Origin of the sequence: Sphingobium fuliginis (assembly GCF_004152845.1) — a bacterium.
GTDB classification, from domain to species: Bacteria; Pseudomonadota; Alphaproteobacteria; order Sphingomonadales; family Sphingomonadaceae; genus Sphingobium; species Sphingobium fuliginis.
The window spans coordinates 56,291-286,976 of sequence record NZ_SEON01000005.1 but is presented as its reverse complement, the minus strand read 5'-3'; the positions used below and the strand labels follow the sequence as shown (position 1 = coordinate 286,976).

Sequence of the window (230,686 nt, the reverse complement as noted above, 5' to 3'; positions counted from 1 at the left end):
TGACTCGCGCGCCAGCGCCACCGCTTCCCGCGCAGCGGCGAGCAACGCGCCGCTCTTCGCCTCGCACTCCCGCTGCTCATATTCCGCCGTCGAATCCGCGACGATGCCCGCGCCCGCCTGCACATGCATCACGCCGTCCTTGAGCACGGCGGTGCGTAGCACGATGCAGCTATCCATATTGCCGTCCGGCCCGAAATAGCCGACGCCCCCGGCATAGGCCCCGCGCGTTTCCGGCTCCAGTTCCGCGATGATCTCGCAGGCGCGCACCTTGGGCGCTCCCGACACGGTCCCCGCGGGAAAGCCCGCGAACAAGGCGTCCAGCGCGTCCCGGTCCGGCGCCAGCTGTCCCACCACGTTCGACACGATATGCATCACATGGCTGTAGAATTCGACGCTGTAGCTGTCCGTCACGGTGACGGTGCCGGCCGCCGCGACCCGCCCCACATCGTTACGCCCCAGGTCCAGAAGCATCAGATGCTCCGCCCGCTCCTTGGGGTCGGCCAGCAGGCTTTCGCGGTTGGCGGCATCTTCGACGGCATTCCTGCCGCGGGGCCGGGTGCCGGCGATGGGCCTGATCGTGACCTCGCCATCCCGCGCCCGGACCAGGATTTCCGGACTCGACCCGATCAGCGCAAAGCCGGGCAGGTCGAGATAATAAAGGAAGGGCGAAGGGTTGATCCGCCGCAATGCCCTGTAAAGCGCAATCGGCGGCAGCGTGAACGGGCTGGTGAAGCGCTGCGCCAGCACCACCTGAAAAATGTCGCCCGCAACGATATAGTCCTTCGCCTTTTCGACCATCGCGGCATAGCGGCCCGGCTCCAGCACCGGCGTCACGGCGACTTCGGCAATCCCGGCGGGAGCGGCCTGCGCGGGGAGGGGAGCCGCCAGCCGGGCGGCAACGGCGTCGATCCGTTCCAGCGCCTGCTCGACGGCGCGGTCGGCATCGGCAAAGCTTCCCTTCCACACCGGCGCGACCAGGAACAGTGCATCGGCCAGCCGGTCGAACACCAATATCACCGTCGGCCGCACGAACAGCATGTCCGGCAGCGCAATCGCATTTTCGGGCGGACGCGGCAGCTTCTCGACCAGCCCGACCGTCTCATAGCCGAAATAGCCGACCAGGCAGGCCAGCGCAGCGGGCAGCGCCGGATCAAGCTCAGCCCGGCATTCCGCCACCAGCGCCCGCAACGCGTCCAGCGCGTCGGCGCCTTCCGGCACGAAGGCCTCCCGGTCGGTCGCCCATTGCCGGTTGATCTCCGCCGCATGGCCCTGCGCCCGGAAGACGAGGTCGGGGGCGAGCCCGATCAGGCTGTGGCGGCCTCGCACCGCGCCGCCCTCGACCGATTCCAGCAGGAAATCGCCGCGATCGGGCTCGAACAATTTCAGCGCGGCGGAAATCGGCGTGTCCGTGTCGGCGATCTGGCGCCGCCACACCAGCGCGGATTGCCCCGCCGCCAATGCCTTGCGCGCGCTCTCGATGCCGTCCATCCCCGCCGGTCTCCCCGCAACCACCTTACTGACCGCCACTATTGGCGTTGGCGAGCGCGCGCTGCACGCCGGCCACCGCATTGGCGTTCCGCCTGACGCCCAGCTCCTTCTCGACCGCGCGCTCGAACTGCTGGCCATATTCCTGGCCGACCACTTCGCTGAGCTGGTCGCGGACCTGATTCACCAGCGCCTTGTCGCTGCCTGCATCGCCGCGCTTGATGCCGTTCAACTGCACCACGAAATAGCCGCGATCCTGCCCGGCGGGCAGCGTCTTCACGCTGTTGGTCGCCATGGTGAACAGCATCGCCACTTCGGCGGGCGGACGCTGGCCGTCGCGCATGATGTCGGCGCGGCGGCCGCCCACCACCTGCGGCTTGGGCAGGGCGACGCCGGCGGCGGCGACCGCCTCGTCCAGCTTCATGCCCTTGGCGACCTTGGCGCGGATCTGCTCGGCCAATGCCTTGGCCTTCTCATTGCCCTGGGCCAGCTTGTACTGCATCGCGACCAGCGGTTTCACCTTGGCGAGCGGCGGCGGCGCGGCGGCCTGTATGTCGCCGGGCGCGGTCAGGGCATAGCGCTTGTCGGCAACGATCGGGACCAGTTGCGCATCGTCGTCCTGGCTCATGCCGAAGACAGGGGCGAGCAGCGGCTTCACATCCGCCGGCACCTGATAGGCCACATCCTCCACCTGCTTGCCGGAGGAGACGAGGAACGGCGTCGTTTCCAGCTTCAGGCCATTGTCCTTCACCACTTCCTCGAAGCTGCCGCCATTGGCGATCTGATCCTCGATCTTGCCGGTGAAGTCATTGAGCAGCCGCTTCTCCTTCTGCGCGCGCAGCGTGGTGACGATCTCGTCCCGCACCGCCGCCAGCGCGCGGGCCGGGGTCGTGCTGACCGTCGTGACCCGCAGCAGCACCCAGCCCAGCGATCCACGCAGCGGCCCCACCAACTCGCCCTGTTTCGCGGCAAAACCGGCATTGGCGACGGCGGCGGACGCGGCGGAGGCCAGCGCCTCCCGGCTCTGGTCCTTCAGTTCGGAGACGGAGAGGCCGGCCGATTGCGCTGCGCCGGCGAGCGACTTGCCGCCCTTCACCTGATCCGCGATCGCCTTGGCGCCCGCCTCGGTCGGCAGGATCAGCTGCTCGAAGCTGCGGCTCTCCTTCGCGGCGTAGGCGGCCTTGTTCTGATTATAATAGCCGGCGATCTCCGCATCGGTCGGCTGCGCGGCCTGCGCGAAGCGTTCGGCGTCGATCACGGCGTAGCGGATGCGGCGCTGTTCCGGAATCGTATAGCGCGCGGCATTCTTCCTGTAGAAATCGCCGAGTTGCGCGTCGGTCGGGTCGGCAATGTCCTTGAACGCGGTCGCGGGAACGAGGGCGATGGTGCCCTGGCGCGCCTCCAGCAGCAGCGAGGCATAGGGCAGCACCATGGAGTCGGTCAGCTTCACGCCCAGCCCCAGCGGGGCCAGCATCTGCCGCTCCAGTATCTCGCGGCTGATGTCGTCGCGCAGCGCCTGTTCGGTGATCCGCTCGCGCAGCAGCAACTGCCGGAAATTCTCCTGGCTGAAATTGCCGGCCGCATCCTGGAAGGCGGGGATCTGCGCGATCTGGGCATCGACCAGCCGCTTGGAGATGTGCACCTTCTGGTCGCTCGCATATTCCTTCAGCGTCATCGACGCGACAAGCTGGTCATAGACCTGCGCCGCGCCGCCCTGCGCCAGGAAGTCGCCGATCTGCAATCCCGGATTGGACCTGCGCGCATTTTCGAACACGCGCTGCACCCGGTCCTGCAATTCGGTCATGGTGAGGCGCGACCCGCCCGCCTTGGCGGCGGTCTCGCCGCCGCCAAGGGACGATCCGAACTTGCCGCTCGTAATGTCCCCCATGATGAAGGCGGCCGCGATGATCCCCAGGAAGATCAGGGCCGCAAAGGCGCCGAATTTGGAGCGGATGAAACGGCGAAAGACTGAAAGCATGGAGGAAAGTCCGTAAAAGCGGCTTTGATGGCGGCCCGCTTTAAGGGCGGATCGTCGCGCGGGCAAGGGGCGCTGGGGTGCCAAGGCTGGACAAATGGCCGCACGCCGTTCATCGGCTCGGCCAACCCGGCGGCGCGGATTGGAGAGCCGTGCCGCAGGGGACCGTGCAGCAATAACCATAAGGGGAAAGATCGATGAGCAGGCGAAAGCTGGTTGTCGGCAACTGGAAGATGAACGGCCTGCGCGCCCAGCTGGGCGAGGTGGAGGCGATCGGCGGCCTCGCGCGCGACTATCCGGCGGTGGAAGTCGGGCTGTGCCTGCCCGCGACGCTGATTTCGCCGGCGGACGGCGTGAAGGGCGCGGCCTTCATCGGCGCGCAGGACTGCCATATGAAGGAAAGCGGCGCGCATACCGGCTGTCTGTCCGCGGCCATGCTGGCGGAAGCCGGGGCGAGCTGGACCATCGTCGGCCATAGCGAGCGGCGGCAGGACCAGGGCGAAACCGACGCGGACGTCGCAGCGAAGGCGCTGGCGGCGCGGGCGGCGGGGCTGAAGGTCATCCTCTGCGTGGGCGAAAGCCTCGACGTGCGCGATGCCGGCAATGCGGAAGCGGTGGTGGCGGCCCAGTTGCTGGCGTCCCTGCCGGACGGGGCGGCGGCGGACTGGCTGGCCATCGCCTATGAGCCGATCTGGGCCATCGGCACGGGCCGGATCCCCACCATGGAAGCGGTCGCCGCGATGCACGCCGCCCTGCGCGCCGCGCTGGCGAGCCGGATCGGGGTCGAGGCTGAGGGGATGCGAATCCTCTACGGCGGATCGATGAACGGCGACAATGCGGCGGAGCTACTGGCGCTGGCCGATGTCGACGGCGGCCTGATCGGCGGCGCGAGCCTCGCGGCGGCGAAATTCGCCCCGGTGATCGCGGCAGCGGCCTGATCGCCAATAAACAAGCCCCTCCCGCTTGCGGGAGGAGGGAGAGAGGACGGGGGCGGTTGCCCCCGCGCCCCATCATCGCTATGTGCGCGGCAACCCACCCTTTACCGGACAGATATTCGTCTCATGTTCACCTTCATCCTCGTCGTGCAGGCCATCGTCGCTGCCCTGCTGGTCACCGTCATCCTGATGCAGAAGTCGGAAGGCGGCGGCCTGGGCGTCGGCGGCAGCCCGGCGGGGTTCATGTCGGCGCGCGGCGCGGCGGATTTCCTGACCCGGTCGACCACGGTCCTCGCCGGCATCTTCGTGACGCTGTCGGTCGTGCTTGCGGTGATCGCCTCGGTCCAGCACCGGCCGAGCGACATCGACACCTCGCTGGTGAAGCAGGCGCCCCCCCAGGCTCCCGCATCCGCTCCGGCCCCGGCGACCGGCAACGATCCGCTGGCCGGCGCTGCGGGCGCGGCGGGCGGCGACGCCGCCAACGGCGCGGTCCCGCTCGCCAACTAGGCGGCCTGACCTCCCCATTTCGCTTTTTTCGCACGCGCGATGATTCGCGCGCTTGCCCAATTCGTTTGTAAAAGGCTAAGCCTCTCCTCCCATGGCGCGGTATATTTTCATCACCGGCGGCGTGGTCTCCTCGCTTGGCAAGGGCCTGATGGCCGCTTCGCTCGCAGCACTGCTGCAGGCGCGAGGTTTCCGTGTGCGTATCCGGAAATTCGATCCCTATCTCAACGTCGATCCGGGCACGATGAGCCCGTATCAGCATGGCGAGGTCTATGTGACCGACGACGGGGCGGAAACCGACCTCGACCTCGGTCATTATGAGCGCTTCACCGGCGTTTCGGCGCGGCAGTCGGACAATGTGACGCAGGGCCGGGTCTATCAGACCATCATCCAGCGGGAACGGCGCGGCGACTATCTGGGCGCGACGGTGCAGGTGATCCCGCACGTCACGGACGAGATCAAGGCCTTCGCCCTCGCCGAATCCGACGACCTCGATTTCGTGCTGTGCGAGATCGGCGGCACGGTGGGCGACATCGAATCGCTCCCCTTCATGGAGGCGATCCGCCAGCTCCATAACGATCTGGGGCGCAACCGCTCCATCTTCGTCCATGTGACGCTGGTCCCCTATATCGCGGCGGCGGGCGAGCTGAAGACCAAGCCGACCCAGCACAGCGTGCGCGAACTGACCTCGCTGGGCATCCAGCCCGACATATTGCTCTGCCGCTGCGAACATCCGCTGCCGGAAAGCGAGCGGCGCAAGATCGCCCTGTTCTGCAACGTCCGCCCCGAAGCGGTCATCCCCGCCCTCGACGCCAGCAGCATCTATGCCGTCCCGACGCAATATCATGCGGAGGGGCTGGACGACGAAGTGCTGCGCGCCTTCGGCATCGAAAACGCGCCCGCGCCCACGCTCGACCGCTGGCACGACATCATGGACCGCCAGCAGAATCCGGAAGGCGAAGTCACCATCGGCGTGGTCGGCAAATATGTCGGCCTGCCCGATGCCTATAAGTCGCTCTATGAAGCGCTGACCCATGGCGGCTTCGCCAACCGGGTGAAGGTCAACATCAAATGGCTGGACGCCGAACTGTTCGAGGAAGAGGGCGCGGACATCGCCGCCCGCCTTGAACCGATGCACGGCATCCTCGTTCCAGGCGGCTTCGGCGTGCGCGGGTCGGAAGGCAAGATCGCCTCGGTCAAATTCGCCCGCGAACGCAATGTGCCCTTTTTCGGCATCTGCCTCGGCATGCAGATGGCCTGCATAGAGGGCGCGCGGAACACGGCGGGCATCGCCAACGCCTCCACCACCGAATTCGGCGAAACCAGCGAGCCGGTGGTCGGCCTCATCACCGAATGGATGAGCAAGGAAGGCCTGCAGAAGCGCACCGCCGAAACCGACCTTGGCGGCACCATGCGGCTGGGCGCCTATCCGGCGAAGCTCACCGGCAACAGCGTCGTCGCGGGCATCTACAACGCCACCGACATCAGCGAACGCCACCGCCACCGCTATGAGGTCAATGCCGGCTATCGCGAGCCGCTGGAAAAGGGCGGCCTGATCTTCTCGGGCATGTCGCCGGACGGCACGCTGCCGGAAATCGTCGAACGTCCCGACCACCCCTGGTTCGTCGGCGTGCAGTTCCATCCGGAACTCAAGTCCAAACCCTTCGACCCGCACCCGCTCTTCGCCAGCTTCATCGAAGCGGCGGTGAAGCAGAGCCGGCTGGTGTAAGAGGAACGGGGCCGCAAAGGCCCCGTTTTTTTGTTCAGACAGCAGGCGTCAGCTTCAGCAACCGCCCCTGCGACCCTTGCCCGCCATCCTCCAGCAGCCAGAGCGCCCCGTCCGGCCCTTGCTCCACCTCCCGGATTCGCGCGCCCATGTCCCACTGGTCGGCCTTGGAGGCCTTCTCCCCCTCCAGCTTCACCCGCACCAGCGCCTCGCTCGACAGCCCGCCGATGAACAGCGAATCCTTCCATTGCGGAAACAGGTCGCCCGAATAATAGACAAGCCCGGCCGGGGAGATCACCGGATTCCACCAGACTTTAGGCGCCTCAAACCCGTCGCCCGCCTTGTGATCGGGAATGTCCCGCCCGTCATAATGGCTGCCGTTGGAGGCGAGGGGATAGCCATAATTCAATCCCGGCCTGATCAGGTTCACCTCATCCCCGCCCTTGGGGCCCATTTCCTGCTCCCACAGCCGCCCGTCCTTGTCGAAGGCGATCCCCAGCAGATTGCGATGCCCATAGGACCAGACCGCCGGATGGAACCCCTTCGCCGCCAGCGGATTGCCCGCGGCCGGCGTGCCGTCCAGATTAAGCCGCAACACTTTCCCCAAAGTCGACTTCGGGTCCTGCGCCGGATCGAATTTCTGCCGCTCGCCATTGGTGAAGAACAGATGTTTCCCGTCCGGCGAGAAGGCGATTCGTCCCGAATAATGGCCATTGCCATCCACATATGGGCTGGCGCGGAAGATCACCTTCACGCCGTCCAGCTTCGTCGTCCCGTCGCTCGCCTGATTGAAAACCCCCGTGGCCAGCGCCACGCCCTTGCCGCCCTGACCCGCCTCTGAGAAACTGAAATATACCGTCCCGCTCCGTGCAAAGTCCGGTGCCGGCACCACGTCCATCAGCGCGCCCTGACCCGCGCTGTCGACCGGCGGAATGCCCGCGACCGGGATTTTCGTCCCGTTCTTCGGATCGAACAGGATCATCTCGCCCGCCTTCTCCGTCACCAGCATCCGGCCATCGGGCAGGAAGGTCATGGCCCAGGGCGCATCGAAATCAGCGATCACGGAAGTCCTGAACGGCTTCGCCGCCGACGCGGCGCTGTTCTGCCCCACGGCATCGTCCGCCGAACAGGCGATCAGGGCCAGCGGCAGGGCGGTGAGGGCAAGATGGCGCATATCGTCTCCTCTCGGCTGAATCGGGGAATTGATGACGCTACCAGAATGCGCATCAAATGCCTCGCGACAAATGAGTTGCAGCTTTGCGGCATCCCGCCTATATCGCCCCTGCTTCCTTACATCGTCAAACATGTCGGGGTCGCGGGCGGATCGCCTGCGGCGACGGGAAGCCGCAATTTTGTTTTTTTGGGAGATCCCATGGCGGACATCGCCGAACTGACGGCCCTGATCGAACCGGAGGTGAAGGCCCTGGGCTTCGACCTCGTGCGCATCAGGCTGTTCGGCTCGGGTGACGAGCATACGCTCCAGATCATGGCCGAGCGCCCTGAAACGAAGCAGCTTGTCATAGAGGATTGCGCCACCATCTCGCGCCGCCTCTCGGACGTGCTGGATGAAGCTGACCCGATAGAGGAAGCCTATCGCCTCGAGGTCAGCTCTCCGGGCATCGACCGTCCGCTGACCCGCCTCGCCGATTTCCTGGAATGGGCCGGGCATGAGGCGAAGATCCAGGCTACGGAGGCCGTGGCCGGGCGCAAGAGCTTCCGGGGCGTGCTCAAGGGCATTGAGGGCGACGACATCCTGTTCCAGGATGCCAAGGCCGGCGATGTCGTCATCCCTTTCGCGCTGGTCGGGGATGCCAAGCTGATACTGACCGACGCGCTGATTGCTGCTAGTATGCCGCTCTCCTCCGATGGGGCGGACGAGTTCGAAACCGAGGAATAAGGGTTTACGTCCATGGCCAACGCCATTTCCGCCAACAAGGCCGAACTGCTCGCCATCGCGAACAGCGTCGCCAGCGAAAAGATGATCGACAAGGCGATCGTCATCGAGGCGATGGAAGACGCGATCCAGCGCGCCGCCCGCGCCCGCTACGGCGCCGAAAACGACATCCGCGCCAAGCTGGACCCGGACACCGGCGACCTTCGCCTCTGGAGAGTCGTCGAGGTGGTCGAGCAGGTCGACGACTATTTCAAACAGGTGGACCTGAAGCAGGCGGCCAAGCTCAAGAAGGACGCCGTGATCGGCGACTTCATCGTCGATCCGCTGCCGCCCATCGACCTCGGCCGCATTGACGCCCAGTCGGCCAAGCAGGTGATCTTCCAGAAGGTCCGCGATGCCGAGCGCGAGCGCCAGCATGAGGAATTCAAGGACCGCGTGGGCGAAATCATCACCGGCGTCGTGAAGTCGGTCGAATTCGGCCATGTCGTGGTGAACCTGGGCCGCGCCGAGGGCGTCATCCGCCGCGACCAGCAGATTCCCCGCGAAGTCGTCCGCGTCGGCGACCGCATCCGTTCGGTCATCCTGAACGTGCGCCGCGAAAATCGCGGGCCGCAGATTTTCCTCAGCCGCGCGCACCCCGAATTCATGAAGAAGCTGTTCGCGCAGGAAGTGCCCGAAATCTACGATGGCGTGATCGAGATCAAGGCCGCCGCCCGCGATCCGGGTTCCCGCGCCAAGATCGGCGTCATCAGCCGCGATTCGAGCATCGACCCGGTCGGCGCCTGCGTCGGCATGAAGGGCAGCCGCGTGCAGGCTGTCGTGCAGGAAATGCAGGGCGAGAAGATCGACATCATCCCCTGGTCGGAAGATACCGCGACCTTCGTCGTCAACGCGCTCCAGCCCGCACAGGTCGCCCGCGTCGTCATCGATGAGGAGGAAGAGCGGATCGAAGTCGTCGTTCCCGACGATCAGCTTTCGCTCGCCATCGGCCGCCGCGGCCAGAATGTCCGTCTCGCCAGCCAGTTGACCGGCAAGGCCATCGACATCATGACCGAAGCGGACGCGTCGGAGAAGCGCCAGAAGGAATTCGTCGCCCGCTCCGAAATGTTCCAGAACGAACTGGACGTGGACGAAACCCTCTCGCAGCTTCTGGTGGCCGAAGGCTTCGGCGAGCTGGAGGAAGTGGCCTATGTCGGCATCGACGAACTGGCCGCGATCGAGGGCTTCGACGAGGAACTGGCGCAGGAACTGCAAAGCCGCGCCCAGGAAGCGCTGGATCGCCGCGAAGCCGCCGCGCGTGAAGAGCGTCAGGCGCTGGGCGTCGAGGACGCGCTGGCCGACATGCCGCACCTCACCGAAGCCATGCTGGTGACTTTGGGCAAGGCGGGCATCAAGACGCTGGACGATCTGGCCGACCTCGCCACCGACGAACTGGTCGCCCGGAAGCGCGTCGACCAGCGTCGCCGCCGCGAGAACAAGGAAGAGGACAAGGGCGGGATTCTCGCCGAATACGGCCTCAGCGAAGAGCAGGGCAATGAGATCATCATGGCCGCCCGCGCCCACTGGTTCGAAGGCGAGGAAGCGTAAGAACAGATGCCCTTCGTCGACATCCGTCTGGCCGGAAACGCCACCCGCGAGCAGAAGGCGGCCATCGTCGCCGACGTCACCCGGTCGCTCGTCGAGCGGCTGGGCAAGTCGCCCGCTGCCGTGCAGGTGGTGATTTCCGAAATCCCGACGGAAAATTACGGCGCAGGCGGCCAGCTCATCGCCGACCGCGACGCGCCCAAGCCCATAGGGGAGGACGCCCATGCTGCGGTCACTTCCCAATGAGAGGCTGAGTCCCAACATCGCCGCGTCAGGGATGTGCTCCTGCGAAAGCAGGAGCCCAGTTCTGCCCTGGCATGCTCCCGACAGCGTGGAACTGGATTCCTGCCTGCGCAGGAATGCGGCCCATTATTGGGAGGCGCGCCCATGACCGAACGCAAATGCATATTGTCGGGCGACCGCGCCGACCCGGACATGCTGGTCCGGCTCGCCTGCGGCCCGAATGGCGAAATCCTGCCCGACATCCGCGCCAAGGCGCCCGGCCGGGGCGCGTGGATCGGTGTGCCACGCGCCGAACTCGAACAGGCGCTGGCAAAGGGCAAGCTCAAGGGCGCGCTCGCCCGCGCCTTCAAGACCGGCGACCTGCAAATCCCCGACGCGCTGCCCGCCCTGATCGAGGAGGGCTTGCGCAAGGCCCTGCTCGACCGTCTGGGGCTGGAGGCGAGGGCGTCGATGGTCCTCACCGGCTCGGAAAAGATCGACGTCGCCTGCCGCAAGGGTCAGGTGAAGCTGCTGCTCCACGCCGCCGACGCGGCGGCCGACGGCAACCGCAAGCTCGACCAGGCCTTCCGCGTCGGGCAGGACGCCGAAGGCACGGATTTGGCGGGCATCGTCTTGCCTGTGGACCGACACGCCCTATCTATGGCAATGGGGCGGGACAATGTCGTCCATATCGCGGTGACCGACTCGCGTGCGGCGTCACGTCTGCGCGGCGCCATAGGCCGCTTGGAAAGCTATCTGGGTTGCGCTAACGGAGCGCCGGTGCATGGGGAGCAGGACTCCGCAGGGGCACTGGGCGCCTGAGGTAGCATTGGAATGAAGGCGCCGACGGGCCTTGCCGGTCGGGTTGATGTGAAGGGTATAGTTCAGTCGTATGAGTGACAGCAAGGAAGACAAGCCGGTTCTGGGCCGCAAGCCGCTGGGGATCAAGCGCACGGTCGAGTCCGGTCAGGTGCAGCAGCAGTTCAGCCATGGCCGCAAGAATACGGTCGTGGTCGAGGTGAAGCGGCGCCGCATCCTGGGCAAGCCGGGTGAAGCCGGACACGCTGCGCCTGAACCGCAGGCCGATCCCACGCCCGTGGCCGCCGCTCCGCAGGCCCCCGCGCCCCAGCAGCCGCAGGCCCGCGCGCCGCAGCCGGCTCCCGCGCGTCCGGCCCCGCCGCAGAGCCTGATGTCGCGTCAGGAATTGCAGGCGAAGCTGCTGCGCGAGGCGGAGGAAGCCCGCATGACCGCGCTGGAGGAAGCGCGCCGCCGCGAAGACGCCCAGCGCCTCGCCGCCAGCGAGGAGGAAAAGCGCCGCGCCGAGGAAAACCGCCTGGCTGCCGAGGCTGCCGAGGCCGAAGCCGCGCGCCGGACCGAAGTCGAGGCCGGGCCGGCGGAGGAAACCGCCAGGGCGCCCGTCGAGGAGCCTGCGCCGGCCGCCGCCGATGCCCCGGCCGAAGCAGCGCCCGCAGCCGCCGAGCCGAAGCCCGCCACCTCCGCCACCGTGCCGCCGCCGCGCCGCTTCACGCCGGTTGCGCCGGTCAAGCGCCCGGAACCGGCCAAGCCCGACCGCGCCAAGCGCGGCGACGACAATCGCCGCCAGGCCGGCAAGCTTACCGTCACCCGCGCCTTGTCGGATGACGACAGCGCCCGCGCCCGCAGCCTCGCCGCGCTCAAGCGCGCCCGCGAGAAGGAACGGCGCGCCCATTATTCGGGCGGCGCCCAGCAGCGGGAAAAGCAGTCGCGCGACGTGGTGGTGCCCGAAAGCATCACCGTTCAGGAACTTGCCAACCGCATGGCCGAAAAGGGCGCGGACCTGGTGAAGGCCCTGTTCAAGATGGGCACCGCCGTCACGCTCAACCAGGCGATCGACCAGGATACGGCCGAACTGCTGGTCGAGGAATTCGGCCACCGCATCCAGCGCGTGTCCGACGCCGACGTCGAGATCGGCATGGAAGGCGAGGTCGACGCGCCCGAAACGCTCAAGGCCCGTCCGCCGGTCGTGACCATCATGGGCCATGTCGATCACGGCAAGACCTCGCTGCTCGACGCGCTGCGCGGCACCAATGTCGTATCGGGCGAAAGCGGCGGCATCACCCAGCATATCGGCGCCTATCAGATCAGGACCAAGGGCGGCGACCTCGTCACCTTCCTTGACACGCCGGGTCACGAGGCCTTCTCGGAAATGCGCGCGCGCGGCGCCAATGTCACCGACATCGTCATCCTGGTGGTGGCGGCGGACGACGGCCTGATGCCGCAGACCATCGAGGCCATCAACCATACCAAGGCCGCCGGCGTGCCGATGATCGTCGCGATCAACAAGGTCGACAAGCCCGAAGCCAATCCCCAGCGCGTGCGAGAGCGCCTGCTGGAGCATGAGGTTATCGTCGAGGACATGGGCGGCGAAACCCAGGATGTCGAAGTCTCCGCGCTCAAGAAGACGGGCCTCGACGAACTGCTCGACAAGATCATGCTTCAGGCCGAACTGCTCGAACTCACCGCCAATCCCGATCGCGCCGCCGAAGGCAATGTGATCGAGGCGCAGCTCGACAAGGGCCGTGGCGCGGTCGCCACTGTGCTGGTGCGCAAGGGCACGCTGAAGATCGGCGACACCTTCGTCATCGGTTCGGAAAGCGGCAAGGTCCGCGCGATGATCAACGACAAGGGCCAGCAGGTGAAGACCGCCGGCCCCTCGACCCCGGTCGAGGTGCTGGGCCTGTCCGGCGTGCCGATGGCGGGCGACCAGCTCACCGTCGTCGAGAACGAGGCCCGCGCCCGCGAAGTCGCCGCCTATCGTCAGGAACAGGCGACCAAGAAGCGCACCACCGCCGCGCCCACCAGCTTCGAACATATGTTCTCGGCGCTCAACACCAAGGTCATCGAATATCCGGTGGTGGTGAAGGGCGACGTGCAGGGTTCGGTGGAAGCGATCGTCTCGTCGCTGAACCGCATTTCGACCGACGAGATCAAGGTCCGCATCCTGCATTCGGGCGTCGGCGCGATCACCGAAAGCGACGTCACGCTGGCCGCCGCCAGCCGCGCGCCGCTGATCGGCTTCAATGTCCGCCCCAATGCCAAGGCGCGCCAGTTGGCGGAGCGCGAGAAGATCTCGCTGCGCTATTATGACGTGATCTACGACCTGCTGGAGGAAGTTCGCGGCGAAATGGCCGGCCAGCTCGCGCCGGAACGCATCGAAACCATCGTCGGCCGGGCCGAGGTGCTTCAGGTCTTCCCGGCGGGCAAGAAGGACAAGGCGGCCGGTCTGCTCGTCCTCGACGGCATCATCCGCAAGGGTCTGGCCGCGCGCCTCACCCGCGACGATGTCATCGTGTCGCGCACCCATATCGCCTCTCTCCGCCGCTTCAAGGACGACGTCTCCGAAGTCCGCGCAGGCATGGAATGCGGCGCGGTGCTCCAGGACACCAACGACATCAAGCCCGGCGACACGCTGGAACTGTTCGAGGTCGAGGAACGCGCCCGCACGCTGTGATCCATGTCCCCCCTCCCGCAGGCGGGAGGGGGCTAGGGGGTGGGCTCGCCCTCTCCTGAACTGCAATGGCCGATGGGGAGAGCCCACCCCCGGCCCCTCCCGCTTGCGGGAGGGGAGGATATAATGCCCGCTCCCAATGAAGGCTCCTCTGTCCGCCTCCTCCGCGTGGGCGAACAGGTGCGCCATGTCCTGTCCGACATTCTCCAGCGCGGCGACGTGCATGACGACGTCCTCGCCAGCCATGTGGTGAGCGTCACCGAAGTCCGCATGTCTCCCGACCTGCGCCATGCGACCGTCTTCATCAAGTCGCTGCTCGGCCAGGATGAGGAAGCCGTGCTGAAGGCGCTGCGCACCAACACCGCCTATCTCCAGCGGGAGGTCGCGACCCGTATCCGCCTCAAATATGCGGCGAAGCTCAAATTCCTCGCGGACGAGAGTTTCGATGAGGGCACCCATATCGACAGGCTGCTCCGCGATCCCAAGGTCGCCCGCGATCTGGAGCAGCCCGAAGGCGAAGGCGAATAGGCAATATGCTCCGGCCTTCGCAGGAGCACGCTGTACTCGGCCAGGCATCTTCCCCCATCGACGCGACGGCGCAGCCCGGCTAACAGCGTCTCTCCCGCAGGCAAGGCAAGGGGCAGGCAGATGAAAAGAACCGGCATAGTCGCGATCGCGCTTTTGGCCCTGGCCATACCCGCCGCAGCCAGGGAAGCGCCGGTCCACCCCGCCGTCGTCAGCGACCCCGCGCCCGACGCTGCCTACCCCGCCGGCATGAGCGCCTTCACCATCCCCTCGGAGGACGGCCTGCTCAACGCCGTCCTTTACACCGCCGCCGGTCCGGGTCTTCACCCGACGCTGCTCCTCCTCCACGGCTTCCCCGGCAATGAGCAAAATCTCGACCTGGCCCAGGCCGCCCGCCGCGCCGGGTGGCATGTCCTCACGCTCCACTATCGCGGCTCCTGGGGCAGCCCCGGCAGCTTCTCCTTCACCCACGCCTCGGAAGACGCCTGGAACGCCCTGCAATATCTCCAGCAATCCGCGACCGTCGCCAAATATCGCATCGACACCAGCGCCATCGTCGTCGCGGGCCACAGCATGGGCGGTTTCATGGCTGCCGATGTCGCCGCCGCCGAACCCCATGTCGCCGGCCTGTTCCTGATCGACCCCTGGGACCCGGCCGAAACCGTCACGACCCTCTCCACCCCCCAGGGCGAGGCCGCCTGGAGGGCCGAAGTCGCCAGCGACCTGCCACCCCTGCAAGGCGCCACCTATGACAGCCTCACCGCCGAAATCCGCACCAACAGCGAGAAATTCGACCTTGGCCGCAAGCTGGTGGGCTATGGCCGCCGCCCGCTCACCATCATCGGCGCGGAACGCGGCATCGGCGCCATGGCGCGCAAGGTGACGGCAGACGCGCAATCGGCCAATCCCGACACGCGCCTGGCGGTCTGGCCGACCGACCACAGCTTTTCCGACAGGCGCATCGCCCTGGCCGACGCGCTCGTCCGCTTCCTCAAGCAGATCGCCCCCATGGCGCGCTGACCGATGGCCAAGCTCTATTTCTACTACAGCTCGATGAACGCAGGCAAATCGACGACCCTGCTCCAATCCAGCTTCAACTATCGCGAACGCGGCATGGAAACCATGTTGTGGACTGCCGCGGTGGATGACCGCTACGGGAAGGGGCGCCACGGAAAGGGACGCATCGTCTCCCGCATCGGGCTGGACGCGCAGGCCCATCTGTTCGACCCCGCCACCGATCTCTTCGCCGCCATCGCCGCCCGACAGGCACGGACGCCGCTCTCCTGCGTGCTGATCGACGAGGCGCAATTTCTGAACGAGGAACAGGTCTGGCAGGTCGCCGCCGTCTGCGACCGGCTGAACATTCCGGTGCTGTGCTACGGCATCCGCACCGACTTCCAGGGCAAGTTGTTCGAGGGCAGCGCCGCGCTGCTCGGCCTGGCCGACACGCTGACGGAGATCAAGACGATCTGCGAATGCGGGCGGAAGGCGACCATGAACCTGCGCGTCGATGCTGAGGGGCGCCCCATCCGCGAGGGCGAGCAGACGGAAATCGGCGGCAATGACCGCTATGTCGCGCTTTGCCGCCGCCATTTCGTGGAACGCCGCTCCGGCTGCTGACCGCCGCACATGCCGCGACGGCCCGGAAAGGGCTGACAACAGGCGACAGGAGGGCTAGAGCGCGCCGCCATGCACGGCTGGATCATCCTCGACAAACCCTTGGGACTAGGCTCCACCCAGGCGGTGAGCGCGGTGAAGCGCGCCCTGCGCCAGAGTGGCGCGGGCAAGTGGAAGGTGGGCCATGGCGGCACGCTCGACCCGCTGGCGACGGGCGTGCTGCCGATAGCGGTGGGGGAAGCGACCAAGCTCGCCGGACGGATGCTGGACAGCGACAAGATCTACGATTTCACTATAGGTTTCGGCCTCCAGACCGACACGCTGGACCTTGAGGGCCGGGAAATCGCCACCAGCCTGCATCGCCCCACGCTGGCGGAGGTGCAGGCGGTCCTGCCCCGCTTCACCGGCCCGATCGAGCAGGCGCCGCCTGCCTACAGCGCGATCCTGATCGACGGCCGGCGCGCCTACGACCTTGCCCGCAAGGGGGAGGAGGTCGAGATGAAGACCCGCGCCATCACCATCCACAACCTCGCCATATCCCCGCCCCAGGGGCCAGCGAAGCCTGGAGAAGGGGAGGGCGGCGCGGAGATCGGCGAAATCACCCTGCGCGCCCATGTTTCGAAGGGCACCTATATCCGTTCCCTCGCCCGCGACATCGCGCGCGCGCTCGGCACTGTCGGTCATGTCACCATGCTGCGCCGCATCAAGGCCGGCCCCTTCACCCTGCAATCCGCGATTTCGCTGGACAAATTGGACGAAGCTGCTAGGGGCGGCGACATCGCGCAGCTCATGCTGCCGTTGACGGCGGGGCTGGACGACATCCCGGCTCTCGCAGTCTCTCCCGACGATGCGCTCGCTCTCCGACAGGGGAAGGTGCTCGTGGGGAAACCGCATACCGGCCTGATGCTGGCGATGGAGGGCGAAACGCCCGTCGCGCTGGTCGAAGCCAGTGGCCCGGAGGTCCGGGTGGTGCGCGGCTTTAATCTCTAATCTCAGAAAGGAAGCCGATGTCGATCACTGCAGAGCGCAAGGAAGCGCTGATCAAGGAACATGCCCGCGCCGAGGGCGACACCGGTTCGCCGGAAGTCCAGGTTGCGATCCTCTCGGAGCGTATCGCCAACCTGACCGAGCATTTCAAGGGTCATCACAAGGATAACCACAGCCGTCGCGGCCTGCTGATGCTGGTCAACAAGCGCCGTTCGCTGCTGGATTACCTCAAGAAGAAGGATGGGGCCCGGTACACCGACCTCATCGCCAAGCTGGGCCTGCGCAAGTAAGTCTGCTAAAGAAGGAACGGCCCCCATGTCGGGGCCGTTTCCGATTCTGACAACATGGCGCTGGGCAATCCGGCATGGCGTCATGATCCGGGGGACATCCCCCACACCGTTCGCCCTGAGCTTGTCGAAGGGCACTCCTTCTTTTGAAGGGAAGGATTGGGCTTCGACAAGCTCCGCCCGAACGGAGGAGAGATAGGCTCTCCATCCATGGACCATCCGGTCCGAAACAGGCCCCGCCCGGCAATAGGGCCGCGCGGGCGAAGGAAAAATCTATGTTCGATGTAAAGAAGGTATCAATCGAGCTGGGCGGCAAGACCCTCACGCTCGAAACCGGCCGCATTGCGCGTCAGGCAGACGCCGCCGTGCTGGCGACCTATGGCGAAACCGTGGTGCTGTGCGCCGTGACCGCCGCCAAGTCGGTGAAGGAAGGACAGGACTTCTTCCCGCTGACCGTCCATTATCAGGAAAAATATTCGGCCGCCGGTCGCATTCCGGGCGGCTTCTTCAAGCGTGAACGCGGCGCCACGGAAAAGGAAACGCTGGTTTCCCGCCTGATCGACCGTCCGGTCCGCCCGCTCTTCCCCGAAGGTTTCTACAATGAAATCAACGTCATCGCTCAGGTTCTGAGCTTCGACGGCGAAAGCGAGCCCGACATTGTGGCGATGATCGCCGCTTCGGCTGCGCTGACCCTGTCGGGCGTTCCCTTCCTGGGCCCGATCGGCGCCGCCCGCGTCGGCTACAAGGATGGCGAATATCAGCTGAACCCGTCGCTGGACGAAGTGAAGACCGGCGAACTCGACCTGGTCGTCGCCGCCACCGGCAATGCGGTGATGATGGTCGAATCGGAAGCCAAGGAACTGTCGGAAGACGTCATGCTCGGCGCCGTCCTCTTCGCGCATGAAGCGTCGAAGAAGGTCGTCAACGCCATCATCGACCTCGCCGAAAAGGCCGCGAAGGACCCGTGGGACGTCGCCAAGGGCGAAGACCTGGATGACCTCAAGAAGAAGCTCAAGAAGCTGATCGGCAAGGACATCACGGCCGCCTACAAGCTGACCGACAAGTCGGCCCGCTCCAACGCGCTCAATGAAGCCCGCGCCAAGGCGAAGGCTTATTTCACGGAGGAAGGCCTCGACGCCCAGACCGTCATGGCCGGCATCAAGCTGACCAAGAAGCTGGAAGCCGAAATCGTCCGCGGCGCCATCCTGAAGGACGGCAAGCGCATCGACGGCCGCACCACCACGCAGATCCGCCCGATCGAGGCGATGGTGGGCTTCCTGCCGCGCACCCATGGTTCGGCGCTGTTCACCCGTGGCGAAACGCAGTCCATCTGCACCACGACGCTGGGCACCAAGGACGCGGAGCAGATGATCGACGGCCTGACCGGCGTTCATTATGAAAGCTTCATGCTGCACTATAACTTCCCGCCCTATTCGGTCGGTGAAGTCGGCCGCTTCGGCGCGCCGGGCCGTCGCGAAGTCGGCCATGGCAAGCTGGCATGGCGGGCCCTGCACCCGGTGCTGCCGAGCAAGGAAGAATTCCCCTACACCATCCGCGTGCTGAGCGACATCACCGAGTCCAACGGCTCGTCCTCGATGGCGACGGTCTGCGGCGGTTCGCTGTCCATGATGGACGCGGGCGTTCCGCTGAAGCGTCCGGTGTCGGGCATCGCCATGGGCCTGATCCTGGAAGGCTCCAAATTCGCTGTCCTCAGCGACATTCTGGGCGACGAGGATCACCTTGGCGACATGGACTTCAAGGTGGCGGGCACGGAAGCGGGCATCACCACCATGCAGATGGACATCAAGGTCGCCGGCATCACGCAGGAAATCTTCGAGGTCGCGCTGCGTCAGGCGAAGGAAGGCCGCGCCCATATCCTGGGTGAAATGAGCAAGGCCCTGTCCTCGACCCGCACCGAACTGTCGGCCCATGCCCCGCGCATCGAAACGATCCAGATCGACAAGGCGAAGATCCGCGACGTCATCGGCACCGGCGGCAAGGTCATCCGCGAGATCGTCGCGGAAACCGGCGCCAAGGTCGACATCGACGACGAGGGCATCATCAAGATCAGCTCGTCCGACATCGCCCAGATCGAAGCCGCCAAGAAGTGGATTCTCGGCATTGTCGAGGAAGCGGAAGTCGGCAAGATCTACACCGGCAAGGTCGTCAACATCGTCGACTTCGGCGCGTTCGTGAACTTCATGGGCGGCAAGGACGGCCTCGTCCACGTCTCCGAAATGAAGAATGAGCGCGTCGAAAAGCCGACCGACGTCGTGTCGGAAGGGCAGGAAGTGAAGGTCAAGGTTCTCGAAATCGACCCGCGCGGCAAGGTTCGCCTGTCCATGCGCGTCGTCGATCAGGAAACCGGAGAGGAACTGGAAGACACCCGTCCGCCCCGCGAACCCAGGGGGGATCGGGGCGGCGACCGTGAAGGCGGCCGTGGCGACCGCAATCGCCGTGATCGTGGCGGTGACCGGGGCGACCGTGGCGGCCGCGGCGGCGATCGCGGCCCGCGCCGCGACCGCGGTCCGCGCGGCGAAGGCAGGGGCGGCGATGACGACGGCTCCAACGCCGGTCTGCCCGACTTCCTGACCCAGGACTGATCCGGTTCGTCGGACTCGGGAAAAAGAACGGGCGTCCGGCTTGCCGGGCGCCCTTTTTTGACAGGATTTGAATGTTTCCTGATCTCCATCAATTGGCGGGCGTGGAAGTTATGTTACGGTAACGACCAGGGCGCAGGGGGATCTATGCAGCGCAGGAACGAAAGATTCGTGGAGCGTCTGCCGCTTGTCCTGCGACGGCCCTGGCAGGCCTATTTGCTGGCCACCGTCTTCTGCCTCACCGCCTTGGCCATTCGCACCATGGCGGAAAGCGCCATGCCCATCGGCTACCCCTTCGTATCCTTCTTCCCCGCCGTCATTCTGTCCTCCTTCCTCTTCGGGGTGCGGCCGGGCATCTATGCGGGCGTGCTTTGCGGGCTGTTGTCCTGGTATTTCTTCATCCCGCCGCGCATGGGCTTCGCACTGCATCCGGGCGTGCTGCTGGCGCTCGGCTTCTACAGCGCGGTGGTGATCGTGGACATCGCGCTGATCCATCTGATGCAGAAGGCGAATTTCAACCTGGCGATCGAGCGCGAACGCAGCCGCGTGCTGGCGGAAAACCGCGAATTGCTGTTCCACGAACTCCAGCACCGCGTCTCCAACAATCTTCAGGTCGTCGCCGCCATGCTTTCGCTCCACCGGCGCCATGTCGATCATGACCTGGCCCGCCGCGCGCTGGACGATGCCTCCGCCCGGCTGGCGCTGGTCGGCCGCATCAGCCGCGCTCTCTACAACCCCTCGGGGGAGGGGCAGAATATCCGCGCCTTCCTGACGACATTGACCGCCGACGTGCTGGAGGCCAGCGGCCGCGACGACATCGCCCTGACCGTCGACGCGCCCGACGCCCTGACGCTGGAGCCCGACATCGCCGTGTCGATCGCGCTGATCGTGACCGAAGCGGTCAACAACGCCATCGAACATGGCCTGCCGCATCGCGGCGGCAGCATCCATGTCGGCCTGGACGTCAGCGACGGTACGATCAGCCTCAACGTCACGGACGACGGAAAGGGATTGCCGCCCGATTTCGATCCCGGTTTCAGCCAGAGCCTGGGCCTCCGGATTTCCAATGCCCTTGCCGGCCAGTTGAACGGCCGCTTCTCGCTCATGCCGTCGGCGACGGGCGGCGCGACCGCACGGCTCGACCTGCCTGTTCGCGCATAGCGACCGGCACGCACATTCTGCCGCTTGGCGAGGCGCATTCGCTCCGCTATGACCCGGCCATGCTGACGAAAACCATGACGCGCATCGGCGCGGCTACCGCACCGCTTCTGCTTGCCGCCCTGCTCTCGGGCTGCGCGACGTCGAAGAACAAGGCCGACACCCAATATGTCGCCCGCGACGTGTCGACGCTCTACAATGCGGGCAAATACCGCCTGGACCGCGGCCAGTACAAGCTCGCCGCCGCCCTGTTCGACGAGGTGGAGCGCCAGCATCCCTATTCGCCCTGGGCGCGCCGGGCGCAGCTCATGTCCGCGTTCAGCTATTACATGAATCAGGATTATCCGGAATCGATCGGCGCGGCCCAACGCTTCCTGTCGATCCACACCGGCAACAAGGACGCGCCCTACGCTTATTATCTGATCGCGCTCTGCTATTATGAACAGATTGCCGACGTCACCCGCGACCAGAAGATCACGCAACAGGCGCTGGATGCGCTGGGCGAGCTGATCCGCCGCTATCCCGACACCCGCTATGCCGCCGACGCCCGGCTGAAGATCGACCTCGTCAACGATCACCTCGCCGGCAAGGAGATGGAGATCGGCCGCTTCTACCAGCGCCGTGGCCAATGGCTTGCCGCCACGCTGCGCTTCCGCACGGTGATCGACAAATATCAGACGACCACCCACACTCCGGAGGCGCTGGAGCGTCTGGTGGAAAGCTATCTCTCGCTCGGCATCCCCGCCGAAGCGCAGAAGGCCGCCGCCGTTCTGGGCAAGAATTATCCGGGTTCCAAATGGTATGAGCGCAGCTACAAGCTGATGCGCGAACACCCCAATAAAGCATGATCTGGTCCCCCTCCCGCAAGCGGGAGGGATTAGGGATGGGCCGCGAGCGAAGCGAGCGTTCCGCCCCAGCGTTGAAAGAAGCGCCGCTGGCGCGGTGCACCCACCCCCGGCCCCTCCCGCCTGCGGGAGGGGGGAGTCGCTCGCCTTTGCTGACTGCCCTGTCCATCCGCAACGTCGTGCTGATAGAGGCGCTGGACCTGGATTTCGGGTCGGGCCTGGGCGTGCTGACCGGCGAGACCGGCGCGGGCAAGTCGATCCTGCTCGATTCGCTGGGCCTCGCGCTGGGCGCCCGCGCCGACAGCGGCCTCGTCCGGACGGGAGAGGCGCAGGCCAGCGTCACCGCCACGTTCGAGGCGCCCCGCACCGATCACCGCGCGACGAACCTGCTGGCCGAAAACGGCATCGACATCGAACCGGGCGAACCGCTCATCGTCCGCCGCACGGTCAAGGCCGACGGCGGCAGCCGCGCCTTCGTCAACGACCAGGCCTGCTCGGCGGCGCTGCTGCGCGATCTTGGCAGCGCTCTGGTCGAAATCCACGGCCAGCATGACGATCGCGGCCTGCTCAATCCACGCGGCCACCGCGCCCTGCTCGACGCCTATGGCCGCTGCGACACGGGCGCGGTCGCCCACGCCTATCACGCCTGGCGCGCCGCCGCCGACCGCCTCGCGGAAAGCCGCGCCAGCGTCGAAAGCGCCGCCCGCGACCGCGATTACCTGACCCATGCGGTGGAGGAACTCACCCGCTTCGCCCCCGAGCCCGGCGAGGAAGCCACGCTGGCCGAAGAGCGCGCCACCATGCAGAAGGGCGCGCGCCTCTCCGACGACCTTTCCGCCGTCACAGAATGCTTCACCGGCTCCGACGGCGGGCTCGCCCAGTTGCGGCAGGCCGCCCGCCGCCTCGACCGCATCGTCAGCGAATATGAACCGCTGGCCGAAGTCCTCGCCGCCCTCGACCGCGCCGTCATCGAAGCCAGCGAAGCCGAAGACCGCCTCAACGAAGCCGCCGAAGCGCTCAGCTTCGACCCCGCCCGTCTCGACGCCATAGAGACCCGCCTGTTCGACCTGCGCGGCCTTGCCCGCAAACATCAGGTCCAGCCCGACGATCTCGCCGCCCTGCGCGACGAGATGGCCGCGAAACTGGCCGCCATAGAGGGCGGGGAAGACCATCTCGCCGCCCTCGAAGCCGAGGTGAAGGGCAGGGCCGCCGCCTATCGCACCGCCGCCCAGGCCCTCTCCGCCGAACGCCAGATGGCCGCCGGAAAGCTCGACGCCGCCGTCGCCGCCGAACTCGCCCCGCTCAAGCTGGACGCCGCCCGCTTCCGCACCGTGGTCGCGCCGCAGGAGGAGGGGCAATGGGGCGCCCACGGCATGGACCGGGTGGAATTCGAAATCTCCACCAACCCCGGCGCGCCCTTCGCGCCGCTGGTCAAGATCGCCAGCGGCGGCGAACTGTCCCGCTTCATCCTCGCGCTCAAGGTCGCGCTGGCGGAGCAGGGCGGCGCGGACACGCTGATCTTCGACGAGATCGACCGCGGGGTAGGGGGCGCCGTCGCCTCGGCCATCGGGGAACGCCTGTCCCGCCTGTCGCAAACCAACCAGATATTGGTCGTCACCCATAGCCCGCAGGTCGCGGCGCGCGGTGCAGGCCATATGCTGATCGCGAAGTCGAGCGACGGCACCGTCACCCGCACCGGCGTGCACGCACTGAGCGACGGCGAACGCCGCGAAGAAATCGCCCGCATGCTCTCCGGCGCCGAAATCACGGCGGAGGCAAGGGCCCAGGCCGAACGCTTGTTGGAAAAGCTATAAGCCGGCTTTCGACCAATCCAAAACATTCCCCTCCCGCAGGCGGGAGGGGTTAGGGGTGGGCGCGAGCGTAGCGAGCTTCTGACTTAGCCGTTGCAAAACAGCGCAGATGCCGCGCCAGCCCGCCCCCTAACCCCCTCCCGCCTGCGGGAGGGGGAATGTCCACTACCCACCCAACTCCGTCATTCCCGCGAAGGCGGGAACCCATCTCCTGACCTCGCCTCAACTACAGCGGTGGGGAGATGGATCGCGGCCGGCGCAGGAATGACGATAGAGAGTTGACGGCTGTCGAGCCGCCCATAGCCGCTACCCGCATCGCGATGCTGGCGCTAAAGAGAGGCGCATGACCGACCCCACGCAAATGACCGAAGCCGAAGCCGCCAACCGCCTGATGCGCCTCGCACGCGAAATTGCGCGCCATAACCGGCTCTATCACGATCAGGACGAGCCGGAGATCGCGGACGCGGACTATGACGCGCTGGTCCGCGAGAATAACGCGCTGGAGGCCGCCTTCCCGCACCTCATCCGCAGCGATTCCCCCAACGCCCAGGTCGGCGCCGCGCCCACCTCCGCGCTCAGGAAGGTCCAGCACGCCGTCCGCATGATGAGCCTCGACAACGGCTTTGCGGACGAGGACATCGCCGAATTCATCGCCCGCGTCCGCCGTTTCCTCGCGCTCCCCGAAGACGCCCCCGTCGCCCTCACCGCCGAACCCAAGATCGACGGCCTGTCCTGCTCGCTCCACTATGAAAAGGGCGAACTGGTCCTCGCCGCCACGCGCGGCGACGGCACGACCGGGGAAGACGTCACCGCCAATGTCCGCACCATCCCCGACATCCCGCAGCGCCTGACCGGGCAAGCCGTCCCCGACCTGTTCGAGGTGCGGGGCGAAGTCTATATGGCCAAGGCCGATTTCGTCGCCCTCAACGCGCGCCTCGCCGCCGAAGCCGACGACCCGGAAAAGGCCCGCCAGTTCGCCAACCCCCGCAACGCCGCCGCCGGTTCGCTGCGCCAGAAGGACGCCGCCGTCACCGCCAGCCGCCCCCTGCGCTTCCTCGCCCATGGCTGGGGGGAGGTCAGCGCCGTCCCCGCCGAAACCCAGCTCGGCGTCATGCAGGCGATAGCAGGCTGGGGGCTGCCCGTCTCCGACCGCCTCACCTGCGTCGACACGCTCGAAGCCCTCATCGCCCACTACCGCGCCATCGAAGCCGCCCGCGCCGACCTGCCCTTCGACATCGATGGCGTCGTCTACAAGGTCGACCGGCTCGACTGGCAGCAACGCCTCGGCTTCGTCGCCAAGGCTCCGCGCTGGGCCATCGCCCATAAATTCCCCGCCGAACGCGCCCAGACCACGCTGGAGTCCATCGACATCCAGGTCGGCCGCACCGGCAAGCTGACCCCGGTCGGCCGCCTGACGCCCGTCACCGTCGGCGGCGTCGTCGTCTCCAACGTCACCCTCCACAATGCCGATGAGATCGAGCGGCTGGGCGTCCGCCCCGGCGATCGCATCGTCGTGCAGCGCGCCGGCGACGTCATCCCGCAGGTGGTCGACAATCTCACCCGCGACGAACCGCGCACCCCCTTCGCTTTCCCCGATCATTGCCCCGTCTGCCATTCGGAAGCCGTGCGCGAGGAGGGGGAGGTCGACATTCGCTGCACCGGCGGCCTCATCTGCCCCGCCCAGCGTTTCGAACGGCTGCGTCATTTCGTCAGCCGCGCCGCGCTCGACATCGAAGGGCTGGGCGAAAAGAGCATCCAGGAATTTCTCGACCTGGGCTGGATCGCGGAGCCGGCCGACATCTTCCGCCTGAAATCGCACCGCGCCGACCTGCTCGGCCGGGAGGGGTGGAAGGAAAAGTCCGTCGACAATCTCCTCGCCGCCATAGAGGCCAAGCGCCAGCCGGATGCCGCCCGCCTGCTTTTCGGCCTGGGCATCCGTCATATCGGCGCGGTGACCGCCCGCGACCTGCTCAGGCGCTATATGACGCTGGAGGGAATCAGTGCGCTCGCTGCCGGCATCATCGCGCTGCGCGACGCCGCCGCCCCTGCGGAGGGGGAGGAGGAATCCCGCTTCCGCAACCGCCTCGACAAGGCGATAGCCGAATATATCGGGGTCGAGAATGTGGGATCGGCGGTCGGCCACGCCCTGGCCGATTTCTTCCACGAGCCGCATAATGTGGACGTCTGGAACGACCTGCTGCGGGAGGTCTCCCCGCCCGACTATCTGGTCGAAACCACCGCCAGCGCGGTCACGGGCAAGACGGTGGTGTTCACCGGCAAGCTCGAAACCATGAGCCGCGACGAGGCCAAGGCGCAGGCCGAACGACTGGGCGCCAAGGCCGCCGGTTCGGTCAGCGCCAGGACCGACCTGGTGGTAGCCGGTCCCGGCGCGGGCTCGAAGCTCAAACAGGCCGCGGCGCTGGGTATCGATGTGATCGACGAAGCCGCATGGGCCGAAATCGTCAAGGCCGCCGGATAGGTCGGGCGGACGACCGGCCAACAGGGCATTGACCGGTTCCCCTCCCCTTCAGGGGAGGGGACCGAGGGGTGGGGGCGTGCCCCACGCGCAACTTCGCCTGCTGGACGCTCCCGCACCTGATCCTTCAAACGAGGCGCGGTTCGAACCTGAAAGGGGAGGGGCCCAATGACCGTAAACCTTCAGAGCGCGCTGCGTTGATCGGGAGCACGTCGCGCGCTCCGGGCTTCTGTCACCGCATCGTCCCAATCGGAAGACCGGTTCCCATCCTCAACCCGCCCCCTCCAGCTTGTCCTGCGTCCGCGTATCGAAGTCGCTGGCCTCATGCCGCTCCCGAAGCTGCTCCTCCAGCGGCCCGTTCGCCTTGTTGACCATCCGCCCGCGCTTCACCGCAGGCCGCGCGTCGATCTGCTTCGCCCAGCGCAGCACATTCCCATAGCTCTGCACATCGAGGAACTCCGCCGCATCATAGGCCCGGCCCAGCGCGACCCCGCCATACCAGGGCCAGATCGCCATGTCCGCGATCGTATACTCATCCCCGGCAATATATTCATGCTCCGCCAGTTGCCGGTCCAGCACGTCCAACTGCCGCTTCGCCTCCATCGTATAGCGGTTGATCGCATATTCGAACTTCTCCGGCGCATAGGCGAAGAAATGGCCGAAACCTCCGCCCAGCAGCGGCGCGCTGCCCATCTGCCAGAACAGCCAGTTGAGCGTCTCGGTCCGCCTGGCCGGATCGGTCGGCAGGAAAGCGCCGAATTTCTCGGCCAGATAGATCAGGATCGATCCGGATTCGAACACCCGCCGGGGCGGAGAGACGCCATGGTCCATCAGCGCCGGGATCTTGCTGTTGGGATTGACCGATACGAAGCCGCTGCCGAACTGGTCGCCCTCGTTGATCCGGATCAGCCAGGCGTCATATTCGGCGTCCTTGCCCGCCGCCAACAGCTCCTCCAGCATGATCGTCACCTTCTGCCCATTGGGCGTGGCGAGCGAATAGAGCTGGAGCGGGTGCTTGCCGACCGGCAATTCCTTCTCATGGGTCGGCCCGGCGACCGGCCGGTTGATATTGGCGAAGGCGCCGCCGCTTTCCTTGTCCCAGGTCCAGACGCGCGGCGGAATATAGGCTGTGTCGGTCATGCAGGCGTCTCCTTCGAAGGCGGGAACGGGATGGGGCGGGCAGGGGCCCGCCGCTCCGGGCTAGGTAAGGATCGACCCTGTCCGGTGCAAACCCCGCATGATCAAAAAAGGCGGCGCGGCGGCCCCGGCTGCATTGGTCGCATTTTTTGCACGTGGAAGGCATTTCGTCGCTGCCCCGGCTGTCTCTGCCGGCAGGAAAGGCCTATAGCCGCCCGCGTCATCATGTCTTTCGCGCTGCGGTCGCGGGCGGCGGGACGAAAAAAATTTGCACGGGGCTCTTGATCGTCCGGCCTTCCCGTCCATATGAAACGGCGCTGGCACTCCCCGACAGGGAGTGCTAACAGATACGGGTTCATCGGGGAGAAGGAGCCGGAGTCGCGTGGCGATTCCACCCCCCTCCCATTCAACGTCGTAAAGAGGGAAAGGCAATCAACATGGCATTTCGTCCGTTGCATGACCGCGTTCTCGTTCGCCGCGTAGAGGCGGAAGAGAAGACTGCCGGCGGCATCATCATCCCCGACACCGCCAAGGAAAAGCCGCAGGAAGGCGAAATCGTCGCCGTCGGCACCGGCAGCAAGTCGGAAGACGGCAAGGTCACTCCGCTGGACGTCAAGGCCGGCGACCGCATCCTGTTCGGCAAGTGGTCGGGCACCGAGGTCAAGGTCGACGGTGAAGACCTGCTGATCATGAAGGAATCGGACATTCTCGGCGTCGTCGCGTAAAGCGGCGAAGCTGACGGTCATTCTATTTTTGGCGGATTTTCGTGCCTGTAACGGTGTGAACTTCGCAAGATTTGCAATTCTCAAAGAGAGGTAGAAGATCATGGCAGCGAAGGACGTAAAGTTTTCGCGTGACGCTCGTGAGCGCATCCTGCGCGGCGTCGACATCCTGGCCGACGCGGTCAAGGTGACCCTGGGCCCCAAGGGCCGCAACGTCGTCATCGACAAGAGCTTCGGCGCGCCCCGCATCACCAAGGACGGTGTTTCGGTCGCCAAGGAAATCGAACTGAAGGACAAGTTCGAGAATATGGGCGCCCAGATGGTGCGCGAAGTCGCTTCGAAGACCAACGACATCGCCGGTGACGGCACCACCACCGCGACCGTCCTCGCCCAGGCGATCGTTCGCGAAGGCATGAAGTCGGTGGCCGCCGGCATGAACCCGATGGACCTGAAGCGCGGCATCGACCTCGCCGTCGCCAAGGTGGTCGAGGACATCAAGGCCCGCTCGAAGCCGGTTGCCGGTTCGAACGAAGTCGCCCAGGTCGGCATCATCTCCGCCAATGGCGACCGTGAAGTCGGCGAAAAGATCGCCGAAGCCATGGACCGCGTCGGCAAGGAAGGCGTGATCACCGTCGAGGAAGCCAAGGGCCTCGATTTCGAACTGGACGTCGTCGAAGGCATGCAGTTCGACCGCGGCTACCTCTCGCCCTACTTCATCACCAACCCGGAAAAGATGCAGGTCGAACTGGCTGACCCCTACATCCTGATCCACGAGAAGAAGCTGTCGAACCTGCAGTCGATCCTGCCGATCCTCGAAGCCGTGGTTCAGTCGGGCCGTCCGCTCCTCATCATCGCGGAAGACATCGAAGGCGAAGCGCTGGCGACCTTGGTCGTCAACAAGCTGCGCGGCGGCCTGAAGGTCGCTGCGGTCAAGGCTCCGGGCTTCGGCGACCGCCGCAAGGCCATGCTGGAAGACATCGCCGTCCTGACCAAGGGCGAAGTCATCTCCGAAGACCTCGGCATCAAGCTTGAGAACGTGACCCTCGGCATGCTCGGCACCGCCAAGCGCGTCACCATCGACAAGGACAACACCACCATCGTCGATGGCGCCGGCGACGGCGAAGCGATCAAGGGCCGCACCGAGCAGATCCGCGCTCAGATCGAGACCACCACGTCCGACTATGACCGCGAAAAGCTGCAGGAGCGTCTGGCGAAGCTGGCTGGCGGCGTGGCCGTCATCAAGGTCGGCGGCGCGACCGAAGTCGAGGTGAAGGAGCGCAAGGACCGCGTCGACGACGCGCTGCACGCGACCCGCGCAGCCGTTGAAGAAGGCATCGTCCCCGGCGGCGGCACGGCCCTGCTGTACGCGACCAAGGCCCTCAAGGACCTCAAGGGCGCCAATGACGACCAGACCCGCGGCATCGACATCATCCGCAAGGCCATCGAAGCGCCGCTGCGCCAGATCGCCAGCAATGCGGGCGTCGACGGCGCCGTCGTCGCCGGCAACCTGCTGCGCGAAAATGACGAGACCAAGGGCTTCAACGCCGCGACCGACACTTATGAGAACCTCGTCGCCGCTGGCGTGATCGACCCGACCAAGGTCGTCCGCGCCGCGCTGCAGGACGCCGCTTCGGTGGCCGGCCTGCTGATCACGACCGAGGCGACCATTGCCGAACTGCCCTCCGACGACAAGGCGCCGATGGGCATGCCCGGCGGCGGCATGGGCGGCATGGGCGGCATGGACTTCTAAGACCGCGTTGCGGGCGGGCTCTTGGCTCGCCCGCGATGTTGGGAGTCCAAATCCGGAAAAAACGGAAAAGGCCGATGGAGCGATCCACCGGCCTTTTCCTGTCTTCGATCGTCAGGTTCCTCGCTTAAGCGGGGGCGTCCGGCCCCATTTGCCTGGCGCTTGCCTTAGATCAAATTCAGATTCTTCAAATATGTGCGCACCACATTGCGAGTGATGCCCAATGCTTCGGCGGTCTTGATCTGATTTCCATGGCATTGATGAAAGGCCTCCGTTATCGTGAAGGCGACCAGCCGGTCGAGCAGATGATCGTGCCCGCCATTCAGCAGCCGAGCGACGAAGGGCCTTGCCGCCTCTTCCAGCGCCGCGGGGTCGGCGGTCGGATCGGTCAATTCGCTGAGGTTGCCAAGACCGAGGTCGGCGGGCTGGATGCGCCCGCCCTCGCAGATCAGAGCGGCACGATGGATCGCATTTTCCAACTCGCGAATATTGCCGGGCCAACCATGACGGAACAACGCCTCCTCGGCCGCCGCGCTCAGTTCCAGCCGGTTGACGCCTGCCTTTGCACCATAGATTTCAAGGAAATGGCGCGCAAGGGGAAGAATATCGGCTCTGCGCTCCCGCAGTGGCAGAAGGGGTATGGATACGACCTGCAGGCGATAGAAAAGATCTGAACGGAAACGACCCTCGTTGACCGCCTGCTGCAATTCGACATTGGTCGCTGCGATGACGCGGACATTGAGCGGCACGGCCTTGCGCGAGCCCAGCCGAACGACTTCCCGTTCCTGCAATACCCGCAAGAGCTTCACCTGCAAGGGCAGGGAAAGGTCGCCCAGTTCGTCCAGGAACAACGTCCCGCCATTGGCCGCCTCGAACCATCCCGCCCGCGCGACATTGGCGCCTGTGAACGCGCCCTTTTCATAACCGAACAATTCGCCTTCGATCAGCGATTCGGAAAAGGCGCCGCAATTGACCGCGACGAAAGGCGTATGCGCCCGGTCGCTGAGGCTGTGCACATAGCGCGCGACCAGCTCCTTGCCGGTGCCAGTCTCCCCCATGATGAGGACATTGGCGTCGCTTGGGGCGACCCGTTCGATCAGCGGCAGCAGGGCGCGGGATCGTGGATCGTTGAAGATCAGCGCCCGGGCGCGAGGTCCCACGGCATGATGCCGAGCGCAATCATAAGCCAGCAGCGGACGGCCATCGTCGTTCTTGGCCGATACCAGACCCACTTCGGCCCGGTCTGCCGCGCGGCTGTGCGAACTGTTCCTCATAGCGTCTCCATCCCTGGCAGACATCAGGATAGCAGGTAATTGTCTTCTGAATTAGTAGAAAATAAAGTTTGGAGCCTAGCTGAGCTTTCAGTGAGACGGCCGGAGAGGGGTGGCCAGTTCCGCGCGCCGCTTCATGACGCTGCGCAAGGGTTCCGCGCAGATCCAGCCATCGACGTCCACAGGCGCTTCCAGAAATCCATGCAGCCACAGGAAATGCGCCTGAATCTTCAACATCTCCACGCGTTCATCCGACAGGTCGGGATGCAGGGCGCGATGGAAATTGTTGCGATAGGCCGCCTCTACGCCCTCCATGCCGGACAAGGTTTCCTGGGCAAGGATGGCGTTGAGGTCGGATGGATGGGCAGCCGCCCAATCGGCGGCACGCAAGCTCTGTTCCAGGAAGCGTTCGACCAGCGCCGGATGATGATCGATCATATGTTGGTGGACGACGATGGGGCGCGGCGTCCCGTTGTTCACCCGGGCGAGGCGGCTGGGATAGGCGTCGAGATCGATGCCTATCTCCAGCCCCAGGCGCTGCGCGGCTTCGGCGCCGGCCGCGCCTTTCACATAGACGGCGTCCACCCGGCCCGCCGCCAGCCACTCCAGGCCCAGCCAGAGGCGGCGCATCCCTTCCACGCTGGCCTGTTCGACGGGCGGGGCGGGGATTTCGATCAACTGCACGTCTTCCAGCGCAAGGCCGCCCAAAGCGAGAGCGCTCTTGATACCGTGCAGCGCCATGCCGCGGGCGATGCTCTCGCCATGGGTACGGCCATAGCCGGGCAGGGCGAATCGGAGCCCTTCGAGATCGGCAGGGTCCATGACGCCGACATCGGGCCTGACCATGATCGCCTGCCGCTCGTCGATCCAGGTCAGTCCTATCACTCGCGTCGGCGCACCCAACGCCCGCGCCGCCAGCGCCTGTATATTGCCCCCCTCGCGAAACAGATGGCGCGCCTGGTTTTCCGGATCGCTCGCGACCAGATTGAGGCCGAGTTCCTGAACCCGTCTGACGCTGATGCCGTCCTGTGCGAACGCCTCGGCCATCCAGCCTTTGGCGCAGGCCACGCCGGACGCTGCCGGTACCGGGCAGCGCGTCACCCAGACGCTGTCCAGAGGCGCGACCTTATTTGCCATTCCTGTTTCTCCACCTGTAGGCCGGCCTTCCCGACACCGACATAGGAATATATCCGTCGCAAGGCTCGTGCCAAAAGCCGCGATGCGGATGCGGAACGGTTCCGGGGCTCATCGCCGCTTCATTTCGCGCAATCGCGCGGTCGCCGCTGCGGCAAAATCACCAGCGCGCAATCGCTGCTGCCTTGGCCGGCCCGCACGGGACCGCCGGATTATCCGGTTGGCACATGACGTGCATCGGATGGGGGCAGAGCCTTCAACGGAGCCTGCATAGTGGCCAATCAGAATAGCGCGTCTTTTCTTTCCCGCCTTCGTCAATGGTTGACCGCCGCCATGGCGCTGCTGGGCTCTGCCCTGCTTGCAGGCTGCGGCGGGTCCGGCGGCGGAGACGGCGAGGTGGTCAAGACCCTGACCATCGCGTCCATCGCCTATCCCTATCAGGGCAAGCAGGTGTTCAACGGCCTGAACGGCGTCGTCATCCAGCAGGGCTGGCTGAAGGAGCAACTGGCGAAGAAGGGGATCGAGCTGGTCTTCACCCCGGTCTCTACCGCCGTGGGCGGGCCGCTCATCAATGAAGGCTTTTCCGGCAAGCGGATCGACTTCGCCTCCTATGGCGATTTTCCCGCCGCCATCGCCGTCGCGGGCGGCGTGCCGCTGAAGATCGTGGCGCCGGTGGGGCAGGGGCAGGACGTCTATATCGTCGCGCGCAAGGGGCTGGCGGCGAAAAGCCTGGCCGACCTCAAGGGCAAGCGGATCGCGCTCCATCGCGGACGGCCCTGGGAACTGCCCTTTTCCAAGCTGGTCGACAGCAGCGGCCTGAAGCTGGATGACTTCAAGATCGTCAACATCAACCCCTCGGCCACGCCCGCCGCGCTGGAATCCGGCAGCGTCGACGCCGCCGTGCTGCTGTCCGACGGGCTGCTGGTCGAGCAGAAGGGCATAGGTCATGTGATCTGGTCGACCAGGGATGCGCCCGCCGACTGGAAGATGCGCGCCGAACTGTTCGGCCGTGCGGACTTTGTCGACGCGCATCCGGAGCTGACCCAATTGGTGGTGGACGCCTTCGTCCGCGCCGCCGCATGGTCCTCCGACGAAGCGAACAAGGCCGAAGTCATCCGCAAGGCCGCGCGCGGCGCCCTGCCGGAAGGCATTGTGGCGAAGGATTATGCCAATAGCGGCATCCCCTGGCGGGAGCGTTTCTCGCCGGTCTTCAATCCGGCGGTGCTGGCGCATTACCGTTCGGTCGTGGATTATGCGCTGGAACGCGGCCTGATCCGCAAGAAGGTGGATGCCGATGCGCTGATCGATGAACGTTTCGTCGACAAGGCGCTCAAGGATTTGAAGCTGGAGCAGTTCTGGGCGCATGATGGCGGGGGGCAGGGCTGATGGCTTTTCCCCAAGGCAAGGCCGTCGCCGCGGCTTGGGCCGCGCCGGTCGCGCTGCTGGCGCTCTGGCAGGTCGCCTGCCTCAGCGGCCTGTTCCCGCCGCAAGTGCTGGTGCCGCCCAGCGTCGTCGCCCAGGCGCTGGCCGACATGGCCGCATCCGGCGAGTTGCAGCGACATGTCGGGGACAGCCTCTATCGGCTGCTGGTCGGCTTCGCCATCGGCGCGGGCGCGGGCATGGTCTTCGGCGCGGCGCTGGCACTGTCGCGGCTGGTCGAAGCCGTCCTGTCGCCGCTTTTCCTGACGCTCTGGCAGGTGCCCGTCATCGCCTTCGTGCCGCTGATGGTCATGTTCCTGGGGATCGATGAGCCCTTCAAGATCGCGGTCGTCGCCATCGCCGCCTTCTTCCCGATGGCGCTCGCCACCTTCGACGGCATCAGGGGCGTGCCGCGCAACTGGTTCGACGTCGCGAAAGTCTATCGCCTGAGCCTGCTCCAGTTGATCCGCCGCATCCTGCTGCCCGCCACTGTGCCCGCCGTGCTCACCGGCCTGCGCATTTCGCTGACCCGCGCCTGGGTCGTGCTGGTGGCGGCAGAGCTGCTCGCGGCGGACAGCGGCATCGGCCAGATGATGGAGATGGGGCGGCAATTGTTCCAGATCGACGTCGTGCTGGCGGGCGTGGTCGTCAGCGGTCTCATCGGCTTCCTGCTCGATCGCGGCGCCCGCTGGGTCGAAAGCCGCGCCACCCGCTGGAGGACGGCATGAAGGATCAACTTGCCCGCTGGCCTGTCCGGCTCGTCATCGGCCTCGTCGCGCCGCTGCTCCTCATCTTCCTGTGGCAGTGGCAGGCGAGCGCCCATTCGGTGACTTTCGCGCCGCCCGTTGCCGTCGCCTCCGCGCTGGCTGAACTGCTGCGCAACGGCGATCTGCTGCGCGACACGCTGGCCACGCTGCAACGCGCCTTTACCGGCCTTGCCATCGGCGCGCCGCTGGGCGTGGCGGCGGGCATCGCCATGGGCATATGGAAGCCGGTCGACCGGCTGCTGGGGCCGCTGCTTCACGCGCTGCGGCAGGTGCCGATGATCGGTTGGCTGCCCCTGATCGGCCTCTGGTTCGGCGTGGGGGAGGGGACGGAGCTGATCGTCGTCAGCATGTCCGCCTTCTTCCCGTCCATGCTCAACAGCCATGCGGGGGTCGCGCAGGTCGAGCGCCGCTATCTGGAGGTCGGCGGCATCTACCGCTTCACCACGCTCCAGCGCATCCGCTTCATCCTGCTGCCTGCCGCCATGCCGCTGGTGCTGACCGGCATCACCCAGGCGTTGGCCTTCGCCTGGATCTCCACCATCGGCACCGAATTGCTGACGGGCGCGGGGTCAGGGCTGGGCGTCGCCATGCAGACCGCGCAGGTCCAGCAGCGGCTGGACATCATGCTGGTGGTGATCGGCGTCACCGCCGCGCTCGGCTTCCTCATCAACCAGTTGTTCCGCCGCCTGCGCCAGTCCCTGCTGCGCTGGCAACCCGCTCAATCATGATCCGGAGAAACGGCATGAACCCCCACCCCCATGCTCGCGAAGACCTTGCCCAAGCGGCCGCCAGCCGGGGCGCGCTGACCGTCAGCGGTCTCGACAAGAGCTTCGACATCGGCGGCAAGCCGCGCAAGATATTGGACGGCATCAATCTGAACGTCCGCCCCGGCGAGTTCGTCAGCATCGTCGGCGCGTCGGGCTGCGGCAAGTCGACGCTGCTGCGTCTGATCGCGGGCCTCGACACCGATTATAGCGGCGAGCTGCGGCTGGACGGCGACCGCATCGCCACGACCAGCCTGGATCGCGGCATCGTGTTCCAGGACCACCGGCTCTTCCCCTGGATGACGCTGGAGCAGAATGTCGAACTGGCCCTGCTCAACACGGATACGCCGAAATCGCGCCGGGCGCAGATCGTGGCGGATCATATCGCGCTGGTGAACCTGAAGGGTTTCGAAAAAGCCTATCCCCACCAGCTTTCCGGCGGCATGGCGCAGCGCGCCGCCATTGCCCGCGCCCTGGTGACGGAGCCCAAGCTGCTGCTGCTCGACGAGCCTCTGGGCGCGCTCGACGCGCTGACCCGCGTCCATGTGCAGAATGAATTGCAGCGCATCTGGATGGCGCAGCGGTCGACCATGGTGATGGTGACGCATGATGTGGAGGAGGCGCTCTATCTGGGCGACCGGGTGATCGTGATGTCGCCCAATCCCGGCCGCATCCGCCGCATCGTGGAGGTTGACCTGCCCCATCCCCGCGACCGTCGCGCCCCGCTGCTGCATCGGTTGAAGGACGAGATATTGGCCGAACTCACTTCAGGCGCGGACGCCGCCGAAAGCGCCGACAATCTCGTCCATCTGCCCAGCCGGGAGGCGCGCTGATGAGCCGCGCCGCCGATCATCCTGTCGATTCCCTGTTCACAGACCGCTGGTCGCCGCGCAGCTTCACCGGAGAAGCGGTGCCGGATGCCGTGCTGCGCAGCGCCTTCGAAGCGGCTCGCTGGGCGCCCTCCGCGATGAACGCGCAGCCCTGGCGGTTCCTCGTCGCGCGACCGGGCGACCAATGGTGGGAGGCCTATCTCGCCTTCCTGATGCCGCGCAACCGCCTCTGGGCGGCGAAGGCGTCGGCGCTGGTGCTGATCCTGTCGGCGCGGGAACTGGAACGACGGGGCGAAAGGGTCGCCAATGGCTCGCACAGTTTCGACGCGGGCGCGGCCTGGGCCAATTTCGCGCATCAGGCGCTGCTGCTGGGATGGCATACCCATGGCATTGGCGGCTTCGACCGGGAAGCGGCGCGGCAAGGGCTGAACATCCCGCAGGATTTTGCCATCGAAGCCGTCATCGCGCTCGGCCGCAAGGGCGATCTGGCAGGGCTGGACGCCGAATTCCATGGCGCCGAAGCCCCCAATGGCCGCCGCCCGCTCGATGAAACCGTCTTTGCCGGAACGCTCGAACAGCCGGCCTTTGTCAAGGAAAGGGACGTCGCATGACGCTGAACATCCACTGGCGGCTCGATCCCGCCGCCGATCCGCAACGTTCCGAGCCGGGCGCATGGCGGCCCCTGCCTGCGTTGGCGCGGGACCGCCGGACGAGCACGCAGAACCGCTTCGACTATTATGTCCAGGTCGCGCAGGCCGCCGCGCAGACGGCCTTTGACGGGCTGTTCGTGCGTCACCGCATCGCCGCCGACGAAAGCCGCATCATCGCCGCCATCGTCGCCCGCGCCGCGCCGCGTCTGAATGTCGTGCCCGAATTTCCCGCTTCGGTCGGATCGGCGGTCTATGCCGCCAAGCAGGCGACGACCTTCCAGCGCGCAACGCATGGCCGCCTCGCGTGGGCGATCGCGCACGATGCCGAAGCGACCGATCGTCTGGCCGAAGCGGATTCCGTTAAGGATGGCGACCTTTCGCAAAGGCTGGAGGAATTTCTGACCGTGGCGCGCGGCGTGCACGAGCAGCGCCCGTTCAGCTACAAGGGCGCGCATTTCGAGGTCAAGAATGGCGGCTTCGACGCGCCGCTCAACCGGGTGCCCTTTCCGCGCATCTACTTGCAAGGCGAGGGGGAGGCGGCGCTGGCGCTTTCCGCCCGTCATGCCGACGTTCATCTGTTCCAGCCCGCCACCGCAGAGGCGCTGGCCAATGATATTGCCCGGCTGAACGCGCTGGCGAAGGGATGCCCTGTCGAGGCCGGGCTGATCCAGCCGCTGCTGGTGCGCGAGGACAGGGAAAGTGCAGAGCGCGACGCGCAACGCCTGCCGCTCGCTCCGGGCACGCTGATCGCGAGCTATGACGAAGCGGCAGAGCGGCTTGCGGGCTTTGCAGCATCCGGGATCACGCAACTGGTGCTGGAGGCAGTTCCCTCGCTGGAGGAAGCCTATCGCATTGGCCAGCATCTTCTGCCTCGCCTGCGCGCCCTCACCGGCGTCGCGCAACAGGCCGCCTGAGGAGACCGTCCCCATGTCCATCGACTTTTACTGGCGCCTGCCGACCCATGGCTGCCACAACAGCATCCAGACCAGCGGCTATGAGCGCGGCGACTGGTCGCCCCTCAGGCCCGGCAATATCGCCCCCGGCCTGGACCGCGAGGGAGATGCCGACCCGTTCACCTATATCGACCATCTGGCCGCCATCGCGCAGGCGGCGGAAAGCGTCGGCTTTCAGGGCGGGCTGATCCCGTCCTTCCCCAATACCGACGACCCGTGGGTCATCTCCTCGCTGCTGGCGCGGGAGACGAAGAGCTTTCGCTTCATGATCGCCTTCCAGCCCGGCTTCGGCAATCCGGTCCACACGGCGCGCATGGCCGCCAGCCTGCAACGCGCGACCGGCGGGCGGCTGCTGTTCAACATCATCACCGGCGGCGGCGGCCCGGCCCAGCTCTGGTGGGGCGACAGCTTCGCCCATGACGACCGCTATGGCCGCACCAGCGAATTTCTCGATATTTTCAAGGGCGTCTGGAAGTCTTCGGACTTCTCCTATGACGGGCGTTTCTACCAGTTGCGCGACGGCGGGCTCGCGCCGGTCCTTCAGGGCGAGGAATTTCCGGAGATCTGGTTCTCCGGATCGTCCGACGCGGCGCTCCAGACGGCGGCGCGCCATGCGGATTATTATCTCTCCTGGCTGGAGCCGTTCGACCAGCTTGGCGACAAGTTCGCCCGCGTCAAGGAACGCACGGCGACACTGGGCGGAGAGCAGAAATGCGCGGTGCGCGTCGATCTGGTCGCCCGCGCGACAGAGGAGGAAGCCTGGGCCGACATCGCCAGGGGCTTCGACAATGTGAGCGAGGAAACTCGCCAGCGCTGGCGCGGGCAGGCGACGGACTCCGTGGGCGCCGCCCGTCAGGCCGCGCTCCGCCCGACCGATGCGCGGCGCTATGACGAGCTGATCGTCGCGCCCAATCTCTGGGGCGGCTTCAACCTGCTGCGGGGCGGTCCTGCGCTGGGGATCGTCGGCAGCTACGAGCAATGCGCGGCCCGTCTGGACGAGCTGATCGCGCGGGGAACCGACGCCTTCATCCTGGCTGGCACGCCGCATCTGGAAGAAGCCTATCGCGTGGGCGAAGAGGTGCTGCCGTTGCTAGGCCGTCAGGCTCCGGCGTTACTGGCTGCTGCGGAATAGCCGATGGAATAGAGACACCGTGCTCCTGCCTTCGCAAGAGTTCGGGAAGCAAAAAGGGCGCCGGGAAATCCTCCCGGCGCCCTTTTCTTTTGACGAAAGGCCGGGGACCACCCGGCCTCCCCCTCATCAGAAGCGGAACAGCGCCGCCACGCCCGCCGTGCGCGGATCGGCCCAGGCAACCGTATCGCCGGTCACGCCCTGCGCCGCATTGGCGGCGGGCAGCGAGTGGTTCAGATAGCGGACGTCGAACAGATTGTTGACGAAGCCCGTCACGCTCAGCTTCTCGTCCGGCGTCGTGTAGGTGGCGCGGATATTGGTCAGCGTATAGGGCTTCTGCGCTAGATAATAGCGGTTCACCGTGTCCTGCGGCGTCACATAATAATATTGCCGCGACTGGTAACGGGCATCCGCCGCCAACTCCAGCGTGCCCAGTTCCGCCAGCGGGAAGCGATAGGAGCCGCCGACATTCAGCGTCACCTTGGGCGAACGGACGAAGCGCGCACCCGCCAGGCTGGTCGTGCTGTTCTGAACGATGAAGCGCGTATATTTGGTGTCGAGCAGGCCCAGCGCCGCGTTGAACTTCAGCCCCTCGACCGGCGCCAGCGCCAGTTCGAACTCCGCGCCATCGACCTTCGCCTTCGCCGCATTCTGGAGGTAGGAGACTGTCGCGCCGCCGACCGCGCCCGGATTGGGGCCGACGACATTCACCTGCACATCCTTATAGTCATAATGGAAGGCGGTGGCGTTGAAGGTCAGCAGCCCGTCGAACCAGCTCGACTTGTAACCGATCTCATAGGCGTCCAGCTTCTCCGGCCGCACTGCCGTCAATGCCACGGGCAGGGTCGCGGCGGTATTGAAGCCGCCCGACTTCACCCCATGCGAAAATTTCGCGTAGACCAGATTGTCGCGGTCGATGTTCCAGGAGGGTGTCACATCATAGGTGAAGGCGTCCCATGTGCGCTTGAGATCATTGCTGAAGGTGCCCGCGCCGCCGATGCTGCCGGTATAGCTGTTCCACCACTGCGCATAGTTGCTCCAGGTGAAGACCGCGCCCGGCGTCGTCGCGGCTGGGGATGCCCGGCGGTCGAAGTCCAGCGTCTTCGTCTCCCGCGTCCAGCGCCCGCCCAACGTCAGCTTGAGCGCGTCGGTGAAGCGGAAGGTCGTGCTGCCGAACACCGCGCCGCTCTCGGCCTTGTGCCGATAGGCCGTGTTGCTGAAGGCGAGGGCAGGGCCCGTGGGCGTGATCGCCTGAGCGGGCACCGCGCCCTGCGGCAGCGTGGCGGAGAAGGCGTTCGACCGGATCTTCTCGTTGAAATAGAAGGCGCCGACGATCCAGCTCAGCCGGTCCTCGCCGGAAGACGCCAGCCGCAATTCCTGCGTCCACTGGCTGGAACGCGCCTGCGTATAGCTGCGCGAGATTTCCAGCGGCGTATAGTCGGTGTCGCCCGCGCCGCGCGTGGTGAACCGTTCATAGCCGGCGATCCAGGTCAGCGCCGCGTTGCCCAGATCCCAGTCGACATGCAGCGACCCGCCAAACTGCTTGTTGCGGCTATATTCGGGCGCGTTGGTGCTGATGTCGTTGATGTCGGTCGACGGCGCATAGCCGTTGCGGACCACGCCGCTGGGAAGGTAGCTGGCCGTCGTCCAATAGGTGCCGTTGGTGTCGTAGTCGCGATAATGGACGCTGAGCAGCGCCTGCAGATTGTCGGTCGGCTTGGCCAGCAACTGGCCGCGGATCACATTGTCCTTGATCTCGTTCGACTTGTTGCCGGTATAGAGATTGTCGAACCGCCCGCCGCGATCGTCGAAGCGGAAGGACACGCGCGCCGCCAGCTTGTCGTCGACCAAAGTCGTGCCGATGCCGCCTTCCGCGATCTTGTTGTCGAAGCTGCCATATTCCAGCTTCACATAATTGTCGTCCTGGCCGTTCAGCGAGGGACGCTTGGAGATGATGTTGACCGCGCCTCCGGTGGTGTTCTTGCCCCAGAGCGTGCCCTGCGGGCCGCGCAGCACTTCCACCCGCTCCAGGTCGAACAGCGGCAGGCCGGTGGCGCTGCTGTTGCTGATATAGACGTCGTCCAGATAGAAGCCGACCGGATTGGCGAGATCGAGCTGCTGCTGGCCGGCGCCGACGCCGCGAATCCACCAGCGCGGGCGGCCATGCTGCTGCGTGCCGGCGGAGGCGTTGGGAACATAGTTCAGCACCTCATTGGCCGACCGGCCGAGGCCGCCGACGCTGAACAGATCCTTGTCGAAGGCGGTGACGGCCACCGGGACGTCCTGCAACCGTTCCTCGCGGCGCTGGGCGGTGACGACGATGCCTGCTCCGGCGTCCGCATCCGCCACTTCGGCCGGGACGGCGGGCGTTTCTTCGGCATGGGCGCCGGTTACATATGCCGCTGCAAGCAAGGCCAGGGCACTTGCGCCAAGGGCATGGCGGAACCGTGGTGAAAGACTGATTGTGGACAAGGAGATTCCCCCATTGGTTGAAACATGTCCGCATTGCGCGGATCGGACGGGGGAACCGAAGCAAAGCCTATGCCACTTTCATAAGGCAATGAATTTAAATAAGATTATTTCTTACTCGTTCAATGGATGGTTGAAATCGCGCAGCGGAACAGGCCATGCTGCTATCTCCGCAGCAGCATGGCCGGTGCTCAGACGAGAAGGATATAGGCGGCCCCGATGCCCGCGCAGGCGCCCAGGACGGGCAGCACGCCGATCTTGAACCGGAACACCGCAATCACCGCGCCCGCCGACAGCAGCACGGCGGGAATATTGACGCTGGACAGCACGGGCAGGTCGATCCCGCCGATCCGCTGGACCTGCCGGAAGAGCGTATGAATGGCGAACCAGATGGCGAGGTTCAGGATTACGCCCACCACGGCCGCCGTGATCGCCGTCAGCGCCGCCGACAGCGCCGGGTTGCCGCGCAGACGTTCGATGAAGGGCGCGCCGGCGAAGATCCACAGGAAGCAGGGAATGAACGTCACCCAGGTGGTGAGGATCGCGCCCAGCGTCGCGGCAACCAGCGGGTGCAGCATGCCGGAGTCGCGAAACGCTGCCAGGAAACCCACGAACTGCGTCACCATGATCAGCGGCCCCGGCGTCGTTTCCGCCATGCCCAGCCCGTCCAGCATTTCGCCGGGTTGGAGCCAGCCGAAGGTGCCGACCGCCTCCTGCGCGACATAGGCGAGCACGGCATAGGCGCCGCCGAAGGTGACGACCGCCATCTGGCTGAAGAAACTGGCGATATGGGTGAATATATTATCCGGCCCCAGCGTCAGGAACAGGGCCAGCACCGGCCCCAGCCACAGCAGCAGAAACAGCGCCGAGATACGCAGCGACCAGCCGAGATGGGGGCGGGCGTGGTCGGGCAACTGCTCGCCCAGCGCCGTGTCGCGATCATGGATGACATGGCCGCCCGCCGGGCCATGACCGCCCCCACCCTGAAACACCGCCAGACCGCTGCGTCCTCCGATGAAGCCGATGAGGCCCGCCGCCAGCACGATCAGCGGGAACGGCGCGCCCAGGAAGAAGATCGCCACGAACGCCGCGGCGGCGATCCCGCGCATCGCATCATTCTTCAATGCCCGCGATCCGACCCGGACCACCGCCTGCATCACGATGGCCAGCACCGCCGCCTTCAGGCCGAAGAACAGCCCTTCGATGATCGGCACATGGCCCAGCAACACATAGATGTAACTAAGGCCCAATATGGCGAGAAAACCCGGCAGCACGAACAATATGCCCGCGATCATCCCGCCCTTCGTCTTGTGCAGGAGCCAGCCGATATAGATGGCGAGCTGCTGCGCCTCCGGCCCCGGCAGCAACATGCAATAGTTGAGCGCATGGAGGAATCGCTCTTCCCCGATCCAGCGCTTTTCCTCGACCAATAGCCGGTGCATCACGGCGATCTGTCCGGCCGGTCCGCCGAAGCTGAGCGCCGCGATCCGCGCCCACAGGCGCGTCGCTTCGCCCAAGGAAATGCCGTGATGCCCGTCGTAAGATGGGACCGCGGGGGTGGAGGATGCGCTTGCCGTCATCGATCCGTCCTTCTGTTGCTGAAAAAGGCATGGAACTGGTTGAGCGCATCGCTCGCCATGGCGATGCGCTGGAGGTCGTCGTCGGTCGAGGCGCAGACGCCGGACAATATGGCGCCCAGGCCCGGGGTTTCCAGGCGTGCGAATCTGCCGTCCGCGATGTCGAGGTCATGGATGATCTCACCGATTGCGACCAGGGCCGGGTCGTCCAGAAGGCCTGCTCGCAGCAGCAAGGTTTCGAAGCTGCACCGGTCGCCTTCATGGGTGAATTCGGCGTCGGCCATGTCGAAGCGCAATTCACCCTCCGCCGGATCGTAACGGCGGCTGTCGACGAATTTGAAGCGAGCCTCCGGGTCGATGAAGCGGCGGATCAGCCATGCGCAGGCGATGCGATCGACATGGACGCCGCTGCGCGTCACCCAGATTCGGTTGGTAAGATCGGTCGCTTCGGTTGCGGCGGCCGGATCGGTGCGGCTGACGTCCGGATGTTGGTAGCGTTGCCGATCCAGTTCCGCGAGTGCAGCTTCGGCCTGCTGCCGCCCCGGCGCGCCGAAGAAGTCGAGCCGCCCGACATCCTCCAGCCGCTTCTGCAAGCGGGCGATGTCCGGTCCGCTGGCGGGCCCTGTTTCCAGCAGGCGGCGGGCGGCCTGGGCGATCTCCTCATAATCCGTGCGCCGCGCTGCATCGAACAGGGCGCGGACGTCGCCGTCGGACAGGCCGGCCAGCAATCGCGCTTCGATCAGCGTCGCTTCGCCGCCATTGTCGACGATCTCCGCCATAAGGCTGTTGAAGGCGGCGGCGCTTTCCCCCGAACAAGGAAGCACATGGACCGCATTTTTAAGCGGCACCGCGCCGATGGCTTGCAGGCGGCGCCAGATCTTCACCCGCAGATAAGGGGGCTTGGCGGGAAGTTGATGCAGCAATGCGAGCCATGGGGTGGCGTCGGTCATGGTCATGATGCATATGTATCAATGAAGATGATTCGAAGAAACAGGAATATCAATGATCCGGACTTCTCCCTTGGCGATGGCAAGCGCGGCGGCAATCGCCTTCGTCGGAGCGCGGCCTGCTCATGCGCAGGATGACGGTCTTGCCTTAAACGGCAGCGTGCGCCTGCGGGTTGAGGAGATTGAGGGGCAGGCGCGCGCAGGGTTCGACCGCAAGGACAGCCTGTTCAACATCCGCACACAGCTCATGGCCGAATACCGTTCGGGCGCGTTCAGGGCCGGGGCGGAGCTGTTCGACAGCAGGGCCTATGGCGCCGACGCGGGCACGCCGATCTCCACCAATGAAATCAATGCGATGGAGCTCGTTCAGGCCTATGTCGCGGGGGACATCGATGAACCGCTGGGCAAGGGCAGCAAGCTTGGCCTGATGGCCGGGCGATTCATGTTGAACCTGGGTTCCCGCCGGCTCGTCGCTGCGGACGATTATCGCAACACCACCAATGGCTATACCGGCCTGCGGGCCGACCTGACCGCGCCGCGCGGGGTGAAGGCGGTCTTCATCTATACCCTGCCGCAGCAGCGGCGGCCGGACGATGCGGAGGGTGTCCGCAACAAGCGGGTGAGGTTCGATCATGAGGGCTTCGATCTGGTGCTGTGGGGCGGCATCGTCAGCAAGGCCAAAGCGATCGGCCCGGCCATGGCGGAACTCACCTATTTCCACCTGGGCGAACGGGACGAACCGGGGCGGCCGACGCGGGACAGGTCGCTCGACACATTCGGTGGACGCATCATCAGCGAACCGGAAACGGGACGGTTCGACTATGAGGTCGAGGCCTTTTACCAGACGGGCAGCGTCAGCGCGTCTCTCGCGCCCGGCGCGGCACGCCAGTCCGTCGCCGCCAGCTTCCTGCACGTCGATGCCGGTTACAGCTTCAGCGGACCCTGGAAGCCCCGCCTGTCGCTGGAATTCGACCGGGCGAGCGGAGACGGGCGGGGAGAGCGCCAGGGCCGCTTCGACACGCTGTTCGGCATGCGCCGGGCGGACCTTGCCCCGGCGGGACTGTACAATGCCCTGGCGCGGACCAATATCGTGACGCCCGGCATCAGGCTGGAGGCGACACCCGACAAGCGGTGGGACTGGTTCGTGACCTATCGCGCCTTGTGGCTGGCGTCGCGGACGGATGCCTTTTCCTCCACGGGGGTGCGGGACGCCAGCGGTCGGTCGGGCAGCTTCGCGGGCCATCAGGTGGAAGGGCGGGTCCGCTACTGGATCGTTCCGTCGCGGCTGCGGTTCGAATTCGACGGGCTGCTGCTGGCCAAGGGGCGGTTCCTGCGGGACGCGCCCAATGCGACGGCAGGGAAGTGGACGCGCTATACCTCCTTCAACCTGACCGCGAGTTTTTAGAGCGCGCTCCAAGCTTTTGTTTTCGCATCGTTTCAAGCGCAAAACCGGTTCCCACTTTTGCGCACGATGCTCCAGGCTCCGGCCTTTGGCGGCATGTGCTGAAGCATGCCTCGCCTCCATTCCCGCGGACTGGTTGCATCTTTTAAAGGATTGCCCGCCCGGTCAGGCTGACGGCGGCCGCCACCAGCGCGGCGAAGAGTGGCAGGGCCGCCCTGACGCCGCCATGGCCCCAGCCAATGACCATGGTCATCATTGCCTTGGCAAGGGTGTTGGCAAGGACGGCACTTCCCAGGATCAGCCCTGCGACATGATCGTCGAGCAGGTCGGGTGGCAGCCCGGCCATGGTCATGACCGCCGCGTCGACGTCCGATATGCCGGTCAGCGTCAGCACGACCGCCATGCCCTGCTGTCCGAAATGCACCAGCGCCCACCGGGCTGCGAGCGACAATCCCGCCACCAGCGCCGCCAGCATGAGCGCCGGCCCGAAGCCGAGCGGGTTGGAAAGCCCCATGCCGTTTCCCGTCCCGCCATGCCGACGCCAGGCCACCAGCGCGAAAGCCACGGCGACAAGCGTTGCGGGCGCCATGGTCAGGGCCAGCGTGGGCAGCGCGCGCGGAATGAGGACGAGTGCCACCAGTTGGACGCGCACGAACATGACGATGGACGCCACCGCTATGCCGGCCGACAACAAGGACCGCGCGCCCGGCTCATCGCGCAGCCGGCGGGCATAGTTGGCGGTCACCGCCGTGGAGGAGACGATCGCTCCCGTCAGCGCCACCAGCAATATGCCCCGGTCTTGGCCGAAGCGGCGCGACACCGCATAGCCCGCGAAGGACAGGCCCATCACGAACACGACGACCATCCAGATGTTCCGGGGGTTCCAGGCGTCATAGGGGCCATAGGCGGCATCGGGCAGCAGCGGCAGGATGATGAGCGCGACCAGCAGGAAGCGCGAGACGCTTTCTATCTCGCTCTCGTCCATGCCCCGCAGCATGGCGTGCATCGATTGCCTTGCGCTCAATATCGCGAAGGTCGCCGCGCCGATGGCCAGACCCAGCGCAGGCGCGATCCGCGTGGCGCAGAAACTTGCGCCGAAGGTCAGCAGCCCGGCGAGCGTTGTGGTGGCAGACAGATGCTCCTGATCGGCGCTGCGCGAATAGCCGACGGTCAATATGGCCGCGACTCCCATGCCCAGCGTGGCCGCGAGGATGTCGGGCGCCAATCCTCCCATCCCGCCCAGCAGGCCGATCAGGCCGAAGGTGCGAAATCCCGCCACCCGGCGGCCTTTGCCGAGTTCCCGCTGGGTCCAGCCGCGCTCAAGCCCCACCAGCAATCCGATGGCGATGGAGGCGATCATCGCCAGATAGGGCTGGCCGATGTCGGGCATGCGTCAGGCGATCCGGGGTGGAACGATCACCGCCGCGCCTTTCACCCTGCCGGTCCGCAGGCGGTGGAGCGCTTCGCCCGCATCGTCCAGCGGAAAGCTTTCCGTCACGATGCGCAGGTCGGTCCGGCCTGCCATTTCGAAGAAGGAGATGCCGTCCTCCCGCGTCAGATTGGCGACGGAGAGCAGCATCCTCTCTTCCCATAGATCCGCATAGGGGAAGGCGGGGATGTCGCTCATATGGATGCCCGCGCACACGACCCTGCCGCCCTTGCGAACGGCCCGCAGTGCGAGGGGCACCAGATCGCCCACGGGTGCGAAGATCAGGGCGGCGTCAAGGGGCGCCGGCGGAACCTGCGACGAGCCGCCTGCCCAGGCGCAGCCAAGCGACCGCGCGAAAGCCTGTCCTTCCTCATCGCCATCCCGGGTGAAGGCGTGGACGGTGCGTCCTTGCGCCTGCGCGACCTGCGCCAGGATATGCGCCGCCGCGCCGAAGCCATAGAGCCCGATGGTCGGCGCATCGCCCGCAAGCCGCAACGCGCGCCAGCCGATCAGGCCGGCGCAGAGCAGTGGGGCGGCCTCCACATCGGAAAAGCGGTCCGGCAGGACGAAGCAGTAGCGGGCATCCGCGATCGCATGGGTGGCATAGCCGCCGTCCCGGGTCGCCCCGGTGAACAGGGGCGCGTCGCAGAGATTTTCCCGGTCCGTCCGGCAATAGGCGCATTGGCCGCATGTATGCCCCAGCCAGGGAATGCCCACCCGCTGGCCAGGGGCGAAGCCGTCCACCTGCGGCCCGACGTCGGCGACGCGGCCGACGATCTCATGTCCCGCTATGATCGGATAATGGGCCGGGATCTCACCGTCCAGCACATGCAGGTCGGTCCGGCACACGCCGCAGGCGGTAACTTCGACCAGCAGTTCCCCAATATCCGGTTCGGGCACGGCGCGGGTGATTTTACGCAGCGGTCGGCCTGGGGCATCGATCTGCATCGCGACCATCTGTTGCATGGAAAGCCTCCCTTGCGCCTTCTTCGTCACCCATAGATCATATCATGACCGAAGGAGTCCGTAGTTATCCTGATGGACGCGCAGACGCCGCCCGTCGAGATTTCTGCCGATCCAGCCATGGCGTCTACAGTCGTGGGCCGCGGCATCGTCGCGCAAGGTCGAGGGAACGGGATCTGATGTCTGCTGTCGAACCGGATCGGAAGAACATCGTGCCGCAAACGGACGCGCCGGCCATCGTCTGGACCTGTCCCATGCATCCGGAAGTGCGGCGGGACCATCCCGGAGCCTGCCCGCTCTGCGGCATGGCGCTGGAGCCTGAGGTTCCCGTTGCCCAGGCAGGCGACGGCGCCGAACTGACCGACATGACCCGCCGTTTCCGCATCAGCCTGCTGCTGGCCATTCCGGTGTTCGTGCTTGAAATGGGCGGGCACCTCTTTCCGCCGCTCCATCACCTGGTTTCCGACCGCCTTTCCATCTGGTTGCAGCTCCTGCTTGCCACGCCGGTGGTGCTGTGGGGCGGCCGGCCCTTTTTCGAAAAGGGATGGCGGTCGCTGCGGACGCGCAAGCTCAACATGTTCACGCTGATCGCGATGGGCACTGGCGTGGCATGGGCCTATAGCATGGTGGGGGCGCTGGCGCCGGGCCTGTTTCCCGAAGCCTTCCGGGAAAAGGGGACCGTTCCGGTCTATTTCGAAGCGGCAGCGGTGATCACCGTGCTGGTGCTGCTTGGCCAATGCCTGGAATTGCGGGCGCGGGAGCGTACTTCCGGTGCGATCAGGGCGCTGCTCGACCTGGCGCCGAAGACAGCCAGGCGTCTGCGCGAGGACGGCAGCGACGAGGAGATGGCGGTGGATCGGGTCATGCCCGGCGACCGGCTGCGCATCCGCCCTGGTGAGAAGGTGCCGGTCGACGCCCTGGTCGAGGAAGGCAGTTCCGCCATCGATGAATCCATGGTGACCGGCGAATCCATGCCCGTCACCAAGACTGCCGGTGACCATGTGATCGGCGGCACGCTCAACCGCAGCGGCCAGCTTGTCGTCCGGGCGGAGAAGGTCGGTCGGGACACCATGCTCGCCCGCATCGTGCGGATGGTCGCGGATGCACAGCGATCCCGCGCGCCGATCCAGCGCCTGGCGGACCAAGTGGCAGGATGGTTCGTCCCTGCCGTGCTGTTGATCGCTGCGGTCGCCTTTGTCGCCTGGGCGATCTGGGGGCCGGAACCGCGCTTCGCCCATGGCCTGATCGTCGCGGTGGCCGTGCTGATCATCGCCTGCCCCTGCGCCCTTGGACTCGCCACGCCCATGTCGATCATGGTGGGCATCGGTCGCGGCGCGGGGCTGGGCGTGCTGATCAAGAATGCCGAAGCGTTGGAACGGATGGAAAAGGTCGACATGCTGGTCGTCGACAAGACCGGCACACTTACGGAGGGCAAGCCGTCGCTCACCGGCATCGTCGCGGCTCCAGGCTTTGAAGAGGATGCGCTGCTTCGGCTCGCCGCCGGGGTGGAGCGGGCGTCCGAGCACCCCCTGGCGCAGGCGATCGTCATTGCCGCGGAGGCGCGGGGATTGGCGCCGCCGCAGGTGGAACAGTTCGATTCCCCCACGGGCAAGGGAGCGGTCGGCATGGTCGAGGGCAAGCGGATATTGCTCGGCAATGCCCGCTTCCTCGAAGAATATGGCGTTCCGGCGGAAGCATTGGCCGGGCAGGCCGATGCCCTGCGCCATGACGGCGCGACCGCCATTTTCATCGGCGTCGACGGGACCGTCGCGGGCATCTTCGCGATTGCCGATGCGGTGAAGCGGACGACGGCGGAGGCGCTGGCTGCGCTGCGGGGGAAGGGCGTCGCCGTCGTGATGCTGACCGGCGACAATCGCACCACGGCGCAGGCGGTCGCCCGGCGGCTGGGGATCGATCAGGTCGAGGCAGAGGTTCTGCCGGACCAGAAAAGCGCCGTGGTCGCCCGGCTCCGGAGCGAGGGCCATGTCGTCGCGATGGCGGGGGACGGCGTGAACGATGCTCCGGCACTGGCGGCCGCCGATGTCGGGATCGCCATGGGGTCGGGTACCGATGTCGCGATCGAAAGCGCCGGAGTGACGCTGCTTCAGGGCGACCTTACCGGCATAGTCCGCGCACGGGCGCTCAGTCAGGCGACCATGTCGAACATCCGTCAGAACCTGTTCTTCGCCTTCATCTACAACGCCGCTGGCGTGCCGATTGCCGCAGGTCTGCTCTATCCTCTGTTCGGCATCCTGCTGTCCCCTGTGATCGCGGCTGCGGCTATGGCTCTGTCGTCGGTCAGCGTCGTCGGCAATGCGCTGCGCCTGAACGGGGTGAGGCTTTAGAAGGGGCTGAACGCATTTTCCCGCGCAAGGCGGGATGCGACGGGCAGCGGCGCATGAAAATTCGTTGCGGAATGAGAATTACTCATTTGTCCGTGGCGGATTTTCACCATCATTTCGTTTCACAAGAAAACTGAGAAATCGGCTGGGCGCAGCGATGCGTCCGGCCTGTCCGTCATGTGGAGAGATGTCGCACTGCGCCCCGTGCGCGGTGCATGCCTGATCGGCCCATAACTGCCCGAAAAGGGCCGAAAGGGAGCCATTTATGCAAAAGTTCTTGTCCGTCCGTCGTGCCGCATTGCTGCTTTCCTGTTGCGTCGGTCTTGTCTCACCCCATGCCTGGGCGCAGGAGCCCGATGCGGATGACGATGCCGGCACAATCACCGTTACCGGCCGCCGCATTTCCCAGTCATCGGAAGCGATCGGTGAGGATAAGGTGAGCAATGTGGTGGCGGTCACGCGTGAGGCCTTGCTGTCGGCGCCCTCCGGTATTTCGGGCCTGAAGATGCTTGAGCAACTGCCCGGCTTCAACGTGCAGACGGACGGCGCTCTCGGCCTCTACGAGTTCGGCAACAGCGTCCAGACCCGTGCCTTCAACCTCGATCAGATCGGTTTCGTGGTGGACGGCATTCCCACGGGACGCAGCGACGCCTTCGGCGGAAGCCCGGTTTTCCGCTATGTCGACAATGAGAATCTGGGCGTTGTGGAAGCCGCCATCGGCGCAGGCGACGTCGGCTTGCCCAGCTATTCGACATTGGGCCCTGTCGTCCAATATAACAGCATCGCGCCGCAGGACGAGATGGGCCTGTTCGTTTCCCAAAGCTTCGGCGACTTCGACATGAAGCGCACCTTCATCCGCGCGAGCACTGGGCGGGTGGGACCGTTCAAGGCCTATGTCAGCCGCACGAAGCTGGACAGCGACCTGTGGCGCGGCCCCGGATCGGTCGACCGCGAACATTGGGAGGCGCAGGTCCATGCCGACCTCGGCGGCGATAGCTGGGCGCGGTTCAAATTCGTGTCGAACGACTTCTTCGACTATGACTCGCCTACCATTTCGCGGGGCCAATATAATTGCACTGTGAAGAGCGTGGTCGGCGCCTGCGGTCGTGACTTCGCCTATATCGAAAATGTGCCCAATACGACCCCCGGCTTTGCGCCGACGGTGCCGGGTGTCTATTACTCCAACTCCAACTATGCCCAAGTTTACAACCTTGCCATCAATGTGCGTAAGGACAAGCTTTATGGCGCTACTTTCCATGCCGGTATTGCAGAAGGCGTCTGGGCGGAATCGACGCTCTATTGGGAAGACAAGGGTGGCTATGGCGTGTCGCCCGACACCTATGCCAATTCGCTTAGCCGCTATAATGGTCAGGTCGCCGTCGGCCTGCCTGTGGTAGCTCCGCGGGGCGTCGAGTTCGGCCGTTCAGGCGTCGGCGGCGACCGCTACGGCATCACGTCCAAGCTGCATTGGGAAATGGGGGTCAACACGATCGAGGCCGGCGTCTGGGCAGAGACCGATAAATATCATCGCACCCAAGCCCGTTATAATACGGTCAACGGCGCTCCCGACGGTGCGCCTCTGCTGAACGAACTGGTCTATCTGCGCCGTGACTATCGGTCGCAGCGCGATACGCTACAGGTCTTCCTGAAGGATACGCTCAAGCTGGCAGATGAGGCGCTGGTGCTCGACTTGGGCTTCAAGGGGCTGATGCTTGACTATAGCTACCGTGGCTATCGCGATTTCGACGATTATTATCGCACCGTCGGTGGGCGTTTCGTCCCAGGCTATGGCGTCAGCTACAACAATGCCCATTACAAGGACATGTTCCTGCCGATGGCCGGTGTGCTCTATAAGCTGGATGGGCGCACGCAGCTCTTCGCATCCTACGCGGAAAACATGGCCCTGCCCAAGGGAATGGACGATATTTATTCCGTCATCCGCCCGCTTGGGGCCCTGGTCCCGCAGCCCGCTCCGGAACGTTCGACCAACATGGAATTCGGCATCCGCACTAATCAGGGCCAGCTTTACGCCTCGCTTGCGGGCTTCTACACGAAGTTCAAGAACCGCATCCAATCGATCACCACGATCCTGCCGGGCAGCGGCGGTGCGGCCACAGAAACCTTCTTCCAGAATGTTGGCCGCGTTCGTGCATATGGCCTGGAGTTCAGTGGCACCTACAAGCCCGCTTTCCTTGATGGTCTTGCCTATGGGAATCTCAACGTCACCTACAACAATGCCAAGTTCAAGGATGACATTCCGGCTGCCACGCCGATCCTGATCGCTGATAAATATATCCCCGACAGCGCAAAATGGATCGTCAGCGGCGGCGTGACGGTTGAGCCGGCAAGCTGGTTGGTCGCCAACATATCCGGCAAATATACCTCTCGTCGCTGGTCGACATTTACCAATGCGGCCGGATCTAGCATACCGGGCTTCACCGTATTCAACGCCTATGTCGACATCGGCGACGGCTGGAGCTTCGGCCCGCTCAAGAGCATCAAGGCACGGCTCAACGTCGATAATATCTTCGATAAAGACAGATTGTCCTTTATCTCCTCTTCCGTGACGGGCGACGGTTTCTTCCGGCCATTGTCCCCACGCACTTTCCAGTTCACCATTTCGGGCGAGATTTGATGCGGAAAAGGATGATGGCGGGGGCGGCGCTGGTGGCGCTGCTCCCCATTGCAGTGCAGGCGCAGGAGGTGCCGAAGAAGGTCTATCAGCTTCACCAGAAAATGCTGACGCTCGACAGTCATCTCGATACGCCTGCCTCGCTCGACCTGCCGGGCTGGTCGATCGAGGAGGAGCATGGGGTTCATAGCGACTATACCCAGGTCGACCTGCCGCGCATGAAGAAGGGCGGCCTCGACGGCGGTTTCTGGGCGATCTACACGCCGCAGGGGCCGTTGACGGAGGAAGGGTTCCGCAAATCGCGCGACTTCGCGCTGCTGCGCGGGGTCTCGATCCGCGAGATGGTCGCGGCGGACCCGGCGAATTTCACGCTGGCGCTGGAGGCCAAGGATGCCGCGCCCATTGCGGCGTCCGGCAAGCGGGTCGTCTTCATGTCCATCGAAAACGCCTACCCGCTGGGCGAGGACGTGTCGCTGCTCAAGACCTTCTACGACATGGGCGTTCGCGTGTCGGGCTTCGCTCATTTCGCGCATAACCAGTTCGCGGACAGTTCGACCGATCCGTCGAAGAAGCCGCGCTATGGCGGCCTCAGCCCACTGGGCAAGGAACTGCTGAAGGAGATGAACCGCCTCGGCATCGTCCCGGATGCGTCGCACAGCAGCGATCAGGTACTGGATGATCTGCTGGCGCTTTCCACCTCGCCGGTGCTGCTGACCCATTCCGGGTGCAAGGCGATTTACGACCATCCGCGCAACATCGACGATGAACATCTGAAGGCGCTGGCCGCAAAGGGCGGGGTGATCCAGATGAACGCCTATGGCGCCTATCTGCGCGCATCCAAGCCCAACCCGCAGCGGCAGGAAGCGCTGAAGGCGCTGTTCGGCCAGTTGCGCGAGGATGCCAAGCTGTCGCCCGAAAAGCGCGCCGAACTGCTGGCGAAGCGGCAGGAGATCGACCGGCTCTATCCGGAGACGGACCGGGCGACCTTCGACGATTTCATGGCGCACATGCTCCATGCGTTGAAGGTGGTGGGGCCGGACCATGTCGGCATCGGGCTGGACTGGGATGGCGGCGGCGGCGTCGTCGGGCTGGAGGATGTGGTCGACCTGCCCCGGATCACCGCCGCCCTGCTCAAGGCGGGCTATAGCGAGGCGGACGTCCAGAAGATCTGGTCCGGCAATGTCCTGAGGGTGCTCGCCGCGGCCGAAGCAGCCAAGGCGCCCTAGAGCCAATGGACATTCAGAAGATGACGAGCCGAAAATGGTGGTTTTTCGTGACTCGAAGCGCAGCCTACTCCAAGTAGGTGAGCACCGGAAGCACGGAAAAGCCTCATTTGCAGGCCGTCAGGGCTGAATGTCGATTGGCTCTAGGGCATTGCCGCAACAGGGGCGGCTCTGACGGCCGTCCCTGTCGTGTGTCGATCATGCCGGCGCAGAGATGGATCGCAAGATTGCGATCACCTGTCGTCGGTCCGGAGGACATAGCCGTTCGCTGTTTTGTCGGCAGGGGCCTGAAGCTGGGCTGCCCTGGATGCCGTCACGGCGCCGACGAAGACATATCCGATGCCGCGGGCGGAACGCAGCGGCAGGGACCGTCCGGTTTCGCGCTCGACCTTGGCGCGCAGCTTGGAGATCAGGACGTCCAGCGCCCGCATGTTTCCGGCGCTTCTGCGGGCATGAAGATGTTGCGCGAGCTGTTCGCGGGGCTGCTCGATGCCGGGATTGTGCATCAGCCGGCTGAGCACGGCGAATTCGGACGTCGACAGGTTTATGCCTTCGTCACTGGGCGCGATGAGGCGCCAGTGCACATGGTCGAGAGTCCAACTGTCATTTTCCTCATCCACACGGGGCGAATGCCGTCCGGCTGCCGCAAAACGCGACATGTTGCGGAGGATGGCCAGCAGTTCGGCCATGTCGAGCGGTTTGGCCAGGACGTGATCGGCTCCCAGTGACAGGGCGAGAAGACGATCGTCCCTGGCCGTCCGCTCGGAAAGAAGGATGATGCCCACCGGCGTCGCGGCGCGGAGAGATTGTATGAGCGAGAGCGTCCGGCTCCAGCCGTCATGATCGTCGACGATCGCCACGTCCACGGAGGCCGCCGCCATCTGCGGCAAGATGCGGTCGCGGGTCATGTGATGCGACAGCGCGATCGAATGCGCTTCCAATTCCTCGCCGAGCAGTTCGGCCAAAGTCGCATCCTGGGTGAAGCTGGCCACGCTCATGAGCGTTTCTCTGGATGGAGTGCTGCATGCCTCATCCCTGGCTAGAGTGAACGCGCGATGGTCGAAGCGCTTGTTCACGCGAAACTCCCTCCAAACTCCTTTTGGGCATCATGACGGGAAAACCGGCATGTCTGTCCGATTTGTGATTTTGCATTGTTTTACAGCAAGTTTTGTCTTTCGCCTACGGGAAAAACCGCCCCCCATTCCGCCTTGGCAGAGCTGTTGCGAGATGTGCGATCCTGGCTCCGCCACATTTTTGTTTGGTACTCGCGATGGCGGGTGTGCGGGTTTTCAAGCGCAACATTGCAGACGGCTACATTCCGAACTCGCCGTAAATGTAAGAGAAAATCTTGATTACCTGACCATCTCACGAAAACTATAGTAAATAAATTGGAAAAATTGTTATAATATTTCAATATCGGATTTATATAAATAAAAAATGAATATGTATAAGGCAATATCTTGAATATAATGCTGAAAAATAAACATATGGTCAATTTTGTAAATAAAAAATAACAATAAGTAATATTAAGTAACATAAAAGTTTTTACTCAACTGTGGTGGAACTTTATATTATCTTTGGAATTCGACCTTCTCTGCAAGGGAGGTAGTCCATGGACAAGCGCATCGACATCACCGTTCGTCAGACGGGTGCGACCCAAACCCACGTCGTTCAGCAACAAAATGCCGTGATCCAGGCCCAGGGCGGCTCAGCGATCAAGGTGACGGCTGCGCGCAGCGAGGTGACGGCGATGCTGCGTGAAGGGGATGATCTGATCCTGCATTTTGCCGACGGTACGGCGGTCCGGCTGGAGGGTTATTTCAATTGTCCGCCGGGAGACATTGCCGACCTTATTTTCCTCGAACCAGGCAATGGGCAGCAGTGGCTGACCGATCTGGGCAGCGAAGCCTGTTATCTGCCCACCGACACGACCACCGAAGCCCTGAGTTATTCCTTCGCCCCCGCAGGCGCTGCGGGGGGTCTGAGCGGCGGCCTGCTGGCGGGATTGGGGGCGGTGGCAGCCGGCATCGGCGTCGCGGCTGCTGCTGGCGGCGGCGGTGGTGGTGGGGGTGGGCCGGATGGCGGGACGGCTGTGGATAGCACGCCCCCGGCAGCGCCGACCGTGGCGCCGACAAATGGCCGTAGCTTGTCGGGCTCTGCGGAAGCGGGTTCGACGGTGCGCATCGACGTCAATGGCGACGGCTCGGTCGATGCGACGGCCACCGCTGACAATGCCGGCCGGTGGAGCTATACGCCGGCCACGCCCATCGGCGATGGCGTGACGGTGCGGGTAACGGCAGTGGATGCTGCGGGCAATGCGTCGCCATCGACCAGCGTGACGGTGGACGCGGCCGCTCCGCCGGCGCCGGTGATCAATCCCAGCAACGGCACGGCGCTCGGCGGTACGGCTGAGGCAGGGGCCACGATCGGGCTGGATCTGGATGGCGACGGCGACGTCGATGCGACGACCACGGCCGATGCGTCTGGTAACTGGAACTATACGCCTTCGACGCCGATTCCAGATGGGACGACGGTAACGGCCGTTGCGACCGATGCGGTGGGAAACAGCTCCGCGCCTGCCAGCATCGACATTGACGCCGTGCCCCCCGCCGCTCCGCTCGTCGATCCGAGCAACGGGACCGAATTGACCGGAACGGCGGAGCCCGGCGCGACTGTCGGCATCGATAGCGATGGCGACGGCACTATCGACACGACGGTTCCTGTCGATGACCAAGGCAATTGGAGCCATGTGCCGGCGACACCCATTGCCGACGGCACGACGGTGGAGGTCGTTGCGACCGATCCATCCGGCAACACATCGTCCCCTGCGACGGTCGTGGTCGACGCCACTGCGCCTGCGATCCCCGTGGTGGGCACTGTAGTCGACGATGCCGGCACGACGACTGGCCCTGTCGCCAATGGGGGCAGCACGGATGATACGACGCCGACGCTTTCGGGAAGCGGGGTAGAGGCGAGCGCCATCGTCTCTGTCTATGACGGCGGCGCGTTGCTTGGGACAGTCGTTGCGGACACCTCCGGCAACTGGAACTTCACGCCCACCGCGCCACTGTTGGAAGGGACGCACAGCTTCACCGTCACGGCGACGGATGGGACGGGCAATGTCAGCGCGGCGTCCGCCGCCTATGTCCTGACCGTCGACACCAGCGCCCCGGCTGCGCCGCTGCTCGCGCCTACCGACGGGACGACGGTTTCGGGCTCGGCGGAGGCCGGGGCGACCATCGATCTCGACACGGATGGCGACGGCCTGTCCGATGCGACGACGGTCGCGGATGCATCGGGTGACTGGAGCATCACCTTGGCTTCGCCGCTGGCGAACGGTACGGTGATCAGCGCCATCGCCACGGATGCGGCGGGCAACAGCTCCACGCCCGATACGGTGACCGTCGATACCGGACTCGACACTACTCCCCCCGCCATTCCGACCATCGGCGCCGTAGCCGACGATGTCGGCGCGATCCTTGGCGCTGTCGCCAATGGCGGGATCACTGACGATGCGACGCCAACGCTGTCCGGAACCGGCGTCGAAGCGAATGCCATCGTCTCCGTTTACGACGGCGGCACGCTGCTGGGCACGGCCGCGGTGGACGGTTCGGGCAACTGGAACTTCACTCCCACCGCGCCGCTGGGTGAGGGAACGCATAGCCTGACCGTCACGGCAACCGACGCGGCGGGCAATGTCAGCGCGGCATCGGCCGCCTATGTCCTGACCGTCGATACCAGTGCTCCGGCAACGCCTGTGCTTGCCCCGACCGACGGCACGACAATATCGGGCACTGCGGAGGCTGGAGCGACCATCGCTCTGGATACCGACGGTGACGGCATATCCGACGAGACGACGACGGTGGACGCATCGGGCGATTGGAGCATTACGCTGGCATCGCCGCTCGCAAATGGAACGGTGGTGACCGCCATCGCTACCGATGGGGCAGGCAACAGCTCACCCCCCGATACGGTGACCGTCGATACAGGTCTGGATACGACTCCTCCAGCCATTCCCGGAATTGGCGGCGTAGCCGATGATGTCGGCGCGATCCTGGGCCCCATCGCCAATGGCGGCAGCACGGATGACACGGTTCCGACCCTCTCGGGAACGGGCGTGGAGGCGAATGCCATTGTCTCCGTCTACGACGGCAGCACCTTGCTGGGTACGACGAGCGCGGACGGTTCGGGCAACTGGAGCTTCGCGCCCACCGCGCCGCTGGGCGAGGGGGCGCACAGCTTCACCGTCACGGCGACCGACGCGGCAGGCAATGTCAGCGCGGCGTCTGCCGCCTATGTGCTGACCGTCGACACCAGCGCTCCGGCCGCGCCGATTCTGGCCCCCTCCGACGGAACCACGCTATCGGGTATCGCGGAAGCCGGCGCGATCATCGACCTCGACACCGATGGCGATGGCGTGTTCGATGAGACCACGACCGCGGACGCCTCGGGCGATTGGAGCATCACCCTGGCTTCCCCGCTGGCGAATGGAACGGTCGTCAACGCGATTGCGACCGATGCCGCGGGCAATAGCTCGCTTGCCGGTGCAGTGACCGTCAATACCGGCCTCGACACCACGCCGCCTGCGGTGCCGTCGATAGCGGCGGTGGCCGACGATGCGGGGTCGATCCTAGGCCCTGTCGCCAATGGCGGGATCACGGACGATGCGACGCCTACCCTGTCGGGAATCGGGGTCGAGGCGAATGCCATTATTTCGGTCTATGACGGCAGCACCCTGCTCGGCACGGCGATGGCGGACGCTTTGGGCAATTGGAGCTTCACGCCGACCACGCCGCTGGGTGCGGGTTCGCACAGCTTCACCGTCACGGCCACGGATGCGGCGGGGAATGAGAGCGCGGCTTCAGCGGCCTATGCCTTGACCGTCGATACCGTCGCCTCCATTCCGACGATCACCGGCATGACCGACAATGCGGGTTCGGTCTTTGGCGGCGTGATCTCGGGCGGAACGACTGACGACACCACGCCCACTCTCTCCGGAACCGGCGCGGAGGCGAACGCAAGCATCTCGATCTACGACGGCAATATGCTGCTGGGTACGGCGACGGCGGATGCTTCGGGCAATTGGAGCTTCACGCCGACTACGCCGCTGGGCGAGGGCTTGCACAGCTTCACCGCCACGGCGACCGATGCGGCGGGCAATGTCAGCCTCGCTTCGGCGGCCTATGCGGTCACGATAGACCTGACCTTGCCCCCCGTGCCGACGATCACCGGGGCCAGCGACAATGCCGGTTCGATCCTAGGCGGCGTGATTTCCGGTGGGTCGACCGACGACACGACGCCGACCCTTTCCGGAACCGGTGCGGAAGCGAACGGGACCGTTTCGGTCTATGACGGCAGCACCCTGCTGGGCACGGCGACGGCAGACGTTTCGGGCAACTGGAATTTCACGCCCACCGCTCCGCTGGGCGAGGGGCCGCACAGCTTCACCGCCGTTGGCGTCGACGCAGCAGGCAATGCCAGCATTGCCTCGGCGCCTTACGCGCTGACGATAGACCTCACCGTCCCGGCCGCGCCGACGATTACCGGCGTCAGCGACAATGTAGGCTCGGTGCTGGGGGCGGTGGCTCTGGGAGGGGCGACGGACGACACGACGCCGACCATTTCGGGAACAGGCGCGGAGGCGAACGCCAACGTTTCCGTCTATGATGGCGGCACGCTGCTGGGCACCGCAACGGCGGATGGATCGGGCAACTGGAATTTCACGCCGACTGCGCCCTTGGGCAATGGACCGCACAGCTTCACCGCCGTCGTGACGGATGCCGTGGGCAATGCGGGCCTGGCGTCGGCGCCCTATGCCATAGCCATCGATACCGTCGCCCCGACCGCCACGGTCGCGATCACGGCCCTGCGCGACGACACGCAGGTGGTGGGCGACTGGGCCACCGACGATACGTCCCCGACCATCACGGGCACGCTGAGCGCACCGCTGGCCGGCGGGGAGCGGGTCGAGGTCAGCCTGGATGGCGGCGCCACCTGGACGCAGGCGGCGACCAGCGGCACCAGCTGGTCCTACGGTCCCGGCACGCTCGGCGCCGGCGGCCATGTGGTGGACGTGCGCGTCGTGGATGCGGTCGGTAATGTGGGCTCCACGGCCGCCCAGCCGATCACCATCACGAACGTCAACGACGCGCCCATCGTCCTGGCATCGGACAGCAGCCTGCTGGGGCTTGTCAGTGCGGAAGCCCTGGGCCTGCTCGACATCGGCAGCCAGGCCTTCGTGGCGATCGATCCGGAGAACAGCCTGCAAAGCGTCGTGCTGGACTTTACGCCCCTGCTGACCGTCGGCACGCAGGTCTTCACCGTGTCGCAGGATCTGGCGACCGAACTCGGCCTTGCGGTCAACGTCAACAACCAGTTCGTGACCGTGCTGGGGACGCCCGTCTCCACCATCTCCTCGACGATGACGATAACGGCGCTGGATGGCGGGCCGATCGACAATATGGCCATCAACGAATTGCTGAGGGCGGTGCATTTCAATTCACCGCTTGGTCTCAACGTGAACCTGCTGTCAGGCATCAGCATCACGGCGACCGATACGGCCGGCGCGTCGCGGACGGACAATGCGGCCAGTCTGCTCGACGCCAATCTGCTCAACACCCTGCTTGGCGGCAGCAGCGATCCGACCATTTTGGAGGGCACGGCCGGCGTCAACATATTGACCGGCACCGCTGCCAATGAGCATCTCTACGGCTATGGCGGCGCCGATATTCTCCAGGGCGGCGGCGGCAACGACATATTGCGAGGTGGGGCCGGCGCCGACACATTGGACGGCGGCACCGGGAACGACATATTGCTGTTCGACGCGGCCGATACGCTGATCGACGGCGGGGCGGGCGCTGATGCGCTGCTCGTCCGCGGCGACAGCAGCGTGTCGCTGAACCTCGATGCGGCGACCAATATCCGCAATATGGAACGGATCGACCTGGGCGCGGGCGACACCGGACACAGCCTCACCTTGACGGAGGCCGGCATCATCCAGGCGACGGATGCGAACCGGCAACTCATCATCACGGGCGAGAATAACGACAGCGTGACCATGACCGGTGCGGTCCATGTCGGCCAGGCGCTGGTCGATAATCACGCCTATGAGCAATATAGTCTGGGAACCACGACCGTGCTCATCGAAGATCCCGTGCTGGTGGTGGTTTGATGCCGTCACCTGCCAGAGGGCAGGGGCGGGAGAGGGGCCGCTGATGCGGAAGCGGAAAGGGATTTTCCCGCCCTTGGCCGGGAAGATTCTCATGCTCCTTGGCTTTGCCCTGGCGGAAGCGCTCCATGCCGGTGCCGGTTCCGCCGCGCCCCCCGATCCCGTCGCCGATCCCCCTCCAGCCCATGGCAGCAGGATCGGCCTTGCCGACGCGGTCGGGCTGACGCTTGCCCGCCATCCCGATCTCGCCCGCGCCCGCGCCACATTGGCCCGGGGGCGGGCCGATCTGGGGGCGGCGCGCAGCCTGTGGACGCCGCAGCTTTCCTATCAGGCGAACCTGGGCCCCAATATGCTGTCGGGCAAAAGCGGCTCCGGCCTCAATGACAATATGGCGGGCCCCAGCCTGACGCTCAACCAGCTTGCCTGGGACTTCGGCCGGACGAAGGGAGAGATCGGCTATGCCCGCTCGACCGAGAAGCAGCGCCGGTTCGAACTGGAATCGGCGGCCGACCAGTTGGCGGAGACAGGCGCGCTAGCCTATCTCGACGTGAAGCGGTTCGAGCTGCTGCAACTCGAAACCGCAAAGCATGTCCAGTCGCTGGAGCATCTCCAGATGCTGATCCAGTTGCGGGTGGATGCCGGGCTTTCCGATCGTTCCGACCTGTTGCTGGCCGATGTGCGTGTGGAAAGCGCCCGCGGCGATCAGATCCAGGCCGGATCGTCGCTGACGGCGGCCAAGGTGACGCCGGCCAATCTCATCGGCGTCATGCCGGAGGTCTATGACGATCCGGCGCAGGCGATCGAACGGTTCGCGCCCCATGACGGGGAGCCTGATTTCGCCACATTGCCTGCCGTGGCCGCCGCCGAACAGGCCGAACAGGCGGCATCGGCGCGGGTAGGGCAGGCGCGGGCCGAGCGCTTCCCGCGCCTTGGCATCCAGCTTGGCTACAGCCGTAACAATTATACCTACAACAACAGGGACGACGCCTTTTCCGCCATGGTGACGGTGACCGGCGACCTGGTTCGCCGGTCCAACCGTTATGCCGTGAAGGCGGCCGAGGAAGACCGCCGCGCCGCGCAGGCGACGAAAGAGTCGACGATCCTCGACATCCGCGGCCGGGCTCTTGCCGCGCGGGAGCAGATCAGGGGCGGTTATCTGCGCATCCGGGCCTATCGCCGCCAGGAACAGCAGGCCGTCGATGCCAGCGCGATCTTCCTGGAGGAATATAAGCTCGGCAAGCGCAGCCTCACTGAACTGCTGAATGCCGAACTGGAAATCTACCGCGCGGCGAGCGCCAGGATCGCGGCGGAATACGACATATTGGGTGCGCGGGTCCAATATGAGAATGTCTTCGGCCAGCTTCGGCAATCGCTTGGCCTGCCCTCCAGCATGACACAGGACGATGGCGATGGCTGATCGGGAAATCGGCGCAGGACGCAATTGGATCGCGGCCATCGTCTCGCTTGCCGGCCTGAAAGGGATAGCGTTGACGGAGGCGGAACTGACCGGCCGGCTGGCATGGTCCGGCCATGAGGGCGACCCGCGCGACGAATTGCGGCAGGCGGCCCGGCTGTCCGGAATCCAGCTCGACCTGATCGATGTCCGGCCCGACGAGGTGCCGGACATGATGCTGCCGGCCCTGTTCGAAATGCGCGAAGGGGTGGTTGCCCTCCTCCACCGGCGCGGCGCCGACAGCGTCCTGTTTTCGGTCCCCGGACTGTCGGGCCAGACCATGCTCGAAATCCCGCGCGCCGAATTTGCGGAGAAGGCGACGGGCCGCGCCGGTTTGGTGGAGGCGCTTTCGACCAGGGCGCGTGATGCCCGTATCGACGCCTTCCTCCGCAAAAGCAGGCGGTCCTGGTTCTGGGACACGGTGTTCAGCGACCGGCGCGGCTATGGGGAGATCGTGCTTGCCTCGCTTTTCGGCAATCTGCTGACCTTCGGCACGTCGCTCTTCGCCATGCAGGTATGGGACCGCGTCATTCCCGCCCGGTCGATCCCCACGCTTTGGGTGCTGGCGCTGGGGACGCTGATGGCGCTGCTGCTCGAACTGCTGCTGCGCACCTCCCGGGTGGTGGTGGTGGACCGGATCGGACGGCGGGCCGACCTTGCGATCTCCTCCAGGATATTCGCCCGCGCGCTCGACATCCGCAACGATGCGCGGCCCAAGTCGACCGGCGCCTTCATCGCCCAGTTGCGCGACATAGAGCAGATCCGGGAACTGCTGACCTCCACCACCGTGTCCGCGCTGGTCGACCTGCCCTTCATCATTCTCTTCCTGGCGCTGTTCACCATGCTGGCGGGGCCGCTGACCTTCGTGCTGGTGGCGGCGCTCATCCTCATCGTCTTGCCGGGGCTTCTCCTGCAAATTCCCCTTGGGCGGCTGGCGAAGGAGGGCATGCGGGAAGCCGCGCTGCGCAACGCCATGCTCGTGGAATCCATAGAGCGCATCGACGAGATCAAAACCGCGCAGGCCGAGCCGCGCTTCCAGTCCCTATGGGAACGGTTCACCGTGACCGGCGCCCGCGTCGGGGCGGAGCAGCGCTTCTTCGCCGCCCTGTTTTCCAACTGGTCCCAGACCCTGCAGCAGCTTGCCTATACAGCGGTGGTCGTCGCCGGGGCCTATCGGGTGATGGACGGCGACATGACCATGGGCGCGCTCATCGCCTGTTCCATCCTCACCAGCCGCGCGCTGGTGCTGTTCGTGCCGCTGGGGCAGGTCTTCACCCGCTGGCAGAGCGCGAAGGTCGCTATCGGCGCGCTCAACGACATCATGGAAAAGCCAGTGGATCACGATCCCGAAGCGGGGCTCCTCCGCCGCACCCTGTTGCGCGGCAATTATGAGATCGAAAATCTCCTCTATGCCTATGACGCGGAATCGCCGGCGGTATTGAGGATCGACCGGCTCTCGATCCGGCAGGGGGAACGGATCGCCCTGCTGGGCAAGATCGGCGCGGGCAAGTCGACATTGCTTCGCCAGCTTTCGGGGCTGGCGCGGCCGACCTCCGGCAAGCTGTTGCTCGACGGCACGAGCATGGCGCTGATCAACCCGGCCGACATTCGCAGGGAGACGGGCTATCTGGGGCAGGGCGCGCAACTGTTCCTGGGCACCATACGCGAGAACCTGCTGGTCGGCGCTCCCCATGCCAGCGACGAGGATATGGTGGCGGCGCTGGCCGTCACGGGTGGCCTGCCGCTCGTCCAGAACCAGTCTCAGGGTCTCGACCTTCTGTTGCAGGAGGGCGGCGCAGGCCTTTCGGGCGGCCAGCGCCAGACGCTGCTGCTTGCCCGCACCTTGCTGCGCAAGGGCAATATCCTGCTGCTGGACGAGCCATCCGCGCCGCTGGACGAGAATAGCGAGCGGCATCTGGTGCGCGAACTCAGCCAATGGCTGGGGGACCGCACGCTGATCGTCACGACCAACCGGTCCGGACTGCTCGGACTGGTCGATCGCATCATCGTGATAGAGCGCGGTGCGGTGGTCATGGACGGTCCCAGGGACAAGGTGATCGCCACGCTGGCCGGGCCCAGGACCGGCGCCCGCGTCACGGGAGGGGCACAGGCATGACGACGCAAACGAAGACGGCGTCTCCCCTGCTGCGCGATGCGGCCGGAAAGGAGAGCGACTGGCTGGCCTTCGCGGAGAAGCTGAGGGTCATTCCCATCATTTCCCTGGGCGTGACGGCCTTTCTGGTCTGGGCGTGGTTCGGCACGCTGGACGAAGTCGCGGTCGGTCCCGGCAAGGTGACGCCTCCGTCGCGTTCCCAGGTCATCCAGAGCCTGGAAGGCGGCATCGTCGACGGCATCTTCGTCCATGAAGGGGACATCGTCCAGCCGCGCCAGAAGCTGGCGACGCTCGACCGCGCGCGGTTCAGTTCCACCCTGGGCGAGTCCGTCGCCAAGGCGCGCTCGCTGGAGGCCGCGGCAGCCCGGCTGGAGGCGGAGATCACTGGCGGAGAGCCCCGGTTCAGCGCGGAGGTCCGCCAGACTCCGGGACTGGTCGAGCGGGAGATGGAACTGCTCCGTTCCCGGCGCCAGAATCTTCAGGTCGCCACGGCCAGCCTGCGGGAATCGCTCGCGCTCGTCCGCCGCCAGCTTCAGATGACCACGCCACTGGTCGAACTGGGCGCGGCCAACAAGGTCGAGGTCATCCAGCTCCAGCGGCAGGAAAATGAACTGCAGGCCAAGCTCGATTCCCTGCGCAACCAGTTCATCATCGAGGCCAATGACGATTATGCGAAGACGAAGGCCGAACTGGAAGTGGTCGATCAGGTGATGAGCGGCCGGCGCGATCAGTTGAACCGCACCATCTTGACCTCTCCAGTGCGGGGGATCGTCAAGAATCTGGAGGTGACGACCATTGGCGGCGTGCTCCAGCCCGGCGGTTCGCTGATGGAGATCGTGCCGCTGGAGGACAAGCTGCTCATCGAAGCGCGCATCAGCCCGCGCGACATCGCCTTCATTCGTCCGGGGTTGCCCGCGACGGTCAAGATCACCGCCTATGATCCGTCCATCTACGGCACGCTGGACGGCACGGTCGACCGCATCTCCCCCGACACCCTGCAGGATGAGGTCAATCGCGATCAGGTCTTCTACCGCGTCTATGTCCGCACCCGGCATTCCAGCCTGCGGACCAAAGACGGCAAGGACCACGCCATCATGCCCGGCATGGTCGCGACGGTCGAAATCCGCACCGGCCGCAAGACCGTGCTCGATTATCTGATGAAGCCGATCAACAAGGCCAAGGAAGCCATGCGCGAGAGATAGGGTCGGAAAAAGGTCCTCCAAAAAACGACGGCACATGCACTTTCCCGTCATCTGGCCCTGCTATCGAGAAGCGGGGCCTGCCTGGACCTGCGCGGCAATGGTGCGGCCACCTGTCATCAAAATGAAATATTACTGTCATCCCATTGTCGCTGAAATGCCATAGCCGCCGCACCCAGTGGACACAGGGGGAGTCAGTCGGTGCCGGTGAAGATGTTCAAAAGCAGGGTTATGATGGTAAGCCTGCTGGCGCTGATGCCGGAGGTGGCGCACGCCCAGAGCAATGCGGAACTGCAACGCCAGATCGATGAACTGAAGGCGCAGGTGCAGGCGCTGACATCCGCGCTCGCCGCCAGCAGGTCCGCGCCCGCCGCCGCGGAGCCCGCTGCGGCCGTTCCTGTCTCTGCCGCTACGCCATCTGCCGCCCTGGCCAGTGCACCCGTGCAGCCGCCGGCCGCCGCGCCCGCATCGGCCCCGGAAGCCAGGTCGAAGGCGTGGTACGAACGGCTCTCATTTCGGGGCTATACCCAGATGCGCTACAATGCCTTCCTGTCGGGCGACGATAGCGCGCCTGCCGGCGTTTCCCGCCTTCGATCGGTCCATGACAGTTCGATCTCGGACCGGGGCAGCTTTTCGCTGCGTCGTGCGCGGCTGGTGCTCCAGGGCGACATTTCCGATCGCGTGTCGCTCTATCTTCAATCCGATTTCGCCACCGCGGTGAACAACCAGGCGGGGAGCGAGCGGCGGGAGGGCTTCGCTCAATTGCGGGACGCCTATGCCGACGTCTTCCTTGACAAGGGGAAGAGTTTCCGGCTGCGTTTCGGCCAGTCGAAGGTGCCTTTTGGCTGGGAAAATATGCAATCCTCGTCCAACCGTCTGACGCTCGATCGCAGCGATGCAATTAACAGCGCGGTACCCAGCGAACGAGACCTTGGCATTGTCGGCTATTATACCCCACCTTCGGTGCAGAAGATCTGGGATCGGCTGTCGCATGACGGCCAGAAGCTGTTCGGCAATTACGGCGCATTCGGCATAGGCGCCTTTAACGGGCAGGGCACCAACAGGACGGAACAGAATCGGGGTCTGATGAAGGTCGCCTTCGCTACCTGGCCTTTCGAACTGGATGGCCTGGGCGAAGCTTTGGCCGGGCAGGTGTTCGAAATCGGCGGCTCTGCAATGATGAATGACGTGCAGCCCGAACTGCGCAGCGGCTCGGTCAGTTCCGTGGCCTATGATGACGATCGCCTCGGCATCCACGCCATGCTCTACCCGCAGCCCTTCGGTATCCAGGCAGAATGGAATTGGGGCAAGGGGCCGGAATATGATCGCGCCAGCCAATCCATCCTGACCAGGAAGCTGAACGGCGGTTATGTCCAGATGATGTACCGCATGCCCACGGACTCGATCGGTACGCTGATGCCCTATGGCCGCTGGCAATATTATCGCGGCGGGTGGAAGGCGGGCACGAATGCGCCGCGTCTGGAAACCGACGAATTGGAACTGGGCGTCGAATGGCAGCCGTGGAAAGCGCTGGAATTCACCCTTGCCTTCGCCCGAATGAAGCGCGCCGAAGCCGACGAACGCCGTACAGGTCGTGCGGAAGGCAATCTTATCCGTACACAGGTGCAATGGAATTACTGAGGCATGGGGGAGGGTGCTCTTAAACGCTCTTCCTTCGCGATTGGAGGCAGGTGGGCGACGGATGCCGTATCTTGCAGCGCTCTATCTGACCATCTCACCATTAAAGCGACGCCAGCGCCCTGTTCCGGTTGAGCAAGTCCACGCCCGAACCGTAGGAGGGGAAGTCCATCCCATGTCCGATTTTCAGCTATGTGGCACCAGCGGCTGACTGGCCCGAAATGGTCGACTGCGGGGCGATTGCTTTCTCGACAGGAATGGCGGCGTCCGTGAAGAATGCCCATAACCCCTCAAAATAGCGGCGAAAGGATGAACTGTCGATCTGGAAGAGAGGTGCCGCGTTGCGACGGGGCGCTCCCGTTCTGCAATGGTGGTTCAGCGTTGACGGTTCAAGACTGACCGCCTGAGCCGCGCACGCGCAGCGTTGAAAAAGCTGCCCCATGGGGCGTCCGCAACGCAGGGCGGAGTTGAGGGATGCTGAGAGGAAGTCGCCTCCCCATATTCTCCATCCCTTCACCGGATTTTTGCGATGGGAAGATGCGGGGTCGGGCGTCGCCACATAAAGCTGGTCACGCCTGATGGAGAGTATCTGCGAGGAAAAGCCTGATTGGCACCGCTCTCGGGCTTTCGGCATCGTCAGCGGCGCAGAACTCAGGAAAGGGTGGTACCCAAGCCGAATCCAAGCTCGCCGACTTACAACCTGAAATCCGTTCCATCGGCCTGGATGGCGGACAGATCGCTTACGGCTATCGGCGCCCATCATTCTCACGAAGCCCGGCCGCTTTGCTATAAACGGCCGGGGATTTCGCGAATATAAGACCAAATACGGCCACCGCTCTGTCAAGCGGCAATCAACTCGGATTAAGGCCGATCATCGCCGTCACTTCGATCTCCACCAGCATCTCAGGGACTGCCAAGGAGGAGATTTCAAGGAAGGTATGTGGCGGGCGGGGAGCACCGTCCAGTTCTTCGCCCTGAACCTCGAAATAGGTCCAAATGTTCGCGCGGTCGGTGACATACGCCGTCATCCGCACGACATCGGCCAAGGTGGCGCCATGTGCCGCCAGCACGGTCTTGATCTTCCGAAATGCGATCTGGGTCTGCTTGCGGAAATCGCCATCGCCCAGGATAGTCACCGAATGAAGATCGGTGGCTTCCGGATCCTCGGCCGACACACCTGACAGGAACAGGTACTTCGCGCCTGCCGGGGCCTCGACGATGGAAACGTCGCTGAACAAGTCGCGTGCCCAGCCCTTGTTATGATTGACGTTCGTCTTGTTGAAATTACGGTCGGTCATGATTTCCTCAACGAGCTCCAACAAGATCTTGCGGGTCGACTGCCGCGGCCAACGGCCGGAGCGCTTCGATGCAGTGGCGATATGCCAGGCACAGCGGCACCGAAAGTACCCCATGGCTGGATTGCTGCGCCTTGGCCTTCTCGACAAGCGGCGTTACCGCTTCCAGCGCGTAGAGCGCAGGTTCCAGCGGAAGTTCAGCGATCGAAGCGGCCATCGCACGCCGGACATTGGCGGGATCCAGACCGGCTTCCAGTCCGTCCTTGCCGGCAGACTGCAAGCCCGAACGCGTGGCGCTCAACGCGTCCACAAGCGCCCGCGAATGGGTTGCGACCGCATTGATCTCATCGGTGGTCAGGTCAGTGGCCGCCACCTGCTCGATCAGGGTGTCGAGCTGCTGCGTAGCCTGTAGAAGCTGCCTTGAATACATCCTCAGGTCGATTGTCGTTGACATTGGGTACTCCGTAAATGCGGGGATCAGCGGGACGTGGCGTTCTCGAAGAAGGTCAGATATCTGATCATCTCCGGATCGTCATAGGTGAGGCTGGAAGTGTTCTCGCAGAAGAGAGTGGCGGCCGCGTCCATCGCCCATGCCGCAGACAGGAGCAGCTTTCCTGAAGCCGCACGATTCTTGCGGAGCGCAGCCGGCGCGAAGTCGACCTTCTCCAGATAGTCGCGTGCCGTCAGGAGCAGCTTGCCTGCCGTCAATCTCTGCTTCGCGCCGCGCCAGGTGTTGGAGATCACGGAAATCCAGGGCCATGCAGCGACGGTGGCGGGATCCAGCAGTTCCAGATCCTGCTTCCAGATCACTGCCATGATGTCTACGAGCCACTGCCCCTTATCGACGAATTGCTCGCCCCGGTACCTCAGCTTTTCCTTCAGCACCCGGATCTCTTCCGGCTCGCCCAGCCCTTCCATGAAGAGGATGCCCGCGCCGGCGACGGCGCTCAGAGGGCTCAGATCGCCACAACCGCATGCGGTGCTGCGCGGGTGGGAGGTGTCGAAGGGAGCAGTTGCCAGCGGCTCCGGCTCCCGCTGCCAATAGTCCCCGAAGACCTTCAGCCTGTTCGCCTCACGGCTGATGTCGGCCGCGATCTCGAGCAGCAGCGTCGCGTTGAACCGCATATGGTCGCGGTGATACAAGGCGATGTTGTGCCGAGTGTGCAGCGCTGAGTCCTCTCCTACGGCGTGATTCTCATTGTTCGGTTGCATTACAACTCCTTAGGGGGTGAAAGGATGGGAGGTGAAAGCTCGGAAGCTATTGGATTGCAGTATGAGCGATCGGTGTCCTGACGGGTTGGAATATGTTCACTACAAACGATTGCATATCGCCATTGCGTTGTCAACGAAAGCCGATTTTTGATCCGGTGCAGGCGCCTGCAATGAGGTTTCCGGCGATCAAGCAGGGGATGTTCCGCTTTGGATCCCACTCATTGCCGGACTGATTGGCCCTCGAGTGCCTCAGGCATCATCCGCATTCTTACTATAACAAACGATTGCAAAATTTTGATGGCAATCGATAAAAAGCTGGATCGCTGGTCCCATATTACAGCGCGCGCGTAGGTCTTATCTGCTGACTTCCGCCCAATGCACGCCAAATTGCCGTTGGGACCGTCTGCTGTTGTCCAACATCGAAAAGCCGCAAACTTCGAAGGATCTTTGATCTGAGAGCTTGCTGGATGAGAGCTTCCTCCTCAAAGGCTCAGCGGAGCTTGGGAAGCTATCGATGCCAATGGTAAGTGCCGGCTTCTGGTGCTTCCACGGCAGGACATGACAGCGCTTCTTCGCTTTGCTGTATTAGCGGGAGTAAAGCAGCCAGCACGGGCTTTGTGCTTTTCAGGAGATTGGTGACCCCTACGGGAGGGGTCGCCTCCATCACAGAATGGCAGAAAACCGTTGTTTTCTGCGGCGCGATCCTGCCCTGCTGTACCTCTTTACTGTACCAGCGCGGGTTGAAATCGGGTAATCGGTAACCTCTTTTTTCGAAGCTGTCACAATTTAAATTTCATCACATCTCTGAGGTCTAAATAGAATTCTATGCTCTCCGACATTCGTCGAACGCAGCTGGTCTTTCACAAAACCGACGCTAAGCGTGGTTCGATCAAAGCCAGAATTGAAGCTGTATCACAGCGCACAGATTGCATACCCCTGATACTGCCAGTTCCGGCTTGGGATGAAAGGTGAATTCGTCGACCTGGCAGAACTCCAATACTGGCGAAACGCGGCCGAGTAAGATTAAGCCGATCAGCGGTCGCACCGCAGCGCGCCAAATTATCGCCGTTCGAATCTGCCCCATGCACACCGGATGCTACCGGTCGGCTTCATTGTGTCGGACCCCTAATCCAAGCCGGCGGCGAACGCTCTCTCGTCCGCCCAATACAGTTTGCCCCGCCTCGGAAGGGGGTCGAGGCGGGGCTGTCGGGTTCCTCCAAGGGAGAGGAATAGGGAGCATGCGCCTGTGAAGGTGAGTCGGCCATCCATCATGTGAGGTAGGCTGCAAGATTCCGGCTAAGCCATCAGACGACATAATCCGACTGCGCCATCGGTGTGGCGCTGCCCCACCGGTATCATCCAGCTAAGCGAAACCTCTCCGCCTCGCCCTGCGCTACAGGACCTCGGCGGTATTTTTTGCTGTGCGACCACAAATGTGGCTCTGCTATGCCGCGGTCACTAAACTCTGCTCGTCATTCGACGCGCGAAGTTGCTTCGAATGGACCCCTAGCGCAGCGCGGGCAGCGTTCATCATCTGCCGATGTGAATCGCTGCCTCGAGCGACATCAGCCCACGGCTGCCCCGTCACGCAGCCATGGCTGCTTCTCCAGATCTCTCCGGCGATCAGGTCGATTTCTTCTTCTGTAGGCTGTCTTTGTTGAGAAAGACATTCGATGAATAACTTGTGAAAAGACTTACGGTAAACAACCTGCGTCAGGCTCATGGGCATCCTCTCCTGCGCCGATGTTTCTCGACTGCCGTAGCGGCAATTGCCTGATTCGCTGTTTAGCGTCAACGTCCTGCCGACCGTCATGTTTGATCTCAATCAATATAGCGCGGTCATTTTAACATCTTATAATGAGAAGTTGCGCAGCAATGATGGTGAATGGGGACGTTTGTCCGATTTATACAATCAGAATCAAACGCTATTTATATTCTAACCGTGCGACCCTGAGGTTCTTCACTAGAAGAAACTCTTCCTTTGGGCTGGTCTGTGGGCCAGCCCAATTTCTTAGAGTTCTCCCTTTTATCGTCAGCCGATAGCAGTTCAGTGGCCGTCCAACTGAGCGCCATTTCTCGCCGGTCGATGGACGGTCGATTTTCTCAATGAAAGTCATGGCTTCTGACCTGTATGATCTCGTCGGCCTGCGCTGCCGCATTGCAGGAAGGCGGCGACGCAAGTGTCCGGCCACTGGGAAAGGCTGGATCGCGCGGGTTTGGCCCACCGCCATGGCTTGCGCCATCGCCGCGTCCCGGTGCCACGGAGAAATCCATCCGGCCGATGGATCGGAGCATCTCGTCATGATCGGTGATCCGGTCACAGATGATGTGGATGACCTCGCCTTCCTTCTGCAGCCGCCCGCGCATCGCGATCATCGAGGCTGACATGACTTGCCGCCGATAGAGTTCAAATCGGTTGGGCCAGAGGATACCGTTGGCGACGCCGGTTTCATCCTCGATGGTCACGAACAGGACGCCTTTGGCGGACCCAGGCCGCTGCCTTACCAGAATGACCCCGGCAACCTCGACATTGCGGCCGTCTCGGATCGAGCGAAGATCCGCGCAGCGCACAATCCGCATGGCGTTCAATTGGGGACGGAGGAAGGTCAAGGGGTGGTTCCTCAGAGACAGCTGGAGGGATCGATAATCCTCCACCACCTCGCGCCCTTGGGTCATCGGCTGGAGGACGACCGGTGCTTCCTGCCCTTCGGCAGAGAATTTGCCATCCCGCGCATCCGCCGCTGAGAAGAGAGGAAGCGGTGCTTCTCCCAGACCTTTCACCTTCCATAGCCCTTGCCGCCGATCCTGCGCGATGCAGGCAAAGGCATCCGCTTCAGCGAGCCGTTCGATGGCGGCGCGCGGCACGCCCGCCCGGCGCCAAACCTCCTCGACGCTTTCGAACAGCGCCGGTCCGCGCGCGCCGACGATCGCCGCGCCATGGATGTTGGCGAGCCCGCGAACTTGTCGGAATCCCAATCGCACCGCCTTATATCGCCCGCGCGCCGGTTCCAGCGTGCAATCCCAATGGCTGTGGTTGATCGACACGGGCCGCACTTCCACACCATGCGCCCTGGCATCGCGAACGATCTGCGCTGGCGCGTAGAAACCCATCGGCTGCGCGTTCAGCAGCGCCGCGCAGAACACGTCTGGATGATGATGCTTCATCCAGCAGGAGGCATAAGCAATCTTGGCGAAGCTCGCGGCATGGCTTTCGGGAAAACCATAGCTGCCGAACCCCTCGATCTGCTTGAATGTCCGCTCGGCGAAATCCTTGGGATAGCCGCGCGCGATCATGCCGTTCACCAGCTTGTCGTAGAAGTGGCTGACCCCGCCGGTGAGCTTGAACGTCGCCATGGCGCGGCGGAGCTGGTCGGCTTCGGCCGGCGTGAACCCGGCGCCGACGATTGCGACCTTCATCGCCTGTTCCTGAAACAGCGGGACGCCGAGCGTCTTCTTCAGCACCGCCTCCAGTTCGGGCTTGGGATATTCGGGAGTCTCCTTGCCCTCGCGGCGGCGCAGATAGGGATGGACCATGTCGCCCTGGATGGGGCCGGGACGGACGATCGCGACCTCAATGACAAGATCGTAGAATTCTTTCGGCTTGATCCGCGGCAGCATCGACATTTGCGCCCGGCTTTCGATCTGGAACACGCCCAAGGTGTCGGCACGCTGGATCATGGCATAGACCGCCGGATCATCATCCTGCAGATCGGCCATGCCGACCCGGATGCCCTTATGCTCCTCCAGCAGGTTGAAGGCGCGGTTCATGCAGCCGAGCATGCCGAGCCCCAGCACATCGACCTTCATGAACTTCAATGCGTCTATGTCGTCCTTGTCCCACTCGATGATCTGGCGATCCTCCATGCGCGCCGGCTCGATCGGCACGAGATCATCGAGCCGGTCCTGCGTCAGCACAAAGCCGCCCGGATGCTGCGAGAGATGGCGCGGCGTGCCGATGAGCTGACGGGAGAGCTCGAGCGTCAGCTTGAGCCGGTGGTCGTCGGCATTGAGGTTAAGGCTTTCGATCTGCTCGTCGGTGATCCCGTCCATCGACCAACCCCAGACGAGCCCCGTCAGCATCTTGGTGAGGTCGCGGGGCAGGCCAAGCGCCTTACCCACTTCGGCCACCGCGCCACGCGTGCGATAGCGGGTGACGACCGCGGTCAGCGCCGAGCGGGTGCGGCCATAGGTCTCATAGATCCATTGGATGATCTCCTCGCGCCGCTCATGCTCAAAGTCGACATCGATATCGGGTGGTTCCTTGCGCTCGCCCGAGACGAAACGCTCGAACAGCAGCTCATGCTGGATCGGGTCGATCGAGGTGATCCCCAGCATATAGCAGACGCAGCTGTTCGCCGCCGAACCCCGCCCCTGGCAGAGGATGCCGCGACGCCGGCTTTCGGCGACGATCGAGTTCACCGTCAGGAAATAGGGGGCGTAGCCGAGCTGGTCGATCAGTCTCAGCTCATGATCGATCTGCTTGCGATAGGCTGGGGGAAGCCCACCCGGAAACCCGGCATCCGCCGCTTCTTCGGTCAGCGCGGTCAGCGCCTCCTGCGCGGTCCGGCCCTCCATTACCTGCTCATAGGGGTACTGATATTGGATTTCGCCCAGATCGAAGCGACACTGGTCGGCAATGTCGGCGCTGGCCTGGATCGCATCGGGAAAAGCGGTAAAGCGCCGCTCCATCTCCTCCGGTGATTTGAGGTTGCGGTCCATATAGCGCTCGCGTTTGAACCCCAGGCCGTCGATGGTGGTGCGCTCGCGAATGGCGGTCATCACGTCCTGAAGTGGGCGGGCCTCCGGCGTGTGGTAGAGAATGTCGCCTGTCGCTACGCTGCGCACGCCTGCCGCCCGCGCCAGGGCGTCGAGGGCATGCAGGCGCGCCATGTCGTCAGGCCGGCGGCGCAGGGACAGCGCCATATAGGCACGAGACCCGAACGTCGTCCGCAGCTGGGTGAGGTTGGCGAGCATGTTATTGTCCGGCTGATCGGGCACCAGGATGGCGATCTGCCCTTCGGCATGGGCAACCACATCGGTCCAGTCGAGCAGGCAGCAGCCCTTGCCGCCGCGCGCCTTGCCGATGGACAGCAGCCGGGTCATCCTGCCCCAAGCCGCGCGGTCGGTGGGATAAAGGAGAAGAGCCTTCCCGTCGGGAAGATCAAGGCGTGTCCCGGCGATCATCCGCACACCGGTCACCTTCTGCGCGTCCCATCCGCGCACCACCCCGGCAACGCTGCCCCAGTCGGCAAGGCCCAGAGCCTTGTGGCCGAGCAGAGCCGCAGCGGAGAAGAGCTGCTCGGGGGAAGAAGCACCTCGCAGGAACGAGAAATGGCTGGTTACGTGCAACTCGACATAGCGCGCCATCAGCCGAACATCCCATGCATGAACCAGCTGAGATTGCCCGTCTGTTCATCGACGCCATCGCCCCGGCGGAACAGCCAGAAGCGCTCGCCGCCTGCCGCCTCAACCCGGAAATAGTCGCGCACCGCCCACATCTCGCGGGCGCTCCTCCACCATTCGCCATGGATGCGCTCAGGCCCATCGCCCGCGACGACGCGATAGCTGGCGCCGCGCCAGGTGAAGCGGCGCGGCGGATGGTCCGGCATCAGGGCGATGACGTTCGAGAGAAGTTCGGGACGCCCCAGCAGCCGGATCGGCCGCTTCCAGCCCGGCCAGCCCATCGGCTTTGCCAGCGGCGCGATCCGCCGCACCGCCCGCTCGGGCACATCGCTTTCATGGGATGAAAGGCGGAAGGGCATATCCGGCTCGATCCGCCCGGCGAGCTGATCGACGAGCGGCGCGATCTCGGGCGGCCGATCGTCGCGACCTAGCCCCGCCTCGACGGTCTCAGATTTCAGCTCTTCCACCCGAGGGGCAGCCAGCGTCATCGCCTCAATCCCGAGACCCGGATCGATCCTCTCGACGCGCATGGCGAGCATGCGCTTTAGATGCGCGGGGTCCCGCGTCGCGCGCGCCGTGCCGATGGCGACGCGCTGCTCGCTACCATCGACGATTAGGCAAGCGAGATGCGCGGATCGCAGACCCATACCGCGCTCCTGTAATTGGATGGCGAGGTCGTCGACCAGATCGCCGATCACCTGGGTGATCGCCTGGGCCGTGCCGATCGGCTCGAGCAGCCGCCGTTCCACCCGCGGCGTCTCGAACGGCACCACCGGAATGATGGGTTCAGCCACCATGCCACGCGCCTGATCCAGGCGCCGAACGGTCGCCAGCCCTAGGCGTTTGGCCAGCGGGCCGCGCGGCATGGGGTAGAGGTCTGCGATCCGCTCCAGACCGAAGCGTGCTGCCGCGTGCAGCGCTTGCGGCTCAAGGCGCAGCGCCGCGAGCGGCAGGTCGGCAATGGCCTGCGTTTCCATACCGGCCGGCAAAAGCGTGATTGGGTCGCTTCCATAGCGCGCCAGCGCGTAAGCGGCGCCGGCCGTTCCGGCGATCGCGATGCGAGCGGTGAAACCCAGCCACTCAAGGAAGCGAAGCAGCCGCCGACAGAAGCGTTGCTCGCCGCCAAAAAGATGGGTGACGCCGGTGAGGTCCATCCATAGCCCATCGGCATCGCAGACGCTGACCGTGGGCGTCCAGTGTCCGACCGCGTGCAGAGCAAGGCGATCAAGCGAGGCGCGATCGGCGTCCGGGTCCGCCTCCCGTACATCCAGATCCGTCACCAGCGCCCGCGCGTGGGCAGCCGCCATGCCGGGCCGCAGCCCCATCTCCAGCGCGACCGGACAGGCGGATGTGACGATATCGCGCTGCCCCGTGCGGGCAATCATGATGGTGGGCCGGGCCCAGAGGGTGGACCAACTGATCGCCGGCGGGGAAGCGGAGCTTCCGCCTTCATCGGCCGGCATCGCCTTGAAGACATGCTCGGCCGCTTCGCTTCGCCGCCCCATCTCGCGCATCGTCGGCCGCTGATGAGCAGGCAGGGCATCGATCTCGGCTTGGTCCGGCTGATGACCAAGCGCACCGTCGCGCGCCCAGCGCGCACCTTGTCGCCACCCGCCGCCGCGCGGCACGGAGCATTCGCCGGGATTATCGTCGACCGGTAGCGTGAGATACGGCGCGGCGGGCCTGCGCTCACGCGGCCTTGATGGCCGCTCCAGCCGCCGCAGCCGCTCGATCGCGAGCTGCGGCAGGTAGAGCGAGGCGACCCGTGTCATCGCAGGCTTCCAGTTCGAGGGAGAAGGGATTGCCGTTGCGCTGCCGCACGAGGTCAACCAACCAGCGCGGCCGGCCAACGCCGGGATGGGGCAGCGGCGCCGAGGGCGCGCAGCCGATCCGCCAGCGCGTCATGGCCGAGGAAAGGCCGCTCAAGGGGCACCGATCCCGTGAGCGGTGTCGCCGGTACAGCAGGATCGGCGTTCTGCCGTCGGAGGCGGCGAGCTGCAGCCGCCGCGTCGCGGTCTGATCTGCTGCCTTCACTTCCGCGACGACACAAGCCAGCGAGCCATCGCGCAGCGCGTCTTCGGCCATCGCCAGCACCATGCTGTCCGTCGTGCCCTGCGCATAGAAAAGCCGCTCAGGACCAAGGCCAGCCTGTTCCAGCCCCGGCGCGTAAAGGTCAAAGCGGCTCAGCGCCCAGAACATCTCTGTTCCATGCAGGGCAGCAAAGCGCGCCGCAATGCCGGCCGCGAACAGGGTGGCGGCCGCATCGTCACTCACGCTCGAAGTTGCAGCGGCAATCTCATGCAGACCAGCGCCGTCCAGTCCATGATCGGCCAGCCGTTCGTCGATCTCGGGCACGCCAAAGGGCAGCGCGGCGACGCGCTCAGCCTGCCCCTGCGCAAGGCTGGCACGAAGCGCGGCGACGGCATCGGCGTGCGACCGAGCGGGAGAAGGAGAGAGGCTGGGCATGGGAACATATCGACTCAGATGTTCCCTTTATGTTCCAGTTCTCGATAAGATTCGTCAAGGCTGATGAGTCCCGAGTTTCCAAAGCATTGAAACACTGTGGATCAGCCGCCTAGCATCTGCTGGGTCACTGGATCTCGTTCGCCCTGAAACCAGCGGTCCAGTGCGGTCGCGAAAATCGGCAACGGCTCCACAGCCTCGAACAGGGTGAGCGAGGAGCGCAGCTTCATGGCATCGATTGTGCCGAACACCACGACCGGATCGTTGGTGGCAAGCCCGGAAAGCGCGCCCACACATTCGCGGTAGCGCTGCCCCAGCAGCGGATGACCAAGATAGGCGCTCGCTTCGTCGAGCGAGGCGATGCCGTAATAATGGGCGGTGGGACTGGGCCCAAGCCCGCGAAGCTGGGGAAAGATGAACCAGATCCAGTGCGACCGCTTGGCGCCAGCGCGAATTTCGGCCAGCGCGGTCTCGTAAACATTCGCCTGCGCGTCCACGAAGCGGGCGAGGGTGGCGTTCGTCGTCATAGCACCAGCTGCCCCTGCGCCGGCGGATTGCCATAGACCTGGGTGACGGGGAGACTTCCCGGCGGCAGCCAGCGCAGCACCTCTTCGGCCGACACAGTGGCGTCGAGCCAGTCTGCCCATTGATCGCGCGCGAGCGGGATGATCTGGCGGTGATGATAGGGGGCGACATCGGGTCCTGCATCCATGGTCAGCATGGTGAAGGCTTCGCCTACCGGGCTGTCCCGCCATATGCCGGCAATGCAGAACCAGGGATGATCGGCCATGGTGAACAGCCATTTGTCGAGGCGCTTCTGCTTGGGGTCGGCCGGATCGGTGAATTCGTAGAAGCCATCGGCGAGGATCAGGCAGCGATGCGAGGTGAACGCCCGACCTTCGCTGCGGAAATTATAGACGGGCTTCCCCTTGGGGCTGAGCCAACTCCAGCGCCGGTTCACAAGGTCACCGACGCCGCGCTCTCCTTCTACGCTCCGCACGATCGACGCCATGTCGGTCATCCTGATGTCGGCGCGCGCGGGCACGTTGGGCGCTCCCTCCGGCATCCTGATCTTGATCTTGAGGTCCTCGAAATCCTCGGCGATCGAGGCGATATCGACCTCAAGCCGGTAATCGTTGCACATGGCTCCTCCACGCTGCTTGCCCGGTCCATCCGTTCCCTGTATGTTCACGCCATGGACTCGAAAGCTACACCCTTCGACTCCGATGCGCTCGGAAGTCGGCGCGCCATTATCCGGCGCAATCCGGATGATAGCCAAGAGATTGAGATGATCGAGGCTGCCTGGGGTTCCAATCCCCAGTTCAGCGATGGCGTTTCCTATGAGTTCATCCGGGCTGAGGGGAAGCGCTTCCCCAACAATCGGTGCCTGGTCCCGGCATCGGAATTCCACATCCGCAATGGCGAGAAGAAGTTTCGAGCCTTCCGCGACGATGGCAATTTCTTCTACCTGGCCGCCATCTGGGAACCCGCCATGGGGCATTGGCCTATCAGCTATCGGATCATTACCGTGGACGCCAATCCGGACATCATCATGTATCAGGGGCGCCACGGCGCGATCATCGAGCGGCGACAAGTGATGCAGTGGCTCGATCTCACCATGCCCGAAGCGGACCTGCTGGTGACGCCGCCGGCCGGAGTGTTCACGGTCGAAGAAATTCTGACGAAGCCGGTGCAGACGAGCCTGGCATTCTGATCGGGGCGCGACGTCGATGAACATGATTTATGCCTGTCGGTTGCCAAGCTGATCTGTTCGGCACCCCGTTACTGCCCGGCTTGCGCCAGGAGGATGACTTCCTCACCCCGGGGGAGGAGTGCGCGTTGATCGCGCGGATCGACGACGCGGGATTGACGCCCTTTCGGTTTCAGCAATGGACCGGCAAGAGACTGACCCACAGCTTCGGCTGGAGCTATGACTTTCAAACGGGTTTGTTCGCGCCCACCGACGCTATTCCCCCATGGCTGATGCCATTCAAGACGCGCGCGGCCAAGTTCGCAGGTCTTGAGCCCGACAATCTCGTCCAGGCCTTGCTCATCCGCTATGATCCGGGTGCCGGGATCGGCTGGCACCGCGATCGCCCCGTGTTCGAACATGTCATCGGGATTTCGCTCGGCGAACCCGCAACGATGCGGTTTCGACGGCGGGTGGGGACGCGATTTGAACGGACTTCAGCACCACTCGCGCCGCGGGCGATCTATCATATGAGCGGAGAGGCCAGACATGATTGGGAGCATAGCATCAGCGAGATGCAGGCTCCGCGATGGTCGCTAACGTTCCGCAGCCTTATCCATGGAGACGGTCAAGCACCCGCTTGACTAGAGCCCAGGCACCTTCACGACGAGGGTGCCCTTTTACCCTCACGATCCGGTCGATGGCATTCACATCCAGCCCAAGCGCACTTTGCTGGATGACGTGGGCATGATAATCGCTGAATTCGGCTAAATTGCTCATGTTGCTAACCTCCATTCGACCGATTTCGAACCTGGAGGACTCGTCGCCACCCGGCCAAATCTGAACGCTCACCACCATCATATTCCAGACTCCTTCTATCGCCGCGATGCTTCCTGAATTTCATCCTTCGGAAGCAATTCATTTCACATCTTCCTCACTTCGATAATCAGCGGCTGATGGCCGGTTCCTAGCGGCTGGGAGGCGCTCGCCAAGAGAGAGGACTGGCGTCAGTCAGCCCATGGCTTCAGATGCTACGTCTCCGGGGTGCTCGAGATCAGCTCCAACAGCGGCAACACGAGCCGAAGCGTGTCTGCGCCCGCACGATGCGGGGCGAGTATCTGATCTATCCAATCAGGATAGAACGTTATTCATATTCTACACGGGCGATCCTGGGGCTCTTCATCCGAAGAAGCTCCACCTTGAGCTGATTTGTGAGCCAGCCAAAATTTGGATTTCCTCCACTGCCGCGGTCGTTTGAGCCGATCAGCAGCCTGGCTAAATCGCGCCAATTTAGGTTGCTTGGGCTTCAAAATCCCTCTCCAGAACCTGCCGTTCGGGTGGCCTTGGCGTCCGTAGATCTGAAAGGCTGGGACTGGGACAAACCTGGCATTGCCATGCCACGGGTTGAGAGTCAGCTCTTATCAGAAGCCGCCGTTTAGCGCTGGTCCGCGCGGCGTGGCGTTACGACTGAAGCTAGGCCGATTGCGTTCAGGCAGGTTTGAGATGCGACGCTACGGGTCGCAGACTGGATTCCTTTTGGCCGATGTCAAATACGACGAACATTTGTTCGATGAGCAGCTTGCTCGGTGTCACGTGATGCCCCCGGCCCGACGGCTCGGGTCGGCGGCAAGGATCGGCAGAATCTCGGTCCGGCGTCAGGGGCTGTTCGGGGACATCAGCGACCGACCTGGGGACACTCGAGCAGCTTCTTCCTGCGATTCCATATTATTGTCAAATTTCGTCGGATTCCCGATTCGAATATCTAAATGAAATACGCAAAACTATTGCAGCAGTCTTAACTCATCTCTACATTGAATTTCATGATGGAGACGAATCGTGGTTGATAGTGAAAAGAGGACAAATTTTGTGCGATTGGCGGAAGGGCGCACGCAGATCGCGCTGGATGCAATCCGAAAGCTAGGAAATCTCTCAAACCGTCGGGCCTACGAATTCAGCGACACCGATATCCGAAAGATCAGCAAGGCACTGAAAGAGGCCGTGTCCGACCTCGAGAAGCGCTTCGGTTCCTCAACCGAGTCGTCGGACAGCTTCAAGCTCTAAACAGGGACGAGACCATGCGGCCGGAACACCTTGGAATTGGCGACAAGACCTTCCTGATCAACCGGCTGATTCAGCAGGCGCCGATCAACACGCTCATCCGCGAGTTTTTCAAGAACGCCGACGAGAACGCGGCCCTCGCTCCCGAAGGTAAGCGGCGCGTCGACATCTTTCCGACCGTGATCAACGGCGTGCGGAAACTGACGTTCTGGAATACTGGCGTCGGCATGACCGCGGCCGAACTTCGGCGCGCGACCGACCTCAGCTCATCCGTCAACAAGATGATGGCGCTCGACGGCAATTTCGGTATCGGCGCCAAGGTCTCAGGTCTCGCCGCATCGCCGGATGGCATCCGCTATCGTTCCTGCAAGGACGGCGAAGTCAACGAGGTAACGATCGGTTGGGACGAGGCGGAGCAGACATACGTCCGCTTCTCCGTGCAACTCGCCGATGGCCAAAGCGACACGATCTACGACGTAACTTCGGTCGTCCAGGCCGCCGGGACACCTACCAATTTCGACTGGACGGAGGTCGTGCTGTTTGGCGAAAGCCTTGACCACGACACGGTCGCCGAGCCGATCGGCACGGGCGTCCCGGTCGACCGCAGCTTCATCGCCACCTCCATTTTCAGGCGTTTCGTGCATTTCTCGCCAGGCGTGCAGGTCCGCATCGACGTCGCGATGACCAAGGGCGGCGGCAAGGATGAAACCGGCAGGTTCCGCCAATTGCGCACGCTCGACGAAATCCTCGATCGGCTTCCGCGCCATGAAGATGTCGTCGATGCGGAGACGGGCATAACCGTGCGGTATATCCACGACCCCCGGCACGAAGGGTCGAGCCATACCTACAGCGCCCGGGCCAATGCAGCGACCGGCTCAACGACGTTCTTGGCTCTTGTTTATCGCGGCGAGCGGTACGACTTTCGCACGCAGAAGGTCTGGTCCTCGGTCGCACCGACGTTCGGAATACCATTTGGCTCGAAGGTACTGACGGCTGAAATCCGGCTGCCCGAGGACGCGGCATTTCCAAACCAGTACCGCGATGCCCTGACATGGCGTCACGATCGATCGCCGCTGACTGCCGATCAATATGCCTATCTGGTCCGGCAGCTCATGCCCGACTGGGTGAAGGACGTCATCCGGGCGGAATCCCCGGACAGCGCAGACGATCTGAACGACCTCCAATCCGACCTTCAATCGCTGCTCGATGAACTTCGCGTCCCGACCAGTGTCGTTAAGAAGAGCCCGGAGCAGATCACTCGGTCCGAGGCCAACGATGCCGGGCTTGCCGAACCTGAGCCGACGACCCTTGAGTCCGAGGAAGACGAGGAGAAGATTCCGGGCCTCAAGCAGCCGGTGAAACGGCCGGAGCCCCGGGCCTCCACGTCCCGGATGCGTATGGCGCCGGAAGGCGCGACCGCGTCGAAACTCGCGCGGGCACTTGAGCGCGCTCCCGAAATCAAGATCCTCACTGAAGCCGACGAGATCGCCGACCGCGAAATGAAAAGCCGGGCGGCGCGCTTCTATCCGGAAGTGCAGACTTTGTTCGTCAACGGCCTGTATCCTGTCGTGGCCAAGATGGCGGACGAGCTTTCGAACGAGTTCTCCGATGCCGAGGATCCCGACGAAGCACGCGCAACCGCGTTGCAGGCGTCACAGCGCACTCTGGCCTTCAGGGTTGGAAAGGCCACCTGCTTTGCCTTGGCGAAGCGCATGCTGGATGACTGGTCGACCGAGGATCTTGAGCGTGCGACTTCGCCGGAATCGCTCTCGATGGCAGCGGACGATTATCGTCAGAGCCTGGCGTCGGCGCGCAAATGGATCAAGGACCGCGTCCGCATCGCCAGCGTCAGCGCGCTGGGATGATCGGCATGGTCGACCATCGTCCTTCGCGGCAGCTTGCCTGGCGCGCGCAATGACGGCGGACCAGTATCTCTATGGCATTCTGGCACGGGAAACCGTCGACACCAGCGCTAACTCGCCGTTGCGGCAGGTGGCCGTGACCCTGATGCCTCGATTGCGAGCATGGGCCAGCGAACTGCTTGTCGGCGTGCATCCAAGTGGATCTTTCGCCAAAGGCACGGCGAACGCCAGCGGAACCGACATCGACCTCTTCCTCTCGCTGCGGTCCGACACCACCGCCACCTTGAAGGATATCTACGACACGCTGTTCAACCAGCTTCAGCAGTCGGGATACACGCCACGAAAACAGAATGTTTCGATCGGCCTCAAGGTCGGCAGCTTCAAAGTCGATCTGGTCCCCGGCAAGCAGCAGCAGGCCAATTCCACGGATCATAGCCTCTGGCGCAATCGCGCGCAGACATGGACCAAGACCAATATCGGCACCCATATCGCCGCGGTCCAGCGGTCCGGACGGCAGAACGAAATTCGCGTCATCAAACTCTGGCGCAACCAACGGGGGTTGGACTTCCCGTCGTTCTACCTGGAGCTATCGGTAATAGCCGCCCTGAATGGCAACACCCAGGCCGGCTTTTCGGATCGGGTCTGGACGGCCCTGACCTTTCTCTCGAACCGCTTCGAAAACGCCCGCGCGGTCGATCCGGCCAACACCAACAACATCATATCCGACGACCTTTCGGACACCGCGAAAAAGGCGATCGCACGCGCCGCTGGCGAAACGCTGAAGGCGAAGACCTGGGGCGAGGTGGTCAAATGACGAGCTGGTCCCTTGAGGCGCTGCTGGCGGATCTGCATTCCTCGGTGACCGAGCAGCTTGCTCGCGCCCGGCGCACGATGGGTCATCCCGTTGCCAAGGGCGATGTTGCCGAGAACGTTTGGGCGCAGCTGCTGGCCGGCTATCTTCCGCAGCGCTACAAAGTCGCAAAGGCGTTCGTCTGCGACAGCGAAGGCCGCTTCAGCGATCAGCTCGATGTGGTGGTATACGACCGGCAGTATTCACCGCTGATCTTCGAGATGGACAATCAGGTCATCATCCCGGCCGAGAGCGTCTATGCGGTATTCGAAGCGAAGCAGGAGATCGATGCGGCACAAGTGAGCTATGCCGCGAAGAAGATTGCATCCGTGCGCGCGCTGAAGCGAACGAGTCTGCCCGTGCCGCATATTGGCGGGAGTTCGCCACCAAAGCCGCTGCAGCCCATCATCGGTGGATTGTTGACATTCGAGAGCGGCTGGTCGCCTCCCTTGGGAGCCAGCCTCGCCAAAGCGCTGGCAGATGCCGATGAAGATAGCCAGCTCGACATCGGCTGCGTCGCTGCCCATGGCTGGTTCGCCTGCGACGACGCTGGGTGCCATGTGATCAAAGACCAGGGCAAGCCGGCGACGGCGTTCCTGTTGGAACTGATCGCGCGGCTGCAGGGTCTAGCGACGGTTCCGATGATCGACATTCGGGCTTATGCGAAGTGGCTGACCGACTAAGAATCCGATGAAGCGAAGCCGACCGGCTTGGTTGCGTGGCCCGAAAGGCGGATATGAGCACAAGCCGACGCTCACATCAACGACACTGAATGTCTTGAGGTGGTCGCGAGCTGCCGGCGGCTCTGCGCCACTTTTTGTCGTTCTGGGATCAAGAAGGTGATCCTGGAAGCGGTCATTCATTCGAGGGGAATTACGAGTAACCTGATCGCCAGGCTTGGGACTTTCGAGCTTGTCCGCTTCGGAGTATCGCTATGGCTGAAGCTGCCGTTCGAGTGGCGGTAGCTGATTTCTGCTCTGCGTGATGACCAGCCGACGAAGCGGTCCTCTTATCGGACCCTGAACGCTTTATTCAGGACGTGTTCAATGCCGCCAGCTTAAATCCCACGATACAGAGGAGAGGCGGATATGCGTAAGCTTGGTTTGGTGGCGGCAGCGTCAATCTTGGCAATGGGGGTGATCTCGCCCGCCATGGCTCAATCCTATAATTGGTATCAGTCGCCGCACGACTATGACCACGATCAGCTCGACCAAGAGCATCAGGATGATCATGATTATCTCGGTGACATCCACCGCGACGCCCACGAGGAAGGAATGACTCGCCGGGAACATCGACGCCTGCATCGATACATGAACCGGGAACATGCCCGTGAACATCGGCAGCTCGGTCGCGAGCATCGCTGGGAGCATTGGGACAACCGGAACCCATATTATTACGGCTGGAGTTCACCTCGATACCGCTATGATCCTGACTATGGCTATTGATCATGTCGCATGGTTACCGCGACCGCTACCGATCGCGGTGACCATTCACTTATGCTTGCGCTTTCGAGACCGGCGGGCCTTGACATAGTGCCAGGTAAATATCGCCGGCAGTGACAGGCCTAAGAACCAATGGACCACACTGGTCCATGCACGGACCGCCTCTATTCCGACATAATAGAGCATATATCCGCTGATGATCAGCACCCCGAGGATACCGCTCAGCACGACCCCGGCGACCCGTTGATGGCGCTGTGACCAGCCCTTGGGAATATGCGCGATGAACATGCCGCCGATGCCGAGCAGGGCAGCGATGAGAAATAGGCCATGGATTTTCATCATCCATGGTTCGGCCGGATTGACCTCCGGACCGAACTCTCCCTCGATCTGCCCGTAATAATGGAGCAAAAGCCAGCAGGTTCCGCTGAGCCACAGGCCAAGGCCACTGGTGCTGAAAAGCGCGAGCTGCCATGTGGCGAGGCGCGCCGAACGACGATGCGGCATCAGGCGGCCTCCGCCCAAAAGGGTTCGCGCAAGACATATCCATTGTGCAAGGCGAGTATCCTGTCTGCGAGGCCCGTATCGGCCATGGCCACTTTCGTCATGGCGTCGGCAACGATGCATCGGTCGGCCAGCACGGTCACTCGATGGCCGATGAGCGATGCCTTGCCATCCCGGCCGATATGAGGGGCGTGCGGTACGCCGCCCATCTGTCGCCGATCGCGGAGATTGGCGGAACTCGCGACGGCGCAGTCGCGCACCGACAGCCCATGCCGCACCACATCATCCGCATCGCGGAACTGCACCTCCCATTCGCGCTCGCCAAAGGCCCGCAGATCACCGCCAGCATTCACTAGCCCTGTCTCTATGCCAGCGGCCTGCAAGGTTTCGACGGCGCGGTCGACCGCATGGCCCTTGGCTATGCCGCCCAGGTCGATCAGAAGCCGCCTCTTGCACCGGACATGCCGATCGTCGATCACCTCGATATCGGCGGTTGTGCCGGTATAGCGGCTGAGATGCTCGATGCCGTCACGCGGTAGGAAACCGCTACGGACCAAGGCCCGCCCCACGGCAACCTCGAAGAGGCCGTCCGTCGCTTCATGCAGCACGATCGCCATCCGCAGCACCGACACCGTCTCCGCGTCCACGGCAACAATCTCGCGGGGCGCGGCAGAACGTAGCCGTGCCAGGTCGCTGTCCGGATCATGGAATGACATGCGCGCATGGATATGGGCGATCACCCCAAAGGCGGCATCGATCGCCCCGATATCCGCTTCGGCAAGGCTGATCTCGACAAAGGTGCCCAGCCATGGCTGGCACCGGGTGACGAGCTTATCCCGCGAGGACAAGGGCATAGGTCGCCAACAGACGCTTGACCCCATCGGTGACGTGCCGACAGGAAAGGGTCGCCCCCGAGATATTCTTGATGTCCTTGTCGAGTTGCAGCGCGGCGCCGTTGCGCTTGCCGGCGAACTGGGCGCGCCATTTGGGATTGCGCACCTGGTCGCCATAGCTTTCCCGATAGTCCATGATCTCGACCGAGCGCACGGCGCCCGAAGCGTCGAGCGCGACGGCGAAGGTGATATATTCATGCTTGCCGACAACCTGATCGACGATAAGCCAGCCGCCGCGGGCGGACCGCCAAACTTTCAACTGACGGTTGAGGGGCGACACGCCGCTAGCCTTCCGGATCGCGGCGATTTCCGTGTTGCTCAGCGTGCGGAACGCAGGCGTCAGGGTCTCGCCGGGGAACATCAGGGACTGCGCCTGCTCGACGGAGAGATAGGTGGCTGCGTGGGCTGGCGGCGCGACCAGCGCCACCGGAACGAGAGCCAGCAAGGATGCGCGAGGGGCCGACATCAGAACACCCTCCCGACCTTCAGGCGGATGCCGTCCCAACGGGTATGCTCGTCGCCATAGATGCGGCCATTGACGATATTGTCGCGCTGCTCGTCATTATAGCCCTTGGCATGGATCTGGTAGAGCGCGGAGAGGGTGAAGAACCATTTCTGGCTGCCATAATGGATGTTCGGGCCGACGAAATGGGCCGTATGCTCCTGGCTGCTATGGCCGAGCCTGTAGCCGACAAACTCATTATGGTTGCGATATTCCAGGCCGAATGACCAGTTTGGGCGGAAACGGTAGGAAGCGCCCGCATCGAATTCCAGCTGGGTCGCCTTTTCGGTTTCCCCGTCCTGATGCTCACGCTCGAACTCGACAAAGGCGTTGGCGGCGAGCACCAGACGGTCATCGAGGAAATTCTTCTGCGCGATCACCTTGAGTTCGATCGCCCGTTCGTGCGGGCCGATTTCCGGCTCGACATAGAAGGCAAGGCCGAAGGGCTTCTTATAGGGGCTCATCACCCGCCAGATCATCTCGGCCGATACGGTGTCGAAGCGGAACCGATTGTAAGGGCGCGCCGGATCATGGGCGGGCGGAATGTCCAGACCCTCGGTGGTGCCGGCGACGCTGTTCCGGTTCGCGGAAATGTAGCTGCTGTTGAGATATCCGGCGATCTGGAAATTGTCCGTAATGCCATGCTCGACCTCGGTGCGGAGCTTGACGTCATGGAAATGGCCGTTGGCCTGTCCCTCGCGCAGCGTGACCCATTGCTCGACCTCGGTCTTGCCCTTGGGCATGACATCAGTCGTGTAGACATAGCCAAACAGCGGTTCGCCGGCCATTGCCGGACTTGAAAAAGCCATAGCGGCGGCCATGGCGACAGCACTTCCAACCCTCTTTCCTGTCATATGCGACCCCTTTGATACAAATGCTAACGGTTCTCATTTGCGCCGCTAGCGGTTTGCTATAGAGTCGGTCCATCACGGAATGGCAACATTGGGAAATTGTATAGAAATGGTAATCCATGCGTCATCCCGATGGGGACATCCGTGCGGCGTCGGGGGCAGGCCATGAAAATGCTGCTGGTGGAGGATGATCGGCAACAACGCGACTATGTGGCGCAGGGCTTGCGGGAATTGGGGCATCAGGTCGCATGTTTCGGCGACGGAACGGAGGCGATCGGCGTGGTTCTGGCCGGCGGTTTCGATGTGCTGATCTTCGACAGGATGCTACCCAGCCTGGACGGACTTACCCTGTTGCGCATGATACGGTCACAGGGATGCCAGACGCCCACCCTGCTGCTGACGGCCATGTCGGCCATAGAGGATCGGGTTGACGGGTTGGAGGCGGGAGCGGACGATTACCTCGTCAAACCCTTTGCCTTTGTGGAACTGGTCGCGCGCCTCAACGCGCTGGGCCGGCGTTCCCCATCCTGCGAAACCGTGACGATGCTGGAGGCGGGCGGCATCAGCATGAACCTGCTGCGCCGTGAAGTGCGCCGAGGGAACCGGACCATCGACCTTCAACCCCGCGAATATAGTCTGTTGGAACAGTTGTTGCGCAACGCCGATCGCGTCGTGACGCGCACGATGCTGCTCGACCGCGTGTGGAATTTCGGCTTCGACCCGAAAACCAACATCGTCGAGACGCATATGAGCCGATTGAGAGCCAAGCTCAACGAGGGCTTCGGCGATGATGCGATCAAAACCGTTCGCGGTTCGGGCTATATGATCGACAGCCGTGCTGGGTAGGTTCATGCCCCGCTCCATCAGGGCACTGTCGTTGAGCGTGGCGCTGGCCTCCGGCCTGATCGTTACCCTGCTGAGCCTCGCGACCTATGCCTTCGTACATGAGGAGATTGAACGCCAGATCAACCAGCGGATCAGGATCGAAGCCGATGTCCTGCTCGCCCATCACCGGCAGCACGGCTTTGCGGCGCTGGTCGATCTGGTCAACACCCTCGATCATCGTACCGGGCCGGAAGATGTCAGCTATCTGGAGGGGGCCGACAGCAGGGGGCGAGGCATGGGCTACATCGTGACCGATGCCTCCGGACGGCGCAGGGCGGGATCGCTCAAAGCCAGCGTGCCGCCGTCGGGATGGAGCGAGTTCGTTCCCTTTCGCGCTGCCGATGGGGCGTCCGCCATGGCCCAGGCCATCAACACGCCGCTGTCCGGCGGCGGGCGCCTCGTTGTCGCTGCCGACCGGGCCATAGTCGATCAGATGGATCTGCAACTGCTGACACTGTTCCTTGGTGCCTTCGCCCTGATCCTGGCCGTGGGCACCGCCGCAGTGGTTGGATTGGGTCGGCTTGTCGGGGCGCGCCTTTCGACCATGGAGGATTCGGCGGAAGCGATCATGGCCGGTGATCTGTCCCGCCGCATGCCGCGCAATGGATCGGGCGAGGAATTCGATCGGCTGGCCATGATCTTGAACAGCATGCTCGATCGCATCCAGGCCCTGATGGATAATCTCCGGCAAGTGTCCTGCGACATTGCCCATGACCTGCGCACGCCGCTCAGCCGCCTGCGCGGGCGACTGGAAGAGGTTGAACGAACGACCGCAGAGCCGCTTCAACGGGAGCGGTTGACCCTGGCCATCAGGGAAGCCGATGATCTGCTTGATCTCTTCTCATCCATCCTTGCGATATCCGAGATTGAAGGCCAATCGATCCGCAGCCGCTTTCAGACCGTGGATTTGGCCGAAGCGACCCGGGACATCGCTGAGGCGTTTCGCCCAGCCTTCGATCAGGCGGGCAAGTCGCTCATGCTGGAGATTGCCCCGGCGACTATTCTCGGAGATCGGCAACTCATCCAGCGATGCCTGGCGAATCTACTGGACAATGTGCTGGTTCACACGCCGCCCGGCACGGCAGCGACGATTGCAATGGAAAAATGCGATAAGGGGATCGCGCTGCTCATCATCGACAATGGGCCGGGCATTCCCGATGAGGATCGCGAACGGGTTTTTCGCCGCTTTGCACGGCTTGACCGAAGCCGATCGACATCGGGCTACGGCCTGGGTCTCAATATGGTGGCGGCCATTGCCGCCGCCCACGATGCGCACGTCCAGACTCTGCCCACCGGTGCTGGCATGACCGTCGAAATCGTCTTTCCCGCCGCAAAACGCAGAGCCTGAGATTTATCCGTTTAACTGTCTATCAATCGTCGTCATCATCATGGTGGCGGTGGTGACGCCAATGCCGGTCATAATCGCGATACCCGCGATACCCGCGATAATCGCGCCTGTCATAATAACGCGGGTAGCCATCATAATAGTAATAATATGACCGATAATGGGGCCTGTAATATCTCTCTCGGTAATAATAATCGTCGTCATAATAATAGCGCGGCCGATCGGAAGCTATGGCCGCACCGATCGCGAGGCCGACAATTCCAGCGCTCAAGGCAACCGCCGTGTCATCGTCATAGTGACGGGAATAATAGCGATGATGGTCGCGTGCCTGGGCGGGCGTCGCGCTGATCGGCACGGACGCCGCCAGCGCCAAGCCCAGGGCTGCTTTGCGGAGGATTTTCATCTCCAGCCTCCTACTTCTTGCCCGGTCCGCCTTCTGCGGAAGGGATCAATGATCATTCAAGCACGGGCGCGCTGAACTCGATCTGAACCCGCCCTATGTTGCGGGGGCGTAGACAGCCTGCGGCTGCACGCCCCCGCATCCTCCCGCCACAGGAGGAAGTGCCGATATTGTCTCAGCAGCCGGAGTTTCGGTCGACCTCCCGGCCCAGCAACGCACCCGCGCCCGCCCCGATGATGGTTCCCGGCGCGCGATCACCATAACGATCGACCGAACGGCCCAGCAGCGCACCGGCCGCGCCACCGATCAACAAGCCCGTTGTCCCGCTGCCACCGCAGCGACGGCGCGGCTCATCGCGATAATAGCGCCGTGGCGCGACATAGCGCGGGCGATGATAGTCCCGCTCCTCATAATAGCTGCGGCGATAACGGGGACGATCATCGTCATCATCGTCGTCGCCTTCCTCATGATATTCTTCACGATACCAGCTGCGCCCGCCATCATGGGCATGGGCCAGGGATGGCAGTCCGGCCAGCATCGAAGCGGCCAGGGACAGTGCCAACAGGGGCTTGCGCATCATCTTTTATCTCCTCCTCAGACGACCCGTCGTCTCCACGGGAGAGGTTATTGCCGCAGGTGTCTGGCGGGTTTCTGAACAGAAAAGTCAGCCATTGTTCAGCAAGGCAGCGTGTTGACAGCTTGCAGGGCTACAACTATGCGACCGCCTCGCAATAGCATATTTGTCGTAAATTGTATCAACAGGGGTTCTGAATGGTTCGCGAGAGGTCCATATTTCCGCGATTTTTGGCGGGTCGCTTGCATGCTGCCGTGGCGCTTGGCGCGGTGGCTCTGTCCACGCAGGCCCATGCCGATGAAGCGGAGCGGTCCGACATCATCGTCACGGCAGACCGCCTTGATTATACGCCGAAACAGGTCAGCGCGGTGAAGATCGACGCGCCGCTGAAGGATATTCCCCAGACCGTTGATGTCGTGACGGAGGCGGTCATGCGCGACCAGCGCGCCCTCTCGATGCAGGATGTGCTCAAGAATATTCCCGGCGTCGGTTTCTCGCATGGCGATGGTCAGCGCGACCAGGTATCGATCCGTGGCTTTTCCGCCATCGCCGACCAGTTCGTGGACGGGCTGCGCGATGACGCGCTCTATTTCCGCGACCTTTCGAATATCGAGCGAGTGGAGGTCATCAAGGGGCCCGCGTCGGTCCTATTCGGCCGGGGGTCTTCGGGCGGCCTCATCAACCGTGTGACCAAGAAGCCGGGCGTCAATCTGGGCGAGATCGGCATCAGCTATGGCAGCTGGGACGACCGTCGCGCCGAAGCCGACATCGGCATCGCGCCCGAAGGCAGCATCGCAGCCTTTCGCCTGACCGGCGCCATCGAGCGCGCCGATGGTTTCCGCAGCCAGCAGTTCCTGCGCCGCGAGACGATTGCGCCGTCGGTATCGCTCAAGCTCAGCGATCGGACGCAATTGCTGGTCCAGGGCGACTATCTGCGCGACCGGCGCGTGACAGACTTCGGTATCCCCGCTTTTCAGGGGCGCCCGGTCGATGTGCCACGCTCCACTTATTATGGTTCGGCCAACGCACGGAAGGATGATTACAGCCAGTCGAAAGTCTATTCGGGCACGGTCACGCTGACCCACCGGATCGATGACGATACCAGTATCCGCAATGCCTTGCGCTATTATGACTATCGGCTCGACCGGCAGAACACGCTGGTCGGCTCGGTCAACGAGGTAGCGCGGACCGCGTCGCTCAACCGCTCGGCCCTGGATCGCAACGAACATGGCTGGTTCGATCAGTTGGAACTGATGCGTAAGGTGCGCTTCGCCGGCATGGAGCATCAACTGCTCTTCGGTGTCGAGGTCGGGCGGCAGATCAAGGATGTCGCGACCTATTCTCGCAACGGCATCGCGACCGTCGATCTGTTCAACCCGGTCCTGCCTGTCATCACGACCAACGGCAGCCTGACTGCCGACAATCGCGGCACCTTCGATACGCTGGGCTATTATGTGCAGGATCTGGTGTCGATCGGCGAACATCTGAAGGCGCTGGTCGGCGCACGCTATGACCGGTTCAAGCAGGCCACGGACGATCATCTGCCCGGCCGTTCCGACCTGTCCCGCACCGACACCAAGGGCAGCCCGCGCGCTGGTCTCGTCTGGCAGCCGACGGAGAGCCAGTCCTACTATGTCTCCTGGAGCCGTTCCTTTCAGCCGTCGGGCGAAGCCTTCTCCATTGCGGCCAACAATGCCGACATCGCGCCGGAAAAGACCGAGAACAAGGAAGCGGGCGCCAAGTTCAATTTCCTCGACGGCCGGATCGTAACCACCATTTCGGCGTTCAATCTGCGCCGTTCGGGGATCAAGGCTGCCAATCCTGCCGCTCCGACCGTGCTCATCCCTATCGGTGTACAGCGCACGCGCGGCATCGAACTGTCGGGCACGGTCAATCTGGAAAATGGCTGGCGGGCGATCCTGGGCTATGCCTATCTGGATGCCAAGATCGCGGACTCGGCCAATGCGGCGCTGATCGGCAAGCGCGCCACCATTACGCCACGCCATGCCGCCAATGCGTGGATTGCCAAGGATTTCAGTGACAGCTTCGGCCTGGGCGCGGGCGGCAACTATGTCAGCAACCGTTTCGCTGATCCGGCCAACACCGTGACGCTGCCGAGCTATTTCACGGCGGATGCGATGGCATGGTATCGGCTGGGTCCGATCACCGCGCAGGTCAACGTGACCAATATCTTCGATAAACATTATATTGTGTCGGGCCATGGCACGAGCGCCAACCTCAACCTGCCCGGTGCGCCACGTGCCGCCATGCTGACGCTGCGCTATAATTTCATGGGCGGGAGGGATTAGGCTCTCGGCGGCATTTCCGAAAAATAGGGCCGGCCATCTGGCCGGCCCAGTGAAGAAACTTGGAGATGCCAAGCCTCTCGGGTCGCACACACCATTTCCTCCAACATGTCCGATTCGGATTGGATGGACTGGACATTAACTCTCATTTCCGAGCGGGCGCTGGCGGTGCTGCTGCTCGTCCTTTTGCATCCTGTCGTACCGACATGGACTATCTCGCCTGGTACGGGCAGCCATGCAGATGTTTTTTGTCTATGTGGGAGCGGCCTTGGCGGAGATCGCTGGCTCACGACCATATCTGTCGTAGCTAAGCCTCGCGACAGCTCACTCTCCGGTTTCAATGGCGCGCGAAGACCCTCGTGCCGCCCGCACCAAAGGCGGTGACGACATAGTGTTGGGGGGGCTGGCCCGGCACTTCCATTCCGGGAGAGCCAAGGGGCATTCCGGAGACAGCAAGACCGGACACACCCCTGGGGCGCTGAGCAAGGACGCGCTTCATGTCTGTGATCGGAACATGGCCTTCGAACACCATGCCGTCGATCACGGCGGTGTGGCAGGACACGAGCGTTGTCGGAACCCCACGCGCCTTCTGAAAAGCGCCTCTCGCCTGATCGTCGATCATGGTCACGCGGCGGCCGAACTGGGTCTGGACCTGCGCAGCCCATTTCTCGCAGCAGCCGCAGCCCGGATCGCGATGCACGATGATCGGCGTGGCCGCGCTGGCTGCGGTCGAAAGCAGCATCACTGTCGCTGCAATCAGCTGACGTTTCATAGTTCGAACTCTCCTTGCCTGATTCTCCATACGCGCATGATCACGCGACCCCTCAATCTGACACTTTTACAGGTTTGAATTTCTGACGAAACCTTTGGATATGGCCGTTGAAATCTGAAAATCACTGGCCCTTCGTCGCAGTGAGGGGCCAGACCGGCATCATGGACAATTGTGTAACCGCGCCAGTCATTAGGATATAGTGGATAGTCAGGGCTTGGGTGTCCCTCCATCACCATGGTTATTATGATGCCCGTGGCCGTGGTGCATGAAGAGATGCATTGCGGGGCAGGCCAGAAAGAGAAGATAGGGAGCCAGTCCAAAAATATGTCCCCAATGCTCGCGCGCCGCGTAGAACAGCAGTCCCGCCAGAACGGCAACCGCGAACATGAGCGCCATATTGCTGGTTTTTGACATCATATCACCTCCGTGACGCCTGATGGTAATGTGCTCATCCCATCCCAGCTTTAGGTATAGTTACGCATTCAGCCACAGCCCTGCCGCCTGACAGAATGTCAGGCCCCGTCGGAGCCACGTTGGAGCAACGGACATATGAAGCATGATCACGACGCGCATCATGGGCACGGTCCAGACTGCGGCGCGAGCCATGCCGGAATGTCGCAAGCAGATGATCCAGGTCACAGGAAGACTGGTCCAAAACCGATAGCGTCCTCGACCATCTGGACCTGTCCGATGCACCCGGAGATCCGGCAGGATCATCCCGGCGCCTGTCCGATCTGCGGCATGGCGCTGGAACCCGAAATCGCCATGGCTGAGGCCGGTCCGAGCGCCGAGCTTGTCGACATGACGCGTCGCTTCTGGATCAGCCTTGTGCTGACGCTACCGGTGTTTGCGCTGGAAATGGGTGGCCACCTCGTCCCGGCACTCCACCATCTTGTTACCGAGCGGATGTCGACCTGGATTCAGTTCCTGCTCGCCACGCCCGTTGTCCTGTGGGGTGGCTGGCCCTTCTTCCAAAAGGCCTGGCTGTCGCTCAAGACCCGTAACCTCAACATGTTCACGCTTATTGCCATGGGGACTGGTGTCGCCTGGGCCTATAGCGTGGTGGCGACGCTTGCGCCGGACATCTTCCCCATGGCTTTCAGGGAAAATGGTGGCGTCGCCGTCTATTTCGAGGCGGCGGCGGTAATCACCGTGCTGGTGTTGCTGGGCCAGCTTCTCGAACTGCGCGCCCGCGAGCGCACGTCTGGGGCAATCAAGGCTCTGCTCAACCTCGCGCCCAGGACCGCGCGAAGGCTGCGCGGCGATGGCAGCGATGAGGAAGTCTCGCTGGATCAGGTCGTGGTCGGCGACAGGTTGCGGGTGCGTCCAGGCGAAAAGGTGCCGGTCGACGCGGTGGTCGAGGAGGGCCGCTCGGCGATTGATGAGTCGATGGTGACCGGCGAATCCATGCCTGTTACAAAAACGATCGGAGACCAAGTGATCGGCGGCACCATCAACCAGAGCGGCGCGCTCGTCGTCAGCGCCGAAAAGGTCGGCCGCGACACCATGCTTGCCCGCATCGTCCAGATGGTGGCGCAGGCGCAGCGTTCCCGCGCGCCGATCCAGCGGCTGGCCGATCAGGTGGCCGGATGGTTCGTCCCTGCCGTGCTGCTGGTGGCGATCACGGCCTTTGCGATCTGGGCGATCTGGGGTCCCGAACCACGCTTCGCTCATGGCCTGATCGTGGCGGTTGCCGTCCTCATCATCGCCTGCCCCTGTGCCCTCGGCCTCGCGACGCCCATGTCGATCATGGTAGGTATCGGTCGCGGTGCAGGCCTTGGCGTGCTCATCAAGAATGCCGAGGCACTGGAGCGGATGGAAAGGGTCGACACACTGGTCGTCGACAAGACCGGCACATTGACCGAGGGCAAGCCATCGGTCGTCAACATCCTTGCCGTTCCGGGCTTTGAGGAAAATGACCTTCTCCGGCTTGCCGCCGGGGTTGAGCGGGCTTCCGAACATCCCCTAGCGCTGGCGATCGTAGCTGCGGCCGAGGCGCGCGGCCTGACGCTGCCGCCGGTCGATGGCTTTGACTCCCCGACTGGGAAGGGGGCCGTCGGCACTGTCGAGGGCAAGCATATTATGCTCGGCAATGCCCGCTTCCTGGAGGAAGGCAGCATTTCGGTTGCTGCGCTGGCCTGGCAGGCAGACGCACTGCGAGGAGACGGCGCAACCGCCATCTCCATTTCTATCGACGGCACGGTTGCGGGCGCTTTTGCCATTGCCGACGCCATCAAGCCGACCACAGCTGAAGCGCTCGCCGCCTTGCGCAAAGCGGGCATCGTTGTGGTCATGCTCACCGGCGACAATCGCACGACGGCGCAAGCGGTCGGACGACGGCTCGGCATCGAACAGGTGGAAGCGGAGGTGCTGCCCGATCAGAAGAGCGCAGTGGTCGCGCGCCTCCAGGGCGAAGGTCATATCGTGGCGATGGCCGGAGACGGAGTCAATGATGCCCCGGCACTCGCCGCCGCCGATATCGGTATCGCCATGGGTTCGGGCACCGATGTCGCGATCGAAAGCGCCGCAGTGACGCTGCTCCATGGTGATCTGACAGGCATCGTGCGGGCACGGGCGTTGAGCCGAGCAACCATGTCCAACATCCGGCAGAATCTGTTCTTTGCCTTCATCTACAATGCCGCCGGTGTGCCTATTGCCGCCGGCCTGCTCTATCCCTTTTCCGGCCTTCTTCTCTCGCCGATCATCGCGGCTGCTGCCATGGCTTTGTCCTCGGTCAGCGTGGTCGGCAATGCGTTGCGATTGAACCAAGTGAAACTGTGAAAGTGGGAGTGGCGCAAGGAACTGGCGACTGGCAATTCAGCTTAATGAAAAAACGGACTGACCGGTCCTGAGACCGCAAAGGTTCGTTAGCCGACGCCGCGTGAATGACAGCTATCCCCGCGACCACGTTCCGAACCGGACATTCGCCTACCGGCCAGGTCCAGCCGGAAACAGCGAGGCGAATTGCCCTGTCAGCTTAGTTGAGCATCGAGATACTGGCGGACGACATAAAGATCCGCAACGTTGCCGCGGGACATCCGCTCAAGCGCCGTACCTCCCCCAAACACGTCGGCGCTGTTTGCCGCGCGCATCCACGCACTGGCTCGTGCAGGATCCGGCAGGAGGATGTTAATCGCCTTGAATATGCCGAGGACGTAGCTGATCCTCTCCAACCGGTCTCGGCCCAGCCTGGCGGCTTTGCCAACCCTCCACCGATGGAGGGTTGGCCGGCGGGAGATAGCGAGCAGCTTCATCTGCTCCGCTTCACTGAGATGCCAGGCATCGGCGATACCGAAAAAGGTCCGCAAGGCTGGCCCGCCGAGGTTTTCGGATACTTCGTTGGTCCCACGCTTCTCAATGGACATGGCTGATTCCCGCGCAGTGGCCGCTGTGCGGCGTGCTGATGGCTGGATGCCTTTGGAAAGTCCGGCCACCGCTGCCGCTTTCTTGTTGATCAGGCATTGAACTGCCCAGCCGCTCGGAACGCGTTCCAGTCGCGCTGCGCCTCCGCATGACCTTCGTCGCAGCAAACGTCCCGGGCATGCAAGCCAAAGCCATTCGCGCTCAGCCTTCTGGCAGGGAGCAGGATGTGGACATGTGGATCATTCGCCGAGCCGGCCATGAACGGAGCGTGTAAAACCATGAGGGCCGCAAGCTGGAGCCGGCTGACGAAATAGGCTCGTACCCAGGCTCGGATCTCCTCCCAACTGACATGGAGGGGAAGATCGCTGCTGAGGTCGATCGTGAACTGAGCAAAGCCATTCCTTTCGATCGAAGGTTGCGTCGCATCGAAGCGCGCAAGCAGATGATCCAGGTCCGAATACTCCCCTGGTGATGTGGGGGGCAGCAGCAGATCATGCCTGGCAGCCTGGTGTCCGGCAGGCTGCAACTTGGCGCGAACCGTGGCGGCGATCCCGGTTCTCGGCCCGCTCTCCTTCCAGAAATAGCGGTGATACCGGAAATCCGGCTGGCCGCTGCAATCGGCCCGAAAGCAGGAAAGTGCTTCTGGCTCGGGCTTCGCCACTATCTTCGTTTTTGTCTTCGTCCTCACGCGCGGACCTCCTTCGGCGCATTCCATGGGCAAGCAGCGGCGAGTCCCGCTTCGCGTTGGCGGGCGCTGGCAAAAGGTGGATGATCGGTAAGAAGGAGGCTATATTGACTGGCCTTCAAATATGGACTGCCATCATCGGCACGCGGAACGAACCAGAGTTCTCCGTCGGCCGACCAGCCGCGGTAATCGATAAGCCACGAGTTGCGGCTATGCATGCAGATGTCGAAGCTCACCTGGTAAGCGTCGAAGCGGAGCAGCAGGATATCCAGGCCATGCCGTAGGCATATTTCTTCGGCCGGATCCCAGCCGAGCGGCCGAAACTGCGACGTGCCTGTGACGAGTAGATTGCGCTCCATGAGCAGTATTCCGCCCTCGGCGCCGGGAAGCCGGTGGTGAGGCTCTAAATCGATTAATCCACCGATCTGATGCGCGACCGCCAGCAAGCGGCGGCGCACCGCCTCACGGACAAACGGCTGGGTTTGCGCCTCCCCTGCGGGACGCGACATGATGGGCATGTTCATTCGATATGTACCTTATTTGCAGGGGAGCATGGTCAACGAGCCGAGCCACGCATCTCCCGATTTTCATTTCACTTCGCTCAGCTGCCTGAGCTTCCTGTTCTTTCACCGCTGTTGCTCGCTGGTGGCGGGCAGCAGATTTCTCCAAGCCAATGGAGGCGGTGCTGCTCTCGGCAGACTGGGCCGCGAATTCGCAGCCCATGCTTATATGAGGTGGCCCCCCGCCATAGCCTTCCACCGGATACCGCCGACCAGCAGACCAAGGTCGCGGGTCTCAGGGTCGCTGAAGGGCACTTGCTCGTCTGGTGTCATGCGCTTCATGGCGAGATCGAAGCAGCGCGGATCCAGATCCCGATCCGAAGGATCGGGGATCAGCCAATTTGGTCCGTTAATGTCTGCCGCCCACAAACGCAGGCCCCGAAAGACGTGCGTGTCGCCTTCACGGCAAAGGATCGCAGAGATACGGAAGTCGGCCGCCGTCCCGATCCACGCGGGCTCCACCAGCAGCAGGTCGAGCCGTGTTTCGCGCACGGCCGCGAGAAGTCGGCCGAGGGACACGTTCCGGCGCCAATGGGCGAGAACGAGGTCCGGCCCACGGCAGTAATCATATCCTGCAAGCACCGGAGGCAGGACGTTGGCGCATGGCTCTGTCTGCCAGCCAGCAATGGTAGCGAGAGCGATCGTGCCATTTTTTGCCAGCGCCTCGCGTTGCCGGTCTTCTTCGTTGAGGTAAAACATGAGTTAGTACTCGCTTGTCAGAACCGGGACGGCTGCGATCCCGGTGCTTGGGAATGTCTTTCACTTTTCAGCGACAGCCACTTCCCTCATCCAAGCTTCTCACGGGCAAGTGCTGCTCATCGCCCGATGGCAGCGGACAACTGCTGCTGACGATGGACGTCAGCAATTTGTGTCATCCTCATATTGCCGGCCCGCCTTTCAACCGTCCCGATAAATAGAGTTGTTCGACGAGCGAAGGCGCTTCTTCTGTGGCTTCGATCGGGCGTGCGGCGGCCGTGACCCTTTTTCCCTGAGTATTCGTCGGGCGCGCGCGTCCTATGACGAAACGTTTGAACGTGGCGTCCAGATCGGCCGGAGGAGCTGGGCTCGTATTCAGCAACGCCAGAAGAAAGGGCGCGCTCGCGTCGTCGTGTGAGAGTTTCCGATATGCCCGCACAAGATCATCATTCTCAGCGTACACCTGCCTAGCGCCCTCCTCCTGCCGTTCCACGAAAAATTTCGGTACGGGGCTGACGAACGCGTCACGAACAAGCTGGAATGCCTGACTGTGGAGAAGCGCGCCTTTGCCAGACAGTTCCAATTCCATCGCAGCATCGTGACTTGCTTGGCGTCGCTCACCCAGCCTGAAAGGCTGCGCCGCGTCGAACCAGTCGCTGAAGCTTGTGTTGTCGATTTGCTTGGCCTGGGGCTTTTGCCGGCGCTTCTCGCGATCCTCGTCCATCAATTCGCGTGCTCGCGCAGCTTCCGCCATCGACGAGCTTTCAACCATTTGGGATTGTGCAGGTGCGGCTTGATCTGGTGATTCAATCTCTTCGACGGCTTCTGCCTGCTCCCGCGACGGCCCGCCTGCGGTAACGTCGTGCGTCATGCGGACCGCGGTGGCGTCCGCCTTTGCCAGCCGGTCCATCGCTTGCTGATTGGCATCCATCTCGGCCGCAGCCTTTACGAATAGGACGTTCTTGATGGCGGCTAATTGTCCATCAGCGTCCGACAGAATGTTGAGCTGGCGTTCCGTTTCATCCACTTCTTGCGAGACAGCCTCAAGGAGGGATGAATGGCCTTGAGCGGACCGAAGTCTGCCAGCAGCCATATCATTTTTTCTCTCCGACCTGACCTCGCTCTCGAACTTTTTCGTGTTGCCGGGGGACGCCTGTCCCCGGTCTCCGCGAGAAAGATGTGTGTATTGGGCTGAGCTGCGTTCGGCTGCGAGCGCGCGGTTGAATGATCGGGCGATGAAGCGGCGTTGCAGCTTGAGACCAGCAGGAGTTTCAAGCGATCGGCGTTTGAAGGCGGCGAACGTCCATTCGTGATCGCTGACTCTGGTCATGGGACGGAGATTGAGAAGGATGTGCGCATGGAAATTGCGCTGGTCACCTTGCTCGTCCGGCTTGTGGAGGGCGGCCGTGAACGGCAGACTCATGTTCTCCAGCGGCTTAACGAGAGAGGCCAGAAGGCGGGCTCGCGCTTCCGGCTCAAGCTCATGGGGCAGCGCGATAATGACGTGGCGATAGACGCCCGCATTGTCCCGATCCAAGGCCTCGAGTTGTTCAATTTGTCGTGAACAAGAGACCCGTTCTTCCAGATGGTCACCCATACTGCTGATGATATTGCCCTCGATCTGCTCGAGTGCATCGGCTCGCTCAATATATCGCAACTTGCGGCCGAATTCGCCAGACTTCCAACGGGCGGTACGGGCGTTGCTACGCTTCTGCTCCTGACGAAATTTTCGATCCCTACCCGAACTGAACCCACGCGGAATCCATTCGAGGAACAAATCGCGGGGCAGGGCGCCGGGAGACGGCGCGGTCCCGACACCCCCCTTACCGTATTCGAAGTGCCGATACAGTTTGGCAGGACAAGTGGCCTTCAATCGCAGGCGTTCGGATTTCTTGATTGCGGCCCGCAATTTCTGACCATCGCGCCTGGCATCTTCCTCTTCGCGTCGGCGTAATCGTCGGGCGAACGCTCGGCTTTTCTTTGTTTCGCGTTCTTCGAGCAGCGCAGCCCGATCCGCTTGCCCGTTCGCCTTCAGTCGCTGGACTTCCTGACGGATTCCCTGGCTCGCCTTGCGACCCTCTTTCTGACGTGCGCCATGAGCTTGCGACAGAACGTGAGCAGCGAGTTTGCGGTCAGTCGACCAGCCTGTCCAGGAGTCCATGGCCCCTCCGTGGACCAGGAACGTTAATATCTATCTATGCTTGGGGGGAGGCGCGGGTCTTGTTTTTCGAACAAGACGTTGACGCGCCTCCCCCCTCTTACTCTCTTCTTGCAACCTCAACCCTTTCGCAGCAGCTTGCTGGATCAAGCGCGGCAGCGCCTGTAGTGCTGTGTCTGGCCTGTGATTCCTGCCCAATTGCGAGCTCGCAATCGCGTGGAAATAGGTGGGCGGCGGTACTTCTCCTGATCGCCGTACATGGTAACCCAGAGGCACGTGTTGGCAAAAGCAGGACTTGCCCGGCGGGCGGTCGCCTCGGAGATGGGGCGTGGTATGTCACGAAACCAAGTCTCGTGAGGGCAATTATGCTCGCTTCGCGTAACAGCGTCACACTGGAGGAAACCGAGATTCTTGCCGTTGAGTGTTTCTGAAAATCGTTGCTATGCCAGCGCGCGCCCGGCAGAACACCGGCTAAGTTATGATCACGGAAGCAGATACCTGTCGGAAGCTGATTGTCCCCCGCCTGCAGGATGCCGGTTGGGACGACGCGCCGTGCGCAATTCAGGAGCAGCGCACGTTCACCGATGGCCGCGTCATGTTCGTCGGCGGAGCGCCCCGTCGCGGGCAGAAGAAGCGGGCTGATTATATCCTGCGCTACCGGCCTGACTACCCGATTGCGGTAATTGAGGCAAAGGCCGGGTATCGCTCCGCTCAGGATGGTGTGCAGCAGGCGCGCGACTATGCCGAGATGCTGGGCCTGCGCTTCGCCTATGCCAGTAATGGACATGAGATCATCGAGATCGATATGGTGGCAGGGACGGAGGCCATCCGTCCCAACTTCCCAACGCCAGAGGAACTGTGGGCGCGGTTACGTGACCGGCTCAATCTGCCTGAACCGTCGGCGGAGCGCGTGCTCGAACCGGGTTTCCCGGACGTTGATCGGCCGTTGCGATATTACCAGGAAATCGCGGTCAACCGGTCACTGGAGGCGATCCACGGTGGTCAGCGACGACTCCTCCTCAACTTATGCACTGGCGCGGGCAAGACGGCCGTCGCCTTCCAGATCTGCTGGCGACTATGGTCTGCCGGCTGGAACAAGCGCGGCGATCATCGCCGGCCGAAAATCCTGTTCCTTGCGGATCGCAACATCCTTGTCGATGATCCGAAGGACAAGACCTTCACGCCGTTCGGCGACGCACGCTGGAAGCTCGGCGCCGGGTCGGTCAGCCACGGACGCGATATCTATTTCTCAACCTATCAGGCGATCGCGGCAGACGAGCATCGCCCCGGCCTCTATCGCGAGTTCGCGCCGGACTTCTTCGACCTGATCGTAATCGACGAATGCCATCGCGGCAGCGCCCGAGCGGACAGTTCTTGGCGCGAAATTCTAAACTGGTTTGAGCCTGCCTTTCAGCTCGGCATGACTGCAACGCCGCTGCGAGAGGAGAGCCGGGACACTTACGCCTATTTTCAAGATGCGCTTTACACCTACAGTTTGGCACAGGGTATCGCCGACGGCTTCCTCGCTCCCTATCGTGTTCACCGCATCGTTACCGATCTGGACGCTGCCGGCTGGCGGCCGAGCGCGGGCGAGCTAGACCGTTACGGTCGCGAAGTTCCCGACGAGGAATATCAGACCCGCGACTTCGAGCGCACTGTGGCTTTGCGCGCCCGCACCGAGGCCATCGCCCGCCATTTGACCGACTTCCTTAAGAACACCGATCGCTACGCCAAGACGATCGTCTTCTGCGTCGATCAGGATCATGCTAGTGAAATGCGCGCCGCGCTCGTTCGGATTAACGCCGACATGGTGGCGAAGCGCCCTGATTATGTCGCCCGCGTCACAGCCAATGAAGGCGATATCGGGAAGGGCATGCTGAGCCGTTTCCAGGATCTTGAGACGGATTCGCCCGTCATCCTTACAACGTCGCAGTTGCTCACGACTGGCGTCGATGCACCCACCTGCAAGAACGTCGTGCTGGCGCGGGTCGTTGGCTCGATGGCCGAGTTCAAGCAGATCATCGGCCGTGGCACGCGCCTGCGTGAGGATTACGGCAAGCTGTGGTTCTCCATTCTGGACTACACTGGAACCGCGACAGAGAAGTTCGCCGACCCGGGCTTCGACGGGGAGCCTACGGCCGATATCCATACCGAGATCGACGACGCTGGCGCGGTAGTCGCGACCGAGGTCGAGGAACATGATCAGCCCAATGACGGTGACGAGGATACGGGACCAACCGTGCTGCCACCGGACGACGAAGACGATGGGATGCCGCGGAAGTTCTACGTCGACGGCGGCGACGTGGAGGTGGTGGCCCACCTCGTATATGACCTCGACAGCGACGGTAAACGGCTGACCTGCCGGAAGCTGACCGATTGGACCGGAGAGAAAGTGCGAACGTTGTTCGCTACCCCGGCGGCTTTCCGCGCTGAATGGGCGATGCCCGACAAGCGCAGCGCCGTCATCGATGCGCTGGCCGAACGCGGGATCGATCTGCACGCGCTCGCCGTCGAAGCTGGCCGCCCGGACGACGATCCGTTCGACCTGCTTTGCCATCTCGCCTGGAACGCGCCGCTCACCACGCGCGCCGAGCGTGCCCGCCGCCTCCGCGATGCGGGCCTGTTCGACCGGTATGGCGACGATGCCCGCGCGATCCTCGGCGCGCTGCTTGATCGATATGCCAGCGGCGGTGCCGACGAATTGGCTTTGCCTCATGCGCTCAAGGTCCAGCCGGTGTCGGACTTCGGCAACCCAAGCGAAATCGCCCGCCGATTTGGCGGCCCGCAGCCCATGCGCGAGGCCGTCGCTGAACTCACCGCCGCTCTCTACGCGGCCTGACCTAATACTGAAGGAAGACGATGGCGCGCCAGCCAAAGAAAACTGCTGCCCCACAGACCACGGCCCAGCGCCTTGATTCGATCGTAAGGGCGGCACGGAAGATCATGCGCAAGGACAAGGGGCTGAATGGCGACCTTGATCGGCTACCCATGCTTACTTGGATCATGTTCCTCAAGTTCCTCGATGATCTTGAGCGGGTGCATGAGGACGAGGCAGAGCTGGCGGGCGAGCCATTCCATGCAGCGATCGAGGCACCGTATCGTTGGCGCGACTGGGCGGCCGACAAGGCGGGGATCACCGGCCCCGACCTGCTCTCCTTCATCAACGCCGACGAGCCGGTCCGGCCTGACGGCACGAAAGGCCCCGGCCTGTTCGCCCATTTGCGCTCTCTTCGTGGCCGGAACGGCGGGCGCGATAGGCGCGACGTAATCGCCACTGTCTTCCGCGGTGTTCAGAACCGTATGATCGACGGTTATATTTTGCGTGAGGTCATCAACCTCGTCGACGGTATCCATTTCGACAGCTCAAACGAGATGCATACGCTCGGCCGCCTTTATGAGACGCTGTTGCGCGAGATGCGCGACGCTGCCGGCGACAGCGGCGAATTCTACACGCCGCGCGCCGTCGTGCGTTTCATGGTCGAGCGGATCGATCCCCAGATCGGCGAGAAGGTGTTGGACCCCGCATGCGGCACGGGCGGCTTCCTGACCGAATCTTATGCGCATATGGCCGGGCAAGCCGACAGTGTGGAAAAGCGCCGCCAGCTCCAGGTCGGCTCGCTGATCGGCGTCGAGGCCAAGCCGTTGCCGTATCTGCTCGTGCAGATGAACCTGCTGCTTCACGGTCTCGAGGCGCCCGATATCGATCCCGGGAACGCCCTCCGCCATCGGCTGGCAGACATCGGCGAGCGCGAGCGGGTAGAGGTGATCCTGTCCAATCCACCCTTCGGCGGCGAGGAAGAAGCCGGCATTCTCTCCAACTTCCCCAACGATCGCCGCACCGCCGAGACGGCATTGCTGTTCCTGCAGCTCATCATGCGGCGGCTCAAGCGCAAGGGTAAGGGCCGCGCTGCCGTGGTCGTGCCGCACGGTGTGCTGTTCGGCGACGGCGTTGCCGCGCGGATCAAGGCTGACTTGCTGGAGAAGTTCAATCTCCACACGGTCGTTCGCCTGCCCGAGGGTGTGTTCGCTCCCTATACCGACATAGCATCGAACGTGCTGTTCTTCGATACCACTGGCCCGACCGGCGACATCCATTTTTGGGAGCAGCCCGCACCGGAAGGCCGCAAAAAATATAGCAAGACTGCACCGCTTCAGACCGCCGACCTCGCTGATCTAACGGCTTGGTGGGACGAGCGCGGTGAGGACGCCCGGGCGTGGGTCGTAAACGGTCCGGCTTTGATCGAGCGCGACGATGCTGGTGCGATCCGCACCGTCAACCTCGACCAGAAGAACCCCAACGCCAAGGCCACCGAAGATCACCGCGCGCCCGCCGAAATCGTCGCCGCCGCACTGGCGAAGGAGCGCGAGGTGCTGGCTATCCTCAAAGAGCTTCACGCGCTGGTAACAGAGTGCGACGCGGCATGACGTGGCCTACGGTGGCGTTGGGTGAGGTCTTGCGGCCGTCAACCGACCGGATCACGCTTTTGCCCGACACCAGTTACAAGCAGGTCACGGCGAAGCTGTGGGGTAAGGGCTTAACACTGCGCGGCGAAGTCACGGGTGCGGAGATAGCCGCTTCGCATCAGAACCGTGTCCGCGAAGGCCAGTTTGTTATTTCCAAAATCGACGCGCGCCACGGTGCCTTCGGCGTCGTACCATCGGATTTGGACGGCGCGGTTGTATCGAACGACTTTCCAGTCTTCGACGTTCAGCCCGACCGTGCACTCACCGAATATGTAGCATGGGTTAGCCGGACCGACTGGTTCATTGCCCTGTGCAAGCAGGCGAGCGAAGGCAGCACCAATCGCGTCCGTCTCAAGGAAGCGCGCTTCCTCGCTCAGTTCATTCCGCTTCCGCCTCTGTCTGAACAGCGACGGATAGTGGCGCGACTGAATGCCGCGACGGTAGCGATCGAACGGGTTCAGGCGGCGCGCACTGAGATCGATGAGAACCTAGCCGCGCTCATTATTCGCTCCAATGAGACATATCAGGCGCAGCCCATTCAGTTGGCCGACGCGCTCGATCTTGATGAGGACCGGATCGCCATCGCCTCGGACATCACCTATCCTCAGGTTGGCATCCGGGGCTTCGGCGGCGGGCTGTTCCGCAAAGGTGGCGTGACCGCCGCCGATACCACCTATCGACATTTCAACCGCCTTGCTGCCGGCCAGTTCGTGGTCAGTCAGGTCAAGGGATGGGAGGGCGCTGTTGCCGTCTGCGGCGACGAGTTTGCGGGCCTGTTCGCCTCTCCCGAATACCGCACGTTCCGCTGCAATCCGACTGTCCTTCGCCCTGCCTATTTTGCCTATCTGTCTCGCACGCCGTGGTTTCATGCCAAACTCGCACCTGCAACCCGTGGTCAGGGCGCGCGACGCGAACGGCTTAGGCCGGAAATGCTATTGGCGATCAGCATCCCGCTGCCGCCGGTCGAAGTTCAGGATCTGCTCGTGCCGCTGTTCGACCGCGTTGCGGCTGCGGCAGCGTGCAGTGGAGCGGCTGATCTGGACCAGCTGCTGCCAGCGATGCTTGACGAAGCGTTCGGCACAGGCGCGGGCAAACAAGCGAAAGGGGAGTGCCGTGGCGAAGCTGAATCGTAAGCAGATCGAGGACGCAACACGCGCCGTACTCGAACGACATCCTGGCGGCGTGCGTTGGGCGGAAGTGCTGAAGGCGGTTTCCGCCGAGCATCCGGAGACGCCTTTCAACTCGATTCGGGGCGCGACGCACCACCTCTTCCAGCGTGGCGACGGCATCGTGAAGATCGCGCGCGGCACCTACCAACTCGTCCGCTATGCTGACGCCGATGCTGCGGAGACCGTCGCGCAGGACGAGGCCATCGCCGCGGAGCCGGTCGCCATAGAGAACGCCACAACCGATTCGGCATTGCTGTCCGAGCAGGATTTCTACGCGAGCTTCGCCGAATGGTTAGAGGAGAATGACGAGGTGACCGACGCGGGTGCGCTCGGTGGCAGCGTGCTCGGCGGCAAATGGGGCACGCCCGACGTGATCGGCGTGTTGAAACCGCGCGCTCAAGACATCTTCAAGTTCGAACCGCAGATCGTAACGGCGGAGATCAAGGCCGTGCCGGGTCAGCCCGTCGTAGCCTTCGGCCAGGCGGTCGCCTATCGCCTGTTCAGCCACAAAAGCTATATTGTCGTGCCCCGCACCACGACCAGCGACGACATGAACCGGCTGACGTCGTTGTGCAGCATCCACGGCGTCGGCCTCGTCGTCTTCACGCTCAACCGCGAACTACCCGATTACGCCGTCGTTGTCCTTCCTACCATCGCCAATCCGGACATGTTCTACGTCAACACCATGCTTGATCGTCTCAAAACAAGCGAACCGAAATTGCTGAATCGGTTGTTCTGAGGTTGGCTGCGCCCAAAGTGGGGACGTAAATGGCGAAGCGAAGTATAACGAACGAAGAGATTGCGCTCATCAAGGCGATGCGCAATCGCGGGATGCGTAACAGCGCCATTCAGTTTTACTTCAATCGCCCAGACCGCCAGGTGAATTCCGGTCGAATTACCAACATTGCGGACGGCAGCTATAGCGACTCCGCCGCAATCTCTGCGGCCGATGATGCGACCCTGGATACCTTTCTGGGCGGCTTTCAGCAGGTGTCAGCCACCATGTCGGCGGTGCCGACGGCGGCACCATCACCGCCGAGGGGTCCGCTGGATCCGGTTACGATCACGGCATTGTTCGCGCAGGACGCTGATGGCACCTGGCGCTTTTCCCCCGGCGAGACTGACGAACACGAATGCAAGGCAAGTTTTCGCTTGCGCAATCCGCACGTCTGGCTTCGTGCGATTGCGGCGCTCGCCAACAACCGGGGCGGCTACATTCTGTTCGGTGTCCACGACAAGGATACCGCCCAGACAGACGGGGTCGACAAGAGTTTCGCCGTTCTTGGCCTGACCGGCACGGAATTCGCTAATCTCGATCCGGCCGATCTTACCTCGCATGTCAAGGCGAAGCTCGACCCAACACCCCGCGTCCGTTCGACGGTTATAGATTTTGGCGGCAAAGCGGTCGGCATCCTCCATGTGGAGCAGCATCCGAGCCGCCCCGTCATCGTCACCAAGCAAGAAGGCGATATCCGAGAGGGGGATATCTTCTTCCGCTACCCTGGTCAGTCGTCGCGCATCAAATATGGCGACCTTCGCACCATGCTCGACGAACGCGACGCTATGGCTCGCCAGCAGATACTGCCGATGGTGGAGAAGCTGCTGCAACGCGGCCCCGATCGCATTCTGCTTGCCGACCTCGACGAAGGCGTCCTCGACGACGGCAAGCGCCCGATAACGATAGACAAGACCCTGCTCGACCAGCTCAGCTTCGTCCGCGAGGGCGAGTTCAGCGAGGTGGAAGGAGCCCCGACGCTGCGACTGATCGGCGAGGTTCGCGCCACCGGTGACGACCGTATCGGAAGCCGCGGTGTCGTGACCGAAGTCAATCTTCTAAAGAATTTTCTCAAGCAGGAGACGCTGTTCCGACCAGTCGAATATATCCGGTTCGCAGTGGAGGCATCGCATGCCGAATGGCTGCCTATCTTTTACTTTGCTCAGCAATCGCAGTTCGATCGCGCTGATCTCGCCGCATTCATCGATCGGCTTGGCGGCACCGCGAAGCGGCGCGAGATGTTCACCAAGCGAGCAACCGGCGCCAAGATGGCCCTGACCGTGCCAGTGGGGACGCCCGCCGCCTTGCTGATGCAGATTGTCGCAGGCGATTTGCCGGAGCCCACAAATGGCAAGGACGCCACCAACGTAGCCCTCGCGATGTGCGGCCTGACCTCGCTCCCGGACATCGAGCGGGTGACGATCCTTGCGATGCTGGAGCGATGTTATGACCTCGCCCAGGTGGAGGCGAAAAGCGGTGTCATTAGCACCATTCGGAGGGCAGCCTGCCGGATTGACGAACTGTTATTCGCGCCACCGTCATAGCCGCTGACAGCGCGGATGACCTCCAGGAAGTTTGGCAACGAATCATGATCTAAGGAGGTCATGCAAAGTGACCTAACAGCTTCCGAATCCGCTTCTTCGTTCGACGCGCGAAATGCGTTGCGCGGCCAAATCGCGTCCCTGCGCGCACGCGTCAGGATTATGAAGGCGGCCGCTGCTGTTCGAGAGGGTGATGCAGAAAGGCTATCCTTCCACGTACGGCAAGAAAACATCCGCCGGACTAACAGCCGCACCCGCAACAACAAATTGTTCGCGCACGGTTCGGTCGCTGAAAAAGGCGGCTACGTCGATCTGGACGATCTGGCTATTCTTGGCCTCGAACATCATGGGCCGCTGTATGCGTATTGGATGGCGATCTCCGCTGCGGAGGTGGTCGGCGGCCGGGGCGCATATCTCGCACACATCTTCGCCTGCCCGAAGCGGCTGGTCTGGTGTCATTCCGAGGGCGCTCGGGTGGCCTGGGCGTGGGCAAAAGCGCTCCGTGATGAACAGACCGCGGAATTCGAAGCCAGGGATCGCGCGGGCAAGCTAAGTGACTGGCGCAAGCTGCCTGTTTCAGGGCGACAACATTATCTCATTGCGATCATTTGTCGGCGCCTCGCGATCGACGAACCCAGACGTTTGCGACGTGGCACCGCATACGACTGGATCAAATTGAAGGGCGGCCATCCAGCCTTCTGGCAGCCGCCTGAGCGCATGCCGGACTGGTCAGCATGAACGGCTCGCTTGCCGCACCAGCGTTCGCAGTGCGCTGGTATCATCATCGAAGCCGGGCCCCGCCGCTCAACTCTCATACCTCAATGTTAAAGCAAATGGAGATCAATGATGAATGACGAGAACAATTTGAGCGGCCTGAACCATGGGTTTGCCGACGCGGACCAATCCGACAACATCCGGCTTGAACTTATCAAAGAGAACAGAGTGGCGGTTGAAGCCAAGATCACCGCAATCAAAGCAGAGTCACTTTCCCTCGAAGCTAAAGCATCCACCGGGAATATTTCGCCAGCTGAGTTGGACCGACATCGAGAGGACATTCTCCGGGCTCGGAAGCGTCTGGAAAAGAATCTCAGTCTGCTCGAACTCTACATCTCTCGCCTCGAACAAGTTGAAAATTAAGGGGATTATAAGCCTCAATGCCTATGTCGTGCTCTCCAGAAATGGGGAGCACGATGACCAAGGTAAGGATCCCGTTTGAACTGATAATGCTTTCTGGTGCCGATATCCCAGCGGCACGGAAAGATGTTAAAGATGCGGTGGAGCGCGGCCGCTTCGCCAGCTCAGGCTGGGTCCGCGGAGATCGCGAAAGTTATGGCAAGGCCTTGCTTGGGTTTAGTGATTTCTGTCGCGCACCATCGGGAGTGCTCGATGACGCCGATGTTCGTTTTCCAAAAACCACCGTCCCTGCGGATGCAGCTGAATTGGCAGACCGTTTTCGCTGGATGATCTATGCTCCCGGTAATGAGGAGGTGATCACGGCGCTCATCAACGCACTTCGCCCAATATGGGAAAGCAATCCCCGCCGGCAAAAGGCCAGGCGCCGGTCCCTCAAACACACCGCCATCATGCCCAAGCCCGATCCTTGGTCAGCCGCTGTAGCGGTGTTCGGAATAATGGCCAATCACCCCAGCTTCGCGAATTTTCTCATGCAAGGCTATCTCGAAAAGGCGTCGAGATATATCGCGAGTAGACCCGCTGAGGAACAGGCCAGCCTGTGGGACATCCATAACCATGTCTCGATTTTCTGGATCTATCTCAAAGCGCAGATTCGCGCAGCGCGGCTTTTCCACGCCGAATGGAACAGCTTCGAAACTGGATCTCCGGATGCGCCGATGCGTCTTACCGTTGGAAGTGCCTCTGTGCCCCTGGAAGAAGTCCGTAGACTCGCCCGGCTGGCCGCCAAGTGGTCCAAAGGGGAAGCCGTCACCTTAGCGGAGCAGAATGAACTCGAGGAGTTCATTCAGTCAAATGATATGCAAGCTTTGGCAGCAGACCAGGCGGAAGCGTTGGGATTCACGCTGGCTCAACTCGATGGTACGGCGCCTCCGACAGTCGAGCAGCTAGTGCGCCTGCACGATTATTTGGATGATCTTGATTCCTGGGTTGATTCACTGGTCGATAGCTTCACAACCAGCAAACACACACGTTCGTTGACCGTTGTCGATATTGTATATCGGAAAGTCGAGAAGAAGGAGCGCGAGGGATATTCCGGGAAGCGGGCTTCACTACAGGATCAGATTGAAGCAATACGGAAGCAAGGCAGCAGAGAGGCGGACATGGTTGCCGCCACTGTACGGCACGGTGCCTCAACGCTCACGTGCCTCGCCTACGCAATAAGCGAGATGTATTCGTCCGTCATTTCCCTCGCTAGAGACAATTTGACCCGGCATTGGGCAAGTGGCGACGCAGCTCGCGGAAAGGCATTGCTAGCAACAGCTCACCGAGAAAAGTCGGATGCGAAGTATAATCTTCTCGCTATTTACCGCTGCGTGATAACACGGGATCAGTACAGCGCAGTGATCGAATCCTCAGACGACCACACCGGATTTGACACGGACGATTATCTGACAAACGATAAAGATGATAAGTATGACAACACCGGCTTTGTCATCGAAAAGAATGCGGCTGGATCTCCGGATGGGCTGGACTTCCTTATGGGCAGAGGTGTTTCTCTGATGGACAAAGTCGGCTCAATAGAATTCGCGCTTCGCCCGCCCGGAGAAGAGTCGAGTCCATTCCGCAATATCGCGGACAAGGCGATCGTCGAGGCCAGCCGGATCCACAAATTCGAATCTGCGGGTAAAGATTCGCTTGGTCGGGCAATGACGCGCAGCGTGAAGCGATTCCGAGAGAGTTTCGGGTCCTGATCGCGCCAAGCGGCCAATTCGTACGCGGGGCTGCGCGTCTCACCAATCGTCAGCAGATGATAGACTGTCAAGTTAATCCGCCGGTGGAACTCGACAGATTTTTGCCCCTTTTACAGTTGGGTGACCTCCGGCAAGTTTGCACACGATTAGTGGCATTCCCGATCTGAGAGCAAAGCGCTTTCAGATGGAGATGACCATGATCGAAGAAACAGACACGCAGGCCCAGCTGTTTCCTGGGCAATCACTTGCCAGTTGGGAAAAGCCGGAGGACGATGATTCAATCCACACCATTCACCCCTCCCAATGTGTTGCTTGGGCAGGCAACGCCCGGCATGCTCAGGAATTCTGCCCGCGCCGCTCGGCCGAACTGATCGACAGTATCGCCCGCGAGGGGCAACGCATGCCTATCATCGTGCGTCGCTCTAGCGAGGGGGCTGGTCATTACGAGATCATCGCAGGGATGCGTCGGCACGCGGCCGTCGGCCTGCTCCTCGCCAAGGGACTGGATGTGCAGCTGAAAGCGAGGATCATTTCCGTCGATGATGAAGAGGCGTGGCGCATCTCAGAGGCCGAGAATGCAGGGCGGCAAGATGTAACGCCGCTTCAACGTGCAAGATCTTGGGCATGGGCCATGGAGCGGTTCCACCTCGGGCGGCAGGATCGCCTCGCCGCCGCAGTCGGCAAGGATGTCGCGACTGTCAGCCGAACCTTATCGCTGCTGAACGTACCGCAAGAGATCCTTGACGTCCTGCTCGATCCCGAAGCCATGAGCATCAATTTCGCTTCGAAGCTGCAGGCTCGTTTGAGCGACGATACACAACGTGAGGCTGCTTTGACGCGGGCGAAACAAATTCGGGAGCTCGAGCTACGGTTGGCGGGTCCTAAGCTGCTGGAGGAGCTATTTTTAGCGACCGAGCAGTTGAACGCGCAGACGATTTTCGATCTTGATGACGTGCTCGAGATTGCCAAGGTTCGCCTGACTCGCAAAGCAGATCGAACATTGTCTCTCCGCGTCAAACCCCTGACGCAGGATCTGACAAAGCGCGAGCGCACTGCTTTGCTGCGTAGCATCGAAAAGGCTCTCTCCTCGGCTCTCGATAGCTGATGCCATAGGCCGGGGCGCCGCGTTCGGCGTCCCGACCAGTATTGGATCGGCTCGTTCAAGATATACGCGTGCTACTGGCTATCTACGCCGCATCGCGGATCGGCGGCGGTAGAAGCGCGACGACAGATGCCCAATTGATTTTTGCCATGACCTTCTGGATCGCAGGCCAATCGACAGATGAGAAATCAAGCTTGTGCAATTCGCGGTAGAGAACCCAAAGCGGCTGCCCTTCGCCGTATTTGCCGCCGACCGTCGTCGCCGCATGTCCGCACAATTGGTTCAACACCATTTCCTGGACGTCTGCGGTGCGGCCGCGATTCTTGAAGGTGTGCCTGAACGAGTGATACACCAGTCTTCGGTCACCGGTGACCTGTCGGTCGATGAAACGATTGATCCGCTGTGACGCCGCCTGGGTTCGCTTTCCGAACATGTTCGCGGCCAGGTCAGGGAAAAGCTCCTTATGCCCGGCATATCGAAGGGCTTCGACATAGAGATGAAACCCGCAGGCGATCACCATGTCATGGAGCGGCACCAGCCGGCGTGAACCATCGTTCTTCACCGACTTGTCCTCTGAGGTTTCATCGGCATCAGAATTATAATTATCGACATCGATATATGTGACGTGGTTATCGCGCCGCACGTCTGCGACGGCCGCCTGTCCGATCTCCTCCAACCGTGCGCCCGAGGTGAGTCCGATAAGCAGCAACCAAAACATGGTGCTGTCGCTGACCGCCGCGCCAGCGATCCGCCAGTCGGCGGGATTGAGAAACAAGGGTGCTGCAAAAAGTGCCGCAATCTCGCTGTCAAGAAATGTACGGCGACCCTTGCTCTTCGTCTTGCTGTAGCCGTCGATCGCGATACCTTTACTGATGTCTCGGGCAATGAGGCGATTACGCTTGCCATATCCAAGGATTGCCTGAAGCGCGCCCAACTGCTTCTTGACGGTCGTAGCGCTGATTTTCCCTCCCTCGACCTCGCCGAATTTCGCGAGGCGGGCGGTGAACGTCAGGGCGCGGTCCGCGGAAGACATTCGGGACGGCATCTTGACCACCGCGTCGAGCCAGTTGTGGATATCGTCCTCGGTCACCTCCATAGCCGGGATGTCGCCGATATAGTCAATGAATTCCTCAATCGCGCGGCGATACTCACGGGCGGATTGGGGACGAGGGGTCATGCCCTCTTTCCACTTCTCGTACAGTTCGAGGAGCCGCATGTCGGGCCGGAGCCTAGGCGTCGCGCTAACAGGTTTGCGGGCGGAGCCTTCTTCTTCCAGCCGGGCCTGGTCCAGATAGGTGGCGACGGCTTCGCCGATGCCATCCGGCATGTCAGCGCGACGAAGACTCGCATAGCGGGCAATCTGTTCCACGACTCGATCTGCCTGGGCGAGACGGACTTGAGCTTCCGTGACCGGATCGGATCTGCGCCACATTCCCTGCTTTGGCCAGAGATGGCCAGTGGCTTTGTCTCGCAGCTTCGACTCGTGCGCACGAAACAGGGCTGCGTTGATCGACAATTCCCACCAGCGATCAGGCGAGGACAAAGGAGTAGTCAGGCAGGCCAAAGGTTCGGCCGCAAAAATGCCCCGGTCAACTTCCTGAAAGGCGAGACGAAGCCGCTCATGCCCGTCCAGCCCGCCGTCAGGGGCGCCCCCTTCAAAATAAGCTCGGATGAGGTGCTCAGCCTGCTCGCGTTGACAGGGGCGCGGGTCTCCCGTCGCGGCAAGTCGGTGGCGCGCCGTCTCAAGCTGCTGCTCGAACTCCGCGTTGACGGCGATGAACAATTGCGCCGCCCGAACAAAATCTTTCGTGCGCAGCGATTGCTTGTGCACCGCCCGCATCCCGAAGGCGGGGCGGAGGTTCTCGGGGATCTGTCTGCGGAGGTAATAAGCCCCGGTCTGGGGGTGCCGCCAGGGCTGTGCCATCTGTGCCATTCTCGTCTCGCTGTACCAAGGCGCTGTACCAGCGAGAGGTCAAGAAAGGCTGAATCGCAGCATTCTGCGCCCAAATGGGCTAATGGTGACCCCTACGGGAATCGAACCCGTGTTTCAGCCGTGAGAGGGCCGCGTCCTGACCGCTAGACGAAGGGGCCACAGGCCGCGCTGGGCGGCGAGTAGGGAGCCGCCTTTAGGAGGGCGCGTCGGCGTCGTCAAGGGAAACCCGCGCCATTTCCTTCAGCCAATAAAAAACCACCCCATGCGATTCGCATGGGGTGGCCAAGGTTCAGGGAGGAGACGCCTCCAAAGGGGGAGGCGCCCATACGACACACCCGAAAGGGGGGCAGGTGCGCCGTATGTTCAGTAAATAGAGAAAGCCGCGCGGAGTTTCAAGTGGCACCGCGCAACCTTTTTCCTTAAATATCTGTCATGAATGCTTAATTTGGTTGGGCATCCGCTGTCTGGGGCGCTGCCGGGACGGCGATCGGGCCCTTGCCCTGCGAAACCTGCGCCTCGAACAGTTCCCGCATGAGCTGCAGCGAGAAGAGATGCGCGTAAATGAGCGGCAGCATGCCGTTCTGGCTGATCTTGCGAAGCTGGTCGCCGCGCATGTCGCGCAGCTTTTCCTCGTTCACCATGCGGAAGCCGCGATAGACGAAGGGTTGGTCATTGCCGGGCACCTGGATGGCGACTTCGCCGTCCATCAGCAGGTCGAGATCCTTCAGATCCTTCATGAACTGGCCGGTACGCGCCGCTGCCTGTTCGAAATCCTCGCAGAATTTGAGCACGCCCTGCGTCAGTTCGCTGGGCTTGCCGTCTTCGAACAGCGGCTGGCCCTCCTCGAACGTACCGAGCGCGTCGCTGGTCGGATCGAAGCAGAGTGAGAGTTCGTCGCTGTCGGGGCGCAACTTCGCCAGCATCCAGGGATAGCGGCGGACATAGGCGGGGACATAGGCCGGGCCACGCAGCTTGCCATCATCGTCGAGGAAGGTGTTGACGCCTTCGTTGAGGCCCATCAGCGCCAGAGGAACGGGCTCGTCCCCGGCGGAGAAGATGATCGGCACGAAGCGCTGGGCGGCGACGAATTCGTCCACGGTCAGCGGAATGGCGTGCTGGGTCGTCAGGAACGGCGCCGAATCGACGGTGCGGCTCCGCCAGGCGGCGTGATCGACGCTGCTCAGCGGAATGAGATCGTTGTAGAAGACGGGAAGGCCGTTCGCGGGCGCGCTTGCCATGATGTGCTAGTCCATTTCCAACAAAAAGCGGCGCATTTTCCCTTGCGCCGCTAGCCTGATACTGGGCCGAGGGGGATAAAGCCCTTGGACGCGGGAGGCAATCGCTTTGTCGATGCCCAGTGCTGCCGCCGGGGCTGGCTTCAGCCTTCCTCCGGACGGGGGATCAGCTTGTCCGGATTCATGATGCCCTGGGGATCGAATGCGGCCTTGACCGCGCGCAGGGCGTGGAGGCGCGCGGGGCTGGAGAGGCGGCCGAGTTCGGCGCGCTTCATCTGGCCGATGCCATGTTCGGCGGAGATGGAGCCGCCCGCCGCGACCACCGCATCATGGACGAAGCTGTTGATCGCCTGACCCTCCGCCGCGATCCATGCCGGACCGTCGGTCGTGCCCCTGGGCGCGCGGACATGGAAATGGACGTTGCCGTCCCCCAGATGACCGAAGGAGGAGGCGGTGGTGCCGGGAAAGGCCCTTTCCGCCGCTGCCGCGGCTTCGATCATGAAGGCGGGCATCCGCGCAACCGGCACGCTGATGTCATATTGCAGCGCCGGTCCCTGCGCCCGTTCGGATTCGGAGAGCGATTCGCGGATGCGCCAGAAGGCTTCCGCCTGCGTTTCATTGGCGGCGATGGCGGCGTCGACGGCGAGGCCCTGTTCCAACGCATCGGCCAGCGCGCTCTCCAGCCGGTCGGCGGGCGTCGGATCGCGTGGGTCGCCATGGTCGACCTCTACCAGCACATGCCAGGGCGTGCGCGTTGCAATCGGGCAGCGGGTGCCGGGAACATGCGACAGGACATGGCCCAGGCCGTCGTCCGCGATCACTTCGAACCCTTCGACACTGTCGCCCAGATGGGCTTCGCAAAGCCGGAGCAGGGCCAGCGCATCGGCAGGTGAGGAGACGCCGATCCAGCCGACGGCGCGAGCCGCAATGGCGGGCACCAGGCGCAGCGCGGCGGCGGTGACGATTCCCAAAGTCCCTTCGGCGCCGATCAGCAATTGCTTGATGTCATAGCCGCGATTGTCCTTCTTGAGGGCATCCAGGCCATGGAAGATGCCGCCGTCCGGCAGGACAGCCTCAATCCCCTCGACCAGCGCCCGCATCGTGCCGTGGCGCAGCACCTGGGTTCCGCCGGCATTGGTGGAGATGAGCCCGCCGATGGTGGCCGAACCCTTGGCCCCAAGGCTCAGTGGAAAGCGGCGGCCAACGGCGGCGGCGGCATCGTGGAGGTTGGAGAGGATGACCCCCGCTTCGCAGACGGCAAGATTGTCGTGCGGAGACAGGTTGCGGATATGGTTCATCCGGCGGAGCGACAGGATCAGCGCAGAACCGTCCGCCGGGGGCGTGGCGCCGCCCACCATGGAAGTGTTGCCACCCTGCGGCACCAGCGGCACGCCAAGATCGGCGGCAAGGCGGACCGCGGCGGCGACCTGGCCGGTCGATTCCGGCTGAAGAATGGCGGCGGCAGCGCCGTGATAGCGTCCGCGCCAGTCGCTGACCCACGGGGCGATGTCGTCCGCATCGGTCACGACGCGCTTTTCCCCCAGCAGGGCCGTGAATCGGGCGATAACATCTTGTCCTATCATGGGACTGTCCTATGCCTTGGAATTCATCGACGGTTCAACCTTTGGCCCATAGCGTCCGCGTCCCAAAAGGGGTTCGACTTGTTTCATTCCGTCCTGCTGCTGTTGTCCGCGTCAGCCGCCGAGCCCGTGCAATGGGCGCAACTGACGATCGAGCAGCGTGTCATCATCCGCGTGCCGATGGCAAGGAAGGGGCGTGCGCCCGCGCGTCCCACGCCGGAGGCGCGGAATGACTGGAAGGAGAAGAAGGGGCCGCGCTGCATCGCGCTGCGATCGATTCGGTCGGCAAGCATAGTGATGGACAATGCCATAGATCTGCTGCTGGCTGATAATCACCGCTATCGCGCAAGGCTGGAGCGCGGGTGCAACAGCATGGGTTTCTATTCCGGATTCTATGTCGAGCCCGATGAGGACGGCTCGCTCTGTTCCGGGCGCGACGAATTGCAGGCGCGGAGCGGGGCCAGTTGCGCGATCGAGGGTTTCCGCCGGCTGGAGCAGGCCGAACCGGACGATTGACCGCATCATCTTCGCGATTTTCTTGACAAGAGGCCGATATTTCCGCAAGGCGCGCCCGATTTCCCTGCGCGTTTTCGTGCGGTGGAGAGCCTCCTGTCCCGGACATCTGAATGACTTTTGCCGATCTCGGCCTTTCCGACGAATTATTGAAGGCCGTTACCGAGGCCGGATATGACACGCCCACGCCGATTCAGGCACAGGCGATCCCGCCCGTGCTGATGATGAAGGACATCATCGGCATCGCGCAGACGGGAACGGGCAAGACCGCCAGCTTCGTGCTGCCGATGATCGACATCCTCGCCCATGGCCGCGCCCGCGCGCTGATGCCGCGATCGCTGATCCTGGAGCCGACGCGTGAACTCGCTGCCCAGGTGGCCGAGAATTTCGAGAAATACGGGAAGTATCACAAGCTCAACATGGCGCTGCTGATCGGCGGCGTGCAGATGGGCGATCAGCTCAAAGCCCTGGAAAAAGGCGTCGACGTGCTGATCGCGACGCCGGGGCGGCTGATGGACCTGTTCCAGCGGGGCAAGATACTGCTCAACGGCTGCAGCATGCTGGTGATCGACGAAGCCGACCGGATGCTCGACATGGGCTTCATCCCGGACATCGAGGAGATTTGCACAAAGCTGCCCGCCCAGCGGCAGACGCTGCTGTTCTCCGCGACCATGCCGCCGGTGATCAAGAAGCTGGCCGACCGGTTCCTCAGCAATCCCAAGTCGATCGAGGTGGCGCGGCCCGCCACGGCCTCGACCAACATCACCCAGCGTCTGGTGAAGGTCGATTCGCGCAAGAAGCGGGAGGCCCTGCGCGCGATGCTGGATGCCGAGGACGTGCAGAGCGCGGTGATCTTCTGCAACCGCAAGACCACGGTGCGTGAACTCAACAAGAGCCTTCAGCGCCATGGCTTCAAATCGGGCGAGATTCACGGCGACATCGACCAGTCGGCGCGCATCGCGGAACTGGAGCGGTTCCGGGCGGGGACGGTGAACATATTGGTGGCGTCCGACGTTGCGGCGCGCGGGCTGGACATCAAGGGCGTGAGCCATGTGTTCAATTTCGACGCGCCTTGGCATCCCGACGATTATGTCCATCGCATCGGCCGCACGGGCCGCGCAGGGGCGAAGGGCGTAGCCTATACCTTCGTGACGTCGGACGATGCCGAGGCGATCGACAATATCCAGAAGCTGATCAAGCAGAAGATCGAGACCATCGACGCACCGGTCGCTGCTGCTCCCGCCGAAAAGGCGAAGGAGGAACCGCGCCGTTCGGGCCGGGATCGGAAAGACGACCGCAAGTCCGACAAGCGCCGCGACGACCGCCGCCGTGAAGAACCGCGTGCTGCGCGGCCGGAGGGCAATGGCGCCCGACCGCGGCGGCCAGAACCGGTGGACGATGGTCCGGACGAAGGCTGGAACGGACCGGTTCCGGAGTTTCTTTCGGTGGGGTTTGGCGCTTAGTTGCCGTTGCAGGCCAGGCGTGGCCTGTTTTCGGCCCTCCTAAGACATCCCTCCCGGCCGCTTCGACGCACGGTCCCTAGATCAGCCCTTTCGCACGCAGGCTGCTGTGCCCCTGTGTCCCTATGATGATATGGTCATGCACCGCGATGTTGAGCCGCTTGCCCGCTTCCGCGATCTGCCGGGTGATTTCTATATCCTGACGGCTGGGTTCCGGCGATCCGCTGGGATGATTGTGGACAAGGATCAACGCTGCCGAGCCAAGGTCGATCGCCCGTCGAATAACCTCCCGGGTATAAATCGCCGCCTGGTCGATCGAACCGTCGCCCATATGCTCGTCGCGGATCAGCATGTTCCGGCTGTTGAGGTGCAACACCCGCACCCGCTCCACCGTCAGAAAGGCCATGTCGGCGCGCAGATAGTCGAGCAGCGCCTGCCAGCTTGCCAGCACCGGCTTTTCCGCCACTCCGTTGCGTAGCATCCGCAGCATCGTCGCCTGAACGATCTTGATCGCGGCGATGCTGGTGTCGCCCATGCCGGGAACGCGGGCAATCGCCTGCCAGTCAGCCGCCATCAGCCCACCGATGCCATCGAATTCGCGCAGCAGCGCCTTTGCCAGTGGTTTCGTGTCGCGACGGGGTATGGCCAGTGCCAGCAGATATTCGATCAGTTCATGATCATGCAACGCTTCGCCGCCGCTCTCCGCCAGTTTTCGGCGCAGCCGGGCGCGATGCCCGACGCCGTCGTGCGCAGCCTTCAAATCCTGATCCGGCAAAGTCTTACCTGTCCCCCGCATGCGAAGGGGGACGCTATTCATTGCGGATTTATCGGGCAAGGATATTTAGGAGTGATCGGACGTTATGCAGGCGTTACGGACTTGAGCACGCGGGTTTGACCAGAAGCATGGAAGATGAAGACGGCGAAAAGGAGATTCGCCGCGGCTGGCTCCGCTGGCTTGGAGTGGGCACGGGGTCGCTGGCGCTGATCCTTGCCGCGCTGTGGACGCAGCGCGCGCCCATCGCAGAAAATTTCATCAGCCGCGAACTCAACCGGCGTGGCGTGCAGGGCAGCTATGATCTGACGGACATAGGCCTTCGCACCCAGCGGATCGAGAATATCGTGCTGGGCGATCCCGCTCGTCCCGATTTGACGGCGCGCTGGGTGGAGGTCGACATCGCTTTCACAGGGCTGACCCCGCAAGTGGCGGCGGTGCGGGCAGGTGGCGTCAGGATGCGGGGGTCGTTGCACAATGGCGTGCTGAAGCTGGGAGAGGTCGACAAATTCCGGGACCCGAAATCCACGGCGCCCTTCAGCCTGCCGGACATTCTGCTGGCGCTCAGCGATGCGCGACTGCGGCTGGATACCGATGCCGGCCCGATCGGCATGCAGATAGAGGGGAAGGGGAATCTGCGATCGGGCTTCCGGGGCAGGCTGGCGGCGGCGATGCCGAATGGAGGCGTCGAGGGATGCGGGCTGGCCGACCTGCGGGCGATGCTGGATGTTGCCATGCAGGACGGACGCCCACATCTCTCCGGCCCGTTGCGCGGCGCAGCGCTGGCCTGTCGCGATGCCGGCATCGCCGTGGCGAAACCGGCTGCGGATGTGGATGTCTGGCTCGGCAAGGCGTTGGATCGCTGGACCGGCCGCGTCGACCTGACGGGGGAAGCGCTCAAGTCCGGCGGCATGGTTCTGGCGCGCCCCTCAGGCCGGATCGATTTCGACGGAACGGCTGCCAAAACCGCCGGGCGAGCGCGAATCGGGGCGACGGCTCTGTCGGCCGGCGCCGCATTGGCCGGACCCGCCGACTTTCAGGGCGCCTGGCATGTCGGCAAGGGCGATATGGGTCTTGAGGGGCGGCTGTCCGTTCGGCAGTTGCGGTTCGCCGGCCGCGATCCCCTGGCGGCTGCGCGCGAATCTACGGTCGGGACGCCCGTTGGGCCGCTGGTCGCGCGCCTGGCCGATGCCACGCGCCGCGCCGGCGCGGACAATGTCCTGCAAACCACCCTGGCCTTCGCTCAGCAAGGGAAGGCGGGCAGCCTAGCCTTGACCGACACCCGCTTTTCGGCGCGCAGCGGTGCGCGGATCGCCATAGCCGGGGAAGGTCGCGTGACCATCGGCTGGCCTGGCAGGGCCGGGCAGGCGATCGACTGGGCGCTCGACGGAGCGATCACGACGGAGGGCGGCGGATTGCCGAGGGCGGCGCTGCGTTTGGGGCGGAGGCCGGGCGGCGGCTTTGGCGGACAATTGTTCCTTGAGCCCTATGCGGCGGGCGATGCCAGGTTAAGCCTGGAGCCGGTGCGATTCGTTGCGGGGCCGAAGGGCGATACGCGCTTCTCGACGCAGGTGCGGCTCGACGGGCCGCTTCCCGGTGGAAGGCTGCGCGGGCTGGTGGCGCCCGTTGAAGGGCAAATGAACGCCAAGGGTCTATTGGCGATCAACCCGCATTGCGTGCCCATCTCGCTGATCGAGGCGCGCTATGGCAATTTTTCGCTGGGGCGGACCCGGCAGACGTTGTGCCCCGTCGGGCAGGCGCTGCTTGCCGTCGGGCCGGGCGGTGTGAGTGGCGGCGCTGAAATCCGCAAACTCGCATTGGCGGGCAAAAGCGGCGACAGCCCAATGCGCCTTTCCGCCGATAGCGCTCGTTTCGCTCTGGGACAGCAGGGTTTTGCACTTGCCAATGCCGATCTGGCGATCGGTCCGCAGGATTCGCCTGTTCGGTTGAGCGCGGCGACGCTGACCGGCAACGCCACGGCCCAGGGCTTGGGCGGCCGGTTGACGGGGGCAGGCGGCCGGATCGGGTCCGTGCCGCTGATCGTCGAAAATGGCGCGGGCGACTGGAGCTTCGCCGGGGGCGCGCTGAAGCTGGCGGCCGGGATGACGGTGCGCGATGCGCAGGCGCCGGGCCGGTTCGAACCGCTGAATGTTCCCGACTTCGCGCTGACGTTGAAGGATTCGAAGATTGCAGCGACGGGATCGTTGCGGACGCCGCGCAATGATGCGCTGGTAGCCCGGGCAGTCATCGCGCATGATCTGAGCAGTGGGCGAGGCAAGGCGGATCTGGCGGTTCCGGCACTGTCCTTTGGTCCTGGTCTCCAGCCGGAGGATGTGACCCGCCTCGCCCTTGGCGTGGTGGCCAATGTGACGGCGCAGGTCAGCGGGGAAGGGCATATCCGCTGGAACGGGACGCATGTGACCAGCGATGGCCTGTTCGGGACCGACAATGCCAGCCTGGCGGCGGCTTTCGGCCCGGTGGAGGGGTTGTCCGGCGAACTGCGTTTCACCGATCTGCTCGGTCTCGTCAGCGCGCCGGGGCAGGAAGTGCGAATCAGGTCGGTCAATCCGGGTGTAGAGGTTCGCGACGGCCTTGTGCGCTATCGGCTGGAGGCGGGGCAGAAGGTGCGGATCGAAGGGGGCGGCTGGCCCTTTTCCGGCGGGGAGCTGGTCCTGCTGCCGACGACGATGGATTTCAGCGCAGATGTGGACCGTTATTTGACCTTCCGCGTCATCGGTCTGGATGCGGGCGCCTTCATCCAGGCGATGGACCTCAAGAATATTTCCGCCACGGGTACGTTCGACGGCATCATGCCTCTGATCTTCAACGCGCAGGGCGGGCGCGTGGCGGGGGGCGTGCTGACCGCGCGGCAGCAAGGCATGCCGCCGCTGATGATGCCCGAAGGCGTGCTGCCCACCATCCCCTGCGATCCGACGCGCCAGTCGGGGACCCTTTCCTATGTGGGGCCGGTGTCGAACGAGCAGTTGGGCGCGATGGGGCGGCTGGCCTTCGATGCGCTCAAGAATCTCCAGTATAAATGCCTCACCATATTGATGGACGGCGCGCTGGATGGAGAGATGGTGACGAACGTCGTCTTCAACGGCGTCAATCGCGGGCAGATCGGTGGGGCGCCGGCGGGTCTGGCGCGGAATTTCACGGGCCTGCCCTTCATCTTCAACGTGCGGATCGCCGCTCCCTTCCGGGGCCTTCTGGGAACCGCGCAGTCCTTCATCGATCCGTCAACGCTCATACAAAACAGCATAGGCGACCAGATGCAGGAGAAGATGCGGGCCACGATCGGCCAGGAGGGGGTTGCAGTTCAGCCTGCCGAAAGCGAAACTATGCGAAATGGGGAGCAGAAATGAAGAAGCGAACGATCATCGTGGCGGGCTTCGCCGGTCTGGCCTTGGGGGGCTGCATCCAGGTGAAGGCGCCCGACAAGCCGATAGAGATCAACCTCAACGTGAAGGTGCAGCAGGAGGTCGTTGTTCGCCTGCAGCGCGATGCGCAAGATTTGATCCAGAATAACCCGGAGTTGTTCCCGCAATGACACGCAAATTTTTGATGCTTGCCGCCTCTGCCGCGGTCGTGCTGGCGACCGGCCTGGCCATGACTTCTCCGGCGCGGGCGCAGTCGGGCGCGGTCGCCGCCGCCATGAGCGCGGGGGCGGTGGGCGAGCAGGCCGACGGCTATCTCGGCATTGCCGGTTCGGTGAGCGACGCGGTGCGGCAGGAAGTCGAATCGATCAACATCAAGCGCAGGGCCGCCTATACCGACCTTGCCGGCAAGCGCGGCGTGACCGTGCAGGATGTGGCGGCGGCGACCGGATGCCAGACGCTCAGCAGCAGGGTGAAGCCCGGGCAGGTCTATCGGATCGGCGCGGGCGCGTGGCAGACCAAGGGCGCGGGCCCCATCGCGCTGCCGGGCTATTGCGCCACGGCGGGGTGATTTACCTCAGGCCGGACTTGCCGGGCTAGTGGACTTTGGACCCAGCTTCGTTCGGACAGGAAATTCTCTGGCCCAACGACGGTTGACACTCCTGAAAGCCCTTTCTAAACGGGCCGCGCCTTGACGGGTGCAGCCGCAAGCGCCATGCCGCCTGACGTTGGCTTTTAAAGCCTTGACGGAAAGGATGGCTGGATGGCGGCGGATGCACCGGGGCAGGACCCGGCGGGGGAAGATGCGCGCATCGCTTCTTTGGAGGAGCGGATCGCGCAGGCCGAACATGCCGAAAAGGTCAGACAGGGGACACAGGTGCAGCAGGCGGACGATGGGTCGCGTCTCGGCAACAGGGTTCTCGCGGAGCTGATCGGCGGTCTTGCTGGCGGTGCCGTGGTTGGTGGGACTCTGGACTACTTTCTGCGGACATCCCCATGGCTCCTGTTGGCATTCCTCGGTCTCGGGATCGTGGCGGCGTTCAGGAACATCATCAGATTGACGACGACGAAGCGTCCCGACCGATAGGGACGCTTTTATCTTAGTCCGAAGGCAAAGACGTTACAGGGGTCCAGCGTGGCAGAATCCGGCAAAATCGATCCGATGCACCAGTTTGCGATCGAACCGCTGTTCGGTACGGATCATCTGTCGATCGGCGGCTTCAACATCGCTTTCACCAACAGCGCGCTCTATATGGTGGCGGCCGCCGTGGTGCTTTGGATCTTCGTCGTCGGCGGCATGAAGCGCGAACTGGTTCCCGGCCGCTGGCAGATGGCGGTCGAATATATGACCGGCTTCATCAAGAGCCTGCTGATCGCCAATGTGGGCGAGGGCGGCAAGAAGTACATTCCTTACGTCTTCTCGCTGTTCATGTTCATCCTGCTGGCGAACCTGCTGGGCCTGCTGCCGCTGGGTCTGGTCGGCCTGCATCCCTTCACCTTCACCAGCCATTTCACCGCGACCGGCGTGCTCGCGATCATGAGCTTCTCGATCGTGCTGGCTGTGGGCTTCTACAAGCATGGCCTGCACTTCTTCTCGCTGTTCGTGCCGCACGGCACCCCGGCGCTGATGGTGGTGCCGCTCTTCTTCATCGAACTCGTTTCCTTCATGGTGCGTCCGTTCAGCCTTGGCCTGCGACTGTTCGTCGCGATGACCGCCGGGCACGTGCTTTTGAAGGTGCTCGCAGGTTTCGTCATCAACAGCGCCAATGCCAGCCCTGCGCTTGGCCTGACCGTCGGCGCCGCCAGCTTCATCCTGATGATCGGCATCAGCGCCCTGGAAGTGCTGGTGGCGGTGATCCAGGCCTATGTGTTCGCGCTGCTGACCTCGGTCTACATCAACGATGCCGAGAACCTGCACTGATTTTCCGCCATTACCTCAACGTTCGAATAGAGTTTAGAAAAGGAGTTTATAACATGGACGCAGAAGCCGCAAAGCTGCTCGGTGCTGGCCTGGCCGCCATCGGTGCGGGCATCGCCGCCCTCGGTGTGGGCAACGTCTTCAGCTCGTTCCTCGAAGGCGCGCTGCGCAACCCCGGCGCTGCCGACGGCCAGCAGGGCCGCCTGTTCATCGGCTTCGCCGCCGCGGAACTTCTGGGTCTGCTGGCGTTCGTTATCGCCATGATCCTGGTGTTCGTGGCCTGAACAGCCGCTTTGGGGCGGGCAGGGGTGGCCGGTCGGCCGCCATGCCCGTCCTCTGATTGACCGCGCCCTGATCGGACGGACCCGAAAAAAATGCCTCAAATCGCGCAAATTGCCGAAACCTATTCATCGCAGATCTTCTGGCTGCTGCTGACATTCGGTTTCGTTTTCTTCGTCATCGGCCTCGGCATGGTGCCAAAGGTTCAGGCGACGGCCGATGCGCGCGACGCGAAGATCACCGGCGATCTGGATGCCGCCAAGGCGGCTTTCGCCCGCGCCGATGAGGCGGAGGCCGACTATCGCGCCCGCGACGCCGAAAGCCGTGCTGCCGTCCAGGCAAGCCTGGCCAAGGCGAAGGTGGAGGCAGCCAAGGCTTCGGAAGCCAAGCTGGCCGCCGCCGATGCGGACATTGCAGGCCGGATCAATGCGGCCGAAGCCCGTATCAAGGCTGCCACCGACGCAGCCATGGCAGAGATTGAAACCGTTGCCGCTGATGCAGCGCGCGACATGGTGGCTCGCATTTCCGGCGTGAACGCGTCGGAAGATGCAGCCCGCAACGCAGTAAAGGCGGCACTGGCCCATGGCTGAGGCAGCAGCACAGCATAGCGAGACGGAAGCCCCGCACCTGAATGAGGCGATCCATTCGGAGGGGATGGAGCCGGTCGGCACCGTCGCTCACGAAGGCGTGGCCCCGCACACCGACCCGAAGGCCGTCGGCATGGATGCCACGGCCTGGGTCAGTCTGGCGATGGCGGTGTTCATCCTGATCCTGTTGATCAAGAAGGTGCCCGGTCTGATCGGCGGCGCGCTGGATGGCCGGATCGCGCAGATCAAGGCGCAGTTGGAGGAAGCCTCCAAGCTTCGCGCCGAAGCCGAAGCGCTCAAGGCCGAATATGAAGCCAAGCTGGCGGCTGCCGCCGGCGAGGCGGAGGCGATGCGCAAGTCCGCCGAGCATGAAGCGGCAACGCTGCTGGAGGACGCCAGGGCCAATGCCGTCGCGCTGGTCGCGCGTCGTCAGAAGATGGCGGAGGACAAGATCGGCGCGGCTGAGCGTGCGGCGATCGCGGGCATCCGGTCCAAGGCGGTGAACGCCGCGACCGGCGCCGCGGCGGCGCTGATCGCTCAGGGCCATGATGCGCAGGCCGATAAGCTTTTGGTCGATGACGCGATCAGGGGGCTTGGCCCGAGCGTCTGACAGACACTGCCTAGGGTTGAATAGAAAGGCCAGTGCGATTTTGCGCTGGCCTTTTTCTTTGAGCGGTGAAGCGGTTTCAGAGCATCGTGCAGAAAAGCCAGTCCTAGCCTGTCGAAGGATGGCGACCGGTTCCTGCTTAAAAGGATGGGACTACAGAAACCTGGAGCGCGCGACCAGCGCCCGATTTATCGCAGCGCGCTCTGGAGCGCCGTTCAAGCCTGTGGAATCACCTGCTGGCTCGTCAAAGGCGGCGAATAAAGGGTGGGGAAGCCGAGCGGATACGACAGGATCGGAATCGGCTCTGCGTTGGAGTTTTCGGGCAGACCATCCTTAGCAGACGAGGGCGGAACGGAGTTTCCGCCTTCGCAGGAACGCATATCTGCATTCGGGGAAGGCAGGCGCGGGGTCGATCAATGGCCGGCGACGAGGCCGGCCACTGATATGCCGATCAGGCTGCCGCCAGCGACGCGCTATCGATGACGAAGCGATATTTGACGTCGCTCTTCTGCATCCGGTCATAGGCGGTTTCTATGTCCTGCATCGCGATCATCTCGATGTCCGCCGTGATGCCCTTTTCAGCGCAGAAATCGAGCATCTCCTGCGTTTCGGCAATGCCGCCGATCAGTGAACCGGCAATCGACTTGCGCCCGAAGATCAGCACGCCGACGCTGGGCGAAGGGTGCGGATGTTCCGGTACGCCCACCAGGCACATCGTGCCGTCGCGCTTCAGCAAGGTGGTGAAGGCGTCGAGATCATGGCTGGCGGCCACCGTGTTCAGGATGAAGTCGAAACTTCCACCATGGGCGGCCATCTGGTCCGGATCGCGCGAGATGATGACTTCATCGGCGCCAAGGTCCAGCGCATCCTGCCGCTTGCTTTCCGAAGTCGTGAAGGCGACGACATGGGCGCCCATGGCATGGGCGAGCTTCACCCCCATATGGCCGAGCCCGCCGATCCCGACGATACCGACCTTCTTGCCGGGTCCGACATTCCAGTGGCGCAGCGGCGAATAGGTGGTGATGCCTGCACAGAGCAGCGGCGCCACAGCCGCCAGTTGATCCGCCGGATGGTTGATCTTCAGGACGAACTTCTCGCTGACGGTGATGCTTTGCGAATAGCCGCCGAACGTATGACCGGGCGCATCCGGCGTCGGACCGTTATAGGTGCCGACAAAGCCGTTCTCGCAATATTGCTCCAGCCCTTCGTCGCAGGCCGAACAATGCTGGCAGCTATCGACCATGCAGCCGACGCCGACCGTGTCGCCGACCTTGAACCGGGTGACGCCGTTGCCGACGGCGGTGACGTGGCCGACGATCTCATGGCCGGGAACGCAGGGGTAAAGCGTGCCGCTCCATTCGGAGCGGACCTGGTGAAGATCGGAATGGCAGACGCCGCAATAGGCGATGGCGATCTGCACGTCATGTTCGCCGGCCGGGCGGCGTTCGATGTCGATGGGTTCCAAGGGCTTATCGGCGGCATGGGCGCCATAGGCTTTCACGATCATGATCTGCTCTTCCTTCAAGGAGGAGCGGCCTCCCTGAAGGGACCGCATTATGGAGGATAGCGCTACCAGTTCCGGCAGCCGCAGAAAGATAGGAAGGGTCAGCCAAGGATCAACGAGGACGGGCCGAAATTTAGTCCCATGCCATTGCGATCCGGAACCATCCCGCTATTTCTCCCTCATGTCGCGTCCCCAATCCCCCGATCGCTTTCATGAAGACAAGGCCACCTTCACCGTCACCGGCAGCCAGCCCGACATAGAGGCCGGCGTGGAGGCGATCCGCACGACGCTCAAAACCCTGCCGACCCGCCCGGGCGTCTATCGCATGCAGGATGCGCGCGGCGATGTGCTTTATGTCGGCAAGGCGCGCGCGCTGCGCAACCGGGTCACCAACTATACCCAGGTCGACCGCCTGCCCAAGCGGCTCCAGCGCATGGTCGCCCAGACCCGCTCGATGACGATCGTCACCACCAACAGCGAGGCGGAGGCCCTGCTGCTGGAGGCGCAGCTCATCAAGCGTTTCCGGCCACCCTATAATGTCCTGCTGCGGGACGATAAAAGCTTCCCCTTCATCCTGCTGCGCGAGGATCATGACTTTCCCCGCGTCCAGAAGCATCGCGGCGCGCGCAAATATAAGGGGCGCTATTATGGCCCCTTTGCCAGCGCCGGATCGGTGACGCGAACCATCAATGCGCTCCAGAAGCTGTTCCTGCTGAGAAGCTGCACCGACAGCTTCTTTGCCAATCGTTCGAGGCCCTGCCTCCTGTATCAGATCCGCCGCTGTTCCGCCCCTTGCGTGGGCCGGATCGACGATGCCGCCTATGGTGAGCTGGTCAAGGACGCGCAGGATTTCCTCGGCGGCAAATCGACCGCCGTGCAGAAGAAGCTGGGCGAGGCGATGCAGGCGGCTTCCGACGCCATGGACTTCGAGCAGGCGGCGGTGCTGCGCGACCGGCTGAAGGCGCTGACCTTCATCCAGGGCAGCCAGGCGATCAACGCCGAGGGGCTGGGCGACGCCGACATCTTCGCCCTGGCGACCAAGGGCGGGGCGATGTGCATCCAGGCCTTCTTCATCCGCGGTGGGCAGAATTGGGGCCATCGCAGCTTCTTCCCCGTCCATACCGCCGAAGTGGCGGAGGACGAGGTGCTGGCCAGCTTCATGGCGCAATTTTACGAGGAAGTACCGCCGCCCAAGCTGATCCTTGCCGACCGGGCGCCCGCCGAATGCGAGCTGATGGCGCAGGCGCTGACCGAGCGCATCGGGTCCAGGGTGCGGATCGAAGTGCCACAGCGGGGCGACCGCACCCGCCTCATCAAACAGGCGCAGCGCAACGCGGTGGAGGCGCTCGATCGGCGGCTGGCGGAAACCACGACGCAGGCGAAGGTGCTGGAGGAGATGGTCGAGACGTTCGGGCTGGACGGGGTGCCCGACCGGATCGAAATCTACGACAACAGTCACATCCAGGGCGCTCATGCCCTGGGGGCGATGGTCGTCGCGGGTCCGGAGGGCTTCCGCAAGAACGCCTACCGCAAGTTCAACATGAAGAACCCGGAAACCTCGAACGACGATTTCGCGATGATGCGGGAGATGTTCGAGCGGCGCTTCGGCCGCGCGGCGCGCGAAGACCCGGATCGCGACAGCGGCGAATGGCCGGACCTGGTGCTGATCGACGGCGGCAAGGGACAATTGTCCGCCGCCCGGACGATATTGGAGGATATGGGCATAGAGGATGTCTGCATGATCGGCATCGCCAAGGGGCCGCATCATGGCCGCGAGGGGCGGGAAGTATTCCACATGCCGGACGGGCGGGAGATCACTTTCCCGCTCAACCATCCCGTGCTCTTTTACCTTCAGCGGCTGCGGGACGAGGCGCACCGCTTCGCCATCGGCGCGCACCGGCAGAAGCGCAGCAAGGCGATTACCGTCAGTTCGCTCGACGAAGTGCCGGGCATCGGACCTTCGCGCAAGAAGGCGCTGCTGATGCATTTCGGAACCGCCAAGGCCGTGAAGAGCGCGGCGTTGGAGGACCTGCTGAAGGCGCCGGGCGTTTCCAAGGCGGTGGCGCAGCAGGTCTATGATTATTTCCACGGCTGAGCGACGGCAGGGGCGGTCCGGATTGCCGCCGCCATATTGCCTGGAAAGTCAGATTATCTCTGCGACGAATGGATCGCCATTTGACCATCGCCATTTGACCGGGGCATGATTTCCTTTCCATAAGAAGCGGCTCGACAGACATGATGCATCGGGCCGGATGGGGGATATGCGTCACGCGATGAATGGGCCGGGCGAAATCGCGATGCGCTTGAGCTGGTGGGACATGCGGGCGCTGTCGGCATTGCGTCCGTGGCAGACGCTGGATTTCACCCGACTGTTGCTGGCCGTCATCTATGCCGTCGTCAGCTTCGGCTTCTCCAGCGCGCGCCACTGGGCGGAAAGCGCGGAGCATGTGCTGATCCTGCTCATGCTGCTGCTGGCGTTTTCGGCGGTGCTGCTCTCGTCCCGCTCCTGGGTGACGGACATGCGGATCAGACGACCGGTCATCTATCTGGACACATTGCTGTTCCTGGCCCTGCTGATCGTCACCAACCCGTCCAACAGCCCTTATTTTTCCGGCAGCTTCTTCGTGGCGGTGGAAGTGGCGCTGATCGTGCGGCGGCGGTTCCATCTGCTCGTTGCCCTGGCGGCGGGCACGGCTGCGGTCGGCGTCACATGGCTTGACGAGATCGCTTCCCTGCCGTCGGAGCCGGAAGCGGAGCGGGTCGTGCTGCGTGCCTGCTATCTGGCTGTGGCGATACTGGTGACCGGCGTGCTGCTCGGACCGCGCCGGGAAACGCTGTTGCAATTCGAGCGGGACAGGCGGTTGCTGGAAGGGGAGCTACCGCCCGCCGGGAGCGATCATGGCCCGTTCCTGCTCCATGCCCTGCGGCTTGCGACCCGCGGACATGGGGTTGCCGTGCTGTTCCGCCTTGCCAGCCATGAGCCCCTGCGCTTCGCCAGCAGCGCGGCGCGCGAAATGCCTGCGGTGGGTTTCGGCAATTTGCTGACGGCCGAGACCGGTTGGCATGACCGGTCGAGACATGCGTCGATCTCGCTGTCGGCGGATGGAATAGCCGTGCTGGGACCGTTGTCGCCGGGCGGTCAGGCATGGACGGCGCTGCTGGACGCAGAAACGCTCCTGACGATAAGGGTGACCATCGGTACGTTCGAGGCGGTGGGCGCGGCCTGCCTGGATGATCCCTGCCATGAGGATCGGGCCGCCATCGCGCAGCGGGTCTTCGAAAGCGCATGTGAGGAACTGACTGTCCGCAACAGCCTGGACCTCGCGCATGTGATCGCCGGTGCGCGGGAGCGGGAGCGGCTGCAGCGGGAATTGCACGACAGCGTTCTGCAGGCGCTGGCCAGCATCCGTTTCCAGATCGCGCCGCTGCTGGCCGGGCGGCAGGTCGAGCCGCTCGCCGTGATCGAGAATGTCGACCGCATCGCGAAGGACCAGATCGCCACGATCCGCTGGATCATCAATCCGGACGTGGATGAGGAGGATTTCGCCTATTTGCCGGAGACGCTGGCGATGGTGGTGCGCTCCCTGGGCGAGCAGTGGGGCATAGGCTGCGAGTTGAAGGTGGAGGACGGCAATTGCGCGACCAGCGCGATGATCGGCCGGGAACTGAGCTTCGCCGTGCGGGAGATCGTCGCCAATGCGGTACGCCATGCGCGGGCGACCATGGTGAACTTCGCGCTGGAGCCGGACGGCAACCGCATCGCCCTTCAGGTGAGCGACGATGGCGTGCCCAATATGGCGCGGCTGGGATCGAGCGGGGCGGTGCCTTCGCGGTCCCTGATGCGGCGGATACAGATGTTGGGCGGGGAGGTGTTCCTGCAGAATATCGGCGGGCGGACGACGATCCGCATCACCGTTCCGCGCAAGTAACGGGCCGCCGGGCTTTATCTTTTCCAATGGCTCACCATATCTGGACGGCCGCGCAGAACCTTTCCCGCGATTGCGCATTTACCGGGCGTTTACCAACATCGCGGATAGTCGCGGCAAGGTTCGGCGTTCGAAGGAGTCCGGTTCCATGGTGCGAATGGTCAGGGACCGTCTCTACCGCAAGAGCGTGGCCGTCGTGCTGTCGATGCAGGTCAATCTGGAGCGCATCGTCGTCATCTGGATCATGGCTGCCGCCTTCGCCTGCGGCCTGCGGCTGGCCTTTCCGGCGACGCCCTACAGCGGAACGCCCTGGGGAAGCGGGGCGGGCCTGCTGCCCTATATGCTGGTGGTTGGCGCGCCTGTTGGGTCGCTGCTGCTGGGATTGAAGCTGTTTCCGGCGGGACGCATCCATGCCCAGCCCGCCTTTCGACTGGCGCAGGTGGGCCGCTGGCGCAAGGTCGACTGCCTGAGAGCGCGGGAGATGTCGCAGTTCGGCCTCTATGGCGTGATGGCGTCTCTGCTGGTGGGAATTGCGGTGAACGTGCCGGTGCGCACGCTGGAATTTCTCAGCTCCATTCCCGCGTTGGGCAGCTATTCGCCGCCCTGGTTCGTCGGTCTCTACGGCGTGATGCTGGCGGATGTGGTGATATTGTCCAGCCTTTACATGTTCGCCTTTGCCATGGCCCTGCGCCTCGTGCCGCTCTTCCCTCGCTTTCTGGTAATGGTCTGGGGTGTCGACCTGCTGGCGCAGTTGGGCATCGCCCATCTGGTGGCGGGGATCGACAATGTGCCGCATGGCGTCGACGCCGCTTTGCTGGACATGCTGACAGGCAATGTGAAGAAGGTCCTGATCAGCGCCGCGATCTGGCTGCCCTATCTGTTGTTGTCGGATCGGGTGAACCTCACCTTCCGTCATCGGGTAAGTGCGAAGTAAGGAAAGCGGCAACATTTGTTCCTGAATGGGACAGGTGCAAACCGCTTTATTTCCGGGCCTTTGTGCGACGAGTCGCGGCTGATTCGCGATGATCGGTGCGAGTGGCGGCGGCTGCTCTGGTCAAGTTATCGATCCTGTCTGCCCCGAATAGCCTAGAACGAAGGTATTAGTCGCCCGGGTAATTCAGCGGCGGACGGCCAACTATTCCTCTCAAATAAGACAGGCTTGAGGTCCTGATAACTGTTATTTTATTCGAAATGAAATTCGGATAATATTCCTTGAATTTCAGTTTGACTATGATATTTTGAAATAGAGAAAAATAAAAATCCTAATAATATAAAAGAAAATCTCTAATTTTCTAAAAGCATATATCCAAAGATATATTAGAAAAATACCATTGTTTACTTAAAGTAATGAATCTGGTTGACGGAAAAGGTTAACAAAAAATTGCTTTAAGATTTTGAAAAATATACATATTTTTTACCATGTTGACTTGCATCAGCTTTGGTCCAATTTGAAAGCAAGTTCTACGGGAACTGCCAACTACCTGGTGATCGGAGCATACCGGCGCCGGGGTCGCGAGGTGGACAGGCCCCTACCGTGGAGCTGAGCAAGAGCAACTGGGAATTGCTCCCAGCGAGTAGGGGTAAAAGATATGACCTTTTTGAAGAGCCTGTGGGCCGACCAAAGTGGTGCGTCGGCGGCCGAATATGCTTTGATCCTGGCGATCGTGGGGACGGGTATCGCGCTGGCGGCGTTCCAATTGGGCGGTGCGATTAGCGGCGCCATGAACAGGGCCAAGAATTGTATTTCTACTGCCAACGGCGTGTGCTGAACCGGTTGATGCAGTGCTATTTTAGTTTCAGTAATTCAATGACTGGGGGTTAATATGACTTTTATTAAAAAATTTTGGGCTGACCAAAGTGGTGCGTCGGCTGCCGAATATGCCTTGATCCTGGCGATCGTGGGTACTGGCATTGCATTGGCTGCTTTCCAGTTGGGCGGCGCAATTAGTGGCGCCATGAATACAGCCAAGAACTGTATTAATACGACCAATGGTGTTTGTTAACAAATAAATGAGCCGGTCGATACGTATCGACCGGCTCTTGATGATCAATTCCGGGGGGAGTTGTCGTGGGGCAGCGTAGGTCTCTCATGGTCCTTGGCTTAGCGATAGTGCTGGGTCTTGCAGCCGTTTTTGTCGCCAATACCTATCTGGCCAGCGCCGAAAAGGTGCAACAGGTGGACGGTGGTATGGCGAAAGTCGTTGTTGCTGCTGTACCACTGCCATTTGGTGCCGCAGTAACCGCCGAAAAGATCCGCGTGGTCGACTGGCCCGCCAATTCCGTACCGCCCGGCGCTTTCCGCGATCCCATCCAATTGACCTCCCTCGGCAAAGGCCGCGTCGTCCTCCGGCAAATCGAGCCCGGCGAACCGATACTGGCCTCCAAGCTCTCCGGTGAAGGCGGGCGGGCGACGATGTCGGCAGTCCTGGCCCCAGAAATGAGGGCCGTCGCCGTACGCGTGAGCGATGTAGCCGCTGCGGGCGGTTTCGTGCTTCCCGGCGACACCGTCGATGTCTTCGTCACCCGCACCCTTCAGGACCCGGCAGGCGGCGGCAGCCAGCAGATCACCGACGTCCTGCTTCAAGGCACGCGCGTGATCGCCATTGACCAGAACGCCAATGACACGTCCAAGGACCCGGCCGTCGGCAAGACCGCGACGCTGGAGGTCAACCAGGTCGACGCGCAGAAGCTGGTTCTGGCGCAGCAGGTCGGGCAACTCACGCTGGTCCTGCGCAATATCACCGACAAGCCCAATCCCGCCGTGCAGACCGTCGGCATAGAGGATTTGCGCGACGGCGCCTATGTGGGCGGTTTTGCCGGCCCGCGCGCCCGCGTTGCCGACCTTGCCTATCTGCCGCCGCGTCCGGCCTCCGCGTTCCGTCCCGCACGCCGCGCGATTCCGAAGAACACGAACGCTCTGCCGTCGACCGCATCGGTCGAGATCGTGCGCGGCACGACCGGCACCAGCTATGAGGTGAAGCGCTATGGTTCCCGCTAAGTCCTTGCCGATGCTGGCATTGTCCCTGGCGCTGGGCGCCGGTGCGTCGCTGCTGCCCATGCAGGCCCAGGCGCAGGTCGCCTCGCTCAACGTCAATAACGCCAACCATGCCGGCCAACTCGACGTGCCCCTCAACAAGAGCCAGGTGCTGACCGTCGACCGGCCTTTTTCCAAGGCGTTGGTCGGCAATGCGGAAATCGCTGACGTCCTGCCCATGACCAACCGTTCGGTCTATGTGCTGGGCAAGAAGATGGGCACCACCAGCCTGACGCTCTACGACAGCCGCAACATGATGATCGCGGTGGTCGACGTGGCCGTAGGCCCCGATGTCGTGACGTTGAAGCGGCAATTGTCGGAACTGTTGCCCGGTCAGCCTATCGGCGCCCGCATTTCCAATGACGCTGTGGTACTGACCGGCACCGTGTCGAGCGCGGCGGCGGTCGATCGCGCAGTGCAGATCGCTAAGACCTATGCCGGTGACAAGGTCGTCAACATGATGTCGGTAGGCGCCGCTCAGCAGGTGATGCTGGAGGTGCGCTTTTCCGAAATGACCCGCAGCGCGGCGAAGCAGTTCGGGATCAACACCGCTTTCCTGTCCGATAGCGGCAAGGTGGTGGGCGGCATCGGCAATGCGGCGCAGTCTTCCGCCATCCTGTCCGACACCAATGGTCGGCCGATTGTGGATCTGAGCAAGATTCTGGACAGCTTCGGCATCGGGGCGGCGAATTATTCAGTGGGCAGCCTCAACCTCACCACTGCACTGGACGCGCTGGAGCGCAAGGGCGTCGTGACCACGCTGGCCGAGCCGACACTGGTCGCGCTGTCGGGCGAAACGGCGTCTTTCCTGGCGGGCGGCGAGTTCCCGATACCGGTATCGCAGGGCGGCAATAGCGGCGGCAGCGGCAATAACGGCGGCAATTCCATCACCATCGAATTCAAGCCCTTCGGTGTCAGCCTGGGTTTCACGCCGACAGTGCTGGAGGATGGCATCATCAATCTGGTGGTGGAACCGGAGGTCAGTTCCATCGATCCGTCCGCTTCGGTGACGATCAACGGTCTCACCATCCCGGGCCTGCAGACGCGGCGCGCCAGCACCACGCTGGAATTGCGCGACGGGCAGTCCTTCGCCCTGGCAGGGCTGCTGCGCAAGGATTTCCAGGACACGGTGCGGCAGTTTCCGATCCTGGGTTCCATCCCGATCATCGGCGCACTGTTTCGTTCCAGCGGTTTCCAGAAGAGCGAGAGCGAACTCGTCATCATCGTGACGCCGCGCCTTGTGAAGCCGATGCGGGCAGAGGATGTGCGCCTGCCGACCGACCGGGTCGCGCCCCCGCACGAACTCGACCTGTTCCTGATGGGGCGGACGGACAAGGCGGTGGGGATCAATCCGCTCGATCCCAATGCGATGCCGCCCGAAGCGCCCAAGAACGCGCCTGCGCCTGCCAAGGAAGCGCCCGCGACAGGCAAGGCGCCCAGCGGATATGAGCTGTGAGCAGGAGGTTGACGATGCGTGCACTTTATCTTGCCCCGGCTCTGCTTCTGCCCCTGCTGGCAGGCTGCACGGCGAACGACCCGACCTTCGGCGGCGCGGTTCGCAGCAATTATGCGATGCAGGTGATCGATCCCGACCCGCATTATGAAGGTACGTTGGTCGAGGGTGGTGATGGCCAGCGCTCGGCCGCGGCGGTGGAACGCTATCGCACCGACAAGGTGAAGAAGCCCCAGTCGATCCGTACCACCAGCGGTACTGGAGGCGGTGGCGGCGGTTCCGGCGGTGGAGCCAACTGAACGAGGAGGATGAGAGATCCCATGTCTCGCGCTCGGAAAAGCTTGCTGCAGTCAACAGGCGGTGCGGTCGCTCCGACGGTTGCGCTGTCGCTTTTCGCGCTGATCGCCGCAGGCGGGATTGCTTTCGATTATGCACGGCTCGCCGGAATGGACAGCGAGTTGCAGAGTGCGGCGGATCAGGCGGCTCTGGCAGCGGCAAGTCAACTTGACGGTGCGACTGGCGCGTGCAGCAGAGCTGCAAATGCGGCAAGGAACCTGATTGCCAATAGCAGCCGTTTCGCAAATGATGGCTCAACGCCGCGCATCACGATTGCGGATGAGCCCGCCTGCGATGCTACAGGGGCAATCCGTTTCTACGAGACCAAGGACAAATCCAAGGCCGCAACGAACGACGCAACAGCCAATTTCGTTGAAGTCACCGTTGGCACGCGATCCGCCTTTTATGCCTTGACGCCGATAGTATCCGCAATTTCCTCCGGCCCCGTTTCGGGGACAGCTTATGCGGGTGTGGGTTCCGCCATCTGTGGAGCCGTTCCATTCTTCATCTGCAATCCTGACGAGCCTGATGGCAACACCAATTCCCATTACGCGGTTTCAATTCCATCCGGCACAGGCATCGTGATGGCGGAAGGAGGCACGCAATGGGGGCCCGGTAATTTCGGCTTCGTCGATCAGGCAGGTAGGGGTGCAAGCAGCGTAGCAGAGGCTCTTGCTTCTAATGCCTTGTATAGCAATTGTGCGCCGACCGAAAATGTGACGATGGAAACGGGCAACCTGCTCAACGCCGTGCGGGATTCGCTCAATATGCGGTTCGACTTTCCGCCCGGCAATAGTTCCGCATGTTCCAATCCTCCCTGCTCACCTTCAACTAATGTGCGCAAGGACGTGGTTCGCGGTGCAACCTGTTCCTGGGAGGAAAATCCGGCTGACAATACCAACTATGAGAGCAAACGTTACCGGCCAACGACCGCCGCTGCGCTGAGTCCTACCATTACGCCGGAAATCATGGGCTTCCCGCGCGACCTGATGCATTCCATCGGCGCGAGCAATTATACCTCGCGCATCGGCAACGGCGTGTGGGACAGGGCCGCCTATTTCCGATCCAATCATCCGAGCGTTGACTGGCAAAACACCGCTGGTCTGGGGCCCAATGTCACCCGCTATCAAACCTATCTTTGGGAAGCGGAGGATCCAGCGGCCCGCCTGGCACCAAGGGCGACGGCGGGTAATCCCAATCTTTCCACTTACAGCACGCCTCAGGCGGGACAGTGCAATTATCCGGGCGTGGCGCCCAATACGAACAACATAGACAGGCGACGCCTGACCGCTGCCGTGGTCAATTGCAAACTTGCCGATAAGAACAAGCAACTGAATGGCAAGAAGACGATTCCGGTGGCGGGTTACATCGACGTCTTCATGGTGGAACCTAGCATGGATCGCACCAAATGTGGGGGCACTCCGAGCAACCAGACTGGCTGTTCCGCTTCCTACACGAGCAGAAATGACGTTTATGTGGAAGTCATCGGCTCATCGGGCACCGGCGAAGGTGGCGGCACCCCGCAGATCACGCGGCGCGATACTCCGCGCCTGATAGAGTGAGGCGGAGCGATGTTTGTGCGCCTTTTCAGGGAGCAGTCGGGTTCGTCCGCCGCCGAAATGGCGCTCGTGACGCCCTTGCTCATCGCGCTGATGTTCGGCGCTTTCGAACTCGGCAATTATTTTCTGAGCGAGCATGTCGTGGTCAAGGCGGTGAGGGATGGCGCCCGCTATGCCGGCCGGCTGAGTTTCTCGAATTTCAGTTGCACCACGGCGTCGACCGATAATGTTCCGGGCGGCACCGTCGAGGCGGACACGCGCAATCTGGTTCGAACCGGGCAACTGACCGGCGGCAATGCGCGTCTCACCGGATGGACCGATCCGCAGTCGATCAGAGTCACCTATGATTGCGTCGATCCGGCAAGTGTCAGCGCTTCGGGTATTTACGAAGGGATGAATTTCATTCCCGTCGTGAAGGTGGCGACGTCAACCGACAATGCTCACCGGCTTCAATATCAATCGTTATTCAATAAGCTGGGATTCGACAGTAGCACCTTGTATCTGAACGCCAGTTCTCAATCGCCGGTGATGGGGTTATGAGCAAATCCTTCACCGCCCTGATCAGAGACAGCCGGGCCTCCTCCGCAGCCGAGTTTGCGTTAGTTTTGCCGCTGCTGCTTATCTTCCTGCTGGGCATCATTGATGTCGGGCGGTTGATGTGGACCTGGAACCGTGCGGAAAAGGCTACCCAAATGGGCGTCCGTTACGCCGTCGCCACCGATCCGGTGGCGACCGGCATCGCGACATACAGCTTCGCGACCGGGAGTAGCAGCATCGCACAGGGATCATCGATAGGCACATCCTATTTTTCATCGATGACATGCAATTCCACTGCCTGCGGTTCATGCAGCGGCAGCGCATGCAACTCCCTGATAACACCCTATAACTCGGCGGCTTTCACCAATATTGTCAATCGGATGAAGGCATTCCTGCCGGAATTAGGTGCAGCCAATGTCGAGGTTCAATATGATAATTCCGGTATCGGTTATTCCGGTGATCCAAATGGCCCAGATATAGCGCCGCTGGTCACGGTACGAATAAAAAACATGGCCTTTCGGCCTATAGCGCTCATCCTTTTCAGGGCATCGATTCCATTACCCAGTTTCAGCGCCGCTCTCACCATGGAAGACGGCCAGGGCTCGGCATCAAATTGAGGGACAAGATCGTGGGCATCGTGACGAACGCAACGGAACCCGTCGAGAGCTGGACCCTCAATATCGGGGATGAAGGCCTTCACCTCATCATGTCGGAGCAGGAGGTGCAGGCGTCCGATATATTGGGCGATCGCCTGACCGGCCAATCGCTCACCCTGTCCATGCTGGGCGCGGGGGAGGCTGTGCCGGCGCAACTGGTGGCCGATGCCAAGGCGATCATCATCGAGGTTCAGCCAGACAATGAAGCCTCCATGGTGCGGCTCGCCGGCCTTCGCGCGGCTCATCCGAAGCTGATGCTGGTGGCGGCCGTGCGTGGCGCGCAGATCGCCGTTGTGCGCGCCCTGTTGCGCAGCGGGATCAACGACGTCATCGAACTGCCGCTGCGCGCCCATGATCTGGCGGCGATACTGGACGATCTGCGCAGCCGCATTGCAGCCAGCCGTCAGGACGACGTGAAGACCGGCCAGCTTGTGTCCATCATCAAGAGCGTTGGCGGCGTCGGCGCGACGACCATAGCGACGCAGGCGGCCAGTCTTCACGCACGCTCGACAAAGCAGGGCAGCGGTGAGGTCTGCCTGTTCGACTTCGACATACAGTTCGGCAATGCCGGCACCTTCCTGGGGATTTCCTCGCCCCTGACACTGGCGGACCTTCTCAACGCGGGCAGCCGCGTCGACAATGAGCTGTTGCGGACCGTCACCGTGGAAACTTCGACCGGCCTCAGGGTCGTGACCGCGCCGGCGGACATCATGCCGATCGAGGCAGTAAACGCCGATCAGGTCTTCCGCATCGTCGAACTGGCGCAGCGCAGTTTCGATACGGTCTATCTGGACCTGCCGGGCAACTGGACCAACTGGTCGATGTCGCTGGTGGCGCGTTCGCAGGTCGTGTTTCTTGTGTGCGAACTCACCATCGCCAGCCTGCGGCAGGCGCGCCGTCAGATTTCGCTGCTCCGCGATCAGGACATCGATCCCGCGCGCATCCATGTCGTCGCCAACCGCGTGGAGAAGAAATTCTTCCGCGCCATCGGTCTGGAGGATGCGGCAGCGGCGCTGGATCATCCGGTGAAGCTCAGCATCGCCAACGATTTCCCACTGGTCAGCTCGGCGCTGGACCAGGGCGTATTGATCCAGGAGCTGAAGGCGCGCAGCCGCATCTGCAAGGATATGCAGGACATCGTCGATTGCTGCATCCAGGCTGCTGAGGCCGAAGGTCAGGCGGAGAAAGGCTGATGTGGCAGATCCGAAAAGGCGAACGCGGCGACCCTAGGGACGAGGTGGGACCGGTCGAGACCGAGGCCGCCCATCTGGAGGAGGACCGGCATACCGAACTCAAGGTGGCGCTGCACCAGAAGCTGATCGACATCATCAATCTTTCCGCGCTGGAAACCATGTCGCGGGCGCAGGTGGAAGCCGAAGTGGGCGAGATCGTCCATGAGCAGCTCGCGCTGCAGAAGCATGCGCTCAATCTGGAAGAGCGTCGCCGGCTGGTGTCGGATATATTGGATGAGCTGCTGGGACTGGGACCGCTTGAGCCGCTGCTCAAGGACCATAGCATCACCGACATATTGGTGAACGGGCACAAGGTCGTCTTCGTGGAGCGCAACGGCCGGCTGGTCGAAACCGCGACCCGGTTCAAGGATGAGAAGCATCTTCTGCGCATCATCCAGAAAATCGTGGCGGCGGTGGGCCGGCGGATCGACGAATCCTCCCCCTTTGTCGACGCTCGCCTTGCGGATGGCTCCCGCGTCAATGCCGTGGTTCCGCCGCTGGCCATCGATGGATCGCTGCTTTCCATCCGCAAGTTCGCCAAGGTGCCGATCAGCATGGCGCGCCTCACCGAACTGGGCAGCGTGCCCGCGCCGATGGCGCAGGTCCTGTCCGCCGTGGTGGAGGCGCGGCGCAACGTGTTGATTTCCGGCGGCACCGGTTCGGGCAAGACGACCCTGCTCAACGCCATGTCAGCCGCCATCGATGAACATGAACGCATCGTCACCATCGAGGATTCGGCCGAACTGCAATTGCAGCAGCGCCATGTCGCGCGGCTGGAAACCCGTCCCGCCAATATCGAGGGCAAGGGAGAAGTCACGCAGCGCGACCTGGTGAAGAATGCGCTGCGCATGCGGCCCGACCGCATCATCGTGGGCGAGGTCCGCGCCGGTGAAGCCTTCGACATGCTTCAGGCCATGAACACCGGCCATGACGGATCGATGACGACCGTGCACGCCAACACGCCGCGCGATGCGCTGTCCCGGGTCGAGCAGATGATCGGCATGAGCGGCATCGACATCTCGCCGCGTTCCGCCCGCGCGCAGATCGCTTCGGCGCTGAATGTGATCGTGCAGGTGGGACGGCTGGCCGATGGCCGCCGCCGTCTGCTCAGCCTGTCGGAGATCACCGGCATGGAAGGGGAAGTCATCACCATGCAGGAAATCTTCCGCTTCAAGATGACGGGCCGCGACGAGAACAACATGGTGCGCGGCCATTTCGAGGCGACGGGCATCCGTCCCAAATTCATGGGCGAACTGGCCGACCGGGGCATAGCCCTGCCGGCCGAATTGTTCCGCCCCGATGCGGTGATCCACTGATGAACCCGCTTTACATCCGCGTCTTCGTCCTCGTCCTGCTTTTCGCGGCGGTGATCCTGACGATCGAGGGCATTGCAGGCTGGCTGCGCGCGCGTGCGACGACCGATCGCGTGGTGAACCGGCGGTTGAAGATGATCGCGGCCGGTTTCGAGCGCAGCACGGTACTCTCCAAGCTGCGGCGAAGCGACGAGGCGGTGAGCTTCGACCGCTCGTCCCTGTTCGGACGGGCGGGGCTGGGGGTGATGCGGGTGCTGCATGGCGCCGGGCTGACCTTTCCGGCGCGCACGGTGCTGATGCTGATGCTGATCGCGGCGTGCGTGCTGTTCCTGCTGGTGATGGTGGGCGGCATGGCGGCGGGTTACGCCCTGACGGCGGGGATGTTCGTGATGGCGTTGGCCTTTGCGGGCGCGCTGGGCATCGCGCTGCCGATGATGGTGCTGACGCGGCTTGCCCAACGGCGGCGCAAGAAGATGGAGGAGCAGTTTCCGGTCGCGCTGGACACCTTCGTCCGTGGCCTGCGCGCCGGCCATCCGATTGCCGCTGCGCTGGACCTGCTGACCAAGGAGATGCGCGATCCGATCGGCAGCGAATTCGGCATCGTCGTCGATGAAGTCACCTATGGCGCCGACCTGCGCGATGCGTTGCAGCGCATGGCGGAGCGCTGGGATATGAACGAGATGCATATGTTCGTCATCTCCCTGTCGGTGCAGAGCGAGACGGGGGGCAATCTTGCGGAGATCCTGGAAAATCTGTCGACCGTGATCCGCGAGCGGGCGAGCCTGTTCATGAAGGTCCGGGCGCTCAGTTCCGAAGGGCGCATGACGGCGGTGATGTTGACCGCACTACCGATCCTGGCCTTTGTCGGCCTGTTCCTGGTCAATCCTGCCTTTTATCTCGATGTCGCGCAGGAGCGTATGTTCATCGTCGGCTTTACGGGTTTGATCGTCCTCTACATCATCGGCTTCGTTACGATACGCCGCATGGTCGACCTGAAGGTGTGATGCGATGTTGAGTTCGGCACTGTTCATCCAGTTACGGCCTTTCCTGTTGGGCTTGCTGTTCATCGCAATCGTTGCGGTGGTCTTCGGCCTGTCGGAGGTCATCCTGCGCAACGCGCGGGTGCGCAGCCGTCTTGATCTTGTCGGGGACGCGGCCAATGCCGCCCATGGCAGCCAGACGCTGCGCGGCGAACGGAACGATGGCGAATGGAAGAAGTTGGTCGACCGGATCGAGAAAATGGGCATCCCGCTGGTCGACACCAATAATGACAGTTTGCGGCGGAGATTGATCGCTGCCGGCTATGTGTCGCCGGAGGCGCCGAAGCTCTTCACCTTTTTCCGGCTCATACTGACCTTTTCCCTGCCGGCGATCTTCGTTCTTATGTCGCTGAGCAAGGCCGAGCCGCCAACTGCGCTCAAGCTCTATGTCATGGCATCGCTGTTGGCGGTCCTGGGGCTTTATCTGCCTAATCTGTGGATTTCGGCCAAGGCAGCGCGCAGGCAGGAAGAAATCGTCCACGGCTTTCCCGATGCGCTGGACCTGATGCTGGTCTGCGTCGAGGCGGGCCTGGGCCTGGAGGCGGCGATGGATCGGGTGGGCCGCGAACTGGCCCTGTCCCATCCGCTGGTATCGGCGGCGCTGGGCAAGGTGGTTCTGGAACTGCGCGCGGGGCGCAGCCGGCAGGATGCTTTGCGGCGCATGGCGGATGATGTCGACGTGGACGAAATTCGCTCCTTCGCGACGCTGCTGATCCAGTCCGATCAACTGGGTTCCAGCGTGGGGCAGACCTTGCGCGTCTATGCAGCGGAGATGCGTGAAAAGCGGCGTATGCGCGCCGAGGAGAAGGCGCATCGCCTGCCGGTCCTGCTGTCGGTGCCGCTGGTCGCCTGTATGCTGCCGGTGATGATCGGCGTGTTGATGCTGCCGGCAGTGGTGCGGGTGGTGCGCGACATCCTGCCGGTCATGACTCGTTAGGATAAGGGGGAGGGGGGACCATGAACAAAGGGATAATGGCAGTCGCTCTCATCATGGCGACGACAGCGTGCAGCGGGCCGCAAAAGGGCGTCCTTTCGATAAGGCCCGTCAATCAGCAGCCTGCCGGACCGGCGCAGGATGCGCTGGCGCGGGGAGACCTGCTGTTTTCGCGGGGGGAATATGCGCTGGCGCTGGATGCCTTCCGCCGCGCAGTGCGCAACGATCCGACCGATGCGCACGGCCTGAACGGGGTGGCGATCAGCTACGCGGCCATGGGGCGGCATGATCTGGCGCGGGAATATTTCGAACTGGCCCTGTCGCGGGCGCCGGAAGATGCCCGCATCGCGCGCAACTTCGCGCGGAGCCTGTCGGCGCAAGGCCTGAAAGGCGAGGCCGATGCGCTGCTCGCCCAGGCCGGCGCGGCGCAGGCGGGTACGGCTGTCGTTGCTCGTCCGACGCTGGCTCAACTGGCTTCGGCTGCGCCGGCCGCGCGCCCGGCGCCGGTCGCGGGCGTCGAGTTGGAACGCCTTTCCTTGGGCGAGGTGCGGTTGCGGACGATGGAGGCAGCGGCACCGGCGGCACGCACCAACCCGCAGCTGACGACCCGGATCGTCACCGTGGCCGAAACGCAGGCCCGGCCCGAACTGACGGCCCCCATCATCGCCGTAGGCAGGCCGGATGCGGCGGCTTTGCCCAATCTGGCTGCACGCGAAGAAGCAAAGCCCGCTTATGACGGTCTGTTCGAGCGCTTGTGGAAGAGCATGGTGCGGCCCGACCGGAAAGGCGCTCGGGGATGATCGGGGCGCTGCTGCTGGCGGTTGCGGCGCCATCCGCCGGGGCGGTGCCGCCGCCGCTGGACTATGCCCGGCTGGTGGACGAGGCGATAGATGGCGGGCGGATCATCCAGGCGGATGCGATGTTGAGCCAATGGCGGGCTGGTGCGCAATCGGGCGACCTGCAAGCGATAGAGATTGCGGATGCGCGCATGGCGCTCGAAAAGCGGCGGGATGAGGAGGCGCTGGCGCGTTTCACCGCGCTGGAACGAAGTGGCCTCAACAACTGCCGCGTCGATGAGGGGAGGGGGATCGCCCTGCTGCGCCTCGGCCGGTCGCAGGAGGCGCTCGAGCCGTTGCGCCTGGCTGTGGCCGATTGCGACGGTCGCTGGCGCTCATGGAATGCGCTGGGCGTGGCCTATGACCAGGCGCAGTCCTGGGCGTTGAGCAATGCGGCTTATGAGCGGGCGTTCCAACTCACCGACAAGCCTTCCCAGGTCCTCAACAATTACGGACTGTCGCTGCTCAAGCAGGGCAAGGCGGAGAAGGCGGCGGTGATCTTCGACAAGGCGCGCGAAAGCGCACCGGACGATGCGCGGGTGATCGCGAATGGCGATACGGCCTATGTGATGGCGGGACAGGACATCAGCCGCCGGCCTGCCGACACCGCCGATGAGTGGGCGCGCCGGCTCAATAATGCCGGGCAGGTGGCGATGCGGATGGGCGATCTGCCGAAGGCGCAGGCCTATCTCAGCCGTGCCGTGACCGAAGCCGACAGTTTCGTGCCCGAAGCCGCGGCTGCGCTCGACACCTTGAAGACCACGGAGAAGTGATGAAGGATCTGGTGCTGCTTGCCGTTTCGCTCGTCCTCATCGCGGCGGCGGTGGAGGATATGGCCCGGCTGCGCATATCCAATATCTTCCCCCTGCTGGTTGTCGGGCTTTATGCGGTCTGGGTCGCTGTGGCGGGGTGGGAAAATGACATCTGGCGGAACGGCACCGTTTTCCTGGGCATGTTCGCGGTGGGATGCGGTCTGTTCGCCATACGCGCGATGGGCGGTGGGGACGTCAAGCTGATGACGGCCTGTGCGCTGTGGTTCGACTGGGCGGGGGTGATTCCCTGGATCGTCTATGTCACCGTCGGGGGCGGTGTGCTGGCGCTGGTGCTGATGGCCGGCCGGCGGCTGGTGCCGCAGAGCGTGCGGGAAGGTTCGTCCATTGCGCTGTTCGGCAAGAAAGGGCCGATTCCCTATGGCGTGGCGATTGCGCTGGGCACGATCATGGCGCTTTATATGGCCGGACCCAATCCCAGCGGCGTGGCGCGTCTGCCGGATTTCGTGCACGGGCTGAGTTAGCGCATCGTGGGTTGAATCGGATCGCGCATCGGGTCCGGGTTGAGCCATTCGGCAAGCCCAGGCCGAGGGGTGTCGGGTGATCCGGATACAGGGCATGATGGCGTTTCCGGCTCGCCTTTCGGCCGGTTGGCGCCATTATGCGCCTGCGCAGGCACCCGAATTGATCGAGTGGCTCGTGCAATCTCAGTTCAACCGGTGCGATGACATGCTGGCGGCGGGATTGAATTCCAGCCAGTGCGGGAGCACGCGACGCCGCAAGGGAAAGCAGACGATCCGCTTTCTGCTATCTCGCCGCCAAACAGCCGCTCAATGCTCCATCCCTACGGCGGGCATTTCACTGTCCATCGACATCATCATGATGATCAGTTCCGAGCGCGACTTGATGTTGAGCTTCTGGAAGATGCTGTGCAGGTGCACCTTCACCGTGCCTTCGGTGAGGCCGCACCGGCTCGCTATTTCGCGGTTGCGCAGGCCGGCGCGGATCAGGCCGGCGATCTCCAGTTCCCGCTCCGTCAGCACCGCAAGCACATTGGCTTCGCTGGCGGGCGCGGAAATGCTGTGCACCAGCGCCTGTTCCATGACGAAGGGGGCGATGCTCTTGTTGCCGCTCATGACCTGCTGGATGCAGCTTAGCAGGTCGTTGGGATCGCTGTCCTTCAGCACCACTCCGTCGACGCCCAGCTTGATCGCTTCCAGCGTCTGTTCAGGGCGGATATGCACGGTCATGAAGATGACCGGCACGGTGCTGCCGCTGTTGCGGATGGCGGACAGGATCGCAAGGCCGCCGCCACTCTTCATGCTGACGTCCAGGATCAGCAGGTCCGGTTCGCCGGCCTGCATCCGCTCCAGCGCTTCTTCGACCGAGCGGGCGCAGAACAATATGTCATGGCCGTGGGAGTTCAGGAACTGCGCCATGCCGTCCAGGAAGATCGGATGATCGTCGACTATCGCAATCTGGGTCATCATATCGGAGACCTTGGTAAGGAGGAGGGTAATCTGATCGAGATCAGTGAATTCATGCTCAGATTATGAAAATATGCCGTTCCGCCGATCTTGCCCAGCCGCTTCATGATTGATTGCGACTGGAGTTCGAAGTCGCCGGTATAGTTTTCGCGGGCGACCGCCTGCGGTCCGGGATTGTCCTTCAGCGCGATCAATATCTCGTCGTCGACCTGCGCGATCGACACGGTGATGTGGCGCGCATGGGCGTGCTTGACCGCATTGGCCGCGGCTTCGCGGATCAGATATTCGACCTCCGCCGCCGTTTCGGCCGACACGGTCATGGAGCGTTCGGCCAGGTTCAGGCGGCAATCGATCGCCCATTGCAGGGCGATGAAGCGGCAGCAGCGTTCGACTTCGCGGCCAAGGTCCACATCGGTTTCGGCCGACACCGGACTTTGCTGGCTGAGCAGCCGGCGCAGATGCGCCTGTTCCGCCGTCACCAGTTCCTCCATCGACCTGAGTTCCGCCAACTGGTCCGGAACGGCGGCATCCGACAGGCCGTGGATCGTCGTCGCGAGTCTGACGCGCAGCGCCGCCAATGTCTGCAGCACGCTGTCGTGCAGATCGCGGCTCAGCGCCTGACGCGCCTCGGCAAAGGTCCGCTGGCGCCAGGCGAGGAAGAAGAAATGGCGTTCGAGGAAAAGGTCTATCCCCTCCTGTATGCGCAGGCAGCGCAGCAGAACGGCGGGCGACCAGCCATGGCTGGTCCCGATGAACAGCCGGCCGCGCAGTTCCCCCGCCTGGATATGGATGCTAGCGCCCTGCCCGGGGCCGAACACGTCCGATATGCTGTCGATCAGGTCCGGCGCGCGCTCGTTCCGCAATATGCCGAGGCGGCTGCGCAGCAGCATCCGCGGCGACTGGGTGGAATAGAGGAAGGGCGCCTCCCGCGGCGTCACGTTGGACAGGCCGTCGATCTGCTTCTGCGGCAGGGCGAGGTGACGCACGCCGTCGACATCGTACAGTTCGCAATGGACGGCGGTATCGTCCATCATCTCCCACACGAACGCGCAATAGCGGGAGTTCATCAATTGGGAGACCTGCTCCACCAGAAATTGCGCCAGCGACTTCTGGAAGGAAAGGCCGACGCCCTGTAGCCGTTCCGACCAGCTTATCAGCCGCCGCTCCAATATGTTCATGCTCAACATGGAGGCAGCGATGACGCAGCCGATGACGATGGTCAGGCTGTCGATCGCGCGGTCCACCGCCGGCACATGGCGGGCCGAGGCCCAGCTTTCATAATATCCCCGCGCGATGAAGGCGAAGATCAGGCAAATCCCCAGGATGAGGACCGCGCCGCGTCCGAACCGGTCGGATGCGGACCAGGCGACGAAGAACAGGCAGCCCAGCGCCGCGATCTGCAAGGGTTCGCACAGCACGATGACCGTGAGGAAGGCGATCAAGTCGAATATCAGGAAGATGGGCCGCAGCAGCAGGCCCAAAGGCGGCGTGAGCGAATTCTGCGCGATGCTGATCGCCGTCCACGTCCACACGGCTGCCTTCAACAGCAATGCCGTGCGGGCAAAATCCGGCTCGTTGCTGAACATTGCTTCGATCTGCCACGTCGCCGCAGCGGAAAAGGCGACGCGGGATATGGCGAAACCCAGCGTCGGTGAACGTCCCAGCCAAAGCACCAGGCGGTCCATCACGGAAGATGACGCCAAGGGCATATGATACATGGCGAAATTTGTCCCCCGACAAGTCCCCGCCGATAATTGTGCGCATGACCTGATCGAAAAGCAACATATATCAAAAGGCAGAAGGGCCCTGTACGGCGATTTTGCGCGATTTCGGGACAGTTGGGCTGCGAAAGGTCATGGATGGCGCCCCGGGCCGTTGGCCGATATGGAGGGGGCATGGCGACGCTGATCACCCCGGCCCTGGTCTGCGCGTTGCGGCCCCATGGCGAACATGGGGCGATCGCGCGTCTTCTGACGCCCGGCCATGGCCTGCTGGCCGGCTATGTGCGGGGGGGGCGTTCGCGCCAGTTGCGCCCCGTCCTGTTGCCGGGCAATACCGTCAAGGCCGAATTCCGCGCCCGGACGGAGGAGCAACTGGCCGGGCTGACGGTCGAACTGGAGCACAGCCGCGCCCCGCTTCTGGCGGAGCCGTTGCCCGCGGCCGCGATCGATTGGGTCTGCGCGCTCACCGCCGTGGCTCTGCCGGAAGGGACGCCCTATCCCGCGCTCCATCAGGCGCTGGACGGCGTGCTGGGCGCCGTGGAGGCGGCGCCGGCTGCGCGGGGCTGGGCGGTGGCGCTCATCCGCTATGAATTGCTGTTGCTGGCGGAATTGGGCTTTGGGCTGGACCTTAGCCGTTGCGCGGCGACCGGCGGGAATGAGGATCCGGCCTATGTCAGCCCTCGCAGCGCGGCGGCGGTCAGCCGGGCGGGGGCCGTCGGCTATGAGGACCGGCTGTTGCCCTTGCCCGCTTTCCTGCTGGAGGGCGGGGCAGGGGACTGGCCCGCCTTATTGGACGGGCTGCGGCTGACGGGCTTCTTTCTCGAACGGTCCGTCCTTACCGACTGGCGCGTCGACGTCCTCGCGGCGCGGGAGCGCCTGGTGGACAGGCTTAAAAGAGCGGTTGCCTGAATTTTGGCGGTCGGTGTTCCTGCGCCGCGCCTCCTTCTCCCCTCGCCTAAATGCTTGCGCTGGCGGCGGCGGCTTCATAAGGGGCAGCCACGCGTTTGAAGGAGTTGCCCATGTTGATCGCCCTGTTCCCCGGAGACGGTATCGGTCCCGAGATCGTCGCGCAGGCGAAGCGCGTGCTGGACGCGCTGGCGATCCCCGGCATCACCTATGAGGAAGGGCTGGTCGGCGGCGCGGCTTACAAGGCGGTGGGCCATCCGCTGCCGCCCGAGACGCTGGAACTGGCCAAGCGCGCCGACGCGATCCTGTTCGGCGCGGTGGGCGATCCCGATTGCGACTCGCTGGAGCGCCATCTGCGCCCGGAACAGGCGATCCTCGGCCTGCGCAAGGAACTGGGCCTCTTCTCCAACCTGCGCCCGGCCAAGGTCTTCCCCGAACTGGCCGACGCCTCCGCGCTCAAGCAGGAGGTGGCGAGCGCCATCGACCTGCTGATCGTGCGCGAGACCAATGGCGACGTCTATTTCGGTGAAAAGGGCATGCGCAAGACGCCCGAGGGCCTGCGCGAAGGCTATGACATCATGTCCTATAATGAGGAACAGGTGCGCAAGATCGCGCATCAGGGCTTCCAGGCGGCGCGCGCCCGCCGGGGCAAGCTCTGCTCGGTGGACAAGGCCAATGTGCTGGAGACGAGCCAGCTCTGGCGCGACGTGGTGATAGAGGTGTCGGCGGACTATCCCGACGTGGCGCTCAGCCACATGTATGTCGACAATGCCGCGATGCAGCTGGTGCGCAATCCCGGTCAGTTCGACGTCATCGTCACCGGCAACATGTTTGGGGACATCCTGTCCGATCAGGCGAGCATGTGCGTGGGTTCGATCGGCATGCTGGCTTCGGCCACGCTCAACGACAGCAACCAGGGCCTGTACGAGCCGATCCACGGTTCCGCGCCCGACATCGCCGGGCAGGGCAAGGCCAATCCGCTGGCAACGGTCCTGTCGGCGGGCATGATGCTGCGCTACTCGCTGAACCTGCCGGAACAGGCCGACCGCATCGAGGCCGCCGTGGCCAAGGCGCTGGCCGATGGCGCCCGCAGCTTCGATCTGGGCGGCACGATGAGCACGGTCGAAATGGGCGATGCCGTGCTCGCGGCTTTGATCTGAGGGTAAGAAAATGAAGCGCAAGAGCGGGCAGAATCCCGAAATCACCCGGAACTGGCGTCCGGCCACTCTGGCGGTGCGTGGCGGCAGCGCCCGTACCGAATATGGCGAGACGTCCGAGGCGCTGTTCCTGACCAGCGGTTACAGCTACGACCGGGCGGAGGACGCCGCGGCGCGCTTCGCCGGGGAACAGGAGGGCATGACCTATTCGCGCCTCCAGAACCCGACGGTGGAGATGCTGGAACAGCGCATCGCCCTGCTGGAAGGCGCCGAAGCCTGCCGCGCCACCGCGACCGGCATGGCGGCGATGACGGCGGCGCTGCTGTGCCAGTTGTCGGCGGGCGACCATGTCGTCGCGGGCAAGGCGCTGTTCGGCTCCTGCCGCTGGCTGACCGATACGCTGCTGCCGAAATTCGGGATCGAGACGACCACTGTCGACGCGACCGACAATGCGGCGTGGGAAGCGGCGGTGCGGCCCAACACCAAGGTCTTCTTCTTCGAGACCCCGGCCAATCCGACCATGGACGTGGCGGACCTTGCCGCGATCTGCGGCATCGCGAAGGCGCACGGCATCACCAGCGTCGTCGACAATGCCTTCGCCACGCCCGCGCTCCAGCGGCCGATGGAGTTCGGCGCGGACGTGGTGGCCTATAGCGCGACCAAGATGATGGACGGGCAGGGCCGCGTCCTCGCGGGCGCGATCTGCGGCACGGAGGATTTCATCCTCAACACGCTGCTGCCCTTCCACCGCAACACCGGGCCGACGCTGGCCGCGTTCAACGCCTGGGTCGTGCTGAAGGGTCTGGAGACGCTGGATCTGCGCATCCGCCGCCAGAGCGAGAATGCGCTGAAGGTTGCTGAATTCCTCGAAGGCCGGGTGGCGAAGGTGCTCTATCCGGGCCTCGAAAGCCATCCGCAGCATGCCCTGGCCATGAAGCAGATGGCGATGGCCGGTCCCATCTTCTCGCTCTATGTCGGCGGCGGCCGGGCGGAGGCGCACGGCCTGCTCAACGGCCTCGAACTGGTCGACATCAGCAACAATATCGGTGACTCGCGCTCGCTGATGACGCATCCGGCCTCCACCACCCATTATGGCATGGCGGAAGCGGCGCGGCTGGAGGTGGGCATTACCGAGGATATGCTGCGCCTCAACGTCGGGCTGGAAGACCCGGACGATGTGATCGAGGATCTGGATCGCGCCCTGAAGTCGATAGGGCGTTGACGGAAGAGGGGTGAAAGGCGCATTTCTTAAGCCGTGAACGCACTTTTCCCCTTCCATGCGACGACGCGCGACATCAACGTGCACGTCGCCGTCACCTTCCTGCCCGAACAGTCGGAGCCGGACCGGGGCCGCTGGTTCTGGGCCTATCATATCCGCATAGAGAATGACGGGGACCAGCCGGTGCAACTGCTGACCCGTCACTGGATCATAACCGATGGACGGGGCACGCAGCATCGGGTCGATGGAGACGGCGTCGTGGGGGAACAGCCAGTGGTGCAGCCGGGCAAGAGCTACGACTATGTGTCGGGTTGCCCGCTCAACACGCCGACGGGATCGATGAAGGGGCATTATCATATGATCGGCGCGAGCGGCGAGACGTTCGACATCGCGATCCCGCATTTCGCGCTGATCGCGCCGGCGGTGGCTGAATGAAGCGTACCCATTTGCCGCTCAACGGCCTGCGCGTGCTGGATGCGGCGGCGCGGCATCTGTCCTTCACCCGCGCGGCGGACGAGCTGGCGGTGACGCCTGCGGCCGTGGGCCAACAGATCCGGGCGCTGGAGGACCTGCTGGGGGTCGTCCTGTTCCGCCGCACGCCCAAGGGGCTGGAACTCACTCCCGAAACCGAGGCAGGCCTTGCGGCCCTTCGCGCCGGTTTCCTGGAGTTTGAGGAAGCGGTGCGCGCCATGCAGGCTGGCCAGTCCAGCAGTTCCCTCACCATCGCCGCGCCGCGCGACATCACCGCCAAATGGCTCCAGCCGCGCCTTGCGGGCTATGCCGCAAGCCAGCCCGACCTCAAATTCGCATTGGTCGCGGCGGACGAGACGCTGGACTTCACCGAAGCCAATCTCGACCTCGCCTTGCGACTGGCCGAGGGGCCGGGCGAGAATGAAGGCATCAAGCTGGGCGAAGCGGCCTTCGTCACAGTGGAAGCGACGGAAGGCGGCCCTGACCATCGCATCGAATGGCCCGGCTGCCCGAAGGGGGACGCGCCGGCGACGATCCGCGTGGCCGATGCGGGGCTGGCGATAGAGGCAGCGGCCCATGGCTTCGGCCATGCCTGCGTGCCGTTCCTGCTGGCACAGGCGGATATTGACGCAGGGCGCATCCGGCAGGTGGGCGACGCTGCGCCGTCCCCGCTCGCCTACTGGCTGATCGCGCCCTTGCCGCAATGGCGGCAGAAGAAGGTCAAGGCTTTGGTCGAGGCGCTGACGGGGTAAGTGCTCATCCGTCATGTCGAACTTGCTCCGGCGTAGATTTCTTCTCGCGCCTCAGACGAGCGGGCTGCACGTCGCGCTTGCACTTTCTTAATCCTGTCGCGCATAGCCTGGTATAGGGAAGGCTTAGCGCGGGGAGGATGGCCATGACCGGCGGCAACAGGGGCTGGATATTGCGGGGCGCTTTGCTGCTCTGCCTCGCGCCGCCGTTGCATGCGCAGGCCCCCTATGTCCCCGATGTTACCGAGGCGCGCGAAAAGGAGTGGCGCAAGCTGGTGGCCGCATCCCAGGCGGCCTATGCGTCCGGCAATCCGGCCGACGGCGTCGATCCCGCGCGCAGGGGGCTGGCGCTCGCCGATGAGTTGTTCGGCGCGGACGATCCGCGCACGCTTATCTCCGCCAACGATCTCGCGCTGCAACTGGAGTCGACCGGTCGCTATCGCGAGGCGGAAGGCCTCTACCGGCGCGTGTTCGACAGCTATTTGCGAACGCGGGGAGAGGACGACCCCAATACCCAGCTTGCCGTGGAAAATCTCGTCGATTTCTACATCGCGCGCAAACGCTACGATGCGGCGGAGCCATTGGCCGATTATGCGATGGCCAGCTTTCGGCGGACGACCGGATCGGGCAGTGCGCGCAGCCGGCGGATGGAACAGATACTGGCCGCCATGCCCAGACCCGCGCCGCTTATCGCCGCCGCCGCGCCCACGCAACCGTCCGGGGTCGTCGCGAACGGTGCGATGAACGCGGACGGACCAGTAACCTCAATGTCTCCGGCAGCCATGCATGAAAATGATGTGGAAAAAGCTCCGTCCGACGGGTTGGAGGCAACAAGAGAATCCGGTCCTTGAGGACGGATGTCCTTGTCTTTCTTCATCGTGTCTTGAGAAATTATCCTTGGATATAAGTCATCGGGTTAATTGTTAAAACCGCCATAGCCGCTATTCCTGATTCCTGTCGGAGGGGGGTTGATTTTCCATAGCTTATCGCCAGTCACAGGCCGACTGGACGAAGCCGCGGAAAGGAACGCACGGCTCCGCACGATAAGTCTATGGGTCGCATTTTGGACGGGCGGCCGGCTGCACAAGCCGGTCGCCCGTTTTCATTCCTTCCTTGCAACTTCCAATCCGATTGGGGCAGTCGGGAAGCCCTATCGGGGCAGCCATTGAACGAATGGAGCAGGATCGACTCGCCCGAGTCGCATATGTCGTAAGCCTTGTTTGTTAACCAAATCCAAGTTCAGCATAGACTGAAGGATATAAGTATGAAATTCCGCCTATATCGTTCGTAATAGAGCATAAGTTATTTTTTCCGCCGTATCGCGTTTAAATGGTTAACAAAACTGGAATCTTCGTGACTCATTTTGCAGGCGGAGAATAAGATCGGCCATCGGGTCAGTAAAAATACAGATGCAGAAGGTTAATCCGGGGCGGCGGTCGACTTAGCAAAAGGGTCCTGCCGGCGGGAGAACGTTGACTAGGGGCAATAGCTGATCCGCTGATTGCCGCAATGTCGGGAAAAGATGTCAGCTCCGTATGCACTGTGCATTCTGGGCCAGGCCTCTTGCGCGCTCCTTCCATGCCCCCATGGCGACAGGTGGGATGGACAATGGATTTCGAGCGCGATTGGGATAGCAAAGACGCCGCTGACCATCAGCAGGCCCTTCATCCGGAAGCGGCTGCTCTGGCCGCAAGGGGCAAGGCGGTCCATCCCGGCAAGATGCATCGGGCGGAGGTTGTCCGCACGGTCGAACCCAATCCCGACGGCACCGTCGTCCTGCCGGCCGGCACCGACATCAATGGGATCGAGGTTTCCGGACGCAATCTGATCGTCCACCTGCCGGACGGCACCGATCTGGTGATCCTGGACGGCGCGGTGGTCATGCCGCGCCTGGTCGTGGGCGATGTCGAAATTCCCTCAGTCAACCTGGCGGCCTTGCTGATCGGGGAGGAGCCGCAGCCCGCAGCCGGTCCGCCGCGCAGCTCCGGCGGCAATTTCACCGGCCCCGACGGCGATGTGGGCGATCCGCATGGCCTGGGAGACCTGCTGCCGCCGACGGAATTGCTGTTTACCCAGCCCGAGGAGCGCGAGATCCTGCCCATCGCGCCCAATGAGGAGCCGGAAGTCACCATCATCACCCCCGATCAACCCGCTGGCGCGACTGCCGCGACCGCGGGTGTGAGCGAGGCTGGGCTTCCCGCGCGCGGCAACGAGCCGGCCGGTTCGGCCGCGGCAGGGGATGGCGAGCGCACCACGGGCACCATCGCGATCACCGCCAGCGACGGCCTGGCGGGCGTCACCATCAACGGCGTCGCGATCACGACGGTCGGGCAGACGGTCACGACGCCGCTCGGCGTGCTGACGATCACCTCCATCGCGGACGGTTCGATCGGCTACAGCTATGTGCTGACCGACAATGTGGTCGGCACGCCGCCCGCCGAAGTCTTCACCGTAGTCGTAACCGACAGCGACGGCGACCAGGCGAGCGCCACGCTCACCATCTCGATCGCGGACGATGCGCCGACTGCCGTCAACGATGCCGACAGCGTGACCGAAGACGGCCCGCTGGTTGCGGACGGCAATGTCCTGACCGGCAGCGGCGGCAGCGACGCGAACGCCACCGATGGCGTTGCCGACATCCAGGGCGCGGATGGGGCGGTCGTGTCGACCACGGGCACCTTCCAGGGCACATATGGCACGCTGACGCTGAATGCGTCGGGCGCTTATAGCTATACGCTGGCCAACGGCAATGCGGCGGTGCAGTTCCTGGTCCCCGGCCAGACGCTGACCGACAGGTTCAGCTACACGATCACCGATGCCGATGGCGACACCTCCACGGCGACGCTGACCATCACCATCAACGGCGCGGACGATGGCATCACCATCACTGGCCTCAATGGCGCGCCGGGGATAGAGGGCGCGGAAGTCGTCCTGCTGGAAAACGACCTGGCGGACGGCAGCTCGCCCGACGCGGCGGGCCTTGCCAAGACCGGCTCTTTCGGCGTCAGCGGCGCTGACGGCCTGTCGGGCGTCACGGTCGGCGGCGTGTCGGTGCTGGCCAATGGCGCCTTCGTCGCCGGGCAGGTGGTGACGACGCCGGTGGGCACGCTGACCATCACCGGCTTCACCGCGACCGCCACGCAGGGCGGCGTGCCGACGGCCGGAACCTTCACCTACAGCTTCGTATTGACCGACAACAGTCTGGGCCATGGCGCGGCGGGCGCGGACAGCATCCTGCAGAGCTTCGCCGTCGTCGCGACCGACCGCAACGGGTCGACCGCCAATGCGACGGTCGACGTGCAGATCGTCGACGACGTGCCGACCGCCCACAATGATGTCGATGGCGTCGCCGCCGGCACCTATGGCCCGGAAACCGGCAATGTCATCACCGGGGCGGGCACCGTCTCCGGCGCGGCGGGCGCCGACGTCAAGGGCGCGGACGGCGCCGTCGTGACGACCACCGGCACGTTCGAGGGCACTTACGGCACGCTGACGCTGAACGCGGACGGCAGCTACAGCTATGTTCGCGCGGCTGGCACGCCGGGCGGGGTGAGCGACAGCTTCAGCTACACGCTGCGCGACGGCGACGGCGACACCTCCACCGCGACGCTGCGGATCGACATCGCCAACAGCGACGTCATGATCATTTCGATCCCCAAGGTGGGCGACGGCACGATCGTCGACGAATCCGGCCTGACGAATCCGATGGGTTCCAATGCGGGCAGCGGCGTCGACACGACGGACGGCACGATCACCTATACCGCGCCGGACGGTCCTGCGAGCGTCACCATCAACAATATTCCGATCACCCAGATCGGGCAGGAAATCGTCACCGACAAGGGCATTTTGACGATCACCGGCCTCAGCGAAGGCAGCATCGACTATAGCTATACGCTGACCACCAACACGGCTGGCGACAATGTGACCGACAGCTTCGTCGTCACCGTCACCGATGTGGACGGCGACCAGGCGACCGACACGCTGACCATCACCATCATCGATGATGTGCCGACCGCCGCCAACGATGCGGACTCGGTGCGCGAAGACGGCCCGCTGGTGGCCGACGGCAACGTCATTGCCGGTTCGGGCGGCGCGGACGCCAACGCGACCGACGGCAATGCCGATGTGCAGGGCGCCGACGGCGCGCATGTCAGCGCCATCGTCTTTGGCGAGACCGCCGGAACCGTCGGCGCGCCGCTGGCCGGGCTGTACGGATCGCTCGTGATCCAGTCGGACGGCAGCTATGCCTATACGCTGAACAATGAAAATGGCGTGGTCCAGGGCCTGGACAAGAACCAGACCCTGACGGAGACCTTCACCTACACGCTGACCGACGGCGACGGCGATCACAGCAGCGCGACCATCACCATCACCATCCAGGGCAGCGACGATGGCGTGACCATCAGCGGCCTGGACGGCGAGGGCGCGGAAGAAACCGTCTTCGAAAACGACCTGCCGGGCGGCAGCTCGGAAGATGCGGCGGCGTTGACCCAGACGGGCAGCTTCACCCTGTCCGCGCTGGACGGCGTGGCGACCATCACCGTTGGCGGCCAGCCGATCTTCGGCGCGAACGGCTTCATCAGCGGCGTCACCCTGTCCAACGCTTATGGCACGCTCAGCATCACCGGCTTCACGCCGACCGTTGGCGCGGACGGCGACGTGATCGGCGGAACCGTCAGCTACAGCTATGTCCTCACCGACAATACGCTGCTGCACACGGGCGCCAATGACGGCAGCCTGACGGACAGCTTCGCGGTCGTCGTCACCGACACCGACGGGTCGACCGACGGCGCCAGCCTGGACATCCGCGTGGTCGACGATATGCCGACGGCGGTGAACGACGTCGCGGGCCAGCTCACCGAAAATACGGCGGTCACGATCGACGTCTTCGCCAATGACGTGGCGGGGGCCGACGGCGTCAACCTCGCCAGCGGCGTGGCGCTCGAGACCGGCGCGGCCAAGGGCACGGTCGTCTATCAGGGCAATGGCGTCTTCCTCTACACCCCCAATGCGGGCGCGGAAGGTAGCGACAGCTTCACCTACACCATCACCGACGGCGACGGCGACAAGTCGACCGCTACGGTGACGATCAACCTGCTCCAGGATTCGACGCCGACCGTCAGCGTGACCGACATGACCGTGTCCGAAGCCGGTCTGCCCGGCGGCACGCAGGAGGCCGGGAACAGCGAGACCGCGACGGGCGCCATGACCATCACGACCGGCGGCGACACGCTGACCAAGGTCGAGGTGCAGGACAAGAACGGCGCGTGGGTCGACGTGACCTCGGCGACGGCGGGAACGCCGGTGGTGGTCGCGGGCGCGGCGGGCGCGCTGACCGTAACCTCCGACGGAGCAGGGCATTACAGCTACAGCTACACGCTGGCGGTCAACGATCCGGCCCATCCGGACAATGTCACCAGCGACGGCGACGGCATCAGCGGCGCGGCCGACCCCAAGGCGGGCGACGCCTTCGCGGTGCGCGTGACCGACAGCGACGGCGATGTCTCGCCGGCCGACACGATCAACGTGACCGTGCTGGACGACGCGCCGGTCGCCACGGCCGACAGCGGTTCGGTGAGCGAGGGCGACTCGCTGATCGTGGCGGCGGCCGACGGCGTGCTCAACAATGACCAGCCGGGCGCGGACGGCTATGCGCCGGGCGTGGTCGGTGTCGCCAAGGGCGGTGATCCGTCCAGCCCGGTCAGCGGCCAGGTCGGCACGGCGGTGGCGGGCGATTACGGCACGCTGACGCTCTTCGCGGACGGCAGCTACCGCTATGACGCGACTCCCAACGCCATCTCCGCCGACAAGCAGGATGTGTTCGTCTACACCATCCGCGACGGGGACGGTGATCTGGCGACGACGACGCTGACCATCAACGTCGCCAATGTCGCGCTGGCGGCGGACAACCAGACGAAGACGGTCTTCGAGGCGGCGCTGGACACCGGCATCACCGGCGACGACATCGCGGCGGGCAGCGTCACCGGCAGCACGCCGGGCGAGCCCACCGAAACCGCGACCGGCCAGCTCAACGTCGTGGGCGCGGTCAGCTACACGCTGACCAGCTCCGCGACCGGCAGCCATGGCCAGATCCTGCTCAACAGCGACGGCAGCTACACCTACACGCTGACCTCGCCGGTCGACGGGCCGACCGCCAATGACGGGCCGCAGACCTTTGGGGGTGCAGAGGTCTTCACTTATCAGGCGGTCGACGGCTCCGGCAATATAGCCAACGGCACCATCACCATCGACGTGGTGGACGATGTTCCGACGGCGGCCGATGACACCGCCCGCACCGTGGCGGAGGACGGCGCCGACATCGGCGGCAATGTCCTGACCAACGATACGCTGGGCGCTGACGGCGCCACCCTGACCTCGGTCACGATCGGCGGCGTCACGACGGCGATCAACGCCGTGGGCACGACCAACGTCAGCACGGCCTTCGGCGCCTACACCTTCACGGCGGCGGGGGCGTGGACCTTCAACCCGTCGACCAACCTCAACAATGCGAGCGGGGTCAGTGCGGGCTTCTCCTATGTCATCACCGACGGCGACGGAGACCAGTCGACCGCCGTGCAGCCGATCACCGTCACGGACGGCGCAATCCCCACCGCAAGCGGCCCGATCACCCTGGCGCTGGACGATCAGAATCTGGCGGGCGGCACCAGCGCCGGCAATCCGGACTCGGCCAGCGGCACCATCACCTTCACGCCCGGTTCGGACGCCATCACCTCGATCGTCTTCGGCGGCACCGGCGGCCTGACTGGCGACCTGACCTGGCTGCGGGTATCCGACACGCAGATCACCGGTTCGGACGAGCGCGGCGTGGTCGTCACGCTGGACCTGTCGGTCACCGGCAATGTCGCGACCGTGACCGCCACGCTGAACGACAATTACGACACCCATCCGGGCGTCAATGTGGACGATCTGGTCGCGCTCGGCTCGGTGCAGGTGATCGCGCAGGACACCGACGGCGACACCGCCACCGGCACCGTTTCGGTCAGCGTGTCCGACGACCTGCCGGTTGTCAGCGCCAATCCGGTGGTGCAACTGGACGACGACGCGCTGTCGGGCGGCAATCCGAACGGCACGGGCGACGACGCGAACAGCCTCAACGCCACAGGCACGCTCGGCCATGACTATCGCGCCGACGGTCCGGGCGGCATCACCCTGCTCGGCACCGGGGCCCCCGCTGGCTTCACCTATGAAAGCAACGGCACCGTGCTGCTGGTGAAGCAGAATGGCACGACCGTCCTAACGGTGACGCTGACCGATCCGGTCGCGGGCACCTATTCGGTGGTCCAGAACGCCGCCATCGTCCATCCGGCGGGCGGCGATGAGAATAACGTCAGCTTCGACATCGGCTATCGCGTCACCGACGCCGACAATGACACGGCCACCGGCACGCTGACCATCAATGTCGACGACGACACGCCGGTCGCGGCCAACGACACCGACATCGTCAAGGAAGACGTCACGCTGACCGCCAGCGGCAATGTGCTGACCGGCGCGGGCAGCGACGGCAATCCGGCGGGCGGGGACTCGCTGGGCGCGGACGGTCCGGCGGCGGGCGGCGCGGTGACGGCGGTCACTGGCGGTACGGTCGGCGGCAACGCGACGGGCAACTATGGCACGCTCGTCCTCAACGCTTCGGGCGGCTATACCTATACGCTGAACAACGGTCTGGCGGCGGTCCAGCATCTGGACGACGGCCAGACGCTGACCGACAGCTTCACCTACACCATCACGGATGGCGACGGCGACAGCACCACCGCGACCCTGACCATCACCATCCTGGGCACCAATGACGCGCCGCAGGTCGGCAGCGGCATCGCGGTCGTTTCGGAAGAGGGGCTGACCGGCGCCAATGCCGACACCGCGCCCGGCCTGCCGAACGACACCACCAATGCGACGGTCGCCACCGGCACGATCACCGCGAGCGACGTGGACGGCGACAGCATCAGCATGACGCTGGGCAATCCGGGCGCGGTGCTGACCGCCGACGGCCTGCCCGTCACCTGGAGCGGCGTCGGCACGCAGACGCTGACCGGTTCGGTCGGCGCGGTGCCGGTGATCACGATCACCATCACCAACGGCGGCGCCTATACGGTGACGCTGCTGCAGTCGGTCGATCACAGCGGCATCAACGCCGAGGATGTGAAGAACTTCCTGGTCCCCGTGAACGTCAGCGACGGCACCGCCACGGTCGCCACCAGCATCGCCGTCACGATCGAGGATGACAGCCCGATCGCCGTCGACGACAATGTGACGACCATCGAAAAGGCGGCTGCCTCCACCGGCAATGTCCTCACCAACGACCATGTCGGCGCGGACACGCCCGGCGCCGTCGTATCGGTCGGCGGCAACGCCATCGCCCTGGGCGGCAGCCAGACGATCGTCGGCGCCTATGGCACGTTGCAGCTATTCTCCGACGGCAGCTATACCTACACGCCCAAGGCGTCGGTGCCTTCGGGATCGTTCGACAGCTTCACCTATGTGATGCGCGACGCCGACAATGACACGGCCAGCGCGACGCTGAAGTTCACCTTCCAGGGCGACGCGAACAAGCCGACGGCGGACAACACCGCCGCCAAGCTGGACGATGACGGCCTGACCGGCGGCAACGCGGCCAGCACGACCGGCGACGTCGACGCCAATGTGGGCGACACCGGCGCGGCTGGGTCCAGCGAGGCCAGCTTCAGCGGCACCTTGCCCTTCACCTTCGGCGCCGACGGCGGTGGCAGCGTGAGCTTCGCCAATCTGAACGGCACGACCGGCACGGTTGGTACGGACACCGTATCCTATAGCTGGAACGGCACGACCAACACGCTGACCGCGACCATCACGACGGTCGGCGGTCGGGTCGGCACCGATCTGTTCAAGGTCGTCGTCAATCCGACGACGGGCGCCTATACGGCGACGCTGCTCGACAATGTGCTGCACGCGGCCGGCGGGAATGAGAATGACGCCTCGGTAAGCCTCAATTTCCTCGTGACGGACAGCGACTATAACGCGACGACCAACCCGACCTCCTCGGCCATCGGGCAGCTCAACATCTCGTTCAACGACGATATGCCCAGCTCCTTCACGCCGGCGGCTGGATCGGTGGCGAACAATGACAGTCCCGCCACGGCCTTCAACCTCAACTTCGCCAGCGTGGCGGGCGCCGATGGCGTAGGCAATGCGCTGTTCACCATCACCGATGGCGCGCTCGCCAAGGATACCAGCGGCGCCACGCTGCGGCTGGCCGGCGAAGACCTGTTCATCTTCGGCAACGGCACGAATGTGCTGACGGCGAAGACGGCGGACGGAGACATCGGCTACACCATCACGCTCCAGCCGGGGACGGACAAATATGTGTTCGACCTTCACGGCACGATCACCAACGGCAGCGAGATTTCGATCAGCAGCTTCAGCGCGGCGAAGGCGGGCAACACCGACTATCGCGGCCTGGGCGTCGATACCACCGATGCCATCGACGTGCTGTTTTCCGGCCGCAGCGCTTCGGGCGCCCGGGGATCGGTCAACACCGACAGCGACTCCATCGGCGTCGACAACCAGTCGGTCAATCCCGACGAGGCGGTGCGCATCGATCTTATCAAGACGCTGGTTGGCAATCCCGCCACCACCACCGGCTTCTCCTATGCCGATCACCAGAGCGTGATCAGCTTCGAGCAGAATATCGCTCAGGTCGGCGGCAATCCCAACAGCACCGTGTCGATCAAGGTCACGGCCATCGATGCCGACAACGACCAGGATCTGGGCTTCTCTTCCGTGACGCCGGAAGCGGGCGAAAGCTTCGTCCCGATCGCCAAGGTAATCGTCACGGATGTGAGCACCGGCAATGTCTACAGCTTCACCGGCTCGGGGACGCAGGGCAGCATCGGCGTGACCTTCGCTTCGGGCAGCGTCACCATCACCGGCCTGCAGGTGAACGACAAATATGAGATTGTCGGCACCAAGGGCTTCGATGCGGTGCTGGTGGAATCGCCGCACGTCAACAATCCGTTCGACCTCGGCGTCTTCTCGGTTGAGACGCTGAACAGCGGCACGCCAATCAACATCAACCATGCCATCGTCGCCTCGGATGCAGACGGTGACAGCGTCAACAGTTCGGTCAGCGTCACGCTGAACCCGGTTGCCGTTCCCCCGGTCGCCATCGACCTGGATGGCGACGGGCTGGAATTTGTCGGTCTGTCGGCGGGCGTCACCCACGACTATGGCCATGGCGCGGTTGCGACCGCCTGGGTTTCCTCCGACGACGGGCTGCTCGCCCATGCGACGGGCGGCGGTTACGACATCGTCTTTGCCGACGATGCGCCCGGCGCCGCGAGCGATCTGGAGGGCCTGCGCCTTGCCTATGACAGCAACGGCGACGGCGTATTCGATGCCAAGGACGCGGCCTTCGCTGATTTCGGCGTCTGGCAGGATGCGAACGGCAACGGTGTGGTCGACGCGGGCGAGTTCAAGTCGCTCACCGCTATAGGCATCGCCGCGATCAATCTGACCGCGGATGGCAAGAACTATACCGCCGCCAATGGCGACGTCACCGTGCTGGGTGAAGCGAGCTTCGTCCGCACCGACGGCACCAAGGGGACGGTCGGGGACGTCATGTTCGCGACCGGCGCCAAGGCAAGCGACACGAGCAAGACGGATAGCACGGCCGGTGGCTTCAACCAGGCGCTGGTAGCCGCCAGCCTGGTCGCGGCGGCGGGTGCGGCCGAGCATGTGGCCGAGCAGCAGCCTGCACCCGCTCCGGCGGAAACCGCTCCGCCCGTTACGGAGACCGCACCGGCTGCCACGACCACGACCGAACCTGCGCCTTCGCAGGAGAGCCAGCCGACTTCGCTCGCCACGACGGACGATCAGGCGACGCATGAGCAGCCCACTATGTCCACCGGCCATGCCAGCGAGGAGGCTGCGCCGGAGCATGCCACCCTGTCCGGCGGCGGCGAAGCGCATGCGGCGGCAGCCGATACGGCCCAGGCTCCGCAGCCCGACCTCAGCGGCCATCAGGGCCTGCTGGCCCAGTCGATCGACCTGCCGCCTGCCTTCGACGGCAACGCGGCGGCGGTTCTGGCGGCGCAGCAGGCGGCGCAGCCAGGGGTTTCGGCGGCCAATGCGGCCGAAGTCGTGAAGGAAGCGCTGGGCACCCATGACGCGCCGCATATCGACGCACTGCTGGCTGCCCTGCCGGGTGGCGAGCATCCGGCGGCGCCGGCCTTGCTGAACCCGGCTGCCGTCGAAGTGGCGGACGCAGGGCACATGGCCGCGACCACCGCCATCTTCGAAGCGGCGATGGTCGCGCATGAAGCGATGGCGGTCGCCCATGGCTGACAATTCGATTTTCTCGCGGGGAATTTTGGGGAGAGTGAATATGCGAAATGCAGTTGGAAGGGCGGCGGCTGTCGGGCTGGTAACCGCCATGCTGACGACGACTGCGGCCTGGGCGGCGCCTGCTTCGCCCTTGCTGCAACTGGGCAAGTCCGAACTGAGGGATGCGCTCACCAGCCGTTACGACACGGCGGTCAAGGCCGTGGGCGACGCCAGCGTGCGCGCGGCCCAGGACAGCCGCTGGACCTACGCGGTCGAGGCGAAGAACCAGTGCGGCATCGCCATCGGTTTCATCAAATCCGGCACGAAGGATGCGGAGAGCATCAACAAGTGCGACGACTTTGTGGCACGCCTCTCGGCGCCGCCACCGCCGCCGGTGTCGGCAGCTTCAGCCCCACCCGCGCTGGACTGTACGGCACCGGCGGTGTCCATCTTCTTCGATTGGAACATGGACACGCCGCTTCCTGAGGGCGTGAGCACCATCTCCACGCTGACGCAGACGGCGGCGCAGTGCGGCTGGAAGCGCTTCGGCGTCACCGGCTACACCGACACGTCGGGCACGACCCGCTATAATGACGGCCTGTCGCTGCGCCGCGCGCAGAATGTCGCCAGCCTGCTGAGCCAGGGAGGCATCGCGACGGACGCCATGACCGTCAATGGCCTGGGCGAGACCCAGCTCAAGATCGAAACCGCCGATGGTGTGCGCGAACCGATGAACCGTCGGGTCGAAATCACCGCCAGCGCGAATTAAGGGGAGGAAGGCATGACTATCATGCGCAAGACATGCGGCAGCCTGATCGCCCTTTGTGCGGCGGCCATGGTTTCGACGGGCTGGGCCCAGACCACCGATCTCAAGAGCGCGATCGCCGCGGCGATCGACAGCCATCCGGAAATCAACCAGGCGATCCAGAACAAGGAAGCCATCGAATTCGAGCGCGAACAGGCGCAGGGGCTTTATCTGCCCCGCGTCAGCGTTGAGGGATCGGCGGGCGTCCGCCGTCTGGAAAACGCCACCCGGCGCGCTCTCAACCTCGATAACCAGACGCTCTGGCCGCTGGAAGCCAGCGTACGGGCCGAGGAAACCGTCTGGGACTCCGGCTATCGCAGCGCGGAAAAGCGCCGGCAGGCCGCCCGCACCGACGGCGCGGCGCTGCGCGTTGGGGAGCGTTCGCAGTTCGTGGCGCTGAACGTCACCCGCCAATATCTCGACTATATGCTCCAGCAGCGGGTCGTGGCGGCGGCGGAGGACAATATCGCCTTCCACCGCAAGCTGCTGGGCGATTTGGGCGAAGGCGTGACCAAGGGGTCGATCAGCATCGCCGATCAGCAGCAGGCGGAGGAAAGGCTGCAAGCTGCTCTCGTCCGCAAGAGCGAGGCGGAGCAGGACATGACCAATGCGGCTATCCAGTTCCGCACGCTGACCGGCCTTTCCATCGATCAGGTCACCATGCCCGATCCGGTGACGAGCGCCGTGCCGCCGACGCTGGACGAAGCGATCGCCGCCGCGCGCACCCACAATCCGCTGGTCCGCGAGGCGGAAGCCGACATCCAGGCGGCGCATGCCGTGGTGGATGAGGCCAAGTCGGAACTGGGGCCGACGGTCTCCGTGGAAGGAACCGGCCGCGTCGGTCAGGATGTCGACGGCTTCAAGGGCAATACCAATGACATTCAGGGCCGCGTCGTCCTGCGCTGGCAGCTCTTCAACGGCGGCATCAACCGTGCCAAGGTCCAGGAGATGACCCGCCGGGCGAGCGAGGCGCGCTTCCGCCTGAGCCAGCGGCTGCGCGAGGCGGAGGAGGATGTCCGCACCGCCTGGAACCGTTGGGACACGGAAAAGAAGCGCGTGACTGACCTGTCGCGTCAGGGCACGGTCTCCGACGGGCTGCTCGTCTCCTATCGCGAGCAGTTCAATGTCGGCCGGCGTTCGCTGCTGGACGTTCTGGACAGCCAGAACACCCGCTTCAATACGCAGGTGCGGACGGAAACGGCCCGCTTCTCGGAGATTTTCGCGCAATATCAGATTCTGGCGGCCACCAACACGCTGCTGGATACGCTGGGCCTCGCCGCGCCTTCGGACGCCAAGGCCGATGCGCGGAAGACCTATAATGTCCCCGATCTGCCGCCCGCTGAGTTGCAGCGGCGGCGCTATCCGGGCTGAGTTTCATTATTGGGGGTCATCCCGGCGCAAGCCGGGATGGCGCGGGGTAAACAATGTTGGAACGAAGCACACTCAGTCTGGCCGAATGGCTGGACCATCAAGGCACGCCTAGCGACGAGCTGGTGGAGAGCATCGCCCATGCGGCGCGGCATTTCGACCGGTCGCCGGGTATCGTAAGCCTCCGCGCGGGGTTGGCCGTCGATGAATCCGGGCGCTTGCCCTTTCATCAGGCGGAATCCGCGCTCGATCAGATCGGTCTTTTGAGCGATCATGTCCGGGGCCGGCTGGACAAATGGCGGCCGGGCAACCTGCCCGCCATTCTGCCGCTGCGTGGCGGGCGTTTCCTGCTGCTGCTGGACATCAAGGCCGGTGACGCGCTGGTCCAGCTTCCGCATGCGGACGAAGCCGTCTGGGCGCCGCTCAGCGATCTGGAAGGCTATTTCACCGGCGAGGCGCTGGTGGTCATGGCCGATCATGGCCGCGAACGCGCCGAGGAACGCCCCTGGGACGAACGCGCCCGCCAGCACTGGTTCTGGCGCGAAGTCTGGCGCGCCCGTAGCGGCTTCGGCTATGTGATGCTGGCCGCGGCGATCATCAACCTGCTCGCCTTCGCGCTGCCGCTGTTCACGATGAACGTCTACGACCGGATCATCCCGAACAAGGCGGCTTCCAGCCTCTGGGTGCTGGGCGTCGGCGTCATGCTGGCCTTCAGCCTCGATTTCGCGCTGCGCATTGCCCGCGCGAGACTGGTGGACGAGGCGGGGCGGGAGATCGATGAGCGCCTTTCGCAACGCCTGTTCGAAAAGGTGCTGAACACGCCGCTGGCAAGCCGTTCGGGCAGCACCGGGGCGCTGGCGCGGCGCGTGTCCGAATTTGAATCCGTGCGCGAATTCTTCACCTCGACCACCGTGGTCCTGGTGGTGGACATCGCCTTCCTCTTCTTCTTCGTCGGCATCATCGCCCTTCTGGGGGGCTGGCTGGCCATCGTACCGGTCGTCATGATGGGGATCATGGCGAGCGCAGGCTGGGTCCTGCAACGATCGATGGCCCGCCTGTCACGCGATGCCCAGGCGGACTCCAGCCTGCAAAGCGCGGCGCTGGTCGAAGCGATCGGCGGCATAGAGACGCTGAAGGCCTGCCGCGCCGAAGGACGGATGCTGGAACGCTGGCGCCGCTACGCCCGGATGAGCGCGGCCACGCAGGAAAAGCTGCGGCGGCTTTCCTCCAAGAGCGTCACGCTGGCCGCCCTCTGCCAGCAGGTGACGAGCATCGCGTTGGTCATCGGCGGCTTCTACATGTTCGCGGCGGGCAACATTTCGATGGGCGCGATCATCGCCATCGTCATGCTGGCCGGGCGATCGCTCGCTCCGGTGGGACAGCTTGCCTTCGTGATCGTGCGCGGGCGTCAGGCCATGACGACGCTGGACAGCCTGCAAACGCTGATCGACCAGCCGGATGAGCGGCTGGACGGCGCGCGCGGCATCATTCCGAAGATCCGCAAGGGCGCCATTGTCGCGCAAGGGCTGGAGTTCGGCTATCCCGGCGCCAGCCAGCCCAGCCTGCGCGGCATCGACCTGCGCATCGAACCGGGCGAGCGCATCGGCCTGATCGGTCGCGTGGCGTCGGGCAAGTCGACGCTGGGCCGGGTGATCTGCGGCCTTTATCCGCCCACCGGCGGCCTGCTGACCATTGATGAGGTGGACAGCCGCCAATATCATCCGCATGAGCTGCGCTCCGCCTTCCGCTATGTCGGGCAGGATGCCGAGCTGTTCAGCGGATCGGTGCGCGAGAATCTGCTGCTGGGCGCTCGCGAAGCCAACGACGAAAAGCTGCTGGAGGCGCTGGAACGTTCGGGCGCGGCGCGTTTCTTCGGACGCGATGCGGCTGGGTTCGACCTGCATATCGGGGAGCGCGGCAGCCGCCTTTCGGGCGGACAGCGCAGTTTTCTGGTCATGGCGCGCGCCTTGGTGGAACCGGCCAAGCTCCTCTTCCTCGACGAGCCGACCGGCGCGATGGACAACCAGACCGAGAATCTGTTCATCGACCATCTGGAAAGGGCGCTGGAGCCAGACCAGACGCTGATCGTGTCGACCCACCGCCATGCGCTGCTGCGGATCGTAGACCGGCTGATCGTCATCGATCAGGGCGTCGTGCTGGCGGACGGCCCGCGTGACGAGATCATCGGCCAGCTCCAGCGGGGGGCAGGGCAATGAGCGCGGTACGGCCTGCCTATTCAACACGGAGCGCTTTTATCCTTGGTGCGGGACTTGCTACGACGGCAGCCTTCGCCGTGGCGGTGCTGTGGCACCACGACCAGCCCCAGCCCACGATGCAAGCCAAGATCGTGGAAGCCGCTCCTGCCATCCCCCGCCAATATCTGGCATTGGTTCAGATGACCGGGCAAACCGTCCCGGCGGAAGACGGCGACAAGGCCCGCGAGGAAAACCAGCGTCTCGGCTTCTCCGGCACGATCAGCGCCGCCAAGCCCTTCCGTGCCCTCGCCACGGCGGGCGAGGACCATGACCGCGCCCTCCAATGCCTGACCCAGGCCGTCTATTATGAAGCCGCCCGGGAGCCCGAAAGCGGCCAGCGCGCCGTCGCGCAGGTGGTGCTGAACCGCGTCCGCCACCCCGCCTTCGCCAAGACGGTGTGCGGCGTCGTCTACCAGCGCTTCGACGCCTCGGTCTGCCAGTTCAGCTTCGTCTGCGACGGTTCGCTGGCGCGCCGTCCGCTGCCCGACCTCTGGAACCGGGCGAAGCGGATCGCCGCCGATGCGCTGACCGGCCGGGTCGAGAAGGAAGTGGGCACCGCGACCCATTATCACGCCGATTATGTCTTCCCCCGCTGGGCGCCGCATCTGGCGAAGCTGGCGCAGATCGGCGCGCATATCTTCTATCGCTGGCCGGGCGGCTGGGGCCTGCCGGGGGCGTTCACCGGCCGCTATGCGGGCGGCGAGCATATTCCCGCCTTCGACCCGTCGCGCTTCGCCATAGCGGCCGAACCGGCTATCGATTATCCGCCCGTCGCGGCCCTGCCGGAACGGCGGGCGGCCAATGATGTCGGCGGCCGGATGGACCCGACCAAGGGCTGGAAACTCTCCATCCCCGATCCTTCCACAGGCGGCGGCGCGCTTAGCGAGATGCTCGCCCGCCAGCAAAAAGCCTCGCCAGTCACTCTGGCGGCGGACGACCATCATCTCCAAGGGGTGCAACCATGATTTCGCGCTGGATAGGCTGGCTGCGGGGACAACCGGGCAACAAGCAGGTCATTCTCTACAGCGGCGGCGGCATGCTGGTCTTCCTGATGTGGGCCAGCCTGGCGCCGGTGGACGAGGTGACGCATGGACAGGGCAGGGTGATCCCGTCCAGCAAGGCGCAGGTCATCCAGTCCGCCGAACCCACCACGATCGAGGAAATACTGGTCCGCTCCGGCCAGAAGGTCAGCAAGGGCCAGCTTCTGGTGCGGCTCGACGATGCGATGCTGGCTTCGGAACTGGGGCAGCTTCAGGCGGAGACGCGCTCGCTGACCGCGCGCGCCGGGCGTCTGGAGCGGGAAGGCACGGGTGAAGGCGCGGCTTGCACGACCGGCGGGCCGGAATGCCAGCAGGAACAGGCGCTCGCCGCCGTCCGCCAGTCGGCGCTTCGCAGCAAGCAGGACGCGCTTGCGGCCCAGGTCGACCAGCGCCGCCGCGAACTGGGCGAGGCGCAGGCGACCATCGACAGCCTGGGCGGCAGCGTCCAGCTTGCGCGCCAGCGGGTGGCGATGCTGGAACCGCTCGCGGCGAAATCGATCATCCCACAGACCGAATTGCTCGACGCCCGCCGCGAACTGGTGGACGCGCAGGGGCGGCTCAATGCCGCGCAGCAGCAGGCTTCGCGTGCGTCCGCCGCGATCCGCGAGGCGCAGGCGCAGCTTTCGGAAGCCAATTACCAGTTCCGTCAGGACGCGCTCAACGAGCGTAGCCAGTTGGAGGCGAAGATCGCCGTCAACAGCGAGTCCCTTCGGGGCGCAAAGGGACGGGCGCAGCGGGCGGAGATCCGCTCGCCCGTCGATGGTGTGGTCAATGACGTGCAGGTGACGACCATTGGCGGTTTCGTCAGTCCCGGTCAGAAGATCATGCAGATCGTCCCGGTGGGCGAAAAGCTGCTGGTCGAGGCGCGGGTGAAGCCCAACGACATCGCCTTCATCAAGACCGGCGACCGGGCCGTGGTGAAGGTGACGGCCTATGACTTCTCGATCTATGGCGGGCTGACGGGCACGGTGCAGCAGGTCTCCGCCGACAGCGTCTATGACGAAGCGACGCGAGAAGCCTATTTCACCGTGGTCGTGGAGACGGACCGCGCCTGGCTCGGTTCAGGCGCGCACAAGCTGCCGATCACGCCGGGCATGGTTTGCGATGTGGAAATCCTGACCGGCCGCAAGTCGGTGCTGGCCTATCTGTTGAAGCCGATCATGAAGGCGCGGTCGGAAGCGCTGCGGGAGCGGTAAGCCTGTCCTCAACAATGCGAAGGACGATGCACCAAGGGCGCGCGATCACCGCGCCGCAAACTGCACCGGCTGCGGCGGCGTCACCCGATAGCCATGAGTCCAGCGCCCAAAGGCATTGAAGCTCATGATCGGCCGATAATCGCTGACGCTGGACGAAGGCAGCACCCGGTCGGTCATGTTGTCCAGGATCATCAACTCGTCCCTGATCCGCACCGCCAGCACGGCATGGTCCGCCTGCCGCACCAGGTCGCGGGCGATGACCAGGAACATGGCGCGGCGGTCGAAACCCGCCGCCTCCAGCAGCTTCATCTTGGCGATGGCATAATCCTCGCAATCGCCAGCGCCGCTCTGCAGCGTCCGCGCCGCCGAAGCCCAGTTGTCGCCGCCCTGCCGGTCATCGACGAAATGCAGCCGGCGATTGACCCAGCCATTGATCATCTCGACCTGCTGCTGCGCCGTCGATCCGCGAGCCGCGTTCAGGACACCGCTCCAGACCCCCTTGCCGGGCAGCACCGCCGAAACGGAAGCCCATTTGCTGTCGAGCAGCGTCCGGGAAATCGGCATGGCGACCGATCCGAAAACATCCGGTTGCCCATTGCGCGGCATGATCTGGCCCGAAAGCGCCGGAACCGGGCGGGCCGGCATGACGAACGCGCTGGCCCGTGGCGTTGCGGCAGCCGTCGGGTCTGGCAAAAATCCCTGCATGAAGCCGGGCACCAGCACCGGCTGGCGATAGCTCAGTACGGAAAGCTGGACCCCCTGCAACCGCCAACCGGGCAATTTGCCGCTGAAGTCGTTGATGCGCCGATCGTTGATGATCATCGCTTCCGGGAAAGGCGGTTGCCCCACCCAAGGCGCTGGACTGGCCGTGCCGCCTTGCTGCGCACTGATTGCTGCCAGACGGCTCATGCCGCCCGCGAGAAGATTGGCGGCGACGCGTTCGGCGGGCGTATAGGCCGACCGGCTCTGCGTGAAGATGTCCGGAATAGCCCCCAGCGGCGCCTGCGCCAGAGCATGGCCGCTCGCCGCCAGCAGCAGGGTGGCGCTGGCGCGAAGCGCGAAGCGACGCAGAGCCGATGAGGGAATGGGCGGGACGAAGCCTGACATGCTTGCCCGTATCCCGCCGAAAATTGAACATCCGGTGCCCCGCGCTGGTTAACGCGGCGGTAGGCAAAAAATTGCCGGCAGATTTTTGCCCGGCAGTTTTCGGGCTATCGCAAAAATCCGCTCTGCCGCTTTGCCGCAATCAAGAAGAAAATCGCTTCTCAGGCGTCGATTGTCTCCTCATCGACCGTTGCCGCATTCTCCTGGATGAAGGCAAAGCGATGAGCCGGATTGGTGCCCATCAGCCGGTCGACCAGTTCACGGACCTGCTGCCGGTCCTCTATGTCGTCGGGCAGGGTGACGCGGATCAGGCTGCGGGTCTTGGGGTCCATCGTCGTTTCGCGAAGCTGCGCCGGGTTCATCTCGCCCAAGCCCTTGAAGCGGCTGACGTCGACCTTCTTTCCCTTGAACTCCTTGGCCAGGATTTGCTCCCGATGGGCGTCGTCCTTGGCATAGAGGCTCTTGCCTCCCGCTGTCAGGCGGTAGAGCGGCGGCTGCGCCAGATAGAGATGGCCCCGCCGCACCAGTTCCGGCATCTCCTGGAAGAAGAAGGTCATCAGCAGCGTCGCGATATGCGCGCCGTCGACGTCGGCGTCGGTCATGATGACGATGCGTTCGTAGCGCAGATTGTCGGGATTGCAGTCCTTGCGCGTGCCGCAGCCCAGCGCCAGGATCATGTCGGCAATCTCCTGATTGGCGAGGATCTTGGCGGTATTGGCGGAGGCGACGTTCAATATCTTGCCGCGCAAGGGCAGGATCGCCTGCGTCTTGCGGTCACGCGCCTGCTTGGCGGAGCCGCCGGCCGAATCGCCCTCGACCAGGAAGATTTCCGCTCCCTCCGGATCGTCGTTCGAACAGTCGGTCAGCTTGCCCGGCAGCCGCAACTTGCGCGCGCTGGTGGCGGTCTTGCGCTTGACCTCCTTCTCCTGCTTGCGTTTCAGGCGCTCGTCCATCCGGTCGAGCACATAGGCGAGCAGCGCCTTGCCGCGCTCCATATGGTCGGAAAGATAATGGTCGAAATGGTCGCGCACCGCATTTTCGACCAGCCGCGCCGCCTCCGGGCTGGTGAGCCGGTCCTTGGTCTGGCTCTGGAACTGCGGATCGCGGATGAAGACCGACAGCATGATTTCCGAAGAAGTCACGATGTCGTCGGCGGTGATGTCCTTCGCCTTCTTCTGCCCCACCAGTTCTCCGAAGGCGCGGATGCCCTTCACCAACGCGGCGCGCAGGCCGGTCTCATGCGTGCCGCCATCGGGCGTCGGAATGGTGTTGCAATACCAGGAGTAGCTACCATCGGACCAGAGCGGCCAAGCAACCGCCCATTCCACGCGCCCGGCCGAGTCCGGAAAATCCTGACTCCCCGAAAAGAAGGCGCTGGTCGCGCATTCACGGTCGCCCACCTGTTCCTTCAGATGATCGGCCAGTCCGCCGGGGAACTGGAACACCGCCTCGGCCGGCGTATCGTCGGTGATGAGTTCCGGCGCGCATTTCCAGCGGATTTCCACGCCCGCGAAAAGATAGGCCTTGGACCGTGCAAGGCGATAAAGACGGGAAGGCTTGAACTTCTGCTCCCCGAAAATCTCCGTGTCGGGAATGAAGCTGACCGATGTGCCGCGCCGATTGGGCGCCGCGCCGACCTTCTCCAGCCCACTGGTGGGCAGGCCCTGGGCAAAGCTCTGGCGGAATAGTTCCTTGTTGCGCGCCACTTCGATCACCGTGACGACCGACAGCGCATTGACCACGCTGATGCCAACGCCGTGCAGACCGCCCGACGTCGCATAAGCCTTGTCGGTGAACTTGCCGCCCGAATGGAGCGTGGTCAGGATCACCTCCAGCGCCGACTTGCCGGGAAATTTGGGATGCGGGTCGACCGGGATGCCCCGGCCGTTGTCGGTGATGGTCAGCCTGTTGCCTGGCTCCAGCAGCACCTCGATCCGCGTCGCATGGCCCGCGACCGCCTCGTCCATGCTGTTGTCCAGCACTTCGCTGGCAAGATGGTGCAGCGCGCGCTCGTCCGTGCCGCCGATATACATGCCGGGGCGGCGGCGCACCGGCTCCAGCCCCTCCAGCACTTCAATGGCGGAGGCGTCATATTGCGGGGTGGCGGAGGGATTGGCGGCGAACAGGTCTTCGGACATGGGCACAAGCTATAAGCCGGCGGATGGCAGGCGCAAGCGCGCGTTGTTCAGGGCAGCGGATCGCGCAACGCGGCCCACAACTGCTTCACCCGCTCATTGAGGTCGGCCAGTTGCATCCCGTCCATGCCGGACCGTTCGAGCAGGGTTTCGCCCAGGCAGCCGCATTCCTCCCGCATCGCCGCGCCGCGCTCCGTCAGGCGCACGTCGACGCGCCGTTCGTCGGCCGTGCTGCGGGCGCGGGTGAGGAAGCCTGCCGCTTCCAGCCGCTTGACCAGCGGCGTCACCGTGCTGGATTCGAGCGACAGACGCTCCGCGATCTGGCCGATAGTGCGGCCGTCCTGTTCCCATAGGGCATGCAGCACCAGATATTGCGGGTAGGTGATGCCCAGTCGGTCGAGCATTGGCTTGTAGGCGCGGCCGATCGCCATGCTGGCGGCATAGAGCGAGAAGCAGAGTTGATCGTCGAGCGGCAGGGCGGCGGGCATGGGCGGTCTCCTTTGCAGGTTCCATAGCACGAAAATATATATCGTGATAAATAAAATGCTGGACAAAGGGCCGCGCCATATCTATCTAAAAATTATCGCGATAATGATTATCGTGAAATATGAAGGAGCAAGCCCATGTCCGTCGATGTGAAATATCGTACCCGTGCCACCGCCACTGGAGGCCGCGATGGGGAAGCCCGTTCGGAAGACGGCCGCTTCGCTGTAAAGCTGTCGACCCCGAAGGAACTGGGCGGTCCCGGCGGCGATGGCAGCAATCCCGAGCAGCTTTTCGCCGCGGGCTATTCGGCCTGCTTCATCGGCGCTCTCAAGGTTGCAGGTGGTCAGTTGAAGATCCGCGTGCCGCAGGATGTAGCCGTCACCGCGACCGTCGGCATAGGTCCGCGCGCGGCGGGCGGGTTCGGCATCACCGCCGATCTGGAGATCAGCCTGCCTGGCGTGGAGCGGGCCGACGCGGAAAGGCTGGTCGCCGCGGCGCACCAGATTTGCCCCTATTCCAACGCCACGCGCAACAATGTCGATGTCGGGCTGACCATCGCCTGACGCGCCACAGCCAATGAAAAGGGCCGCTTCCAAATGGAGCGGCCCTTTTTCATCCCGGTCTGCTCTGGCGATCAGCGAACTCGCGGACCACCGAAGGGCAGGGGCGGCGGCGGACGGCGAGTGCCGCGCGGCAACTGCGCCTGATAGGCGCGTCCGCAATGTTCGACGCAATAGGGGAAGCCGGGGTTCACCGCTTCGCCGCAGAAATGGAAGTCCGGCTCGCCCGGATGGCCCATCGGCCATTTGCAGATGCGCTCCGTCAGGTCGAGCAGCGTGGTCTTGCCGGCGATTTCCGGGCTGGGCTTTGCGGGGACCAGGCGGCGCGGCGGGGCTGGGGGGATCGGCGCCTGCTGGTCGCCCGGACCCTGACGCAGGAAGCCGCCGGGGCCCACGGAGATGATGCGCGGCTGCGGCGCGGCAGGCGCTTCGGCCGCCGGCGCGGCGGCAGCGGGCGCCGGGGTAGGCGCGGCCGGCGCCGCAGGGCGGGCGGGCGGTGGCGCGGCATGCTGCGCCGGCGCGGCCGGCTTTGGCGCTTCGGCCTCCGTTGCGGACTTGCGCAGCGGCGGGGCGGCCTTTTTCGGCACTTCGTTGGCTTTCACCGGGGATGGGCGCGATTGCAGGCCCAGGCGGTGCGCCTTGCCGATCACGGCGTTACGGCTGACCCCGCCCAGTTCGTCCGCGATCTGGCTGGCGGTCAGGCCACGTTCCCACATTGCCTTGAGCTGGTCGATACGCTCGTCGGTCCAGGACAATGAATGACTCCTCAAAATTTCAAATTCGCGCCCTATATGGGGCGCGCCGGCCCGGGTTCAATTTCCCGTGCACAACGCCCTTGCGGCACAACCCCTCAGCCGATAGTCGATCCGACCATGAACGACCAGTCCAAAATTGCTGCTTCCCTGTCGCATCAGCCGCCTTTCCATGAGCCGGGCGAGCTGGTTATCCGCAACGTCAACTGGGCCGGAGCCCGCGCGCTGTACCGCAAGGAAGTGCGACGCTTCATGAAGGTGCAGCTCCAGACGATCTGGGCACCCGCCGTTACGACGCTGATGTTCCTGGTCATCTTCACCCTGGCGCTGGGCGGAGCCAACCGCCAGGTGCTGGGCGTGCCCTTCGCGGACTTCATCGCGCCGGGCCTGATGATCATGGGCATGATGAACAATGCGTTCGCGAACAGCAGCTTCTCCCTGCTGGCGGGCAAGATGCAGGGGACGCTGATCGATTATCTGATGCCGCCGCTGTCCGTCAGCGAATTGCTGCTGGCGCTGGTGGGCGCGGCGGTGACGCGCGCCTTCTGCGTCGGCCTGGCGCTATGGGGAGCCATGGCGCTGTGGCCGGGGGTGCATGTGACCCCGGCGCATCCCTGGGCGATCCTCTGGTTCGGGCTGATGGGCGCGGGGTTGACCGCCTTCATCGGCGTGCTGACCTCCATCTGGGCGGAAAAGTTCGACCATGCCGCCGCCATCACCAATTTCGTGATCGGGCCGATGACGCTGCTGTCGGGGACTTTCTATTCCATCGACCGCCTCGCGCCCGTCTTCCGCGCGATCAGCCACGCCAACCCCTTCTTCTACGCCATTTCCGGCTTCCGTTACGGCTTCGTCGCGGCGGCGGACGGCGATGTCGTGGTGGGCAGCCTGGTGCTGCTGGGGCTGAATATCGCGCTTGGAATGCTGTGCTACGCGCTGCTCAGGCGCGGGTGGAAACTGAAGGCCTGAAAATAGCGGCATGTGCTCCTGCGCAGGCAGGAGCGCATATTCCATCACATCAACCCGGCAATCACCGGCACCACCAGCGTCAGGACAAGCAAGGCAAGAACCGCCACCACCCAATGATGCAGCCGGGGAAGGCCGCGTTCATCGCGCCCTCGCTCTGGCTTCAGCAGCATCAGGCAGAAACGCCCTTGCCTCCGACCCGCGTCAGCGCAAAGCCAGCCGCCTCGGCTTCCCGGCGCGGGTAGATGTTGCGCAGGTCGACCAGCACCGGTCCGTTCATCGAAGCCGCCAGCCGCTTGAGGTCCAGCGCCCGAAACGCATCCCACTCCGTCACCAATACCAGCGCGTCCGCCTCGGTCGCCGCTTCATAAGCGTCCTTCGCCATGGTCACGCTGGGCATTAGTGGCGCGGCGACCTCCATGCCCTCGGGATCATAGGCGACTATCTTCGCCCCCGCATCCTCCAGCGCCTGCACGATGGCCAGGCTCGGCGCATCGCGCATGTCGTCGGTATTGGGCTTGAAGGTCAGGCCCAGCAGCGCCACGGTCTTGCCCCGCGCCTCGCCGCCCAGCGCCTTCACGATCTTGCGCCCCATGGCCCGCTTGCGCAGGTCGTTCACCTGCACGACGGTCTCGACGATACGGATCGGCGTGTCGTAATCCTGCCCCGTCTTCACCAGCGCCAGCGTATCTTTGGGGAAGCAGGAGCCGCCATAGCCTGGGCCAGCATGCAGGAATTTCGACCCGATGCGGTTATCGAGGCCGATCCCCCGCGACACATCCTGCACCTCCGCGCCGACCGCTTCGCACAGGTCCGCCATCTCGTTGATGAAGGTGATCTTGGTCGCCAGGAAGGCGTTGGCGGCATATTTGATCAACTCGGCCGTCCGCCGCCCGGTGAACATCACCGGCGCCTGGTTGAGATTCAGCGGCCGGTAGACCTGCGCCATCACATCAATGGCCCGCTGGCTGCCGGTGGTGCCGACCACGACCCGGTCCGGGCGCTTGAAATCCCCGATGGCCGCACCTTCGCGCAGGAATTCCGGATTGGACACGACCTGGATGTCCAGATCGGGGCGCGCTTCCCGGACGATCCGCTCGACCTCGTCCCCAGTGCCGACCGGAACGGTGGACTTGGTGACGATGACGGTCGGCCCATCCAGCGACTCTGCGATTTCCTTGGCTGCCGCATAGACATAGCTCAGGTCCGCATGCCCGTCGCCGCGCCGCGAGGGCGTGCCCACGGCGATGAAGATCGCATCCGCGCCCTTCACCCCCTTCGCCAGATCGGTGGTGAAGCTCAGCCTTCCGGCCGCTGCATTGCTGCCTACCAGATGGTCGAGCCCCGGCTCGAAAATCGGCATGCGTCCGGATTCGATTGCGGCGATCTTGCCTGCATCCTTGTCCACGCACACCACGTCATGGCCGAAATCGGCAAAGCAGGCGCCTGATACCAGCCCGACATAGCCCGTGCCGATCATCGTGATCTTCATAAAATAACTGAGCCCCCGATTGGGAAGTGGTCTGGCTGGCCTCTAGCACAGCTTCTCGCCCGTGCGAAAGCGGGCGTGGGGGGTACCCATGTTCAGGGGATGGTTACGATTTTCTGCCAGGCACTTACCCGAAAGACGGCTTGCAAAGGCGGGAAAATGGCAAAGGACGGCAAATGAAGGTTGCGCTGGTGTTCGGGACGCGCCCCGAGGCGATCAAGCTGTTTCCAGTGATTCACGCGCTCCGCGCGCGGGAGGATGTTGAAACCCGCGTGATCGTGACCGCGCAGCATCGCGGCCTGCTGGACCAGGTGCTGGAGATCGCCGGAATAGCGCCCGACATCGACCTGGACGTGATGACGCCGAACCAGACGCTGGACGGCCTGACGGCGAAGTTGATCGTGGAACTGGGCAAGGCCTTCGACGCGGAGAAGCCCGATCGCGTGGTCGTGCATGGCGATACCCTTACCACCATGGTCGCCAGCCTTGCCGCCTATTACCGCAAGATTCCCGTCGCCCATGTCGAGGCGGGCCTGCGCAGCGGCGACATCCACCACCCCTGGCCGGAGGAGGTGAACCGGCGCGTCGTCGCCTGCATCGCGGACATGAATTTCGCGCCGACCCAGGCAGCCGCCGACGCGCTGCTGGCGGAAAATCGCGATGCCGCGACCATATATGTAACCGGCAACACGGTGATCGACGCGCTGCTGGCCACCCGCAAGCGCGTGCTGGCCGAACCCCATCTCGCGTCGGGACTCGACAGCCTGGCCCAGCGCTTCGCCGGAAAGCGGATCGTCGCCGTCACCAGCCACCGGCGTGAGAATTTCGGCGGCGGGATGGAGGCGATTGCCCGATCGATCGCCGAAATCGCCGCGCGTCCCGACGTGGCCGTGATCTTCCCCGTCCACCCCAATCCCCATGTGCGCCCTGTCATGGATACCGTGCTGGGCAGCCTTCCCAATGTCGCGATGATTGAGCCGCTGGATTACCCCCATTTCGTTCGCCTGCTGGACCTGTGCCATCTCGTCCTGACCGACAGCGGCGGCGTGCAGGAGGAGGCGCCTTCGCTCGGCAAGCCCGTGCTGGTGATGCGCGAGACCACGGAGCGCCCCGAAGGGGTGACGGCGGGCACCGCGAAACTGGTCGGCACCGATCGAATAAAGATCGTCCGCTCGGTCTTTGCCCTGCTGGATGACGAAGCCGCCTACGCCGCCATGTCCCGCGCCCACAACCCCTTCGGAGACGGTCACGCGTCGGAGCGCATCGCAGACATCATAGCCGCGAGCGCGCAGGCTGAGAATATGGAAGAGGCGGCCTAAACTCGATTGGGAACTGACGGTCCGTTACCGAAATCTTCAGCATTTCCCGCCACAAACGGACCGAATTCAAAAGCTTCCACAGGACCCCCATGCCCCTCGATAAGCTCCAGCAGAAGGTATCCGTCATCGGCCTCGGCTATATCGGCCTGCCGACCGCCGCCCTGATCGCGCGCGGCGGCGCGCAGGTCGTCGGCGTTGACGTCAGCGCCCATGTCGTGGAGACGGTCAACTCCGGTCGCGTGCATATCGAGGAAGTCGATCTCGACGGCCTCGTCCAGGGCGTGGTCTCCCGCGGCAATCTCCGCGCCAGTCTGGAAGTCGAGCCGAGCGATGTCTTCATCATCGCGGTGCCGACTCCCGTGGCCGAAGACCGCGCGCCGGACATCAGCCACGTCCTCAAGGCCGCCCGCACTGTCGCTGAGGTCCTGAAGGCCGGCGATACCGTCATTCTCGAATCCACCTCGCCGGTCGGCACCACCGAAGCCATGCGCGATCTTTTCGCCCAGCTCCGCCCCGACCTGAAGATGCCCGAACCCGGCGTGGCGGGCGACATCGCCATCGCCTATTGCCCCGAACGCGTCCTGCCCGGCCGCATCCTCGTCGAACTGATCGACAATGACCGCTGCATCGGCGGCATCACGCCTCGCTGCGCCCGCAAGGCGCTGGGCTTCTACCGCCAGTTCGTGCGCGGCGCCTGCATCACCACCAGCGCCCGCGCCGCCGAAATGGTGAAGCTGGTCGAAAACAGCTTCCGCGACGTCAACATCGCCTTCGCCAACGAACTGTCCGTCATCGCGGAACGCATGGACATCGACGTGTGGGAGGTCATTCGCCTCGCCAACCGCCATCCCCGTGTCAACATCCTCCAGCCCGGCCCCGGCGTCGGCGGCCACTGCATCGCGGTCGACCCCTGGTTCATCGTCCATGGCGACCCGGAAAACAGCCGCCTCATCCGCACCGCCCGCGAAGTCAATGACGGCAAGACCGACCATGTGGTCGCGAAAGCGTCCGACCTGATCGACGAGTTTGCCGGCGAGGACATCGCCTGCCTTGGCCTCGCCTTCAAACCCAATATCGACGATTTCCGCGAAAGCCCGGCCGTGAAGGTCGCGGCGCGTCTCGCCAAACGCTACGGCCGCCGCATCAAGCTGGTCGAACCCTATGCCCATGATCTGCCGATGGAGTTCGCCGGAACGGGCGCTGAACTCGTCGATCTCGATACGGCTCTGGAACAATGCGGCGTTTTCGTCATTCTTGTCGATCATGATATGTTCAAATCGGTTCCGGTGGACGAACGCGCCGACAAGGCGGTTTACGACACGCGCGGCGTCTGGCCGGATCAGCCACGGCGGCCGACCGCGGGTCAGGTTGTCCCGGATCAGGCCCGGATCGCCATCTGATCGGGAGCTCCGCGCCCTCCTTCGTCCAGCCGATGGTTGCCATGTTCCTGTCGCGCCGTTAACCCCGCCCGCAATGGCAGGCCTTGTGCGTGCCCACTGAATTGCGGGGGATTTAAGCGGCATGAAGCGGCCGACCGACAGCAGGAGCCAAGCGCTGGTCATGATCATGGCCTGCATCTGGCTCGGTGCCTGCTCGACCGTGGAGGACGCGCCGAAGGGGGAAGCCGCTTATGCCGCCATTCCGACGGCTCCTGCCGTGGGGATGGACTATCGCATATCCCCCGACGATGTCCTGCGCATCCAGGTCTATCATGAACCGGGCCTTTCGCTGGAGGACGCGCAGGTGACTGCTGCGGGCATGGTTCGCATGCCGCTGGTGGGCGATGTTTCCGTCGCCGGCCTGTCCGCCAGCGAAGCGTCGGACGTCATCGCCGGGCGGCTGGGCGAGCGCTATCTGGTTTCCCCGCAAGTGACGGTATTCGTCAAGAAGGCGGTGGGTCGCCGCATCACTGTGGATGGGGAGGTTCGCGAACCGGGCCTTTTCCCGGTGGAGGGCCGACTGGGGCTGTTGCAGGCGGTCGCGATGGCCAAGGGGCCGACGCGCCTTGCCAGCCTGGGCCAGATCGTCGTGGTCCGGCAATCGGACGGCGAGCGCAAGGCGGCGATGTTCGACATGGGGGCGATCCGCAGGGGCGAGGCGCCCGATCCTGAAATCCTGCCGGGCGACACCGTCATCGTCGGCCTCTCGCGCGCCAAGGCGATATTGGGCGGAACGCTGCTGGCGCTGCCTGCGGTCGGCGCCGGATTCGTCGTGCTGGATGGAGGACTCTGATGGCGCGGCCAGGTCTGCTGATCGACGATAGCGGCGCGTCCACTTCCATGGAGGGACGTGCAGCGCGCTTCGCCGCGGCGGCGAGCGGGGCGTGGACGGCGGTGCGGCGGCATCGCATCATCCTGTTCGTCACCATGGCGCTTTGCGTGCTGGCAGGCGTGGTCTTCATCCTGCTGTCGACGCCCGATTATCGCGCCACCGCCTCCGTCGAGGTGGAGGATGTCCCCGCCGGCGCCGCTGGGGCGGCCGCTGCGCAGCGACAGGCGACGCCGTCCGACAATGAAGCGTTGATGCAGACCGAACTGGAAGTGCTGCGCAGCCGCGCCCTGGCGGAAGATGTGGCTCGCGAACTGGCCTTGATCGGCAGCCGCACCTTCTTCGACGGCATGAACGTGCGCCGGCCGGAGCAGGGGACGGGCGCGCTCAGCCAGCGTCAGGTCGAGACCGAGACCGTTGTGGGCCTGCTGCGCGACAATCTGCATGTCGAACTGCCCGGCAAGTCGCGGGTCATCCGCATCAGCTTCACCAGCGCCGATCCGGTGCTGTCGGCGCGCGTCGCCAACAGCTATGCCGACAGCCTGATCCGCGCCGATCTGAAGCGAGGCTTCGAATCCGGTGTTCAGGCGCGGCGATTCCTGCTCGGCGAACTGGACGGAGCGCGGAAGGATCTGGAACGGGCGGAGCGCGACCTGGCGGTCTATGCCGCCAATGCGGGCGCCATGGCGCTGCCGGGATCGAGGGAGGCCGGATCGAAGGAGGCCGGATCGAAGGAGGATGACGGCGATCCGTCTCCCGAGGGCACGATCGCGACACGGCTGGCGCAACTCAACGCCTTCCGTGCGCAGGCGACCGCCGACCGCATCGCCGCGCAGAAGCGCTGGGAAAGCGCCCGCATGTCGAGTGTCGAGACGCTGCCGGAAGTGCTGAACAACGGCGCGATGCAGCAGATCATGACGGAAAGGGCGCTGGCGCGGGCGCAGGTCGTGCAGGAACGCCAGTTCCGCAAGGATGCCCACCCCGAAATGCGTGAGGCCCGCGCCCGGCTGGCCGCGCTGGACGATCAGGCGGAGGGCATGGCCAACACGATCCGCGCCTCGCTCAAGGAACAGTTCGATGTCGCCGTGCATGGCGAGAAGCAGATCCAGTCCGAAATCGCCAAGGTCGAGCGGCAGGCCCGGGCCGAACGCGGGCGCGGCGTGCAGATGAGCATATTGGAGCGGCAGGTCGACACCTATCGCCTGCTGCACGACAGCCTGCTCCAGCGTTATCGCGACATGGCATCGCAGGCAGGCTTCCAGGCCGGCCGCATCCAGCCGCTGGACCGGGCGGCGGTGCCTTCGCGGCCTTCTTCCCCCAATATCGGCGTCACCATGCTGTTCGCTTCGCTGGGTGGGCTGATCCTCGGGCTGATGGCGGTGGCGGGGCGGCATATCTTCGACGACGCCGTGACTTCCGCCGACACGCTGGCGGAGCGGGTGAACCTGCCGCTGCTCGGCGCGGTTCCGGCGGGGGAGAAGCCGGGGGCGGAGATTTTCGCGCCGATGGCTTCTTCGCTGCTTCTGGGTTCTGCGGCCGGTCTGCCGCGTTCCATACTCGTCACCAGCGCGCAGGAAGGAGAGGGGAAGTCCTCCACCCTCCATGCCCTGGCCAGGGCGCTGGCAAAACTCGACAAGCGGGTGCTGGTGATAGACGCTGATATGCGGCGGCCCAAGCAGCACAGCCTGTTCGGCATATCGCCCGCTCGTGGGATCAGCGAGTTGATGACGGGCCAGGCCAGGATGGACGACGTCATCGTGGATAGCGGCGTACCGGGCGTGGCCTTGTTGCCCTGCGGGGCGATCCCGCCCAATCCGGCGGAATTGCTGGTCACGCCTGCGATGGATTCCCTGCTGGCGACCGTTCGGGAACGCTATGACACGGTGCTGATCGATGCGCCGCCCATTCTCGGCCTGTCGGATGCCTGCCTGCTGGCGAGCAAGGCGCAGGTGACGTTGCTGGTGGTAGAATGGGGCCGCAATCATCATGGCGGCCTGCGCGTCGCCGTCGATCGCTTGCGCCGGGCGGGCGGCGCGATCATTGGCGCGATCCTCACCAAGCAGGAAGGCCGCGCCTTCGAATATGACTATCATCGCGGCGGGTGAGCCAAGTAGCGCGGCGCGACTTCGGCGGAGATTTGCTTAGCCCGCTATGCAATGGCAGCGCGTGGAGTGTTACGGCACAAAGCTGTTCATGGATTGAACGCTCTGGCTGGCAACGCCGTCAATGCATGCCGAAAGCCGGTTCAGCAAGCCGGGCCATATCCCTTGGCTTCAGGCCCGGGCAAGCAGCCCTTCCACCAGTCCTTCGAACAGCCGTCGGCCATCGGTCGCACCATGGGCCGGCTCTATCACCCGCTCCGGGTGCGGCATCATGCCCAGCACATTGCCGGCCTCGTTCAGGATAGCCGCGATGTTCCGCGCCGATCCGTTGACGCTCTCCGCATAGCGCAGCGCCACGCGGCCTTCGCCTTCCAGCCGGTCCAGCGTTTGCGCATCGGCAAAATAATTGCCGTCATGATGCGCCACCGGAAAGCTGATCGCCTCGCCAGCTTCATAGCGGCTGGTGAAGGCGCTCTGCGCATTCTCGACCGTCAGCGCCACGTCGCGGCAGACGAAATGGCCGCCCGCATTGCGCAGCAGCGCACCGGGCAACAGCCCGCTCTCCGTCAGCACCTGGAAACCGTTGCAGATGCCCAGCACATAGGCCCCGCGATCCGCCGCCTTCGCCACTGCCTGCATCACCGGCGAACGTGCCGCCATCGCGCCGGAACGCAGATAGTCGCCATAGGAAAAGCCGCCCGGCACGCCGATCAGGTCGAGATCGTCGGGCAGTTCCGTGTCGCGGTGCCAGATCATGGCAGGCCTTGTACCGGTCGCCGTCTCGAACGCCACGGCGAGGTCGCGGTCGCAATTGCTGCCGGGAAAGACGATGACAGCGCTCTTCATGGCTCAGGCCTTTTCGATGCGGTAGTTTTCGATCACCGTGTTCGCCAGCAGCTTGCGGCACATAGCGTCGATGTCCTCGTCGCTGGTGCCGTCGGCCAGGTCCAGTTCGATCAGCTTGCCCGCGCGCACATCATTGACGCCGCCGAAGCCAAGGCCTTCCAGCGCGTGATGGATCGCCTTGCCCTGCGGGTCGAGGACACCGCCCTTGAGGGTGACGAAGATGCGGGCTTTCATGAGTGTGGAACTCCGTAAAACAGGCTTTCGCGCACCCCCGGGGCATTCTGCCTGCAGAATGCGCAAGCCGTGAAAACCGGAGGGCTGGCGATCGTTTGAATCGTCCAGCCCTCTAGTCCCGGAGCGCCCGGCAAGCAAGGCATTATGCTTTTGTTAGCGGCCATGGCGTTATCCATCCCGCAGAGGGAAGGATTTTCGCATGGCCGGTCTTGCTTTGGCGATGTTCGTGGGGCTTTTCGCCTTCGGTCAGCAGGTCATGGGCTATGACGATCCCCATGGCCGGGTTCAGCTGGCGCTTCTGGCGACCTTCACCTTCGGCGTCCTGATCGGCTATCGCGCGCATAGTTGACGCGCAGGCGCCAAACGCCGCAAAAAAGATGCTCCCCCAACGAGCCGCCTTGCTTTAGGCGGAGCGCCATGAATCCGGATTATCTCTATTATGCCTGCGCCATAAGCGCGGTTATCCTGTCGGGCCTTGCCAAAGGCGGATTTGCCGGGGTTGGCGCGCTGGCCATGCCGATCCTCGCCCTGGGCGTCGATCCCGTGCGGGGAGCGGCGATCATGCTGCCCATTCTGATCCTGCAGGATGTGGTCGGCGTCTGGTCGTTCCGGCATAGCTGGGACCGGCATGTCCTTAAGGTCATGCTGCCCGGCATGGCGGCCGGCGTAGGGCTGGGCTATTTTTTCGCGGCCCGCGTGTCCGAAATCGCGGTGATGGGCGTGCTGGGCCTGATTTCGACATTGTTCGGCCTGCATCGGCTCTGGATCGAGCGGGGCGGCGCGATCGTGTTGCCGTCGACCTCGCCCTCATGGGTGGGCGTGCTGCTCGGCGTGGCGAGCGGCTTCACCAGCCAGATCGCGCATGCCGGGGCGCCGCCCTTCCAGATGTGGGTTCTGCCCAAGCGCCTGTCGCGCGACGTTCTGGTGGGGACGACCGCAATCGCCTTTGCGGTGACGAACTGGATGAAGGTGCCGGCCTATGCCGCCCTGGGGCAGTTCACCAGGGCGAACCTGCTGGCGACGGCGATGCTGATCCCGCTTGCCGTCGTGTCGACCATGGCGGGTGTGGCGTTGGTGCGGCGCTTCGATCCCGCCCGTTTCTACACGCTGATCTATGTGCTGATGGTGTTGCTGGGGATCAAGCTGATGGCGGACGCGCTGCTCGCCTGAGCCGCGCGTCCGGGTTCCCATCAGTCCTTGCCGCGCTTCTTGCGATGGGTGTCGAGGTCGAGGACGGTGGTATCCACGCCCTCCGGCATCAGGCCCAGGCGCCGGGCGACTTCCTGATAGGCCTCGACTTCACCGCCCAGGTCGCGGCGGAAACGGTCCTTGTCCAGCTTCTCGCCGGTCGCCATGTCCCAGAGGCGGCAACCGTCGGGGCTGATCTCGTCCGCCAGGATGATGCGGCTATAGTCGCCGTCCCACAGGCGACCGAATTCCAGCTTGAAGTCGATCAGGCGAATGCCGATGCCCGCGAACAGGCCGCACATGAAGTCGTTGATGCGGATCGCCATGTCGGCAATGTCGTGCATTTCGTCCTGGCTGGCCCATCCGAAGCAGGCGATATGCTCTTCGGACACCAGCGGGTCGCCCAGCGCGTCGTCCTTGTAGCAATATTCGATGAGCGTGCGGGGAAGCTGCGTTCCCTCCTCGATCCCCAGCTTCTTGCTGAGCGAACCCGCGGCGACGTTGCGCACGACCACCTCGATCGGCACGATTTCCACCTGACGGACGAGTTGTTCGCGCATGTTGAGGCGGCGGATGAAGTGGGTAGGAACGCCGATCTGGCCGAGCAGAGTGAAGATATGCTCGGAAATCCGGTTGTTGAGCACGCCCTTGCCCGAAATCGTGCCCTTCTTCTGGGCATTGAAGGCGGTCGCGTCATCCTTGAAATATTGGATGATCGTACCCGGCTCGGGGCCTTCATAAAGGATCTTTGCCTTGCCTTCGTAGATCTGGCGGCGACGGGCCATATGCGGTTCCTGTCTTCCCAATAAAGAATGTGCCCCGGCAAACGCGAATCGGGAAGGATCAGCGGGTGCCGGGGCTGCTTGGGCTGGCCCTTAGACCAAAAGGGGCGGGGGTGCAAATGGGCGAGTTCGGGCGAGGGAGCCCGCTACAGCACGTCGCCGAACATGAACCAGATCAGCGCCAGCCAGGCCAGAAGGCCGACCACGCCCAATATGACGCCCGATCTGGCGCGAATGGCGGCCAGGGCGCCCCCCGCTTCTTCCTCATCATCCATCGGCCCGACTGTAGCGGCGCTGGCGGGAAAGTTAAGCCGGTTGCGCCTCCTGTTTCACCTCGCCATTGCGTTGGACCGCCATCAGCCGCTCCGTGAAGCGCTGCCGCCACCAGCTTATGTCCTGCTTTTCGACACTGTCCATCATGGCGCGCCATCGCCGCTTGCGCTCGTCCAGCGGCATGGAGAGCGCGCGGGTGATGGCGTCGGACATCTCTTCCGGACTGTAGGGATTGATCAGCAGCGCGTCCTTGAGTTGCTGGGCGGCGCCGGCGAAGCGCGACAGGATGAGGACGCCGGGATCGTCCGGATTCTGCGCGGCGACATATTCCTTGGCGACCAGGTTCATGCCGTCGCGCAGCGGCGTGACGAGCCCGATCTTGGCCGCGCGGTAGATGCCGGCCAGCTTGTCGCGCGGATAGCCCTGATTGACGTAGCGGATCGGGGTCCAGTCCACATCGCTATATTCCCCGTTGATGCGGCCGGCGAGCGCATCCAGGGTTGCGCGGATCTGCTGGTAGCTCTCCACCTCGCCGCGGGAAGGCGGGGCGATCTGCGTCAGGACGACGTTGCGATGCTGTTCGCTATGATCCTTCAGGAAGCGGGCGTAGCCGTTGAACCGTTCTTCCAGTCCCTTGCTATAGTCCAGACGGTCGACGCCCACGATCATCGCGCGATCCTGCAGCGACCGGCGGACCTTTTCATACATGTCCTTGGCCGCATCGCTGACGGCGGCGCTGGCATATTCCTGCGCGTTGATGCCGATGGGGCAGGCGATCGCCTGAATCGTCCGCTTGCCCAGCGTCACGAAATCGCCGTCCACCGAACCGCCCATTTCGCGTTCGACATAATGGCGGAAGGATTCCAGCCATTCCTCGGTATGGAACCCCACGACATCATAGGCGAAAAGCGCCTGCACCAGCTTGCTGTGGTGGGGCAGCGACACAAGCAGCCGGGTCGGCGGCCATGGGATGTGCAGGAAGAAGCCCATGCGATTGTCATGGCCCCGGTCGCGCAGCATCCGGCCGAGCGGGATCATGTGGTAATCCTGGACCCAGATGATGTCTTCCGGTTCGATCAGCGGGCTGGTCGTGTCCGCGAAGCGTTGGTTGACGCGGTTATACCCGCCTTCGAAATCGCGCGCATATTCGGCCAGGTCTATCCGGAAGTGGAACAGCGGCCAGAGGGTCTTGTTGGCATAGCCATTATAATATTCGTCGACATCCTGCTCCTCCAGGTCGATGGTTGCCGTCTTGACCCCTTCATCCTCCGAAAAGCCGATCTGCCCGGTGAAATTCTCCGTGATCTCGCCGGACCAGCCGACCCAGATGCCGCGGCTTTCGCGCAGCGCCTGGGAAAGCGCGACTGCCAGACCGCCCTGGTTGCCGTTCTTGGTCGGGCGGCTGACCCGGTTCGAAATGACTATCAGGCGGCTCATGCCAAGCGCCTCCATGCCAAGCGCTTCATCGCATCACGCTCCACGGTTTGCTCAAGAGCACGGCGCAATTGATGATGCCGACCAATGAGTAGGTTTGGGGATAGTTCCCCCACAATTCCCCGGTGACGGGATCGATGTCTTCGGAAAGCAGGCCGGCGGCGGTGCGGCGGGACAGCATCTCCTCGAACAGGGCGCGCGCCTCCTCGCTGCGGCCGGTCCGATGCAGGGCCTCTATCAGCCAGAAGGTGCAGACGTTGAAGGCGGTGACGGGCTCCCCGAAATCGTCCGGCGCGCTGTAGCGCAGCATGTCGTTGCCCCGGCGCAGGTCCTTTTCCAGCGCCTTCAGCGTTCCGATGAACATGGGATTGTCCGCCGTCAGGAAGCGCAGGTCGATCAGCTGGAGCAGGGAGGCGTCCCTCGCATCGTCCTCGAAATTGGCGGAGATGGCGTTGCTGTCCGTCCGCCAGGCCGACTGGAGGATGCGGGCCTTCATGATTTCCGCCCGCTCGCGCCAATGGACTTCGCGGTCCGGCAGCCCAAGGGCGGCTGCCGCATGGGCGAGGCGGTCGCACGCCGCCCAGCACATCACCGCGCTGTAGCTGTGGACATGGGCGCGGGTGCGCAGTTCCCACAGGCCGGCATCGGGCTTGTCATAGACCTGCCAGGCGCGCTCGCCCACGGCCTCCAGCGCTTCGAAGTCCGACAGCCCCGCCATGCGCAGCAGGCGCTGGTCGATGAAGCCCTGCACGGAGGAGAGGACGATCTGCCCATAGGCGTCGTGCTGTACCTGGGAATAGGCGGCATTGCCGACGCGCACCGGCCCCATGCCGCGATAGCCGGGCAGGTTCTGCGCCTCCCGCTCCTCCAGCGTGGCGTTGCCGCGCACGTCGTAGAGCGGCTGGATATGGCCGCCCCGCGCGCCGTCGACGATGTTGCGGAGATAGACGAGATAGCTTTCCAGAACGTCCAGCGCGCCCAGCCGGTTCAGCGCCTCCACCGTATAATAGGCGTCCCTGATCCAGCAGTAGCGATAGTCCCAGTTGCGGCCGCTGTCGGCATGTTCGGGGATGCTGGTGGTCAGCGCGGCGACGATGGCGCCGGTCTCCTCATGCTGGCAGAGCTTGAGCGTGATGGCGGAGCGGATCACCGCCTCCTGCCACTCGGCCGGAATGGCCAGGCTTCGCACCCAGATCTGCCATTCGTGGATCGTGTCGTCCAGCATCCGTTCCACCGCGGGGCGGAGGGCGTCCGAAAAGCTCTCATCCGGCCCCAGGAAGAAATGCATGTCATGTTCCAGCCGGAACCAGCTTTCCTGGGAAATCAGGCCGATGGGCGCATTGGTGGACATGCGCATCGCCATGTAGGACAGCACCAGCCGGATATGGTTGGAGCCATAGCTGATCGGCACCTTTTCCGAATGCCAGGAGGTGGTGGGGCGCAGCCTGACGCGGATGCGCGGGCTGCCCGATACGGGCCGAACGACGCGGGCGAACGCGACGGGGCGGTACATCCGCCCCTGATGCTTGTGGCGCGGGCAGAAATCGTAAAGCTCTATCGCATTGCCCTGCGCGTCGGTCTGGCGCGTCACCAGCACAGGCGTGTTGCGGATATAATGCTGCTCGATCCGGGCGCAGTTCTCCAGCTCTATGGCCCAGAAGCCCCGCGAATCCGGTTGGTCCCAGGCGGCATCGTCCAGCAGTGCCGAGAATACCGGATCACCGTCGACGCGGGGGACGCAGGCCCATATCATCCGCCCGGCCCGGTCGATCAGCGCCGATGCCTGGCAATTGCCGATGGGCCACAGGTCGAGCGTGCGCTCATCCCCGCCCGGAAGGTCGTTTTTCTGCGTTTCTATCGGTCCGTCCCCCTTGTTCGTGCACGACAGGGGCGCCGGACCATCGGATCAGTCGGTGCCAGCGACCCCCTGGGCAAGATAATGCCTGACGGCGGCAACCTGTTCCAAAGAGAATGCGGCGAGCGTCGCCCTGGGCACGCCGACGAGAATGCCGGAGCCGCCCAGATCGCGTGCGACGGCAAAGCCCTCCTCATCGGTGACGTCGTCCCCGATGAACAGCGGCGTGCCGCCGGCCATGGGTGCGCGGCGCATCAGTGTGCGGACGGCGCTGCCCTTGTCGGCGCCGCCGGGACGCAGTTCGTAGAGCATCTTGCCCGGCTGGAGCGCGAGGTCGAGCCGATCCGCCAGGCTGGCGGCCAGATCGCCTGCTTCCCGGCCCCATTGCGGGGCGCCGCGGAAATGAAGGCCGACGCTGATCGTCTTGCGTTCGACGAGGACGCCGGCCTTTCCGGCCGCGAAGGTCTGGAAGGCGGCTTCCGCCTCATTGACCGCGGGGAGGCGGGCAGGCGCTTCTACGGGGCGGCCGGGTTCCGCCAGTTCCAGCCCATGGGTGCCGGCGAGCAGGAACTGCCCGAAGCCGAAATCGCGCAGCGTCGCGACGGATCGGCCGCTGACGATGGCAAGCCGCCCATCCAGCCGGTCGCGCAGACGGCCGAGGAGGGCGAGCAGATCGTCATCGACCTCCACGCCGTCGGGCGTGTCGGCTATCGGGGCCAGCGTTCCGTCGAAGTCGAGGAACAGCGCTGCCCCTGTCAGCAGCCGGGGCGGCGGAGGGGGAAGATCGGGAACAGGGGAAAGGCGGGAATCGGACACGCGCGCAAGTTGGCGTGTGGCGCGGATTGTGCAACCCCCGTCGCACCATGTTCGCGATTTTCGAGGGGCTTCATCGCCGTTCCTCGATCCAGGGGGCAGACCAGGCGATGCGGTGGAGCGCGCAGAAGGCCTGCATGATGGCGGCGATCAGGCCGGGGCGATTCCGGGCGGCTTCGTGGCCGTTGGGGGACAGCCGGGCGTCCTTGGACAAGTGCATGGCAAGGCTCCTTTTCCATGAATGATCCGGAGAATGGATTTCGTTTCGTGGGAATTCCTATCGCTCTTTTCCGGTGGGGCGGCCAACAAAAGGATGGACGCGAATCATAAGGCTGGCTTATCCATGGCGAATGAGCCAGCTGCCGCCCCTATCCGCCGTCCGCGTGTTCGAGGCCGCCGCGCGGCTGGAGAATTTCACGGTTGCGGCGCAGGAGCTGGGGATGACCCAGGCGGCCGTCAGTTATCAGGTGAAATTGCTGGAGGAGCGGCTGGGCATCAGCCTGTTCCAGAGGGCGGGGCGGAAAGTGGCGCTGACCGACAAGGGGCGGGAGATCGCCACGATCCTGTCCCGCGCCTTCGACCAGATGCGGGAAGGGTTCGCCGCGCTGACGCAGGACCATTCGACGATCCTGACGATCAGTTGCACCAACAGTTTCGCGCATCTGTGGCTGGCCCAGCGCATCGGCACGTTCCAGATGCGCCAGCCGGGGCTGGCCGTGCGGATCGACGCGACCGACCGGGTGGTGGACTTCGCCCGCGACGGCGTGGACGTGGCGGTGCGGGGCGGGCGGGGCGATTGGCCAGGGCTGGAGGCGAAGCTGCTGACCCACAACCGGCTGGCGCCGCTGTGCAGCCCGTCATGGCTGGCGGCGAACGGGCCGATCGCCGATGCGCGGGCGCTGCACGCCATGCCGCGCCTGTCGCCGGACGACATGTGGTGGCATGAATGGTTCGCCGCCATGGGGGTGGAAGCGGACGGCAAGGGGCTGCCGCCCGCGATCGCGCTCGATTCCCAGGTGATGGAGGGGCGCGCCGCCATGGCGGGGCAGGGCGTGGCCATCGTCAATCCCTTCCTGTGGAAGACCGAGGTGGAGGCCGGGTTGCTGGTGGAGGCCCTGCCATCCTATGTCCGGGAACGGGCGAGCTATTGGGTGGTCTATCCGCCCCATGCCCGCAACACCGCCAAGGTGAAGGCCTTTCGCGACTGGATCGGCGCGGAGTTCGCGCGGGAGATCGCGGCGGACCCGGAGGCGCGGTTTTTGCCGCGGTGATAGGAGTTGATGTCGCGTGTTCCTGCGGAGGCGGGAAACCAGTTCTGCCCTAGGTCGCGTGGGTGAATTCGGAATGTCGGGAAATGGCCGATTCAAGACCTTCCCCTCCCGTAAACGGGAGGGGTTAGGGGTGGGCCCGAGCGTAGCGAGCTTCTGACTTAGCCGTTGCAAAACAGCGCAGATGCCGCGCCAGCCCACCCCCTAACCCCCTCCCGCCTGCGGGAGGGGGAATGTCCGCTTTCTACCCGGATCACTCAGTCCGGGGGGTCTTGCATTTGTTCATGCTGCCTGGCGTGAAAGGGGCGACAGCTGAACTGGGTTCTCATGAGCCACTTGTCTCATTCGAGTGCCTTCGCAGGAGCAGGAGGGGATTAAACCCCGTTTCCGTTTTGTCGCGGCGCTGCTATTCCCCGTTGCGATGACCGAATTTCGCGACCCGTTCGACGCTATCAAGGATCACCCGTTCGACGATGCGCTGTCCCAGCGCTACCTCGTCTATGCGCTCTCCACCATCACGGCGCGGTCGTTGCCGGATTTGCGCGACGGGCTGAAGCCGGTGCACCGGCGGCTGCTCTGGGCGATGCGGCTGCTGAGGATGGAGCCGGGCGGGGCTTCGCCCGACGTGCTGGTCGCCAATCCGGCGCGCAACACCACGCCGTACAAGAAATGCGCTCGCGTCGTCGGCGACGTCATCGGCAAATATCACCCCCATGGCGATGCGTCGGTCTATGACGCCATGGTGCGTCTGGCGCAGGATTTCTCGCTGCGCACGCCGCTGGTCGACGGGCAGGGCAATTTCGGCAATATCGACGGCGATAATGCGGCGGCGATGCGCTATACCGAGGCGCGGCTGACGCAGGCCGCCGCCGACCTGATGGCCGGGCTGGACGAAGGCACCGTCGAATTCCGCCCGACCTACAATGGCGAGGATCAGGAGCCGGAGGTGTTTCCCGGCCTGTTCCCCAATCTGCTGGCCAACGGCGCCACCGGCATCGCGGTCGGCATGGCGACCAGCATCCCGCCGCATAATGTCGCCGAACTGATCGATGCGGCCAGCCTGCTGATCGACAATCCGGACGCCGAGCATGCCGAGCTGATGCGGATCGTGCGCGGTCCGGACTTTCCGACCGGCGGCGTGCTGGTGGACAGCGCTTCCATCATTTCAGAGGCTTATGCGACGGGGCGGGGATCGTTTCGAACCCGCGCCCGCTGGCACAAGGAGGATGGCGGGCGGGGCACATGGGTCGCGGTGGTGACGCAAATCCCCTTCCAGGTGCAGAAGTCCAAGCTGATCGAGCAGATCGCGGCGCTGATCAACGACAGGAAGCTGCCGATCCTGGCCGATGTGCGCGACGAGAGCGACACCGAGATCCGCATCGTCATCGAACCCCGCGCCCGCACCGTCGACCCGGACGTGCTGATGGACAGCCTGTTCCGGCTGACCGATCTGGAAAACCGCTTCCCGCTGAACCTGAACGTGCTGGACGCGACGCGCACGCCAAGGGTGCTGGGGCTGAAGACGGTCCTCGTCGAATGGCTGAAGCACCAGATCGACGTGCTGGTGAAGCGCGCCCAGCACCGGCTGGACAAGATCGCGGCGCGGCTGGAGCTGCTGGACGGCTATATCATCGCCTATCTGAACCTTGACCGGGTGATCGAGATCATCCGGACCGAGGATGAGCCGAAAGAGGTGATGATGGCCGAGTTCGGCCTGAACGACCGGCAGGCCGAGGCGATCCTGAACATGCGGCTGCGGTCCCTGCGCAAGCTGGAGGAGATGGAGCTGCGGCGCGAGCATTCGGAACTGCTGAAGGAACGCGACGAGCTGACAAAGCTGGTGGAAAGCCCGGCGCGGCAGCGGACGCGGCTGAAGAAGGACCTGGCGGACCTTCGCAAGCGCTATTCGCCCGAGAGCGATTTCGGCCGGCGGCGCACGCTGGTCGAGGAGGCGGCGCCGGCGCGGGAAATCCCGCTGGAGGCGATGATCGAGAAAGAGCCGATCACCGTGATCCTGTCCGAGCGCGGCTGGATCAGGGCGATGAGCGGGCATCGCGACCTTGCTTCGGCGGACACGCTGAAATTCAAGGAAGGCGACGGTCCGATGATCGCCTTCCACGCGCAGACCACCGACAAGCTGCTGCTGGCGACGGAGACCGGGCGCGTCTTCACGCTGGGCGCGGACAAGCTGCCCGGCGGGCGCGGCTTTGGCGATCCGGTCCGGTCGCTGGTCGACATGGACGGCACCGGCAATATCGTCGCCCTGCTGCCTGCGCGGGCGGGTGGCGAACTGCTGCTTGCATCCTCGGACGGGCGCGGCTTCGTGGCGGCGGTGGCGGATGTGATCGCCGAAACGCGCAAGGGCAAGCAGGTCGTCAATGTGCGGACCGGCGCGAAGCTGAGCGTCGTGCATCCCATCGCGCCGGAGGCGGACAGCGTCGCCGTGATGGGCGAAAACCGCAAGCTGCTGGTCTTCTCGCTCACTGAAATGCCGCGCATGGCGCGCGGTCAGGGCGTGCAGATGCAGCGCTATCGCGACGGCGGGCTGTCCGATGCCATCGCCTTCCGCCTGTCCGACGGGCTGAGCTGGGCCATGGGTGGAGGAACGGGGCGGGTGCGCACGGAAGCCGACATGACGCCATGGCGCGTCGCCAGGGGCGCGGCCGGGCGCATGCCGCCCACGGGCTTCCCGCGCGATAACCGGTTCTGAGAAGCTGATTTTTTCGTTACTATCGCGCTGGAATCGGGAATGTCGTTTCCCGAAAATTTACCCTTTGGGCCTATCGCCGGGCCTATGGAAGCCATGTCGATGCGTGATCGGCCGACCGAAATGCCGGACATCCAGCTCCTTCTGGGGCAGGATGACGCGCATCTTTCCCATCGCGTGGCGATAGCGGACTGGCTGGCTGCGCTGCCTTATCCGGCGGCTGCATTCTCCTTCGAAGACAATAGGTTGTCCATGGTGGCGACCAATGCGCCGTTCGGAAACTGCTTCACCTGCAGCAACCCGGGCGAAGCCGAACGGCCCCATGCGGCCGAATGGCGCAGGCGGATCGTGCAGAGCGTCCTGTCCGGGCGCGATTCGGAAGGTTTCGAACTGCGCCGCGACGGCATGTTGGGGCCCGAATATTTCTACTGCACCGTCGGGCGGCTGCCCGAACCGGATGGCGAACCCAATCTGTTCCTGTTCACCGCCCTCGACCGGACGAGCGACCGGACCATCGAGAAGAACCTGCGGCGCGAATTATTGTCCGACGGCCTGACCGCGCTTCCCAACCGCACGGGATTTGGCGAGGAGATCGAGGACCGGCTGACCAACACGCCCTGGCCGGACAATGCGCAGTTCGGCATCCTCGCCATCGATCTGAGCCGGTTCAGCCGGGTCAATGAATCCCTGGGCCCGATGGCCGGCGACGAGTTGCTGATCACGGTTGCCAAGCGGTTGAAGTCCAGCCTGCGGCAGGGCGATGTGCTGGCGCGCATCGGCGGCAACGACTTTGCGATTTTCGCCAGGATTAACAATGGTTTATCGGACGCCCTTCATATCGTTCAGCGCATCCGGGACTCGCTCAGCTATCCGATCAGGCTGAGCGATCTGCAAATCCGGGTCGATTGCGCGATCGGCTGCGCCCTGTCGACCAGCTTGACCGAAGACCCCGAGGATGTGGTGCGCAAGGCGCAGGCCGCGGTGAAGATCGCCAAGCGCAGCGGCAAGGTGGAAATCTACCGCAACGGCGTGCTGAAGGAGGCGCAGCGGCGATTTTCCGTCGAGAGCCGGCTGCGCGATGCGCTGGCCCAGGGGGGGCTGACCCTGGCCTTCCAGCCGCTGATCCACCTGCAGACGGGTGAAATCACCGGCTTCGAGGCGCTGGCGCGGTGGGAGGATGAAGAACTGGGCCATGTGTCGCCCGCCGAGTTCATCGCCGTGGCGGAGGAAAGCGGGCTGATCACGCCGCTGGGCCGCTGGGCGGCCTATGAGGCGGCGCAGGCGCTCAGCCGGTGGGATGCGAAATTCGGGCAGGCGCTGCCGGTGGGCGTCAATGTGAACCTTTCCCCGATCCAGATGGCGCGGGACGATGTCGCATCCATGTTCGAGGAAGCGCTGCGCTATGCGGGCATTTCGGGCAAGCGGCTGACGGCGGAACTGACCGAAAGCGCCATCGTGGCGGACCCCGAAAAGGCGCGGAAGCTGCTGTTCGCGCTCAAGGACCTGCACATGCCGATCGCCATGGACGATTTCGGCACCGGCTATTCCAACCTGGCGAGCCTGCACAGCCTGCCCATCGACATATTGAAGATCGACCGCAGTTTCGTGACATCCATGCTGGAGGACCGGGACAAGGAGATCATGGTGCGCACCATTCTGTCGCTGGCCGAATCGCTGGGGCTGCATGTCACGGCCGAGGGGATCGAGACGCAGCAACTGGCCCATGCGTTGCAGAATCTGGGGTGCTGGCAGGGGCAGGGCTATTATTTCGCGCGGCCGATGGCGGAGGGCGACGCCTATGACTATTGGCGGGCGCGTTGGAATTTCGAAACGGTCTGATCCGCGATTTCCGAGACGCGGGCTGCGTCGGGAAAATCCTCCGCCACCCAGATGTCCTGAACCTCGGCCAGCGCCTTCGCCACGTCCGGGCCGGGCTGAAGGCCCCGCGCGATCAGCGCGCCGCCGCCCAGCGGCAGGCGCGGCGGGACCCAGTCCGCGAGCATCTTCAGGCCGTCGAGCGGAGCCGAGGGATCGATCAGGATACGGTCGATGGCCCCTTCCACGCCGATCCGGAAGGCGAGGGCGCGGGGGGGCGCGCCGGTGGCGGCGCCTTCCAGCGCGGCGGTCAGGCGCTTGCGGGCCTTGTTGGACAATTTGAGCCGGGCGCCCACCTGATCGGCGGCGCGCGGGTCCGGTGGAAGCAGGGCCGCCAGGCGGCGCAGGGCCGCAGGGGCGATGCCGGAGGCGGCCTCCCGCTCGACCAGCATGGACAGGCGGGCCAGTCCGTCATGGTCGACCTCCGGCAGGACGGGCAGCAATATGCCGCCGTCGACCATGAGCCGGAGCGAGGCGAGCGGCCCGGGCAGGGCGAGCAGTTTGAGCAGTTCGTCCGCAATGCGTTCGCGCGAAAGGGCCATCAGGCTGTTGGCGGCGTCGCGGCAGGCGGCATAGGCCTCCACATCCGGTTCGTCATGGCCGAAGCGCGCGAGGAAACGGAAATAGCGCAGGATGCGGAGATGATCCTCCGCGATGCGGGCGCTTGCCTCTCCGATGAAGCGGACGCGATGCGCGCGGAGATCGGCGACGCCGCCGAAGAAGTCCGTGATGGCGTGGGTGAGGGGGTCGGCATAGAGCGCGTTGATCGTGAAATCGCGCCGGGCGGCGTCTTCGCGCCAGTCGTCGGTATAGGCGATGGTGGCGCGGCGGCCGTCCGTGCTGACGTCGCGGCGGAGGGTCGTGATCTCCACCGGCCAGCCGTTGATCACCGCCGTGATCGTGCCATGGTCGATGCCGGTGGGGACGGCCTTTATCCCGGCGGTCCTGAGGCGGTCGATGACGGACTGCGGCTCCAGCACGGTGGCGATGTCCAGGTCGTTGACCGGCAGGCCCAGAAGGCCGTCGCGAACGGCGCCGCCGACGAAGCGGGCGAGGCCCTGTTCCGCGCCGAGCGCCCTCAGCAGCGCGTCCAGGCCGGGGCGATGGCGCCAGTCGGCGTCAGGCAGCAGGCTGGTCATGGCCTAGCCTGCGCGACAGATTGGCGAGGATCGCGGCGGTGATGCCCCAGATGCGGCGTCCTTCCCAGAATATTTCGTAATAATGCCTTTCAACACCCTGATAATCTATCGATTTCCTGATCCGGTTGGCGGGATTGAGGGCGAAGGAGAGGGGAAGTTCGAACAGCTCCGCCACCTCCGCTTCCCGGGGGGAAAGGGGAAGGTCGGGCGGGATCACGCCGAGCACGGGGACGATGTCGAAGCCGGTGAAGGTGTGATAGCGGTCCGACGTGCCGATGATGTCGACCAGGCCGGGAGGGAGGCCGATCTCCTCCTGCGCTTCCCGCAGGGCGCCGGCGATTTCGTCAGGGTCGTCGTCGTCGACCCGTCCGCCGGGGAAGGCGACCTGTCCGGCATGCTGGCGCAGTCCGGCGGAGCGCTGGGTCAGGATCAGTCCGGGTTCGGGACGGTCGGTGATCGCGACCAGCACGGCCGCGGGCGAGAGCAGGATGTCGCCGTCGATCCGGGGGTCGCGGGTGTCGGAGGGTATCAGGCCGACCTCCCGCTCATGCCCCTGCCTGAGGGCGGTCCGCAGCCGTTCCGCCAGGGTCATGCCGATCCGTCCAGCGCGAAGAAGGCGCCGTTGCTCCAGAGGCCGATGGGTTGGGCGCCTTCGTCCAGCGCCAGGTTCATCAGTTCATAATAGACGCTGCGGGCGATCAGCGCCTCCAGCCCGCCGCGGACATGGAGATAGGGATGCGGTCCGTCCGGCGTTTCGCGCAGGACAAGGGCATTGTCCGGGCCGGCGGCGACCAGGTCGCCCGTGTTGAGCCGGAAGGCGAGGTTGCGCGCCCGGCCTTCGCCTTCGCTCTTGAGCTCGACGGCGATGAAGGGGGCATCCTCCACCTCGATCGAGAGTTTCTCCACGGGCGTGACCAGGACGTGGCTGCCGTCGGGTTCGCGGCGCAGGATGGTGGAGAAGAGGCGGACCATGGCTTCGCGGCCGATGGGCGAGCCCTGATGGAACCAGGTGCCGTCGCGGGCGATGCGCATGTCGCTGTCGCCGCAATGGTCGGGGTTCCACTTCTCCACGGGCGGAAGGCGCTTTTCCGCCAGCAGGCGCGCGACATCGCTGAGGGACAGGCTGGAAAGATCGGGGGGCGGCTCCATCGGCATGGGGCCGAGATAGGGGCGCTTGGGCGCGAAGGCAAAAGGGAAATTTCAGGCGCGGACGGTGGCGCGCGGACCCAGCATGCCCGTGCCGCCTATCGGCCTTCCGTCGACCGACAGCGCCAGCAGGCGGCGCGGCTCGAACGGGCCGGGGCAGTCCCAGCCGCCGGTGCCTTCGGCCGAAAAGCCCCAGAATCGGCCATAATATTCCGGATCGCCGATCATCATCAGCGGATCGCTTCGCCGCGCGCGGGCGGCCGCGACGACGGCGTCCATCAGGGCGCGGCCGTGGCCGGCGCCCTGCACCGCGGGGTCCACCGCGACGGGGCCGACCATGATGAGCGGCGTCCGGCTGCCGTCTTCATGGGCGAGCGCGACGGGCCAGCTTTGCAGGGAGCCGATGAGTCTGCCCTCCCCATCCCGCATGCCGAAGGAGAGTTCAGGCAGCCAGGGCATGCCGTCGCGAATCAGATAGGCGGTGCGACCGTGCCGGTCAGGGCCGAAGGCCGCGTCAAGCAGTTGCTCGATCGCGTTCCGCGACATCATGTTGAGGGGCACTATCACAGACACGTCTTGCCGATCCGTCCTCAATGGCGCATGGACGCGCCGAGAGCGGCGGGCTTTAGCGCGTGGCTCGCAAAATAAAAGTCTAAACTGGGGCCGGCCCGCGGCAGGGACGGCCTGAATGTGGCGAGCTATGAACAGCGGATTTGACGATTTCCTGACGTTGGAGGTGAATAATCTGGACGTGGATGTCCTGACCGGCATCTATTCGGAGGAGACGCACCTGCCGCAACCGCTGCGCATATCGATCAGGGCGCGGCTGAAGATCGCGGACCATTACGATCCCGACACGCCGCTGTCCCGGTCCAAAAATTACATGGACCTGAAACATGCCGCGACCGCGGCCCTGCCGGAAGGACAGCATTTCACGCTGATCGAGGCGGTGGCCGATCATATCATCGAGACGATCTTCCTCCAGGACGACAAGGTGACCCATGTCGAGGTGAAGATCGTGAAGCTCGCCCTCAGCGAGAAGGGCGAGGAGATCGGGATCACCATGGGGCGCGGGCGGAGATAGGGCGGTTTCCGGGCGATCGGAACCGATCGCCGGTCAGGACATGGCGGGCCGCCGCGCGGACGGGGCGTCTGGCCCGGGCGCGCCCGTCATTCCCGTCGCTACCCCTTGATCAGGCCGATTTCCCGCAGCCGTTCGGTCAGATAGTCGTGCGCGGTTATGGGCGGGTCGCGGCGGGGATGCGCCGCATCGACGCATTGGGGCAGGGCGTCGATCAGGAAGTCCGGCCGCAGGTGCAGGAAGAAGGGCATGGAATAGCGCGAATGGCCGCGCCGTTCCGGCGGCGGGTTGACGACGCGGTGGCTGGTCGAGGGCAGGCGATGGTTGGTCAGCCGCTGGAGCATGTCGCCCACATTGATGGCGAGCGCGCCCGGCGGCGGAACCACGGGCAGCCAGTTGCCGTCCCGGTCCCTGAGTTCCAGCCCGCCTTCCTCGGCGCCCAGCAGCAGGGTGATGAGGTTGATGTCCTCATGCGCGCCGGCGCGGATGCCCGGCGCTTCCGGCGAGACGGGCGGATAATGGAGCAGGCGCAGGATCGAATTGCCGTTTTCGATGGGCTTGTCGAACCAGCGTTCCTCCAGCCCCAGATATAGGGCGATGGCGGACAGCAGTTCGGCGCCGACGCGGTCGAATTCGGCATAGAGGCGCGTGAACGTCTCATGGAATTCCGGCAGCTCGTCCGGCCAGACATTGGGCGGCATGCTTTGCGCCAGCGGATCGCCTTCGGGCAGGTCGCGACCGACATGCCAGAATTCCTTGAGGTCGTTCTCGCTCGCGCCCTTGGCGATTTCCACGCCGAAGGCGGTGTAGCCGCGCTGGCCGCCATTATATCGGGCGTCGTAGCGGCGCTTTGCCTCCTCCGGCAGGGCGAAGAAGCGGCGGGCGAGCGCCCAGCCCGTGTCGATCAGCGCCGGGTCCATGCCATGGTCCTTCACCATGGCGAAGCCGAAGCGCTGGAAGGAGCCGCCGAAGGCGGCGGCGAAGTCGGCCCTTTCCATATTGCCCAAGGACAGGACAGGCACTTGTCCCAGCAGGGATTGCGACACGTGATTCTCCGAAATTCAACTGGACCCGCCCAGGCGCGCCGTCCTGGCGCCGCCGGGCCATGCGCGCATCCTTGATCGTCCTTCGCGGCTGATGCAAGGAGAAGCCATGAACTATTGGCTGATGAAATCGGAACCCGACGCCTTTTCCTACGACGATCTGGCCGCAAAGGGGAAGGCGGAGTGGGACGGGGTGCGAAATCATGCCGCGCAAGGCCATATGAAGGCGATGCGCAAGGGCGATCTTTCGATCTTCTACCACAGCAATATCGGGGTCGAGGCGGTCGGCATCATGGAGATCGTCGAGGAAGCCGCGCCCGACAGCACGGACGGGACGGGCAAGTGGGTGGCCGTGCATGTGGCGCCGAAGGAAAAGTTCGCCAAGCCCGTCACGCTGAAGACGATGAAGGCCGATCCGAAGCTGGCCAATATGGTGATGATACGCCAATCGCGCCTTTCCGTGTCCCCGCTGACGGCGGCGGAATTCAAACATATTCTTGATTTATCAATGGGTTGAGTTAGCGGTTGCGGGAAATGCAATCGTTTCGCCTTTGTTTGCGATTGTCGTTTTAGCGCGGCGCACCATAAATCGGCATCAACAGAAAAGAATATTCCAGAGGTGTTTGATCGGCATTCACAAGGAGTTTACCCATGCGAATGCTGTCCAAGTTTGTCCTTTCCGCCCTGTTCGCCGCCGGCGCCGCCAACGCTCCCGCCCATGCCGAAGACGCTGCCAAGCAGAAGTTCACGCACGAGGGCTACACCTATGTGTATGACGTCAAGGACACCAAGACCGGCAAGGTGATTTCGGGCCGTCGCTATCCCGACGCCGTCGCCTTCAACCTGTCGGTCAAGAATGGCCGCGTGTCGGGCGTTTCCGGCGGTCAGTCGGTGGCCTTCAAGGTCGATGAGGCGCGCGGCGCGGCTGCCGAATAAGCCTTGAATGTCTTGAAGACATGAAAAAGGGCGGCTTCCCATCGGAAGCCGCCCTTTTTCGCGCCTGTCAGCGGCAGCGGCGCTTGCTGTCGATTTCCTTGCCGAGCAGCGCGCCGCCGGCGGCGCCCAGGATCGTGCCGGTCGCGCGGTCGCCGCGGGTGTCGATGGCGCGGCCGACCAGAGCGCCGCCCACGCCGCCGACGATCAGGCCGGTGGTGCCGTTGGACTTGCGGCAGTACATGCGGCCGTCGCGCCCGCGCCATTCGCGATATTGATAATGGCGGCGGGCGTTGGCGCCGTCCGTCGGGATCGCCATCGAAGCGGGAATGGCCAGCGAGACGGCTGCCATGGCCATAAGGGCTTTACGCATTTTTTCTCCTCCAAAAGACGTGCTTTGATCGTTCAACCCGCGCATATTGATGGAGGTTGCATGAACCTGCGACAACGACGCATCATGTTGTTTTTCCGGGCATAAATTTTGAGGCAGGGCGATGGACGGTTACGATGAAGCGGCAGCGGGGGCTTTGATCCGGCTCCTCGACCTTGCGCCCCATCCGGAGGGGGGATGGTTTCGGGAAAGCTGGCGGGCGGCGGCCGGAGCGGGCGAACGGGCAGGCGGGACCGCGATCTATTTCCTGCTGGAGGCGCATCAGGCTTCGCACTGGCACCGGGTCGACGCCGTCGAGCACTGGTTCTGGCATGCCGGGGCGCCGCTCACCCTGTCGATCGCGGACGAAGGAGGGGCTGCACGGGACATGCTGCTGGGCGGGGACGTGCTGGCGGGGCAGCAGCCGCAAGGGCTGGTCCCGGCCCATCATTGGCAGGCGGCGCGGCCGATGGGCGGATGGACGCTGGTCAGTTGCGTGGTCGTGCCGGGCTTTGAATTTTCCGGCTTCACGCTGGCGCCGCGAGGCTGGTCGCCGGGCGGCTGAACCATGCGGAAAAATTATCCACACTTATCCACAGCTTTAGCGGGAGGCGGTCTTCAGGGTGCAAGATTCCGCTTTGAGCGACTCGCTTTTGGTGAGAGCATCCTCTTATCGGAAAGACCGGGAGACAGAGCGATCTGGATGCCAAAGTCGATGAGAAATCAGCGACTTGAAGGAATTTTCGAGCGTCGGGAAAGAAGCATGGACCGGAAGGAAAATGCGGAAATCCGATGGTTCTCAATAGACGGTGCCGTGCACGCGCGAAAGTGAACGTCGGGCATCGAATAAAGAGGACAGGCTGCGGGAGAACGGCCGACCGGCCGGGCAAACGGAGCCGACACGATAGCAAAGCCTTTGAGGCGGACCTATCGCACGCCGAGTCCGATGATCGCATCTTGAAAGAGAAGCGGATCGAGAGACGCGACGGAAGTGGGGACCGGCAGAAATGCCGGCCCCCATTTTGTTTTTGGGGCCAGGGCGCGCTGCGTCAGATTGCGCAGGTCGCGCTCTGAAACATGATCAGCGGGCGCGATGGGCGATCCAGTGGGCGGCGTACAGTGACAGCGCCAGACCCGATGCCAGCCAGATCAGGAGGATGACCGCCATTGCCGTGCGGCTTTTGGGACGGTCCGACAGGCGTTGCGCTTCGGTGCGGAACTGCGCCATCAGCGGCGCGGGAATGAGGCGGATCGCCAGGGCGATGCCGAGCGGCAGGATGATGAGATCGTCCAGATAGCCCAGGATCGGGATGAAGTCCGGGATCAGGTCGACCGGGCTGAGCGCGAAGGCGGCGACGGCGGCGGCGACGAGCTTTGCGGCCGGGGGTGTGCGGCTGTCGCGGGCGGCGAGCCACAGGGCCATGATGTCGACCTTCAGCGCGCGGGCCCAGTTTTTCAGGCGTCGATATGCCATCGGGCGAGTATAGGGCAAGTGGGGTGGAATCAGAACCTGTCGGTTCGGGCTGCGCGGAATGTTTCGACAGGGGACTTCGGCTTCGTCCAGCCTCACCCCGGCATGAACGGTTCTGGAAGTCATGGTGCCGGCTGAGGGGATCGAACCCCCGACCTTCGGTTTACAAAACCGCTGCACTACCGCTGTGCTAAGCCGGCCCATCCGTTTCGGACGGGGAGCGCCTTACTATCAGATGATGCCGAACGTCCAGCCCTCTGTTGCGGCGATTTTTTCGTCGAGCGGCGCCGGGTTCCACAGGCTGGGGCGGGGGGCCGCGCGGCGGAGCCAGGCGGCGGTCAGGATCGCGTCGGCGCCATGGTCGTCGGGGGGAAGGCCCATATGCGGTTGTGATCCGACGGCGAATAGCGCGTCGTTCAGCGCGGGGAGGTCGCGCATCTTGGCCCGGCCCTTGGGGCGTCCGGCGGCGCGCGCGGCGATGCTGGTGTAGATTTCCACGATCAGCGAGCCGATCCTGGGCGGCGGGTCGAAGGGCCAGACGGGGACGTGCGGATGGACGTGGTGGAGCAGGCGCATCCCTGAAAAACTGGCCTTGGCGACCTGCGCCGCGCCGATGGCGTCATAGACGGTGGAGGGCTTGCCGCCGCCTTGCGCGTTGTAATGCGCCTCGCAGGCGCGGTTGTGCATATAGTCCGCCTTGATGCCGTCGGCCTTGCCGAAATAGAAATGCCGCCGGTGGGTGCGTTCGAGCAGGCTGGCGGCGCCCAGATCCTCGTCCGCGCAAATGCCGTCGACATAGGCCCAGAAGGCCGGGCCGGTGGCGGGCACGTCGTCGCCGGGGAGGTAGCTTCGGCGCGCGACATAGGGCGGGGCGAAGCTGAAATCGAAGCCGAACAGGGTCGGGGCTTCGGCCGCGGTCCGGACAAGCCAGTCCGCGACGGCGCGGCGCGACCAGAGGCCGCCGCCGTCCGGATGCTGGAGCCGGGGCGCCGCATCGCCGGCTTCGCACAGGGCGACGGCTATGCCCTTGTGGCGCGATCCCTTTGCGCCGGACCAGTCGATGACCGCATAGCGGGCGAAGCGGGGGGTCATTTCGGGCGGCGTTCGGCCCTCAGGCGGTCCCAATAGGCCATGCGTTCGGCAATGCGGGCTTCGAAGCCGCGTTCGGTGGGGGCGTAGAAGCTTTGGGGCTGCATTTCCTCGGGCCAGTAATTGTCGCCGGAAAAGCCGTCCTGCGCGTCGTGGTCGTACTGATAGCCCTTGCCATAGCCGATGGTCTTCATGAGCTTGGTCGGGGCGTTCAGGATGTTCTGCGGCGGCATGAGCGAGCCGGTCTCGCGGGCGGACCTCCAGGCGGATTTCATGGCGCTGTAGGCGGCGTTGGACTTGGGCGCGGTGGCGCAATAGAGGCAGGCCTGGACGATGGCGAGTTCGCCTTCGGGGGAGCCGAGAAAGTCGTAGCTGTCCTTGGCGGCGAGGCACTGGACGACCGCCTGCGGGTCGGCAAGGCCGATGTCCTCCACGGCGAAGCGGACGAGGCGGCGCAGCACGTAGAGCGGCTCCTCGCCTGCGGTCAGCATGCGGGCGAGATAGTAGAGCGCGGCTTGCGGGTCGGAACCGCGCAGGCTTTTGTGGAGCGCGGAGATGAGGTTGTAATGACCCTCCCGGTCCTTGTCATAAACCGCGACGCGGCGGTGGAGCAGGGCGGAAAGGCCCGCCGGATCGAGCGGCTGCGGGACGTCGATGGAATAGAGGGTCTCCACTTGGTTCAGCAGGAAGCGTCCGTCGCCGTCTGCGCTGGCGAGCAGGGCTTCGCGGGCGGCTGCATCGAGCGGCAGGGGGCGTTCCATCAGCGATTCGGCGCGTTCCAGCAACTGTTCGAGGGCGGTTGCGTCGAGGCGGCGCAGGATCAGCACCTGCGCGCGGGAGAGGAGCGCGGCGTTGAGTTCGAAGCTGGGATTTTCGGTGGTCGCGCCGACCAGGGTGACGGTGCCATCCTCCACGAAGGGGAGGAAGCTGTCCTGCTGCGCGCGGTTGAAGCGGTGGATCTCGTCCACGAAGAGCAGTGTCTTCTCGCCCCGCCGGGCATGGTCCCTTGCGGCGGCAAAGACCTTCTTGAGGTCGGCCACGCCGGAGAAGACGGCGGAGATCGGTTCGAAACGCATGCCGACGGCATCCGCCAGCAGGCGGGAGATGGTGGTCTTGCCCGTGCCCGGCGGGCCCCAGAGGATGATCGAGGAGAGCCGGCCGGCGGCGACCATGCGGCCGATCGCGCCATCCGGTCCGGTCAGATGATCCTGCCCGACGACGTCCGCCAGCGCGCGGGGGCGCAGCTTGTCGGCCAGCGGCGCTTCGGCTGGGACAGGGGGGAGATCGTCGGGGGCGAAAAGATCGGCCATCGCCTGTGATATAGGAAGGCTTTTGCGTTCAGGGAACAGGGCTCGACCGGACCAGCGCGCCATGTTCGCGCTGGCGGATGATGCGGATATAGGTGTCGACCAGCGCCTGGTTCACCTGATCCCAGCCATAATGTTCCGCCTGCGCCATGGCGGCCGCGCCGGCGGCGGAGCGCGTGGCGGGATCGGTGCAATAGACGGTCAGCGCGTCGGCAAAGGCGGTGATCGCGCCGGGGCGGATCAGGCGGCCGGTGACGCCGTCGGTGACAAGGCTCTCGCTGCCGGTGGCGCGGGCGGCGACGGTGGGCAGGCCGCAGGCCATCGCCTCCAGCGTGACGTTGCCGAAGGTTTCCGTGACGCTGGGGTTGAACAGCATGTCCATGCCCGCGACGGCGCGGCCGAGGTCCGCGCCCTTCTGGAATCCGGTGAAGACGGCGTTGGGCAGGCGGTTCGCGAACCATTCCCGGGCCGGCCCCTCGCCGACGATCAGCACCTTGTGCCGCACATTCTTCGCCGCCAGATGATCGATCGTGTCGGAAAAGACGTCGAGGCCCTTTTCCATCACCAGGCGGCCGATGAAGCCGATCACCGGTTCGTCGTCCGCGATGCCGAGCGACCGGCGCCACGCCATGTCGCGGCGGCCGGGATGGAAGATGTCCCGGTCTATGCCGCGGGTCCAGATGCCGACATCATAGCTCATCCGCTGTTCGCGCAGGAGCTGCGCCATCGATTCGGACGGGGCGACGATGGCGTCGCAGCGGCGGTAGAAGCGGCGGAGCAGCGATTCGATCACCGGCTCCAGAAAGGCGAGGCCGTAATAGCGCGGATAGGTTTCGAAGCGCGTGTGGACGGAGGCGACCGCCGGCAGCCCGTGGCGGCGCGCCCAGGCCACGGCGCGATGGCCGAGCGGATCGGGGCTGGACACATGGACGAGGTTCGGGCGGAAGGCCTTCAGGTCGCGGCGGACGGCGCCCGACATGCGGTAGGGAATCCGATATTCGCGGCGGCCGGGCACGGGCACCGACGGCGCGCTGACCAGATCGCCCGCCGGATCGAAGGCCGGGCTGTCCGTGGTGGGCGAATAGACGCGCACCGCCGCGCCCTGCCGCAGCAGATAGGCGACGAAGCGGTTGAGCGCCTGGTTCGCGCCATCGCGCACATAATTGTAATTGCCGCTGAAGAGCGCGACGCGAAGCCCCGTGACATCCATCCGCCGCCCTTAACGCAGGCAGGCGCAAAACCCAAGGGAACCAGGACGGCATTCGGGATTTTTGCCTTGCGGCAGCAATGATGGCCGGCCGGCGCGGTTGTTCCCCGAAGGAGAGAATGCTTGATGACCGGAAGCTTTCGCAAAGGAGCGAGGGTCAAGTGGAATTGGGGGCAGGGCGTCGGCCGCGGGAGAGTGGCCGAGCGGTTCGAGCAGCAGGTCGAGCGCCGGATCGAGGGCGCCGTCATCAGGCGGAACGGTTCCCGCCGCAATCCCGCCTATCTGGTGACCACCGACAGCGGGTGCGAAGTGCTGAAGCTGGGTTCGGAGCTGTCGCCCGCCTGAGTCCTTTTCCTGTCGAGCGGCCTTTTCCCGGCCATGGCTTCCATGGCAAGGGAGGGCATGACCCTTTGTTCCATGACCGTCGACGCGCTGCTGACCGGGATGCCCGTGCCCTTTCGCGACGGCGACTATAGCGCGATCGCGAAGAGGCCGGTGACGGGCGCGGTGCGGATCGGCTGGCTGGGCCTTGAAGGCGACGGGGTGGCCGACAAGGTGCATCATGGCGGGTGGGACAAGGCCATCCACCTCTATCCCCAGGACCATTATGGCTGGTGGCGCGAGCGCAAGCCCGGTCATCCCTTGCTGGAGGGGCCGGGCGCCTTCGGCGAGAATATCGCGTCGCGCGGGATGACCGAGGAGGAGATCTGCCTTGGCGACCGCTTTGCGCTGGGCAGCGCGGTGGTCGAGGTGAGCCATGGACGGCAGCCCTGCTGGAAGCTCGACCATCGTTTCGGCGCGCGCGACGTGATGGCGACCATCGTGAAGACGGCGCGATGCGGCATCTATTTTCGGGTCTTGCGGGAGGGGGAGGCGGAGGCCGGCACGCAGATGGAATTGCTGGAGCGGCCATGGCCCGAGTGGCCGGTCGCGCGGCTGTTCCGGCTGCTGATCGGGGGAGGGCACAAGGGCGAGCCGGACGCCGTGAGGGCGCTGGCGGACATGCCGGTGCTGGCCGAGGCGTGGCGGGACAGGGCGCGCAAGCTGGCCTGAAGGCCGGCGGGGTCGCGGTCGCCCCGATTAGCGCCCGATTAGCGGAAAACCACCGTTTTGCCGCCATTTTGCAGGACCCGGCGGTCGGCCAGCCATGTGACGGCGCGGGCGAGCACCTGCGCTTCGATGTCGCGTCCGATGCGGATCATGTCCTCCGCCGTGGCGCGATGGTCCACGCGCTCCACCGCCTGTTCGATGATCGGCCCTTCGTCGAGATCGGCGGTCACGAAATGCGCCGTGGCGCCGATCAGCTTCACGCCCCGCTCATGCGCGCGGTGATAGGGGCGCGCGCCCTTGAATCCGGGAAGGAAGCTGTGGTGGATGTTGACGCAGCGGCCGGCGAGTTTCTCCACCAGTTCCTCCGAGAGCACCTGCATGTAGCGGGCGAGGATCAGATATTCCGAGCGTGTCCGTTCGAACAGGCCGAGCAGCGCTTCCTCCTGCGCGGCCTTGTCGCCATTGGGCGGCAGCTCATGATAGGGAATGCCGTGCCATTCGGTGATCCGGCGCATGTCGGGATGGTTGGACACCACGCCCATGATGTCGACCGCCAGCGTGCCCGTCTGCCAGCGGTGCAGCAGGTCCGCCAGGCAGTGCGACCCCTTGGACACCGCGATCAGCATGCGCGGCTTTTCATCGGCGGCGGTCAACCGCCAGTCCATGGCGAAGCGGGCGCCGACATCGCCGAATTCGCCGCGCAGCCTGCCGGTGTCGCCCATGCGGCCGTCCGTCGCCTCGAACGCGACGCGCATGAAGAAGCGGCCTGCTTCCCGGTCGGCATATTGCTGGCTGTCGGTGATGAAGCCGCCGCGTTCCGCCAGGAACTGGCTGACGGCGGCGACGATGCCGACGCGGTCGGCGCAGGCCAGGGTCAGCACCCAGGATGGGACAACCGGATCAGTCAACGCGCATCTCCCCGCAAAAATCGGGAACCCGTTGCCTCAAGCCCGCGCGCCGATCAACCCGTTATGCGCGTCCTTCGCCCTGGGTGCTGGTCATCGCGAAGATGCCGGTCGCATTGCCGGTGTCGAAGGCCAGGTCCAGCCTGCCGGTTGCGGGATCGATGTCCCGGCTGATGAATTCGTAGAAGGAGCCCGGAACCCGGCGCAGTTCGTTGCCGGCGAAGAGCCGTTCCACCGTGTCGGCGCGCAGGGCGGTTTGCCGCACCCGCCCGGTGCGGGAGATTTCCAGCCGATCCTTGATCGGCCAGTCCTCCGCCTTCAGCCGTTCCGCCAGCGCGGCGATGTCCGCCACCCGGTCGGTGGCGTGGTTGAAGGCGTTTCCTTCCGTCGCGATCCAGCCCGCCTCATGGGATCGGGAGAGCAGCAGTTCATAATCCTCGACGCTCGGCGGCTGATGCTGCCGGTCGAAGGCGGCGACGATCACCGGCAGGGCGGCGGCCGCCTCCGCCAGCGTGACGGGCTGGCCGTCCGCGAATTTCCCGAGCACGGCCTGCGCCTCCCCCGTCAGCGGATCGCGGGATGTGCCGAACACCCGCGCCGCCGTTTCGGCGAATTCCGGGTCGAAGCGGTCGGCATGCAGTTCCGACAGGAAGAATTGGGGAATCGCTTCGGGCAGGTCGGCATGGCGATAGGCCCGGCCCGTCATCCGCAGCCGGTCGAGCGGATAGACCGCCGCCATCTCATAGCCCAGCGGCAGCAATATGCGGGTGAAGGCCTCCTCCCCGGGGGGCAAGCGTCCGGTCGGGCCTTCGGCCAGCCTCATGGTGCGCAGCGCGCCATGGTCGAACAGCACCTTGCCCCCATGCGCCAGCCGGTCCGCGACATAGGCCGCTCCGCTCGGCACCCGCTGCAGGAGGTCGTGGAACAGCGCCACGTTCATCGCCATGGCGAAGGCGGCGCGGGAGACATGGGGGCCGCCCTGTTCCGTCAGGCGGCGGTCCAGATCGAGCGCCGCCAGCGCTGCGCCGGCTGCTTCCGGGCCAAGAAGCCCCTCCACCAGCGCATGGATCACCGATTGATTTTCGATCGACATGGGACGCTCCGTGCTGAGGTCCCATTATCGCATGGTTGAAATAAAATTCCAAGCTTTGGCAAGATTTACATCTTCTTCGGCATGCACTCCGCGCCGGCCGCCCTGATCGCGCCGCACAGCCGGGTCGCGTCCGCGCCGCTCGCCAGGGGACCGGCCTGAAGCCGGGTCACGCCGCCGCTAGTCGATATATAGGGCTGGTAGCCGGACAGGCCGCCGACCTTGGCGCTGAGCTGGGTCCAGAGCGTCCGGGCCCGCGCCTCCGCGCTGAAGGCGCCGATCTGCACGCGCCAGCCGCCGGCGGCCGGCTTGGGGAGGGCCGGCTTGGGGAGGGCGGGCTTCGGGGCGGCGGGTCCGGCCTCCGGGGGTTTAGCGGCGGCTGTCCTTGCGGGCGCGGGTTTGGCCGTGGGTTCAGGCGCCCTGGGCCTGGGGGTGGAGGGCGGCAACTGCGCCGTCCGCACCGGGGCCGGAGCCTCCCGCACCACGGGGGCGGGCAGGCGAGGATCTTCCTCCTGCCGGCCGATCGAGCGGGCCATGGCGATGGCGTCGTTGCGCTGATCCTGCGGAATATATTTGTCCATCTGGCGGAGGCTGGCCGTCGCCTGCGCCAGTCCGGACTGCGACGCTCGCGTCATCAGCGCATAGGCGCGCACCCAGTTCTTGGCGGTCAGGTCTCCGTTGAACAGGGCCGTGCCGACGATATATTGCGCACGCGGCTCACCCCGTTCGGCGGCGCGTTGCAGATAGGGAAAGGCGCCGGCGCGGTCGCCCTGCTGGAACATCAGGAGGCCCAGATTGTCCTCGGCCCGGGCATGGCCCTGCTTCGCGGCCTTGCGATACCAGTCGATGGCGAGGGCGGGATCGGCCTTCACGCCGCGGCCCAGCTTATAGGCCTGTCCCATGTTGAACTGCGCATCGGGATCGCCGGACTGCGCCAGCGGCTGCCACACCGCCACCGCCCTGGCATAATCGCCCTGTTGCCAGGCATCGACCCCGGCCTTCACATCGGCCGATGCGGCCTGCGTCAGGCCCAACATTGCTCCAGCGGCCAGCACGCCCCAGATACGCTTCATGCTCATGCTCCCAAGGGTTCCTGCCCGATCCTATGCCGTCACAAGGTTAATAGCGACTTAGCATTAAGAACATCGCCTTTTTAACGGGCGTCAGGCTTCCGCGCGGATTAACCAATTCTTAGGCGGGCCTGTGGCACTGCTTCCTTCCATTGGATTTTCTGGGGGAAATTGCGTGCGCATATTGGCATTGGCATCGCAAAAGGGGGGATCTGGCAAGACGACCCTGTCGGGGCATCTGGCCGTCCAGGCGCAGATGGCGGGCGCCGGTCCGGTCGTGCTGATCGACATCGACCCGCAGGGATCGCTGGCCGACTGGTGGAACGAGCGCGAGGCCGAATATCCCGCCTTCGCCCAGACCACGGTCGCCCGTCTGGCCGCCGATCTTGAGATACTTCGCCAGCAGGGCTTCAAGCTGGCCGTCATCGACACGCCGCCCGCCATCACCATGGCGATCCAGAGCGTCATTTCCGTGGCCGAGCTGATCGTCGTTCCGACCCGTCCCAGCCCGCACGACCTGCGCGCCGTGGGCGCCACGGTGGACCTGTGCGAGCGCGCGGGCAAGCCGTTGATCTTCGTCGTCAACGCCGCCACGCCCAAGGCGCGCATCACATCCGAAGCGGCGGTCGCCCTGTCGCAGCACGGCACGGTCGCACCGGTCACGCTGCACCACCGCACGGATTTCGCGGCCTCGATGATCGACGGCCGCACGGTGATGGAGGTCGACCCCAATGGCCGATCCGCTGGGGAGGTCACGCAGCTCTGGACCTATGTGTCCGACCGGCTGGAGAAGAATTTCCGCCGCACCGTCTTTTCCGTGCCGCACAATGCCGTCGGCACGGCCGGCACGGTTCGTCCGGCAAGCGGCGGCTTCGGCCGCCGGGTCACGCAATAAGGGAAGGGGAGCATCATGGTCGAACCGAAACCTCTCGCTTCGCTGACGTCCGGCCTGCTGGCGCGCAAGGGCGCCGCATCGCCCGCCATGCGCCGTCCCGTCTTCGGCCTGACCGCCGGAGCCACGGCGCTGCAGGAAGATCTGGGCTGGAACGACATGGGATTTGACGTGACGCAGCCGGAACCGGCGCCGTCCGAGGCCCGCTCCGTCGCCGGGCTGACCCCCATGACCGCGGTTCCCGCCGTGGCGCCGGTGCCCGCCGTCGTCACCGAACGCGAGGAACTGGCCGAGCGCATCGCCGAAACGGCCGTGCCGGCAAAGGTCGGGAAGGCCGGGAAGAAGGCCCGCGCCTCCGCCGTGGCGAAGGGGCGCAAGGCCGCCTTCACCCTGCGGCTGGATGCCGACCGCCATCTGAAGCTGCGCCTTGCCAGCGCCATCGTCGGCCGCTCCGCGCAGCAGATGGTGACCGAGGCGCTGGACGCCTATCTTGGCAGCCTGCCGGAAGTCGACCGGCTGGCCCAGCAACTGCCGCGCGCCCGCGGCGACAATTGAGGGTTGGGAAAGCCATGAAGCGCAAGGCCTTCGCCAAAGCAGCGGTCGCGTCGATGCTGATCGGCACGACCATGGTGGGATGCACCGGTGCGGCGTTCCGCACCACCGCCGCCGTCGCGCCGCAGAAGCCGGACCGTCTGGCGGCCGGCGTCGAGAAGGCGCTGGCGGATCGCGACGGGGCCCGCGCGGTCGAACTGGCGGAGGCGGCCGTGCAGGCGGCGCCGCAGGATGCGGGCTATCGCCAGTTGCTGGGCCGCGCCTATGTCGCCGGCGGTCGCTTCGCATCGGCGGAAACGGCGCTGACCGATGCGATGACGCTGGGCAATCGCGACGCCCGGACGATCATCACCCTTGCGCTGGTGCAGGTCGGACTGGGCAAGGATCGCGCGGCGCGCGACCTGCTCGCCAGCCATGCCGACATCGTTCCGGCGGCCGACTATGGTCTGGCGATGGCGATGGCGGGCGATGCGCCGGAGGGCGTGCGCATCCTGTCCGAGATGATCCATGATCCGTCGGCCAATGCGCGCACCCGCCAGAACCTGGCCTATGCCTATGCGCTGGCGGGCCGGTGGAAGGATGCGCGGATGATGGCGGGATTCGACCTCGATCCGCTTGCCGCCAACCAGCGCATCACCCAATGGGCGCAGAACGCCGCGCCCGGCCTTTCGCAGCAGCGGGTCGCTGCGCTGATGGGCGTGACGATCGACGGCGCCGATGCCGGTCAGCCTGTGGCTCTTGCCCTGGCGCCGCCGGCGTCGCCAGCCCGGATGGCGGAAGCCGCCCCGGTCGAGCAGGCCGTGGAGGCCGGTCCTGTCGCGCTTGCCGCCGCCGATCCCGCACCCGCGCCGCTGCCAGCCATGGCGGAAGCGCCGGCGCCGATGATCCAGGCCATTGCGGCCCCCGTCCGCGTCGCCGCCCCGCGCCAGGCCGCGCCGGCGGGTGTCGCGGCGGCTGCGCGCATGCAGCAGGCTCCGCGCCTTCAGCCGGCGGCTTTCCGCGCGAGTGGGAAGGGCGGCGGCCACTGGGTGGTCCAGCTCGGCGCCTATGACAATGCGGCCATCGCCAAGGAAAAATGGTTCTCCATGGCTCGCCGCAACAGCATGCTGGCGAATTTGCCGGTCGTCACCAGCCAGATCGCGGTGAACGGCGCCACCCTGGCCCGTCTGGCGGTCGGCGGCTTCGACGAGCGGGCGGAGGCGGTCGCGCTGTGCCGGGCCATACAGGCGCGGCGCGGTCAATGCTTCGTGCGGGAGAATGTGGCGGACGCGACGCCGCAGCGCTGGGCGCTGGCGACGCGCGGGCGCCAATTTGCCGGCCGCTGAAAAAATCTTGCATTACAGGCGTCTTGCGGGCGGCTCCCCCATGGGAGCCGCCCGCTTCCTTTTTCGCTGCTGCCTGCGGGGCGGTGAAATGGGGAAGAAGGCGGGGGGCGGGACATCTGCCCTCCTCCTCCACCTATCAGCATTTCGAATGGGTGTATTCGAAGAACTAAATCGCCTCCCTTAGATTATATTCATAATGCAACGCCCCGAAGGCCGACCGGACGTCGTGCCGAATGGAGCGGCGCGCGACAGCGCCGCCTGGGGGATATATGCGGTTGAGTTCGAAAATCGGGCGGGTCCTGGCGGCCGGCGCGAGCGCCATGGCCTTCTGCGCGGGCGGGGTCGCCGGGGCCGCGGAGCCCGATGCGCCGTCCCCGGCGCAGGCCGGGCCGGGAGACACCGGCGTGGAGGTGATCACGGTCACCGCGCGCCATCGCGCCGAAAAGCTTCAGGAAGTGCCGATCGCCGTCACCGCCCTGACGGAGCGGGACCTTGCCGCGTCCGGCAATTCCAGCATCCGCCAGATGCAGAGGCAGGTGCCGAGCCTTCAGATATTGGGGTTCAATCCGCGCAACATCACGATCCAGATCCGTGGGCTGGGAACGACGGGCGGCGCGGCCAACAGCGGCACCGAGCCCGGCGTCGGCATCTATGTGGACGGCGTCTATCATGCGCGTCCGTCGGTGGTCGTCTTCGACACTTTCGACGTGGCCAATGTCAATGTCCTGCGCGGTCCACAGGGCACGCTGTTCGGCAAGAACACGGTGGCCGGCGCGATCGAGATCACCAGCCAGCGCGCATCCTATGAGCCCGAATTGCTGGGGGAGGTTTCCTATGGCAATTACGACTATGGCCAGATCAAGCTGGCGGCGTCCGGGCCATTGGGGGACAGCGGCTTCGCGGTCCGGGTCGCGGGCATGAAGGCGGACCGCAACGGCACCGTCTATAACAGCGTCTACAGGGACGACTGGCAGGATCACCATAACCAGGCCGTTCGCGGGGAGCTGGCCTATCGCAATGGGGACGAGAGCTTCACCGCCCGGCTGAACGCCGATTATAACGACCAGAATTCCTATTCGGCCATGCCCCGGCGCGGCGTCCTGCCGAAGCTGCGCGCGGATGGCAGCGTCGCGACCGCAAGGGGCTATTACGACCGGGCGCGCGACGCCGGTTATGTCCCGCCGCCCATAGACGCCTTTGCGCGGCGCATCGATGTGGATACGCCGTTCACGATCAACATGCAGACCGGCGGCGCTTCGCTTACCCTGGTGAAGAAGCTGCCGGGGGATCACAGCCTCACCTCGATCACCGCATGGCGGTTCTGGGACTGGAATCCCTCCATCGACAGCGACGGCACCGGCGCGGCGATCAACATCCAGACCAATCTGCCCACCGCCCAGCGGCAATGGAGCCAGGAACTGCGCATCGCCTCCCCCGGCGGGGGCGCGGTCGACTATACGGCGGGGCTTTATTATTTCTGGCAGCGCACCCGCGAGGTGCCGTTCAACACCTATGGCAGGGATGCCGCCAAATATCTGCTGGGCGCCGCCTTCCCTTCGGAAGCGCTGAACAATTTCAGCCAGACCGGCCTGCAGCTCTTCCACACCAAAAGCTATTCCGCCTTCGCCAATGCGACATGGCATGTGGATGAGCGCCTCGACCTTACCGGGGGCATCCGCTACACCTATGAGAAGCGCTCGGGCCGTTTCGAATCCGTGGCCGTGGGCGGCGTGCCGCTGACCGACCCGGTCTTCTCCTCCCTGTCCCCCGAGCAGCTGACCGCCATCGCGTCCCGCCGGAACGGCTTCGCTCCCACGGCGCGATACGATGCGGCGACCGAGGGCGGGCGCGTGTCCGGGACGGTCAACGCGCTTTATCGGCTGGCCCCCGGCATCAACCTTTATGCCGGTTATTCGCGCGGCTTCAAATCGGCGGGGATCAACCTGGTGACGCCGGTGCAGCTCGCCAACGGGCCGGCTCCGGTGACTTTCGATCCGGAGATCGTGGATTCCTTCGAAATCGGCCTGAAGACCGACCTGTTCCACAACGCCGTCACCTTCAACCTTGCCGCCTTCCGGTCCGACGACAAGGGCTATCAGGCCAATCAGGGGGTGATCGTGCAGACGGGCAGCGGGCCCATCGCCCGCTATTTCATCACCAATGCCGGCAAGGTCAGGACCCAGGGCGTCGAAATGGATGTCCGGGCGAGATGGAACGGCCTGTCGCTGACGGGCGCCGCCACCTATAACGACGCCAAATACCGGTCCTACACCAACGCCCAATGCCCCTATCTCTGGGTCACGGCGGCCAATGGCGGGATCTGCGACATTTCCGGGCGCCAGATCGCGGGCGTGTCGAAATTCGTCTATACCATCGCCGCCGAATATGCCTTCGCCCCACGGCCGATATTGGGCACGGAGGCGACGCTGTTCCTGGGCGGCGACTATAATCACCGGACCGGTTTCTACGGATCGCTCAATACCGATCCCTTCGCCCGCGTGCCGGGCTATGGGCTGGCGAGCGCCTATGCCGGAATCCGGAGCGCCGACAATCGCTGGGAATTGCGGCTGTGGGGCCGCAACCTCTTCGACAAACAATATTTCGTCAATGCGTCGGTCGATCAGGTCACGACCTATTCCTACAACGGGACGCTTGGCGATCCGCGCTTCTACGGCGCCACGCTCAGGATGAAGCTGTGAACCGCGCCGCCGCCGCCCGCCGGGCCGCCCGAACCCTTCCAACGATCCCCGCCAGAAGCGGCTTTGCCCAGACAGGAGACAGCAGATGACGATTGCCAACCGGTTGAAGCTGGGCCTTGTCCTCCATGGCGTGGGCCGGGGATGGCAAAGCTGGCGCCATCCCGAAGCCATCATCGATGGCAGCACCAATATCGACCTTTATGTCGAGCAGGCGCAACTGGCCGAAAAGGGCCTGTTCGACTTCGTCTTCGTGGCCGACAGCCTTCAGATCGACGAAAGGTCCATGCCCCATTATCTGAGCCGGTTCGAACCGGCGACGATCCTTTCGGCGCTGGCGACCGTCACCAGCCATATCGGCCTGGTCGGCACTTTCACGGTATCCTATTCCGAACCCTTCAACCTGGCCCGCCAACTGGCATCGCTCGACAAGATCAGCCGGGGCCGGGCGGGCTGGAACGTGGTCACGTCCTGGCTTGCCGGGACCGCCGCCAATTTCGGCAAGGACAGGCATTTCGCCCATGACGAGCGCTATCGCCTGGCCGCGGAATATGTCGACGTGGTGCGGGGACTGTGGGACAGTTTCGAACCCGGCGCGCTGGTGGGGGACAAGGAGGCGGGCGTCTTCCTCGAACCCGGCAAGCTCCACACCCTGGATCATGCCGGGGAGTTCTTCCGCGTTCGTGGCCCGCTCAACCTCGACAGGACGCCGCAGGGCTATCCCGTGACCTTCCAGGCCGGCACGTCGGAGGAGGGCCGGAACTTCGCCGCCAGCTATGCCGATGCGATCTTCAGCGTGCCGCGCAGCAAGGAACAGTCGATCGCCTTCCGCAGCGATCTGCGCCGCCGCGCCGCGGAGGCCGGGCGCGATCCCGACAAGCTCTATGTCTTCGGGGCGATTTCCGCGCAGGTCGCCTCCACCCGGGAGGAACTCGACCGCCTGGTGGAGGAGCGCAATCGTTATAATTCGATCGAGAATGCCCTGTCGTCGCTCGGCCAGTCGTTCAACGACTATGATTTTTCCAGGCATGATCTGGACGCGCCCTTTCCCGCGGTGACGGAGGAATGGCTCAACAGCAGCCAGGGGGCGGTCACGCGCATCGTCAGCGCGGCGGTCGAGGAAGGGCTGACGCTGCGGCAGACCGCGCTGCGCTTCGGCAGGCCGATCGACAGCCTGGACGGCACGCCCGAAGAGATTGCGGACCAGATGCAGAGCTGGCTGGACGACGGCGCGATCGACGGCTTCATGCTGACGGAGGGGCTGCCGGGCCAGCTGAAGGCCTTTGTCGAGCAGGTCGTGCCGGTGCTGCAGCGGCGCGGATTGCTGCGGACCAGCTATGAGGGCGCGACCTTCCGCGAGAATCTGGACCTGCCGATACCGCAGAACCGCTATTCGGGCGCGGCGGCATGAGAATGAGTGGGGCGATCCACCGGATGAAGGCGCTTTGGCGGACGCTGGCCGGCGCGGCGGTCGCTGTCCTGCTCGTTCCGCTTGGCGGGTGCGATCGTCCGGCCGACGGCGATGGTCAAGTCCTGCGCGTCGGCACGCACAGGGGCGGCACGCGGGGCATGATGCTTGCGGCCGGAGAGTTGAAGGACGTGCCCTACCGGATAGAATGGGCGCAGTTCCCGAGCGCCCAGACGCAGATCGAGGCGATTTCAGCGAATGCGGTGGATGTGGGGATCGCCGGCGTGGCCTCCTTCCTCTTCGCCTATAACGGCAACCCGCAATTGCGTGCGATCCAGGCCATGGACGGAGGACCGGAGCAGAAGGCGGTCGCCGTCATCGTTCCGGAAAAATCGGCGGCGCGGGACATGCGCGACCTTCGCGGCAGGTCGATCGCCACGACCAGGGGGTCGGTCGGGCACATCACGCTGCTCCAGGCGCTGGAACAGGCCCATCTGAAGACCAGCGACGTGTCGATCAGCTTCCTGAGCCCGAACGATGCCATGACCGCCTTCGCCACGGGCAAGGTCGACGCGCTTGCGATATGGCTTCCCTATCTGGCAACCGCTGTCCGCAGCCACCATGCGCGGGTGCTGACCTATGCCTGGAACGGCACATCCAACTATCTGGTGCAGGTGAGCAGCGACGCTTCGGTGCGGGCGAAACATGCGTTGCTGGAGGATTTCCTGCGCCGCTATGCGCGGGCGCAGCTCTGGGCGAACGGGCATCCGCGCGAATGGTCGGAAATCTCTTCGCGGGAAACCGGCGTTCCGCGCGACATCGCCGCCTACAGCGCCGAACGCTGGCACTGGACGCCTGCCCCGGTGGACGGCCGGGTGGCCGACGCCCTGCACGAAACGGCGCGGATCTTCGCCGCGGAGCTGCCGCCGCCGCACCGCGACGGGGCGGCGGGCCTGGATTCCAGCTTCGACCATGCGGTTGACGGATCGGGAGGCCGGCGCAGCGGAGGGTGATCCGCCTCCCTGAAAAATCCCTGGTGGTGCGGCCATCGCTTTGCGCTTAGGTTCCCCCCTCGAAATCACGATCGGTCATGAGGTGGAGGATGAAGTACAGGATCGGTTTCGACGATCAGCGCAAGCTGGTTTCCGTTTCCTTCTTCGAATTTCTGGATGCGGAAACCGGCCAGCGCTACACCACGGAATTGTCTGACGGGCTGCGCGCCAGGCAGGGGAGGGGGCACTACAACCTCCTCATCACGGTCGGGCAGCAGGACATCATGCCCCAGGGCACCGTGGAGGCGATCAACGATCTGGTCGAATCCGAAGCCTTCAGGATCATCCGCAAGACGGCGGTGGTTTCGCACAGCGCGCTGCATGCGATGCAGGTCAAGAGGATCGGAGAAAACCGCCTGATCAGGCCGGTCGCCACCGAAAAGGAGGCAATGGACTGGTTCGCCGGGGAGGAAGGGCCGGAGTAGCGCCGCCGGGCGATGCGCTACACCGGATGTCGTGGCAGATCGCTGAGCGCCGAGACATTGCGGTAGCGGGTGGCGCGCCCGATCACCATGCCGTCGGAAAGCTGATCGACCAGTTCCCGCTGGATTTCCTGCCACGGCGTCTGCGCCCTGGGCATGGGGAAGCCGCCTGCCGCCTCCAGCGCGTCCCGCCGCCGGGTCAGTTCGGCCTGTTCGACCAGCAGGTCCGCCCTGCGGCGGCGCAGATCGATGCGAATCCGGTCGCCGGACCTGACCAGAGCCAGATTGCCGCCGCTCGCCGCCTCCGGCGAGGCGTTGAGGATCGACGGGGAGGCGGAGGTGCCCGATTGCCGGCCGTCGCCGATGCAGGGCAGGACGCTTATTCCCCGCTTCACCAGGGCGGCCGGCGGGCGCATGTTCACGACCTCCGGAGCGCCGGGATAGCCGACCGGTCCCGCGCCCCGCATCACCAATATGCTGCTTTCGTCTATCCCGCTTGCCGGATCGTCGATCCTTTTCCGGAAATCCTCCGGGCCTTCGAACAGGATGGCCGTGCCTTCGAACGCGTCCGGATCGTCGGGATCGGTCAGATAGCGGTCCCGGAATTCAGATGTGATGACCGACAATTTCATGATCGCCGATGCAAAGAGATTGCCGCGCAGCACGATGAAGCCGGCATTTCGGCGCAGGGCCGTTTCGGCGGTGCGGATCACATCGCTGTCGGTTGCCACGGCGTTCCGGCAATTCTCGCCCAGCGTGCTGCCGTTGACCGTCAGCGTGCCTTCATGGATGCGGCCCATCCGCATCAGTTCCGCGACGACCGCCGGAACGCCGCCCGCCCGGTGGAAATCCTCCGCCAGATAGGCGCCGGCGGGCTGCATGTTGACGAGCAGGGGAACGTCATGGCCCCGTTCCCAGTCCGCAATGCCGAAATCGACGCCGACATGGCGGGCTATGGCTATGATGTGCACCGGCGCGTTGCTCGATCCCCCGAGCGCGGTGTTCACGACCACGGCATCAATATGTCGGAAGGGCGGATATTCTGCCGCACCAGTTCCACGATCCTGCGCCCGGTGCGATAGGCGGTGGCGCCGCGTTCCCGATAGGCGGCCGGAATGGTGCCGCTGCCCGGCAGGGAGAGGCCGAGCACTTCGGCCAGGGCATTCATCGTCGACGCGGTGCCCATCGTGTTGCAATAGCCGGCTGAGGTGGCGCCATCCATGATCGCCTTCCTCATCTCGCCCTCGCTGATCCGGCCGGCGGCATGTTCGGCGCGCAATTTCCAGGCGATGCTCACCGCGCCCGCCCGCTCGCCCCTGTACCAGCCATTGAGCATCGGCCCGTTGGTGAGCACCATGGCGGGGATGTTGGCGGTCGCCGCCGCCATGATGCAGGCGGGGGTCGTCTTGTCGCAGCCCGTGGTCAGCACGACGCCGTCCAGCGGATAGCCGTGCAGCGTTTCGACCAGTCCCAGATAGGCGAGGTTGCGGTCGATCGCCGCGGTCGGGCGGCGGCCGGTCTCCTGAATGGGATGGACCGGAAACTCCAGCGGAATGCCGCCTGATTCGCGAATGCCGTCCTTCACCCGCTGCGCGAGTTCGAGATGGCTTCTGTTGCAGGGCGAAAGGTCGCTGCCGGTCTGGGCGATGCCGATGATGGGCCGCCCGCTCTGGAGCTCTTCCGGTGTCAGTCCGAAGTTCAGATAGCGGTCCGTGTACAGCGAGGCGAGCACCGGATCCTCGGCATTGTCGAACCATTGCCGGGACCGCAGCCTGCGTTCCTCCCCGGACTTTCCGCCGCCGCTCATCTGCCGCCTCCCTGAAAAGTGACTTCCAGTAAAAAAGTCGATTTAATATTGTATGGTGGATAATGTGGCATATGATCGCGTCGGTGACAACTGCCGCCGAGTCCGGCGGATGCGGGGCGGGAAAACCCGGCCGGTGGGAGGGGGGAAGATCATGAGCGGACCCAATCATGTCGATCGAGGCCAGCGGAGCCCGGAAGGCGGCAGGCCTGCCATGACCGGCATTGCCGCCGGGCTGTGCAGGCGTCTTCTCGCCCCTTCCCTCGTGGCTGCGATGACGATCGGCCTTGCCGCCTGCCGCGGTCCGGCAGAGCCTTCCGTCGGCGGCAGTTCAGCGGACTGGGCGCATTATGGCGGGACGCAGGACGAGATGCGCTTCAGCCGGCTGGAGGAGATCAACGACGGCAATGTCGCGTCGCTGGGCCTTGCCTGGTCGCTCGATCTGGAGGGGGAGCATCAGCTGGAGGCGACGCCGCTGGCGGTCGGCGGCACGCTCTATTTCACCGGTCAGGACGCATCGGTCTATGCGGTCGATGCGCGGACCGGAAAGCGGCTCTGGCGCTGGGACTCACGGGAATGGGCGCTGCGCCCGCAGACCATGCACTATATCTTCTCGGTCAACCGAGGCGCCGCCTATTGGCAGGGCAAGGTCTATGTCGGCACACGCGACGGCCGGCTGGTGGCTCTGGACAGCCGAACCGGCCGCCCCATCTGGTCGCGGCAGACGGTGGCGGAGGATTCCTTTCAGTTCATCACGGGCGCTCCCCGCGTGTTCAATGGCAAGGTGATCATCGGCAATGGCGGCGGGGACTGGGCCGCCCGAGGCTATGTCACGGCCTATGACGCGAACAGCGGCAGGCAATTGTGGCGTTTCTACACCGTGCCGGGCGATCCGGCGAAGCCGTTCGAGCAGCCGGCGCTGGCGATGGCCGCGAAAAGCTGGACCGGGCAATGGTGGAAATGGGGCGGGGGCGGCACCGTCTGGGACGGCATCACCTATGACGCGGAGATGAACCGCATCTATATCGGCGCAGGCAATTCGGGCCCCTATAATCCGCGCCTGCGCACGCCCGGCGGCGGCGACAATCTCTTCCTCGCCTCCATCGTCGCGCTGGATGCCGATACGGGCCGCTATATCTGGCATTATCAGGTCAATCCGCAGGAAGCATGGGATTACAAGGCGGCAGCCCAGATGACGCTAGCGCGGCTCGACATCGACGGGAAACCGCGGCGCGTGTTGATGCAGGCGCCGACCAACGGCTTCTTCTATGTGATCGACCGCGACAGCGGGAAGCTGATTTCGGCCGAGAAGATCGGCAAGGTCAACTGGGCCGATCGGATCGACGTGAAATCCGGCCGGCCTGTGGAGGTGCCCAATGTCCGGTATGAAAAGGGGCCGATAACCATCTGGCCGGGCCCGCAGGGCGCGCATAATTGGCAGTCCATGGCCTATAATCCGGATACGGGGCTGGTTTATATACCCTATATGCAGCTTGGCGCCGTCTATGAGGAAGACAAGGCCTTTCTGGAGAGGGTGAAGGCGAACGGCGGCGAGCCGATATTCGGCGTTTCGGGCGCTGGCACGCATTTTTCGATCCATGCCGATCCGAACGACCAGCGCGACGGCAAGGGCGAACTCATCGCCTGGGACCCCGTGGCGCAGAAGGCCCGGTGGAAGGTCCAGTATGACAGCCTGTGGAACGGCGGCACGATGACCACGCGGGGCAACCTCGTCTTCCAGGGCGATGCCGACGGGATATTGCACGGATATGATGCCCGCACCGGCAAGCAACTGTGGCGTTTCAACGCGGGGCTGGGGATCATCGCGCCGCCGATCACCTATGAAGTGGGCGGCAGGCAGTATCTCTCGCTGCTGGTCGGCTATGGCGGCGGCGTGGCGATGCTGGGCCGGTATGCGGATCGCGGCTGGAAATATAATGCGCAGCCCCGGCGTCTGCTGACCTTCGCCCTGGGGGGCAAGGCACGGCTCCCGAAGACGGCGCCCGCGGATTTTCAGGTTCGCGCGGTGGACGATCCGAAGCTGGTTCTGGATGAAGCCGCGGTCAAGCGCGGCGCCAAGCTCTATGGAGCGAACATGTGTCACGCCTGCCATGGCGCGGGCCTCAACAATACCGGCGTTCCCGGGCCGGACCTTCGGGAATCGGGCGTGGCGCTGGATTACCAGGCCTTCTCGCAGCTTCTGTCGGAAGGGCCGCTCATGGAGCGGGGCATGCCCCGCTTCGAAACCCTCTCCGATGCGGACAAGCGCGCGCTGTGGAGCTATATCCGGGCAGGAGCGCGCGTGTCGCTCGGCAAGCGCAAGGCGAACGACGCGCCGGTCAAGGCAACCGCATTCTGATGGCATGATGATGGGCGGAAACGGCCGGGGGACATGCTTTTACGCCCGAATGGAGCGGAATGTTCCTCTGGTTTCGCGAAGCCGATCCGGTGTGAAAGACTGGCTCCCCGAGTAGGATTCGAACCTACGGCCATTCGATTAACAGTCGAATGCTCTACCGCTGAGCTATCGGGGAGCGGCCCGGCTTGCGCCGGGCAGGCCGCGCATATGCAGCGGCTTTGGCGAAATGGCAAGGGCCGGAACCGCCGCCAGTCCGAAAAAAATGCCTGAATGGCCCGACGCGCGCGGGGCATGAGCCAAGGCGTGTCAATCTGCCTGAATAAGGGAGGTTTTCCGGTGCCGCCGCAGGATGGAAAGTGGCTCCCCGAGTAGGATTCGAACCTACGGCCATTCGATTAACAGTCGAATGCTCTACCGCTGAGCTATCGGGGAGCAACCCGGCTTCCGCTGGGCAGGCCGCGCCTATAGCAGCGGATTTCCGGCAATGGCAAGCGCCAAATGACGGAATTTTCACGCGATGAACTGTTCGGCCGCGATCCGGTCGTCCAGCGTATGTTCGGGGTCGAACAGCAAGGTCAGCGGGGTCGCGCGATCGATCTTCACCTCGACCTGCGCGACGTCGCGCACTTCGCGCTGGTCGGCAACGGCGCTGACCGGGCGCTTCACGGGATCGAGCACCGTGAACTGGATCGCCGTATTTTCCGGCAGGATCGCACCGCGCCAGCGCCGGGGGCGGAAGGGGCTGATCGGCGTCAGCGCCACCAGCGCCGATCCGAGCGGCAGGATCGGTCCATGCGCCGAGAGATTATAGGCCGTCGATCCGGCCGGCGTCGCCACCAGCACGCCATCGCACACCAGTTCGGGCAGGACGGTGCGGTCGTTGACCTTCACCTCCAGCTTGGCGGTCTGACGCGTTTCGCGCAGCAGCGAGACTTCGTTGATGGCGGGGATGGAGAAACGCTCCCCATCCACGGTGTCGACGACCATGCGCAGCGGATTGACCTTGAACGGCTTGGCCGCCTCTATCCGCTGTTCCAGCCGTTCGAGCCGCCATTCGTTCATCAGGAAGCCGACCGTGCCCAGGTTCATGCCGAACACCGGCAGGATTCGCCGCCCCTCCAGCATGGAGTGCAGCGTCTGGAGCATGAAGCCGTCGCCGCCCAGTGCGATGATCATGTCCGCCTGCTCCACGGGCACGAAATCATAGGCGGCGCGCAGCCTTTCCTCCGCCGCCTTGGCCGCCGGACTGGGGGACGCGACCAGAGCGCGCCGGACGTCGTCGGTCATCCGCCGGTCACGCTCATATGCCGCCGCACCGCCGGCGCGGCATCGGCGCCGATGCGGAAATCATGCGCCGCCGGCTTCAGCCGCAGGGCGCGGTCGATCAGCGGCTCCACCGCGGGCAGGCCGCCCTGGCGGAAGGCGGCCTTCAGGTCGACATGATCCTCATGGCCCAGGCACATGAAGATCTTGCCTTCGCAGGTCATGCGCATGCGGTTGCAGTCGGCGCAGAAATTATGGGTGAGCGGCGTGATCAGTCCCAGCCGCGCCTTCAACCCCTCGACCGCATGATAGCGCGCGGGGCCGCCGGTGCGATGCGGGACCGGCGTCAGCGCGTGATGCCGGCGGATCGAATCGGCCACCTGCGTCAGCGGCAGATAATGATCCGTCCGGTCTTCCCCGGTTTCGCCCAGCGGCATGGTCTCGATCAGCGTCAGGTCGAACCCCCGCGCATCGCACCAGTGCAGCATCGGCAGGATCTCGTCCTCATTGATGCCCTTGAGCGCGACCATGTTGATCTTGACCGACAGGCCGGCGGCCCGCGCTGCCTCCAGCCCTTCGAACACCGGCCGGATGTCGCCGTTCCGCGTGACATGGGCGAAACGTTCAGGGTCAAGGCTGTCCAGGCTGACATTGATGCGCCGGACGCCCGCATCCGCAAGCGCCTGCGCATGATGCGCGAGCCGCGTGCCGTTGGTGGTGAGCGTCAGTTCGTCGAGGCCCGCGCCCACATGCCGGCCGATGCGCCGGACGAGGTCGACGATGTCGCGCCGCACCAGCGGTTCGCCGCCGGTCAGCCTGATCCTGCGCACGCCCCGGGCGATGAAGAGATCGGCCAGCAGCGCGATCTCCTCCAGCGTCAGGACCTGATCCCTGGGAAGGAAGGTCATCCGCTCCGCCATGCAATAGCGGCAGCGCAGGTCGCACCGGTCCGTCACCGAAATCCGCAAATAGCTGATCCGGCGGCCGAGTGCATCGGTCAGGACCGTGCGCCCAAGATCGGCCATCTCCATATATGCTAGCTAGGCGATGGACCTGCCCCGTGCAAGCGTCACCGGTTGCGGCAGCGTAAACAGGACGCTAACCGATGGGGTCTAGGAAGGGGCGATGAACCGTCCCGAGGAGCATCATGTGAGCGGCGAGACCGCACTGGACGGACAGCGCAGCCTCTTCATTCTGTCGCCGGGGGACCGCGACGGACTGTCGCAGCAGGTGCGGACGGCCGGCTGGCGCGCCATCGCCGCCCGTCGCGCGACCGATGCGGCGCAGCGCTTCCTGCACAGCGATGCCCAGATCGCCCTGGTCGACATGCGCGGCGCGCGCGATGGCGAGGCCGGCCTGATCACGTCGCTGGCGCCCGCGGTGGATGCGGGTGGGGGTGCGCTCATCGCGCTGGTCGACGCTCTCGACATGGCCGCCGTGCCCGGATTGCTGGAGGCGGGGGCGACGCATTTCCTTGCCGTGCCCTTCACGCCGGTCGAGCTGCGCGCGACGCTGGCTTCGGCGCAGCGGCTGGTCGACCGGCTCGTTGGCGGGACGACGCACAGCCGGCGCGCCCAGCGCATCCGGCGCGGGGATGCGCTGTACTGGGAAAGGGACGGGGACCGCATCCGCCTCAGCGACAATCTTGCGCGCCATCTTGGCCTTGAGCGGCAGAGCGTCGATCCGGCCGCCTTCATCCGCCGCCTGCCGCGATCGGAGCGCCGCTCGGTGATCGCCGCCCTCCGCGGCATGATGCGTTCCGGGCGTCCGGAGGCCTTCGCCCATGCCGCGCCGGGCCGTCCGGGCGACCGGCTGGTCCATCATCTGCGGCTGATCGACGGGGTGGTGGCGGCGGATGTGGAATGGCTGTCCGACGCGCATGGCCATGATGCGACCGGCCGCGACGACCTGACCGGGCTGCGCTCGCGTCAGGCGGCGCTCGACTGGCTGGAACGGCGGCAGGGGCTGGCGACGACGGTGCTGCTGCTGTCGATCAGCCAGTTCGACCGGATGAACGCCGCCTATGGCCAGGTGGTGGGCGACGCGCTGCTGGGCCGGATCGCCCGCCGCATAGAGCGCATGACCGTCGACATGGCGGTCGGCGCGATGGTCGCGCGCATCGCCGGGACGGAATTCCTGATCGGCCTGACGGGCGAAGCGGCGACGGCGGAGAAGGCGACCTTCCTGGCCCGGCAACTGATCGGCGCCATCGGCCGTCCGTTCAGCGCGGGCGACCATCTGATCCGCCTGACGGCGCGTTGCGGCATTGCCCAGTCGCGTCCGGACGACGACGCAACCCGGCTGATCCGCCGCGCCGGCACCGCTCTGGCCGACGCCAGGGTCGGGGGAGGGGAGGGCATCCGCATCTTTTCTTCGGAAAAGCGCAGCCGACAGGTGGATGCCGACCAGTTGGAAACCGACCTGCGCCTCGCCTTGCATCGCGGGGAGATCGGCATATTGTTCCAGCCGCAATATCCGGTCGGGGGCGAGCATATGATCGGGGTCGAGGCGCTGGCGCGCTGGAACCACCCGCAATATGGCGCTCTGGGGGCGGGGATGCTGTTCGCCACGGCGGAG

Annotated in this window: 193 protein-coding genes, 4 tRNA genes and 1 pseudogene (2 of these 198 cut by a window edge); 122 read left to right on the top strand and 76 right to left on the bottom strand. The window is 64.2% G+C overall.

What is annotated here, in order from left to right; genetic code table 11:
* Positions 1 to 1,488: the 5' portion of an anthranilate synthase component I gene (trpE, locus tag EWH10_RS14265; RefSeq protein ID WP_044661902.1), read on the bottom strand. 15 nt of this gene lie to the left of the window's left edge; 1,488 of the gene's 1,503 nt are visible here — the first part of the coding sequence; its start codon is at positions 1,486 to 1,488; the stop codon falls past the left edge of the window.
* 25 nt (positions 1,489 to 1,513) lie between these two features.
* Positions 1,514 to 3,463 carry a peptidylprolyl isomerase gene (locus tag EWH10_RS14260; protein ID WP_044661903.1) on the bottom strand — a complete coding sequence of 650 codons (1,950 nt, stop codon included), beginning with the start codon at positions 3,461 to 3,463 and terminating at the stop codon, positions 1,514 to 1,516.
* A gap of 194 nt (positions 3,464 to 3,657) precedes the next feature.
* Between EWH10_RS14260 and tpiA the strand changes: the two genes are divergently transcribed.
* From tpiA to EWH10_RS14245, 3 genes are all read left to right on the top strand, one after another.
* Positions 3,658 to 4,398 carry a triose-phosphate isomerase gene (gene tpiA / locus EWH10_RS14255; RefSeq protein ID WP_044661904.1) on the top strand — a complete coding sequence of 247 codons (741 nt, stop codon included), beginning with the start codon at positions 3,658 to 3,660 and terminating at the stop codon, positions 4,396 to 4,398.
* A gap of 123 nt (positions 4,399 to 4,521) precedes the next feature.
* Complete coding sequence (gene secG / locus EWH10_RS14250) at positions 4,522 to 4,902, top strand: preprotein translocase subunit SecG (RefSeq protein WP_044661905.1); 381 nt, start codon at positions 4,522 to 4,524, stop codon at positions 4,900 to 4,902.
* A gap of 91 nt (positions 4,903 to 4,993) precedes the next feature.
* Positions 4,994 to 6,628 carry a CTP synthase gene (locus EWH10_RS14245; protein ID WP_044661906.1) on the top strand — a complete coding sequence of 545 codons (1,635 nt, stop codon included), beginning with the start codon at positions 4,994 to 4,996 and terminating at the stop codon, positions 6,626 to 6,628.
* A 34-nt stretch (positions 6,629 to 6,662) separates the two neighbouring features.
* Here the strand turns inward: EWH10_RS14245 and EWH10_RS14240 are convergent, their stop codons facing one another.
* Complete coding sequence (locus EWH10_RS14240) at positions 6,663 to 7,799, bottom strand: PQQ-dependent sugar dehydrogenase (RefSeq protein WP_044661907.1); 1,137 nt, start codon at positions 7,797 to 7,799, stop codon at positions 6,663 to 6,665.
* A 198-nt stretch (positions 7,800 to 7,997) separates the two neighbouring features.
* On the opposite strand from EWH10_RS14240, the gene rimP reads away from it, so the two are divergent.
* The 15 genes from rimP (at position 7,998) to ligA (ending at position 26,121) form a co-directional block, all read left to right on the top strand.
* Positions 7,998 to 8,522 carry a ribosome maturation protein RimP gene (rimP, locus tag EWH10_RS14235; protein WP_044663095.1) on the top strand — a complete coding sequence of 175 codons (525 nt, stop codon included), beginning with the start codon at positions 7,998 to 8,000 and terminating at the stop codon, positions 8,520 to 8,522.
* A 12-nt stretch (positions 8,523 to 8,534) separates the two neighbouring features.
* Positions 8,535 to 10,106 carry a transcription termination factor NusA gene (nusA, locus tag EWH10_RS14230; RefSeq protein ID WP_025550393.1) on the top strand — a complete coding sequence of 524 codons (1,572 nt, stop codon included), beginning with the start codon at positions 8,535 to 8,537 and terminating at the stop codon, positions 10,104 to 10,106.
* A 6-nt stretch (positions 10,107 to 10,112) separates the two neighbouring features.
* A complete protein-coding gene (locus tag EWH10_RS14225) occupies positions 10,113 to 10,349 on the top strand; it encodes a tautomerase family protein (RefSeq protein ID WP_025550395.1) in 237 nt (78 codons plus the stop codon).
* A 141-nt stretch (positions 10,350 to 10,490) separates the two neighbouring features.
* Positions 10,491 to 11,147, top strand: a complete 657-nt coding sequence (locus EWH10_RS14220; RefSeq protein ID WP_044661908.1) for a DUF448 domain-containing protein — start codon at positions 10,491 to 10,493, stop codon at positions 11,145 to 11,147.
* A 70-nt stretch (positions 11,148 to 11,217) separates the two neighbouring features.
* Positions 11,218 to 13,815 (top strand): translation initiation factor IF-2, encoded by a 2,598-nt coding sequence (infB, locus tag EWH10_RS14215; protein WP_044661909.1) that lies wholly within the window; start codon positions 11,218 to 11,220, stop codon positions 13,813 to 13,815.
* 123 nt (positions 13,816 to 13,938) lie between these two features.
* Positions 13,939 to 14,340, top strand: a complete 402-nt coding sequence (gene rbfA, locus EWH10_RS14210) for a 30S ribosome-binding factor RbfA (RefSeq protein ID WP_044661910.1) — start codon at positions 13,939 to 13,941, stop codon at positions 14,338 to 14,340.
* Between the two features lie 120 nt (positions 14,341 to 14,460).
* On the top strand, positions 14,461 to 15,357 hold the full coding sequence (locus EWH10_RS14205; RefSeq protein WP_044661911.1) for an alpha/beta hydrolase family protein: 897 nt from the start codon (positions 14,461 to 14,463) through the stop codon (positions 15,355 to 15,357).
* A 3-nt stretch (positions 15,358 to 15,360) separates the two neighbouring features.
* Positions 15,361 to 15,957: a thymidine kinase gene (locus EWH10_RS14200; protein ID WP_025550403.1), complete on the top strand. Its 597-nt coding sequence runs from the start codon at positions 15,361 to 15,363 to the stop codon at positions 15,955 to 15,957.
* 69 nt (positions 15,958 to 16,026) lie between these two features.
* On the top strand, positions 16,027 to 16,944 hold the full coding sequence (truB, locus tag EWH10_RS14195; protein WP_044661912.1) for a tRNA pseudouridine(55) synthase TruB: 918 nt from the start codon (positions 16,027 to 16,029) through the stop codon (positions 16,942 to 16,944).
* A 17-nt stretch (positions 16,945 to 16,961) separates the two neighbouring features.
* Positions 16,962 to 17,231 (top strand): 30S ribosomal protein S15, encoded by a 270-nt coding sequence (gene rpsO / locus EWH10_RS14190; protein WP_007689051.1) that lies wholly within the window; start codon positions 16,962 to 16,964, stop codon positions 17,229 to 17,231.
* 272 nt (positions 17,232 to 17,503) lie between these two features.
* Positions 17,504 to 19,831, top strand: coding sequence for a polyribonucleotide nucleotidyltransferase (gene pnp / locus EWH10_RS14185; RefSeq protein WP_044661913.1), 2,328 nt, complete (start codon positions 17,504 to 17,506; stop codon positions 19,829 to 19,831).
* Positions 19,832 to 19,975: 144 nt separating this feature from the next.
* A complete protein-coding gene (locus EWH10_RS14180) occupies positions 19,976 to 20,989 on the top strand; it encodes a sensor histidine kinase (RefSeq protein WP_044661914.1) in 1,014 nt (337 codons plus the stop codon).
* A 59-nt stretch (positions 20,990 to 21,048) separates the two neighbouring features.
* Entirely contained in the window at positions 21,049 to 21,834 is a 786-nt protein-coding gene (locus EWH10_RS14175; protein WP_044661915.1) for an outer membrane protein assembly factor BamD, read from the top strand.
* A gap of 146 nt (positions 21,835 to 21,980) precedes the next feature.
* Positions 21,981 to 23,645, top strand: a complete 1,665-nt coding sequence (gene recN, locus EWH10_RS14170) for a DNA repair protein RecN (RefSeq protein ID WP_044661916.1) — start codon at positions 21,981 to 21,983, stop codon at positions 23,643 to 23,645.
* Between the two features lie 340 nt (positions 23,646 to 23,985).
* On the top strand, positions 23,986 to 26,121 hold the full coding sequence (gene ligA, locus EWH10_RS14165; RefSeq protein ID WP_044661917.1) for an NAD-dependent DNA ligase LigA: 2,136 nt from the start codon (positions 23,986 to 23,988) through the stop codon (positions 26,119 to 26,121).
* 267 nt (positions 26,122 to 26,388) lie between these two features.
* Here the strand turns inward: ligA and yghU are convergent, their stop codons facing one another.
* Positions 26,389 to 27,258 (bottom strand): glutathione-dependent disulfide-bond oxidoreductase, encoded by an 870-nt coding sequence (gene yghU, locus EWH10_RS14160; protein ID WP_025549260.1) that lies wholly within the window; start codon positions 27,256 to 27,258, stop codon positions 26,389 to 26,391.
* A 434-nt stretch (positions 27,259 to 27,692) separates the two neighbouring features.
* Between yghU and groES the strand changes: the two genes are divergently transcribed.
* Together groES and groL are read left to right on the top strand one after the other, a co-directional pair.
* Positions 27,693 to 27,980 carry a co-chaperone GroES gene (gene groES / locus EWH10_RS14155; protein ID WP_025549259.1) on the top strand — a complete coding sequence of 96 codons (288 nt, stop codon included), beginning with the start codon at positions 27,693 to 27,695 and terminating at the stop codon, positions 27,978 to 27,980.
* A 100-nt stretch (positions 27,981 to 28,080) separates the two neighbouring features.
* Complete coding sequence (gene groL, locus EWH10_RS14150; RefSeq protein WP_025549258.1) at positions 28,081 to 29,727, top strand: chaperonin GroEL; 1,647 nt, start codon at positions 28,081 to 28,083, stop codon at positions 29,725 to 29,727.
* A 164-nt stretch (positions 29,728 to 29,891) separates the two neighbouring features.
* Here groL and EWH10_RS14145 read toward each other — a convergent pair whose 3' ends face one another.
* Together EWH10_RS14145 and EWH10_RS14140 are read right to left on the bottom strand one after the other, a co-directional pair.
* Complete coding sequence (locus tag EWH10_RS14145) at positions 29,892 to 30,998, bottom strand: sigma-54 interaction domain-containing protein (protein WP_082166291.1); 1,107 nt, start codon at positions 30,996 to 30,998, stop codon at positions 29,892 to 29,894.
* Between the two features lie 87 nt (positions 30,999 to 31,085).
* Complete coding sequence (locus EWH10_RS14140) at positions 31,086 to 32,132, bottom strand: ABC transporter substrate-binding protein (RefSeq protein WP_044661918.1); 1,047 nt, start codon at positions 32,130 to 32,132, stop codon at positions 31,086 to 31,088.
* Between the two features lie 270 nt (positions 32,133 to 32,402).
* On the opposite strand from EWH10_RS14140, the gene EWH10_RS14135 reads away from it, so the two are divergent.
* The 7 genes from EWH10_RS14135 to EWH10_RS14105 are packed head-to-tail and all read left to right on the top strand — an operon-like array spanning position 32,403 to position 38,644.
* Complete coding sequence (locus EWH10_RS14135) at positions 32,403 to 33,515, top strand: ABC transporter substrate-binding protein (protein ID WP_229742609.1); 1,113 nt, start codon at positions 32,403 to 32,405, stop codon at positions 33,513 to 33,515.
* Positions 33,515 to 34,276, top strand: coding sequence for an ABC transporter permease (locus EWH10_RS14130; protein ID WP_044661920.1), 762 nt, complete (start codon positions 33,515 to 33,517; stop codon positions 34,274 to 34,276). The genes EWH10_RS14135 and EWH10_RS14130 overlap by 1 nt, the downstream gene beginning before the upstream one ends.
* Positions 34,273 to 35,043: an ABC transporter permease gene (locus tag EWH10_RS14125; protein WP_044661921.1), complete on the top strand. Its 771-nt coding sequence runs from the start codon at positions 34,273 to 34,275 to the stop codon at positions 35,041 to 35,043. The genes EWH10_RS14130 and EWH10_RS14125 overlap by 4 nt, the downstream gene beginning before the upstream one ends.
* A 14-nt stretch (positions 35,044 to 35,057) precedes the next feature.
* Positions 35,058 to 35,912: an ABC transporter ATP-binding protein gene (locus tag EWH10_RS14120; protein WP_044661922.1), complete on the top strand. Its 855-nt coding sequence runs from the start codon at positions 35,058 to 35,060 to the stop codon at positions 35,910 to 35,912.
* Positions 35,912 to 36,520 carry a nitroreductase family protein gene (locus tag EWH10_RS14115; protein WP_044661923.1) on the top strand — a complete coding sequence of 203 codons (609 nt, stop codon included), beginning with the start codon at positions 35,912 to 35,914 and terminating at the stop codon, positions 36,518 to 36,520. Before EWH10_RS14120 ends, EWH10_RS14115 begins: the two co-directional genes overlap by 1 nt.
* Positions 36,517 to 37,473, top strand: a complete 957-nt coding sequence (locus EWH10_RS14110; RefSeq protein ID WP_044661924.1) for an LLM class flavin-dependent oxidoreductase — start codon at positions 36,517 to 36,519, stop codon at positions 37,471 to 37,473. The genes EWH10_RS14115 and EWH10_RS14110 overlap by 4 nt, the downstream gene beginning before the upstream one ends.
* 13 nt (positions 37,474 to 37,486) lie before the next feature.
* On the top strand, positions 37,487 to 38,644 hold the full coding sequence (locus tag EWH10_RS14105) for an LLM class flavin-dependent oxidoreductase (protein ID WP_044661925.1): 1,158 nt from the start codon (positions 37,487 to 37,489) through the stop codon (positions 38,642 to 38,644).
* Positions 38,645 to 38,770: 126 nt separating this feature from the next.
* On the opposite strand, the gene EWH10_RS14100 is transcribed toward EWH10_RS14105, so the two are convergent.
* The 3 genes from EWH10_RS14100 to EWH10_RS14090 form a co-directional block, all read right to left on the bottom strand.
* The gene (locus tag EWH10_RS14100) at positions 38,771 to 41,053 is read right to left on the bottom strand and encodes a TonB-dependent receptor (protein ID WP_238320063.1); all 2,283 of its coding nucleotides are present in this window, start codon (positions 41,051 to 41,053) and stop codon (positions 38,771 to 38,773) included.
* A 248-nt stretch (positions 41,054 to 41,301) separates the two neighbouring features.
* A complete protein-coding gene (chrA, locus tag EWH10_RS14095) occupies positions 41,302 to 42,690 on the bottom strand; it encodes a chromate efflux transporter (protein WP_044661927.1) in 1,389 nt (462 codons plus the stop codon).
* Positions 42,687 to 43,637 carry a chromate resistance protein ChrB domain-containing protein gene (locus tag EWH10_RS14090; protein WP_239659815.1) on the bottom strand — a complete coding sequence of 317 codons (951 nt, stop codon included), beginning with the start codon at positions 43,635 to 43,637 and terminating at the stop codon, positions 42,687 to 42,689. The genes chrA and EWH10_RS14090 overlap by 4 nt, the downstream gene beginning before the upstream one ends.
* 52 nt (positions 43,638 to 43,689) lie before the next feature.
* Between EWH10_RS14090 and EWH10_RS14085 the strand changes: the two genes are divergently transcribed.
* On the top strand, positions 43,690 to 45,039 hold the full coding sequence (locus tag EWH10_RS14085; RefSeq protein WP_044661929.1) for an alginate export family protein: 1,350 nt from the start codon (positions 43,690 to 43,692) through the stop codon (positions 45,037 to 45,039).
* Between the two features lie 142 nt (positions 45,040 to 45,181).
* Here EWH10_RS14085 and EWH10_RS14080 read toward each other — a convergent pair whose 3' ends face one another.
* On the bottom strand, positions 45,182 to 46,426 hold the full coding sequence (locus EWH10_RS14080) for an MgtC/SapB family protein (RefSeq protein ID WP_044661930.1): 1,245 nt from the start codon (positions 46,424 to 46,426) through the stop codon (positions 45,182 to 45,184).
* A gap of 3 nt (positions 46,427 to 46,429) precedes the next feature.
* A complete protein-coding gene (locus tag EWH10_RS14075) occupies positions 46,430 to 47,431 on the bottom strand; it encodes a zinc-dependent alcohol dehydrogenase family protein (RefSeq protein ID WP_349633060.1) in 1,002 nt (333 codons plus the stop codon).
* A 44-nt stretch (positions 47,432 to 47,475) separates the two neighbouring features.
* Here EWH10_RS14075 and EWH10_RS14070 point away from each other — a divergent pair, with 44 nt between their 5' ends.
* The 3 genes from EWH10_RS14070 (at position 47,476) to EWH10_RS14060 (ending at position 53,628) form a co-directional block, all read left to right on the top strand.
* Positions 47,476 to 49,773, top strand: a complete 2,298-nt coding sequence (locus tag EWH10_RS14070; RefSeq protein WP_083198981.1) for a copper-transporting P-type ATPase — start codon at positions 47,476 to 47,478, stop codon at positions 49,771 to 49,773.
* A gap of 262 nt (positions 49,774 to 50,035) precedes the next feature.
* On the top strand, positions 50,036 to 52,405 hold the full coding sequence (locus EWH10_RS14065; protein ID WP_044661931.1) for a TonB-dependent receptor: 2,370 nt from the start codon (positions 50,036 to 50,038) through the stop codon (positions 52,403 to 52,405).
* A complete protein-coding gene (locus EWH10_RS14060; RefSeq protein ID WP_044661932.1) occupies positions 52,405 to 53,628 on the top strand; it encodes a dipeptidase in 1,224 nt (407 codons plus the stop codon). Before EWH10_RS14065 ends, EWH10_RS14060 begins: the two co-directional genes overlap by 1 nt.
* 230 nt (positions 53,629 to 53,858) lie before the next feature.
* On the opposite strand, the gene EWH10_RS14055 is transcribed toward EWH10_RS14060, so the two are convergent.
* The gene (locus tag EWH10_RS14055) at positions 53,859 to 54,623 is read right to left on the bottom strand and encodes a response regulator transcription factor (protein ID WP_048578602.1); all 765 of its coding nucleotides are present in this window, start codon (positions 54,621 to 54,623) and stop codon (positions 53,859 to 53,861) included.
* Positions 54,624 to 55,237: 614 nt separating this feature from the next.
* On the opposite strand from EWH10_RS14055, the gene EWH10_RS14050 reads away from it, so the two are divergent.
* From EWH10_RS14050 to EWH10_RS14030, 5 genes are all read left to right on the top strand, one after another.
* Positions 55,238 to 60,796: an Ig-like domain-containing protein gene (locus EWH10_RS14050; protein WP_130030052.1), complete on the top strand. Its 5,559-nt coding sequence runs from the start codon at positions 55,238 to 55,240 to the stop codon at positions 60,794 to 60,796.
* A gap of 73 nt (positions 60,797 to 60,869) precedes the next feature.
* Positions 60,870 to 62,210 carry a TolC family protein gene (locus tag EWH10_RS14045; RefSeq protein ID WP_242495893.1) on the top strand — a complete coding sequence of 447 codons (1,341 nt, stop codon included), beginning with the start codon at positions 60,870 to 60,872 and terminating at the stop codon, positions 62,208 to 62,210.
* Positions 62,203 to 64,362, top strand: a complete 2,160-nt coding sequence (locus EWH10_RS14040; RefSeq protein WP_044663101.1) for a type I secretion system permease/ATPase — start codon at positions 62,203 to 62,205, stop codon at positions 64,360 to 64,362. The genes EWH10_RS14045 and EWH10_RS14040 overlap by 8 nt, the downstream gene beginning before the upstream one ends.
* Positions 64,359 to 65,561 carry an HlyD family type I secretion periplasmic adaptor subunit gene (locus EWH10_RS14035; protein ID WP_082166337.1) on the top strand — a complete coding sequence of 401 codons (1,203 nt, stop codon included), beginning with the start codon at positions 64,359 to 64,361 and terminating at the stop codon, positions 65,559 to 65,561. The genes EWH10_RS14040 and EWH10_RS14035 overlap by 4 nt, the downstream gene beginning before the upstream one ends.
* 228 nt (positions 65,562 to 65,789) lie before the next feature.
* Positions 65,790 to 67,199 (top strand): porin, encoded by a 1,410-nt coding sequence (locus EWH10_RS14030; RefSeq protein WP_130030050.1) that lies wholly within the window; start codon positions 65,790 to 65,792, stop codon positions 67,197 to 67,199.
* Positions 67,200 to 68,047: 848 nt separating this feature from the next.
* Here the strand turns inward: EWH10_RS14030 and EWH10_RS14025 are convergent.
* The 9 genes from EWH10_RS14025 to EWH10_RS13985 all read right to left on the bottom strand — a co-directional run bounded on the left by EWH10_RS14025 (position 68,048) and on the right by EWH10_RS13985 (position 78,713).
* Positions 68,048 to 68,494 carry a RidA family protein gene (locus EWH10_RS14025; protein ID WP_044663103.1) on the bottom strand — a complete coding sequence of 149 codons (447 nt, stop codon included), beginning with the start codon at positions 68,492 to 68,494 and terminating at the stop codon, positions 68,048 to 68,050.
* Positions 68,495 to 68,501: 7 nt separating this feature from the next.
* A complete protein-coding gene (locus EWH10_RS14020) occupies positions 68,502 to 68,945 on the bottom strand; it encodes a hypothetical protein (RefSeq protein ID WP_130030049.1) in 444 nt (147 codons plus the stop codon).
* Between the two features lie 23 nt (positions 68,946 to 68,968).
* Positions 68,969 to 69,703 (bottom strand): hypothetical protein, encoded by a 735-nt coding sequence (locus EWH10_RS14015; protein ID WP_130030048.1) that lies wholly within the window; start codon positions 69,701 to 69,703, stop codon positions 68,969 to 68,971.
* A 1,444-nt stretch (positions 69,704 to 71,147) separates the two neighbouring features.
* Positions 71,148 to 71,426 carry a hypothetical protein gene (locus tag EWH10_RS14010; protein ID WP_130030047.1) on the bottom strand — a complete coding sequence of 93 codons (279 nt, stop codon included), beginning with the start codon at positions 71,424 to 71,426 and terminating at the stop codon, positions 71,148 to 71,150.
* A gap of 380 nt (positions 71,427 to 71,806) precedes the next feature.
* Entirely contained in the window at positions 71,807 to 75,070 is a 3,264-nt protein-coding gene (locus EWH10_RS14005) for an error-prone DNA polymerase (protein WP_130030046.1), read from the bottom strand.
* Positions 75,070 to 76,878 carry a DUF6504 family protein gene (locus tag EWH10_RS14000; RefSeq protein WP_130030045.1) on the bottom strand — a complete coding sequence of 603 codons (1,809 nt, stop codon included), beginning with the start codon at positions 76,876 to 76,878 and terminating at the stop codon, positions 75,070 to 75,072. The genes EWH10_RS14005 and EWH10_RS14000 overlap by 1 nt, the downstream gene beginning before the upstream one ends.
* Complete coding sequence (locus tag EWH10_RS13995; RefSeq protein ID WP_130030044.1) at positions 76,796 to 77,572, bottom strand: ImuA family protein; 777 nt, start codon at positions 77,570 to 77,572, stop codon at positions 76,796 to 76,798. The genes EWH10_RS14000 and EWH10_RS13995 overlap by 83 nt, the downstream gene beginning before the upstream one ends.
* Positions 77,573 to 77,673: 101 nt before the next feature.
* On the bottom strand, positions 77,674 to 78,096 hold the full coding sequence (locus tag EWH10_RS13990; protein ID WP_130030043.1) for a DUF1810 domain-containing protein: 423 nt from the start codon (positions 78,094 to 78,096) through the stop codon (positions 77,674 to 77,676).
* Positions 78,093 to 78,713: an SOS response-associated peptidase gene (locus tag EWH10_RS13985; protein ID WP_130030042.1), complete on the bottom strand. Its 621-nt coding sequence runs from the start codon at positions 78,711 to 78,713 to the stop codon at positions 78,093 to 78,095. The genes EWH10_RS13990 and EWH10_RS13985 overlap by 4 nt, the downstream gene beginning before the upstream one ends.
* A gap of 144 nt (positions 78,714 to 78,857) precedes the next feature.
* Between EWH10_RS13985 and EWH10_RS13980 the strand changes: the two genes are divergently transcribed.
* Both EWH10_RS13980 and EWH10_RS13975 read left to right on the top strand, forming a co-directional pair.
* Positions 78,858 to 79,283 carry an SOS response-associated peptidase family protein gene (locus tag EWH10_RS13980; RefSeq protein WP_130030041.1) on the top strand — a complete coding sequence of 142 codons (426 nt, stop codon included), beginning with the start codon at positions 78,858 to 78,860 and terminating at the stop codon, positions 79,281 to 79,283.
* A gap of 29 nt (positions 79,284 to 79,312) precedes the next feature.
* On the top strand, positions 79,313 to 79,903 hold the full coding sequence (locus tag EWH10_RS13975) for an alpha-ketoglutarate-dependent dioxygenase AlkB (protein ID WP_130030040.1): 591 nt from the start codon (positions 79,313 to 79,315) through the stop codon (positions 79,901 to 79,903).
* On the opposite strand, the gene EWH10_RS13970 is transcribed toward EWH10_RS13975, so the two are convergent.
* The gene (locus EWH10_RS13970) at positions 79,872 to 80,120 is read right to left on the bottom strand and encodes a hypothetical protein (RefSeq protein ID WP_130030039.1); all 249 of its coding nucleotides are present in this window, start codon (positions 80,118 to 80,120) and stop codon (positions 79,872 to 79,874) included. The genes EWH10_RS13975 and EWH10_RS13970 overlap by 32 nt on opposite strands.
* Before the next feature lie 975 nt (positions 80,121 to 81,095).
* On the opposite strand from EWH10_RS13970, the gene EWH10_RS13965 reads away from it, so the two are divergent.
* From EWH10_RS13965 to EWH10_RS13945, 5 genes are all read left to right on the top strand, one after another.
* The gene (locus EWH10_RS13965) at positions 81,096 to 81,320 is read left to right on the top strand and encodes a hypothetical protein (RefSeq protein ID WP_229742611.1); all 225 of its coding nucleotides are present in this window, start codon (positions 81,096 to 81,098) and stop codon (positions 81,318 to 81,320) included.
* Positions 81,321 to 81,334: 14 nt separating this feature from the next.
* Positions 81,335 to 83,182, top strand: coding sequence for a hypothetical protein (locus EWH10_RS13960; protein WP_130030037.1), 1,848 nt, complete (start codon positions 81,335 to 81,337; stop codon positions 83,180 to 83,182).
* A 49-nt stretch (positions 83,183 to 83,231) separates the two neighbouring features.
* Positions 83,232 to 83,993 carry a nucleotidyltransferase family protein gene (locus EWH10_RS13955; RefSeq protein ID WP_130030036.1) on the top strand — a complete coding sequence of 254 codons (762 nt, stop codon included), beginning with the start codon at positions 83,232 to 83,234 and terminating at the stop codon, positions 83,991 to 83,993.
* The gene (locus EWH10_RS13950) at positions 83,990 to 84,712 is read left to right on the top strand and encodes a DUF6602 domain-containing protein (protein WP_130030035.1); all 723 of its coding nucleotides are present in this window, start codon (positions 83,990 to 83,992) and stop codon (positions 84,710 to 84,712) included. The genes EWH10_RS13955 and EWH10_RS13950 overlap by 4 nt, the downstream gene beginning before the upstream one ends.
* A gap of 405 nt (positions 84,713 to 85,117) precedes the next feature.
* Positions 85,118 to 85,474 (top strand): hypothetical protein, encoded by a 357-nt coding sequence (locus EWH10_RS13945; RefSeq protein WP_130030034.1) that lies wholly within the window; start codon positions 85,118 to 85,120, stop codon positions 85,472 to 85,474.
* 45 nt (positions 85,475 to 85,519) lie between these two features.
* Here the strand turns inward: EWH10_RS13945 and EWH10_RS13940 are convergent, their stop codons facing one another.
* Genes EWH10_RS13940 through EWH10_RS13925 form a run of 4 tightly spaced genes read right to left on the bottom strand, consistent with a single transcriptional unit; the run spans position 85,520 to position 88,221 of the window.
* Positions 85,520 to 85,975: a hypothetical protein gene (locus EWH10_RS13940; RefSeq protein WP_130030033.1), complete on the bottom strand. Its 456-nt coding sequence runs from the start codon at positions 85,973 to 85,975 to the stop codon at positions 85,520 to 85,522.
* On the bottom strand, positions 85,975 to 86,820 hold the full coding sequence (locus EWH10_RS13935; protein ID WP_165363369.1) for an FAD:protein FMN transferase: 846 nt from the start codon (positions 86,818 to 86,820) through the stop codon (positions 85,975 to 85,977). Before EWH10_RS13935 ends, EWH10_RS13940 begins: the two co-directional genes overlap by 1 nt.
* Positions 86,804 to 87,331 carry an FMN-binding protein gene (locus EWH10_RS13930; RefSeq protein WP_130030031.1) on the bottom strand — a complete coding sequence of 176 codons (528 nt, stop codon included), beginning with the start codon at positions 87,329 to 87,331 and terminating at the stop codon, positions 86,804 to 86,806. The genes EWH10_RS13935 and EWH10_RS13930 overlap by 17 nt, the downstream gene beginning before the upstream one ends.
* Entirely contained in the window at positions 87,331 to 88,221 is an 891-nt protein-coding gene (locus EWH10_RS13925) for a DUF6662 family protein (RefSeq protein WP_130030030.1), read from the bottom strand. Before EWH10_RS13925 ends, EWH10_RS13930 begins: the two co-directional genes overlap by 1 nt.
* Before the next feature lie 162 nt (positions 88,222 to 88,383).
* Between EWH10_RS13925 and EWH10_RS13920 the strand changes: the two genes are divergently transcribed.
* Both EWH10_RS13920 and EWH10_RS13915 read left to right on the top strand, forming a co-directional pair.
* Positions 88,384 to 89,064 carry a response regulator transcription factor gene (locus EWH10_RS13920; RefSeq protein ID WP_130030029.1) on the top strand — a complete coding sequence of 227 codons (681 nt, stop codon included), beginning with the start codon at positions 88,384 to 88,386 and terminating at the stop codon, positions 89,062 to 89,064.
* Between the two features lie 4 nt (positions 89,065 to 89,068).
* Positions 89,069 to 90,451, top strand: a complete 1,383-nt coding sequence (locus EWH10_RS13915) for a sensor histidine kinase (protein ID WP_130030028.1) — start codon at positions 89,069 to 89,071, stop codon at positions 90,449 to 90,451.
* Positions 90,452 to 90,473: 22 nt separating this feature from the next.
* Here the strand turns inward: EWH10_RS13915 and EWH10_RS13910 are convergent, their stop codons facing one another.
* Together EWH10_RS13910 and EWH10_RS13905 are read right to left on the bottom strand one after the other, a co-directional pair.
* Positions 90,474 to 90,851 (bottom strand): hypothetical protein, encoded by a 378-nt coding sequence (locus EWH10_RS13910; RefSeq protein WP_130030027.1) that lies wholly within the window; start codon positions 90,849 to 90,851, stop codon positions 90,474 to 90,476.
* A 172-nt stretch (positions 90,852 to 91,023) separates the two neighbouring features.
* On the bottom strand, positions 91,024 to 91,428 hold the full coding sequence (locus EWH10_RS13905; protein WP_308507647.1) for a glycine zipper 2TM domain-containing protein: 405 nt from the start codon (positions 91,426 to 91,428) through the stop codon (positions 91,024 to 91,026).
* A gap of 236 nt (positions 91,429 to 91,664) precedes the next feature.
* Between EWH10_RS13905 and EWH10_RS13900 the strand changes: the two genes are divergently transcribed.
* Positions 91,665 to 93,731 carry a TonB-dependent receptor gene (locus EWH10_RS13900; protein ID WP_229742613.1) on the top strand — a complete coding sequence of 689 codons (2,067 nt, stop codon included), beginning with the start codon at positions 91,665 to 91,667 and terminating at the stop codon, positions 93,729 to 93,731.
* Positions 93,732 to 94,065: 334 nt separating this feature from the next.
* Here EWH10_RS13900 and EWH10_RS13895 read toward each other — a convergent pair whose 3' ends face one another.
* Positions 94,066 to 94,500 (bottom strand): DUF411 domain-containing protein, encoded by a 435-nt coding sequence (locus EWH10_RS13895; protein WP_130030025.1) that lies wholly within the window; start codon positions 94,498 to 94,500, stop codon positions 94,066 to 94,068.
* Positions 94,501 to 94,707: 207 nt separating this feature from the next.
* Positions 94,708 to 94,917 carry a DUF2933 domain-containing protein gene (locus tag EWH10_RS13890; RefSeq protein WP_130030024.1) on the bottom strand — a complete coding sequence of 70 codons (210 nt, stop codon included), beginning with the start codon at positions 94,915 to 94,917 and terminating at the stop codon, positions 94,708 to 94,710.
* A gap of 132 nt (positions 94,918 to 95,049) precedes the next feature.
* On the opposite strand from EWH10_RS13890, the gene EWH10_RS13885 reads away from it, so the two are divergent.
* The gene (locus EWH10_RS13885; RefSeq protein ID WP_130030023.1) at positions 95,050 to 97,281 is read left to right on the top strand and encodes a copper-transporting P-type ATPase; all 2,232 of its coding nucleotides are present in this window, start codon (positions 95,050 to 95,052) and stop codon (positions 97,279 to 97,281) included.
* A 191-nt stretch (positions 97,282 to 97,472) separates the two neighbouring features.
* On the opposite strand, the gene EWH10_RS13880 is transcribed toward EWH10_RS13885, so the two are convergent.
* From EWH10_RS13880 to EWH10_RS13860, 5 genes are all read right to left on the bottom strand, one after another.
* A complete protein-coding gene (locus tag EWH10_RS13880) occupies positions 97,473 to 97,865 on the bottom strand; it encodes an MbcA/ParS/Xre antitoxin family protein (RefSeq protein WP_130030022.1) in 393 nt (130 codons plus the stop codon).
* Positions 97,866 to 97,954: 89 nt separating this feature from the next.
* Positions 97,955 to 98,551: a MobA/MobL family protein gene (locus EWH10_RS13875; protein WP_130030021.1), complete on the bottom strand. Its 597-nt coding sequence runs from the start codon at positions 98,549 to 98,551 to the stop codon at positions 97,955 to 97,957.
* On the bottom strand, positions 98,548 to 99,072 hold the full coding sequence (locus EWH10_RS13870; protein WP_229742615.1) for a hypothetical protein: 525 nt from the start codon (positions 99,070 to 99,072) through the stop codon (positions 98,548 to 98,550). Before EWH10_RS13870 ends, EWH10_RS13875 begins: the two co-directional genes overlap by 4 nt.
* A gap of 201 nt (positions 99,073 to 99,273) precedes the next feature.
* Positions 99,274 to 99,807, bottom strand: coding sequence for a hypothetical protein (locus EWH10_RS13865; RefSeq protein WP_130030020.1), 534 nt, complete (start codon positions 99,805 to 99,807; stop codon positions 99,274 to 99,276).
* A 178-nt stretch (positions 99,808 to 99,985) separates the two neighbouring features.
* Positions 99,986 to 101,965, bottom strand: a complete 1,980-nt coding sequence (locus EWH10_RS13860; RefSeq protein WP_130030019.1) for a MobA/MobL family protein — start codon at positions 101,963 to 101,965, stop codon at positions 99,986 to 99,988.
* A 475-nt stretch (positions 101,966 to 102,440) separates the two neighbouring features.
* Here EWH10_RS13860 and hsdR point away from each other — a divergent pair, with 475 nt between their 5' ends.
* The 9 genes from hsdR (at position 102,441) to EWH10_RS13815 (ending at position 113,901) form a co-directional block, all read left to right on the top strand.
* Complete coding sequence (hsdR, locus tag EWH10_RS13855; protein WP_130030018.1) at positions 102,441 to 104,801, top strand: EcoAI/FtnUII family type I restriction enzme subunit R; 2,361 nt, start codon at positions 102,441 to 102,443, stop codon at positions 104,799 to 104,801.
* A 20-nt stretch (positions 104,802 to 104,821) separates the two neighbouring features.
* Positions 104,822 to 106,387: a class I SAM-dependent DNA methyltransferase gene (locus tag EWH10_RS13850; protein ID WP_130030017.1), complete on the top strand. Its 1,566-nt coding sequence runs from the start codon at positions 104,822 to 104,824 to the stop codon at positions 106,385 to 106,387.
* Positions 106,384 to 107,559 (top strand): restriction endonuclease subunit S, encoded by a 1,176-nt coding sequence (locus EWH10_RS13845; RefSeq protein ID WP_130030016.1) that lies wholly within the window; start codon positions 106,384 to 106,386, stop codon positions 107,557 to 107,559. Before EWH10_RS13850 ends, EWH10_RS13845 begins: the two co-directional genes overlap by 4 nt.
* The gene (locus EWH10_RS13840; protein ID WP_130030015.1) at positions 107,540 to 108,334 is read left to right on the top strand and encodes a hypothetical protein; all 795 of its coding nucleotides are present in this window, start codon (positions 107,540 to 107,542) and stop codon (positions 108,332 to 108,334) included. The genes EWH10_RS13845 and EWH10_RS13840 overlap by 20 nt, the downstream gene beginning before the upstream one ends.
* Before the next feature lie 29 nt (positions 108,335 to 108,363).
* Positions 108,364 to 109,914 carry an AlbA family DNA-binding domain-containing protein gene (locus EWH10_RS13835; RefSeq protein ID WP_130030014.1) on the top strand — a complete coding sequence of 517 codons (1,551 nt, stop codon included), beginning with the start codon at positions 108,364 to 108,366 and terminating at the stop codon, positions 109,912 to 109,914.
* Positions 109,915 to 109,974: 60 nt separating this feature from the next.
* Positions 109,975 to 110,649, top strand: coding sequence for a hypothetical protein (locus tag EWH10_RS13830; protein ID WP_130030013.1), 675 nt, complete (start codon positions 109,975 to 109,977; stop codon positions 110,647 to 110,649).
* 108 nt (positions 110,650 to 110,757) lie between these two features.
* Positions 110,758 to 111,048: a hypothetical protein gene (locus tag EWH10_RS13825; protein ID WP_165363366.1), complete on the top strand. Its 291-nt coding sequence runs from the start codon at positions 110,758 to 110,760 to the stop codon at positions 111,046 to 111,048.
* 53 nt (positions 111,049 to 111,101) lie between these two features.
* A complete protein-coding gene (locus tag EWH10_RS13820; protein ID WP_130030011.1) occupies positions 111,102 to 112,796 on the top strand; it encodes a hypothetical protein in 1,695 nt (564 codons plus the stop codon).
* Positions 112,797 to 112,980: 184 nt separating this feature from the next.
* Positions 112,981 to 113,901 carry a ParB/RepB/Spo0J family partition protein gene (locus EWH10_RS13815; RefSeq protein ID WP_130030010.1) on the top strand — a complete coding sequence of 307 codons (921 nt, stop codon included), beginning with the start codon at positions 112,981 to 112,983 and terminating at the stop codon, positions 113,899 to 113,901.
* Between the two features lie 82 nt (positions 113,902 to 113,983).
* Here the strand turns inward: EWH10_RS13815 and EWH10_RS13810 are convergent, their stop codons facing one another.
* From EWH10_RS13810 to EWH10_RS13795, 4 genes are all read right to left on the bottom strand, one after another.
* Positions 113,984 to 115,831 (bottom strand): DUF6538 domain-containing protein, encoded by a 1,848-nt coding sequence (locus tag EWH10_RS13810; RefSeq protein ID WP_130030009.1) that lies wholly within the window; start codon positions 115,829 to 115,831, stop codon positions 113,984 to 113,986.
* Between the two features lie 83 nt (positions 115,832 to 115,914).
* Positions 115,915 to 115,989 (bottom strand) — tRNA-Glu (locus EWH10_RS13805).
* A gap of 282 nt (positions 115,990 to 116,271) precedes the next feature.
* Positions 116,272 to 117,069 carry a SapC family protein gene (locus EWH10_RS13800; RefSeq protein WP_025546494.1) on the bottom strand — a complete coding sequence of 266 codons (798 nt, stop codon included), beginning with the start codon at positions 117,067 to 117,069 and terminating at the stop codon, positions 116,272 to 116,274.
* Positions 117,070 to 117,209: 140 nt separating this feature from the next.
* On the bottom strand, positions 117,210 to 118,649 hold the full coding sequence (locus EWH10_RS13795) for an FAD-binding oxidoreductase (protein ID WP_044661937.1): 1,440 nt from the start codon (positions 118,647 to 118,649) through the stop codon (positions 117,210 to 117,212).
* A 78-nt stretch (positions 118,650 to 118,727) separates the two neighbouring features.
* Here EWH10_RS13795 and EWH10_RS13790 point away from each other — a divergent pair, with 78 nt between their 5' ends.
* Together EWH10_RS13790 and EWH10_RS13785 are read left to right on the top strand one after the other, a co-directional pair.
* Complete coding sequence (locus EWH10_RS13790) at positions 118,728 to 119,162, top strand: hypothetical protein (RefSeq protein WP_044661938.1); 435 nt, start codon at positions 118,728 to 118,730, stop codon at positions 119,160 to 119,162.
* 110 nt (positions 119,163 to 119,272) lie between these two features.
* Positions 119,273 to 120,622 (top strand): DEAD/DEAH box helicase, encoded by a 1,350-nt coding sequence (locus EWH10_RS13785; RefSeq protein ID WP_044661939.1) that lies wholly within the window; start codon positions 119,273 to 119,275, stop codon positions 120,620 to 120,622.
* 76 nt (positions 120,623 to 120,698) lie between these two features.
* Here the strand turns inward: EWH10_RS13785 and radC are convergent, their stop codons facing one another.
* On the bottom strand, positions 120,699 to 121,394 hold the full coding sequence (gene radC / locus EWH10_RS13780) for a RadC family protein (protein ID WP_044661940.1): 696 nt from the start codon (positions 121,392 to 121,394) through the stop codon (positions 120,699 to 120,701).
* 128 nt (positions 121,395 to 121,522) lie between these two features.
* On the opposite strand from radC, the gene EWH10_RS13775 reads away from it, so the two are divergent.
* From EWH10_RS13775 to EWH10_RS13740, 8 genes are all read left to right on the top strand, one after another.
* Positions 121,523 to 124,756 (top strand): intermembrane phospholipid transport protein YdbH family protein, encoded by a 3,234-nt coding sequence (locus tag EWH10_RS13775; protein ID WP_044661941.1) that lies wholly within the window; start codon positions 121,523 to 121,525, stop codon positions 124,754 to 124,756.
* The gene (locus EWH10_RS13770) at positions 124,753 to 124,941 is read left to right on the top strand and encodes a YnbE family lipoprotein (protein WP_044661942.1); all 189 of its coding nucleotides are present in this window, start codon (positions 124,753 to 124,755) and stop codon (positions 124,939 to 124,941) included. The genes EWH10_RS13775 and EWH10_RS13770 overlap by 4 nt, the downstream gene beginning before the upstream one ends.
* Positions 124,938 to 125,339 carry a YdbL family probable chaperone protein gene (locus EWH10_RS13765; RefSeq protein WP_065846221.1) on the top strand — a complete coding sequence of 134 codons (402 nt, stop codon included), beginning with the start codon at positions 124,938 to 124,940 and terminating at the stop codon, positions 125,337 to 125,339. Before EWH10_RS13770 ends, EWH10_RS13765 begins: the two co-directional genes overlap by 4 nt.
* Positions 125,340 to 125,531: 192 nt before the next feature.
* Complete coding sequence (locus EWH10_RS13760; protein WP_025546506.1) at positions 125,532 to 125,855, top strand: AtpZ/AtpI family protein; 324 nt, start codon at positions 125,532 to 125,534, stop codon at positions 125,853 to 125,855.
* Positions 125,856 to 125,930: 75 nt separating this feature from the next.
* A complete protein-coding gene (locus EWH10_RS13755) occupies positions 125,931 to 126,689 on the top strand; it encodes a F0F1 ATP synthase subunit A (protein WP_479725518.1) in 759 nt (252 codons plus the stop codon).
* A 53-nt stretch (positions 126,690 to 126,742) separates the two neighbouring features.
* Complete coding sequence (locus EWH10_RS13750) at positions 126,743 to 126,970, top strand: F0F1 ATP synthase subunit C (RefSeq protein ID WP_004207392.1); 228 nt, start codon at positions 126,743 to 126,745, stop codon at positions 126,968 to 126,970.
* Between the two features lie 90 nt (positions 126,971 to 127,060).
* Complete coding sequence (locus tag EWH10_RS13745; protein ID WP_044661943.1) at positions 127,061 to 127,555, top strand: F0F1 ATP synthase subunit B family protein; 495 nt, start codon at positions 127,061 to 127,063, stop codon at positions 127,553 to 127,555.
* A complete protein-coding gene (locus EWH10_RS13740; protein ID WP_044661944.1) occupies positions 127,548 to 128,162 on the top strand; it encodes a F0F1 ATP synthase subunit B family protein in 615 nt (204 codons plus the stop codon). The genes EWH10_RS13745 and EWH10_RS13740 overlap by 8 nt, the downstream gene beginning before the upstream one ends.
* Before the next feature lie 448 nt (positions 128,163 to 128,610).
* On the opposite strand, the gene EWH10_RS13735 is transcribed toward EWH10_RS13740, so the two are convergent.
* Positions 128,611 to 129,666, bottom strand: coding sequence for an NAD(P)-dependent alcohol dehydrogenase (locus EWH10_RS13735; protein ID WP_044661945.1), 1,056 nt, complete (start codon positions 129,664 to 129,666; stop codon positions 128,611 to 128,613).
* 178 nt (positions 129,667 to 129,844) lie between these two features.
* On the opposite strand from EWH10_RS13735, the gene uvrC reads away from it, so the two are divergent.
* The 18 genes from uvrC (at position 129,845) to EWH10_RS13645 (ending at position 147,813) form a co-directional block, all read left to right on the top strand.
* A complete protein-coding gene (gene uvrC / locus EWH10_RS13730) occupies positions 129,845 to 131,758 on the top strand; it encodes an excinuclease ABC subunit UvrC (protein WP_025546512.1) in 1,914 nt (637 codons plus the stop codon).
* Positions 131,759 to 131,924: 166 nt separating this feature from the next.
* Positions 131,925 to 133,592 (top strand): sensor histidine kinase, encoded by a 1,668-nt coding sequence (locus EWH10_RS13725; protein WP_229742618.1) that lies wholly within the window; start codon positions 131,925 to 131,927, stop codon positions 133,590 to 133,592.
* Positions 133,593 to 133,737: 145 nt separating this feature from the next.
* Positions 133,738 to 134,523 (top strand): hypothetical protein, encoded by a 786-nt coding sequence (locus tag EWH10_RS13720; RefSeq protein WP_044661947.1) that lies wholly within the window; start codon positions 133,738 to 133,740, stop codon positions 134,521 to 134,523.
* 655 nt (positions 134,524 to 135,178) lie between these two features.
* The gene (locus tag EWH10_RS13715; protein ID WP_044661948.1) at positions 135,179 to 135,358 is read left to right on the top strand and encodes a Flp family type IVb pilin; all 180 of its coding nucleotides are present in this window, start codon (positions 135,179 to 135,181) and stop codon (positions 135,356 to 135,358) included.
* A gap of 54 nt (positions 135,359 to 135,412) precedes the next feature.
* Positions 135,413 to 135,592: a Flp family type IVb pilin gene (locus EWH10_RS13710; RefSeq protein WP_082166286.1), complete on the top strand. Its 180-nt coding sequence runs from the start codon at positions 135,413 to 135,415 to the stop codon at positions 135,590 to 135,592.
* 86 nt (positions 135,593 to 135,678) lie between these two features.
* Complete coding sequence (cpaB, locus tag EWH10_RS13705) at positions 135,679 to 136,587, top strand: Flp pilus assembly protein CpaB (protein ID WP_082166285.1); 909 nt, start codon at positions 135,679 to 135,681, stop codon at positions 136,585 to 136,587.
* Between the two features lie 10 nt (positions 136,588 to 136,597).
* Positions 136,598 to 138,079: a type II and III secretion system protein family protein gene (locus EWH10_RS13700; protein WP_044661950.1), complete on the top strand. Its 1,482-nt coding sequence runs from the start codon at positions 136,598 to 136,600 to the stop codon at positions 138,077 to 138,079.
* A gap of 14 nt (positions 138,080 to 138,093) precedes the next feature.
* Positions 138,094 to 138,375: a hypothetical protein gene (locus tag EWH10_RS13695; protein ID WP_044661951.1), complete on the top strand. Its 282-nt coding sequence runs from the start codon at positions 138,094 to 138,096 to the stop codon at positions 138,373 to 138,375.
* A gap of 21 nt (positions 138,376 to 138,396) precedes the next feature.
* Positions 138,397 to 139,974, top strand: coding sequence for a pilus assembly protein TadG-related protein (locus EWH10_RS13690; protein WP_044661952.1), 1,578 nt, complete (start codon positions 138,397 to 138,399; stop codon positions 139,972 to 139,974).
* Positions 139,975 to 139,983: 9 nt separating this feature from the next.
* Entirely contained in the window at positions 139,984 to 140,511 is a 528-nt protein-coding gene (locus EWH10_RS13685) for a TadE/TadG family type IV pilus assembly protein (RefSeq protein ID WP_025546526.1), read from the top strand.
* Positions 140,508 to 141,125, top strand: a complete 618-nt coding sequence (locus tag EWH10_RS13680; protein WP_044661953.1) for a TadE/TadG family type IV pilus assembly protein — start codon at positions 140,508 to 140,510, stop codon at positions 141,123 to 141,125. The genes EWH10_RS13685 and EWH10_RS13680 overlap by 4 nt, the downstream gene beginning before the upstream one ends.
* Positions 141,122 to 142,357: a CpaE/TadZ family protein gene (locus EWH10_RS13675; protein WP_044661954.1), complete on the top strand. Its 1,236-nt coding sequence runs from the start codon at positions 141,122 to 141,124 to the stop codon at positions 142,355 to 142,357. The genes EWH10_RS13680 and EWH10_RS13675 overlap by 4 nt, the downstream gene beginning before the upstream one ends.
* Positions 142,357 to 143,712, top strand: coding sequence for a TadA family conjugal transfer-associated ATPase (locus EWH10_RS13670; RefSeq protein ID WP_044661955.1), 1,356 nt, complete (start codon positions 142,357 to 142,359; stop codon positions 143,710 to 143,712). Before EWH10_RS13675 ends, EWH10_RS13670 begins: the two co-directional genes overlap by 1 nt.
* Positions 143,712 to 144,713, top strand: a complete 1,002-nt coding sequence (locus EWH10_RS13665; RefSeq protein ID WP_044661956.1) for a type II secretion system F family protein — start codon at positions 143,712 to 143,714, stop codon at positions 144,711 to 144,713. Before EWH10_RS13670 ends, EWH10_RS13665 begins: the two co-directional genes overlap by 1 nt.
* A gap of 4 nt (positions 144,714 to 144,717) precedes the next feature.
* Positions 144,718 to 145,686 (top strand): type II secretion system F family protein, encoded by a 969-nt coding sequence (locus EWH10_RS13660; RefSeq protein WP_044661957.1) that lies wholly within the window; start codon positions 144,718 to 144,720, stop codon positions 145,684 to 145,686.
* A gap of 35 nt (positions 145,687 to 145,721) precedes the next feature.
* Entirely contained in the window at positions 145,722 to 146,483 is a 762-nt protein-coding gene (locus EWH10_RS13655; protein WP_229742622.1) for a tetratricopeptide repeat protein, read from the top strand.
* Positions 146,480 to 147,292, top strand: coding sequence for a tetratricopeptide repeat protein (locus tag EWH10_RS13650; protein WP_025546540.1), 813 nt, complete (start codon positions 146,480 to 146,482; stop codon positions 147,290 to 147,292). Before EWH10_RS13655 ends, EWH10_RS13650 begins: the two co-directional genes overlap by 4 nt.
* Positions 147,292 to 147,813, top strand: coding sequence for an A24 family peptidase (locus tag EWH10_RS13645; protein WP_229742625.1), 522 nt, complete (start codon positions 147,292 to 147,294; stop codon positions 147,811 to 147,813). The genes EWH10_RS13650 and EWH10_RS13645 overlap by 1 nt, the downstream gene beginning before the upstream one ends.
* A gap of 306 nt (positions 147,814 to 148,119) precedes the next feature.
* Here EWH10_RS13645 and EWH10_RS13640 read toward each other — a convergent pair whose 3' ends face one another.
* Entirely contained in the window at positions 148,120 to 148,779 is a 660-nt protein-coding gene (locus EWH10_RS13640) for a response regulator (RefSeq protein WP_044661959.1), read from the bottom strand.
* Positions 148,776 to 150,461: a sensor histidine kinase gene (locus EWH10_RS13635; RefSeq protein WP_229742637.1), complete on the bottom strand. Its 1,686-nt coding sequence runs from the start codon at positions 150,459 to 150,461 to the stop codon at positions 148,776 to 148,778. The genes EWH10_RS13640 and EWH10_RS13635 overlap by 4 nt, the downstream gene beginning before the upstream one ends.
* Positions 150,462 to 150,671: 210 nt before the next feature.
* Between EWH10_RS13635 and recO the strand changes: the two genes are divergently transcribed.
* The 12 genes from recO (at position 150,672) to EWH10_RS13575 (ending at position 172,979) form a co-directional block, all read left to right on the top strand.
* The gene (recO, locus tag EWH10_RS13630; protein ID WP_065847269.1) at positions 150,672 to 151,406 is read left to right on the top strand and encodes a DNA repair protein RecO; all 735 of its coding nucleotides are present in this window, start codon (positions 150,672 to 150,674) and stop codon (positions 151,404 to 151,406) included.
* Positions 151,407 to 151,516: 110 nt separating this feature from the next.
* A complete protein-coding gene (gene leuB / locus EWH10_RS13625; RefSeq protein ID WP_044661962.1) occupies positions 151,517 to 152,563 on the top strand; it encodes a 3-isopropylmalate dehydrogenase in 1,047 nt (348 codons plus the stop codon).
* A gap of 10 nt (positions 152,564 to 152,573) precedes the next feature.
* Positions 152,574 to 153,782: an O-succinylhomoserine sulfhydrylase gene (metZ, locus tag EWH10_RS13620; RefSeq protein WP_044661963.1), complete on the top strand. Its 1,209-nt coding sequence runs from the start codon at positions 152,574 to 152,576 to the stop codon at positions 153,780 to 153,782.
* Positions 153,783 to 153,815: 33 nt separating this feature from the next.
* The gene (apaG, locus tag EWH10_RS13615) at positions 153,816 to 154,214 is read left to right on the top strand and encodes a Co2+/Mg2+ efflux protein ApaG (RefSeq protein ID WP_025546552.1); all 399 of its coding nucleotides are present in this window, start codon (positions 153,816 to 153,818) and stop codon (positions 154,212 to 154,214) included.
* Positions 154,211 to 155,002: a LysR family transcriptional regulator gene (locus tag EWH10_RS13610; protein WP_044661964.1), complete on the top strand. Its 792-nt coding sequence runs from the start codon at positions 154,211 to 154,213 to the stop codon at positions 155,000 to 155,002. The genes apaG and EWH10_RS13610 overlap by 4 nt, the downstream gene beginning before the upstream one ends.
* Positions 155,003 to 155,145: 143 nt before the next feature.
* Positions 155,146 to 155,850 carry a tetratricopeptide repeat protein gene (locus tag EWH10_RS13605; RefSeq protein WP_044663104.1) on the top strand — a complete coding sequence of 235 codons (705 nt, stop codon included), beginning with the start codon at positions 155,146 to 155,148 and terminating at the stop codon, positions 155,848 to 155,850.
* A 757-nt stretch (positions 155,851 to 156,607) separates the two neighbouring features.
* Positions 156,608 to 166,336 carry an Ig-like domain-containing protein gene (locus tag EWH10_RS13600; RefSeq protein ID WP_065847272.1) on the top strand — a complete coding sequence of 3,243 codons (9,729 nt, stop codon included), beginning with the start codon at positions 156,608 to 156,610 and terminating at the stop codon, positions 166,334 to 166,336.
* A 40-nt stretch (positions 166,337 to 166,376) separates the two neighbouring features.
* Positions 166,377 to 167,084, top strand: coding sequence for an OmpA family protein (locus EWH10_RS13595; protein ID WP_170825642.1), 708 nt, complete (start codon positions 166,377 to 166,379; stop codon positions 167,082 to 167,084).
* Positions 167,085 to 167,096: 12 nt separating this feature from the next.
* A complete protein-coding gene (locus EWH10_RS13590; protein ID WP_044661965.1) occupies positions 167,097 to 168,491 on the top strand; it encodes a TolC family protein in 1,395 nt (464 codons plus the stop codon).
* A 53-nt stretch (positions 168,492 to 168,544) separates the two neighbouring features.
* On the top strand, positions 168,545 to 170,704 hold the full coding sequence (locus EWH10_RS13585; protein WP_044661966.1) for a type I secretion system permease/ATPase: 2,160 nt from the start codon (positions 168,545 to 168,547) through the stop codon (positions 170,702 to 170,704).
* Positions 170,701 to 171,708 (top strand): cell wall hydrolase, encoded by a 1,008-nt coding sequence (locus tag EWH10_RS13580; protein ID WP_229742627.1) that lies wholly within the window; start codon positions 170,701 to 170,703, stop codon positions 171,706 to 171,708. The genes EWH10_RS13585 and EWH10_RS13580 overlap by 4 nt, the downstream gene beginning before the upstream one ends.
* A complete protein-coding gene (locus EWH10_RS13575; RefSeq protein WP_044661967.1) occupies positions 171,705 to 172,979 on the top strand; it encodes an HlyD family type I secretion periplasmic adaptor subunit in 1,275 nt (424 codons plus the stop codon). Before EWH10_RS13580 ends, EWH10_RS13575 begins: the two co-directional genes overlap by 4 nt.
* Before the next feature lie 45 nt (positions 172,980 to 173,024).
* Here EWH10_RS13575 and EWH10_RS13570 read toward each other — a convergent pair whose 3' ends face one another.
* From EWH10_RS13570 to EWH10_RS13560, 3 genes are all read right to left on the bottom strand, one after another.
* A complete protein-coding gene (locus EWH10_RS13570) occupies positions 173,025 to 174,086 on the bottom strand; it encodes a transglutaminase-like cysteine peptidase (protein WP_044661968.1) in 1,062 nt (353 codons plus the stop codon).
* Between the two features lie 158 nt (positions 174,087 to 174,244).
* Positions 174,245 to 176,221: a DNA topoisomerase IV subunit B gene (gene parE / locus EWH10_RS13565; protein ID WP_044661969.1), complete on the bottom strand. Its 1,977-nt coding sequence runs from the start codon at positions 176,219 to 176,221 to the stop codon at positions 174,245 to 174,247.
* Between the two features lie 47 nt (positions 176,222 to 176,268).
* Entirely contained in the window at positions 176,269 to 176,706 is a 438-nt protein-coding gene (locus tag EWH10_RS13560; protein ID WP_044661970.1) for a MarR family winged helix-turn-helix transcriptional regulator, read from the bottom strand.
* Between the two features lie 135 nt (positions 176,707 to 176,841).
* On the opposite strand from EWH10_RS13560, the gene EWH10_RS13555 reads away from it, so the two are divergent.
* Positions 176,842 to 177,267, top strand: coding sequence for an organic hydroperoxide resistance protein (locus tag EWH10_RS13555; RefSeq protein WP_025546570.1), 426 nt, complete (start codon positions 176,842 to 176,844; stop codon positions 177,265 to 177,267).
* A 71-nt stretch (positions 177,268 to 177,338) separates the two neighbouring features.
* On the opposite strand, the gene EWH10_RS13550 is transcribed toward EWH10_RS13555, so the two are convergent.
* Positions 177,339 to 178,019 carry a GcrA family cell cycle regulator gene (locus tag EWH10_RS13550; protein WP_044661971.1) on the bottom strand — a complete coding sequence of 227 codons (681 nt, stop codon included), beginning with the start codon at positions 178,017 to 178,019 and terminating at the stop codon, positions 177,339 to 177,341.
* Positions 178,020 to 178,136: 117 nt separating this feature from the next.
* Between EWH10_RS13550 and EWH10_RS13545 the strand changes: the two genes are divergently transcribed.
* Positions 178,137 to 178,985 (top strand): ABC transporter permease, encoded by an 849-nt coding sequence (locus tag EWH10_RS13545; RefSeq protein WP_044661972.1) that lies wholly within the window; start codon positions 178,137 to 178,139, stop codon positions 178,983 to 178,985.
* A 44-nt stretch (positions 178,986 to 179,029) separates the two neighbouring features.
* Here EWH10_RS13545 and EWH10_RS22140 read toward each other — a convergent pair whose 3' ends face one another.
* Positions 179,030 to 179,155 carry a hypothetical protein gene (locus EWH10_RS22140; RefSeq protein ID WP_255308867.1) on the bottom strand — a complete coding sequence of 42 codons (126 nt, stop codon included), beginning with the start codon at positions 179,153 to 179,155 and terminating at the stop codon, positions 179,030 to 179,032.
* Entirely contained in the window at positions 179,155 to 180,474 is a 1,320-nt protein-coding gene (locus EWH10_RS13540) for a UDP-glucose dehydrogenase family protein (RefSeq protein ID WP_044661973.1), read from the bottom strand. Before EWH10_RS13540 ends, EWH10_RS22140 begins: the two co-directional genes overlap by 1 nt.
* A 173-nt stretch (positions 180,475 to 180,647) precedes the next feature.
* Between EWH10_RS13540 and wecB the strand changes: the two genes are divergently transcribed.
* From wecB to EWH10_RS13520, 4 genes are all read left to right on the top strand, one after another.
* Entirely contained in the window at positions 180,648 to 181,790 is a 1,143-nt protein-coding gene (wecB, locus tag EWH10_RS13535; protein ID WP_048578358.1) for a non-hydrolyzing UDP-N-acetylglucosamine 2-epimerase, read from the top strand.
* Between the two features lie 89 nt (positions 181,791 to 181,879).
* Entirely contained in the window at positions 181,880 to 183,190 is a 1,311-nt protein-coding gene (wecC, locus tag EWH10_RS13530; RefSeq protein WP_044661975.1) for a UDP-N-acetyl-D-mannosamine dehydrogenase, read from the top strand.
* A 121-nt stretch (positions 183,191 to 183,311) separates the two neighbouring features.
* Positions 183,312 to 184,022, top strand: a complete 711-nt coding sequence (locus EWH10_RS13525; protein ID WP_044661976.1) for a polysaccharide biosynthesis/export family protein — start codon at positions 183,312 to 183,314, stop codon at positions 184,020 to 184,022.
* Positions 184,022 to 186,163: a GumC family protein gene (locus tag EWH10_RS13520; RefSeq protein ID WP_044661977.1), complete on the top strand. Its 2,142-nt coding sequence runs from the start codon at positions 184,022 to 184,024 to the stop codon at positions 186,161 to 186,163. Before EWH10_RS13525 ends, EWH10_RS13520 begins: the two co-directional genes overlap by 1 nt.
* Positions 186,164 to 186,331: 168 nt before the next feature.
* Here the strand turns inward: EWH10_RS13520 and purQ are convergent, their stop codons facing one another.
* Together purQ and purS are read right to left on the bottom strand one after the other, a co-directional pair.
* Positions 186,332 to 187,006 carry a phosphoribosylformylglycinamidine synthase subunit PurQ gene (gene purQ, locus EWH10_RS13515; RefSeq protein WP_044661978.1) on the bottom strand — a complete coding sequence of 225 codons (675 nt, stop codon included), beginning with the start codon at positions 187,004 to 187,006 and terminating at the stop codon, positions 186,332 to 186,334.
* 3 nt (positions 187,007 to 187,009) lie between these two features.
* Positions 187,010 to 187,240: a phosphoribosylformylglycinamidine synthase subunit PurS gene (purS, locus tag EWH10_RS13510; protein ID WP_007682101.1), complete on the bottom strand. Its 231-nt coding sequence runs from the start codon at positions 187,238 to 187,240 to the stop codon at positions 187,010 to 187,012.
* A gap of 199 nt (positions 187,241 to 187,439) precedes the next feature.
* On the opposite strand from purS, the gene EWH10_RS21770 reads away from it, so the two are divergent.
* Both EWH10_RS21770 and EWH10_RS13505 read left to right on the top strand, forming a co-directional pair.
* The gene (locus tag EWH10_RS21770) at positions 187,440 to 187,589 is read left to right on the top strand and encodes a hypothetical protein (RefSeq protein ID WP_165363364.1); all 150 of its coding nucleotides are present in this window, start codon (positions 187,440 to 187,442) and stop codon (positions 187,587 to 187,589) included.
* Between the two features lie 68 nt (positions 187,590 to 187,657).
* The gene (locus EWH10_RS13505; RefSeq protein ID WP_025551065.1) at positions 187,658 to 188,410 is read left to right on the top strand and encodes a sulfite exporter TauE/SafE family protein; all 753 of its coding nucleotides are present in this window, start codon (positions 187,658 to 187,660) and stop codon (positions 188,408 to 188,410) included.
* A gap of 20 nt (positions 188,411 to 188,430) precedes the next feature.
* Here EWH10_RS13505 and purC read toward each other — a convergent pair whose 3' ends face one another.
* The 6 genes from purC to EWH10_RS21765 form a co-directional block, all read right to left on the bottom strand.
* Entirely contained in the window at positions 188,431 to 189,213 is a 783-nt protein-coding gene (purC, locus tag EWH10_RS13500; RefSeq protein ID WP_025551063.1) for a phosphoribosylaminoimidazolesuccinocarboxamide synthase, read from the bottom strand.
* Positions 189,214 to 189,356: 143 nt separating this feature from the next.
* Complete coding sequence (locus EWH10_RS22135) at positions 189,357 to 189,485, bottom strand: hypothetical protein (RefSeq protein WP_262857224.1); 129 nt, start codon at positions 189,483 to 189,485, stop codon at positions 189,357 to 189,359.
* Positions 189,486 to 189,516: 31 nt separating this feature from the next.
* Complete coding sequence (gene otsA / locus EWH10_RS13495; RefSeq protein ID WP_082166324.1) at positions 189,517 to 190,920, bottom strand: alpha,alpha-trehalose-phosphate synthase (UDP-forming); 1,404 nt, start codon at positions 190,918 to 190,920, stop codon at positions 189,517 to 189,519.
* 25 nt (positions 190,921 to 190,945) lie between these two features.
* Positions 190,946 to 192,724: a glycoside hydrolase family 15 protein gene (locus EWH10_RS13490; protein WP_226870241.1), complete on the bottom strand. Its 1,779-nt coding sequence runs from the start codon at positions 192,722 to 192,724 to the stop codon at positions 190,946 to 190,948.
* A 99-nt stretch (positions 192,725 to 192,823) separates the two neighbouring features.
* Positions 192,824 to 193,588: a trehalose-phosphatase gene (gene otsB, locus EWH10_RS13485; protein WP_044661981.1), complete on the bottom strand. Its 765-nt coding sequence runs from the start codon at positions 193,586 to 193,588 to the stop codon at positions 192,824 to 192,826.
* Between the two features lie 70 nt (positions 193,589 to 193,658).
* A complete protein-coding gene (locus tag EWH10_RS21765; RefSeq protein WP_165363363.1) occupies positions 193,659 to 193,805 on the bottom strand; it encodes a hypothetical protein in 147 nt (48 codons plus the stop codon).
* A 130-nt stretch (positions 193,806 to 193,935) separates the two neighbouring features.
* Here EWH10_RS21765 and EWH10_RS13480 point away from each other — a divergent pair, with 130 nt between their 5' ends.
* The 3 genes from EWH10_RS13480 (at position 193,936) to EWH10_RS13470 (ending at position 199,399) form a co-directional block, all read left to right on the top strand.
* Positions 193,936 to 194,856: a LysR substrate-binding domain-containing protein gene (locus tag EWH10_RS13480; RefSeq protein ID WP_025551056.1), complete on the top strand. Its 921-nt coding sequence runs from the start codon at positions 193,936 to 193,938 to the stop codon at positions 194,854 to 194,856.
* A gap of 418 nt (positions 194,857 to 195,274) precedes the next feature.
* Positions 195,275 to 197,563 (top strand): DNA topoisomerase IV subunit A, encoded by a 2,289-nt coding sequence (gene parC / locus EWH10_RS13475; protein WP_044663107.1) that lies wholly within the window; start codon positions 195,275 to 195,277, stop codon positions 197,561 to 197,563.
* A 93-nt stretch (positions 197,564 to 197,656) separates the two neighbouring features.
* Positions 197,657 to 199,399 carry a putative bifunctional diguanylate cyclase/phosphodiesterase gene (locus EWH10_RS13470; RefSeq protein ID WP_371873089.1) on the top strand — a complete coding sequence of 581 codons (1,743 nt, stop codon included), beginning with the start codon at positions 197,657 to 197,659 and terminating at the stop codon, positions 199,397 to 199,399.
* Here the strand turns inward: EWH10_RS13470 and EWH10_RS13465 are convergent.
* Genes EWH10_RS13465 through EWH10_RS13450 form a run of 4 tightly spaced genes read right to left on the bottom strand, consistent with a single transcriptional unit; the run spans position 199,363 to position 202,293 of the window.
* On the bottom strand, positions 199,363 to 200,574 hold the full coding sequence (locus EWH10_RS13465) for a CCA tRNA nucleotidyltransferase (protein ID WP_044661983.1): 1,212 nt from the start codon (positions 200,572 to 200,574) through the stop codon (positions 199,363 to 199,365). The genes EWH10_RS13470 and EWH10_RS13465 overlap by 37 nt on opposite strands.
* The gene (locus EWH10_RS13460) at positions 200,555 to 201,166 is read right to left on the bottom strand and encodes a CoA pyrophosphatase (protein ID WP_044661984.1); all 612 of its coding nucleotides are present in this window, start codon (positions 201,164 to 201,166) and stop codon (positions 200,555 to 200,557) included. The genes EWH10_RS13465 and EWH10_RS13460 overlap by 20 nt, the downstream gene beginning before the upstream one ends.
* The gene (locus tag EWH10_RS13455; protein WP_044661985.1) at positions 201,163 to 201,729 is read right to left on the bottom strand and encodes a DUF1285 domain-containing protein; all 567 of its coding nucleotides are present in this window, start codon (positions 201,727 to 201,729) and stop codon (positions 201,163 to 201,165) included. The genes EWH10_RS13460 and EWH10_RS13455 overlap by 4 nt, the downstream gene beginning before the upstream one ends.
* Before the next feature lie 45 nt (positions 201,730 to 201,774).
* Positions 201,775 to 202,293, bottom strand: coding sequence for a GNAT family N-acetyltransferase (locus tag EWH10_RS13450; protein ID WP_044661986.1), 519 nt, complete (start codon positions 202,291 to 202,293; stop codon positions 201,775 to 201,777).
* Positions 202,294 to 202,420: 127 nt separating this feature from the next.
* Between EWH10_RS13450 and EWH10_RS13445 the strand changes: the two genes are divergently transcribed.
* Positions 202,421 to 202,804 carry a dihydroneopterin aldolase gene (locus tag EWH10_RS13445; RefSeq protein WP_025551250.1) on the top strand — a complete coding sequence of 128 codons (384 nt, stop codon included), beginning with the start codon at positions 202,421 to 202,423 and terminating at the stop codon, positions 202,802 to 202,804.
* A gap of 98 nt (positions 202,805 to 202,902) precedes the next feature.
* Here the strand turns inward: EWH10_RS13445 and EWH10_RS13440 are convergent, their stop codons facing one another.
* A complete protein-coding gene (locus tag EWH10_RS13440; RefSeq protein ID WP_044661987.1) occupies positions 202,903 to 203,847 on the bottom strand; it encodes an isopenicillin N synthase family dioxygenase in 945 nt (314 codons plus the stop codon).
* A gap of 106 nt (positions 203,848 to 203,953) precedes the next feature.
* Between EWH10_RS13440 and EWH10_RS13435 the strand changes: the two genes are divergently transcribed.
* Positions 203,954 to 204,361 (top strand): EVE domain-containing protein, encoded by a 408-nt coding sequence (locus tag EWH10_RS13435; RefSeq protein ID WP_065846220.1) that lies wholly within the window; start codon positions 203,954 to 203,956, stop codon positions 204,359 to 204,361.
* A 140-nt stretch (positions 204,362 to 204,501) separates the two neighbouring features.
* Positions 204,502 to 204,780 (top strand): hypothetical protein, encoded by a 279-nt coding sequence (locus EWH10_RS13430; protein ID WP_025551248.1) that lies wholly within the window; start codon positions 204,502 to 204,504, stop codon positions 204,778 to 204,780.
* A 67-nt stretch (positions 204,781 to 204,847) separates the two neighbouring features.
* Here the strand turns inward: EWH10_RS13430 and EWH10_RS13425 are convergent, their stop codons facing one another.
* Positions 204,848 to 205,150 (bottom strand): glycine zipper 2TM domain-containing protein, encoded by a 303-nt coding sequence (locus EWH10_RS13425; RefSeq protein ID WP_025551246.1) that lies wholly within the window; start codon positions 205,148 to 205,150, stop codon positions 204,848 to 204,850.
* Between the two features lie 121 nt (positions 205,151 to 205,271).
* Here EWH10_RS13425 and EWH10_RS13420 point away from each other — a divergent pair, with 121 nt between their 5' ends.
* The gene (locus tag EWH10_RS13420; RefSeq protein ID WP_044661989.1) at positions 205,272 to 205,712 is read left to right on the top strand and encodes a cupin domain-containing protein; all 441 of its coding nucleotides are present in this window, start codon (positions 205,272 to 205,274) and stop codon (positions 205,710 to 205,712) included.
* Positions 205,713 to 206,228: 516 nt separating this feature from the next.
* Here the strand turns inward: EWH10_RS13420 and EWH10_RS13415 are convergent.
* The 5 genes from EWH10_RS13415 to EWH10_RS13395 form a co-directional block, all read right to left on the bottom strand.
* Positions 206,229 to 206,621 (bottom strand): YkvA family protein, encoded by a 393-nt coding sequence (locus EWH10_RS13415; protein ID WP_025551244.1) that lies wholly within the window; start codon positions 206,619 to 206,621, stop codon positions 206,229 to 206,231.
* 122 nt (positions 206,622 to 206,743) lie between these two features.
* Positions 206,744 to 206,818: transfer RNA gene (locus EWH10_RS13410), tRNA-Thr, on the bottom strand.
* A 31-nt stretch (positions 206,819 to 206,849) separates the two neighbouring features.
* Positions 206,850 to 207,710, bottom strand: a complete 861-nt coding sequence (locus tag EWH10_RS13405; protein WP_044661990.1) for a hypothetical protein — start codon at positions 207,708 to 207,710, stop codon at positions 206,850 to 206,852.
* Positions 207,707 to 209,017 carry a replication-associated recombination protein A gene (locus tag EWH10_RS13400; RefSeq protein ID WP_044661991.1) on the bottom strand — a complete coding sequence of 437 codons (1,311 nt, stop codon included), beginning with the start codon at positions 209,015 to 209,017 and terminating at the stop codon, positions 207,707 to 207,709. The genes EWH10_RS13405 and EWH10_RS13400 overlap by 4 nt, the downstream gene beginning before the upstream one ends.
* A 28-nt stretch (positions 209,018 to 209,045) precedes the next feature.
* A complete protein-coding gene (locus EWH10_RS13395) occupies positions 209,046 to 210,224 on the bottom strand; it encodes a glycosyltransferase family 4 protein (RefSeq protein ID WP_044661992.1) in 1,179 nt (392 codons plus the stop codon).
* A 123-nt stretch (positions 210,225 to 210,347) separates the two neighbouring features.
* Between EWH10_RS13395 and EWH10_RS13390 the strand changes: the two genes are divergently transcribed.
* The gene (locus EWH10_RS13390; RefSeq protein WP_025551239.1) at positions 210,348 to 210,566 is read left to right on the top strand and encodes a hypervirulence associated TUDOR domain-containing protein; all 219 of its coding nucleotides are present in this window, start codon (positions 210,348 to 210,350) and stop codon (positions 210,564 to 210,566) included.
* A gap of 57 nt (positions 210,567 to 210,623) precedes the next feature.
* Positions 210,624 to 211,274, top strand: a complete 651-nt coding sequence (locus EWH10_RS13385) for an MOSC domain-containing protein (protein WP_044661993.1) — start codon at positions 210,624 to 210,626, stop codon at positions 211,272 to 211,274.
* 38 nt (positions 211,275 to 211,312) lie between these two features.
* Here EWH10_RS13385 and purU read toward each other — a convergent pair whose 3' ends face one another.
* The 3 genes from purU to EWH10_RS13370 form a co-directional block, all read right to left on the bottom strand.
* On the bottom strand, positions 211,313 to 212,152 hold the full coding sequence (purU, locus tag EWH10_RS13380; RefSeq protein ID WP_371873091.1) for a formyltetrahydrofolate deformylase: 840 nt from the start codon (positions 212,150 to 212,152) through the stop codon (positions 211,313 to 211,315).
* Between the two features lie 88 nt (positions 212,153 to 212,240).
* On the bottom strand, positions 212,241 to 213,269 hold the full coding sequence (locus tag EWH10_RS13375; protein ID WP_044661994.1) for a 2-oxoadipate dioxygenase/decarboxylase family protein: 1,029 nt from the start codon (positions 213,267 to 213,269) through the stop codon (positions 212,241 to 212,243).
* Positions 213,270 to 213,334: 65 nt separating this feature from the next.
* Positions 213,335 to 214,345 carry an SPOR domain-containing protein gene (locus EWH10_RS13370; protein ID WP_044661995.1) on the bottom strand — a complete coding sequence of 337 codons (1,011 nt, stop codon included), beginning with the start codon at positions 214,343 to 214,345 and terminating at the stop codon, positions 213,335 to 213,337.
* Positions 214,346 to 214,511: 166 nt separating this feature from the next.
* Between EWH10_RS13370 and EWH10_RS13365 the strand changes: the two genes are divergently transcribed.
* The 7 genes from EWH10_RS13365 (at position 214,512) to EWH10_RS13335 (ending at position 222,686) form a co-directional block, all read left to right on the top strand.
* Positions 214,512 to 215,231: a ParA family protein gene (locus EWH10_RS13365; protein WP_044661996.1), complete on the top strand. Its 720-nt coding sequence runs from the start codon at positions 214,512 to 214,514 to the stop codon at positions 215,229 to 215,231.
* A 15-nt stretch (positions 215,232 to 215,246) separates the two neighbouring features.
* Positions 215,247 to 215,783 carry a hypothetical protein gene (locus tag EWH10_RS13360; RefSeq protein WP_044661997.1) on the top strand — a complete coding sequence of 179 codons (537 nt, stop codon included), beginning with the start codon at positions 215,247 to 215,249 and terminating at the stop codon, positions 215,781 to 215,783.
* A 14-nt stretch (positions 215,784 to 215,797) separates the two neighbouring features.
* Complete coding sequence (locus EWH10_RS13355) at positions 215,798 to 217,105, top strand: SPOR domain-containing protein (protein ID WP_130030008.1); 1,308 nt, start codon at positions 215,798 to 215,800, stop codon at positions 217,103 to 217,105.
* A 269-nt stretch (positions 217,106 to 217,374) separates the two neighbouring features.
* Entirely contained in the window at positions 217,375 to 219,804 is a 2,430-nt protein-coding gene (locus EWH10_RS13350) for a TonB-dependent receptor (protein ID WP_052628222.1), read from the top strand.
* A gap of 85 nt (positions 219,805 to 219,889) precedes the next feature.
* On the top strand, positions 219,890 to 221,212 hold the full coding sequence (locus tag EWH10_RS13345; protein ID WP_037483682.1) for an LLM class flavin-dependent oxidoreductase: 1,323 nt from the start codon (positions 219,890 to 219,892) through the stop codon (positions 221,210 to 221,212).
* The gene (locus EWH10_RS13340) at positions 221,209 to 222,222 is read left to right on the top strand and encodes an ABC transporter substrate-binding protein (RefSeq protein WP_130030007.1); all 1,014 of its coding nucleotides are present in this window, start codon (positions 221,209 to 221,211) and stop codon (positions 222,220 to 222,222) included. Before EWH10_RS13345 ends, EWH10_RS13340 begins: the two co-directional genes overlap by 4 nt.
* Positions 222,223 to 222,311: 89 nt before the next feature.
* Positions 222,312 to 222,686: a hypothetical protein gene (locus EWH10_RS13335; RefSeq protein WP_044662000.1), complete on the top strand. Its 375-nt coding sequence runs from the start codon at positions 222,312 to 222,314 to the stop codon at positions 222,684 to 222,686.
* A gap of 17 nt (positions 222,687 to 222,703) precedes the next feature.
* Here the strand turns inward: EWH10_RS13335 and EWH10_RS13330 are convergent.
* Positions 222,704 to 224,490, bottom strand: a pseudogene (locus EWH10_RS13330) (IlvD/Edd family dehydratase).
* 151 nt (positions 224,491 to 224,641) lie between these two features.
* Between EWH10_RS13330 and EWH10_RS13325 the strand changes: the two are divergent.
* The gene (locus EWH10_RS13325; protein WP_082166230.1) at positions 224,642 to 226,846 is read left to right on the top strand and encodes a PQQ-dependent dehydrogenase, methanol/ethanol family; all 2,205 of its coding nucleotides are present in this window, start codon (positions 224,642 to 224,644) and stop codon (positions 226,844 to 226,846) included.
* Positions 226,847 to 226,946: 100 nt separating this feature from the next.
* Here EWH10_RS13325 and EWH10_RS13320 read toward each other — a convergent pair.
* The 4 genes from EWH10_RS13320 to moaA form a co-directional block, all read right to left on the bottom strand.
* A tRNA-Asn gene (locus EWH10_RS13320) sits at positions 226,947 to 227,021 on the bottom strand.
* Positions 227,022 to 227,203: 182 nt separating this feature from the next.
* Positions 227,204 to 227,278, bottom strand: a tRNA-Asn gene (locus EWH10_RS13315).
* Between the two features lie 78 nt (positions 227,279 to 227,356).
* On the bottom strand, positions 227,357 to 228,133 hold the full coding sequence (locus EWH10_RS13310) for an NAD kinase (protein ID WP_025550952.1): 777 nt from the start codon (positions 228,131 to 228,133) through the stop codon (positions 227,357 to 227,359).
* Positions 228,130 to 229,140, bottom strand: coding sequence for a GTP 3',8-cyclase MoaA (moaA, locus tag EWH10_RS13305; protein ID WP_044662001.1), 1,011 nt, complete (start codon positions 229,138 to 229,140; stop codon positions 228,130 to 228,132). Before moaA ends, EWH10_RS13310 begins: the two co-directional genes overlap by 4 nt.
* A 94-nt stretch (positions 229,141 to 229,234) precedes the next feature.
* Here moaA and EWH10_RS13300 point away from each other — a divergent pair, with 94 nt between their 5' ends.
* On the top strand, positions 229,235 to 230,686 hold the 5' portion of the coding sequence (locus tag EWH10_RS13300; protein WP_044662002.1) for a putative bifunctional diguanylate cyclase/phosphodiesterase. It continues 585 nt past the right edge of the window; 1,452 of the gene's 2,037 nt are visible here — the first part of the coding sequence; it begins with the start codon at positions 229,235 to 229,237; the stop codon falls past the right edge of the window.

Coding starts and splice junctions, on each gene's coding strand:
- EWH10_RS13800 (WP_025546494.1), bottom strand. CDS start 117,069: ATGGCAAGCGCGCCCGCGAACGGCCTTCCCGTCTTCTACAACGATCTC.
- EWH10_RS13820 (WP_130030011.1), top strand. CDS start 111,102: ATGACCAAGGTAAGGATCCCGTTTGAACTGATAATGCTTTCTGGTGCC.
- EWH10_RS14000 (WP_130030045.1), bottom strand. CDS start 76,878: ATGACACGGGTCGCCTCGCTCTACCTGCCGCAGCTCGCGATCGAGCGG.
- ligA (WP_044661917.1), top strand. CDS start 23,986: ATGACCGACCCCACGCAAATGACCGAAGCCGAAGCCGCCAACCGCCTG.
- EWH10_RS13635 (WP_229742637.1), bottom strand. CDS start 150,461: ATGGACCGCCTGGTGCTTTGGCTGGGACGTTCACCGACGCTGGGTTTC.
- EWH10_RS13375 (WP_044661994.1), bottom strand. CDS start 213,269: ATGTCGATCGAAAATCAATCGGTGATCCATGCGCTGGTGGAGGGGCTT.
- EWH10_RS13520 (WP_044661977.1), top strand. CDS start 184,022: ATGGCGCGGCCAGGTCTGCTGATCGACGATAGCGGCGCGTCCACTTCC.
- EWH10_RS13430 (WP_025551248.1), top strand. CDS start 204,502: ATGCTGTCCAAGTTTGTCCTTTCCGCCCTGTTCGCCGCCGGCGCCGCC.
- EWH10_RS13695 (WP_044661951.1), top strand. CDS start 138,094: ATGCGTGCACTTTATCTTGCCCCGGCTCTGCTTCTGCCCCTGCTGGCA.
- pnp (WP_044661913.1), top strand. CDS start 17,504: ATGTTCGATGTAAAGAAGGTATCAATCGAGCTGGGCGGCAAGACCCTC.
- EWH10_RS13335 (WP_044662000.1), top strand. CDS start 222,312: ATGAAGTACAGGATCGGTTTCGACGATCAGCGCAAGCTGGTTTCCGTT.
- leuB (WP_044661962.1), top strand. CDS start 151,517: ATGTTGATCGCCCTGTTCCCCGGAGACGGTATCGGTCCCGAGATCGTC.
- EWH10_RS14015 (WP_130030048.1), bottom strand. CDS start 69,703: ATGCAACCGAACAATGAGAATCACGCCGTAGGAGAGGACTCAGCGCTG.
- nusA (WP_025550393.1), top strand. CDS start 8,535: ATGGCCAACGCCATTTCCGCCAACAAGGCCGAACTGCTCGCCATCGCG.
- EWH10_RS14220 (WP_044661908.1), top strand. CDS start 10,491: ATGACCGAACGCAAATGCATATTGTCGGGCGACCGCGCCGACCCGGAC.
- EWH10_RS13740 (WP_044661944.1), top strand. CDS start 127,548: ATGGCTGAGGCAGCAGCACAGCATAGCGAGACGGAAGCCCCGCACCTG.
- EWH10_RS14260 (WP_044661903.1), bottom strand. CDS start 3,463: ATGCTTTCAGTCTTTCGCCGTTTCATCCGCTCCAAATTCGGCGCCTTT.
- EWH10_RS13690 (WP_044661952.1), top strand. CDS start 138,397: ATGTCTCGCGCTCGGAAAAGCTTGCTGCAGTCAACAGGCGGTGCGGTC.
- EWH10_RS14205 (WP_044661911.1), top strand. CDS start 14,461: ATGAAAAGAACCGGCATAGTCGCGATCGCGCTTTTGGCCCTGGCCATA.
- parE (WP_044661969.1), bottom strand. CDS start 176,221: ATGTCCGAAGACCTGTTCGCCGCCAATCCCTCCGCCACCCCGCAATAT.
- EWH10_RS13770 (WP_044661942.1), top strand. CDS start 124,753: ATGAAGAAGCGAACGATCATCGTGGCGGGCTTCGCCGGTCTGGCCTTG.
- rpsO (WP_007689051.1), top strand. CDS start 16,962: ATGTCGATCACTGCAGAGCGCAAGGAAGCGCTGATCAAGGAACATGCC.
- rbfA (WP_044661910.1), top strand. CDS start 13,939: ATGCCCGCTCCCAATGAAGGCTCCTCTGTCCGCCTCCTCCGCGTGGGC.
- EWH10_RS13735 (WP_044661945.1), bottom strand. CDS start 129,666: ATGATCGTGAAAGCCTATGGCGCCCATGCCGCCGATAAGCCCTTGGAA.
- wecC (WP_044661975.1), top strand. CDS start 181,880: ATGCCCCTCGATAAGCTCCAGCAGAAGGTATCCGTCATCGGCCTCGGC.
- EWH10_RS13970 (WP_130030039.1), bottom strand. CDS start 80,120: ATGATGGTGGTGAGCGTTCAGATTTGGCCGGGTGGCGACGAGTCCTCC.
- EWH10_RS14065 (WP_044661931.1), top strand. CDS start 50,036: ATGCAAAAGTTCTTGTCCGTCCGTCGTGCCGCATTGCTGCTTTCCTGT.
- EWH10_RS13555 (WP_025546570.1), top strand. CDS start 176,842: ATGTCCGTCGATGTGAAATATCGTACCCGTGCCACCGCCACTGGAGGC.
- purS (WP_007682101.1), bottom strand. CDS start 187,240: ATGAAAGCCCGCATCTTCGTCACCCTCAAGGGCGGTGTCCTCGACCCG.
- EWH10_RS13355 (WP_130030008.1), top strand. CDS start 215,798: ATGAAGCGCAAGGCCTTCGCCAAAGCAGCGGTCGCGTCGATGCTGATC.
- yghU (WP_025549260.1), bottom strand. CDS start 27,258: ATGACCGACACAGCCTATATTCCGCCGCGCGTCTGGACCTGGGACAAG.
- recO (WP_065847269.1), top strand. CDS start 150,672: ATGGCGACGCTGATCACCCCGGCCCTGGTCTGCGCGTTGCGGCCCCAT.
- EWH10_RS13950 (WP_130030035.1), top strand. CDS start 83,990: ATGACGAGCTGGTCCCTTGAGGCGCTGCTGGCGGATCTGCATTCCTCG.
- EWH10_RS13715 (WP_044661948.1), top strand. CDS start 135,179: ATGACCTTTTTGAAGAGCCTGTGGGCCGACCAAAGTGGTGCGTCGGCG.
- EWH10_RS13340 (WP_130030007.1), top strand. CDS start 221,209: ATGAGAATGAGTGGGGCGATCCACCGGATGAAGGCGCTTTGGCGGACG.
- EWH10_RS13710 (WP_082166286.1), top strand. CDS start 135,413: ATGACTTTTATTAAAAAATTTTGGGCTGACCAAAGTGGTGCGTCGGCT.
- EWH10_RS13545 (WP_044661972.1), top strand. CDS start 178,137: ATGAACGACCAGTCCAAAATTGCTGCTTCCCTGTCGCATCAGCCGCCT.
- uvrC (WP_025546512.1), top strand. CDS start 129,845: ATGTCGCGTCCCCAATCCCCCGATCGCTTTCATGAAGACAAGGCCACC.
- EWH10_RS13930 (WP_130030031.1), bottom strand. CDS start 87,331: ATGTCGGCCCCTCGCGCATCCTTGCTGGCTCTCGTTCCGGTGGCGCTG.
- EWH10_RS13885 (WP_130030023.1), top strand. CDS start 95,050: ATGAAGCATGATCACGACGCGCATCATGGGCACGGTCCAGACTGCGGC.
- EWH10_RS13850 (WP_130030017.1), top strand. CDS start 104,822: ATGGCGCGCCAGCCAAAGAAAACTGCTGCCCCACAGACCACGGCCCAG.
- EWH10_RS13760 (WP_025546506.1), top strand. CDS start 125,532: ATGGCGGCGGATGCACCGGGGCAGGACCCGGCGGGGGAAGATGCGCGC.
- EWH10_RS13645 (WP_229742625.1), top strand. CDS start 147,292: ATGAAGGATCTGGTGCTGCTTGCCGTTTCGCTCGTCCTCATCGCGGCG.
- EWH10_RS13750 (WP_004207392.1), top strand. CDS start 126,743: ATGGACGCAGAAGCCGCAAAGCTGCTCGGTGCTGGCCTGGCCGCCATC.
- EWH10_RS14070 (WP_083198981.1), top strand. CDS start 47,476: ATGACCGAAGGAGTCCGTAGTTATCCTGATGGACGCGCAGACGCCGCC.
- rimP (WP_044663095.1), top strand. CDS start 7,998: ATGGCGGACATCGCCGAACTGACGGCCCTGATCGAACCGGAGGTGAAG.
- EWH10_RS13390 (WP_025551239.1), top strand. CDS start 210,348: ATGACCGGAAGCTTTCGCAAAGGAGCGAGGGTCAAGTGGAATTGGGGG.
- purQ (WP_044661978.1), bottom strand. CDS start 187,006: ATGAAGAGCGCTGTCATCGTCTTTCCCGGCAGCAATTGCGACCGCGAC.
- EWH10_RS13540 (WP_044661973.1), bottom strand. CDS start 180,474: ATGAAGATCACGATGATCGGCACGGGCTATGTCGGGCTGGTATCAGGC.
- EWH10_RS13720 (WP_044661947.1), top strand. CDS start 133,738: ATGGTGCGAATGGTCAGGGACCGTCTCTACCGCAAGAGCGTGGCCGTC.
- EWH10_RS13795 (WP_044661937.1), bottom strand. CDS start 118,649: ATGATAGGACAAGATGTTATCGCCCGATTCACGGCCCTGCTGGGGGAA.
- EWH10_RS13865 (WP_130030020.1), bottom strand. CDS start 99,807: ATGTTTTACCTCAACGAAGAAGACCGGCAACGCGAGGCGCTGGCAAAA.
- EWH10_RS14055 (WP_048578602.1), bottom strand. CDS start 54,623: ATGAGCGTGGCCAGCTTCACCCAGGATGCGACTTTGGCCGAACTGCTC.
- moaA (WP_044662001.1), bottom strand. CDS start 229,140: ATGGAGATGGCCGATCTTGGGCGCACGGTCCTGACCGATGCACTCGGC.
- EWH10_RS13955 (WP_130030036.1), top strand. CDS start 83,232: ATGACGGCGGACCAGTATCTCTATGGCATTCTGGCACGGGAAACCGTC.
- EWH10_RS13890 (WP_130030024.1), bottom strand. CDS start 94,917: ATGATGTCAAAAACCAGCAATATGGCGCTCATGTTCGCGGTTGCCGTT.
- EWH10_RS13775 (WP_044661941.1), top strand. CDS start 121,523: ATGGAAGATGAAGACGGCGAAAAGGAGATTCGCCGCGGCTGGCTCCGC.
- EWH10_RS14225 (WP_025550395.1), top strand. CDS start 10,113: ATGCCCTTCGTCGACATCCGTCTGGCCGGAAACGCCACCCGCGAGCAG.
- EWH10_RS14125 (WP_044661921.1), top strand. CDS start 34,273: ATGAAGGATCAACTTGCCCGCTGGCCTGTCCGGCTCGTCATCGGCCTC.
- EWH10_RS13980 (WP_130030041.1), top strand. CDS start 78,858: ATGATCGAGGCTGCCTGGGGTTCCAATCCCCAGTTCAGCGATGGCGTT.
- EWH10_RS13650 (WP_025546540.1), top strand. CDS start 146,480: ATGATCGGGGCGCTGCTGCTGGCGGTTGCGGCGCCATCCGCCGGGGCG.
- EWH10_RS13905 (WP_308507647.1), bottom strand. CDS start 91,428: ATGATGCGCAAGCCCCTGTTGGCACTGTCCCTGGCCGCTTCGATGCTG.
- otsA (WP_082166324.1), bottom strand. CDS start 190,920: ATGAGCCGCCTGATAGTCATTTCGAACCGGGTCAGCCGCCCGACCAAG.
- EWH10_RS13860 (WP_130030019.1), bottom strand. CDS start 101,965: ATGGACTCCTGGACAGGCTGGTCGACTGACCGCAAACTCGCTGCTCAC.
- EWH10_RS13460 (WP_044661984.1), bottom strand. CDS start 201,166: ATGACCCTGGCGGAACGGCTGCGGACCGCCCTCAGGCAGGGGCATGAG.
- EWH10_RS13915 (WP_130030028.1), top strand. CDS start 89,069: ATGCCCCGCTCCATCAGGGCACTGTCGTTGAGCGTGGCGCTGGCCTCC.
- hsdR (WP_130030018.1), top strand. CDS start 102,441: ATGATCACGGAAGCAGATACCTGTCGGAAGCTGATTGTCCCCCGCCTG.
- EWH10_RS14030 (WP_130030050.1), top strand. CDS start 65,790: ATGATGGTAAGCCTGCTGGCGCTGATGCCGGAGGTGGCGCACGCCCAG.
- EWH10_RS13815 (WP_130030010.1), top strand. CDS start 112,981: ATGGAGATGACCATGATCGAAGAAACAGACACGCAGGCCCAGCTGTTT.
- EWH10_RS13745 (WP_044661943.1), top strand. CDS start 127,061: ATGCCTCAAATCGCGCAAATTGCCGAAACCTATTCATCGCAGATCTTC.
- EWH10_RS13975 (WP_130030040.1), top strand. CDS start 79,313: ATGCCTGTCGGTTGCCAAGCTGATCTGTTCGGCACCCCGTTACTGCCC.
- EWH10_RS14025 (WP_044663103.1), bottom strand. CDS start 68,494: ATGACCGACCGTAATTTCAACAAGACGAACGTCAATCATAACAAGGGC.
- EWH10_RS14245 (WP_044661906.1), top strand. CDS start 4,994: ATGGCGCGGTATATTTTCATCACCGGCGGCGTGGTCTCCTCGCTTGGC.
- EWH10_RS13755 (WP_479725518.1), top strand. CDS start 125,931: ATGCACCAGTTTGCGATCGAACCGCTGTTCGGTACGGATCATCTGTCG.
- EWH10_RS14130 (WP_044661920.1), top strand. CDS start 33,515: ATGGCTTTTCCCCAAGGCAAGGCCGTCGCCGCGGCTTGGGCCGCGCCG.
- EWH10_RS14060 (WP_044661932.1), top strand. CDS start 52,405: ATGCGGAAAAGGATGATGGCGGGGGCGGCGCTGGTGGCGCTGCTCCCC.
- chrA (WP_044661927.1), bottom strand. CDS start 42,690: ATGACGGCAAGCGCATCCTCCACCCCCGCGGTCCCATCTTACGACGGG.
- EWH10_RS13455 (WP_044661985.1), bottom strand. CDS start 201,729: ATGCCGATGGAGCCGCCCCCCGATCTTTCCAGCCTGTCCCTCAGCGAT.
- EWH10_RS13385 (WP_044661993.1), top strand. CDS start 210,624: ATGACCCTTTGTTCCATGACCGTCGACGCGCTGCTGACCGGGATGCCC.
- EWH10_RS13830 (WP_130030013.1), top strand. CDS start 109,975: ATGCAAAGTGACCTAACAGCTTCCGAATCCGCTTCTTCGTTCGACGCG.
- EWH10_RS13945 (WP_130030034.1), top strand. CDS start 85,118: ATGCGTAAGCTTGGTTTGGTGGCGGCAGCGTCAATCTTGGCAATGGGG.
- EWH10_RS13660 (WP_044661957.1), top strand. CDS start 144,718: ATGTTGAGTTCGGCACTGTTCATCCAGTTACGGCCTTTCCTGTTGGGC.
- EWH10_RS13880 (WP_130030022.1), bottom strand. CDS start 97,865: ATGTCCATTGAGAAGCGTGGGACCAACGAAGTATCCGAAAACCTCGGC.
- EWH10_RS14240 (WP_044661907.1), bottom strand. CDS start 7,799: ATGCGCCATCTTGCCCTCACCGCCCTGCCGCTGGCCCTGATCGCCTGT.
- EWH10_RS13595 (WP_170825642.1), top strand. CDS start 166,377: ATGCGAAATGCAGTTGGAAGGGCGGCGGCTGTCGGGCTGGTAACCGCC.
- EWH10_RS13940 (WP_130030033.1), bottom strand. CDS start 85,975: ATGCCGCATCGTCGTTCGGCGCGCCTCGCCACATGGCAGCTCGCGCTT.
- EWH10_RS14005 (WP_130030046.1), bottom strand. CDS start 75,070: ATGGCGCGCTATGTCGAGTTGCACGTAACCAGCCATTTCTCGTTCCTG.
- metZ (WP_044661963.1), top strand. CDS start 152,574: ATGAAGCGCAAGAGCGGGCAGAATCCCGAAATCACCCGGAACTGGCGT.
- EWH10_RS13680 (WP_044661953.1), top strand. CDS start 140,508: ATGAGCAAATCCTTCACCGCCCTGATCAGAGACAGCCGGGCCTCCTCC.
- EWH10_RS13560 (WP_044661970.1), bottom strand. CDS start 176,706: ATGCCCGCCGCCCTGCCGCTCGACGATCAACTCTGCTTCTCGCTCTAT.
- EWH10_RS14085 (WP_044661929.1), top strand. CDS start 43,690: ATGATCCGGACTTCTCCCTTGGCGATGGCAAGCGCGGCGGCAATCGCC.
- EWH10_RS14115 (WP_044661923.1), top strand. CDS start 35,912: ATGAGCCGCGCCGCCGATCATCCTGTCGATTCCCTGTTCACAGACCGC.
- EWH10_RS13835 (WP_130030014.1), top strand. CDS start 108,364: ATGGCGAAGCGAAGTATAACGAACGAAGAGATTGCGCTCATCAAGGCG.
- EWH10_RS13785 (WP_044661939.1), top strand. CDS start 119,273: ATGACTTTTGCCGATCTCGGCCTTTCCGACGAATTATTGAAGGCCGTT.
- EWH10_RS13920 (WP_130030029.1), top strand. CDS start 88,384: ATGAAAATGCTGCTGGTGGAGGATGATCGGCAACAACGCGACTATGTG.
- EWH10_RS13960 (WP_130030037.1), top strand. CDS start 81,335: ATGCGGCCGGAACACCTTGGAATTGGCGACAAGACCTTCCTGATCAAC.
- EWH10_RS14110 (WP_044661924.1), top strand. CDS start 36,517: ATGACGCTGAACATCCACTGGCGGCTCGATCCCGCCGCCGATCCGCAA.
- EWH10_RS14145 (WP_082166291.1), bottom strand. CDS start 30,998: ATGAGGAACAGTTCGCACAGCCGCGCGGCAGACCGGGCCGAAGTGGGT.
- EWH10_RS14090 (WP_239659815.1), bottom strand. CDS start 43,637: ATGACCGACGCCACCCCATGGCTCGCATTGCTGCATCAACTTCCCGCC.
- EWH10_RS13665 (WP_044661956.1), top strand. CDS start 143,712: ATGAACCCGCTTTACATCCGCGTCTTCGTCCTCGTCCTGCTTTTCGCG.
- EWH10_RS13995 (WP_130030044.1), bottom strand. CDS start 77,572: ATGCCCAGCCTCTCTCCTTCTCCCGCTCGGTCGCACGCCGATGCCGTC.
- tpiA (WP_044661904.1), top strand. CDS start 3,658: ATGAGCAGGCGAAAGCTGGTTGTCGGCAACTGGAAGATGAACGGCCTG.
- EWH10_RS21770 (WP_165363364.1), top strand. CDS start 187,440: ATGGCCGGTCTTGCTTTGGCGATGTTCGTGGGGCTTTTCGCCTTCGGT.
- EWH10_RS13810 (WP_130030009.1), bottom strand. CDS start 115,831: ATGGCACAGATGGCACAGCCCTGGCGGCACCCCCAGACCGGGGCTTAT.
- EWH10_RS13870 (WP_229742615.1), bottom strand. CDS start 99,072: ATGAACATGCCCATCATGTCGCGTCCCGCAGGGGAGGCGCAAACCCAG.
- EWH10_RS13600 (WP_065847272.1), top strand. CDS start 156,608: ATGGATTTCGAGCGCGATTGGGATAGCAAAGACGCCGCTGACCATCAG.
- EWH10_RS13585 (WP_044661966.1), top strand. CDS start 168,545: ATGTTGGAACGAAGCACACTCAGTCTGGCCGAATGGCTGGACCATCAA.
- truB (WP_044661912.1), top strand. CDS start 16,027: ATGCACGGCTGGATCATCCTCGACAAACCCTTGGGACTAGGCTCCACC.
- EWH10_RS13425 (WP_025551246.1), bottom strand. CDS start 205,150: ATGCGTAAAGCCCTTATGGCCATGGCAGCCGTCTCGCTGGCCATTCCC.
- EWH10_RS13395 (WP_044661992.1), bottom strand. CDS start 210,224: ATGGATGTCACGGGGCTTCGCGTCGCGCTCTTCAGCGGCAATTACAAT.
- EWH10_RS13435 (WP_065846220.1), top strand. CDS start 203,954: ATGAACTATTGGCTGATGAAATCGGAACCCGACGCCTTTTCCTACGAC.
- EWH10_RS13655 (WP_229742622.1), top strand. CDS start 145,722: ATGGCAGTCGCTCTCATCATGGCGACGACAGCGTGCAGCGGGCCGCAA.
- infB (WP_044661909.1), top strand. CDS start 11,218: ATGAGTGACAGCAAGGAAGACAAGCCGGTTCTGGGCCGCAAGCCGCTG.
- EWH10_RS13465 (WP_044661983.1), bottom strand. CDS start 200,574: ATGACCAGCCTGCTGCCTGACGCCGACTGGCGCCATCGCCCCGGCCTG.
- secG (WP_044661905.1), top strand. CDS start 4,522: ATGTTCACCTTCATCCTCGTCGTGCAGGCCATCGTCGCTGCCCTGCTG.
- EWH10_RS13925 (WP_130030030.1), bottom strand. CDS start 88,221: ATGACAGGAAAGAGGGTTGGAAGTGCTGTCGCCATGGCCGCCGCTATG.
- EWH10_RS13685 (WP_025546526.1), top strand. CDS start 139,984: ATGTTTGTGCGCCTTTTCAGGGAGCAGTCGGGTTCGTCCGCCGCCGAA.
- cpaB (WP_082166285.1), top strand. CDS start 135,679: ATGGTCCTTGGCTTAGCGATAGTGCTGGGTCTTGCAGCCGTTTTTGTC.
- EWH10_RS13590 (WP_044661965.1), top strand. CDS start 167,097: ATGACTATCATGCGCAAGACATGCGGCAGCCTGATCGCCCTTTGTGCG.
- EWH10_RS13575 (WP_044661967.1), top strand. CDS start 171,705: ATGATTTCGCGCTGGATAGGCTGGCTGCGGGGACAACCGGGCAACAAG.
- EWH10_RS14050 (WP_130030052.1), top strand. CDS start 55,238: ATGGACAAGCGCATCGACATCACCGTTCGTCAGACGGGTGCGACCCAA.
- EWH10_RS13845 (WP_130030016.1), top strand. CDS start 106,384: ATGACGTGGCCTACGGTGGCGTTGGGTGAGGTCTTGCGGCCGTCAACC.
- EWH10_RS14040 (WP_044663101.1), top strand. CDS start 62,203: ATGGCTGATCGGGAAATCGGCGCAGGACGCAATTGGATCGCGGCCATC.
- EWH10_RS14020 (WP_130030049.1), bottom strand. CDS start 68,945: ATGTCAACGACAATCGACCTGAGGATGTATTCAAGGCAGCTTCTACAG.
- EWH10_RS13700 (WP_044661950.1), top strand. CDS start 136,598: ATGCTGGCATTGTCCCTGGCGCTGGGCGCCGGTGCGTCGCTGCTGCCC.
- EWH10_RS13640 (WP_044661959.1), bottom strand. CDS start 148,779: ATGATGACCCAGATTGCGATAGTCGACGATCATCCGATCTTCCTGGAC.
- EWH10_RS14075 (WP_349633060.1), bottom strand. CDS start 47,431: ATGCAACAGATGGTCGCGATGCAGATCGATGCCCCAGGCCGACCGCTG.
- EWH10_RS14035 (WP_082166337.1), top strand. CDS start 64,359: ATGACGACGCAAACGAAGACGGCGTCTCCCCTGCTGCGCGATGCGGCC.
- groL (WP_025549258.1), top strand. CDS start 28,081: ATGGCAGCGAAGGACGTAAAGTTTTCGCGTGACGCTCGTGAGCGCATC.
- purC (WP_025551063.1), bottom strand. CDS start 189,213: ATGGCCCGTCGCCGCCAGATCTACGAAGGCAAGGCAAAGATCCTTTAT.
- EWH10_RS13505 (WP_025551065.1), top strand. CDS start 187,658: ATGAATCCGGATTATCTCTATTATGCCTGCGCCATAAGCGCGGTTATC.
- EWH10_RS13415 (WP_025551244.1), bottom strand. CDS start 206,621: ATGGCATATCGACGCCTGAAAAACTGGGCCCGCGCGCTGAAGGTCGAC.
- wecB (WP_048578358.1), top strand. CDS start 180,648: ATGAAGGTTGCGCTGGTGTTCGGGACGCGCCCCGAGGCGATCAAGCTG.
- EWH10_RS13765 (WP_065846221.1), top strand. CDS start 124,938: ATGACACGCAAATTTTTGATGCTTGCCGCCTCTGCCGCGGTCGTGCTG.
- EWH10_RS14200 (WP_025550403.1), top strand. CDS start 15,361: ATGGCCAAGCTCTATTTCTACTACAGCTCGATGAACGCAGGCAAATCG.
- EWH10_RS13610 (WP_044661964.1), top strand. CDS start 154,211: ATGAAGCGTACCCATTTGCCGCTCAACGGCCTGCGCGTGCTGGATGCG.
- EWH10_RS13360 (WP_044661997.1), top strand. CDS start 215,247: ATGGTCGAACCGAAACCTCTCGCTTCGCTGACGTCCGGCCTGCTGGCG.
- EWH10_RS13895 (WP_130030025.1), bottom strand. CDS start 94,500: ATGAAACGTCAGCTGATTGCAGCGACAGTGATGCTGCTTTCGACCGCA.
- EWH10_RS14180 (WP_044661914.1), top strand. CDS start 19,976: ATGCAGCGCAGGAACGAAAGATTCGTGGAGCGTCTGCCGCTTGTCCTG.
- EWH10_RS13990 (WP_130030043.1), bottom strand. CDS start 78,096: ATGACGACGAACGCCACCCTCGCCCGCTTCGTGGACGCGCAGGCGAAT.
- EWH10_RS14140 (WP_044661918.1), bottom strand. CDS start 32,132: ATGGCAAATAAGGTCGCGCCTCTGGACAGCGTCTGGGTGACGCGCTGC.
- EWH10_RS14175 (WP_044661915.1), top strand. CDS start 21,049: ATGCTGACGAAAACCATGACGCGCATCGGCGCGGCTACCGCACCGCTT.
- EWH10_RS13910 (WP_130030027.1), bottom strand. CDS start 90,851: ATGAAAATCCTCCGCAAAGCAGCCCTGGGCTTGGCGCTGGCGGCGTCC.
- EWH10_RS14080 (WP_044661930.1), bottom strand. CDS start 46,426: ATGCCCGACATCGGCCAGCCCTATCTGGCGATGATCGCCTCCATCGCC.
- EWH10_RS13480 (WP_025551056.1), top strand. CDS start 193,936: ATGAGCCAGCTGCCGCCCCTATCCGCCGTCCGCGTGTTCGAGGCCGCC.
- EWH10_RS13325 (WP_082166230.1), top strand. CDS start 224,642: ATGAGCGGACCCAATCATGTCGATCGAGGCCAGCGGAGCCCGGAAGGC.
- EWH10_RS13570 (WP_044661968.1), bottom strand. CDS start 174,086: ATGTCAGGCTTCGTCCCGCCCATTCCCTCATCGGCTCTGCGTCGCTTC.
- EWH10_RS13310 (WP_025550952.1), bottom strand. CDS start 228,133: ATGACCGACGACGTCCGGCGCGCTCTGGTCGCGTCCCCCAGTCCGGCG.
- EWH10_RS13470 (WP_371873089.1), top strand. CDS start 197,657: ATGTCGATGCGTGATCGGCCGACCGAAATGCCGGACATCCAGCTCCTT.
- EWH10_RS13825 (WP_165363366.1), top strand. CDS start 110,758: ATGAATGACGAGAACAATTTGAGCGGCCTGAACCATGGGTTTGCCGAC.
- EWH10_RS14010 (WP_130030047.1), bottom strand. CDS start 71,426: ATGAGCCTGACGCAGGTTGTTTACCGTAAGTCTTTTCACAAGTTATTC.
- EWH10_RS22135 (WP_262857224.1), bottom strand. CDS start 189,485: ATGGATGATGAGGAAGAAGCGGGGGGCGCCCTGGCCGCCATTCGCGCC.
- EWH10_RS13345 (WP_037483682.1), top strand. CDS start 219,890: ATGACGATTGCCAACCGGTTGAAGCTGGGCCTTGTCCTCCATGGCGTG.
- EWH10_RS13985 (WP_130030042.1), bottom strand. CDS start 78,713: ATGTGCAACGATTACCGGCTTGAGGTCGATATCGCCTCGATCGCCGAG.
- EWH10_RS13605 (WP_044663104.1), top strand. CDS start 155,146: ATGACCGGCGGCAACAGGGGCTGGATATTGCGGGGCGCTTTGCTGCTC.
- parC (WP_044663107.1), top strand. CDS start 195,275: ATGACCGAATTTCGCGACCCGTTCGACGCTATCAAGGATCACCCGTTC.
- EWH10_RS22140 (WP_255308867.1), bottom strand. CDS start 179,155: ATGCTGCTGAAGCCAGAGCGAGGGCGCGATGAACGCGGCCTTCCCCGG.
- EWH10_RS13525 (WP_044661976.1), top strand. CDS start 183,312: ATGAAGCGGCCGACCGACAGCAGGAGCCAAGCGCTGGTCATGATCATG.
- EWH10_RS13405 (WP_044661990.1), bottom strand. CDS start 207,710: ATGACCCCCCGCTTCGCCCGCTATGCGGTCATCGACTGGTCCGGCGCA.
- EWH10_RS13445 (WP_025551250.1), top strand. CDS start 202,421: ATGAACAGCGGATTTGACGATTTCCTGACGTTGGAGGTGAATAATCTG.
- EWH10_RS14105 (WP_044661925.1), top strand. CDS start 37,487: ATGTCCATCGACTTTTACTGGCGCCTGCCGACCCATGGCTGCCACAAC.
- EWH10_RS13725 (WP_229742618.1), top strand. CDS start 131,925: ATGCGTCACGCGATGAATGGGCCGGGCGAAATCGCGATGCGCTTGAGC.
- EWH10_RS13400 (WP_044661991.1), bottom strand. CDS start 209,017: ATGGCCGATCTTTTCGCCCCCGACGATCTCCCCCCTGTCCCAGCCGAA.
- EWH10_RS14120 (WP_044661922.1), top strand. CDS start 35,058: ATGAACCCCCACCCCCATGCTCGCGAAGACCTTGCCCAAGCGGCCGCC.
- EWH10_RS13670 (WP_044661955.1), top strand. CDS start 142,357: ATGTGGCAGATCCGAAAAGGCGAACGCGGCGACCCTAGGGACGAGGTG.
- EWH10_RS21765 (WP_165363363.1), bottom strand. CDS start 193,805: ATGCACTTGTCCAAGGACGCCCGGCTGTCCCCCAACGGCCACGAAGCC.
- EWH10_RS13420 (WP_044661989.1), top strand. CDS start 205,272: ATGGACGGTTACGATGAAGCGGCAGCGGGGGCTTTGATCCGGCTCCTC.
- EWH10_RS13580 (WP_229742627.1), top strand. CDS start 170,701: ATGAGCGCGGTACGGCCTGCCTATTCAACACGGAGCGCTTTTATCCTT.
- EWH10_RS13350 (WP_052628222.1), top strand. CDS start 217,375: ATGCGGTTGAGTTCGAAAATCGGGCGGGTCCTGGCGGCCGGCGCGAGC.
- EWH10_RS13370 (WP_044661995.1), bottom strand. CDS start 214,345: ATGAGCATGAAGCGTATCTGGGGCGTGCTGGCCGCTGGAGCAATGTTG.
- groES (WP_025549259.1), top strand. CDS start 27,693: ATGGCATTTCGTCCGTTGCATGACCGCGTTCTCGTTCGCCGCGTAGAG.